This is a genomic window from Crossiella cryophila (assembly GCF_014204915.1).
Taxonomy (GTDB): Bacteria; Actinomycetota; Actinomycetes; order Mycobacteriales; family Pseudonocardiaceae; genus Crossiella; species Crossiella cryophila.
This window is the reverse complement of sequence record NZ_JACHMH010000001.1, coordinates 4,722,807-4,953,492: the sequence shown is the minus strand read 5'-3', so window position 1 is coordinate 4,953,492 and position 230,686 is coordinate 4,722,807. Positions and strand designations below refer to the sequence as shown.

Annotated in this window: 181 protein-coding genes and 1 pseudogene (3 of these 182 cut by a window edge); 86 read left to right on the top strand and 96 right to left on the bottom strand. The window is 71.5% G+C overall.

Annotated features, from left to right (window positions below):
- Window positions 1-3 carry the 5' portion of a cytochrome P450 gene (locus HNR67_RS22055; protein ID WP_185004139.1) on the bottom strand. Its footprint begins 1,203 nt before the window's first position, so 3 of the gene's 1,206 nt are visible here — the first part of the coding sequence; the start codon lies at window positions 1-3; its stop codon lies off the left edge, out of view.
- Window positions 1-1,028 carry the 5' portion of a 3-oxoacyl-ACP synthase III family protein gene (locus tag HNR67_RS22050; RefSeq protein WP_185004138.1) on the bottom strand. The gene continues 1 nt to the left of window position 1, outside the view, so the window shows 1,028 of its 1,029 coding nt (coding positions 1-1,028); the start codon lies at window positions 1,026-1,028; its stop codon straddles the left edge of the window (only 2 of its three bases are visible, at window positions 1-2). The genes HNR67_RS22055 and HNR67_RS22050 overlap by 4 nt, the downstream gene beginning before the upstream one ends.
- A 3-nt stretch (window positions 1,029-1,031) precedes the next feature.
- Complete coding sequence (ccrA, locus tag HNR67_RS22045) at window positions 1,032-2,336, bottom strand: crotonyl-CoA carboxylase/reductase (RefSeq protein ID WP_185004137.1); 1,305 nt, start codon at window positions 2,334-2,336, stop codon at window positions 1,032-1,034.
- 36 nt (window positions 2,337-2,372) lie between these two features.
- Window positions 2,373-4,055 carry a 3-hydroxyacyl-CoA dehydrogenase family protein gene (locus HNR67_RS22040; protein ID WP_185004136.1) on the bottom strand — a complete coding sequence of 561 codons (1,683 nt, stop codon included), beginning with the start codon at window positions 4,053-4,055 and terminating at the stop codon, window positions 2,373-2,375.
- A 210-nt stretch (window positions 4,056-4,265) separates the two neighbouring features.
- Here HNR67_RS22040 and HNR67_RS22035 point away from each other — a divergent pair, with 210 nt between their 5' ends.
- From HNR67_RS22035 to HNR67_RS22020, 4 genes are read left to right on the top strand one after another with little or no spacing between them, the layout of a single operon-like run.
- On the top strand, window positions 4,266-5,132 hold the full coding sequence (locus HNR67_RS22035) for a 3-hydroxyacyl-CoA dehydrogenase family protein (RefSeq protein WP_281403248.1): 867 nt from the start codon (window positions 4,266-4,268) through the stop codon (window positions 5,130-5,132).
- Window positions 5,129-5,404: a phosphopantetheine-binding protein gene (locus HNR67_RS22030; protein ID WP_185004134.1), complete on the top strand. Its 276-nt coding sequence runs from the start codon at window positions 5,129-5,131 to the stop codon at window positions 5,402-5,404. The genes HNR67_RS22035 and HNR67_RS22030 overlap by 4 nt, the downstream gene beginning before the upstream one ends.
- The gene (locus HNR67_RS22025; protein WP_185004133.1) at window positions 5,397-6,506 is read left to right on the top strand and encodes an acyl-CoA dehydrogenase family protein; all 1,110 of its coding nucleotides are present in this window, start codon (window positions 5,397-5,399) and stop codon (window positions 6,504-6,506) included. The genes HNR67_RS22030 and HNR67_RS22025 overlap by 8 nt, the downstream gene beginning before the upstream one ends.
- A gap of 9 nt (window positions 6,507-6,515) precedes the next feature.
- Entirely contained in the window at window positions 6,516-7,592 is a 1,077-nt protein-coding gene (locus HNR67_RS22020) for an HAD-IIIC family phosphatase (protein ID WP_185004132.1), read from the top strand.
- Between the two features lie 73 nt (window positions 7,593-7,665).
- Here the strand turns inward: HNR67_RS22020 and HNR67_RS22015 are convergent, their stop codons facing one another.
- Entirely contained in the window at window positions 7,666-8,331 is a 666-nt protein-coding gene (locus HNR67_RS22015) for an O-methyltransferase (RefSeq protein ID WP_185004131.1), read from the bottom strand.
- A gap of 145 nt (window positions 8,332-8,476) precedes the next feature.
- On the opposite strand from HNR67_RS22015, the gene HNR67_RS22010 reads away from it, so the two are divergent.
- Window positions 8,477-9,031 (top strand): dihydrofolate reductase family protein, encoded by a 555-nt coding sequence (locus tag HNR67_RS22010; RefSeq protein ID WP_185004130.1) that lies wholly within the window; start codon window positions 8,477-8,479, stop codon window positions 9,029-9,031.
- Here HNR67_RS22010 and secA2 read toward each other — a convergent pair.
- On the bottom strand, window positions 9,009-11,267 hold the full coding sequence (gene secA2 / locus HNR67_RS22005; RefSeq protein WP_185010949.1) for an accessory Sec system translocase SecA2: 2,259 nt from the start codon (window positions 11,265-11,267) through the stop codon (window positions 9,009-9,011). The genes HNR67_RS22010 and secA2 overlap by 23 nt on opposite strands.
- 31 nt (window positions 11,268-11,298) lie before the next feature.
- Window positions 11,299-11,727: an HIT family protein gene (locus tag HNR67_RS22000; RefSeq protein WP_185004129.1), complete on the bottom strand. Its 429-nt coding sequence runs from the start codon at window positions 11,725-11,727 to the stop codon at window positions 11,299-11,301.
- Between the two features lie 358 nt (window positions 11,728-12,085).
- Here HNR67_RS22000 and HNR67_RS21995 point away from each other — a divergent pair, with 358 nt between their 5' ends.
- Window positions 12,086-12,817: an SDR family oxidoreductase gene (locus tag HNR67_RS21995; protein ID WP_185004128.1), complete on the top strand. Its 732-nt coding sequence runs from the start codon at window positions 12,086-12,088 to the stop codon at window positions 12,815-12,817.
- 6 nt (window positions 12,818-12,823) lie between these two features.
- On the opposite strand, the gene HNR67_RS21990 is transcribed toward HNR67_RS21995, so the two are convergent.
- A complete protein-coding gene (locus tag HNR67_RS21990; protein WP_185004127.1) occupies window positions 12,824-14,002 on the bottom strand; it encodes an AAA family ATPase in 1,179 nt (392 codons plus the stop codon).
- Window positions 14,003-14,083: 81 nt separating this feature from the next.
- Here HNR67_RS21990 and HNR67_RS21985 point away from each other — a divergent pair, with 81 nt between their 5' ends.
- The 3 genes and pseudogenes from HNR67_RS21985 to HNR67_RS21980 all read left to right on the top strand — a co-directional run bounded on the left by HNR67_RS21985 (window position 14,084) and on the right by HNR67_RS21980 (window position 17,575).
- Window positions 14,084-15,946 carry a Na+/H+ antiporter gene (locus HNR67_RS21985; RefSeq protein ID WP_185004126.1) on the top strand — a complete coding sequence of 621 codons (1,863 nt, stop codon included), beginning with the start codon at window positions 14,084-14,086 and terminating at the stop codon, window positions 15,944-15,946.
- A gap of 278 nt (window positions 15,947-16,224) precedes the next feature.
- Window positions 16,225-16,551, top strand: a pseudogene (locus tag HNR67_RS46695) (GDSL-type esterase/lipase family protein); the annotation flags it as partial.
- A gap of 319 nt (window positions 16,552-16,870) precedes the next feature.
- On the top strand, window positions 16,871-17,575 hold the full coding sequence (locus tag HNR67_RS21980; protein ID WP_185004125.1) for a molybdopterin-dependent oxidoreductase: 705 nt from the start codon (window positions 16,871-16,873) through the stop codon (window positions 17,573-17,575).
- A 246-nt stretch (window positions 17,576-17,821) separates the two neighbouring features.
- On the opposite strand, the gene HNR67_RS21975 is transcribed toward HNR67_RS21980, so the two are convergent.
- Window positions 17,822-17,986, bottom strand: coding sequence for a hypothetical protein (locus HNR67_RS21975; RefSeq protein WP_185004124.1), 165 nt, complete (start codon window positions 17,984-17,986; stop codon window positions 17,822-17,824).
- A gap of 171 nt (window positions 17,987-18,157) precedes the next feature.
- Here HNR67_RS21975 and HNR67_RS21970 point away from each other — a divergent pair, with 171 nt between their 5' ends.
- A complete protein-coding gene (locus HNR67_RS21970) occupies window positions 18,158-19,177 on the top strand; it encodes an alpha/beta hydrolase (protein WP_185004123.1) in 1,020 nt (339 codons plus the stop codon).
- A gap of 76 nt (window positions 19,178-19,253) precedes the next feature.
- Here HNR67_RS21970 and HNR67_RS21965 read toward each other — a convergent pair whose 3' ends face one another.
- Both HNR67_RS21965 and HNR67_RS21960 read right to left on the bottom strand, forming a co-directional pair.
- Window positions 19,254-19,949 (bottom strand): PP2C family protein-serine/threonine phosphatase, encoded by a 696-nt coding sequence (locus HNR67_RS21965; protein ID WP_246492567.1) that lies wholly within the window; start codon window positions 19,947-19,949, stop codon window positions 19,254-19,256.
- Window positions 19,950-20,027: 78 nt separating this feature from the next.
- Window positions 20,028-22,817 carry an AAA family ATPase gene (locus HNR67_RS21960; protein WP_185004122.1) on the bottom strand — a complete coding sequence of 930 codons (2,790 nt, stop codon included), beginning with the start codon at window positions 22,815-22,817 and terminating at the stop codon, window positions 20,028-20,030.
- 198 nt (window positions 22,818-23,015) lie between these two features.
- Between HNR67_RS21960 and HNR67_RS21955 the strand changes: the two genes are divergently transcribed.
- From HNR67_RS21955 to HNR67_RS21940, 4 genes are read left to right on the top strand one after another with little or no spacing between them, the layout of a single operon-like run.
- Window positions 23,016-23,999: a beta-ketoacyl-ACP synthase III gene (locus HNR67_RS21955; RefSeq protein ID WP_185004121.1), complete on the top strand. Its 984-nt coding sequence runs from the start codon at window positions 23,016-23,018 to the stop codon at window positions 23,997-23,999.
- 35 nt (window positions 24,000-24,034) lie between these two features.
- Window positions 24,035-25,033, top strand: coding sequence for an NAD-dependent epimerase/dehydratase family protein (locus HNR67_RS21950; protein ID WP_185004120.1), 999 nt, complete (start codon window positions 24,035-24,037; stop codon window positions 25,031-25,033).
- Window positions 25,030-26,256, top strand: coding sequence for a cytochrome P450 (locus HNR67_RS21945; protein ID WP_185004119.1), 1,227 nt, complete (start codon window positions 25,030-25,032; stop codon window positions 26,254-26,256). The genes HNR67_RS21950 and HNR67_RS21945 overlap by 4 nt, the downstream gene beginning before the upstream one ends.
- Before the next feature lie 23 nt (window positions 26,257-26,279).
- Window positions 26,280-27,512: a hypothetical protein gene (locus tag HNR67_RS21940; RefSeq protein WP_185004118.1), complete on the top strand. Its 1,233-nt coding sequence runs from the start codon at window positions 26,280-26,282 to the stop codon at window positions 27,510-27,512.
- An 18-nt stretch (window positions 27,513-27,530) separates the two neighbouring features.
- Here the strand turns inward: HNR67_RS21940 and HNR67_RS21935 are convergent, their stop codons facing one another.
- Window positions 27,531-29,060, bottom strand: a complete 1,530-nt coding sequence (locus HNR67_RS21935) for an NPCBM/NEW2 domain-containing protein (protein ID WP_185010945.1) — start codon at window positions 29,058-29,060, stop codon at window positions 27,531-27,533.
- A 295-nt stretch (window positions 29,061-29,355) separates the two neighbouring features.
- On the opposite strand from HNR67_RS21935, the gene HNR67_RS21930 reads away from it, so the two are divergent.
- From HNR67_RS21930 to HNR67_RS21840, 19 genes are all read left to right on the top strand, one after another.
- Entirely contained in the window at window positions 29,356-30,912 is a 1,557-nt protein-coding gene (locus HNR67_RS21930; protein ID WP_185004117.1) for a glycosyltransferase family 39 protein, read from the top strand.
- A gap of 428 nt (window positions 30,913-31,340) precedes the next feature.
- Complete coding sequence (locus tag HNR67_RS21925; RefSeq protein WP_185004116.1) at window positions 31,341-32,447, top strand: Gfo/Idh/MocA family oxidoreductase; 1,107 nt, start codon at window positions 31,341-31,343, stop codon at window positions 32,445-32,447.
- Complete coding sequence (locus HNR67_RS21920) at window positions 32,444-33,136, top strand: VOC family protein (protein ID WP_185004115.1); 693 nt, start codon at window positions 32,444-32,446, stop codon at window positions 33,134-33,136. Before HNR67_RS21925 ends, HNR67_RS21920 begins: the two co-directional genes overlap by 4 nt.
- A gap of 27 nt (window positions 33,137-33,163) precedes the next feature.
- A complete protein-coding gene (locus HNR67_RS21915) occupies window positions 33,164-34,711 on the top strand; it encodes an ABC transporter substrate-binding protein (protein WP_185004114.1) in 1,548 nt (515 codons plus the stop codon).
- Window positions 34,708-35,667 carry an ABC transporter permease gene (locus tag HNR67_RS21910; protein ID WP_312987799.1) on the top strand — a complete coding sequence of 320 codons (960 nt, stop codon included), beginning with the start codon at window positions 34,708-34,710 and terminating at the stop codon, window positions 35,665-35,667. Before HNR67_RS21915 ends, HNR67_RS21910 begins: the two co-directional genes overlap by 4 nt.
- Window positions 35,664-36,440 (top strand): ABC transporter permease, encoded by a 777-nt coding sequence (locus HNR67_RS21905; RefSeq protein ID WP_185004113.1) that lies wholly within the window; start codon window positions 35,664-35,666, stop codon window positions 36,438-36,440. The genes HNR67_RS21910 and HNR67_RS21905 overlap by 4 nt, the downstream gene beginning before the upstream one ends.
- A complete protein-coding gene (locus HNR67_RS21900; RefSeq protein ID WP_185004112.1) occupies window positions 36,437-37,918 on the top strand; it encodes an ABC transporter ATP-binding protein in 1,482 nt (493 codons plus the stop codon). Before HNR67_RS21905 ends, HNR67_RS21900 begins: the two co-directional genes overlap by 4 nt.
- Complete coding sequence (locus tag HNR67_RS21895) at window positions 37,915-43,356, top strand: amino acid adenylation domain-containing protein (protein WP_185004111.1); 5,442 nt, start codon at window positions 37,915-37,917, stop codon at window positions 43,354-43,356. Before HNR67_RS21900 ends, HNR67_RS21895 begins: the two co-directional genes overlap by 4 nt.
- Window positions 43,353-45,095, top strand: coding sequence for an ABC transporter ATP-binding protein (locus tag HNR67_RS21890; RefSeq protein ID WP_185004110.1), 1,743 nt, complete (start codon window positions 43,353-43,355; stop codon window positions 45,093-45,095). The genes HNR67_RS21895 and HNR67_RS21890 overlap by 4 nt, the downstream gene beginning before the upstream one ends.
- Window positions 45,092-46,834: an ABC transporter ATP-binding protein gene (locus HNR67_RS21885; protein ID WP_185004109.1), complete on the top strand. Its 1,743-nt coding sequence runs from the start codon at window positions 45,092-45,094 to the stop codon at window positions 46,832-46,834. The genes HNR67_RS21890 and HNR67_RS21885 overlap by 4 nt, the downstream gene beginning before the upstream one ends.
- Window positions 46,831-47,925 carry a saccharopine dehydrogenase NADP-binding domain-containing protein gene (locus HNR67_RS21880; protein WP_185004108.1) on the top strand — a complete coding sequence of 365 codons (1,095 nt, stop codon included), beginning with the start codon at window positions 46,831-46,833 and terminating at the stop codon, window positions 47,923-47,925. The genes HNR67_RS21885 and HNR67_RS21880 overlap by 4 nt, the downstream gene beginning before the upstream one ends.
- Window positions 47,922-50,384, top strand: a complete 2,463-nt coding sequence (locus tag HNR67_RS21875) for a methyltransferase (RefSeq protein WP_185004107.1) — start codon at window positions 47,922-47,924, stop codon at window positions 50,382-50,384. Before HNR67_RS21880 ends, HNR67_RS21875 begins: the two co-directional genes overlap by 4 nt.
- Window position 50,385: 1 nt before the next feature.
- Window positions 50,386-52,227, top strand: a complete 1,842-nt coding sequence (gene asnB, locus HNR67_RS21870) for an asparagine synthase (glutamine-hydrolyzing) (RefSeq protein ID WP_185004106.1) — start codon at window positions 50,386-50,388, stop codon at window positions 52,225-52,227.
- 10 nt (window positions 52,228-52,237) lie between these two features.
- The gene (locus tag HNR67_RS21865; RefSeq protein ID WP_185004105.1) at window positions 52,238-53,440 is read left to right on the top strand and encodes a cytochrome P450 family protein; all 1,203 of its coding nucleotides are present in this window, start codon (window positions 52,238-52,240) and stop codon (window positions 53,438-53,440) included.
- Window positions 53,440-54,615 carry a cytochrome P450 gene (locus HNR67_RS21860; protein ID WP_185004104.1) on the top strand — a complete coding sequence of 392 codons (1,176 nt, stop codon included), beginning with the start codon at window positions 53,440-53,442 and terminating at the stop codon, window positions 54,613-54,615. The genes HNR67_RS21865 and HNR67_RS21860 overlap by 1 nt, the downstream gene beginning before the upstream one ends.
- A gap of 17 nt (window positions 54,616-54,632) precedes the next feature.
- Window positions 54,633-60,965 carry a non-ribosomal peptide synthetase gene (locus HNR67_RS21855; protein ID WP_185004103.1) on the top strand — a complete coding sequence of 2,111 codons (6,333 nt, stop codon included), beginning with the start codon at window positions 54,633-54,635 and terminating at the stop codon, window positions 60,963-60,965.
- A gap of 226 nt (window positions 60,966-61,191) precedes the next feature.
- Complete coding sequence (locus HNR67_RS21850; protein WP_185004102.1) at window positions 61,192-70,014, top strand: LamG-like jellyroll fold domain-containing protein; 8,823 nt, start codon at window positions 61,192-61,194, stop codon at window positions 70,012-70,014.
- 21 nt (window positions 70,015-70,035) lie between these two features.
- On the top strand, window positions 70,036-72,753 hold the full coding sequence (locus HNR67_RS21845; protein ID WP_185004101.1) for a S8 family serine peptidase: 2,718 nt from the start codon (window positions 70,036-70,038) through the stop codon (window positions 72,751-72,753).
- Entirely contained in the window at window positions 72,750-73,739 is a 990-nt protein-coding gene (locus tag HNR67_RS21840) for an FG-GAP repeat domain-containing protein (protein ID WP_185004100.1), read from the top strand. Before HNR67_RS21845 ends, HNR67_RS21840 begins: the two co-directional genes overlap by 4 nt.
- Before the next feature lie 39 nt (window positions 73,740-73,778).
- Here HNR67_RS21840 and HNR67_RS21835 read toward each other — a convergent pair whose 3' ends face one another.
- The 4 genes from HNR67_RS21835 to HNR67_RS21820 form a co-directional block, all read right to left on the bottom strand.
- Entirely contained in the window at window positions 73,779-77,342 is a 3,564-nt protein-coding gene (locus tag HNR67_RS21835) for an nSTAND1 domain-containing NTPase (RefSeq protein ID WP_185004099.1), read from the bottom strand.
- A 101-nt stretch (window positions 77,343-77,443) separates the two neighbouring features.
- On the bottom strand, window positions 77,444-78,382 hold the full coding sequence (locus HNR67_RS21830; protein ID WP_185010941.1) for an NADP-dependent oxidoreductase: 939 nt from the start codon (window positions 78,380-78,382) through the stop codon (window positions 77,444-77,446).
- Window positions 78,383-78,516: 134 nt separating this feature from the next.
- Window positions 78,517-78,933, bottom strand: coding sequence for a hypothetical protein (locus HNR67_RS21825; protein ID WP_185004098.1), 417 nt, complete (start codon window positions 78,931-78,933; stop codon window positions 78,517-78,519).
- A complete protein-coding gene (locus HNR67_RS21820; RefSeq protein WP_185004097.1) occupies window positions 78,926-79,909 on the bottom strand; it encodes a zinc-binding alcohol dehydrogenase family protein in 984 nt (327 codons plus the stop codon). The genes HNR67_RS21825 and HNR67_RS21820 overlap by 8 nt, the downstream gene beginning before the upstream one ends.
- A gap of 302 nt (window positions 79,910-80,211) precedes the next feature.
- Between HNR67_RS21820 and HNR67_RS21815 the strand changes: the two genes are divergently transcribed.
- Complete coding sequence (locus HNR67_RS21815; RefSeq protein WP_185004096.1) at window positions 80,212-80,412, top strand: hypothetical protein; 201 nt, start codon at window positions 80,212-80,214, stop codon at window positions 80,410-80,412.
- Here HNR67_RS21815 and HNR67_RS21810 read toward each other — a convergent pair.
- The 3 genes from HNR67_RS21810 to HNR67_RS21800 are packed head-to-tail and all read right to left on the bottom strand — an operon-like array spanning window position 80,409 to window position 82,772.
- Window positions 80,409-81,335 (bottom strand): MerR family transcriptional regulator, encoded by a 927-nt coding sequence (locus HNR67_RS21810; protein ID WP_185004095.1) that lies wholly within the window; start codon window positions 81,333-81,335, stop codon window positions 80,409-80,411. The two genes, HNR67_RS21815 and HNR67_RS21810, sit on opposite strands and share 4 nt — an antisense overlap.
- A 57-nt stretch (window positions 81,336-81,392) precedes the next feature.
- A complete protein-coding gene (locus HNR67_RS21805) occupies window positions 81,393-82,325 on the bottom strand; it encodes an aldo/keto reductase (protein WP_185004094.1) in 933 nt (310 codons plus the stop codon).
- Window positions 82,326-82,370: 45 nt separating this feature from the next.
- Window positions 82,371-82,772, bottom strand: coding sequence for a winged helix-turn-helix transcriptional regulator (locus HNR67_RS21800; RefSeq protein WP_185004093.1), 402 nt, complete (start codon window positions 82,770-82,772; stop codon window positions 82,371-82,373).
- A 231-nt stretch (window positions 82,773-83,003) separates the two neighbouring features.
- On the opposite strand from HNR67_RS21800, the gene HNR67_RS21795 reads away from it, so the two are divergent.
- The 6 genes from HNR67_RS21795 to HNR67_RS21770 are packed head-to-tail and all read left to right on the top strand — an operon-like array spanning window position 83,004 to window position 88,473.
- The gene (locus HNR67_RS21795; RefSeq protein ID WP_185004092.1) at window positions 83,004-83,648 is read left to right on the top strand and encodes an FMN-dependent NADH-azoreductase; all 645 of its coding nucleotides are present in this window, start codon (window positions 83,004-83,006) and stop codon (window positions 83,646-83,648) included.
- Between the two features lie 34 nt (window positions 83,649-83,682).
- Window positions 83,683-84,936, top strand: a complete 1,254-nt coding sequence (locus tag HNR67_RS21790) for an aminopeptidase P family protein (RefSeq protein ID WP_185004091.1) — start codon at window positions 83,683-83,685, stop codon at window positions 84,934-84,936.
- A gap of 17 nt (window positions 84,937-84,953) precedes the next feature.
- Window positions 84,954-86,441, top strand: coding sequence for a phenylacetate--CoA ligase family protein (locus HNR67_RS21785; RefSeq protein ID WP_185004090.1), 1,488 nt, complete (start codon window positions 84,954-84,956; stop codon window positions 86,439-86,441).
- A gap of 6 nt (window positions 86,442-86,447) precedes the next feature.
- Window positions 86,448-86,915 carry a hypothetical protein gene (locus tag HNR67_RS21780; RefSeq protein ID WP_185004089.1) on the top strand — a complete coding sequence of 156 codons (468 nt, stop codon included), beginning with the start codon at window positions 86,448-86,450 and terminating at the stop codon, window positions 86,913-86,915.
- Window positions 86,912-88,117, top strand: coding sequence for a cytochrome P450 (locus HNR67_RS46300; RefSeq protein WP_185004088.1), 1,206 nt, complete (start codon window positions 86,912-86,914; stop codon window positions 88,115-88,117). The genes HNR67_RS21780 and HNR67_RS46300 overlap by 4 nt, the downstream gene beginning before the upstream one ends.
- An 11-nt stretch (window positions 88,118-88,128) precedes the next feature.
- Complete coding sequence (locus HNR67_RS21770) at window positions 88,129-88,473, top strand: VOC family protein (RefSeq protein ID WP_185004087.1); 345 nt, start codon at window positions 88,129-88,131, stop codon at window positions 88,471-88,473.
- Between the two features lie 52 nt (window positions 88,474-88,525).
- Here HNR67_RS21770 and HNR67_RS46295 read toward each other — a convergent pair whose 3' ends face one another.
- The 4 genes from HNR67_RS46295 to HNR67_RS21750 all read right to left on the bottom strand — a co-directional run bounded on the left by HNR67_RS46295 (window position 88,526) and on the right by HNR67_RS21750 (window position 100,803).
- Complete coding sequence (locus tag HNR67_RS46295) at window positions 88,526-94,441, bottom strand: RHS repeat-associated core domain-containing protein (protein WP_185004086.1); 5,916 nt, start codon at window positions 94,439-94,441, stop codon at window positions 88,526-88,528.
- Between the two features lie 247 nt (window positions 94,442-94,688).
- A complete protein-coding gene (locus HNR67_RS21760) occupies window positions 94,689-98,756 on the bottom strand; it encodes a LamG domain-containing protein (protein WP_185004085.1) in 4,068 nt (1,355 codons plus the stop codon).
- Between the two features lie 120 nt (window positions 98,757-98,876).
- Window positions 98,877-99,725 carry an intradiol ring-cleavage dioxygenase gene (locus HNR67_RS21755; RefSeq protein WP_185004084.1) on the bottom strand — a complete coding sequence of 283 codons (849 nt, stop codon included), beginning with the start codon at window positions 99,723-99,725 and terminating at the stop codon, window positions 98,877-98,879.
- A 64-nt stretch (window positions 99,726-99,789) separates the two neighbouring features.
- On the bottom strand, window positions 99,790-100,803 hold the full coding sequence (locus tag HNR67_RS21750; protein WP_246492566.1) for an aldo/keto reductase: 1,014 nt from the start codon (window positions 100,801-100,803) through the stop codon (window positions 99,790-99,792).
- A 244-nt stretch (window positions 100,804-101,047) separates the two neighbouring features.
- On the opposite strand from HNR67_RS21750, the gene HNR67_RS21745 reads away from it, so the two are divergent.
- Window positions 101,048-101,938 carry an AraC family transcriptional regulator gene (locus tag HNR67_RS21745; protein WP_185004082.1) on the top strand — a complete coding sequence of 297 codons (891 nt, stop codon included), beginning with the start codon at window positions 101,048-101,050 and terminating at the stop codon, window positions 101,936-101,938.
- A 4-nt stretch (window positions 101,939-101,942) separates the two neighbouring features.
- On the opposite strand, the gene HNR67_RS21740 is transcribed toward HNR67_RS21745, so the two are convergent.
- The 11 genes from HNR67_RS21740 to HNR67_RS21690 form a co-directional block, all read right to left on the bottom strand.
- Window positions 101,943-102,521 (bottom strand): Uma2 family endonuclease, encoded by a 579-nt coding sequence (locus HNR67_RS21740; protein WP_246492565.1) that lies wholly within the window; start codon window positions 102,519-102,521, stop codon window positions 101,943-101,945.
- 185 nt (window positions 102,522-102,706) lie between these two features.
- Entirely contained in the window at window positions 102,707-103,738 is a 1,032-nt protein-coding gene (locus HNR67_RS21735) for an ion channel (protein ID WP_185004080.1), read from the bottom strand.
- 96 nt (window positions 103,739-103,834) lie between these two features.
- Window positions 103,835-104,875, bottom strand: a complete 1,041-nt coding sequence (locus HNR67_RS21730; protein WP_185004079.1) for a hypothetical protein — start codon at window positions 104,873-104,875, stop codon at window positions 103,835-103,837.
- Window positions 104,872-105,273, bottom strand: a complete 402-nt coding sequence (locus HNR67_RS21725) for a GntR family transcriptional regulator (RefSeq protein WP_185004078.1) — start codon at window positions 105,271-105,273, stop codon at window positions 104,872-104,874. The genes HNR67_RS21730 and HNR67_RS21725 overlap by 4 nt, the downstream gene beginning before the upstream one ends.
- Before the next feature lie 214 nt (window positions 105,274-105,487).
- Window positions 105,488-106,423 (bottom strand): hypothetical protein, encoded by a 936-nt coding sequence (locus tag HNR67_RS21720; protein ID WP_185004077.1) that lies wholly within the window; start codon window positions 106,421-106,423, stop codon window positions 105,488-105,490.
- 156 nt (window positions 106,424-106,579) lie between these two features.
- Window positions 106,580-107,356, bottom strand: a complete 777-nt coding sequence (locus HNR67_RS21715) for an ABC transporter ATP-binding protein (protein WP_185004076.1) — start codon at window positions 107,354-107,356, stop codon at window positions 106,580-106,582.
- Window positions 107,353-108,330, bottom strand: coding sequence for a FecCD family ABC transporter permease (locus tag HNR67_RS21710; RefSeq protein ID WP_185004075.1), 978 nt, complete (start codon window positions 108,328-108,330; stop codon window positions 107,353-107,355). Before HNR67_RS21710 ends, HNR67_RS21715 begins: the two co-directional genes overlap by 4 nt.
- A gap of 44 nt (window positions 108,331-108,374) precedes the next feature.
- On the bottom strand, window positions 108,375-109,370 hold the full coding sequence (locus tag HNR67_RS21705; RefSeq protein WP_312987786.1) for a FecCD family ABC transporter permease: 996 nt from the start codon (window positions 109,368-109,370) through the stop codon (window positions 108,375-108,377).
- On the bottom strand, window positions 109,367-110,362 hold the full coding sequence (locus tag HNR67_RS21700; RefSeq protein WP_185004074.1) for an ABC transporter substrate-binding protein: 996 nt from the start codon (window positions 110,360-110,362) through the stop codon (window positions 109,367-109,369). Before HNR67_RS21700 ends, HNR67_RS21705 begins: the two co-directional genes overlap by 4 nt.
- A complete protein-coding gene (locus HNR67_RS21695) occupies window positions 110,362-111,252 on the bottom strand; it encodes a siderophore-interacting protein (RefSeq protein WP_185004073.1) in 891 nt (296 codons plus the stop codon). Before HNR67_RS21695 ends, HNR67_RS21700 begins: the two co-directional genes overlap by 1 nt.
- 205 nt (window positions 111,253-111,457) lie before the next feature.
- Entirely contained in the window at window positions 111,458-111,802 is a 345-nt protein-coding gene (locus HNR67_RS21690) for a hypothetical protein (protein WP_185004072.1), read from the bottom strand.
- A gap of 206 nt (window positions 111,803-112,008) precedes the next feature.
- Here HNR67_RS21690 and HNR67_RS21685 point away from each other — a divergent pair, with 206 nt between their 5' ends.
- Window positions 112,009-114,777: an AfsR/SARP family transcriptional regulator gene (locus HNR67_RS21685; RefSeq protein WP_185004071.1), complete on the top strand. Its 2,769-nt coding sequence runs from the start codon at window positions 112,009-112,011 to the stop codon at window positions 114,775-114,777.
- 44 nt (window positions 114,778-114,821) lie between these two features.
- Here HNR67_RS21685 and HNR67_RS21680 read toward each other — a convergent pair whose 3' ends face one another.
- The gene (locus tag HNR67_RS21680) at window positions 114,822-115,220 is read right to left on the bottom strand and encodes a MerR family transcriptional regulator (RefSeq protein ID WP_312987782.1); all 399 of its coding nucleotides are present in this window, start codon (window positions 115,218-115,220) and stop codon (window positions 114,822-114,824) included.
- A 63-nt stretch (window positions 115,221-115,283) separates the two neighbouring features.
- On the opposite strand from HNR67_RS21680, the gene HNR67_RS21675 reads away from it, so the two are divergent.
- From HNR67_RS21675 to HNR67_RS46290, 6 genes are all read left to right on the top strand, one after another.
- Window positions 115,284-116,660, top strand: coding sequence for an amidase (locus HNR67_RS21675; protein ID WP_185004070.1), 1,377 nt, complete (start codon window positions 115,284-115,286; stop codon window positions 116,658-116,660).
- Window positions 116,657-116,830: a hypothetical protein gene (locus HNR67_RS21670; protein WP_185004069.1), complete on the top strand. Its 174-nt coding sequence runs from the start codon at window positions 116,657-116,659 to the stop codon at window positions 116,828-116,830. The genes HNR67_RS21675 and HNR67_RS21670 overlap by 4 nt, the downstream gene beginning before the upstream one ends.
- The gene (locus tag HNR67_RS21665) at window positions 116,827-118,230 is read left to right on the top strand and encodes a DHA2 family efflux MFS transporter permease subunit (RefSeq protein ID WP_185004068.1); all 1,404 of its coding nucleotides are present in this window, start codon (window positions 116,827-116,829) and stop codon (window positions 118,228-118,230) included. The genes HNR67_RS21670 and HNR67_RS21665 overlap by 4 nt, the downstream gene beginning before the upstream one ends.
- Before the next feature lie 40 nt (window positions 118,231-118,270).
- On the top strand, window positions 118,271-118,714 hold the full coding sequence (locus tag HNR67_RS21660; RefSeq protein ID WP_185004067.1) for a DUF4383 domain-containing protein: 444 nt from the start codon (window positions 118,271-118,273) through the stop codon (window positions 118,712-118,714).
- Window positions 118,715-118,848: 134 nt separating this feature from the next.
- A complete protein-coding gene (locus HNR67_RS21655) occupies window positions 118,849-121,602 on the top strand; it encodes a discoidin domain-containing protein (protein ID WP_185004066.1) in 2,754 nt (917 codons plus the stop codon).
- A gap of 13 nt (window positions 121,603-121,615) precedes the next feature.
- Window positions 121,616-124,198, top strand: a complete 2,583-nt coding sequence (locus HNR67_RS46290) for a helix-turn-helix transcriptional regulator (protein WP_185004065.1) — start codon at window positions 121,616-121,618, stop codon at window positions 124,196-124,198.
- Window positions 124,199-124,395: 197 nt separating this feature from the next.
- On the opposite strand, the gene HNR67_RS21645 is transcribed toward HNR67_RS46290, so the two are convergent.
- The 3 genes from HNR67_RS21645 to HNR67_RS21635 form a co-directional block, all read right to left on the bottom strand.
- The gene (locus HNR67_RS21645; RefSeq protein ID WP_221489997.1) at window positions 124,396-126,159 is read right to left on the bottom strand and encodes a S8 family serine peptidase; all 1,764 of its coding nucleotides are present in this window, start codon (window positions 126,157-126,159) and stop codon (window positions 124,396-124,398) included.
- 106 nt (window positions 126,160-126,265) lie between these two features.
- Window positions 126,266-127,747: a sensor histidine kinase gene (locus HNR67_RS21640; RefSeq protein WP_185004064.1), complete on the bottom strand. Its 1,482-nt coding sequence runs from the start codon at window positions 127,745-127,747 to the stop codon at window positions 126,266-126,268.
- Window positions 127,740-128,414, bottom strand: a complete 675-nt coding sequence (locus HNR67_RS21635; protein ID WP_185004063.1) for a response regulator transcription factor — start codon at window positions 128,412-128,414, stop codon at window positions 127,740-127,742. Before HNR67_RS21635 ends, HNR67_RS21640 begins: the two co-directional genes overlap by 8 nt.
- A gap of 92 nt (window positions 128,415-128,506) precedes the next feature.
- Here HNR67_RS21635 and HNR67_RS21630 point away from each other — a divergent pair, with 92 nt between their 5' ends.
- Both HNR67_RS21630 and HNR67_RS21625 read left to right on the top strand, forming a co-directional pair.
- Window positions 128,507-129,253 (top strand): ABC transporter ATP-binding protein, encoded by a 747-nt coding sequence (locus HNR67_RS21630; protein WP_185004062.1) that lies wholly within the window; start codon window positions 128,507-128,509, stop codon window positions 129,251-129,253.
- Window positions 129,253-131,751, top strand: a complete 2,499-nt coding sequence (locus HNR67_RS21625) for an ABC transporter permease (protein WP_185004061.1) — start codon at window positions 129,253-129,255, stop codon at window positions 131,749-131,751. Before HNR67_RS21630 ends, HNR67_RS21625 begins: the two co-directional genes overlap by 1 nt.
- Here HNR67_RS21625 and mug read toward each other — a convergent pair.
- Window positions 131,726-132,298 carry a G/U mismatch-specific DNA glycosylase gene (mug, locus tag HNR67_RS21620; RefSeq protein WP_185004060.1) on the bottom strand — a complete coding sequence of 191 codons (573 nt, stop codon included), beginning with the start codon at window positions 132,296-132,298 and terminating at the stop codon, window positions 131,726-131,728. The two genes, HNR67_RS21625 and mug, sit on opposite strands and share 26 nt — an antisense overlap.
- A gap of 18 nt (window positions 132,299-132,316) precedes the next feature.
- On the bottom strand, window positions 132,317-133,504 hold the full coding sequence (locus tag HNR67_RS21615; protein ID WP_221489996.1) for an ROK family transcriptional regulator: 1,188 nt from the start codon (window positions 133,502-133,504) through the stop codon (window positions 132,317-132,319).
- A 218-nt stretch (window positions 133,505-133,722) separates the two neighbouring features.
- On the opposite strand from HNR67_RS21615, the gene HNR67_RS44650 reads away from it, so the two are divergent.
- Window positions 133,723-136,704, top strand: a complete 2,982-nt coding sequence (locus HNR67_RS44650) for a right-handed parallel beta-helix repeat-containing protein (protein ID WP_246492564.1) — start codon at window positions 133,723-133,725, stop codon at window positions 136,702-136,704.
- Between the two features lie 62 nt (window positions 136,705-136,766).
- Here HNR67_RS44650 and HNR67_RS21605 read toward each other — a convergent pair whose 3' ends face one another.
- Genes HNR67_RS21605 through HNR67_RS21595 form a run of 3 tightly spaced genes read right to left on the bottom strand, consistent with a single transcriptional unit; the run spans window position 136,767 to window position 139,037 of the window.
- A complete protein-coding gene (locus HNR67_RS21605; protein WP_185004059.1) occupies window positions 136,767-138,005 on the bottom strand; it encodes a hypothetical protein in 1,239 nt (412 codons plus the stop codon).
- A 1-nt stretch (window position 138,006) separates the two neighbouring features.
- Entirely contained in the window at window positions 138,007-138,609 is a 603-nt protein-coding gene (locus HNR67_RS21600; RefSeq protein ID WP_185004058.1) for a DUF3558 domain-containing protein, read from the bottom strand.
- Window positions 138,606-139,037 carry a hypothetical protein gene (locus tag HNR67_RS21595; RefSeq protein ID WP_185004057.1) on the bottom strand — a complete coding sequence of 144 codons (432 nt, stop codon included), beginning with the start codon at window positions 139,035-139,037 and terminating at the stop codon, window positions 138,606-138,608. The genes HNR67_RS21600 and HNR67_RS21595 overlap by 4 nt, the downstream gene beginning before the upstream one ends.
- A 168-nt stretch (window positions 139,038-139,205) precedes the next feature.
- On the opposite strand from HNR67_RS21595, the gene HNR67_RS21590 reads away from it, so the two are divergent.
- Window positions 139,206-140,030 (top strand): MBL fold metallo-hydrolase, encoded by an 825-nt coding sequence (locus HNR67_RS21590; protein WP_221489995.1) that lies wholly within the window; start codon window positions 139,206-139,208, stop codon window positions 140,028-140,030.
- Window positions 140,031-140,261: 231 nt separating this feature from the next.
- Window positions 140,262-141,470, top strand: a complete 1,209-nt coding sequence (locus HNR67_RS21585; protein WP_185004055.1) for a S1 family peptidase — start codon at window positions 140,262-140,264, stop codon at window positions 141,468-141,470.
- 49 nt (window positions 141,471-141,519) lie between these two features.
- On the opposite strand, the gene HNR67_RS21580 is transcribed toward HNR67_RS21585, so the two are convergent.
- From HNR67_RS21580 to HNR67_RS21565, 4 genes are all read right to left on the bottom strand, one after another.
- Window positions 141,520-142,149, bottom strand: a complete 630-nt coding sequence (locus HNR67_RS21580; protein ID WP_185004054.1) for a QsdR family transcriptional regulator — start codon at window positions 142,147-142,149, stop codon at window positions 141,520-141,522.
- A gap of 110 nt (window positions 142,150-142,259) precedes the next feature.
- Window positions 142,260-143,303 (bottom strand): phosphotransferase, encoded by a 1,044-nt coding sequence (locus HNR67_RS21575; RefSeq protein ID WP_185004053.1) that lies wholly within the window; start codon window positions 143,301-143,303, stop codon window positions 142,260-142,262.
- Entirely contained in the window at window positions 143,300-144,268 is a 969-nt protein-coding gene (locus HNR67_RS21570) for a ParB/RepB/Spo0J family partition protein (protein WP_185004052.1), read from the bottom strand. The genes HNR67_RS21575 and HNR67_RS21570 overlap by 4 nt, the downstream gene beginning before the upstream one ends.
- 124 nt (window positions 144,269-144,392) lie before the next feature.
- Complete coding sequence (locus HNR67_RS21565) at window positions 144,393-145,241, bottom strand: YwqG family protein (RefSeq protein ID WP_185004051.1); 849 nt, start codon at window positions 145,239-145,241, stop codon at window positions 144,393-144,395.
- Between the two features lie 93 nt (window positions 145,242-145,334).
- Here HNR67_RS21565 and HNR67_RS21560 point away from each other — a divergent pair, with 93 nt between their 5' ends.
- Genes HNR67_RS21560 through HNR67_RS21550 form a run of 3 tightly spaced genes read left to right on the top strand, consistent with a single transcriptional unit; the run spans window position 145,335 to window position 148,300 of the window.
- Complete coding sequence (locus HNR67_RS21560; RefSeq protein ID WP_185004050.1) at window positions 145,335-147,101, top strand: serine/threonine-protein kinase; 1,767 nt, start codon at window positions 145,335-145,337, stop codon at window positions 147,099-147,101.
- Complete coding sequence (locus HNR67_RS21555) at window positions 147,098-147,892, top strand: FHA domain-containing protein (protein ID WP_185004049.1); 795 nt, start codon at window positions 147,098-147,100, stop codon at window positions 147,890-147,892. Before HNR67_RS21560 ends, HNR67_RS21555 begins: the two co-directional genes overlap by 4 nt.
- Before the next feature lie 48 nt (window positions 147,893-147,940).
- Complete coding sequence (locus HNR67_RS21550) at window positions 147,941-148,300, top strand: hypothetical protein (protein WP_185004048.1); 360 nt, start codon at window positions 147,941-147,943, stop codon at window positions 148,298-148,300.
- Here HNR67_RS21550 and HNR67_RS21545 read toward each other — a convergent pair.
- The 3 genes from HNR67_RS21545 to HNR67_RS21535 form a co-directional block, all read right to left on the bottom strand.
- Window positions 148,295-148,672, bottom strand: coding sequence for a DUF742 domain-containing protein (locus HNR67_RS21545; RefSeq protein WP_185004047.1), 378 nt, complete (start codon window positions 148,670-148,672; stop codon window positions 148,295-148,297). The two genes, HNR67_RS21550 and HNR67_RS21545, sit on opposite strands and share 6 nt — an antisense overlap.
- Window positions 148,672-149,628 (bottom strand): ParB/RepB/Spo0J family partition protein, encoded by a 957-nt coding sequence (locus HNR67_RS21540; RefSeq protein ID WP_185004046.1) that lies wholly within the window; start codon window positions 149,626-149,628, stop codon window positions 148,672-148,674. The genes HNR67_RS21545 and HNR67_RS21540 overlap by 1 nt, the downstream gene beginning before the upstream one ends.
- Window positions 149,629-149,772: 144 nt before the next feature.
- Window positions 149,773-150,603 (bottom strand): helix-turn-helix transcriptional regulator, encoded by an 831-nt coding sequence (locus HNR67_RS21535; RefSeq protein ID WP_185004045.1) that lies wholly within the window; start codon window positions 150,601-150,603, stop codon window positions 149,773-149,775.
- 103 nt (window positions 150,604-150,706) lie between these two features.
- On the opposite strand from HNR67_RS21535, the gene HNR67_RS21530 reads away from it, so the two are divergent.
- Window positions 150,707-151,564, top strand: coding sequence for a helix-turn-helix transcriptional regulator (locus HNR67_RS21530; protein ID WP_185004044.1), 858 nt, complete (start codon window positions 150,707-150,709; stop codon window positions 151,562-151,564).
- A gap of 48 nt (window positions 151,565-151,612) precedes the next feature.
- Window positions 151,613-152,464, top strand: a complete 852-nt coding sequence (locus HNR67_RS21525; protein ID WP_185004043.1) for an MmyB family transcriptional regulator — start codon at window positions 151,613-151,615, stop codon at window positions 152,462-152,464.
- Between the two features lie 140 nt (window positions 152,465-152,604).
- Here the strand turns inward: HNR67_RS21525 and HNR67_RS46690 are convergent, their stop codons facing one another.
- Window positions 152,605-153,168, bottom strand: a complete 564-nt coding sequence (locus HNR67_RS46690; protein WP_185004042.1) for a transposase — start codon at window positions 153,166-153,168, stop codon at window positions 152,605-152,607.
- 105 nt (window positions 153,169-153,273) lie between these two features.
- Window positions 153,274-153,975 carry a ParB/RepB/Spo0J family partition protein gene (locus tag HNR67_RS21515; RefSeq protein ID WP_185004041.1) on the bottom strand — a complete coding sequence of 234 codons (702 nt, stop codon included), beginning with the start codon at window positions 153,973-153,975 and terminating at the stop codon, window positions 153,274-153,276.
- 175 nt (window positions 153,976-154,150) lie between these two features.
- On the opposite strand from HNR67_RS21515, the gene HNR67_RS21510 reads away from it, so the two are divergent.
- Window positions 154,151-155,014 (top strand): alpha/beta fold hydrolase, encoded by an 864-nt coding sequence (locus tag HNR67_RS21510; protein WP_185004040.1) that lies wholly within the window; start codon window positions 154,151-154,153, stop codon window positions 155,012-155,014.
- On the opposite strand, the gene HNR67_RS21505 is transcribed toward HNR67_RS21510, so the two are convergent.
- From HNR67_RS21505 to HNR67_RS21495, 3 genes are all read right to left on the bottom strand, one after another.
- Window positions 154,987-155,850 (bottom strand): oxidoreductase, encoded by an 864-nt coding sequence (locus HNR67_RS21505; protein WP_185004039.1) that lies wholly within the window; start codon window positions 155,848-155,850, stop codon window positions 154,987-154,989. The two genes, HNR67_RS21510 and HNR67_RS21505, sit on opposite strands and share 28 nt — an antisense overlap.
- Window positions 155,851-155,872: 22 nt before the next feature.
- Window positions 155,873-156,253 (bottom strand): VOC family protein, encoded by a 381-nt coding sequence (locus HNR67_RS21500; protein WP_185004038.1) that lies wholly within the window; start codon window positions 156,251-156,253, stop codon window positions 155,873-155,875.
- A 69-nt stretch (window positions 156,254-156,322) separates the two neighbouring features.
- Complete coding sequence (locus tag HNR67_RS21495) at window positions 156,323-157,930, bottom strand: alkaline phosphatase family protein (protein WP_185004037.1); 1,608 nt, start codon at window positions 157,928-157,930, stop codon at window positions 156,323-156,325.
- 78 nt (window positions 157,931-158,008) lie between these two features.
- Here HNR67_RS21495 and HNR67_RS21490 point away from each other — a divergent pair, with 78 nt between their 5' ends.
- Window positions 158,009-158,692 carry a RibD family protein gene (locus HNR67_RS21490; protein ID WP_185004036.1) on the top strand — a complete coding sequence of 228 codons (684 nt, stop codon included), beginning with the start codon at window positions 158,009-158,011 and terminating at the stop codon, window positions 158,690-158,692.
- On the opposite strand, the gene HNR67_RS21485 is transcribed toward HNR67_RS21490, so the two are convergent.
- Together HNR67_RS21485 and HNR67_RS21480 are read right to left on the bottom strand one after the other, a co-directional pair.
- A complete protein-coding gene (locus HNR67_RS21485) occupies window positions 158,631-159,068 on the bottom strand; it encodes a DoxX family protein (protein WP_185004035.1) in 438 nt (145 codons plus the stop codon). The genes HNR67_RS21490 and HNR67_RS21485 overlap by 62 nt on opposite strands.
- Window positions 159,061-159,780 carry a CDP-alcohol phosphatidyltransferase family protein gene (locus HNR67_RS21480; RefSeq protein ID WP_185004034.1) on the bottom strand — a complete coding sequence of 240 codons (720 nt, stop codon included), beginning with the start codon at window positions 159,778-159,780 and terminating at the stop codon, window positions 159,061-159,063. Before HNR67_RS21480 ends, HNR67_RS21485 begins: the two co-directional genes overlap by 8 nt.
- Window positions 159,781-159,820: 40 nt before the next feature.
- Between HNR67_RS21480 and HNR67_RS21475 the strand changes: the two genes are divergently transcribed.
- Both HNR67_RS21475 and HNR67_RS21470 read left to right on the top strand, forming a co-directional pair.
- On the top strand, window positions 159,821-160,795 hold the full coding sequence (locus HNR67_RS21475) for a zinc-dependent alcohol dehydrogenase (RefSeq protein WP_185004033.1): 975 nt from the start codon (window positions 159,821-159,823) through the stop codon (window positions 160,793-160,795).
- On the top strand, window positions 160,782-161,471 hold the full coding sequence (locus tag HNR67_RS21470) for a creatininase family protein (RefSeq protein WP_185004032.1): 690 nt from the start codon (window positions 160,782-160,784) through the stop codon (window positions 161,469-161,471). The genes HNR67_RS21475 and HNR67_RS21470 overlap by 14 nt, the downstream gene beginning before the upstream one ends.
- On the opposite strand, the gene HNR67_RS21465 is transcribed toward HNR67_RS21470, so the two are convergent.
- From HNR67_RS21465 to HNR67_RS21450, 4 genes are read right to left on the bottom strand one after another with little or no spacing between them, the layout of a single operon-like run.
- Window positions 161,394-162,347 carry a lysylphosphatidylglycerol synthase domain-containing protein gene (locus HNR67_RS21465; protein ID WP_185004031.1) on the bottom strand — a complete coding sequence of 318 codons (954 nt, stop codon included), beginning with the start codon at window positions 162,345-162,347 and terminating at the stop codon, window positions 161,394-161,396. The genes HNR67_RS21470 and HNR67_RS21465 overlap by 78 nt on opposite strands.
- Complete coding sequence (locus tag HNR67_RS21460; protein WP_185004030.1) at window positions 162,347-163,135, bottom strand: class I SAM-dependent methyltransferase; 789 nt, start codon at window positions 163,133-163,135, stop codon at window positions 162,347-162,349. The genes HNR67_RS21465 and HNR67_RS21460 overlap by 1 nt, the downstream gene beginning before the upstream one ends.
- The gene (locus HNR67_RS21455; RefSeq protein WP_312987764.1) at window positions 163,132-164,181 is read right to left on the bottom strand and encodes a glycosyltransferase family 4 protein; all 1,050 of its coding nucleotides are present in this window, start codon (window positions 164,179-164,181) and stop codon (window positions 163,132-163,134) included. Before HNR67_RS21455 ends, HNR67_RS21460 begins: the two co-directional genes overlap by 4 nt.
- Window positions 164,178-164,576: a 6-pyruvoyl trahydropterin synthase family protein gene (locus HNR67_RS21450; protein WP_185010930.1), complete on the bottom strand. Its 399-nt coding sequence runs from the start codon at window positions 164,574-164,576 to the stop codon at window positions 164,178-164,180. Before HNR67_RS21450 ends, HNR67_RS21455 begins: the two co-directional genes overlap by 4 nt.
- Window positions 164,577-164,664: 88 nt before the next feature.
- Between HNR67_RS21450 and HNR67_RS21445 the strand changes: the two genes are divergently transcribed.
- From HNR67_RS21445 to HNR67_RS21430, 4 genes are all read left to right on the top strand, one after another.
- Window positions 164,665-165,294 (top strand): GTP cyclohydrolase II, encoded by a 630-nt coding sequence (locus HNR67_RS21445; protein WP_185004029.1) that lies wholly within the window; start codon window positions 164,665-164,667, stop codon window positions 165,292-165,294.
- Between the two features lie 123 nt (window positions 165,295-165,417).
- The gene (locus tag HNR67_RS21440) at window positions 165,418-166,020 is read left to right on the top strand and encodes a hypothetical protein (RefSeq protein WP_185004028.1); all 603 of its coding nucleotides are present in this window, start codon (window positions 165,418-165,420) and stop codon (window positions 166,018-166,020) included.
- A 1,226-nt stretch (window positions 166,021-167,246) separates the two neighbouring features.
- Window positions 167,247-170,252, top strand: a complete 3,006-nt coding sequence (locus HNR67_RS21435; protein ID WP_185004027.1) for an AfsR/SARP family transcriptional regulator — start codon at window positions 167,247-167,249, stop codon at window positions 170,250-170,252.
- 75 nt (window positions 170,253-170,327) lie between these two features.
- Window positions 170,328-171,614 carry a purine-cytosine permease family protein gene (locus HNR67_RS21430; protein WP_185004026.1) on the top strand — a complete coding sequence of 429 codons (1,287 nt, stop codon included), beginning with the start codon at window positions 170,328-170,330 and terminating at the stop codon, window positions 171,612-171,614.
- On the opposite strand, the gene HNR67_RS21425 is transcribed toward HNR67_RS21430, so the two are convergent.
- Window positions 171,553-172,062, bottom strand: coding sequence for an isochorismatase family protein (locus HNR67_RS21425; protein ID WP_185004025.1), 510 nt, complete (start codon window positions 172,060-172,062; stop codon window positions 171,553-171,555). The genes HNR67_RS21430 and HNR67_RS21425 overlap by 62 nt on opposite strands.
- A 48-nt stretch (window positions 172,063-172,110) precedes the next feature.
- On the opposite strand from HNR67_RS21425, the gene HNR67_RS21420 reads away from it, so the two are divergent.
- On the top strand, window positions 172,111-172,413 hold the full coding sequence (locus HNR67_RS21420; protein WP_185004024.1) for a hypothetical protein: 303 nt from the start codon (window positions 172,111-172,113) through the stop codon (window positions 172,411-172,413).
- Between the two features lie 4 nt (window positions 172,414-172,417).
- Here HNR67_RS21420 and HNR67_RS21415 read toward each other — a convergent pair whose 3' ends face one another.
- The 7 genes from HNR67_RS21415 to HNR67_RS21385 form a co-directional block, all read right to left on the bottom strand.
- Window positions 172,418-173,896: a dolichyl-phosphate-mannose--protein mannosyltransferase gene (locus tag HNR67_RS21415; protein WP_185004023.1), complete on the bottom strand. Its 1,479-nt coding sequence runs from the start codon at window positions 173,894-173,896 to the stop codon at window positions 172,418-172,420.
- A gap of 81 nt (window positions 173,897-173,977) precedes the next feature.
- Window positions 173,978-174,964 (bottom strand): ArsR/SmtB family transcription factor, encoded by a 987-nt coding sequence (locus HNR67_RS45765; protein WP_185004022.1) that lies wholly within the window; start codon window positions 174,962-174,964, stop codon window positions 173,978-173,980.
- 302 nt (window positions 174,965-175,266) lie between these two features.
- A complete protein-coding gene (locus HNR67_RS21405; RefSeq protein WP_185004021.1) occupies window positions 175,267-178,389 on the bottom strand; it encodes a GH92 family glycosyl hydrolase in 3,123 nt (1,040 codons plus the stop codon).
- Window positions 178,390-178,499: 110 nt separating this feature from the next.
- Complete coding sequence (locus HNR67_RS21400) at window positions 178,500-178,928, bottom strand: Dabb family protein (protein ID WP_185004020.1); 429 nt, start codon at window positions 178,926-178,928, stop codon at window positions 178,500-178,502.
- A 35-nt stretch (window positions 178,929-178,963) separates the two neighbouring features.
- A complete protein-coding gene (locus HNR67_RS21395) occupies window positions 178,964-179,566 on the bottom strand; it encodes an ABC transporter permease (RefSeq protein WP_185004019.1) in 603 nt (200 codons plus the stop codon).
- Window positions 179,563-180,228, bottom strand: coding sequence for a TetR/AcrR family transcriptional regulator (locus HNR67_RS21390; protein WP_185004018.1), 666 nt, complete (start codon window positions 180,226-180,228; stop codon window positions 179,563-179,565). Before HNR67_RS21390 ends, HNR67_RS21395 begins: the two co-directional genes overlap by 4 nt.
- Before the next feature lie 5 nt (window positions 180,229-180,233).
- On the bottom strand, window positions 180,234-181,274 hold the full coding sequence (locus tag HNR67_RS21385; protein WP_185004017.1) for a medium chain dehydrogenase/reductase family protein: 1,041 nt from the start codon (window positions 181,272-181,274) through the stop codon (window positions 180,234-180,236).
- A 105-nt stretch (window positions 181,275-181,379) separates the two neighbouring features.
- Between HNR67_RS21385 and HNR67_RS21380 the strand changes: the two genes are divergently transcribed.
- Window positions 181,380-182,021 (top strand): TetR/AcrR family transcriptional regulator, encoded by a 642-nt coding sequence (locus tag HNR67_RS21380; RefSeq protein ID WP_185004016.1) that lies wholly within the window; start codon window positions 181,380-181,382, stop codon window positions 182,019-182,021.
- Between the two features lie 40 nt (window positions 182,022-182,061).
- Entirely contained in the window at window positions 182,062-182,904 is an 843-nt protein-coding gene (locus tag HNR67_RS21375; protein WP_185004015.1) for a TetR/AcrR family transcriptional regulator, read from the top strand.
- A 2-nt stretch (window positions 182,905-182,906) separates the two neighbouring features.
- Here HNR67_RS21375 and HNR67_RS21370 read toward each other — a convergent pair whose 3' ends face one another.
- From HNR67_RS21370 to HNR67_RS21350, 5 genes are all read right to left on the bottom strand, one after another.
- Complete coding sequence (locus HNR67_RS21370) at window positions 182,907-183,566, bottom strand: RES family NAD+ phosphorylase (protein ID WP_185004014.1); 660 nt, start codon at window positions 183,564-183,566, stop codon at window positions 182,907-182,909.
- A gap of 22 nt (window positions 183,567-183,588) precedes the next feature.
- Window positions 183,589-184,074 (bottom strand): PAS domain-containing protein, encoded by a 486-nt coding sequence (locus HNR67_RS21365; protein WP_185004013.1) that lies wholly within the window; start codon window positions 184,072-184,074, stop codon window positions 183,589-183,591.
- Between the two features lie 127 nt (window positions 184,075-184,201).
- A complete protein-coding gene (locus HNR67_RS21360) occupies window positions 184,202-184,417 on the bottom strand; it encodes a hypothetical protein (RefSeq protein WP_185004012.1) in 216 nt (71 codons plus the stop codon).
- A gap of 135 nt (window positions 184,418-184,552) precedes the next feature.
- On the bottom strand, window positions 184,553-185,944 hold the full coding sequence (locus HNR67_RS21355) for a sulfatase-like hydrolase/transferase (protein WP_185004011.1): 1,392 nt from the start codon (window positions 185,942-185,944) through the stop codon (window positions 184,553-184,555).
- 60 nt (window positions 185,945-186,004) lie between these two features.
- Entirely contained in the window at window positions 186,005-186,352 is a 348-nt protein-coding gene (locus HNR67_RS21350) for an ArsR/SmtB family transcription factor (protein ID WP_312987753.1), read from the bottom strand.
- Window positions 186,353-186,404: 52 nt separating this feature from the next.
- Between HNR67_RS21350 and HNR67_RS21345 the strand changes: the two genes are divergently transcribed.
- The 3 genes from HNR67_RS21345 to HNR67_RS21335 are packed head-to-tail and all read left to right on the top strand — an operon-like array spanning window position 186,405 to window position 188,703.
- Window positions 186,405-187,157, top strand: coding sequence for an SDR family NAD(P)-dependent oxidoreductase (locus tag HNR67_RS21345; protein ID WP_246492563.1), 753 nt, complete (start codon window positions 186,405-186,407; stop codon window positions 187,155-187,157).
- Between the two features lie 40 nt (window positions 187,158-187,197).
- Complete coding sequence (locus HNR67_RS21340) at window positions 187,198-187,800, top strand: chorismate mutase (RefSeq protein ID WP_185004008.1); 603 nt, start codon at window positions 187,198-187,200, stop codon at window positions 187,798-187,800.
- A 39-nt stretch (window positions 187,801-187,839) separates the two neighbouring features.
- The gene (locus HNR67_RS21335; RefSeq protein WP_221489993.1) at window positions 187,840-188,703 is read left to right on the top strand and encodes a MerR family transcriptional regulator; all 864 of its coding nucleotides are present in this window, start codon (window positions 187,840-187,842) and stop codon (window positions 188,701-188,703) included.
- Here the strand turns inward: HNR67_RS21335 and HNR67_RS44635 are convergent.
- Complete coding sequence (locus tag HNR67_RS44635) at window positions 188,697-189,635, bottom strand: bifunctional alpha/beta hydrolase/OsmC family protein (RefSeq protein WP_185004006.1); 939 nt, start codon at window positions 189,633-189,635, stop codon at window positions 188,697-188,699. The genes HNR67_RS21335 and HNR67_RS44635 overlap by 7 nt on opposite strands.
- A 20-nt stretch (window positions 189,636-189,655) precedes the next feature.
- Entirely contained in the window at window positions 189,656-190,498 is an 843-nt protein-coding gene (locus HNR67_RS21325) for a class I SAM-dependent methyltransferase (RefSeq protein ID WP_185004005.1), read from the bottom strand.
- Window positions 190,499-190,783: 285 nt separating this feature from the next.
- Between HNR67_RS21325 and HNR67_RS21320 the strand changes: the two genes are divergently transcribed.
- The 5 genes from HNR67_RS21320 (at window position 190,784) to HNR67_RS21300 (ending at window position 196,748) form a co-directional block, all read left to right on the top strand.
- Window positions 190,784-191,491: a carbonic anhydrase family protein gene (locus HNR67_RS21320; RefSeq protein WP_185004004.1), complete on the top strand. Its 708-nt coding sequence runs from the start codon at window positions 190,784-190,786 to the stop codon at window positions 191,489-191,491.
- Window positions 191,492-191,568: 77 nt separating this feature from the next.
- Window positions 191,569-194,391 carry a helix-turn-helix transcriptional regulator gene (locus HNR67_RS45760; RefSeq protein WP_185004003.1) on the top strand — a complete coding sequence of 941 codons (2,823 nt, stop codon included), beginning with the start codon at window positions 191,569-191,571 and terminating at the stop codon, window positions 194,389-194,391.
- A gap of 37 nt (window positions 194,392-194,428) precedes the next feature.
- Window positions 194,429-194,749, top strand: a complete 321-nt coding sequence (locus HNR67_RS21310) for a hypothetical protein (RefSeq protein ID WP_185004002.1) — start codon at window positions 194,429-194,431, stop codon at window positions 194,747-194,749.
- A gap of 88 nt (window positions 194,750-194,837) precedes the next feature.
- Window positions 194,838-196,172 (top strand): DUF4041 domain-containing protein, encoded by a 1,335-nt coding sequence (locus tag HNR67_RS21305; protein ID WP_185004001.1) that lies wholly within the window; start codon window positions 194,838-194,840, stop codon window positions 196,170-196,172.
- Between the two features lie 3 nt (window positions 196,173-196,175).
- A complete protein-coding gene (locus tag HNR67_RS21300) occupies window positions 196,176-196,748 on the top strand; it encodes a DUF2510 domain-containing protein (RefSeq protein ID WP_185004000.1) in 573 nt (190 codons plus the stop codon).
- 6 nt (window positions 196,749-196,754) lie between these two features.
- Here HNR67_RS21300 and HNR67_RS21295 read toward each other — a convergent pair whose 3' ends face one another.
- On the bottom strand, window positions 196,755-197,987 hold the full coding sequence (locus tag HNR67_RS21295; RefSeq protein ID WP_185003999.1) for a sodium:proton exchanger: 1,233 nt from the start codon (window positions 197,985-197,987) through the stop codon (window positions 196,755-196,757).
- 264 nt (window positions 197,988-198,251) lie between these two features.
- Between HNR67_RS21295 and HNR67_RS21290 the strand changes: the two genes are divergently transcribed.
- Together HNR67_RS21290 and HNR67_RS21285 are read left to right on the top strand one after the other, a co-directional pair.
- Window positions 198,252-198,629 carry an ArsR/SmtB family transcription factor gene (locus HNR67_RS21290; protein WP_185003998.1) on the top strand — a complete coding sequence of 126 codons (378 nt, stop codon included), beginning with the start codon at window positions 198,252-198,254 and terminating at the stop codon, window positions 198,627-198,629.
- Window positions 198,630-198,639: 10 nt separating this feature from the next.
- The gene (locus tag HNR67_RS21285; protein ID WP_185003997.1) at window positions 198,640-199,029 is read left to right on the top strand and encodes a lipocalin-like domain-containing protein; all 390 of its coding nucleotides are present in this window, start codon (window positions 198,640-198,642) and stop codon (window positions 199,027-199,029) included.
- A gap of 4 nt (window positions 199,030-199,033) precedes the next feature.
- Here HNR67_RS21285 and HNR67_RS21280 read toward each other — a convergent pair whose 3' ends face one another.
- Entirely contained in the window at window positions 199,034-200,668 is a 1,635-nt protein-coding gene (locus HNR67_RS21280; protein WP_185003996.1) for an alpha/beta hydrolase, read from the bottom strand.
- Window positions 200,669-201,112: 444 nt separating this feature from the next.
- On the opposite strand from HNR67_RS21280, the gene HNR67_RS21275 reads away from it, so the two are divergent.
- Window positions 201,113-202,732, top strand: a complete 1,620-nt coding sequence (locus HNR67_RS21275; protein WP_185003995.1) for an FAD-binding oxidoreductase — start codon at window positions 201,113-201,115, stop codon at window positions 202,730-202,732.
- Between the two features lie 50 nt (window positions 202,733-202,782).
- Here HNR67_RS21275 and HNR67_RS21270 read toward each other — a convergent pair whose 3' ends face one another.
- Genes HNR67_RS21270 through HNR67_RS45755 form a run of 3 tightly spaced genes read right to left on the bottom strand, consistent with a single transcriptional unit; the run spans window position 202,783 to window position 206,747 of the window.
- A complete protein-coding gene (locus tag HNR67_RS21270; protein WP_221489992.1) occupies window positions 202,783-203,355 on the bottom strand; it encodes a hypothetical protein in 573 nt (190 codons plus the stop codon).
- A gap of 15 nt (window positions 203,356-203,370) precedes the next feature.
- A complete protein-coding gene (pcaB, locus tag HNR67_RS21265; protein WP_185003994.1) occupies window positions 203,371-204,738 on the bottom strand; it encodes a 3-carboxy-cis,cis-muconate cycloisomerase in 1,368 nt (455 codons plus the stop codon).
- The gene (locus HNR67_RS45755) at window positions 204,735-206,747 is read right to left on the bottom strand and encodes an FAD/NAD(P)-binding protein (protein WP_185003993.1); all 2,013 of its coding nucleotides are present in this window, start codon (window positions 206,745-206,747) and stop codon (window positions 204,735-204,737) included. The genes pcaB and HNR67_RS45755 overlap by 4 nt, the downstream gene beginning before the upstream one ends.
- 228 nt (window positions 206,748-206,975) lie before the next feature.
- Here HNR67_RS45755 and HNR67_RS21255 point away from each other — a divergent pair, with 228 nt between their 5' ends.
- Genes HNR67_RS21255 through HNR67_RS21245 form a run of 3 tightly spaced genes read left to right on the top strand, consistent with a single transcriptional unit; the run spans window position 206,976 to window position 210,195 of the window.
- On the top strand, window positions 206,976-208,220 hold the full coding sequence (locus HNR67_RS21255) for an aspartate kinase (RefSeq protein WP_185003992.1): 1,245 nt from the start codon (window positions 206,976-206,978) through the stop codon (window positions 208,218-208,220).
- Window positions 208,221-208,251: 31 nt separating this feature from the next.
- Window positions 208,252-209,055 carry a 2-amino-3,7-dideoxy-D-threo-hept-6-ulosonate synthase gene (locus HNR67_RS21250; protein ID WP_312987745.1) on the top strand — a complete coding sequence of 268 codons (804 nt, stop codon included), beginning with the start codon at window positions 208,252-208,254 and terminating at the stop codon, window positions 209,053-209,055.
- 36 nt (window positions 209,056-209,091) lie between these two features.
- Entirely contained in the window at window positions 209,092-210,195 is a 1,104-nt protein-coding gene (locus HNR67_RS21245) for a 3-dehydroquinate synthase II (protein ID WP_185003991.1), read from the top strand.
- 62 nt (window positions 210,196-210,257) lie between these two features.
- Here the strand turns inward: HNR67_RS21245 and HNR67_RS21240 are convergent, their stop codons facing one another.
- From HNR67_RS21240 to HNR67_RS21210, 7 genes are all read right to left on the bottom strand, one after another.
- Window positions 210,258-210,566, bottom strand: a complete 309-nt coding sequence (locus HNR67_RS21240) for a hypothetical protein (RefSeq protein ID WP_185003990.1) — start codon at window positions 210,564-210,566, stop codon at window positions 210,258-210,260.
- A 185-nt stretch (window positions 210,567-210,751) separates the two neighbouring features.
- Window positions 210,752-211,828: a methyltransferase gene (locus HNR67_RS21235; protein WP_185003989.1), complete on the bottom strand. Its 1,077-nt coding sequence runs from the start codon at window positions 211,826-211,828 to the stop codon at window positions 210,752-210,754.
- A 33-nt stretch (window positions 211,829-211,861) separates the two neighbouring features.
- Window positions 211,862-213,550 (bottom strand): class I adenylate-forming enzyme family protein, encoded by a 1,689-nt coding sequence (locus HNR67_RS21230; RefSeq protein ID WP_185003988.1) that lies wholly within the window; start codon window positions 213,548-213,550, stop codon window positions 211,862-211,864.
- Between the two features lie 119 nt (window positions 213,551-213,669).
- On the bottom strand, window positions 213,670-214,032 hold the full coding sequence (locus HNR67_RS21225) for a VOC family protein (protein ID WP_185003987.1): 363 nt from the start codon (window positions 214,030-214,032) through the stop codon (window positions 213,670-213,672).
- Between the two features lie 117 nt (window positions 214,033-214,149).
- Window positions 214,150-216,927: a helix-turn-helix transcriptional regulator gene (locus tag HNR67_RS21220; RefSeq protein WP_185003986.1), complete on the bottom strand. Its 2,778-nt coding sequence runs from the start codon at window positions 216,925-216,927 to the stop codon at window positions 214,150-214,152.
- Between the two features lie 307 nt (window positions 216,928-217,234).
- On the bottom strand, window positions 217,235-217,591 hold the full coding sequence (locus HNR67_RS21215) for a DMT family transporter (RefSeq protein ID WP_281403247.1): 357 nt from the start codon (window positions 217,589-217,591) through the stop codon (window positions 217,235-217,237).
- Between the two features lie 83 nt (window positions 217,592-217,674).
- Window positions 217,675-218,415, bottom strand: a complete 741-nt coding sequence (locus tag HNR67_RS21210; protein ID WP_185003985.1) for an SDR family NAD(P)-dependent oxidoreductase — start codon at window positions 218,413-218,415, stop codon at window positions 217,675-217,677.
- A 99-nt stretch (window positions 218,416-218,514) separates the two neighbouring features.
- On the opposite strand from HNR67_RS21210, the gene HNR67_RS21205 reads away from it, so the two are divergent.
- On the top strand, window positions 218,515-219,132 hold the full coding sequence (locus HNR67_RS21205; RefSeq protein WP_185003984.1) for a TetR/AcrR family transcriptional regulator: 618 nt from the start codon (window positions 218,515-218,517) through the stop codon (window positions 219,130-219,132).
- A gap of 65 nt (window positions 219,133-219,197) precedes the next feature.
- Here the strand turns inward: HNR67_RS21205 and HNR67_RS21200 are convergent, their stop codons facing one another.
- The 7 genes from HNR67_RS21200 to HNR67_RS21170 all read right to left on the bottom strand — a co-directional run bounded on the left by HNR67_RS21200 (window position 219,198) and on the right by HNR67_RS21170 (window position 227,796).
- Window positions 219,198-219,695 carry a cupin domain-containing protein gene (locus HNR67_RS21200; RefSeq protein ID WP_185003983.1) on the bottom strand — a complete coding sequence of 166 codons (498 nt, stop codon included), beginning with the start codon at window positions 219,693-219,695 and terminating at the stop codon, window positions 219,198-219,200.
- A 64-nt stretch (window positions 219,696-219,759) separates the two neighbouring features.
- Window positions 219,760-220,650, bottom strand: coding sequence for an SDR family oxidoreductase (locus HNR67_RS21195; protein WP_185003982.1), 891 nt, complete (start codon window positions 220,648-220,650; stop codon window positions 219,760-219,762).
- Entirely contained in the window at window positions 220,625-221,743 is a 1,119-nt protein-coding gene (locus HNR67_RS21190) for an NAD(P)/FAD-dependent oxidoreductase (protein WP_185003981.1), read from the bottom strand. The genes HNR67_RS21195 and HNR67_RS21190 overlap by 26 nt, the downstream gene beginning before the upstream one ends.
- Window positions 221,744-222,723: 980 nt before the next feature.
- Complete coding sequence (locus tag HNR67_RS21185; protein ID WP_185003980.1) at window positions 222,724-223,692, bottom strand: D-2-hydroxyacid dehydrogenase; 969 nt, start codon at window positions 223,690-223,692, stop codon at window positions 222,724-222,726.
- A 46-nt stretch (window positions 223,693-223,738) separates the two neighbouring features.
- On the bottom strand, window positions 223,739-224,533 hold the full coding sequence (locus HNR67_RS21180; RefSeq protein ID WP_185003979.1) for an FHA domain-containing protein: 795 nt from the start codon (window positions 224,531-224,533) through the stop codon (window positions 223,739-223,741).
- Window positions 224,534-224,629: 96 nt separating this feature from the next.
- A complete protein-coding gene (locus HNR67_RS21175; protein ID WP_185003978.1) occupies window positions 224,630-227,062 on the bottom strand; it encodes an ABC transporter permease in 2,433 nt (810 codons plus the stop codon).
- Window positions 227,062-227,796 carry an ABC transporter ATP-binding protein gene (locus HNR67_RS21170; RefSeq protein WP_185003977.1) on the bottom strand — a complete coding sequence of 245 codons (735 nt, stop codon included), beginning with the start codon at window positions 227,794-227,796 and terminating at the stop codon, window positions 227,062-227,064. The genes HNR67_RS21175 and HNR67_RS21170 overlap by 1 nt, the downstream gene beginning before the upstream one ends.
- Here HNR67_RS21170 and HNR67_RS21165 point away from each other — a divergent pair.
- Together HNR67_RS21165 and HNR67_RS21160 are read left to right on the top strand one after the other, a co-directional pair.
- Window positions 227,795-229,078: a sensor histidine kinase gene (locus HNR67_RS21165; RefSeq protein WP_425554141.1), complete on the top strand. Its 1,284-nt coding sequence runs from the start codon at window positions 227,795-227,797 to the stop codon at window positions 229,076-229,078. The genes HNR67_RS21170 and HNR67_RS21165 overlap by 2 nt on opposite strands.
- A gap of 547 nt (window positions 229,079-229,625) precedes the next feature.
- Window positions 229,626-230,285: a response regulator transcription factor gene (locus tag HNR67_RS21160; RefSeq protein ID WP_312987741.1), complete on the top strand. Its 660-nt coding sequence runs from the start codon at window positions 229,626-229,628 to the stop codon at window positions 230,283-230,285.
- Here the strand turns inward: HNR67_RS21160 and HNR67_RS21155 are convergent.
- Window positions 230,272-230,686, bottom strand: partial view of a GDSL-type esterase/lipase family protein gene (locus HNR67_RS21155; RefSeq protein WP_185003974.1) — the 3' end only. It continues 1,040 nt past the right edge of the window; 415 of the gene's 1,455 nt are visible here — the last part of the coding sequence; its start codon lies beyond the right edge, outside the window; it ends in the stop codon at window positions 230,272-230,274. The genes HNR67_RS21160 and HNR67_RS21155 overlap by 14 nt on opposite strands.

Here is a 230,686-nt window from a genome sequence, read left to right as displayed (position 1 = left end):
CATCTGCTCTCCTTGGGATCACTGGTCTCGGCTACGCCGATCGGGGGCGCGCTCCAGCGCAGCAGGCCGGCGCCGAGGTTCATGCCGCTGCCGAAACCGGCCAGCAGCACCAGATCGCCCACGGCGAAGGCGCCGCGCCGCCAGGCGTCCTCCAGGGTCACCGGCATCGAGCCGCTGCCGAGGTTGCCGTAGCGGTCCAGGGTCAGGTGGGTCCGCCCGGTGAAGCCGACCCGCCGCACCAGCTCCTCGATCACCACGCCATTGGCCTGGTGGGGCACGAAATGGTCGATGGTGGCCGGGTCGACACCGGCCCGGTCGAGCAGCCTGGCGACCAGGCCGGGGACCTCGCCGAGCACGAACTGGGCCACCGCCTTGCCGTCCATCCGCACGAAGTGCTTGCGGCCGATCAGGGTGGCCGGGGTGGCGGGCAAACGGCTGCCACCGGCGTCGATGCCCAGGATGGACGCGGCCTCGCCGTGGCTGCGCAGCTCGATGTCCTGCAGGCCGAGGCCGTCGGGCACCGCGCCGATGAGGGCCGCGCCCGCGCCGTCGCCGAAGAGGGCGATCGTGCCGCGGTGCTTGGGGTCGAGGAACCGGGAGTATACGTCCGCGCCGATCACCAGGACCAGCTCGTCCGGGTTGCCGCGCACCAGGTTGCGGGCCAGGGCCACGCCGTGCAGGAAGCCGTTGCAGGAGGCGTTGAGGTCGAAGGCGGCGGTGTTGCGCGCGCCGATGGCCTCCTGCACCAGGCAGGAGGTCGGCGGCAGCGGGGCGTCCGGGGTGGAGGTGGCCACGATCAGGTGGGTCACCCGGTCCGGGCTCACCCCGGCTCGTTCCAGTGCCTGTTCGGCGGCGCGGATGGACAGGTCCGAGACGGCCTCGTCCGGGGCGGCGTACCGGCGGGTGCGCACGCCGGTGCGTTGCACGAACCAGTCCGGGGTGACGCCGAAGCGATCCGCGATGTCCTCGTTGCGGATCTCGTCCTTGGGCACGCAGGCGCCCATCGAGAGAATGCCGACCGCGGTCACGGCTCAGCCCTCCAGCGGGCGCAGCCGCGCCTCGCCGATGCGGGCCCTGGCCGCGGGATCGGTGATCCCCAGCCCCGGCTCCTTCGCCTGGCAGAGCACGCTGACCTTGCCGATGTGCTGGTTCTGCTGCACCAGCCGGGCCGCCTCGCCGACCTCGCTGAGTGGGTAGACGCCGCTGAGCACCGGCACCACCTGGCCGAGTTCGGCCAGCCGGTTGGCCTCCCACTGCTCCTGCAGGTTCGCGCCGTGGCTGCCGATGACCCGGTTGAGCTTCATCCACAGGTAGCGGTTGTCGTACTGGTGCTGGTACCCGGTGCTGGAGCCGCAGGTGACCACCACGCCACCGCGGCGCACCACGAACACCGAGGTGCCGAAGGTGGCCTGGCCGACGTAGTCGAAGGCGATGTGCGGATCCTCGCCGGTGTGCTTGCGGATCAGCCCGCCCAGTCGCTTGCCCGCGGCCAGCACCGCGGCCGGGTCGTGCCCATTGCCTTCGCCGAGACCGATTTCCCTGCGGTCGATCACCACGTCCGCGCCGAGTTTGCGCACCACCTCGGCCTTGCGTTCCGAGCCGACCACGGCGACCGCGATCCCGCCGCCGTTCTTGACCATCTGCACCGCGTGCACGCCAAGGCCACCGGCCGCGCCCCACACCAGCACCACATCGCCCTGCTTCATCCGGGCGCCGCGCTCGCTGACCAGCATCCGGTAGGCGGTGCTGTTGCACAGCGGCATGCTGGCCGCTTCCTCCCAGGACAGGTGCCCCGGCTTGGGGATCAGCTGGCTGGCCCGGACCACCGCGTACTCGGCCAGGCCGCCGAAGTTGGTCTCGAAGCCCCAGACCCGCTGCTGGCCGCTGATCATCGCGTCGGCGTGCGTGACCGGGTCCTGGTCGTCGGCCTGGACCGGGCTGATCAGCACGTGGTTGCCGCGCTGCCAGCGCCGCACCCCGTCACCCACCTTGACGATCACGCCCGCGCCGTCGGAACCGACCACCTGGTAGGGCTGGTCGTGGCGGCTCTCCCACCGGCCCTGCTTGGCGTACTTCTGCAGGAAACCGAAGGTGGAGAGCGGCTCGAAGGTCGCCGACCACAGGGTGTTGTAGTTGATGGCGCTGGCCATCATGGCGACCAGCACCTCATCCGGCGCCAGTTCGGGCATCGGCACCTGGCCGACCCGCAGCGAGCGGCGCACGTCCTTGTCCGGCTCGCCGGCGAACATGCCGACGTCCTCGGCCCGCAGATGCGCCGCGGTGTAGTGCTCCGGGATGTCCTGCTCTGGCAGGTCCTCGGTGTGGACAGAGGTCATGCTGTTGTCCCCCAAGCTGTGTGGAGTGGGATGCGGTCAGGCGGACTCGTGCGGGTAGAAGCCCCGGCCGGTCTTGCGGCCGAGGTGACCGGCCGCGACCAGCTGGCGCAGCGGTTCGGCGGGGGTCAGGCCGGGGTCGCGGAAGACCTCGTGCAGCCGGATCACGGTGGCCAGGCAGACATCCAGGCCGATCATGTCCTGCAGCTGGAACGGGCCGAGCGGGAAACCGTGTCCGCCCGCCATGACCTGGTCGACATCGGCGATGTCCAGGTGCTGCCGGTGGGCCAGCGCGACCGCGTCGTTGAGGTAGGGCAACAGCAATCGGTTCACCACGAACCCGGCCCGGTCCCCGCAGCACACCGGGCGCTTGCCCAGTGCGGTGGCCAGGCTGATCCCGGTGGCCACCGCGTCCGGCGCGCTGAGCCTGGTGTGCACCACCTCGACCAGGCGCATCACCGGCGCCGGGTTGAAGAAGTGCAGGCCGATCACGTCCTGCGGGCGGCTGGTGGCCGCGGCGCAGTCGGTCACCGACAGGCTGGAGGTGATGGTGGCCAGCACCGCGCCGGGCCGGGTCACCCGGTCCAGTTCGGCGAAGACGGCCTGTTTGACCGCGAGGTCCTCGGCGACCGCCTCGACCACCAGATCGCAGTCGGCCAGCGCGGCCATCTCGGTGCCGCAGTCCAGCCGGTCCATGATGGCGGAGAGCGCCTCCGCGGTGAGCTTTCCCTTGCGTACCCGGCGATCCAGCGAGCGTTCCACCGCCGCGGTGACCTGTTTGGCGCGCAGGTCGGTGCGGGCGATCAGCACGGTGTCATAGCCGGCGGCCGCGGTCACCTCGGCCACGCCGGTGGCCATCGTGCCCGAGCCGACCACGCCGATCCGCCGCACCGGGCGTGCCTCGGCAGCCAGCGGCGGCGGGGCATCGTCCACTGTGGACTCGTAGTTGTGGAAGCCACGACCGGACTTGCGGCCCAGCCTGCCCTGCTCCACCAGGCGGTCCAGGATCGGGGCAGGCAGGTAGGACCGGTCGCCGGTGCGCTCGGCCAGCGCGCGCAGCCCGGCGGCGGCCACGTCCAGGCCCATCCGGTCCAGCTGGGCCATCGGGCCGATCTTGAGGCCACAGCCCAGGGTCATCGCCACATCGACGTCGGCAGGACTGGCGTAGCCCTCCTCGCACAGCGCGGCCGAGCGGTTGAGGTAGCGCAGCAGCAGCGAACTGCCGATGAAACCGGGGTGATCGCTGACCGACACCGGGGTGCGGCCCAGCGAGGTGATCAGCGCGCGCATGGCCGCTCGCACGGCTTCCTCGGTGACCGGGGTGCACACCAGCTCCAGCACCTCGGCCCCTGGCTGCAGGCCGACGGTGCGGGTCAGCCGCCCGCTCTCCAGGGCCAGTTCGGTGACGGAGAACCCGGCGGTGGTGGTGGCGAAGACGGTGTCCGGGCCGCAGAGTTCGCCCGCCCGCCGCAGCATCGCGAGTTTCAGCTCGGCCTGCTCGGGCAACGCCTCGATCACCAGGTCCGCCGGTGGTGCGCTGGCCAGGTCCACGGTGAGGTCGAGGTTCCCGGCCACGGCCGGCATCCGCCGCACCGCGCGGGCCAGTGCGAGCGGGTCGGCCTCGATGCCGATCACCTGATGGCCGTGCTGGGCGAACAGGGCGGCCAGCTCGGCGCCGACCGTGCCCAGGCCGAGCACCCAGACGGTGCGGAACGCGGTCATGGCAGGGGTCCTCTCCGTGCCGGATGTCAAGCGGGTCGGGCAGAGCGTGGCCGCCGGGGACCCGAGCGGGACAGGTCGCCGATTCGACGTTTGACCCACGTTCGCCGGATGCGCGGCACAGCGTGGGGACAACGTCGCGCCAACGTCGTGTTGCCGTGCGGGGCAGGCACGCGAGGTTGTGCGCACCCGGACCGCACGGAGGAACCCGCTTTGGCCACAACCACATCCGCCACCCGGCTCACCGTGCTCGGAGCTGGCACCATGGGCGCGGGCATCAGCGCGCTGGCGATCGGGCACGGCGTCCCGGTCACCCTGGTCGACGTCTCGGCAGCGGTGCTCGACCGGGCAAGGGCGAGCATCGGGCATCAGCTGCGGCTGGCCCGGCTGATGGACGCGCTGCCGCACGGGCGCGCCACCGCCGAACTACGCACCGCCCTGACCCTGGACTCCGCGGCCGAGGCCGATGTGGTGATCGAGGCGATCACCGAGGATCCGGCGGTCAAGGCCAAGGTGCTCGCCGAGGTCTCCGCGCTGACCCGGCCCGGCACCCCGTTGGTGTCCAACACCTCCGGCATCCCGATCGACGAGCTGGCGGGCTCGGCGCTGCGGCCGGGCGAGCTGGTCGGCACCCACTTCATGAACCCGCCGTACCTGATCGGCATGGCCGAGGTGGTGCGCGGCCCGCGCACCGCGCCCGAGGTGCTGGCCAGGGTGCAGACACTGCTGTCGGTGCTGGGCAGGCGCACGGTGGTGGTCGGGGACTCCCCCGGCTTCGTCACCAGCCGCCTGCTGCACCCGATGATCAACGACGCGGCCCGGATCGTCGGCGCGGGCACCGCATCGGCCGAGGACGTGGACACGCTGATGCAGGGCTGTCTCGGCCATCCGACCGGGCCACTGCGCACCGCGGACCTGATCGGTCTGGACAACCTCGCCGACGCGCTGGCCGTACTGGCCGAGCGCACCGGCAACCCGGGCTACCAGCCCTGCGAGACCCTGCTCGCACACGTGCGCGCGGGCCGACTGGGCCGCAAGAGCGGCCAGGGATTCTACGACTACGGAGAGGCGCAGCCGTGAGCACCGAGCACAACGCGAAGACCGTCGCGTCGGAACTGACCGCGCACCTGGCGGCCGCACTCAAGACCACGGTGGCCCCCGACCACGACCTGTTCGCCTCCGGACTGGTCTCCTCCATGTTCGCCATGCAGCTGGTGGTGCACCTGGAGGGGACCTACGGGGTGGCGATCGTGGGCGGCGACCTGAAGCTGGACAACTTCCGCACGGTGGACCGGATGACCGAGCTGGTGCTGCGGTTGCGGCAGGCCGAGCCGGTGAGCGACCGTGCCTGAGCAACTGGCCGCGGAATGCGCCAGGGTGGCCGGACTGGTCGGGGACGAGGCCGAGGCCTGGGACCTGGCCGGGGAACTGCCGGAGAAGATCCTGGACGAACTGGGGGCCAGGGGCCTGCTCTGCGCGCAGGTGCCCGCGACCTACGGCGGACTCGGTTTCTCCAGCAGGGACAACGGCGAGCTGACCGCGTTCACCGGCAGCCTGTGCAGTTCGCTGCGCAGTGTGATGACCTCCCAGGGCATGGCGGCCTGGACCGTCCAGCGGCTCGGCGATGCCGCGCAGCGACGGCACTTCCTGCCCCGGCTGACCGCGGGCGCTCGCGCGGCGGTCGGTTTCAGCGAGCCCGGCGCGGGCAGCGATCTGTCCACTATGGACACCGAGATCCGGCTGGACGGGGACTCGGTGGTGCTGGACGGGCAGAAGGTGTGGATGACCGCGGCCGCCTACGCCGACCTGCTGGTGATCGTCGGCCGCTTCGGCGCGGACGGGGCCGCGGTCGTGGTGCCCCGCACCGCGCCCGGCGTCACGGTGGAGCCGGTGGCCGATCCGCTGGGCTGTCGCGCCGCCGGGCACGCCGATGTGCGCCTGGACCAGGTCCGGCTGCCCGTCGACCACCTGCTCGGCGGTGGCGGGCAACCGTTGTCGCTACTGGTGACCACCGCGCTGGCCTACGGCCGGATGTCGGTGGCCTGGGGCTGCGCCGGGATCGTGCGGGCCTGCCGGGACGCCGCGGTGCGGCACGCCCGCGGCCGGGTCCAGTTCGGCGTGCCACTGGCCGAGCACCAGCTGGTGGCCCGGCACCTGGCCGAACTGCTGGTGGCCGAGCAGATCGCGACCAGGGCGTGTGAGCACGCCAGCGACTGCTGGGACCGCGGCTCGCCGGAACAGGTGGTCGCCACCGTGCTGGCCAAGCACGTCAGCGCGGCCAGGGCGGCCGAGGCCGCCTCCACCGCGGTACAGGTGCTGGCCTCGGCCGGGGCCAGGGACGGGCATGTGGTCGCCCGCGCGCACCGCGACGCGAAGCTGATGGAGCTGATCGAGGGCAGCACCGAGATCTGCCAGCTGATCCTGGCCGGCCACGCGCTGGCCACGGTGTCCTGAGGAGGACCGATGTCGACGGTGAAGTGCCTGGTGTGGGACCTGGACAACACCCTGTGGAACGGCACCCTGCTGGAGGGCGACGACGTCGGAGTCAGTGAGGAACTGCGCACGGTGATCAAGACCCTGGACGCCCGCGGCATCCTGCAGTCGGTGGCCAGCAAGAACGACCACGACCTGGCCTGGGCCAAGCTCGAGGAGCTGGGCCTGGCCGACTACTTCCTGCTGCCGCGGATCGGCTGGCAGGCCAAATCGGTGTCGGTGCGCGAGATCGCCGAGCGGCTGCGCTTCGCCGAGGGCACCATCGCCTTCATCGACGACCAGCCGACCGAACGGGCCGAGGTCAACCACCACCTGCCCGCGGTGCGCTGCTACCCGGCCGAGGCCGCGGCGGGCCTGGCGGAGCTGCCCGAGTTCACCCCGGCGACGATCACCGCGGACTCCCGCCGCCGCCGCGAGATGTACGACGCGGGCTTCAAACGGGAGGCCGGGCAGGCCGAGTTCGCCGGCTCGGACCAGGACTTCCTGCGCTCGCTGGAACTGCGGATGGACATCGGCCGGGCGGACGCGGCCGAGCTGGCCAGGGTGGAGGAGCTGACCCTGCGCACCAGCCAGATGAACGCCACCGGCGTGCACTACTCCGATGAGACCCTGCGCGGGCTGATCGCCGATCCGCGGCACGAGGTGCTCACCGCCACCCTGGCCGACCGGTTCGGCCCGCACGGCGCGATCGGCGTGCTGTTGCTGCGCACCGGTCCGGCGGCCTGGCACCTCAAGCTGCTGGCCACCTCCTGCCGGGTGGTCTCCTTCGGCGCGGGCGCGGTGATCCTGAACTGGCTGGCCGACCAGGCCGCGCGCAACGGGGTGCACCTGGTGGCCGACTTCCGGCGCACCGAGCGCAACCGGATGATGGAGATCGCCTACCGGTTCGCCGGTTTCAGCACCGACCCGTGCGTCTGTCTGTCCACAGTGGAACCGTCTACTTTGGACGGTTTGGAGCGCCTGCACCTGGTGCCTGCCCGGCAGCCCGCCCCGGCCACCATGCGACTGCGCGCGCCGGAGCTGGCCGGTCGTGTCGGCACCGCCTGAACCACGGCCCCCGGCCGCTGGGACCAGGTCGCCGGCGTCCGCCTCCCTCGGCGGCGCCGGCGACCTGCCCGGTTCAGTCCCGCTTGCGGGCCAGGGTCAGCCCGTCGGCCACCGGCAGCAGCGAGATGTCCACCCGCTCGTCGTCCCGGAGCAGCAGGTTCAGCTCCCGGATGGCCAGGGTGTCCGGGTCCTGCGCCGCGGGGTCGAGCACCCGGCCGAAGAACAGCGTGTTGTCCACCAGGATCAGCCCGCCGGGTCGCACCAGTTCCAGCGCCGCCTCGTAGTAGTGCACGTAGTTGGCCTTGTCGGCGTCGATGAACACCAGGTCAACCGTGCCGGGACCGCGTTCGGCGAGCAGTCCGGCCAGCGTGTCCAGCGCCGGGCCCACCCGCAGCTCGATCCGGTCCTCGACCCCGGCCCGCCGCCAGTACGCCGCGCCGAAGTTGGGCCAGCGGTCGGTGATGTCCAGGGTCACGACCCGCCCGCCCGGCGGCAGCGCCCTGGCCAGGCAGAGCGTGCTGTAGCCGGTGAAGGTGCCGATCTCCAGCACCTCCCGCGCGCCGGTCAGCCTGGCCAGCAGGCCGAGCAGCTGGCCCTCCTCCGCGAGCACCTGCATGGCCCCGCCCCCGGGCAGCGCCGAGGTCTCCTCGCGCAGCTCCCGCAGGATGTCGTCCTCCCGCGAAGAAACCGCGCGGACGTATTCCAGAATTTCGGTTGAAGCCTCGATCTGGGTTGCCAACGGAATTCCCCCAATCACGTCTCGTCTATTTCGCATGCCCTCTGAGCTGCGACGATGCGCTCCCAGAATTAAAATTATCCTAGCACCGATTAGTTTGGGCCGCGATCACAGTCATAACTGGTGAGGACAACTATCGGGAGGACTCATGCGGAAGCTGTATCTGTCGATCATGACGACCCTGGACGGGTTCGCGGCCGGGCCGGACGGCAAGCTGGACTGGATCATGGTGGAGGATCCGGAGATGGCCGAGTTGATGGCCGAGCAGTTGCGCGGGATCGACGCGATGATCTTCGGGCACACCGCGTACCGGGATCTGGCCGGGTACTGGATGGACGGGCCGACCGAGAAGCCGGTGGACCGCGAGCACACCCGGCTGATGAACTCGATCACCAAGCTGGTGCTCTCCCGCGGCGAGCCGGAGCTGCACTGGCAGCCCGCGCGACGGATCGGCGCGGACCTGGCGGCCGAGATCGCGGAGCTGAAATCCGCGCCGGGCAAGGACATCGCGGTGTTCGCCGGGCCGGAGACCGCCCGCGCACTGGCGTCCTTTGTGGACGAATACCGGCTGCTGGTCTACCCGGTGCTGCTGGGTGCGGGGCGACCGGTGTTCCGGCCGGCCCCGGAGGCGCTGGAGTTCCTTGACAGCCGGGAGTTCAGCGCCTCCGGGGTGGTGCAGCTCAGGTATCGGCCGGTGCGCTGACCTTCCCGCCGGAGCGGCGGCGCACCAGTTTGGCGATGCCGTCGATGGAGCGGGTCAGCTCGGAGCCGCTGGGGTTGTCCTGCACCATGTAGGTCCAGGTGGAGGTGGGGCGGATGATCCCGGCCGCGGGCAGATCGGCGCCCTCGGCGGTGATCGGCACCGCGTCGAAGGTCTCCACGGTGCGCGCGGTCAGCTCGGCCGGGAGGTCCTGGCGGAAGGCCGGGATGGCCACCCGGTGGAACTCGTCGAGCGGGTTCTCGCGGGCCAGCGCGCGCAGGTGGATGGTCTCGCGGAGTTCGGCGAGCAGGGCGAGGTGGTCGGCCCAGCAGCGGTCCATGTGGTGCAGGGTGACCCGGCGGGCGGTCTCCTCCAGCACCTCCTCCGGGATGTCCTCGGCGCGCAGTTCCTTGAGCCGCTCGGCGGCGGGCCCCTCCAGGTCCTTGAGCGCCCGGTCGGTGCGCAGCACCTCGTCGCGGTCCTTGGCCAGCTGGTCGCGCTGGTGTTCCAGGAGCTGGTTGTAGCGCCAGGTGTTGCTGTGCGTGGTGAGCATCTCCGCGTCGGCCACCCGCTGCAGGTGGTCGATCATCTTGGGGTTGCGCACCGGTCCGTAGCGCAGCACCAGCTCGTCGGTGAGGCTGACGAAGAACACCGAGCGGCCGGGGTCGCCCTGCCGGCCCGCCCGGCCGCGGAGCTGGTCGTCCAGGCGGCGGCTGAGCTGGCGGCCGGTGCCGATGACGTAGAGGCCGCCGGTCTCCCGGACCCGTTCGGCGTCGTGCTGGTCCGCGCCGCCCAGCCGGATGTCGGTGCCGCGCCCGGCCATCTGGGTGGACACGGTGACCGTGCCGTAGGTGCCGGCCTCGGCGATGATCGCGGCTTCCTTGGCGTCGTTCTTGGCGTTGAGCACCGTGCACTCGACGCCGGCCGCGCGCAGCCGGTCGGCCAGCCGCTCGGATTCGGCCACGTCCAGGGTGCCGAGCAGGATCGGCTGGCCGGTGGCGTGCACTTCCAGGACGTGCTCGACGATCGCGGTCTCCTTCTCCTCGACGGTGTCGAAGAGGCGGTCCGGCTCGTCCACCCGCACGAACGGCCGGTGCGGCGGGATCTTGGCGACCTCGAGGTTGTAGAAGGTCTGGAGCTGTTCGGCGGCGACCACGGCGGTGCCGGTCATGCCGCAGACGGTCTTGTACCGGCGGATCAGGCCCTGCACGGTCATGGTGTCCAGCACCTCGCCGGACTCACTCGGCGCCAGACCCTCCTTGGCCTCCACCGCGGCCTGCAGGCCGTCCGGCCAGCGCTGCAGGTTGGCCACCCGGCCGCGGGACTCGTTGATCAGGTGCACCTGCCCGTCCTTGACCAGGTAGTGCACGTCCTTGATCAGCAAGACCCTGGCGTGCAGCGCCAGGTTGACCAGGGTCAGCGTGCTGGAGATGTGCTCCTCGGAGTAGAGGTCGATCTCCAGCGAGGCCTCGACCACGGCCGCGCCGACATCGGTGAGCGCGACATTGCGCCCCTCCTGATCCCCGGTGAAGTCCACCCCAGGGCGCAGCGTGCGCACCAGCTCGGTGATCGACCGCGACGGCGCCACACCCTCGGCCGCGCCCGCGAGCACCAGCGGCACCCGGGCCTCGTCCACCAGCACCGAATCGGCCTCGTCCACGATCGCGACATCGTTCTCCGGCGCGACCAGTGCCGCCACCGAGGTGGCCAGCCGATCGCGCAACAGGTCGAACCCGATCTCACTGACCGGCGCGTAGGTGACCTGGGCGGCGTAGGCCTCCCGCCGCTCGGCCTTGGTGGACACCGACCCCACCCAACCGACCGTGACCCCGAACAACGCGTAGAGCGGCGCCATCCACTCCGCGTCCCGCCGGGCCAGGTAGTCGTTGACCGAGACCACGTGCACCGAACGCCCACGCAGCGCGAACGCCGCCGCGGCGATGGCCCCCGACAGGGTCTTGCCCTCACCGGTGGCCATCTCCACCACGTCCCCGGCCAGCAGCCGGGCCGCCCCGAGCAACTGCTCGTCAAAGGGCCGCTCACCCAGGGCGCGGTCGGCGGCCTCCCTGGCGACAGCGAGGAACTTCAGCAGGTCGTCGACGTGTTCGGCGGCGGCCGCGGTCAGCTCGGCGTCGGTGAACCCGGCCGCCCACTCCGCGTGCGCGCCCGAGGCCGTGACCAGCTTGGCCGACCGGGTCCGCGCCCGCTCAGCCTTCCCACGCAGCAGCTTCCAGAACATCCGCCGCACCGGGTTCCCCCTGTCCGCCCGCCTAGTCGGCGGGCACGTGTTCCTCGTGACCCAGCTCGCGCAGGGCCACCCGCAGCCGGTGCATAGCGTCGTCCAGCTTCGCGCCGTCAGCTTCCATCTCTACCCGCGCGAAGTCGAAGTCGTCCATGTCCCACACCGGCGACACATGCACGTGCATGTGCGGCACCTCGAACCCGGCCACGATCAGCCCAGCCCGCGGCGCCTCCCACGCACGCTGCACACCCTGCCCGATGACCTGTGCGATTGCCATACAGCGACCGAGCAGATCCGGCTCGGCATCCGTCCACCGATCAACCTCGGCATGCGGCACGACCAGCGTGTGCCCCGGCCGCAACGGCGCAATGCTCAAAAACGCGGAGACCCCCGCCTCCCGCCACACAAACCGCCCAGGCAACTCACCCGCAATGATCCGAGAGAACAAAGTCGACATGCCCCCATTCTGTCCACCCCCCACCCCCACCACCCCAGACACCCCCGCCCCCCAACGGCCAACACCCCGTACAACTCCGGCCAACACCCCGTACCAAAACGGCCAACACGCGCACAGAGTCCCCCACCCCTCCGGAGTGTTGGCCGTTCTCGTACGCAGTGTTGGCCGTTCTGGGACGGTGTGTTGGCCGTTCTGGGCGGGCGGCGGCGGCTCTTCCGGTCGCACCTGGATCATCTGAGTTCAGTTCTGAAACTCAGGGTGAGCTACCCCACACTTCGTCCCATCTGCGTTGCTTTTCGAAACTCAGCGGATACCGTCGACCCTGTCTTCCCGACCTGCCAGAACAAGGAGCACAACCATGCGGATCGACGGTGCGGTAGCCCTGGTGACCGGAGCGAACCGAGGCATCGGCCGGGCCTTCGTCGAGGGCCTGCTCGCCCGCGGCGCGACCAAGGTCTACGCCGGGGCCCGGGACCCGAAATCAGTCGAGGTCACCGACCCCCGGATCGTCCCGGTCGCCCTCGACGTCACCGACCACGCCCAGGTCGCCCAGCTCGCCGCGACCGCGGACGACGTCACGATCGTGGTCAACAACGCGGGGGTGGTCGCCGGGCCGAGCCTGCTCGAAGGCTCACTCGCCGGCGCGCGGCAGGAGTTCGAGGTCAACACGCTGGGCACCTGGGCGGTGGCCAAGGCGTTCGCGCCGGTGCTGGCCGCGCACGGCGGCGGCGTGCTGGTGAACATGCTGTCCGTCGCGTCCTGGCTGGCCATCGACGCCGCGCCCGGCTACGCCGCGAGCAAGGCCGCCCAGTGGTCGATCTCCAACTCGCTGCGGCTGGGCCTGCGCGGACAGGGCACGCACGTGCTCAACGTGCACTGCGGCTACGTGGACACCGAGTTCAGCAAGGCGGTGCCGTTCGAGAAGATCACCGCCGCGACGGTGGCCGAGGAAGCCCTCGACGGTCTGACCGCGGGTGCAGAGGAGGTGCTGGTGGACGAGATCAGCAAGGCGGTCAAGGCCGCCCTGCCCAACGACCTGGCCACCCTCTACTCCGTCTCACACGACCAGGCGATCCAGCGCCGCTGGTGACGGGGGCTACCGCTTGGGCCAGTGCCAGGACGGCTGGTCCAGGCGGCCCTGTCCCTCGATCGTGGTCTCCCCCAGGTCCTTGACCAGCCGCACCGCGCCTAGGTCGGTGCCCGTCTCCTCGGCGCCGGCCTCGATCGCGGCGATCAGCGGCCGGGCGTGCGAGACCACCACGACCTGGGTGTTCTTCGCCGCGGTGACGATCAGCCGGGCCAGTGAGGGCAGCAGATCGGGGTGCAGGCTGGTCTCGGGCTCGTTGAGCACGAACAGCTCCGGGATGCGCGGGCTGAGCAGCGCGGCCACCCACAGCAGGTAGCGCAGGGTGCCGTCGGACAGCTCGGCCGCGCGCAACGGCCGCAGCAGCCCGTGCTGCCGCAGCGACAGCTCGAACCGCCCGTCCGAGTGCTCGACCGTCACCTGCGAACCGGGGAAGGCGTCCTCGATGGCCAGGTCCAGCACGTCGGTGTCGCCGATCTCGGTGATCGTCTGCACCGCGGCGGCCAGGTCCGCGCCGTCCTGGCTGAGCACCGGGGTGCGGGTGCCCAGGCGGGCCTGCCGGGCGGGGGCCTCGGCGTCGGTGCGGAAGTGGTCGTAGAACCGCCAGGACCGGATCCGCTCACGCAGCACCATCACCTCCGGCGCCACCCGCGGATCGGTGAACTCGCTGAGCAGGCTGTCATACGGCCGGATCCGGAAGGTGTCCTCGCCCCAGGCCCCACTCGCCCCGCGCAGCAGCACCGCGCCGTTGCTCCGCTCGGCGAACAGCCCGCTCTGCTTGTACACCGGCCCCCGCCACACCGCCTCGCCCTTGATCTCCGGGTCCAGCGCGAACGCGGTCCGCCCCGGCTGCGGCAGGCCCAGGTCCAGCGAGTATCCGAAGTCGTCCCCGGCGAAGCCCAGCCGCAACCCGACCGGCTCCGTGCGCACCGTGCCCTGCACCGGGTACCGGCCCTCGCGCACGCCCCGCCCGATCACCGCCGGCCCGGCCCACAGCGTGGACTGCAACCCGCCCTCCCTGGCCAGCGCGGTGACCGCGCCGTTGCGGGCGGCGTCGGCCAGCAGCCGTAACGCCCGGTACAGGCTGGACTTGCCACTGCCGTTGGCGCCGGTGACCAGGTTGAGCTGGCGCAACGGCAGCACCAGGTGGCGCAGGGAGCGGTAGTTCTCGATCGCGAGCGTTCGGAGCACGTAGGCGAACCTAGCCAAGCCCACCGACAAAACCCGTGGCTCATGCGGTGACCAGCCCGGGAGTGAGGGATGCTGTGCCACATGGAGATCGCGCTGGAGATCATCGGACTGGTCGTCGCGGTGCTCACGGTGACCTTCCTGGCCAAGGTGCTGAACCTGTCGGCGCCGCTGTGCCTGATCGTGGTCGGCGTCGCGGTGTCCTTCATCCCCGGGGTGCCGGACTACGCGCTCAACCCGGACGTGGTGCTCATCGGCCTGCTGCCGCCGCTGCTCTACGCCACCGCGATCCGCACCTCGCTGGTCGACTTCCGGGCCAACCGGGGCCCGATCGGGTTGCTCTCGGTCGGGCTGGTCGTGTTCACCACGCTCGGCGTCGGCGTGGTCGCCTGGCTGGCCATTCCCGGGGTGCCGCTGGCCGCGGCGTTCGCGCTCGGCGCGGTGGTGGCCCCGCCGGACGCGGTGGCGGCGACCGCGGTGGCGCGGCGGGTCGGCCTGCCGCGCACGATCGTGCGGGTGCTGGAGGGCGAGAGCCTGGTCAACGACGCGGCCGCGCTGGTCGCGCTGCGCACCGCGATCGCGGCCATGGCAGGGGCGGTCACCTTCTGGCAGGTCGGCGGGAACTTCCTGCTCGCCGCGGGCGCCGGGGTGCTGCTCGGACTGATCGTCGGCTACGTGGCCGGGTTCCTGCGCACCCGGTTGCAGGACCCGGTCTTCGACACCGGCGTGTCCCTGGTGGTGCCCTACGCTGCCTACGTCGCGGCCGAGGCCGTGCACGGCTCCGGGGTGCTCGCGGTGGTGATCGCCGGGCTGATGCTGGGCCACCGCGAACCCCGCATGCTCAACGGCGCGGCCCGCATCGCCAGCACCGTCAACTGGCAGACCATCCAGTTCCTGCTGGAGAACGTCGTCTTCCTGCTCATCGGCCTGCAACTGCGCCGCATCCTCACCGAGGTCGGCGAAACCGACCTGTCCCTGGGCACCCTGGCCCTGGCCTGCGGCCTGGTGCTGGCCGCCACGATCCTCACCCGGGTGCTGTGGATGGTCGGGATCACGTTGCTGCGCAAGGCGTTCGGCCGCAAGGCCTGGCGCTGGCGGTACTCCGCGGTGACCGCGTGGGCCGGGATGCGCGGTGTGGTGACCCTGGCCGCGGTGTTCGTGCTGCCCGAGAACACCCCGCAGCGCCCGGTGCTGGTGCTGGCCGCGTTCGTGGTGGTGGCCGGAACCCTGCTGCTGCAAGGCGGTTCGCTGCCCTGGCTGGTCCGCAAGCTCAAACTGCCCGCCCCCGACCCGGCCCAGGACGCCCTGCAGGAAGCGGTCCTGTTGCAGGCCATGACCACCGCCGCCCTGGACCGCCTGGAGAGGGAAACCCGCCCCGAGGACACCCCCGAGGTCCTGGACCGCCTGCGCACCCGCCTGAACAACCGCGTCAACGCCGCCTGGGAAACCCTGGGCCGCCCCGACGACGACCTGGAAACCCCCAGCTTCGCCTACCGCAGACTCCGCCGGGCCATGCTCGAGTCCGAAATGGACACCCTGCTCGACGCCCGCGACCGCAAAGCCGCCGACGACATAGTCCTGCGCCGGGTGCTGGACATGCTCGCCATCGAGGAATCCATGCTGGACCGCTCCACCCAGCTGGTCACCGACCCCGGCAACGGCTGGCTCAAGGCCCCCAGCACCGCCCAGGTCTGCAAACACCTCAAGTCCGCTCCGTACCACGTCCCCCCGGGCAGCGAAGCAGGCTGCGAGGACTGCCTCGCCGAAGGCACCACCAACTGGGTCCACCTCCGCCTCTGCCTGACCTGCGGCCACGTCGCGTGCTGCGACTCCAGCCCCGGCCAGCACGCCACCGCCCACTTCCGCGACAGCCAACACCCCGTGATGCGCAGCTTCGAGCCCGGCGAGAAATGGCGCTGGTGCTTCATCCACGCCACAGTCGGCTGACCAGGACGCAAGCCGGGCCGCCCCGCCGCCCCACAACGGCCAACAAGGCGTACAAGAACGGCCAACACGCGGTACGACAGCGGCCAACACACCGTCCCAGAACGGCCAACACGCCGGGAGCTTGAAACCCAGCCGGCGTGTTGGCCGCTTTGGGACGGTGTGTTGGCCGCTGTGGTACGCCTTGTTGGCCGTTGTGGGACGGCGTAGGCCGCCGCCCGATCGGAACCGGGCTGACCACACCGGGGTGTCCCGGGACGGTATGAACAACCCCACGCGGTGTGGAGGTGCTGAGCGACCCGGCCGCCATCGGGGTGCCGTTCCCGGCCAAGGTCGACTCGTGGTTCTTCCTCAGCGCGGTGGAGGTGCACAACCGGCAGACCCCGGGCGGCGTGGTCGCTCTCGGCGACTCGATCACCGACGGAGCCCTGTCCACGCTCAACGCCAACCGCCGCCGGCCGGACCGCCTCAACGCCCGCCTGGCCGTGCAGCCCGCACACAGCAGGCCCGCCGTGGTCAACGCCGGTATCGGCGGCAACCGGGTGCTCGAGGACGGCCTGCCCGCGTTCCCCCAGGCGGGGATCGGCGCGCTGGCCCGGTTCGACCGGGACGTGCGCCAGCACCGGGGTGCGCACGGTGGTGGTGTTCGAGGGCATCAACGACATCGGCAATCAGGCCAAGCCCGACGCGGTCCCGCTGCGCCTGCCGCGCTGACCCCACTTCGGGTCGGCGGCGTCCACACCGTCCTATGTGGACAGTTATTCGACTCGGTGCGGCGCGGACTGAGTGTCCGGCCACGCCACTCCTGCGAAGGAGCGACCTCACTCTCATGGGTGATCTCGTGCCGGGCGGCTGCGGAGATGGTGTTCCGGTGGCGATCACAGCGGTCCAGGACGCCGCTGGTGACAAGGGCGAAAGGCTTGATCGATGAGGCAGGGCAACAAACTTCCGCCAGGACAGCGCCGGGTCGAGGGATTCCCCCGGTTCGGCACCCACCTGCACCGGCCTGCCCCGGCTGTTCCAGCCGACCCGGTGATCGAGGTACGCGGGGCGGTGACCGAGGAATTCGACCTCCCGCTCACCTCGCTCGCGTCCCTGCCACGGCAGGAGATCACCGCCGACTTCCACTGCGTGGCCGGCTGGTCGGCGACCGACCTGCGCTGGGAAGGTGTCTCGTTCGGGACGTTCTACCGCGCGCTCATCGAACCGGTGCTCGCGCCAGGGACCTCTATCACCCACGTCACGTGTCGCGGGCTCGACGGGTTCGCGGCCACGGCGACGATCGAGGACATCCTGGCCGAGGACGTGCTCATCGCGCAGAATCTCGACGGCCGGCCACTCGGGAGTGACCACGGCGCACCGGTCCGCCTGGTCAGCCCCAGTCAGTACGGCTACTTCAATATCAAGCACCTCTCCCGCGTCGAAGTACTGACCACCGCCCCGGCCATCACCGAAGGCCCGCTGCTCAGAAGTCATCCCAGGGGCAGGGTCTGGGCGGAGGAACGACACGGCCTCATCTCCGGACGGGTGGTACGACCCTTCTACCGGGCCCTGATTCGCCCCATCAGGTTCCTGAGTTCCCGTGGCGCGAGCGACCGTCACGCGCCAGGGCGGCCCAGTTCCGCGAACTGACCGCCTCGGCCATCCGCTGCGGCGCCTCGGCTGCACCCGGGTCGATCCCGGCCGCGGCTCGGGTGGGCTCAGGGCGATTCCGTGCCACGCAGCACCGCCTCCTGGACCGCGCGTAGCTGCTCGCAGGGCTCCAGGCCGATCTGGTCCCAGCTGGGCGCGGCAGCCGTCCGGGTGGAACAACTCGTGCAGGGTGGTCGTGCCCTGCCGCGACGAGAGCCAGCCTGCACACCATCCGATCGCACCCGGTCAGCAGGGGGCGGCCTTGGTGAACGCCTCGGGCAGGCCCTGCACGGCTGGGCCGCCCAGCGCCTGCCGGGTGAGCACCTTGGCCTGGTGCAGGCGGAGCGCCTCCGGGAGCGGCACGCCGCAGGAGTTGTCGCCGGTGCCGGTGCGAAGCCGACCTGCGCTCACCTGCCAACCGCGTGCCAGGACGGGCTCGGAGTAACACCTCGGCGCCATGGTTCGGTCCCCGGACGCACCGACGGTGCGCATGCGCTGGATGTCGAGCCGCCCAGGTGTCGATCCGGGCAGGAGCCGTTCGTGTAGTGGGCAGAAGGCAGCACAGCCCAAGGAGGATCGATCATGACCCGTACCCGTACCCACCTGGCGGCCGCGTTCGTCAGCGCGATGCTGCTGACCACCGCCGCCGGGCCCGCCGACGCCGCGATGGCCGGCGGTCCGGTCTGCGCCACGCACACCCTCTCGGTGCGCATCGCGGATGCGGGCCCGGCGACCGAGACCCTGCGGGGCCGGCTGTGCCTGCCACGTCACCGGCGGCCCAGCGCGGTGCAACTGCTTGTGCACGGGGCCACCTACGACCACCGGTACTGGGACTTCCCGGTCGGCGGCGGCTCCTACTCCTACGTCCGAGCCGCGGCCGTCGCGGGATACGCCACCTTCAACGTCGACCGGATCGGCGCGGGTGCCAGCTCGCAGCCGCTCAGCCAACGGCTCGACGCGGTCGCGGGAGCTGCCGCGCTGCACGACGTGGTCACCGCACTGCGCACCGGCGCCGTCGGCGGCCGCCCGTTCGCCCGCGCGATCTACGTCGGGCACTCCCTCGGCTCGTTCATCGGCCTGTACGGGATATCCCGCTACCGCGACGTGGACGCCGCGATCCTCACCGGCATGCTGCACGGGTACAACGCCGGCCCGGCCGACATCATGTACCCGGCCGGGCAGGACCCGAAGTTCGCGCGCTCCAATCTCGACGAGGGCTACCTCACGACCCGGCCGGGCACCCGGGGCGGGGAGTACTACCACCCGGCGACGGCGGATCCGCGGGTGATCGCGGCTGACGAGAGCGGCAAGGACGTGACGACCCTCGGGCCGCCTCCGCCGATGCAGGTCCCGCACCCGATCACGGTGCCGGTCCTGCTGGTCACCGGCGCCGAGGACCGGCTGGCCTGCGTAGGGGTCACCCAGTACGACTGCGCCGACCCGGAGAGCGTGCGGGCCCACGAATCCCGGTTCTTCCTTCCAGAAACCCGGCTTGATGTCCGGATCATCCCCGGAACCGGCCACAGCCTCGCGCTGTCCACCACCGCCCCGGCCACCACGGTCACCATGCTCCAGTGGTCCCGGTCCACAATCAGCCCCTGAGAGCATCGGTGGGACGTACCGGGTGGTTGGCGGCGCCCAGCTCCCGCATCGTGGGGTGCCGCACCAGGATCGAGCGCTAGTGGGTCAGGAGCAGGGCGGTGGCGTTGTCGGTGGCGCCGCGGTCGACGGCGGTGGCCACCAACTCCTGAGCCCGCGGCCCGAACCGAGCGGGCCGCGCCACAATGGCCGTCATCGTCGGCAGGTCCAAAGCCCCATAAACCCCGTCACTGCACAACAACAACCCGACATCCCCCCGAACCTCGACCTGCCCGACATCCTGCGCCCGAGTGGACCGCACAGTGGAAGTCACCATGTGCTCCATCCACGGCGTGGTCTCCATCCCCTGCCGCCGAAAGTACTCAGCCACCGTGTGATCCGTGGTCAGCCGGGTCAGCGTCCGCCCATCCCACCGATAGGCACGCGCGTCCCCAGCCCACGCGATCCGATAGCCACCGCCGAGCTGATCCGCGAACGGCATCGCCACCACCAGCACCGCGTCCCCCGTGTGCCCCAACGCGAGCACAGCCCGTTGCGCGGCCAGGATCGCCGCGGTGGGCCCCCTGGAGGGCGCCATGCTGGTAGCCGCATCCACCGCCACCCGGGCGGCTTCGGCGGCGGTCTCGGTGTCGCCGACACCATCGGCCAGGGCGAGCACGGGCGTCAGGCTGTCCCAGCCGGGGCGGACGGCCAGGGCGTCGGCGTTGACCCGGCGGCGGCCGGGGTCGGTGGCGGTTTCCCAGTTGATCCGGTTGCGGTGTTCCATGAGGGTCATACCCCCAGGGTGCGACTGGTTGCTGAGAGATTGCTGTGCGCTGGTTAGCGCTTCACTGTGTTCTTGACCGGGTGACCGCTAGGCCAGCGCACCGGCCAGATCGGCGCGGCCGGTGACGCCGAGCTTGCGGTAGGTGTTGGTGAGGTGCACCTCAACCGTACGCAGGCTGACGAACAGCTGCTGCGCGATCTCCTGGTTGCTCTGACCGCGCGCGGCCAGCACCGCCACCCGCCGCTCACTCGGGGTCAGTGCGTCCGCGCCACTGCACCGCCTGCTCCTTGGCCTGCCACCGGCCGCGCGCAGACCCGCCAATGCCTGTTCGGACAACGCGTGCGCACCGCACTGCTCGGCCAGGTCGAGTGCGGCGCCCAGCACCCGGCGGGCCTCGCCAAGGTGGTCGGTGCGGGCCAGGGCCGCGCCGCGGGCGGCCAGGGCGGTGGCGTGGTCGAGTCGGCTCGGGGAGTGGGCCAGGTGGTGCACGGCCTCGGCCAGGAGTTCGTTGGCCTGCAACGGATCGGCGACCAGGGCGCGGGCTCGGGCGGCCTGGCCGGCGGCGTGCGCGGTGCCCCAGGCGAGGCAGGACTGGGTGAACTCCGCCGCGGTCTCGGCGGCCTCGGCGGTGGCTCCGGTGCGGACCAGGGCGGCCACCACGTTGGGCCAGGACAGGAAGGCGATCGGGTTGGCCACGCCGCAGCGTCGCATCAGGTCGATGGCCCGGCGGAACTCGGCCAGCGCGCCCACCGGATCGCCTTCGGCCAGCCGCAACCGCCCACGAGCACCCAGCACCCACACGAAGAGCAGGTGGTCGGGCAGTGGGCCGTCCAGTCGCCATCGGTGCAGCAGTTCCCGGACTTGGTCGAGTTGGCCGCGGTTGACCAGCAGGTCCAGCAGCCTGCCCGCGGCGACCGCGACGTGCGAGGTCAGCGGGTCAACGCCGAGGTGTTCGACGCGGGTGTCCACCGAGGCCTGCAGATCGGCCTGGGCCTCGGCCAGATTTCCCTTGCGGTAGTGGAATTCGCCGCGGTGGGTGCACCACACCGCGTAGCTGAACAGCGCGCCGCCGCGGGTGTAGGCGGTGAGCAGCCGGTCGCTGACGTCGAGCCCGAAGTCGAGGTCGTCGGCGGCCTGCAGGGCGAGCACCGCGCCGCCGAAGACCCCGCCGTTGCCCGAGGAGGCCAGTCGTAACTCCAGTGCCCGCCGGGCCTCGGGGATCGCCTGGGCCGCGCTGCCGCCCCGGGTGGCGTGCTGGAAGGCGTGGAAGGCGGCCGCCTCCGCCTCGACCCTGGTGCCGGCCAGTCCGGGGAAGGCCGGGGCAGGGTTGTGCCGCCAGACCTCGGGGGCGAAGTCGGGGGCGAAGACGCTGATGAAGCCGCGCTCCACCGCCAGCAGTGACCGGGGCAGGCCGTCCGGTTCCAGGAGGGGTTCGATCTCGCGTAGGCCGCGGATGGCTTCCGGGTAGCGGTCGGAGATGCAGAGCGCGCGGCAGCGCAGCAGGGCGGCCCTGGCCCTGGACTGGTCCTCGGTGACGGTGCGGGCGCCCTCGTCGAGGTGGCCGATGGCCGCGGCCAGGTCGAATCCGACCTCGGCGGCGCCCAGGTCGACCAGCACCGCGCCGCGCTGCTGCGGGGTGAGTGGTTCGTCCAGGGCGCGGCGCAGGTAGGTGGCGGTGCTCTCCGGCGCGCCCCGCCTGGACGCGGTGTCGGCCGCGCTGAGCAGGGTGTCGGTGACCCAGGCGCCGCCCACCGCGGGCAGCCGGAGCAGTTGGGCGGACACGCGTTCGGTGTCCGCGCCGGTGTCGAAGAGCACCCTGGCCGCGCGGGCACGCAGGGCGTTGGCGGCGCTGGGCAGCATGGCCGCGGCCACCGCCTCGCGCACCACGGCGTGGGTGAAGGCCACCGTGCGCGGGTCCGCCTCGGCCATCAGACCGGCCCGGCGCATCCGGAAGACGATGTCCTGCACCGTGTTCGGCTCGATCCCGGTGACCGTGGCGATCAGCGCGGGGGCCAGGCCGTCGCCGAGCACGGACACCGCCTGCATGACCTCGGTGCCTGCCGGGCCGAGCGGGGTGATCAGGGCCTGCACCAGGCTGTTGATCTCCTCCAGGCCGAAGTCCGGGATCCGCGCGGCGGCGCCCACCGGCACCCCCTGTGCCCGGCAGCTGCGCAGCAAAGCGTTGAGCAGCAACGGGTTCCCGTTGGTGGCGGCCAGGCAGGAGGTGGCGAACCCTGCGGTGACCGGCTGGCGCATCCTGGCCTGGGCGAGCTGGGTCACCGCGGGCAGCGCGAGCCCGTTCAGCCGCAGTCGGCGGCCGAACCTGGGCAGTGCCAACGGTTCCCCGGCCTCCAGGGTGCCGCAGCGGCGGGCGGCGAGCACGGTGACCGGCAGGTCCTCGATCCGGCGGAGCAGGTAGCCGAGCCAGCGCAGCGAGGGCTGGTCGATCCACTGGATGTCGTCGAGCAGGAACAGCACCGGCGCGGTCTCGGTGAGCCGGACGGTCAGCCAGTACAGCCCGTGCAGCACGGCGGCGGCCTCGGCGGGGCAGGCGGGTTCGGCGCCGGTGCGCGTCTGCGCGCGGAACAGCTCGGCGGTGGCCGCCGTGCTGCCCTCGACCAGCGCAGGGTCGGCCAGCACCCGGCGTTCCAGGAGCTGCCGGACCACGCCGAAGCCGAAGTCGCTTTCCAGGCGGTCGGCGTGTGCCTTGAGCACGGTGACCCCGGCCGCCGCCGCCCGCCTGCCGACCTCGGCCAGCACCGAGGTCTTGCCGATGCCCATCGGGCCGTCCAGCAACGCGCTCGACTGCTCGCGATCGCCGCCGGCGGTGACCAGGGTCACGAGTTCGTCCACTTCGGACTGCCGCCCGACCAGCATGCCACTCCTCCGTGGGCACTCACCGACGATCCGAGTTTATTCGGTCCCAAACGATCTGGCTAGCGCACCCCGTAGACCGCGGCCCGGCGACCGCAGACCTGACCGCAAGGTTAGGCCGGATGTGCGGTTCTTCCTGGTGGCGGACCGTAGTTTTCCCCTACCGCCCTCCCCCCCGTTCTGCCTGGAAAGGCAACAACGTTGACTGTCTCCGACCATCGCGCCGCGGTGCTGGCCGGTCTCGGCACCTGCCTGCCCCGGCCCGTGGTGTCCAACGCGGACCTGGCGCTGGCCGTGCCGACCAGCGACGAGTGGATCCGCAGCCGGACCGGTATCGCCGCCCGCCGCCGCCTGCCACCCACCGCCGACGTGCACGACCTCGCCCTGGCCGCCGCCGCCAACGCACTGGCCGCGACCGACGGTGAACCGGTGGACGCGCTGGTGCTGGCCACCAGCACGCCGAAGCGCCCATTACCCGGTGGCGCACCGGAAATCGCGCACCGGCTCGGCCTCGGCCCGGTGCCCGCCTTCGACCTCCAGGCCATGTGCAGCGGGTTCGTCTACGCCCTGGCCACCGCCACCGGACTGATCAGCGGCGGCGTGGCGCGCCGGGTGCTGGTGGTCGCGGCCGAGGCGTACAGCCGGATCGTGGACCCCCAGGACCGCGGCACCGCGGTGATCTTCGGCGACGGCGCCGGCGCGGTGGTGCTGCGCGCGGGCGCCCCGGACGAACCCGGCGCGGTGCTGGCCCTCGATCTCGGCAGCGACGGCTCGGCCCGCGACCTGATCCACCTGCCCGGCAGCTCGCCGTACCTGGCGATGGAAGGCAGGCAGGTCTACCGGCACGCGGTGGACCGGCTGGCCGCCTCGGCGCTCGCGGTGATCAAGGACTGCGGCTGGACCGCCGAGCAGGTGGACACCCTGGTGCCGCACCAGGCCAACGCCCGGATCATCGAGGCGGTCGCCCAGCGGCTGGCGCTGCCCGCGGAGCGGGCCGTGTGCGCCATCGCCGAGGTGGGCAACACCGCCGCGGCCTCCATCCCGCTCGCCCTGGCCGAGGCCGTCGACGCCGGCGCGCTCCAGCCCGGCCACCGCACCGTGCTCACCGCGTTCGGCGGCGGACTGACCTGGGGCTCGGCCGCACTGCGCTGGCCGACCGTGCGGTCGGTCCGGTCCGAGCTGTGAATCCGGTTCCACCCACCCGAGAGAAGGCCACCTCGATGACCACCACCCCTGCCCGCATCCTGATCACCGGCGCCTCCGGGGTGATCGGTTCCCGGCTGCTGCCCGTGCTGGCCGCCCGGCACCGGATCACCGCGCTGACCCGGTCCCGGCCGGTGCCCGGCGCGCACCGGTCCGTGCCGGCCGATCTCACCGCGCCCGGCCTGGGCCTGACCCCGGCGGACCGGGACCGGCTGGCCGGTGAGATCGACCTGATCGTGCACTGCGCGGGGGTGAGCGGCTTCAGCCTGGACAACCTGGAGTTGTTCGAGCAGATCAACGTCCGCGGCACCCGGCACGTGCTCGATCTCGCCATGCGTGCGGACGTGCCGGTGGTGATGCTGTCCTCCACCTCCGCCGCCCAGCACTACCTGGAGCCGGACCCCACCTCACAGGCCCTCCAGGCGTATGCCGATTCCAAGCGGCGGGCCGAGGAGCTGGCGCAGCGGTGTCCGCAGCCGGTGGCGATGATCCGCACCGCGCTGCTGCTGATCGGCTCGGCGGCCGAGGCGGCCGATCCACGGCAGCAGTTCCCGCCGGTGCTGCTGGATTCCCTGCTGCGCGGTCGGGTGCGGCGCCTGCCGGTGTCCACCGAGCACTGGTTCGACGCGATCGCGGTGGAGAGCCTGGTCGAGTACACGGTGGCGGCCATCGCGGCCATGTCCCGCGCGGCCGAGTCCACCGCGGGGGTGCACTGGGCCACCGCCGGGACCGCGCGGCTGACCATGGGCGATGTCCTGGACGCCTGCTCGGCCAACCTCGACCAGCGCGGGAAACCGTTGCGCATCCCCGAATTCACCCCCACCACGGAGCCCGGCCGGGGCCTGGGCCGACTGGTGCAGCTCGGGCTGTTCGCACCGGAGACCCAGCCGTTCCCCAGCACCATGGGCGCACTGCCCGGCGGCCCGGAGCGGGTGCGGCGGGCGGACCTGCTGCCCGCGCTGGCGGCCAACGTGGACCTGGTCGCCCAAGGCCTGTTCCCGGCGGTGCCGGTATGACCGCCGTGCTGCCCGACCGCGCGCTGCTCCGGGACTGGCGCACCGCGTCGACCCTGCCCGCGCTGGCCGAGGTGTACCGGCAGTTACACGGACTGGCCCCGGTGCTGGGCACGCCGTGGCAGGCGGTGCTGGTGACCGGGCACGCCGCCTGCCGGGAGCTGCTCACCGATCCGGGCACCTGGCGGGTACCCGACGCCGCGGACTTCCAGCGGCTCTGCGGCCAGGCCGAGGCGGATCGCCCGGCGCGGCACGGCGTCAACCAGACCCTGTTCCACCTCAACGGCACCGAGCACACCGCGCGGCGGCGGGTGCTCGCCCCGTTCTTCACCCCACGGGCACTGGCCGCGCGTACGGCCGTGGTGGACAACGTGGTGCGGGCCACCGTCCGCGACTTCGCCGACCGGGTGGTCGGGGAGGGTGTCGCCGACGCCGTCGAGCACCTGGCCGGGCCGATCGCGGGCACGGTCATGTGCTCGCTGCTCGGGGTCTCCCCTCGGGACCAGGACTTCATCACCCGGATGGCCGCCGACCTGTCCTTCGTCGAGGAACTCGCCCCCCGGCCATCCCACCTGGCGCGGGCGGACGCGGCCATCACCGAGCTGTACGACTACGCCGGGCGGCTGATCCGCACCCGTGCCTACCGACCGGATGGTTTGCTCGCATACCTGCTGAACTGGGCGGACAGCGGCCAGGAAGCACACGACGAGGTGGTCAGGGTGCTGGTGCTGATGATCACCGCGGGGGTGAGCACCAGCATCTCGGTGCTGGCCAGCACCGTGTTGGCGCTGTGCCGTCTACCCGGACTGGACAGCCCGCCGGCGGAGTTCGTGGACGAGTGCCTGCGCTGGGACCCGCCCGCGCACATGGTCGGCCGGATCGCGGAACGGGACACCACCGTGGCCGGGGTCCAGATCGCCGAGGGCACCCTGGCACACGTGCTGATCGGCGCGGCCAACCGCGACCCGGCCGCCTTCGCCGAACCGGAGGTCTTCTCCCCCGGCCGCACCCAGACCCGGTCGCTGACCTTCAGTGCCGGACCGCACTACTGCCTGGGCGCCGGGCTCGCCCGGTTACAGGCGATCCAGCTGGTCAGCGCCTGGCGGGAAGGCGCGGCCGGGCTGACCGTGGCCGAGGAGGAGCCGCCGCGGATGACCGGACCCAACTTCCGGCACCTGCGCCGCCTGCCCTGTTCCGCGGACCACAGGTTCCTCATCGGTTCCTGACAAGTCGCGGCCAGAATCGCGGCATGGTCAGAGCTGTGTGGGTGGCCGCCCTGGTGGCCTTGGTGGTGCCGGTCGGACTGGCCGGGGACGCACGGGCCCAGGAGTGTTTCGACACCTCGATCCCGGTGACCACCGAGGAATCCCGGCTGGGCAACGGAACCGGCGATCAACTCCTCGCGGCAGGCGGGTTCGACGGGATGGTCGCGAGGTTCCGGGCACGGCTGTGCTCGGTGGGCGCGGGCGGGGTCCGGGGTGCGGCCGCGGCGGCCGGGACGGAACTGTGGCGCGGGGCGGTCGAGCGGGCGCAGGGCAAACGGCCCGGGATGGGCACGCTCGCGGTGACCGATGATCGGCCGCTGTACTGGGCCCGGTTGCGGATGAGTGCGCTGCTACGGCAGTGGCGGCCCGGCGTCGGCGGCGATCGGGCCGTGCTGCTGCGCGAGTTCGACCGGGCCTCCAGGGGTGTCCGGTCGGTGGACCTGCCCGCCGGGGTGGCACGGCGGGTGCTGGTCAGCGGCTTTGATCCATTCGGTTTCGGCGACTCGGATCTGCGCGGTGGGAATCCGGCCGGTGCGGCGGCGCTGCGACTCGACGGCACGGTGGTGCGCACCGACAACGGGCCCGCGGTGGTGGAGGCTGTGGTCCTGCCGGTGCTGTGGGACGCCTTCGCCGACGGCGTGGTCGAGGATGCCTTCGGCACCGCGTTCCGGCGACCGGGTCGCGCGCCGACCCTGATCATGACCATCAGCCAGGGCGCCGGGTTCAACGTCGAACGCTGGGCGGCGGGCTGGCGGGGCGGCCAGCCCGACAACAACGACATCGGCCGGAACGGACTGGTTCCCGCCACGCAAGGATTCCCGCAGCCCGGACTGTCCTTTGTGGAGACCTCACTGCCATACGCGCGGATGGTCTCGGCGGCCACCGGTCCCGATCCGGTGTCGCTGAACCAGTGGTTCTGCTACTGGCCTGGCCAGCCGGGCGTCGGCGATTCGGAGTGCCGCACGGAGGGCACGCCGCCGCCGGGAGCCGCGGCGGAAATGGGCAGTGGCGGGAACTTCCTGTCCAACGAGAGCATGTACCGGGCCAACCGGGTGCGGATCGGGCTTGGCGCGCACGGGGTTCCGGGCGGGCACCTGCACGTGCCCGGCGTGCAGACGCCCGCGAGCGGGGCGTTGACGGATGCGGAGTTCGAGCGCCGCAGCGCCGAAGTGGTCGGGCAGATCGCGGCGTTGGTGGGAGTTGCCGCGGCGGGCTGACCCGCCGCGGCAACCGAATCAGGTGCAGGTGATGGTGGCCTCGGCCCAGTCCGCGTGGTCGTAGTCCACGCCGTCCTCAGTCGGCAGCACGGCCAGGTGCACGTACTGCAGGCCGGTGACATCAGCGGTCAGCGTCCGCGCGCCATCGGTGCCGCGCAACACCCCGCTGCTGGCCAACTGTCTGCCAGGGCCCCATACCTCCATGCTCACCGAGCCCCGATCACCGGACTCGTCGTCCACGCCCACCGTGGCGCTCAGCCGGGTGCAGCGCCCGCCCAGGTGGTAGCGGACCTCGCTGCGCGCGTGCACGCCAATCCCCTTGGCGTACCGGGTGCCGCCGATGGTCAGCGGTTTCCCGTCGCCCGCACCGCGTTCACCGTTGCTGCGGTCCTTCTCCACCGGACCCCAGGCGTTCGCGGCCAGCGAGGGAGTCAGGTCGGAGAGCTGACTGACCCCGGCGGGCGGGGTGGCGAAAGTGCCCTGGCGGCTGACCCGGTAGACCACGGTGGCGTGGGCCGGGACCGACGCGCTGATCACGCCGGTGGTGTCGCGTTGCTGGCCGGTCCACAGGTCACGCAGCCGGAAACTGTTGGCATTGCCCAGGTTCGCCGCGCTCGCGGTGGTGCTGATGGTCTGCGTGCTGCCGGTCTCGTTGAACAGCGCCACCGCCACATCGCCGTTGTCCAGCGGCTTGACCAGCACGTGCCGACCGCCGTCCGCGCTGATCTCGGTGGCCTGCACGCCAAGACCGTCCTGATCCAGGGCGATGATCTCCCGGTTGGTCAGGATGTCGAAGGTGGACTGGCCGACCTTGCGCAGGTCCGCGCCGATCAGCAGCGGCGCGTTCATCATGGCCCACAAGGAGAAGTGGCTGCGGTACTCGACCTCGGTCATGCCGCCGTTGCCGACCTCCAGCATGTCCGGGTCGTTCCAGCCGCCGCGCTGTGCGTTCGCGGCCAGGCCGACGTTCTGCTTGAAGATGCCGAGCATGCTGCCCCAGTTGTCGCTGATGTCCCCGGTGGTGCGCCAGCTGTTGCCGACCGGGTGCGCCCACCGCCACGGCTGGCTCTGCCCCCACTCGCACAGCGAGAACAGGATCGGCCGCCCGGTGGCCGCCAGCGCGTCGCGCATCTTGGTGTAGCGCTGCTGCGCGCTCTGACCGAGGTGGTCGCCACAGTTGTCGTACTTGAGGTAGTCCACGCCCCAGGAGGCGAACAGCCGGGCGTCCTGGTCCTCGTGCCCGATGCCGCCCGGGAAGCCCTGCACGTCACAGGTCTTGGTGCCCGCGCTGGTGTAGATGCCGAACTTGAGGCCCTTGGCGTGCACGTAGTCGGCCACCGCCTTGATGCCGTTGGGGAAGCGGGTGCGGTGCGGCACCAGGTTGCCAGCGGCGTCGCGTTGCGGCTCGGCCCAGCAGTCGTCGATGTTGACGTACTGATAGCCCACGTCCTTGAGGCCGCGGCTGACGAAGATGTCGGCGATGCCCTTGACCATGTCCTCGTTGAACTCGGCCCGGCAGTGCGTGGAGTTCCAGTTGTTGAACCCCATCGCCGGGGTCCGGGACAGCCCGTTCTCCGCCGCCACCGCCGCCGGTGGCCCGGCGAGCACGACCAGGCCCCCGGCCGTCAGCGCCGCAGCCACGAGTGTGCTCAGCAGTCTTCTCCGCCAGCCTCGACCCACCGGAACCTCCTTGTTCCACGTCGAAAACTAAGACAAAACCACCCACGATCACACAGCCTGAAACAGAACCGCACAACCCGTCAAACGTCCGGTGGTGCAGCATCGATCGCCCGATGGTGAGACCGATCGGGTTCCGGCCGCCGCCACTCCTAAGATCGACTACGTGACGTCTCGCGCCCCGGTTCCGGTGGACACCCTTGCCCAGCCGCACATCGCACCCTGGACGCGAGCACTCCCGGCCCTGGCCGCCGCCCTCACCACGCTGGTCCTGGGCGCGATCGGCCTCACCGCGGCGCAGCTGTGGCGGGACGAGCTGGCCACCTGGAGCGCGGCCCGCCGCACGGTGACCGAACTGTTCGCCATGACCGCCAACGCGGACGCCTTCTACCTGCCCTACTACCTGTTCCTGCACTACTGGATGGCGATCTTCGGCGACTCCGAGGTGGCCCTGCGGCTGCCCTCGCTGCTGGCCGCCGCGGGCACGGCCGCGGTGGTGGCCGCCCTGGCCGGACGGTGGTTCGGCACCCGGGCGGGGTGGTGTGCCGGACTGCTGTTCGCGCTGGTGCCGATGGTGACCCGGATGGCCCAGGAGGCCCGGCCCTACGCCTTCGTGATGCTGTTCGTCGCGCTGTCCACCTACCTGCTGCTGCGTGCGCTGGACGAGCCGTCCTGGCGGCGCTGGGCGGGTTACGGCCTGGCGCTGGCCGCGGTCGGGCTCACCCAGCTCACCGCGTTCTCGATCGTGGCCGGGCACCTGGTGCTGGTACTGGCCGCCCGCCGCTGGACCTGGCGGTTCGCCCTGGCCGCGGTGCTCGCGGTACTGCCAGCCGCACCCCTGGCGGTGCTGTCGCTGGGTGGCGGGCAGGGCGTGGTCGGCATGATCCCCCGGCCGGGCCTGCTCGACCTGTTCGGCTTCACCTCGGTGGCGCCCGCGGACAGCATGATGTGGCCGCAGTTGTTCCGCTCCGCCGCCACCGCCTGGCTCGTGCTCGCCCTCGCACTGGCGTCCCTGCTGCTGTCGCAACGCCGCCGGGCGGCCGGGATGCTGGCCGTGGCCGGGGTGCCGATCCTGGCGCTGTGGGCCGCCTCGCAGGCCGGGCCGTCCTTCTTCTTCGCCCGCTACCTGGTCTTCCTGCTGCCGGTGCTGGTGATCGCCGCGGGCGTCACCCTCGCCGCGATCCGGCCACCGGCCGTGCTCGCGCTCGCCCTGGCGGCCACCGCGGCGATCACCGTGCCGGACCAGCTCGCCGCCCGCTCCCCCGGCTCGCACGACGCCGCCTTCTACCCCTACGCCCTGTTCGCCGAACGCCCCGGCCAGTACGCCGACTACCGGCAACTCGCCGACCGCCTGCGCCGGGAGGCCCGCGAGGGCGACGTGCTCGTCTACGCCAACCGGCCGGACTTCTGGTTCACCGACATCGCCCTGGACTACCACTGGCGGAGTGCCGACCGCCCGCGCGATGTCTTCCTGGACCGGGATCCGCTGGCCAACGCCAACCTGACCGGCACCGAGGCCACCGCCTACGCCGCCCGGCTGGCCGGGGCGAACCGGGTCTGGGTGATCGGCGTCGGCGAACGCCAGGACCCGTTCGCGGGCAGCCCGGCGCTGATGGCGTTCCCGGCCCGCCCGGACAAGGCCGCCGCCGTGCAGGGTCAGTTCGTGGCGACCGGGGTGGAGCAGCTGCCCGGGTTCACCGTGGCGCTGATGCAGCGTCGCTGATCGCGGCCCGCGAGTTCCGGGCCGAATGGTCCATCCACATTAGACCGAATGCCACTGTCCATAACGGACAGCGGAAAAGCGTTGGCAGGCAAGCGATATTACCTGTGGGTTCTCGCCCACTGTGCTGACGCGGCTACTCGTCGTCGCTCCGAACACGAGTCAAAAGGCCCTGCACAACTGCCGCTACGGGAAACATCAGATATCCGTTCGGTGACGCACGCCACCAACTATTGACAATGATTGCCATTGTCAACTGTATTGAGCGCGATCGATCTGGTGATTGGCTGGTCGCCCGACAAAATCCCGAACCTGCCCGGGGCCGACGACTGCGAGGTGCGAAGTTAGGCGAGCCTAGCCTATGTAAAACAGTGTTCAAAAGGGGACCCTAACTTGACCCTCTGCCCACCGTCTACCTCGGAGAAAGCACGTTGAACCAAGCCCAGCCGCGGTCGGCGCGGGTCGTGGTCGCCGGCACCGCCTTCGGGCGGGTCTACCTGGACGCGGTGCGCGCCGCGCCGGAGTCCTTCGCGCTCGCCGGTGTGCTCAGCACCGGCGGCGCGTACTCGCGCGCGCTCGCCAGCCGCCACGACGTGCCGCTCTACACCGCCGTCGACCAGGTGCCCGAGGTGGACATCGCCTGCGTGGTGGTGCGCTCCGGTCTGCTCGGCGGGCCCGGATCCGAACTGGCACAGGCGTTCCTGAGCCGCGGCACGCACGTGCTGCAGGAGCACCCGGTGCACGCCGGGGAGATCGCGGACAACCTGCGCGCGGCCCGGCGCGGTGGCGCGGCCTACGCGGTGAACACGCTCTACCCGGATCTCGCGCCGGTGCGCCGGTTCCTGGCCGCGGTCGAGGTGCTGCGGCGGTCCGGACCGCTGCGGTTCGTCGACGCCGCCTGCGCGAACCAGGTCGCCTACCCCCTGGTCGAGATCCTCGCCCGGATCGCGGGTTCGGTGCGGCCGTTCGGCTTCGGCGAGACCTCCGGCCCGGACGACCAGCCCTACCGCGCCCTGCACGCCACCGTCGGCGGGCTGCCGGTGACGCTGCGGGTGCAGAACCAGCTGCACCCGGCCGACGCGGACAACCACGCGCACTTCTTCCACCGGATCACCGTCGGCGGCGACGCCGGGGTGCTCACCCTGGCCGACACGCACGGACCGGTGCTGTGGCAACCACGTCTGCACGCCGGCCGCGACGACACCGGGCGGCTGATCATGGCCGGGCCCGGCACCGACCGGCTCGCCGCGACCAGCACCACCGTGCTCGGCCCGGAGGCGGGCAGCTTCCACCAGGTCTTCGCCGAGCTGTGGCCGGACGCGGTGCGCACCGCGCTGCACCGGCTGGTCCAGGACATCGGCGAACCCGCCCGCCGCGCCCGCACCGGCCAGTGGGCGCTGGGTGTGGCCACCGCCTGGTCCGCGCTGACCGCCCGGCTCGGCGTGCCGCAACCCATCCACCCCGAGGAACCGCCGGTGCTGCCCGTGGGCGAGCTGCTCGCCGCGGTGGCCGCCGAGGACGCGAGAGGAACCCGATGAGCAGGTGCAGCCATGTGCTGATCAAGGTCGACGACCTGCGGCGCGCGGTCGCCGACTACCGGGCGCTCGGCTTCGAGGTGCACTACGCCACCGCCGAGGACAAGGCGTTGCACGCGCACGTCTGGTTCCGCGAGGGGCCGGTGCTGGAACTGCTCACCGCACCCAAGGGCGCCAAGTTCCTGCGCTGGCCACTGGAGATCGCCTTCGGCCGGGGTGCCGGGCGGCGGATGGTGCGCTGGGCCGTGCAGCCGGAAGGTTTCTGCGACGCGGCCGTGCTGCTCGACGACGATCGGCTCACCGACACGCGTAACGCGTTGCGCGCCAACGGTTCCGGCTGCGGCCGGGTGGTGAACTGGACCCGCACCAAACCGGACGGGCAGCAGACCAGGTTCCGCTTCGCCTACCCGAGGGCCGACCGGGCGCCGTTCCTGGTCACCCCCTACGACCCGCCGCAGCACCCGCCGTCGGTGAGCCACCCCAACGGGGCCACCGCGCTGACCAAGGTGGTGCTCGGGGTGAGCCCGGCCGACCTGCCGGTGCTCCGGCTGCTCGTCGGCGACGGCGGCGACTTCGAGTTCCGGGAGGCCGAGCAGACCGGCGTGCTCGCCGTCGAACTGGCCGGGCTCACCACCGAACTCGACCCGGCGCTGACCCGCGGCGCACTGCTCCGCCCAGCCACCACCCGCTGAACCCACCATCCCCCAAGGAGATCCTCGATGCCGCTGAACCGCCGTGACCTGTTCCGGGGGATCGCGCTCGTCCTGGCCACCGGCCCCGTCCTCGCCGCGTGCGGCGGCGCGCCCGCCCCCGGCGGCGTGCCCCTCGCCGGTGGCAACCAGGCCACGCCGCGCAAGGGTGGCGCGCTGCGGGCGGTCTTCGGCGGCGGCCCGGCGGAGAGCCTGGACCCCTACGCCGGGGGCACACCGGTGGACTTCGTGCGCAACGACGTCGTCTACGACTCGCTGTTCGTGTTGCGCGGCAGTGATTCCGTGCCCTCGCTGGCCACCGCGGTGGAGGTCGCCAAGGACGCCAAGTCGTTCACGTTGCGGCTGCGGGAGAACGTGCGCTGGCACGACGGTTCGCCATTCACCGCGCAGGACGTGGTCTACAGCCTGCGCTACATGTGCTCCCCCGACCGGCCCTTCCCCAGCCAGCTCGCGCCCTACCTGGACGTGGCCAAGGCCAGCGCCACCGACGCCAAGACCGTCGTGGTGCCGACGCTGACCCCGGTCGGCGATCCGGCCCAGTTGCTGGCCGCGATCCCGGCCAAGATCGTCAAGGACGGGGCCAAGGACTTCAGCGCGGGCAAGGCGATCGGCACCGGACCGTACCGGGTGGACTCCTTCGAGGCGGGCAGGCAGACCAGGCTCGTCCGCTTCGACGGCCACTGGGACGGCCAGGCCCCCGCCGACGAGATCCTGCTGCTGAGCCTGAGCGATCCGCAGACCGCGGTGCGCGCGGTGACCTCCGGCCAAGCCGACTACGCGGGCGACGTCCCGGTCGCCACCGCCAAAACCGGTGTGCCCGGCGGGGATCTGGAGATCCGCACCGCGGGCGAGGCCAACCGGGTCGGCTTCGCCTTCGTGCTCAACACCACCCGCAAGCCCTTCGACGACCCCCGCGTGCGCCGCGCGGCCCGGCTCGCGGTCAACCGTCAAGCACTGGTGGACACCGTGCTGCTCGGCTACGGCGCACCCGGCAACGACCTGTTCGGCAAGGGCGCCCGGCACTACAGCGACCTGCCGCCGCTGCCCCGCGATGTGGACGCGGCCCGCAAGCTGATCAAGGAGGCGGGTGCGGAGGGCGCGGTGGTGACCCTGCGCTCGGCCGAATACGTGCTGGGCTACAACGCCTCCACCCAGCTCTTCGCCGAGCAGCTCAAGGAAATCGGCCTGGACGCCCGGGTGCAGCTGGTCGGCCTGCAGGAGTTCTTCGAACCGGCCGCGCTCGCCGAGGCCAACAGCGTGACCTTCTCCATCGGCCCGTCCCCGCTCGCGGTCACCTACGGGCGACTCGGCGCGTTCCCCTCGCTCGGGCTGGCCGACCCGGAGTTCACCGCGGCCTTCCAGCGCGCGCTCGGCGCCACCGACGACACGGTGCGCGCGCAGGCATGGGCGCAGGTGCAGAAGGTGATGGCCGAGCGCGGCAACACCGTGGTGTGGGGCCAGGCCGACGTGCTCAGCGTGGCCCGCAAGACCGTGGCCGGCGTGCAGGTCCGGGACGAGGCCAAGTACCCCTACCTGGGCAAGGCCGGTCTCGCGTGAACCCTGGACTGGCCCTGGTGCTGCGCCGCACCGCGCTCAGTGGCGGACTGCTCGTGCTGCTGACCGTGGTGGTGTACGTGGGTGTGGACCTGCTGCCGGGTGACCCGGTGACCGCCCGGCTCGGCCCGAACACCTCCCCGGCGCGGATCGCCGAGATCCGCGACCACCTCGGCCTGGACCGGCCGGTGCTCACCCGCTACACCGAGTGGGCCTGGGGACTGCTGCACGGCGATCTCGGCCACGCGGCGAACCACCGGCCGGTCACCGAGGTGCTCTCCGACCGGATCGGCAACTCGCTGCTGCTGGCCGTGCTCGCGGTGCTGCTGCTGGCCCCGCTGTCGGTGTTCTTCGGCGTGCTCGCCGCCTGGCACCGGGGCCGGGCCACCGACCGGATCGTCTCCTCGGCCGCGCTGACCCTGGTGTCCCTGCCCGAATTCGTGGTGGCCGGTGCGCTGGTCGTGGTGTTCGCGACCGGGCTGGGCTGGCTGCCCGCGCTGTCCTTCGTACCGGCCGGGGTCAGTCCGCTGGCCCAGCCCGCGGTGCTGGTGCTGCCGGTGCTGAGCCTGCTGCTGGTCGGCCTGGCCTACGCGGTGCGGGTTATCCGGGCCTGCGCGGTGGCCACCCTGCGCTCCCCGCAGGTGGAGTTCCTGACCCTCAACGGCACTCCCCCGCTGACCATCGCCCTGCGCGCGGTGGTGCCCTCGGTGCTGCCGGTGGCCGTGCAGGTCTGGCTGATCAGCGCCAGCGGCTTCGTCGGCGGGGCGGTGCTGGTGGAACAGGTCTTCGGCTATCCGGGTGTGGGCGAACTGCTGGTCACCTCGGTCCGCTCCGGCGACCTGCCGGTGGTGCAGGCCCTGGTCGTGGTGCTGGGCGGCGGGATGCTGCTCGCGCTGGTGCTGGCCGATCTGGCCGCGGTGCTGCTCACCCCGCGCCTGCGCACGGCGGTGACCGGATGAGGCGGGCCGGATTCCTGTTGCTGGGCGCGGTGATCGTGCTCGTGCTCCTCGGCCCGGAACTGGCCCCGCACAGCGTGACCGCACCGGTCGGCCCGCCCTACGCGCCGCCTGGCCCCGGACGCCTGCTGGGCACCGATCACCTGGGCCGCGATGTGCTCTCCCGGCTGCTCGCCGGTGGCAGACCGCTGTTGCTGACCAGTCTGCTGGCCGCGGTCGCGGGCACCGGGCTGGGCGCGCTGACCGGGTTGCTGTCGGCGTTGCTGCGCTGGGTGAACGCCACCCTGTTCCGGCTGCTGGACGTGCTCGCCGCGGTGCCGCCGGTGCTGCTGCTCCTGCTCGTGCTCACCGCGCTGCCCAGCCGGGCCGGACTGGTGCTGGCGGTGGTGCTGGTCAGCGCGCCGCTGTCCGCGCGGGTGGCCAGGGCCACCGCCGACCAGGTGCGCCACCGCGGCCACGTGGAGGCCGCCGTGCTGCGTGGCGAGGGCATTGGCTGGCTGCTCACCCGCGAGGTGCTGCCCCTGGTGGCCGGAACTTTGTTGGCGGACCTGGGTTTGCGGTTCGTGCTCTCGGTGTACCTGGTGGCCGCGGCCGGATTCCTCGGCATCAGCGGCACCGGCAGTGACTGGGGACTGCTCGTGGTGGAGGCGCTGCCCGGGGTGGCCCTGCAACCGTGGGCACTGCTGGCCCCGGCACTGGCCATCGCGCTGCTCGCGGTCTCGGCCACCCTGGTCGCCGACGGCGTCGGCGCCCGCGCCAAGGCGGTGCTGGCGTGAAACCCTTGGTACGACTGGAAGACCTCGCGCTCGGCGCGGGCGATCAGCGACTGCTCGACGGCGTGTCGGTGGAGCTGGGCCGTGGTGAGTCGGTCGGGATCGTCGGCCCCTCCGGCAGCGGCAAGACCACCCTGGCGCTCGCGCTGTTCGGGCACCTGCGGCCCGGCGTGCGCCACCTCGGCGGCCGGGTGCTGGTGGACGGCCACGACATGCTGCCCCGCCGCGCCCCCGGCGTGGCCGGGCGGGTACTCGGTTATCTCGGGCAGGACCCCGGCGGCTCGCTGAATCCCTATGCCAGGGTTGGTTCGATCCTGCGCACCGCGGCCCGCGGTCGCGGTGCGGTGCCGGAGTTGCTGGCCGGGGTGGGACTGCCCGCCGACCTCGCTCGCCGCTACCCGCACCAGCTTTCCGGTGGCCAGCAGCAACGCGTCGCACTGGCCGCCGCACTGGCCGGACGGCCCGCACTGCTCGTGCTGGACGAACCGACCACCGCACTGGATGTCCTTGCCACCCAAGAGGTCCTGGCCGAGCTGGCCCGGGTCCGGGCGTCCGGCACCGGCCTGGTGTGGATCAGCCACGACCACGGCACGGTGGCCGCGCTGACCAACCGGGTGCTGGAACTGGAGCGGGGCAAGGTGGTGCGCGACGGCCGCCCACTGGACCGCCCGATCCGCACCGCCGGGCAGCGCGGCACGGGTGAGTCGGGCCGGGAAGTGCTGACCGTGCGCGGACTTTCCGCCCGGCACGGCAAACGGACCGTGCTCGCCGGGGTCGACCTCACCGTCCACTCCGGACAGTTGCTGGTGGTGCTCGGCGCCTCCGGCGCGGGCAAGAGCACCCTGGCCCGCCGGATCACCGGCCTGCACCCGCAGGGCGACGGCCAGATCCGGCTCGGCGACACCCTGCTCGCCCCGGACGTCCGCAAGCGGAACCTCGCCCAGCGGGCCGCACTCGGCCTGGTCGCGCAGAACCCGGCCGACGCCCTGCACCCCTACCAGACCGTGCGCACCGCACTGTCCCGACCGACCAGCACCCTGCGCCGCACCACCACGACCGAGGCAGACGTGCGCCGGTTGCTGGAACTGGTGCGCCTGCCCGGGGAGTTCGCCGACCGGTTGCCCGGCGAACTCTCCGGCGGGCAACGGCAACGGGTCGCACTGGCCCGCGCGCTGGCCGCCGGACCCGAGGTGCTGCTCTGCGACGAGGCCACCTCGGCCCTGGACACCAGTGCGCAGGAGGAGGTCCTGGCCGTGCTCGCCGACGTGCGCGCACGGCTCGGCCTCGCCGTCGTCCTGATCACCCACGACCCGCACGTGGCCGTCACCGCGGACCAGGTTGTGGTCCTGCACGGCGGCCGCGTGGCCACCACCGGGTCGGCAGCACATCTCTTCCCAGGGCAGGACGATCCGGCGACCGCGGTCGCCCGCCTGCTCACCCCGATCTCCCCGCACGACACCCGAGGAGTAGCACAGGCATGACAGCGCCCGAGATCATTTCCGAGTTGCAGGCACTGGGCGTGGAGTTGTGGACCGCCCAGGGCCGCATCCGCTTCCGCGCGGCGCCCGGACTGCTCACCGAGGACCACCGGGCCCGGCTGCGCGCGCACCGGGACGAGGTCCTCGACCTGCTGTCCGCCGAAGCGCAGGCCGGATCGGTGGTGGCCGATCCCGGGGCGCGGCACGAGCCGTTCCCGCTGACCGACGTGCAGACCGCGTACCTGTTGGGGCGGCAGGAATCCTTCGAGTACGGCGGCGTGGCCTGCCACGGCTACCTCGAGGTGCGCTACCCGCTACTGGACCCGGCCAGGTTCGAGCGGGTGTGGAACCAGCTCATCGGCAGGCACGACATGCTGCGCGCGATCATCCTGGCCGACGGCTACCAGCAGGTTCTGTCCACTGTGGACCACTACCGGGTGCCGGTGACCGACCTGCGCGGCCGGGACGCGGAAACGCACCTGGCCGCGGTGCGGGAGGAACTCGGGCACCACCGGCACGACACCACCGCCTGGCCGCTGTTCGAGCTGCGCCTGACCCGCACCGACGACGGCGACGTCCTGCACATCTCCCTCGATTCGCTGATCGCCGACTGGGGCAGCGCGACCGTGCTGCTGGACGAGATCGACGCGCTCATGCTCGGCGACGCGCTGCCGCCGCTGGAACTGACCTTCCGGGACTACCTGCTCGCCGAACGCGGCCTGCGCCAGACCAGCCGCTACCAGCGCGACCAGGACTACTGGCACGCCAGGGTCGACGACCTGCCCCTCGCCCCCGAACTGCCCATCGGCCCCGCGCCACAGGGCCCCGGCCGCTTCGAACGGCACCGCTTCCGCCTGCCCGCCGTCCAGTGGGACCGGCTGCGTGAGCAGGCCCGCGTCCGGGAGATCACCCCGGCCAACGCGGTGCTCACCGCCTACGCCGCGGTCCTGGAACGCTGGAGCGCCCGCTCCCGGTTCAGCCTCAACCTCACCCTGCTCGGCCGCCTGCCACTGCACCCGCAAACCGACCGCTTGGTAGGCGACTTCACCTCGGTCAGCCTCCTGTCCGTGGAACCCCGCGGCGGACGCGGATTCGCCGACTGGGCGGGTGAGATCGGCGCGCGTTTGTTCGCCGACCTGGAGCACCGGCTGTTCACCGGCGTCGAGGTGCTCCGTGAACTCACCCGCCGCCGTGGGCGGGCGGCCGCGCTGATGCCGGTGGTGTTCACCAGCGGCATCGGCGTCGGACCGGCCGACACCACCGGCAGCGGGCGCACCCTCGGCGAGGGCATCACCCAGACCCCGCAGGTGCTGCTCGACTGCCAGGCCAACGACGGCGACGGCGAACTGGTGGTGGACTGGGACGTGCGTGCGGGCGTGTTCCCGGCCGGGCTGGTCGAGGACATGTTCGCCGCCTTCAGCACCCTGCTCACCGACCTGGCGGTAGACGCCGAAGCGTGGACCAGCGGCCGCGACCTGCCGCTGCCCGCCTGGCAGCAGCGGGAACGCGCCGAGGTCAACAACACCGCCGGGCCGCTGCCGGACGCCCTGCTGCACGCCGAGGTCTTCGCCCAGGCCGACCGCACCCCCGACGCCATCGCCGTGCGCACCCTCACCGGCACGCTCACCTACGACGAACTCGTCCGCCGGGCCGCCGCGGTCGCCGAGGCGGTCCGATGTACCGGCGCGGACCGGGTGGCCGTGGTCATGGACAAGGGCGCCGACCAGGTGGTCGCCACCCTCGGCGTACTGCTCGGCGGGGCCGCCTACGTGCCGGTGGACACCACCCAGCCCCGGCTGCGCCGCGACCGCATGCTCGCCGACGCCGGCGTGCGGCAAGTGCTCACCCAGTCCTGGCTCGACACCGAATGGCCAGCCGAAGTCCACCGCACCAACGTCGACGAACTGGCCCCGGCCGAGTCCCGGCCCGAGGTGCCCGCTGGTGACCCGGACGCGCTGGCCTACCTGATCTACACCTCCGGCTCCACCGGCACCCCCAAGGGCGTGCTGATGACCCACCGCGCGGCGCTGAACACCGTGCGGGACATCAACGAGCGCTACCGGGTGACCGCCACCGACCGCGTGCTCGGCCTGGCCCAGCTCGGCTTCGACCTCTCCGTCTACGACCTGTTCGGCCCCCTGGCCGTCGGCGCGACCCTGGTGCTGCCCGACCCCGACCGCCGCGCCGACCCCTCGCACTGGGCCGAACTCGTCGCCGACCACGGCGTCACCCTGTGGAACTCGGTGCCCGCGCAACTGCAGATGCTGGCCAACTACCTGGAAAGCAGCCCCACCGAACTGCTCACCCTGCGCCTGGCGCTGCTCTCCGGCGACTGGATCCCGGTCACCCTGCCCGCGCAGATCCTCCGGTTCGCCCCGGCCCTGCACCCGGTGTCCCTCGGCGGGGCCACCGAGGCGGCCATCTGGTCCATCCACCACGACATCACCGAGGTCGACCCGGCCCTGCCGTCCATCCCCTACGGAAAGCCCTTGCGCAACCAGGGTTTCCGGGTGCTCGACCAGCAGTTCCGGGACTGTCCGGTGTGGACGGTCGGTGAACTGCACATCACCGGCGACGGCCTCGCCCTTGGCTACAACGGCGATCCCGAGCTGAGCGCGGCGAAGTTCTTCCCGCACCCGACCGACGGCCAGCGGCTGTACTGGACCGGCGACCTCGGCCGCTATCTGCCCGGCGGGGAAATCGAATTCCTCGGCCGCCGGGACAACCAGGTCAAACTACGCGGCCACCGGGTCGAACTCGGCGAGGTGGAGGCCGGACTGCTGGCCCACCCCGCGGTCGGCGCGGCCGCCGCCGTGCTGGCCGGGGACACCGCCGCCGACCGGGTGCTGCTGGCCTTCGCCGAACCCGCGCACACCACCGCCGCCACCGAACCCGACGACCAGCGGCTGCGCACCGCCGTGCACCGCTTCGCCGACCGACAGGTAGGCGAGCTGACCGCCGAGACGGTGGCCGGGCACGTGCACGCACTGCACCGGGCCGCGCTGCTGTCCATGCTTGCCGCGTTCACCGGGGCCGGGCTGTTCGCCGAGGGCGGGCACACCAGGGCCGAGGTGCTGGCCGCCACCGGGGTCGCCGAACAGCACGCCTGGCTGGTCCGCCGCTGGCTGGAACTGTTGCGGGAACACGGTTTGCTGGCTGTGGACGGCGACCGCTACTACGCGGTGGACACCACCGAGGACCTCGACGCCGCCTGGCACCGGGTCCGCGCAGGCGTCGACGCCGGGCTGTGGACCGAGGAGTTCCTGGGCTACCACCTGGAACACCTGCGCTGCCTGCCCGAGCTGCTGACCGGCACGCAGAGCCCGTTCGAGCTGCTCTTCCCCGCCGGGGACACCGCGCGGGCGCTGGCGGTGTACCGGGACTACTCGATCACCCGCTACCTCAACCACGGCGTCGGCGCGGTGCTGCGCCGGATCGCCGCGGCCCACCCGACCGGTCGGTCGGTACGCGTGCTGGAGGCGGGTGCGGGCACCGGCGCCACCACCTCGGTGGTGCTGCCGCTGCTGGCCGGATACGAGGTGGACTACCAGTTCACCGACCTCACCCCGTTCTTCCTCGGCGCCGCCCGCGCGCAGTACCCGACCGCCCGGTTGGCACTGTTCGACCTGGACGGCGACCTGCGCGCCCAGGGCCAGCAGCCCAACTCGGTGGACGTGCTGCTCTGCGCGGGCGTGCTCAGCAGCACCAGGGACGTGCGCGCCGCCCTGCGCCGGGCGGTGGAACTGCTCGCCCCCGGCGGCTGGCTGGTGCTCACCGAACCCACCGCCGAACTACCGCACCTGCTGCTCACCCAGGGCTTCATGATGCTGCCCACCCCCGAGGGCACCACCCCCGTGCACGACCTGGCGCACTGGCGCGAACTGCTCGCCGAGGTCGGCGCCGAGGAGGTGCTGTGCCTGCCCGAACAGGACCACCCCTTCGCCGCGCACGGCATGCACCTCCTCGCCGCCAGGGTGAAGACCGACCGCAGCTCGGTCACCGCGCCGGAACTGCTGGCCCACCTGGCCGAGCGGGTGCCCGCGCACATGGTGCCCGGTCAGCTCCAGCTGGTGGACGCACTGCCGGTCACCGCCAACGGCAAGATCGACCGGGGCGCGCTGGCCAACTGGCGGATCCAGGCGGTCGCCGACGACGGCACCGGTGAGTCCGAGGCCCCGGCCGACGAGCTGGAAGCCACCGTCACCGCGCTGTGGGCCGATGCGCTGGGTGTGACCAGGCTCGGCCGCGAGGACAACCTCTACGAACGCGGCGCGGACTCGCTGATCATGGCCAGGGTCGCGGGCAAACTGCGCGAGCAGGTCGCCGAGGCGGGCGCACTCCCCTACGACACACTGCTGCGCGCCCTGCTCAACGAACCCCGCATCGCCGCCCTGCTGCACCTGCTGCGCACCACCGCGGGCCGCACCCCGGCCGAACTGCCCGCCGCGGCAGCCCGTCCCGGCTCCGGCAACGCGCTGCTGGTGCCCTTCGGCGGCGGCGCGGACGGCCCGGTGCGGGTGCTCTTCCACGCCGCGCTGGGCACCATGGACTACTTCCAGCACCTGGGCAAAGCCCTTGCCGCACAAGAACTCGGCCCGGTGCTGGGCATCGCGGTCGCCGACACCGAGGTCTACTGCGCCACCGCGCCAAGGGATCTGGTCGCCGCGGTCGCCGACGGCTACGCCCAGCGCCTGGTCGAGGAGGGCCACACCCGGTTCCAGCTCGTCGGCTACTGCCTGGGCGGCCTGTTCGCGGTCGAGGTGGCCCGGCGGCTGCTGGAACGCGGACTGGACGTGGTCAACCTCGCCCTGGTCGACAGCATCCCGATGATGCTGGACACCGACGAGGAACTGGCCTTCGAGTCGATCTTCGTGCCGAACCTGGACCTGGACCCGGTCGCCGCCGTGTTCGGCCCGGGAGTCGACGCCGACGACCTGGGCCGCGCGGTGTCGATGCTCATGGCCCGCAACGGAAACCGGATCGACGCCGGTGAACTCGCCGAGCTGACCGGCGACCCCGGCCTGGAGGCGGTGGCCGCGGCCGCCCGCGCCAGAGCCGAAGTGCCGCAGGAGGAACGGCTCGCCGGGTACGCGGCGGCCTGCGCCGAGGGCGCGGGCATCCCGGTCGCGCCGGAACTGATCCCCGCGTTGTTCCGGGTCACCCGGCACAGCGTGATCGCCGCCCGGTTCGACCCCGAGCCCTACGCCGGTGACCTGACCTTCCTGCGCGCCGAACAGGCCCAGTCCTTCGGCATCACCGCCGGGGTCGGACACCTCGCGGAACCGTTCTGGGCCAACACCTGCCTGGGCGAGTTCACCGTGCACGACGTGCCGGGCAACCACTTCAGCGTCATCGAACCACCCCACGTCGGCGGGGTCGCCGAGCACCTGGCGGCCGCCCTGCGCGCCACCATCAACACCGATCAGGAGATCCCGGCATGAGCGGCTCCACCCCGACCGCGTTGCGCGAGTTGCGCGCCCCGGTCATCGGGCTCACCAGGCTGGGCGTGGCCCTGGGCGCACTCGGCGCGCTCACCACGCTGCTGCCGTTCATCGGCATCGCCGAACTCGCCCGCACCCTGCTCACGCCGGGGCCGCTCAACGAGAGCGCCATCATCACCGCCGCGGTGCTCATCGGCGCCGGCGTCATCCTCGGCTGGAGCTGCACCGGCGCGGCACTGTGGGTCACCCACATCGCCGACGGGCGCCTACAGGCCGGACTGCGCCGCAAGCTGGTGGCGCGGCTCGGCCAGGTCGAGCTGGGCTGGTACACCGACACGAACTCCGGCGCGGTGCGCAAGGCCGCCCAGGACGACATCGACGACCTGCACCACCTCATCGCCCACCACGACGTCGAACTGGCCGGCGCGATCGCGCTGCCGGTGGGCGGGCTGGGTTACCTGTTCTGGCTGGACTGGCGACTCGGCCTGCTCGCACTGGCCACCCTGCCGGTCTACATCGTGGCCTACAGCTTCATGATGCGCGGCTTCGCGGACAAGATGCGGCAGATGGACTCCGGCTTCGCCAAGGTGTCCTCGGCGATCGTGGAGTTCGTGCACGGCATCGCCGTGGTCAAGACCTTCGGCCAGGCCGGACGCGCGCACGCCGGATATCGCGGCGCGGTCGGCGAGTTCGCCCAGCGCTACGCGGGCTGGGTGCGCCCGGTGCTGCGGCTGGAGGCGCTGACCTCGATGGCCCTTGCCGTGCCAGTAGTCGCACTGGTCGGCCTCGCGGGCGGGATCTGGTTCACCGCGCAGGGCTGGGTGCACCCGGTGGACGCGCTGGCCGAGGTGCTGGTCGCGGTGGTCATCCCCTCCACCCTGCTCACCCTCAACCAGGGCTTCACCGCCCAGCGCAAGGCGGTGGCCGCGGCCGAACGCCTCACCGCGCTGCTGGCCACCCCCGCACTGCCGGTCACCACGAACCCGGAGCAGCCCACCGGGCACGACGTCGAGTTCGACGCGGTCACCTTCGGCTACACCGAGAACACCCCTGTTCTGTCCACAGTGGACCTGCACTGCCCGGCGGGCACGGTGACCGCGCTGGTCGGCGCCTCCGGTGCGGGCAAGTCCACCCTGGCCACCCTGGTGCCGCGCTTCTACGACGTGACCGGCGGTTCGGTGCGCATCGGCGGCGTGGACGTGCGGAACCTGCTGCCCGCCGATCTCTACCGAACGGTCGGTTTTGTGTTGCAGGACGTGCAGCTGCTGCACGGCAGCGTCGCGGACAACCTCCGGCTGGGCCGACCCCGCGCGAGTGAGGCCGAACTGGTCGAGGCCGCAACCGCCGCCCGCATCCACGACCGGATCACCGCCCTGCCAAGGGGTTATGACTCGGTGGTCGGCGAGGACGCGGTGTTCTCCGGCGGCGAGGCCCAGCGGGTGGCCATCGCCCGCGCACTGCTCGCCGACACCCCGGTGCTGGTGCTGGACGAGGCCACCGCGCACGCCGACGCCGAATCCGAGGCCGACATCCAGGACGCGCTGTCCGTGCTGGCCAGGGGCCGCACCGTGCTGGTCATCGCGCACCGGCTGGCCACCATCACCGGCGTGGACCAGATCGTCGTGCTCCACGAAGGCCGGGTGGCCGAACGCGGCACCCACTCCGAACTGCTCGCCCTGGACGGCCGCTACGCCCGCATGTGGGCCGCCGTGCAGAACCCCGAAGGAGCCACCCGATGATCCGCCACCTCGCCACCGTCCTCGGCGAGCGGCACCGGGGCGCGCTGCGCGCCTACCTGTGCTGGCTGGTCGGTTACGCCGTGCTGGAAGGCCTCGCCATGGTGGCGCTGGTGCCCGCACTGCGTGCACTGCTCGACGGCGACACCGACGGCGCACTGCGCTGGCTGGGTGTGCTCGCCGGGGCCGTGCTGCTCACCTGCGTGGCCCGCTACCAGCAGGCCATGAAGGGCTTCGGCCTGGCCCTGACCACCCTGGAAACCCTGCATGAGCGGCTCGGCGACCACATCGCGACCCTACCGCTGGGTTGGTTCAGCAGTGAGAAGGTCGGCAGGCTCTCCCGCAGCGCCACCAGCGGCACCTTCATGGTCACCAACGTCTTCGCGCACATGCTCACCCCGGTGGTCAGCGGCATCATCACCCCGGCCACCGTCGGCCTCGCCGTGCTGGTGCTGGACTGGCGACTCGGCCTGGTGATCGCACTCAGCGCGCCGGTGGTGTGGACCATCCACCGCTGGTCGGCCGGCGCGATCAGCCGTACCGAGGAAGAGCGCGACGGCGCGGACGCGCTCGCCGCCAGCCGGGTGGTCGAGTTCGCCCGCACGCAGAAGACGTTGCGTGCCTTCGGCCGTGGCACCGAGGGCTACCGCCCGCTGGAAGAAGCCATCGAGAACCGGGGCCGCGCGGGCGGGAACATGTTGCGGCAGACCATGCCCAAGCTGCTCGCCGGTGGCCTGGCCGTGCAGCTGTCCTTCGTGCTGCTCGTGGTGGTCGGTGTGGTGCTGGTGCTCAACGCCGCCATCGACCCGGTGACCCTGGTGGTGCTGCTCGCGCTGTCCGCCCGGTTCGTCGGCCCGCTCACTGAGGTCGCCGGGCGCAGCGGCATGCTGCGGATGGCCGCAAACGACCTGTCCCGCCTCGCCTCGGTGCTCAACGAGCCGCCGCTGCCGGTACCCGCCGATCCCAAGCCGGTCACCAAGCCCGGCGAGATCGAGTTCACCGACGTCACCTTCGGCTACCGCGAGGGCACCCCGGTGCTGGACGGCCTGTCGCTGACCATCCCGCCGCGCACCATGACCGCCGTGGTCGGCGCCTCCGGCTCCGGCAAGACCACACTGACCCGCCTGGTGATGCGCTTCTTCGACGCCAACCAGGGCACCGTGAAGGTCGGCGGCGTCGACGTCCGCGAACTGTCCACAGAGGACCTGATGGCCCAGGTCTCCCTGGTCATGCAGGACGTCTACCTCTTCGACGACACCCTGGAGGCCAACATCCGGATCGGCCGCCCCGGCGCCACCGAGGAGGAACTGCGCGAGGCCGCGCGGATCGCCGGAGTGGACGAGATCGTCGAGCGGCTGCCGGAAGGCTGGGCCACCCGGGTCGGCGAGGGCGGCGCGTCGCTGTCCGGCGGCGAGCGGCAGCGGGTGTCGGTGGCGCGCGCGGTGCTCAAGGACGCGCCGATCGTGCTGCTGGACGAGGCCACCGCCGCGCTGGACCCAGCGAACGAGCGGCACGTGCAGAACGCCCTGCACACCCTGATGAGCCGGTCCACCCTGCTGGTCATCGCGCACCAGCTGCCCACCGTGGTGGCCGCCGACCAGATCCTGGTGCTCGACGGCGGCCGGGTGGCCGAGTCGGGCAGGCACGCCGACCTGCTGGCCGCCGGCGGCCGCTACGCCGAGTTCTGGAACCGCCGCCGGCGCGGCAGCGGCTGGCGCCTGGTCGCGGAGGCGGACGCGTGAGCGGGCTGATCGGCATCGTCGGCGCCTACGGCGACGTCGGCGGCCACGCCACCAGAGCCCTGCACCGAGCGGGGATGGAACTGCGCCTCGGTGGCCGAAATCTGGCCGCTGCCAACGAGTTCGCCACCCAGTTGGACGGGTCGGTCGAGTGTCGCCGGGTCGACTTCCGCGACCCGGCCTCCGCGGCGGAGTTCGCGGACGGCTGCCGGGTGCTGCTCAACTGCGCCGGACCCTCACACGCCGTCGGCGACGTGCTCGCCGAGGCGGCACTGCGGGCCGGGGCGGACTACGTGGACGCCGCGGGCGACGACTCCCTGCACGCCCGGCTGGACAACGACAGGTTCACCGCGGCCGGGCGGGCCGCGGTGCTCTCCGCCGGTGTCCAGCCCGGCCTGACCTCGATCTTCCCCCGCGCCATCGCGGCCGGGCTGGACGAGGTCACCGGGTTGACCGTCTACTTCGGACTCATCGACCGGTTCACCGCGGTCGCCGCCGACGAGTACCTCCAGGCCGTCGCGGACGGACTGAGCACCTCGCGGGCCGCCTGGCGCAACGGGATCCAGCTCGGCGCGCTCACCCGGCGGGACGACATCCGGCTGCCGTTCGTGGCCGGGGAGATCACCGCACTGCCCCAGCTCACCACCGAATCCGTGCGCCTGGCCGAATCCCTCGGCCTGCAGCGCGGCGACTGGCACACCGTGCTCTCCGGCACGCACGTGCTCAGCGTGTTCGACCGGGTGCACGCGCTGGACCGGGCCGAGGCCATCGAGGCGTTGTGCCGCACCAGTCTGCTCGACCTGGCCGGACGTAATCCACTGGCGGTGCTGGCGGTCCGCGCCGAGGGCGTCAAGGACGGCAAGCCAGCCGAACTGTCCTCGGTGCTGCGCGGCCCCGGCAACGCACCGATCACCGGCGCGGTCGCCGCCTTCGCCGCCCGCGCGGTGGCCAGGGGCGAGGTCCCGCCCGGACGGCACTACGCCACCGACGTGCTGGACCCGGTCGCCGTGGTGGCCGAACTGACCGCCCCCGGCGGCCCGGCCGTGGTGGGTGCGGTGCACAGCATCGACACCGACGAGGAGGGCGAACTGTGACCGGCCCGGAAGCCATGCGGCGCCTGGAGGACATCGGGCTGGCCGCCATGGCCGAGATCGTCGCGGGCGCGGGCGAAGGTACCGCCGCCGAACTCGCCGCGACCCTGCGGGTGGCGCCCCGGCACCGCGGGCTGTTCGACCGCTGGCTGGTCGCCCTCACCGGCGCCGGTCTGCTGACCGCCGACGGCGACCGGCTGCGCTGCGTGCCCGCAGCCTCGGCACGTACCGACGGACTCGACGCCGCCTACGCCCAACTCGGCTTCCCGCAACGGATGGCGGCCTTCCACTGCGCCGCGCTCGCCTCGCTGCCCCAGCTGCTGCGCGGTGAGATCGCGGTGCAGGACCTGCTCTTCGCCGACGGCGACCACCTCGCCGCGCTGGCCGCCTACCAGGACAACCACGCCACCAAGGCGCTCAACACCGCCTGCGCCGACCTGGTCCGCGCGGCCGCCGGCCCGGAACCGTTGCGGGTACTCGAGGTCGGCGGCGGCGCGGCGGGCACCACCGAGGCCGTGCTCGCCGCACTGGCCGGAGTCGAGGTGGACTACCTGTTCACCGACCGGTCCACCCTGTTCACCGTGGCCGCGGCCGGACGCCTCGACGTGCGCACCGCCCGCCTCGACCTCAACCGCGACCTCGCCGCACAGGGTTTCGCCCCGGGCAGCGCGGACGTGGTGGTGGCGGGCAACGTGCTGCACAACGCCGTCGACCTCGCCTGCACCCTGCGCGAACTGCGCGAGGTGCTGGCCCCCGGCGGCACCCTGGTCTTCACCGACTGCACCAGGGACAACCACGCGGTGCTGACCTCCATGCACTTCCTGCTCTCCGCCCAGGACGGCGATCCCGCCCCGGGCAGCGGCGACCGGCGCGGCGCGGAACTCTTCCCGCCCGCCGAGCACTGGCGGGAGGAACTGATCGCGGCCGGATTCATCCCGGCGACCGTGACCCAGCCGGACATCCCCGGCGGGCAACGGCTCTTCCACGCCGTGGCCGCACCCCGGGCCAACGAGATCGACGACCTGCTGCGTGCCCTCGGACCGGACCCGGCACGCACCGCGGTGCTGCTGCCCAACGGCGTTGCCGCGCAAGCGGTGCGCGCGGCGGGCGGCACCGTCCTCATCGGACCCGAGGACACCCGGCCCGCCGTGGTGCTGGCCTTCCTGGAACGCAGTGGCGCCCGCACCGCCGTCCTGCCCGGCACACTGGCCGACGCCCTCGCCGCCGATCCCGCGGCCGACCTGACCGACCTGGCCGACCTGGCCCGGGTGGTCTGCGTTGGCGAGGTCCGCCACCCGGAGGCACTGGCCGACCTCGGTCCCGAGGTGCACGTGGTGCACCCGGCAACCCCGGCGGTGGACCCGGTCGCGGCCGCCGAAGCCGAAGCGGAAAGTGCCGTGACCGACCTGGATGTCACGGCCGCGGCCGAGGTCTCCGACGCGGTGAGCGCGCTCTGCCTGCGCGCCATGCTCGCCGCCCTGCACCGCACCGGCAGCCTCACCGCCGGCTCAGCGCACACCGAGGCCCAGATCCTGGACAACGCCAACGTGCTGCCCGAGTTCCACTCCCTGGTCCGGCGCTGGCTGGCCGTGCTCACCCGGGAAGGCCTGCTGGCACTGGACAACGGCCACTACTCGTCCACAGTGGACGCCGGTGCCGACCTCACCGCCGACTGGGACCGCCACGCCGCCGCGTGGGCGGCCACCCTCGGCTCCGCACACACCGTGGCCTACGTGCGGCGCAGCGCCGAACTGCTGCCCGAACTGTTGTGCGGCACCGAACAGGCCGTGCACCTGCTGTTCCCGGAGGGCCGCACCGAGGTCGCCGCCGCGCTGTACCGGGAAAGCGTCACCGCGCGCTACCAGCGGGCCGCGGTCGCCGGACTGCTGCGTGCCGTGGCCGGGTCCGCCCCGGGCCGATTGCGGGTGCTGGAGGTCGGCGCGGGCACCGGCGGCACCACCGAGGCCGTCCTGCCCGCCCTGCACGGCCAGGACGTCGACTACCTGTTCACCGACGTCTCCCGCTACTTCCTGGAACAGGCCCGCACCCAGTTCGGCGACGGAATCCGCTACGGCCGGTACGACATCGACACCGCCCCTTCGGCCCAGGGCATGGCGCCCGGCCAGTTCGACGTGGTCCTCGCGGGCGGGGTGCTCAACGCCGCCGCCGACACCGACACCTCGGTGCGGTGGCTCACCGAACTGCTGGTGCCCGGCGGCTGGCTGGTGCTCACCGAACCCACCGCCGAGGAGCACTGGGTGATGACCTCCCAAGGGTTCCTGATGGCCCAGGCCAAGGACGCGCGCGCCGAGACCGGCGCCACGTTCCTGTCCCTTGACCAGTGGCTGGCCGTGCTCACCGGCGCGGGCCTGCACGTCGAACCCGTGCTGCCCGCCGCCGGACACCCGCTGACCCGCCTGGGGCACCGCGTCTTCCTGACCCGCACCCCCGAGAGGACCTGATATGTGCGGCATCACCGGCTGGGTCGCCTTCGAGGCCGACCTGACCACCCAGCGGCCGATCGTCGAGGCGATGACCGCCACCATGGCCGAGCGCGGCCCGGACGAGAGCGGCGTGTGGCTGGACCGGCACGTGGCCCTGGGACACCGGCGGCTGGCCGTGATCGACCTGCCCGGCGGCCGCCAGCCCATGCGCGCGGACACCCCGGCCGGACCGGTCGTGCTGGTCTACTCCGGCGAGGTCTACAACTTCACCGAACTGCGCACCCAGCTCACCGGCCTCGGCCACCACTTCCGCACCGGCAGCGACACCGAGGTGGTGCTGCGCGGCTACCTGGAATGGGGCGAGCAGCTCGCCGAACGCCTCAACGGCATGTACGCCTTCGCCATCTGGGACGGCCGCGAGCAGAAGCTGGTGCTGATCCGGGACCGGATGGGCGTCAAACCGCTGTACCTGCACCGCACCCCCGACGGTGTGCTGTTCGGCTCCGAACCCAAGGCGGTGCTGGCCAATCCGCGCTTCCGCAGGCGGGTGGACACCGGCTGCCTGCGTGAGCTGGTCGGCTTCACCAAGGCCCCCGGCTGGGCGCTGTGGCGCGATCTGCACGAGGTCGAACCGGGCACCGTGGTCACCGTGGACGCCGCCGGTCTGCGTGAGCGCACCTACTGGCGGCTGGAAACCCTCGAGCACACCGACGATCCGCGGACCAGCGTCGCCAGGGTCAGCGAGCTGCTCACCGATGTGGTGGCTCGCCAGGTGGTCGCCGACGTGCCGCGCTGCGTGCTGCTCTCCGGCGGCCTGGACTCCTGCGCGGTCACCGCACTGGCCGCGAACGAACTCAGCGCGTCGGGGGAGAAACTGCGCTCCTTCGCGGTGGACTTCGCCGGGTACGAGGAGAACTTCCGCCCCGACGAACTGCGCGAGACCCCGGATTCCCCGTTCGTGCGCGAGGTTTCCGCGCACGTGGGCACCGAACACCAGAACGTGGTGCTCGACTCGCGGGCGCTGATGGACCCGGCCCTGCGCCGGGCGGTGGTCGCGGCCAGGGACATGCCGATCGGCCTCGGCGACATCGACAGCTCGATGCTGTTGCTGTTCCGGGCCATCCGCCGGGAATCCACGGTCGCGCTCTCCGGTGAGTTCGCCGACGAACTGTTCGGCGGCTACGCCTGGTTCCACCACCCGGCCGCCCGCGACGCCGACACCTTCCCGTGGCTGGCCTTCCAGAACACCTACACCGCCGACCGCACCACCCCGCTGCGCCCGGAACTGCGGGCAGCACTGGACATCGGCGGTTACGTCGCCGACGAGTACGCCACCGCGGTGGCCAAGGTCGAACACCTCGACGGCGAGGACGCCTTCGCCCGCCGGATGCGCACCAGCAGCCACCTGCACATCACCCGCCTGGTCCGGGCCATGCTGGACCGCAAGGACCGGATGTCCATGGCCGTGGGCCTGGAAGTCCGGGTGCCTTTCGCCGATCACCGGCTGGTCGAGTACGTCTACAACACGCCCTGGTCGCTCAAGACCGCGGACGGCCGGGAGAAGGGCCTGCTGCGTCAGGCCGTCGCCCACCTGCTGCCGCGGTCGGTGGTGGAGCGGGTGAAGAGCCCGTATCCGTCCACACAGGACACCGGCTACGCGCTCGCGTTGCAGGAACAGGCCCGCGAGGTGCTCGCCGAGACCGACAGCCCGGTGTTCGCGGTGTTCGACCGGGCCTGGCTGCACCAGGTCGCCACCGGAGCGGCCGAGGCGGTCACCGGCGGCGTGCGCACCGGCGTGGAACGCGCCCTGGACTTCCACCACTGGGCCGATCTGTACCGGCCCGAACTAGACCTGGTCTGAGGAGAACTCGATGCTCGACATGAGGGATGCCCTGCTGCTCGGCGAGGAGTTCATCCAGGACTCCCACACCGTCGCCGCCGGCATGCGCGAGACCACCCCGGTGCGATTCGCCGTGCTGCCGGGCGGTTTCCCGGTGTGGCTGGTGACCGGGTACGCCGAGGCCCGCGCGGTGATGACCGACGCCCGGTTCAGCAGCCACCGCGTCTACGACCGCCTGGAACGGCTGCGGATCGGCCCGGACGCGGAGAGTTCCTTCTCCGACGACCTGGTGATGAACTTGCTCAACCTGGACCCGCCGGATCACACCCGGCTGCGCAAGCTGGTGGCCAAGGCGTTCACCACCCGCTCGGTGGAGCCGATGCGCGAACGCATCGAGCAGATCACCGACGAACTCCTGGATGCCATGGCTGGCAAGGACTCGGTGGAGTTCCTGGCCGATTTCGCCTACCCGCTGCCGATCCAGGTCATCTGCGAACTGCTCGGCGTGCCCTTCGCCGACCGCGATGACTTCGTGGACTGGTCACGCACCATGGTCGCGGCCACCACCCCGGAGGAGATCGGCGCGGCCTCCATGCGGATGGCCGCCTACCTCGGCGACCTGGTCGAGGCCAAACGGGCCGGGCCGACCGAGGACCTGCTCTCGGAACTGGTGCACGTCAGCGAGGACGGCGACCGGCTCTCCCGCCGCGAGCTGATCGCCACCGCCGTCGTGCTGCTCACCGGCGGCTTCGAGACCACGGTCAACCTGCTCTCCAGCGGGATGCTCGCCCTGCTGCGCCACCCCGACCAGCTCGCCCTGCTGCGCGCGGACCGCTCGCTGCTGCGCAACGCGGTCGAGGAGTTCCTGCGCTATGAGACCCCGAACAACCTGTCCTCGCCGCGCTACACCACCGAGGACGTCGAACTCGGCGGCGTGCGCATCCCCGAGGGGCACTTCGTGATGGTGTCCTGGCTGGCAGCCAACCGCAGCGACCGCTTCGCCGAACCCGACCGCCTGGACATCACCAGGGCGGCAGGCGGGCACCTGGCCTTCGGGCACGGCATGCACTACTGCGTTGGCGCGCCACTGGCCCGACTGGAAGGCGAGATCGCCTTCGGCCGACTGCTGGACCGCTTCACCGAGATCGAGCTGGTGTCCACTGTGGACGAGTTGCGCTGGCGGCACAGCACCGCCATGCACGGCCTGGAGACCCTGACGCTGAGGCTGCGCTGATGTCGGCGGAGCGACCGTACCCGTTCAACCACCCGGAAAGCCTTGCCCTGGCGCAGGAATATGCCGAGATCCGGCAGTGTCCCGGCCTGACCAGGGTGCGCCTGCCCTACGGTGAACCGGCCTGGCTGGTCACCCGGCATGAGGAAGCCCGCGCGGTGCTGGCCGATCCCCGGTTCAGCCGCGCCGAGGCCAGCAGGCGGGACGCGCCGCGCACCACGCCGGTGAGTCCGATCGGCATCGTGGCCATGGACCCGCCAGAGCACACCCGGCTGCGCAAGGTGGTCGCCCAGGCGTTCACCGGCAGGCGCGCCGAGGCCCTGCGGCCGTTCGTGCGCGCACAGGCCGAGCAGGCGGTACAGGCGTTGCGGGCACACGGTGGTCCGGCCGACCTGGTCGAGCACGTCGCGCTGCCGGTGCCGATCCAGGTGATCTGCGAGCTGCTCGGCGTGCCGGTGGCCGACCGGGACCGGTTCCGGGCCTGGAGCGAGGTGGTGCTCTCCACCAGTGGCAGCACCCCCGAGCAGTTCGGCCAGGCCACCGGGGCGCTGATGGCCTATATGGGCGGGCTGCTCACGCTGCGGCGCACCGACCCGGCCGATGACCTGCTCAGCGCACTGGCCGAGGCGGGCGCCGACGGCGAGCGACTGTCCGAAGTGGAGCTGGTGCAGCTGTGCATCGCGCTGCTGCTCGGCGGTTACGAGACCACCGCCACCGAACTGGCCAACTTCGCGCACACCCTGCTCACCACCCCCGGCGCCTACGCCCGGCTGTGCGCCGAACCGGAGTCGATCGCCGAGGCGGTGGAGGAACTGCTGCGGGTGGTGGCCATGCCCTCGGCCGCGGCCATGCCCCGCTACGCCCGCACCGACCTGGACATCGGCGACCAGCACATCTGCCGCGGCGAGGCGGTGCTGGTGGCCCTCAGCGCCGCCAACCACGACCCGGCGCGCTACCCCGATCCCGACGAACTCGACCTGAACCGCCCGCCCCGGCAGCACCTGGCCTTCGGGCACGGCAGCCACCACTGCGTTGGCGCCGCCCTGGCCCGCGTGCAACTCCAGGAAACACTGCGCGCGCTGACCCGGTCGCTGCCGGGCCTGCGCCTGGCAGGCGAGGTCAGCTGGAAGCCCGCCGCGTTCCTGCGCGGTCCGCGCGTGCTGCCGGTGGCCTGGTGAACGAGAGAGGAAACCCCGTGTTCCACCCGACCGACCCCGCTGCGCTGACCAAGCTGCTGGCGAGCACCCTCGACCTGCCCGAGCAGCAGATCGGCCCCGAGGACAACCTCATCGAACTCGGCCTGGACTCCATCACCATGATGCGCCTGGCCGGAGCGTGGCGGAAAGCCGGACTGCGTATCGCTTTCGGTGACCTGGTCGCCGATCCGCGACCGGCCGCCTGGCAGGCCCTGCTCACCGCGGCCGAGGCCCCCGCGGTGGTGGCCGCGCCGGTGCTCGCCGAGATCGACGAGAGCGCGCCGTTCCCACTGGCGTTGATGCAGCACGCCTACTGGGTGGGCCGCCAGCCAGGCCAGCGGCTCGGTGACGTGGCCGCGCACTTCTACCACGAGTTCGACGGCGAGGGGATCGACCCGGAGCGGCTGGAATCCGCGGTGCGCCAGGTGATCGAGCGGCACGGCATGCTGCGGGTGCGCATCGGCGATGACGGCACCCAGCACGTCGGCGCGTCCCGCTGGCCCGGCCTGACCGTGCACCGCGACCCCGACCTGGCCGCGTTGCGCGAGCGGTTGTCCCACCGCGCCATGGACATCGCCGCCGGCGAGGTCTTCGACGTGCGACTCTCCCTGCTGCCGGAGGGCCGCACCCGGGTGCACGTCAACCTGGACATGGTGGCCGCGGACGCGCTCAGCCTGCGGGTGCTGCTGGCCGACCTGGCCACCGCCTACGCCGGAAACCCGTTGCCGCCCTTGGCCTACAGCTTCCCCCGCTACCTCGCCGACCGGCAGGCCGAACCCACCGCCGCCGACCTGGCGTACTGGCGGGATCGCCTGCCCGAACTGCCCGGCGCACCACGGCTGCCCACCACCGGCGGCGGCGTCCCCGTGGTGCAGCGCAGGCACCGCTGGCTGGACCCCGCCGAAGTCCGCGCGCTGACCACCCACGCCCAGCGGCACGGCCTGACCCCGGCAATGGCCCTGGCCGCGGTGTTCGCCGAGACCCTGACCGGGTGGAGCGCCGACCCGCGATTCCTGCTGAACCTGCCACTGTTCGACCGCGAACCCCTGCACCCCGACGTGGACGCCCTGGTCGGCGACTTCACCTCCTCGGTGCTCCTGGAATGGGACGGCGGCCTGCCCGGTGGCTTCGCCGAGCGTGCCGCCCGGTTGCAGCAACGCTTCCACGCCGATGTCGCGCACACCGCGCACTCCGGCGTCGACGTGCTGCGCGACCTGTCCCGCCTGCACGGCGAACAGGTGCTCGCCCCCGTGGTCTACACCAGCGCGCTCGGCCTGGGCGAGCTGTTCTCACACCAGGTCAGGGACACCTTCGGCGAGGCCGCCTGGATCATCTCCCAGGGCCCGCAGGTGTGGCTGGACGCCCAGGTCACCGAACTCAACGACGGCCTGCTGGTCAACTGGGACATCCGCGAGGACGCCTTCACCCCCGGCGTGCCCGAAGCGATGTTCACCGCCTACTGCGGCCTGCTGGACCGCCTGCTCAGCACCGCCGAGGCCTGGACCACCGAGGTCGGCCCACTGCTGCCCGCCATCCAGACCGAGATCCGCGACCGGGTCAACGCCACCGACGTACCCCGCCAGCCCCAGGCCCTGCACGAGCAGTTCTTCGCCCAGGCCAAGGAAACCCCGGATGCGCCCGCCCTGCTGTGCGGCCAGGAAGTCCTGAGTTACGGCGAACTCGCCACTGCCGCACTCCGGGTCGCGGGCCACCTGCGTGCCCAAGGCGCGGCCGGACTGGTCGCGGTCTCCCTGCCCAAGGGGCCAGAGCAGGTGGTGGCGGTGCTCGGTGTGCTTGCCGCCGGGGCCGCCTACCTGCCACTGGCCGTGGACGCGCCGCCGGTGCGCCGGGAGCGCATCCTGCGTGCCGCGGGCGTGACACACGTGGTCGACAGCATCGAGGTCACCGCGGAACCGTTGCCGGAACCCGTGTTCGCCGACGACCTGGCCTACGTGATCTTCACCTCCGGCTCCACCGGGGAGCCCAAGGGCGTGGAGATCAGCCACGCCGCCGCGGTCAACACCATCGCGGATCTCAACGCCCGCTTCAAGATCGGCGCATCCGACCGCACGCTTGCCTTGTCCGCACTGGAATTCGACCTGTCCGTCTACGACATCTTCGGCCCGCTCTCCGTCGGCGGCGCGGTGGTGTGCGTGCGTGAGCAGGGCCACCGGGACGCCTCCGCCTGGGTGCGAGAACTGTTGCAGCACAACGCCACCGTGCTCAACTGCGTGCCCGCCCTGCTGGACATGGTCCTCACCGCCGCCGACACCGCGCTCCCGCTGCGCACCGTCATCCTCGGCGGCGATTGGGTCACCGTGGACCTGCCCGCCCGCCTGGCCGCCCTCGCCCCCGGCGCGCGCTTCGCCGGACTGGGCGGCACTACCGAGACCGCCATCCACTCCACCGTCTGCGAGGTCACCGCGGTCGATCCACAGTGGACCTCGGTGCCCTACGGCACACCACTGGACAACGTCCGATGTCGAGTGGTCGACGCCCTGGGCCGGGACTGCCCGGACTGGGTGCCCGGCGACCTGTGGATCGGCGGCGCCGGTGTCGCACTGGGCTACCGCAACGATCCGGCCCGCAGCGCGGATCGCTTCGTCGCACACGACGGCCGCCGCTGGTACCGCACCGGCGACCTGGCCCGCTACCGCGACGGCGGCGTGCTGGAGTTCCTCGGCCGGGCCGACCACCAGGTGAAGCTGCGCGGCCACCGGGTCGAACTCGGCGAGGTCGAGGCCGCGCTCACCGACCACCCGGCGGTCAGCGCCGCGGTGGCCACCGTGCTGGACCGCCGGGTACTGGCCGCCGCGGTCACCGGCGAGGTCGACGAGACCGAACTGCTGGCCTTCGTCACCGACCGGCTGCCCACCGCCATGGTGCCCGGCGTGCTGCTCACCCTGCCCGCCTTCCCCCTGACCACCAACGGCAAGGTCAACCGCCCGGCCCTGCGCACCCTCTTGGAAGAACGCGACGCCGGGTCCGCACAGGTGATCACCTTGCCCAGCACCAAAACCGAGGTGCTGGTCGCACAGATCTGGCAGGAACTCCTCGGTGTGTCGGCGGTCGGCCGTGAACACGACTTCTTCACCCTCGGCGGCGACTCCCTCCTGGCCACCCGCCTGATCGGCAAACTGCGCGCCGAGGGACTGGCGGGCGCGGCGCTGTCCGACCTGTTCGCCAACCCGGTCCTGTCCGCCTTCGCCACCACCCTCACCGCGGGCGAAGGTGGCCCCGCACAACTGGAACTCGTCGCCGACCCCGACCACCAGTTCGACCCGTTCCAGCCCACCGACGTGCAACGCGCCTACTGGCTGGGCCGCTCCACCGAGTTCACCCTCGGCGGCGTCGGCTGCCACTTCTACCGCGAGTACGACGTGGCCGAACTGGACCTGACCCGGCTGGAAGCCGCGGTCAACCAGCTCATCGCCCGGCACGGCATGCTGCGCGCGGTCTTCGACGACCGCGGTGACCAGCGCGTGCTGCCCGAGGTCCCGCACTTCACCGTCGAGGTCGCGGAAAACCCGGAGCAGCTCCGGGAAGCCTTGTCGCACCACGTGTTCGACCCGGCGGAGTGGCCGCTGTTCCGCATCGCGGTGGCCCCCAACGGATCCAGCACCCGGCTGGCCATCGGCATCGACAACCTCATCGCGGACGCGCTGAGCGTGCTCATCGTCTACACCGAACTCGCCGCCCTGCACGATCACGCCGACACCGAACTCCCGCCGATCGACCTGTCTTTCCGGGACTACGTCAGCAGCCTGCCCGCCGAACCCGCCGCCGCCTCCACCGCCTACTGGTCCACCCGCCTGGACACCCTGCCACCCGGCCCCGCCCTGCCACTGGCCATCGACCCGGCCGAGATCGCCGAACCCCGGTTCACCCGGCGGGCCACCGTGCTCGATCCCGTGCGCTGGCAACGGGTTCTGCAGCTGTCCCGCGAGTACGGCAGCACCCCGTCCTCGGTGCTGCTCACCGCTTTCGCCGAGGTGCTCAGCGCGTTCAGTGCCCGCCCCGACCTCACCCTGAACCTGACCCTGTTCGACCGCCGCGAGGTGCACCCGCACGTGGCCAGGGTGCTCGGCGACTTCACCTCGCTGCTGCTGGTCGGCTACCAGCCCCAGCCCGGCGAGTCGTGGCTGGACCGGGTGCGCGCGGTGCAGGCCGACCTGTGGCGCGCACTGGACCACCGCGAGGTCTCCGCCATCCAGGTGCTGCGCGAACGCAGCAGGCGCACCGGCGAGGCCGAGGTGACCATGCCGGTGGTGTTCACCAGCGCCCTCGGCCTGCCCACCGCCGCCCCCGCCGGCGAGGGCCTGCTGGCCAACCCGGTCTGGGGTGTCTCGCAGACCCCGCAGGTGTGGCTGGACCATCAGGTGGTGGAACGACATGGCCAGGACGGCATCGCGGTCGAACTGAACTGGGACGCCGTCGAGGACCTGTTCCCGGCCGGACTCCTGGACGCCATGTTCGAGTCCTACCTGCGCCTGGTCGACTGGCTCTGCACCGAGGACTGGACCGGCCCCGTCCCCGCCGCACTGCCCGCCCCGCAACAGGAAACCCGATCCGAGGTCAACGCCACCGAAGAAGCCCAGCAGGAAACCCTGCTGCACAACGGTTTCTTCACCCAGGCCGCCCGCCGCCCGGACGCGGTCGCGCTGATCGCGGGCCCGGACCGGGTGACCTACGGCGACCTCGCCGACCGCGCCCTGCGGGTGGCCGGACTGCTCGCCGAACACGGCGTCACCCCCGGCGAACCCGTTGTGCTGCACCTGCCCAAGGGCATCGACCAGATCGCCGCCGTGCTCGGCGTGCACGCCGCGGGCGGCGCCTACGTCCCGGTCGGCGTCGACCAGCCAGCCGTGCGCCGGGACAGGATCATCACCACCTCCGGTGCCCGCCTGGCCCTCACCGACGACCTGGCCCGCGGCCTGCCCGGCACCGTGCTCACCATCGCCGACGCGCACAACCACACCCCGGCCACCCAGCTGTCCACTGTGGACGGCGAAACGCTGGCCTACGTGATCTTCACCTCCGGCTCCACCGGTGAGCCCAAGGGCGTGGAGATCACCCACCGGGCCGCGGTGAACACCGTGGAGGACATCAACACCCGCTTCGGTGTCACCGCCGCGGACCGGGTGCTCGCGGTCTCCGCGCTCGACTTCGACCTCTCCGTCTACGACGTCTTCGGCCTGCTGTCCGCGGGCGGGGCACTCGTGCTCCTCGGTGAGGAGGAACGGCGGGACGCCCGGCGCTGGGCCCAACTGGTCCGCGAACACGGTGTCACGGTGTGGAACACGGTGCCCACCCTGCTGGACATGCTCCTGGTGGTCGCCGAGAACGGCCTGCCGCCGGAAAGCCTGCGGCTGGCCCTGGTCTCCGGTGACTGGGTCGGCCTCGACCTGCCCGGCCGCCTGGCCGCCACCGCCCCGGCCGCCCTGCTGGTCGCCCTCGGCGGCGCCACCGAGGCCGCCATCTGGTCCAACGCCCTGGAGGTCCGCGAGGTCGACCCGGCCTGGCGCTCGGTGCCCTACGGCTACCCGCTGCGCAACCAGCGCTACCGGGTGGTGGACGCCTTCGGCCGGGACTGCCCGGACTGGGTGCCCGGCGAACTGTGGATCGGCGGCGCGGGCGTTGCCCTGGGCTACCGCGGCGCACCGGAACTGACCGCCCGGTCGTTCGTGCACACCCCCGACGGCCGCTGGTACCGCACCGGCGACCTCGGCCGCTACCAGCCCGGCGGCCTGCTGGAGTTCCTGGGCCGCACCGACCAGCAGATCAAGGTGCGCGGCCACCGGGTCGAACTCGGCGAGATCGAGGCCGTGCTCGGCCAGCACGAGTCGGTCGAGCGCGCCGTGGTGGTCCAGGTCCGCGGCCGCCTCTGCGCCGCGATCGTGCCCACCGGCAAGATCGGGGAACGCACCCTGCTGGACTGGGCCGCGGCCCGGCTGCCCGGCCACATGGTGCCCGACTCGGTCACCGAGTTCGCGGAGTTCCCGCTCAGCGCCAACGGAAAGGTCGACCGGGCCACCATCGCCGCCCGCAGCGGCACCCGCGCGGAAACCGCGCAAACCCCCACCGGCCCGGTGGAGACCGCCATCGCCGAACTGTGGACCAGGGTCCTGGACGTCCCCCGGATCGGCCGCCAGGACAGCTTCTTCGCCCTGGGCGGCGACAGCGTGCGCGCCATCCGATTCATCGAACTGGCCCGCCAGGAACTCCGCCGCGACATCCCGCTGGCCCGCTTCTTCGCCGCCCCACTGCTGCACCTGGTCGCCGCCGCCGCGGTCCCGGCCGGTGCGGCGGAAGTGGAGGAAGGGGAAATCTGACCCTGCCGTCCCAGCACAGTTCTCGCAGGTAGCGGCGTTGTCCGGCGTTGTCGGCCGCCGGGCTCGCGGGTTGTCCGGTCTTCGATGTCCGGCCCCGCGAACCCGGCGGTGCACAACGCGGCGCTGATAGATCCCTCCCAGGCCGGTCCACTGGGGGATCCGCCCACTGGCGAGAAGAGGGCCGGCGCACCCGCGCGGCCCGGTGTGCGTGCGGGAGGGATCAACGGTGCCTGGGACCAGACGTGTCGTGGCGGGACTGCTCAGCCTGGCGCTGGTGGCGAGCACGCCCCAGGTCATCGCCCCACCACTCGCGGGGGCGGCCACCCTGCCCGAAGGCGCCGCCCGGCAGGCGCCCCAGCAGCGCTCCGGCAACCCGGACGGCCTGCCCGGCCGGGTCCCGGTGGAGCAGACCACCGCGAAGGGCGGTCCCGGACCCGCCGGGAGCCAACGTCCACCGGGCGCCGTGCCCGATCGGCCACCGCTGCCGGAACTACGCACCGAGCGGACCGGGCCGGAGCGGCGCACCGACATCAGGGTCACCCCGGTACCGGCCGCCGAGCGGGGTTTCACCGCCGCCAGCCGGGAACTGCCCGACCAGCGCACCGCCACCTCGACGGTCTTCCGCAACCCCGACGGCAGCCACACCCGCCGCCTGCACACCGAACCCGTGCACCTCCGGCAGGCCGACGGCAGCTGGACGCCACTGGACCTCACCCTGCGCCCCGGCGAGCGCCTCAGCCCGCGCACCGCCTCCTACGACACGAGTTTCGCCGGCTCCGGCGCGGACCAGCGGCTGGCCTCGATCGCGCTGAGCCGGGAGCACCAGATCGCCTTCGGCCTGCGCGGGGCAGGCTCCGCCGCACCCCGGGTGGACGGCGCGACCGCCACCTACCCGGGGGTGCGGCCGCACACCGACGTCGAACTGGCCGCCACCGCGGGCGGGGTGAAGGAGAACCTCCTCCTGCACTCCCGCGCGGCACCCACCAGCTTCGACTTCCCGTTGCACCTCAAGGGACTGCGCGCGGAACTGGACGGATCCCAGGTGCTGCTCAAGGACGGCGCGGGTGCGGTGCGCGCGCTCATCCCGCCGGGCTGGATGCGGGACGCGCGCGGCGTGGAATCCCACGACGTGCGCTACCTGCTGCACCAGGACGGCGGCACCCAGGTGCTGCGGGTGGAACTGGCCGCGGACTGGCTGGCCGCACCCGAACGCGCCTACCCGGTGCTGGCCGACCCGTCCGTGCAGATCACCGCGGCCACCGACGACACCTACGTGACCAAGGGCCGCAGCGCCAACAACTCCGCCGCCATCGACCTGCGCGCGGGCAACCAGGCCGGGGTCGGCGTGCACGCGGCGTTCCTGCACTTCCCCGACCTGGTCGGCAACCTGCGCAACCAGTACGTCAACGGCCTCGCGCTCAACCTGTACAACTCCGACTCCGGTTCCTGCACCCCGCGCCCGGTCGACGTCTACGCCGTCGGCGGCTCCTGGGACGGCGGGCAACTGCGCTCCTGGCCCGGCCCGCCGCTGGCCCAGCACCTGGCGCAGCGCGGCTTCGCGCACGGCAAGGCCGGCTGCCCGGCCGCGCGGGTGGACTTCGACCTCAACGCCGACCTGGCCACCGACTGGACGCACGGCGCGCCCTTCCACGGCCTGGCGGTGCGGGCCGCCGACGAGCGGGACACCGCCGCCTACAAGCAGTTCGGCTCGGCCAACGGTCCGGCCAACGCCAAACCGTTCCTGGACGTCACCTACGCGCCGCAGGGCGCCGACTACAAGGTCGAGGAGGTCGTGCTGCCGTTCAACAACCTCGACGGCAGCATCGCGGTGACCGTGCGCAACCGCGGCGCCGGGCACTGGGGCCCCGGCGGCGCGGTCAAGTTCGGCGTGCAACTGGTGCAGAACGGTCAGGTCAAGCAGGACACCAGGAACATCAGCCTGCCGCACGACGTGCCGCCGGGCGGCTCCGCGCTGGTCCGCGCCACACTGGCCAAGCAGCCGCCGGGTGACTACGCGGTGGTGCTCACCATGTACGACAACGGCGCCGACTTCCACACCGCGTACGGCGTGCCACGGGGCCAGTTCGGCCTGCAGATCAAGAACATCAAGCCGACCTCGGACAAGCAGCAACCCGGTTCCGGCGCACTGGTCGGCTCGCTGCGCCCCACCCTGCACGCCGAGGGCGTCGACCCGGACAACTGGCCCGCCAAGGGCCTGACCTACAACTACAAGGTCTGCGCCGGCACCCCGGAGCACCCGGTGGACTGCGTGGAATCCGGCTGGACCAACGCCACCTGGGCCCCACCGCCCGGCGCGCTGAAATGGAGCCGCGACTATTACTGGTGGGTGCAGGTGCACGACACCGCCGAGGCCGGGGCCTGGGTGGGGCCGCTGCTGCTGAGCACGCAGGTGCCGCAACCGCAGATCACCGCGCACCTGGGCGGCACACCGGACAGCCTCGCGCCAGGACTGGACCCGCAGGTCGGCAACTTCGGCCTGGCCAGCCGGGACGCCGAGGTCGCCACGGTCGGCCCCGACCTGGTGCTCACCCGCACCTACAACAGCCTGGACCCCAGGCCGCACAACGCTTTCGGCGAAGGCTGGGCGTCCAGGCTGGACATGGAACTGACCGCGGACGAGGACGGCTCGGGCAACGTGGTCGTCACCCTGGACTCGGGGCGGCAGATCCGGTTCGGCCGCAACCACGACGGCGGATTCGCCCCACCGGCGGGGCAGAACCTGACCCTGGTGCACGATCCGGTACGCGGCGAGTACACGCTGCGGGACCGCACGGCCACCCGGTGGACCTTCAACGCCTGGGGCCGGTTGCGCACGATCACCGACGGCAACGGGCTCACCGAGGAACTCCAGTACGACCAGGCAGGGCCGACCGGGAAACCGCACACCCTGCGCAACCTGGTCAGCGGCCGCACCCTGAGCATGACCTGGCTCAACGGACACGTCACCGCGGTCAGCACCGCCGCCCCCAGCGCCGGGGCGCAACCGCTGAGCTGGACCTATGAGTACCAGGGCGATCGGCTGGTCAAGGCCTGCGCGCCAGGGGCCGCGCCGAACTGCACCCGCTATGACCACCAGGGTGGTTCGCACTACCGCTCCACCGTCGCCGACGACAGCCCGCGCGGGTTCTGGCGACTGTCCGAAAAGGACGCTTCGGCCGGCGCGGCGAACGCGGTGGCCCGCCAGGCCGGTGCGGACAAGGGCGGCTACACCGGAGTGACCCTCGGCGCGGCCGGACCACTGGCCGGGACCGGGGACACCGCGGCGGCCTTCGACGGGGCCAACAGCCGGATCGTCCTGCCGGACAAGCTGGCCAGCCCCACCAGCACCCTGGCGGTGGAGCTGTGGTTCCGCACCACCAGGGACGGCGTGCTGCTCAACACCAGCGACCGGCCCTTCGGCAGCGCCGAGGTGCGCGCCTCCACCCCGATCCTCTACGTCGGCCAGGACGGTCACCTGCGCGGTGGTTTCTGGGTGCCGCAACCGGACGGGCCCCGGCAGGTCACCTCGGCCGCGCCGGTGGACGACGACAGGTGGCACCACGTGGTGCTCTCCGGATTCGTCAACTCCCAGACCCTCTACCTGGACGGGGTGCCGCAGGGCACCGTCACCGGGCTCATCGACCACGACGAGCAGCCGCACCTGACCGTCGGCGCCGGCCGCGGCAAGGGCTGGCCCTCAGCCGGGGAGGGCGAGTTCCACTTCAGCGGGTTCATCGACGAGGTGGCCCTCTACCAGCACGCCCTGGGCCACACCGCGATCCGGCGGCACCACGCCGCCGCGCGCCGGGCCGAACTGCTCACCAAGATCACCCTGCCCCAGGACGACCGGGTGCAGGCCCAGCTCACCTACGACGACGCGCAGGACCGGGTGGCCACCCTGACCGACCACAGCGGCAGGCAGTGGCGGCTGGACACCCCGGCCCGGCACGAGGCCACCAGGATGGTGGTGCTGCGCGGCCCCTACCCGGAGGCGACCTACACCTACGACGCCGACCGCGGTGGCCGCCCGGTCGCCGAAACCCAGGACGGCGGCACCCGCCGCTACGAGTACAACGCGATCGGCGCGCTGGCCGCGGTCACCGACGAGAACAACCACCGGATCAGCTTCACCACCGACGAACGCGGCAACGTGCTCTCCCGCACCAGCTGCCGCGACACCTCCTCCTGCCAGACCAGCCACGCCACCTACCACCCACCGCAGCCGGATCCCCTCGATCCGCGCAACGACCGGCGCACCAGCGATTCCGACGCCCGCTCCAGCGGCCCGGCCGACACCACCTACCGCACCAGCTACGGCTACGACGCCCTCGGCAGGCAGACCGAGGCGAAGTACCCGGCCCCGGCCGGATCGGCCGCGCCGACCGAGAAATGGGTGTACAGCAGGGGATCGGAGGCCGCGGTCGGCGGCGGCGTGGTCCCGGCCGGGCTGCTGATCGAGCACACCGGCAAGCGGCCGGGCCAGGTCACCCGCTACGGCTACCGCGCCAACGGCGACCTGGCCGAGGAAACCTCGCCGCTGGGTCTGCGCACCGGCTACGAACAGGACCTGATCGGCAGGCGGATCCAGGCCAGCACCAGCTTCGGCGCCACCGGCTACACCTACACCCCGCGCTCGGAACTGGCCACCGTCACCACCCCCGGCGTGCCCAACCCGCTGACCGGGAAAACACACACCCTGCAGGTGCGGCACAGCTACGACGGCAACGGCAACCAGACCCGGCACGAACTGCACGACCTGACCGGCGGCGACGCGGCCAGGGCCACCGGCTACGAATACGACCCGCAGGACCGCCCGGTCAAGGTCACTTTCCCGGACGGCACCACGGAAATCCGGGAGTACCGGGACGCGGGACGGCAGCTCGTGGTGCGCGACGCCGCGGGCACCATCGCCACCACCCACCTCGATCACCGGGCCCGGGTGCTGCGCCGCACCGTCTCCGGCATCGGCGCCGATCCGGCCAACCCCGGGGCCAACGCGGTGCTCACGGTCGAGGCCAACACCCACGACCCGGCTGGCAGGCTCGCGCTCAGCCGGGACGCGATGGGCCGGGAAACCAGCTACACCTACTTCGACGACGGGCTCCCGGCCACCGCCACCCGCCGCGGTGTGGTGCAGCCGGACGGCTCGACCCGCGAGGTCCGCCTGGAGAGCCGCGAGTACGACCCGGCGGGCAACCTGACCACCTTGGTCGGCGCGGGCGGCGTCACCACCACCGCGGCCTACGACCGGGCCGGGCTACCCGAGACGGTCACCTTCGACCCGGGGAAACTCAAGCGGGTCACCACTTTCCGCTACGACCCGGACGGTCAGGTCAGCAGCCGCGCCAGCACCGGACCGGTCGCCCCCGGCCGGGTCGAGACCACCAGCTTCGGCTACGACGCCGACGGCAACCAGCTGCGCGAGGAGGTCGCGCTCGGCTCCGGCGGCAGCCTGCTCACCACCGTGGTCCGCGATCCACGCGGCCTGGTGGTGGCCGAGGCCGACCGGGCGCGCCTGGTCACCAACACCACCCTGGACGCGCTCGGCCGCCCGGTCACCCGCACCAGCCCACAGGTGCAGGCCTGGACGGCCGGTCAGCCCGCACGGCAGGTCCGGCCGGAAACCACCGTGGGCCACAACGCCTTCGGCGAGATCACCGGAGCGCGGGACGCCAACGGCGCGGTCACCACCGTGGCCTATGACCGGATGGGCCGCCAGGAAACGCTCACCCGGCCCGGCTACACCCCGCCCGGTGGACAGCCGATCACCGCGACCACCCGCACCGGCTACGACGAGGTGGGCAACCCGAAGTCGGTGACCGATCCGCTGGACCGGGTCACCACCCGGACCTTCGACCCCTACGGCCGGGTGCGCACCGAAACCCGCCCGCCGGTGGACGGTCGGCCCAGCACCAGCACGAACTTCTACAACCGCAACGGCGAACTCGTCGGCCAGGCCGATCCGGCCGGTGGCAGCACCCAGGCCACCTACGACGAACTGGGCAGGCAGATCACCGCCACCCAGGTGGACCGGCACCCGCAACTGGCCTACTACGTCAGCAAAACCGCCTACGACGACGCGGGCAACCCGATCGCGAGCACCAACCCGGCCGGGCACACCAGCCGGACCGAGTTCAACGCCGCGGGCGAACCGGTCAAGGTCACCGACCCCACCGGGCGCGCCGGCGCCTTCGAGCACGACGACCTCGGCCGCCGGATCGGCCACACCGACCCGGCCGGGCTGACCCGCCGCACCGAACACGACCTCGCGGGCAGGCCCACCAGGATCAGCGACCACGCCGGCGGCAGGGAACTCCGGGCAGGCACGGCGACCTTCGACCCCAACGGCAACCTGGTGGAGACCCGCTCCGCCGAGGGACGGCTGCGCACCACCACCTACGACGCGCTCAACCGCCCGGTGCGCCAGCAGGAACGCGCCCGCGCCGACCACACCATCACCAGCGCCTTCGGCTACGACCCGGCAGGCAACCGGACCCGGCTCACCGACGGCCGCGGCAAGGTCACCGAGTACACCTTCACCCCATGGGGCCTGCCGGAATCAGTGCTCGAACCGGTCACCCCGGCCCACCCGGAACCAGCCCAGCGCACCTGGACCACCGCATACGACGCGGCTGGCCAGCCGGTGCGGGAAACCCGGCCGGGCAACGTGGTGATCACCGCCGAGTACGACGCCCAGGGCAGGCTGCGGGTGCAACGCGGCAGCGGGGCCGAGGTCGCCACCCCGGACAAGAAGTTCGACTACGACCCGGCCGGGAGACTGTCCACACAGGACACACCGAGCGGCCCGGCCAGCTACCGCTACGACGACCGCGGCAACCAGATCGAGAGCAAGGGCGGCAGCGGCGAGGCCGGGTTCAGCTATGACGCCGACAGCCGACTGAAGTCCAGAGTGGACAGTTCGGGCAGCTCGACCTTCGGCTACGACGGCGCTGGCCGCCTCACCTCGGCCACCACCGGCCTGACCGGCCGGGCCGTCGAGCACTCCTACGACCAGGCGGGCCGGTTGGCGCACACCGCCGAACGCGGCATGGAGCGCTTCGTCCGCCGGGTGCGCGGTTACGACAGTCTGGGCCGCCTCACCGGGGACCGGCTGACCGAGTTCGAACCCAGTGGCACGAGCGCGCTGGTGCTGCTGGGCACCGAATACGACTACGACAAGGACGACAACCTCACCGCGCGGAAGACCACCGACAACGGCGCCACCACCGCGAGCGGCTTCGGCTACGACGGCGCCAACCGGCTGACCTCCTGGACCCGCCAGGACGGCGTCAGCACCGCCTACGAGTGGGACGACGCTGGCAACCGCACCAAGGCGGGCAGCACCACCTACACCTACGACGACCGCAACCGCCTGCTCACCGACGGCACCACCAGCCGCACCTACACCCCCCGCGGCACCCTGGCCGCCACCACCGGGCCCACCGGTCGCGGCACCAGGTCCGACGCCTTCGAGCAGATCCGCGAATCCGGCGGCGTCCGCTACGGCTACGACAGCCTGGGCCGGATCGCCAGCCGCGACGGCAACACCTTCCGCTACGCCACCACCGACAACGACGTCGTGGCCGACGGCACCCGGCTGATCAGCCGCGGCCCGGACGGCGAACCCCTGGCGGACAAGGCGGTGGGCGCCACCGGCGAGGGCACCCTGCTCTACGCCGACCGGCACGGCGACGTCACCGGGTCCTACCGGGGCCTGGACGTGTTCGGGCAGCGCACCTTCGACCCGTTCGGCTCGGTGACCACGAGCCGGGGCGAGAAGCCCGCACTGGGGTACCAGGGTGAGTGGACCGAACCGGAAACGGGTTCGGTGAACATGCTGACCCGGTGGTACGAACCGGGAACGGGCGGGTTCAGCAGCCGGGACACCTGGACCCTGGACCCGCGGCCCTCGGTGAAGGCGAACCGGTACACCTACGGCGACGCCGCGCCGCTGGACAACACCGATCCCAGCGGACACCTCCTGCCCGTCGCCATCGGCGTCGTGGTCGGCGTCAGCGAAGGGTGGAGTGCCGCCGCGGCCCTCGCCGGGCTGGGGGCGGCCGCGGCCGCGTTGCTCGGCGGCCCGACCACATCGGTCTCCAAGTCAGGGAACAAGATCCAGCCCCGGCCTCGGGGGCACGTGCCCCCCAGGCCCGGGTCGGGCGGGTACGTGCCACCAGGTCCGGGAGCCGGTGTCACACCCGGCCCCGGCGGCACACCCGGTCCGGGCGGCGTCAGGACCACGCCCCGCCCTCGGGTCACCCCTCCCCCGCCCCCACCGCCGTTGTGGCTGCTGAACCTGGTGCGCGCGCCGAAGCCGCCCAAGCCCGGCTCGACCACCACACCGCGCCCGCCGACCAACATCCCGGTGGACACCACCACGGACTTCATCGACCCGTCCAACAGCCTCATCGAGGCCGCCACCGCGGTCACGGCCGCACTCGGCATGGAGTACCTCAACGACATGCTGGACGGCCCGCCAGCCGGTCTGCAGCGCGGCCCGGAGGTGGACGAGGACCTCGTCGAGGACGTCAGGGAACGCGCGGAGTCCTGCGTCGACGGGGTGCCGACGATGGCCGCGGACACCCCGCGCTACCTGGAACTGGACCAGGCCAACGGCGGTAGGGCCCAGGGCGCGTTCGTGTGCGTGGAGACGCTGTGGAACAAGCGGAACTTCCCAGGGACCTTCAGGCGCCACGACCCCCTGCCCGCACACACCCCGCCCGGCTTCGACCGCGGACTGGACCACCACCGGGGGCACCTGGTGGCCAGTGAGTTCCACGGCGAAGGGATCAGGAGAAACCTGGTTCCGCTGGTGGGGACGGCGAACACCAACCAGATGCGGCAGAACTTCGAGCGGTGCGTCGCCACCCAGGTCGACAAGCAGCGAGAGCGGATCTTCGTCGCGTCCATCCCCAACTACGACGGCGGTGACCCGGTGCCCAAGTCGGTGAGCCTCGTCGCGGTGGGGCACCGCGGCTACACCCGGGCGATCACCGTGGAGAACCGTGGCTACGCCCCCTTGGGCCCCGGCAACAACTGCAAGTGACCTGGAATGAGGAACAGCGGAATGACCAGACTTCCCAGACGCGCCGCGGCGCTGGCCTCGGGGGTGGCAGCCGCGCTCGCGCTGAGCGCACCCGTCCCGGCCTCGGCGGCCCCCGCACTGTCCAAAATGGACCAGTTCGCCCTGGTGGCCGCCGGCTCCGGCGCCCGCGCCGAGGTCTACCTCGACGGTGACCCGGCCGCGCTCGCCAAGGCCGTGCGCGCCAACGGCGGCGAGGTCAGCGACACCGCCCCCGGCCGTGTCCGCGCCACGCTGCCCGGCGCCGCCCTGCCCGCCCTCGCGGCGAACCGGGCGGTACGCGAGATCCGCCAGCCCATCCGCCCGATCCCGATGGTGGTCTCCGAGGGCGTGCCGCTGACCAACTCCCCCGCCTGGCACAACGCGGGCGGCAAGGGAGCGGGCGCCAAGGTCGGGGTGATCGACATCGGCTACGGCAGGCTGGCCGCGGCCCGCACCGCGGGCGAGGTGCCTGCCAGCGCGACAGTCCACAATGGACGTTGCGGGACCGAGCACATCAGCTCGCACGGCACCACCATGGCCGAGGTGGTGCACGACATGGCCCCCGAGGCCCAGCTGTTCCTGGCCTGCGTCGTGGACACCATGGACTTCGACGACGCGGCGGAGTGGTTGCGGCAGCAGGGCGTGCACATCGTCACCGTCGCGCTCGGGTTCCCCGGCACCGGCCGCGGGGACGGCACCGGCGAGGACGTCGAGGGCGCCAAGGCCCCGGCCAACGTGGTGCGGCAGCTGCGTGCGGCTGGGGTGCTGGTGGTGGCCGCCGCGGGCAACGAGGGCGACAAGCACCTCGGCGGGCGGCTGCTCGGCTCCGACGCCGACGGGTGGCAGTACCTCAACGGGAACGCGCAGGGGCAGGGTTTCTCCGTCTCCTCCGGCGGCACGGTCACCGTGGAGCTGAAGTGGGACGCCTGGCCGCGCACCGCGGTGGACTTCGACCTTTACGTGATGAGCACCCCGGCGAAACCCAGTGGCCTCAACGATCCCGCGCTCGGCGGCCGCTACTCCATCCGCGCACAGAAGGGCACCTCCGGCGGGCTCTCCCCGGTGGAGACCGTCACCTTCACCCAGCCCTCGGACGCACCCGGCACCTACTGGGCCTACCTGAAGTGGAACGGCGGCGCGCGGGACATGCGCTACGACCTGACAGTGCACGGCCCGGCGCACGGCCTGTCCTACACCACCCCGGCGCAGAGCATCGCCGAACCGGCCAGCTCCCCGTACGCGCTCGCGGTCGGTGCGATCACCCCGGCCAACCAGCAGTCCGGCGGCCAGGCCGAGGGCTACAGCAGCCGGGGTCCCACGGTGGACGGCCGGGTCAAGCCGGACCTGACCGCGCTCACCAACGTCTCCTCCTACAGCGGCGGCAGCGCACCGGGCGCCACCCTGGGCGGCACCTCGGTGGCGGCGGCGCACGTGGCCGGGGCGGCCGCGGTCTACCGGGGCGGGACCGACCTGGACGCCGAGCACCTGCGCACCCTGCTGCTGGACGCGGCCGGCAGGCAGGGCCGGGACAACACCCTCGGCCGCGGCACCCTGCACCTGGGCCAGCACCGCGCGCTGGCCGCGCCCACCGGCAACGGGTACACCCCGCTGACCGTGCAGAACCGGGTGCTCAACACCTACAGCCCCGAGGGCGGGCACCAGCGGCCGTTCGAGCCGGGCGAGACCTACACACTGCCCATCCCCGGGCTGCCCGCCGACGCGCAGGCGGTGGTGCTCACCGTGACCGGCATGCACGCCGAGGAGTTCACCAGCCTGAGCATCACCCCCGACGTGAGCAAACCGGCCGGCCCGGTGCCCACAGTGGACGTCCGAAAAGGACAGATCCGGTCGGAGACGGTGACCGCGACGCTGAACCCGGTGGACAAGGTCATCCGCATCCACAACTCGCACAGCAAGGTCAACCTGTCCATCGACGTGCTCGGCTACTACAGCGGCGGCAGCGCCTCGCTGTTCTTCCCGGTGCGCAGGCCCTTCCGGCTGCACGGCCCGGCGACCATCGGCGCGAACGCCCAGATCGGGGTGATCGCCCGCGGCGTGCAGGGCATCCCGGCCGCGGCCACCGCGGTGGCGGTCAACGTGACCACCACCTCGGCCGGTGAGCCGACCGAGATCGAGGTCTTCGGCACCCGCCGCACCGCCTCCTGGACCAGCACGCCCTACCCCGGCGGGAAAACCACGACCAGCGTGCTGGTGCCGGTCGGCGCGGACAACGCGATCAAGCTCTACAACGCGCGCGGCAGCGCCACCGTCACGGTGGAGGTCACCGGCTGGTTCGAGGTGAGATCCGGCGGGGCCCGGTACGTCCCGCTGCGGCACACCGTGCACCAGTACAGCTCCGGCAACGCCACCGGCGCCGGCGCGCTCAGCTCCGGCCTGCCCAGCGGCACCCCGGTCGAGATCCCGGTGACCCGCCGCGACGGCGTGCCGGGCAACGCCACCGGCGCGGTGGTCACCGCCTCGGTGCGGCTGGCCGGTCAGGCCACCGACATCGACGTGTGGCAGCAGGAACACGGCAACACCGGCTTCGCGCCGCTGAGCACCGAAGCGCTGCTGCCGCTGAGCGCGAGCGGACATCCGGTGCGCAACAACGCCTTCGTCACCGGCCTCGGCCCGTCAGGGGCACTGACCCTGTGGCACAGCGCCGGTCAGGCGCACCTGCGCGGCTACGTGCACGGCTACTTCCTCGGAGGAACACCATGATCCGGCGCTTCGGCCGGGCCGCGGGCGCGATCGGCCTCGCCCTCGCCCTGCTGGCCACCACCGCACTCCCGGCCGCGGCCGGGCTCGGCGGTCAGTCCAGGGACATCACCCTGGACGGCCGCAACGACCTCTTCGCCCGCCGGGCCAGCGACAACGTGATGCTGGTCTACCCGCACTCCGGGGTCTTCAACGGGCAGCAGACCTTCACCTCGCCGGGGGTGGTGGTCGGGCACGGCGCGGGCATCGCCGATTTCTACGCCCTGGCCCGGATCACCGGCGGTCCCGGCCCGGACCAGGTGGCCCGCTGGCACCAGAGCGGCGGCGGCGAACTGAAGGTCTACCCGCACTCGGGCAAGCTGAACGGCACCTCGACCTGGCTGGCCCCGGTCACCCTCGGCTTCGGCGCCAACATCAACAACTTCACGCTGTTCCACGATGTGAACAACGACGGCTGGGACGACCAGATCGCCCGCGAGGCGGCCACCGGCGACCTCTACGTCTACTACCACTCCGGGGTGTTCAACGGCACCGCCACCTTCGGGGCCCGGCAGCTGCTGGGCACCGGCTGGGGCCCGGTGAGCTGGCTGGCGATGGCCGATCTCACCGGTGACGGGGTGAGCGACCTGATCGCCGCCGACCCGACCGTGGACCAGGGCCGACTGACCCTCTACCCGGGTGACAACGGCATCTCGGCGCGTTCCGGTGCGGCGCAAAGACCAGCGCCACGGTTCGACCGGGTGCGCGCCGGGCAGGCCAGGGCCGCCGCGGGCTGGGGGCCGGTCACCGTCGGCACCGGCTGGACCATGATGGACACCATCACGCTCACCGACGTCAACCTGGACGGCTGGCCCGACCTGGTCGGCAAGGTCACGAGCAACGGGGAACTGCTGGTCTACCCGCACAGCAAGGGCGTCAGCGGGATGACCACCTTCGGCAGCCCGCAGCTCATCGGCACCGGCTGGCAGCCCTTCGACATCATCACCTGACCCGGCCGGGTGCGGGACCACGCCGGTCCCGCACCCGCCTCAGGCGCAGGAGGGCGGCAGCGGCGCGCCCTCGGCGGAGACGAAGTCCTCAGCCAGCGCCTCGCACAGACTCCGCCGCGCGGCCGCCAGGTCCAGGTTCCAGCGCACCACCGTGGTGTCGGTGCCCGCGGTGGCCAGCACGGTGCCGTCCTCGTTCCAGGTCGCCAGGTGCACCAGCGGCTGCGGGCCGTCCAGGGTGGCGATGCGGGTCTGGGCCGGCAGGTCCCACACCTCGATGGCCCGGCCCGCCCCGGCCAGCACCAGGGTGCGGCCGTCCGGGCTGAGCGCGTGGGTGAGCGCGTGCGCCCGGTCAACGGCCAGCCGGGCGGTGCGCCTGCCGGTGGCCACCTCCCAGACCTGCAGGTCCGCATCGGTCACGGTGAGCACGAACCGGCCGCCGGGGGCGAAGACCACCCGGCGCGGGTGGTCAGCGCCCAGCACGTGTTCCCGGTTGCTCCGCTGGTCCCACAGCACGGCGGGGCCCGCGCGCCGGATCCAGGCCAGGTTCCGGTTGTCCGGGGCGAAGACCACGCCGGTGGCCGGTTCGATCTCCCCGCTGGGCAGGTCGGCCAGCCGGGCCTGGTCGTGCACCCGGTACAGCCGCACCGCGTCGGCCGTGCTGATCGCGGCGGTGCTCCCGTCCGGGCTCAGCGCGCCGTTCCCGCCGAGCGAGGCCGGTAGTTCGCCGAGCTGCCGGTCCTGACGCAGATCCCACAGCACCAGGCCCTCGCCGCGCGGGCCGAGCGCGACGGTGTGCTCCCGGTCCACCACCACCTCACGCAGCGGCGGCCTTGGGGTGCCGCGGAACGGGCCGGCCGGGCGCAGCGGCCAGCTGAGCTGGTGCGTGCCGGTGCCCGCGCGCAGGGTCTGGCCGTCGGCGCTGAAGGCCAGCGGCTGGGTGATCGGCGACCCGGCCACCAGGGGCAGCCGCCACTGGTCCCACACCGTGCTGATCAGCCCGTTGACCCCGAGCACGACCCGCCCGGTCGGGTCGAAGGTGACGCCGAGGAAGTCGGCGCGGTCCCCGCTGAGGGTGAGCGCGACCCGGCCCCGGCTGTCCCACCAGCGGACCCGGCCCTGCTGCACCACCACCAGCACGTTCGGGTCGATGCCGTAGGCCAGGTCGCTGACCGTGCCGCCCTGGTCGGCCAGCTCGCTGGCCACGGTGCCGCGTTCCAGGTCGAACACGGTGGTCCGCCCGTTCGCCCCGCCCACGGCCAGGTACCGGCCATCCTGGTGCAGGGCCAGCACCCGCACCTCGCCCAGCCCACCCGGCCCACGACCCCGGCTCGCGCCGGTCACCGCGTCCCACAGCTCCACCTGGCCCTGCTGGTCCACCGTGACCAGCAGCCGCCCGGCCCGGTCCACCGCGATGGTCTGGGACCGGGTGGGCAAGGTCGGCCCGGCGGCGCCGGTGCTGAAATCCCGCTGCCGCGGCGCGGCGCCGGGCGCGTGCAGCCAGACGTGCCGCCCGTCCGCGGCCAGGCCAAGGTCGCTGGCGCCCTCGGGCGGGTCGGGGATGGTGGCCAGCACCGCGCCGGTGCGCCGGTCCACCAGCTTGACCTGGTCCGGGTAGAGGTAGGCGAGCTGGTTGGCGTCCTTGGGCGAGTTCCGCGCGGACTGCACGCCCTGGGTGGAGACGGTGGCCGGGGTGCGGGTCAGCAGCAGCCGCCGCTGCTGGATGTCCAGCACTCCCGGATCGGTGCCCGCGAAGACGAACTGCTGATCGGCGTGCAGCGCGCGGGAGTGCTCCGGCGGGGTGTTGGCCAGCGACAACAGCATGCCGCGGGACTGTTCGGTGGAGGCGGCGGCGTGCGCGGCCAGCGCGCGGCGGATGGCCGCCTCGGTGTCGGTGCCCAGCAGCAGCCGGGCCTCCGCGCTGAGCTGGCGGGAGGTGGCGGTGCGCTGCTGCTGCACGGCGTAGCCCGCGATGCCGATGGCCACCAGCAGCAACACCACCAGCGTGGCGGCCAGCAACCGGGTGCGGCGCAACAGCCGCCGGGTCCTGGTGCCCTCGCTGACCTGCTCGGCCTGGCTGGTGGCCAGGAAATCCCGTTCGCCGGTGGACAACGCGGGTTGTTCGCGCTCGGCCCAGTCCCGCGCCAGCGCCAGCCGCACGCCGCGGTAGAGCGCGCCGGGATCACGGTCCAGCCGGTGCCATTCGGCGGCGGCGTGCGAGAGGTCGCGCTGCACCCGCAGCCCCTCCCGGTCCTGCACCAGCCAGCCCCGCAGCCGCGGCCAGGCCTGCAGCAGGGCCTCGTGCGCCAGTTCCACCCCGTGCTCGTCGGCGACCAGCAGCCGGGCGGCGGTGAAGTGCTCGACCACCTCGGCCAGTCCGCTGCCCGCGTGGTCGAGTTCGGTGTGCGCGACCCGCCGCTTGGTGTCCTCGGTGCCCTCACCCGGCGCGGTCAGCCTGCGGAACAGCTGCCTGCACAGTTCGCGCTGCGGCTCGGTGAGCCCGTCGTGCACGGCCTCGGCGGTGTTGGCCAGCGCGTGCGCCAGCCCGCCGGTGGCCTGGAACCCGGCGAAGGTCAGCGTGTTCCCCTTGCGCCGCCGCCAGGTCTCCGCCAGCGCGTGCGAGACCAGCGGCAACACCCCGGGTTCGGCGGCCGCCCCGGACACCAGGTGCGCGACCAGGTCGGTCTCCACCGCGCACCCGGCCGCGTTGGCCGGTCCGGTGATGGCCCGCCGCAGGTCAGCCGGTCCCATCGCACCCAGCGGCACCACGCCCTCGCGCAGCACCTGCACCAGGTCCGGGTGGGTGGAGCAGTGCGTGTAGAAGTCCGAGCGCACGCCGAGCAGCACCCGCCGCCGCGGCCCGGCCGCACCGCACAGGGCGGCGATGAACCCGGCCCGGTCGGCCTCCTCGGCGCACAGCGTGAACAGCTCCTCGAACTGGTCCACCACCAGCAGCACCCCGGCCCCGCCCACGGCCAGCTCGCGCAGCAGCCCCGCCAGCGCGCCGGGATCGCCCCGCAGCTCCGCCCGCAACCCGGCCGCCTGCCGCCCGAGCGGCCCGGCCAGTGCCTGGGCGCAGGAACCCCACGGGTCCTCCCCCGGCGCGAACACCACGGCGGTCCGCTCGCCCAGCCTCGGCAGCAGACCCGCCCGCAACGTCGAGGACTTGCCCGCCCCCGACGCGCCGAACAGCGCGACCACGGCACACCGTTCCAGCCGCGCCAGCAGGTCGGCCACCGCCTGGTCCCGCCCGAAGAACCGGTCGGCGTCCTCCCGCCGGTAGGGCGCGAGCCCGGCGTAGGGCGCGGCGGCGGCCGGTGGCAGTCGCGGCGCCTCCTCGTGCACCTGCGCCGCGACCCGGTGCCAGCGCCGCTCCCAGTCCTCGGCCTCCCCGCCGCAGGCCCGGACCAGCGCGAGGGTGACGGCCAGGCTGGGCAGGCGTTGTCCGCCGGTGGCCGCGGCCAGCGTGCTGGAGGAGTAGTGGGTGGCGGCGGCCAGCGTGCGGTAGGCGGGCTGCCCCGCCGCGGCCCGGAGTTTCCGCAGCTCGATGGCGAAGTCGACCAGCGGGAGCCCGTTCGGGACCAGCGGTTGTTCCTTGCGGGGCATCAGCGCGCTCCTCGTCGTCCGGTACGCCGAGGATTGTCCGGAGCCGCGTTGTCCGGCGCCGGGGATCCCGCGCCGGACAACGAATCAGTGGCCTGGCTCACTCACACGGTGAGCACCAGCTTGCCCCTGGTCCGCCCGGTCTCGCCGAGCTTGTGCGCCTGCGCGGCCTCGGCCAGCGGGAACACCGTGTCCACCTCGACCCGCAGTCTGCCCTGCGCCACCAGTGCGGTGAGCTGCTCCAGCCCGGCGTGATCCGGCTCGACCAGCACCCCGGTGAACCGCACCCCGGCCGCCTCGGCCAGCGTCGCGGCCGCCGGTGCGGGCGCGGAGGGCACCACGATCAGCAGCCCGCCCGGCCGCAGGGTCTGGACCGAGCGCTCGCCGTACTCGCCGCCGATCAGGTCCAGCACCAGGTCCACCTCGCGCACGGCGGTGCCGAAGTCGGTGCTGGTGTAGTCGATGAGTTCGTCCACGCCCAGCTCACGCAGGAAGTCGTGCTTGGCCGCACTGGCGGTGCCGATCACGTACGCACCGCGGGCCTTGGCGATCTGCACCGCGAGATGGCCGACGCCACCGGCCGCGGCGTGCACCAGGACCCGCTGGCCCGGCTGGACATCGGCGGTGTCGACCAGGGCCTGCCAGGCGGTCAGACCGGCCAGCGGCAGGGCGGCGGCGTGCACGTGGTCGAGTGCGGCCGGCTTGCGGGCGAAGTGCCGGGACGGGGCGGTGGTGTACTCGGCGTAGGCGTTGCCCCGGTGCGGGAAGCGCGGCATGCCGTAGACCTCGTCACCGACCTGGAACCGGGTCACGCCCCCGCCGACGGCCTCGACCACGCCGGAGACGTCCCAGCCCAGGATCAGCGGCGGCTCGCCCAGCAGCCCGGCGACGCCACTGCCCGCGCGGGTCTTCCAGTCCACCGGGTTGATGCCCGCGGCCTTGACCCGCACCAGGATCTCGGTCGGCAGCGGCTCCGGCCGCGGCACCTCGACTACCCGCAGCACCTCCGGCTCGCCGTAGGAGTCCTGCCGCACGGCGCGCATCGTGTTGCCCATGTTCTTCCCTCTCCGCGTGGTCCCTGTCTGCGCACCACTGTCCTATCCTTGGTCTCTTTCGGCAATCAGGCACTTAAAAGTGCTGTAGGTACCTGCCAGAAACCATTCGCTGAACTGCGATTTCAGCGAACCGGCGGCTGGTAGCGACCGCCGGGGAACGCGGGGTTCTGCTCGGCGTACACGCACAGGTACTTCCGCCCGGCCGCCACGTGCCACACCACCTTGTCCAGCATCTCCACCGCGAACGGCGGCGCCTGACCCAGATCCGGCCACACCACCACGAACCGGTTGCCCTTGGCCTCGTGGAACCCGTTGCGCACCGAGTCCAGCAGCGCGTCCCAGCTCAGCGAGCTGACCAGCACCGGATCCTGCGGCAGGTGCTGCCGGACCGCGGTGAAGAAGGACTCGCGGCCAGGGTCGCCGTGCATGGACAACTCGTACCGCGGGTACCGGCACCGATCCGTCTCCGCGCGCACCCGCGCCAGCCAGTCCGGGGTCCCGAACCACACGCCGGAGCGGATCCGTAAGCGCTCAGTCACGGACCCGGACCACCAGTTTCCCGATCGCGCCACCGTCTTCCATCAGCTGGTGCGCCTCGCGGATCTGCGCCAGCGCGAACACCTGATGGATGCGCACCGGCAGCTTCCCGGCCTCGATGAGTTCGAGATAGCGCTGGAGATCGGCCTGGGGCAGGTCGCTGCTCTCGCCACCGTAGGCGGTGAGCCGGACGCCGTTGGGCAGGTAGTCCATCGGGTAGAAGTCCGGGATGGTCCACTGATCGCTGAGCATGCCGGTGAAGCAGACCGTGCCGTGCCTGCCGGTGGCCCGCAGGGTGTCCGGCAACGTGTTGGTGCCCACCAGTTCCAGCGCCGCGTGCACGCCCTCGGGCCGGATTTCCCTTACCCGCGCGGCGATCGACCCGTCGTCGACCAGCGGGTGATCGACCCCCAGGTCCCGCAACGTGTCCAGCCGGGCCGGATTCCTGGTGGTGGCGAAGACTTCCAGGCCGTGTTCCTTGGCCAGCACCGCCGCGGCCACGCCCACCGAGGAGGTGCCGCCGCGGACCAGGAAGCTCTGCCCCGGCTGGATGGCCAGCCCGGTGTGCAGCGAGCCGTGCGCGGTCTGCAGCATCTCCGGCAACGCACCCAGGGTGGCCCAGTCCAGACTCGTGCGCACCGGCGTCACGTTGCTCGCGGGCACCACGGTGTACTCGGCGTACCCGCCGTCGTAGGCCCGCCCCATCCCACCCATCATCGCCACCACCGGCTGCCCGGCCTCGAACTCCCCACCGGGCGCGAGGTCCACGGTGCCGGTGGCCTCGATGCCGGGGATGATCGGGAACACCGGGTTGCTGGCCATCCCGGTGCGCAGGTGCTGCTCGGACCGGTTGAGCCCGAACGCCTCCACCCGGATCCGCACCCAGCCGGGCCTGGGCTCGGGGATGGGCACCTCGCGGAGCTGGAGTGCCGCCACCGGGCCCGGACCGTCCAGGACCACCGCACGCATCGTCGTCATGCGGTGATCAAACCCAATCCGGCCGCCCGGCGCAGCAAGGCTCGCCGGGAAACCACCCGCGGTAATGACCCGGATCCACCGCGTACCTATTCCACGAACTCCCCCATCGCATTCACACACCAACTCCGAAGACACCTCAGGAAAGCAATCCCCATCAGGTCACGACCTGGACGGTTTCACCACCGCCAGCACCCCGCACCCACACTGAGCAGCGCGAATGTCGCCCGATCGGGGCCGTCAACGCACACGACGACCCCGATCGGGTAAATCCGGTTTTACTTTCCCCCTGCTACACTCACGCGGTGCAGAACGACTTGGACCGCACCACACAGGTGCTCACCGCACTACTGGTACCCGCATTCGCATTGGTCGCCATCGCCGGCTTCATTTCCGAACCGGAGTGGCTCAAGCTCACGCTGCTGATCGTGGCCACCGTGGCGATCTTCGCACTGGGCTTCGGCCTGCTGCGGATCATCCGGCAACGCCGGCTCAACCAGGACTAGCTCGACGCACGCAGGGCCGCGATGGCCCACTCGAACGCGGGCACCCCGTCCGGCCCCGGCCGGGGCGGCCAGCCGTTGAGCACACCCAGCAGCGCCCAGTAGCGCGCCACCCGGCGATCGGTGAACACCGCCCAGCCATCGGCCAGCGCCACCCGCTCCGCCGCGGACAACTCCGCCGACACCACCCGGCCGATGATCTCCTTGGCCTGCACCGAATCCGGCGCGATCCCGGCCTCGACCGCCACCGCGGCCGCCTCGATCACCTGCTCCGCCGAGGGCCCCTGCGCCTGCACCTCCCGGCCGGCCTCACTCTGCCCGGCCAGCACCATCTGCCGAACCCGATGCTGGAAGTCCTTGTCCTGCACCAGTTCCGCCAGCTCCACCCAGGCATCAACCTGTTCGTCACTGGGATCATCCGGCAACTCAGCAGGCAACTGCCGCATCGCCTCGGCCAGCCCGGCCCCCGGCGCCGCCGGGTCCGCACCCTCGAAGGCCCGCGCCACGAACTCGTCCAGAACGCGCTGCCGCTCCCCCGCGGACAGCCTTGCCAAATCGTTCATCAGTTTCATCTCCTCGGTCGATCCGCCACGTCGAACGACCGCCCGCAACACCGCCCGGCGCACCCGCAGGGTCCGGATCTCCGCATCCAGCGCGCTCACATGCGTACGCGCCACATCGGTCACCGTGACCTGCTCGGCCAGCACCCGCGCCACCGTCTCCAGATCCAGCCCCAGCTCCCGCAGGGTGCGGACCAGCTCAAGACGGCCGACCGCGACCGCGTCATAGAGCCGGTAACCCCCATAGGACCTGGTCGTCGGCGGTAGCAGGCCACTGTCGGAGTAGAACCGGATGGTCCTGGTCGACAGGCCGGTGGTCTTGGCGAGCTGTCCGATGGTGAACAGCTCGTCGTCGTCGTCGTTCACGGGACTCAGCCTGAACCTTCCAGCAGGTGGAAACTCAAGCCCATTCTCACCCGAGGTTCACCTGGGGTAGGGCAGGGCGCGCGAGGGCACGGCGGCCAGCGCGGTCATGGCCGCGGCATCGAGGGTCAGCCGCCCGGTCGCCAGGTTCGCCTCAAGGTGCCCTTCGTCGGCGGCGCCGGGGATCAGGAGCACGTTCGGGGCCCGGTGCAGCAGCCAGGACAGGCCGATCTGGGCGGGGGTGGCGCCCAAGGTCCCGGCGACCGCGGTGACCACCGGCTCCTCGGTCACCTTCGGCGCTCCGGGCACGGCGCTGCCCAGCGGGAAGTACGGCACCCAGGCGATCCGTTGTGCCGCACAGAGTTCCAGCATCTCCTCATCGGCGCGGTCAACGAGGCTGTAGGGGTTCTGCACGCAGACGATCCCGGCGGGCAGGGCCCGGCGCAGCCCGTCCAGGGTGACGCTGCTGAGCCCGATCGCACCGATCTTGCCCTCGGTGCGCAAGGCGATCATCTCGGCGAGCTGGTCGTCGAGGTCCACCACCTGGTCGCCCTCGGCGGGCGGGGCGAAGCCGACGTCGTTGCGGCGCAGGTTGACCACCGGGATCCGGTCCAGTCCGAGGGCGGCGAGGTTGGCCTCGACACTGGCCCGCAGTTGGCCGGGTCGCTGGGCCGAGGTCGGGTACGGCCCAGCAGGGCCAGGGTCGGCGCCCACCTTGCTGACGATGGTGATCTCGGCGCCGGGCACCGCCGCCCGGATCACCTCGTTCACGAACCCGTTGCCGTAGAACTGGGCGGTGTCGATGTGGTCGACTCCGCTGTCCACCGCACGACGCACCAGCCGGATGGCGGCGTCCCGGTCCTCGTGCAGCCGGGCCAGTTGCATCGCACCGAAACCGATTCTGGATACCACGCGGTCACCCAGGAATCCGGTACCACCGGGACGCTCGCGGCCGGTCGAATCCACACTGGGAAATTGTTCGTTGGCTGTCATGCGAAGAACACTACTCCGACATTGACAGTAGGCGCCAAGAGGAAATTAACTGCCCGCTCGCGCGCGAGCCCGGTATTCGCGAATGTCGGAGTGGTGGGTGGATACCCACTGGATGAGCGAGGTCACCGCGCCGAGCAGACTCTTCCCCAGTGGCGTCAGGGCGTACTCGACGCGCGGCGGCACCTCGGCGTAGGCGGTCCGCTCGATCAGCCCGTCCTCACCGAGCTGACGCAGCGTGAGGGTCAGCATGCGCTGCGAGATGCCGTCCACCACCTGCTGCAGGTAGCTGTACCTGCGCGGCCCGTTGTGCAGGTTGGCGATGACCAGCAGCGACCACTTGTCGCCGACCCGATCCAGTACCTGGCGGACGAACTCGCCGTTCTCCACCGGCAGGCGACCGCAGTCATCCGCACCGGGCGTGGGGGGTTCGATCATGTCGCCGGTCATGGCTGGCGCTCCTTCGCGGCGGCTACGAACAAAACGTGAGTCTAGCTCCCCGGCCGACCGGTCAGCCGGAACAACGGGGAGTGACACGATGAAAACACCTCGCGCCCACCTTTGGCGATAACGAACATTTTCCGCCGCCACGAACACGAATGTTCGTTTTGTAAGGTCTCCGATAGTGATGCATCATGGGGCAGCGCACAAGTTGTCTGTATTCCGATGAATCGAGTTGTCATGTCCTATCTGTTGCACATTGACGCCACCTCTTTCGACGCCGAGTCGATCTCGCGCCAGGTCGCGCGCTCCTACCTCGAGGTCTGGCCAGGCGAGGTGGTCCACCGCGATCTGGCCGCCACCCCGGTCCCGCACCTCACCGCCGCGGGCATCACCGCCCGGCTGACCGACCCCGCCCAGCACACCCCGGAACAGCAGGCCGCCGCGGCGGTGCAGGACGAACTGGTCGAGGAGTTCCTCGGCGCCACCGGCTACCTGTTCACCGTGCCGCTGTACAACTACGGCGTCCCGTCCTCGTTCAAGGCGTGGATGGACCAGATCATCATCTTCGGGCGCACCTACAACCTGCCCGACGGACCGCCGCCTGCCGCCGGCCGCGCCACCACCGTCATCTCCTCCCGCGGCGGCGCCTACGGGCCCGGCGCCCCGCACGAGGGCCGGGACCACCTGGTGCCGCACATCCGGGAGAGCCTGGGCCGTGAACTCGGCCTCGACCTCGAGTTCATCACCATCGAGTTCGGCCTCGCCCCGGTCGTGCCCATCCTCAGCCAGTTCATCGGGATGCACGAGACCTCCCTGGCCAACGCCCACCAGCAGGCGCGCCGCCAGGCCGGTGCGCTGACCGAGCAGGTCCGCGCCGCGTGAAGTCGGGTTGGCGCAACCACATCAGGAGAACGACATGACCGAACTGGTCGTACCGACCTACTCCCCGGCCGAACGCGACCGCCGCTGGAACCTGGCGCGGGAGTTCATGGACCGGGAGGGTCTGGACGCGCTGATCGTCTTCGGCGAGCACGAGGACAACGGGCCTGCCCCGTACTACCTGGACACCTGGTTCACCAACGACCGGCCGGGGCAGACCATCGTGTTCCCGCGTGACGGCGAACCCATCGCGCTCACCCCGGTGCCGAGCTTCGTCTTCGACCACCTGGAGGGCGTGCGCCGCGGTGACGCCCTGTGGATCGCGGCGGGCAACGTCCGAGTTGGCCGGGGCGCCGCCACGGTGGCGGAGGTGCTCCAGGAGCACGGGCTGGCCAAGGCCGCCATCGGCGTCGCCGGCCTGGAGCCCTACATCCCGGCCCATCCGGAAGGGATCATCCCCTTCACGCTCTGGGACGCCATCGTGGCGCGGTTCCCCGAGGCCAGGTTCACGGCCGCGGGCTTCGGCCTGGCCAGGCTGATGATGGACCTCAGCGCGGAGGAAGTGGCGGTGGTGCGGCATTCGGCGGCCATCGGCGACGCCATGGCCCAGGCCATGGTCGAGACGGCCCGGCCGGGGATCCGGGAGAACGAGGTGTACGCGGCCGGCATGTCCGCGGCCTACCTGCGCGGCACCGCGGTTCCGCAGATGCACTTCTACTCCGGCCCGGAACCGGTGGTCTGGGGCCCGCCCCAGTGGGCCTACCGCCCCCAGGCCCCGCGGGTGCTGCGAGAGGGCGATGTGATCACCGCGGAGATCTTCGGCCAGTTCGGCATGCGTGCCACCCAGCATCAGGTCGCCATCGCCGTCGGCGAGCCGCACCCGGACGTCGAGCGCGCTGCCCGCGTCGCCCAGGACTGCTACCGGGCCGGGCTGGAGACGTTGCGCGCCAAGCGGAAGTTCGGTGAGGTCGCCGAGGCGATGCTCGCGCCACTGGCCGAGGCCGGCGGCTGGGTCAAGGGCCCGCAGATCCACGGGCTCAACCCGATCGCCGCGCTGTGCCGGGTCCCGATCGACTTCAGCCAGGTCGAGGGCATCGAGCGCTATCCAGCGGTGCCCGGTATCCCCACGCTGCTCGCCGACCTCGAACTGACGCCCGGCATGAGCTTCGCCTTCGAGCCCAGCTGCGGGTTCGGCCGCCGCCTGATCACCCTCGGCGGCACCGTCCTCGTCGGCGCGGACGAGGCGATCGAACTCAACCCCTACACCGCCCGGCTGCTGCGGGCGGCCTGACCGCAGGTGGAGTTCGCATGCTGTTCAAAGACCAGAAGTTGCGCACGGACTACGCGGATCTGGTGGACCGCCGGATCAAGGAAGTCCGCCTCGCGCACACCGGTGCGCCGGACCTCGACTCGCTACGGGCGGACAAGCTGGCTCGAACACTCGCCGCCGCTGCGGACTCCCCGCGATTCAGCGGCAGTCTGGCCCGTTGGCGAGACAAGGAACCCGTTGTACGAGAACGGGATGAGGAACCATCAGCCTTCATCGAGAAGACGCTGGCCGAGTTGCCGATCCTCACCAGGGCGGAGTTCCGGGCCGGGTCCCGCGAGGTGTTCACCCGGCCGGTGAACGAGTTCCTGCACTACTACGAGTCCTCGGGCACCACCGGTGATCCGGTGGCCGCGCCCAAGGCGCTGGAGGACCTCGCCGCGAACACCATCAACATCGGCGAGATGTGGGGCCGGGTGCTCGGTCCGTCGGATTCGGCGCTGATCCTGATCAACGGGCCGTTCGCGCCCGCCGGGTACCAGTTCGAGAAGGTGCTGGAGTACCTCGGCCTGCTGTCGGTCCGCCTGTGGGTGGACAACGTCACCGGCGACTACACCCGGATCCTGCGCCTGCTCCGCGAACTCTCGATCAGCACCTATGTGGGCTCTCCGTCGCGACTGCTGGAAATGCTGCACTTCGCGTACCGGCACGACGAGCCGCTCCCCCGGTTCCGCAAGCTGATGCTCCTGGCCGAGCAGACCGGCCCAGCCCTGCTGCGGCACCTGGAACGGTTGACCGGCGCGCGAGCGTTCGTCGGCAGCTTCGGCTCGTCAGAGACCGGCACCACCGCCGCCACCTGTGAACACGGCAGCCTGCACCTCCAGACGCAGAGCTACCTGTTCGAGCTGGCCGACGCCCGGGGAATCCGGCTGCTCGACAGGGAACGCGCTGATCGAGGCGAGCTGGTGGTCACCTGCCTTGACCTGGAGGCGCGCCCGTTGCTGCGCTACCAGACCGGCGACCTGGTCGAGGTGAGCGGCATCCCGTGCCCCTGCGGAGTCGCGCTGCCGGTGGTGCGCACGCTGGGCCGCGCACAGGACGTCCTCCGCCTCGGCGGTGACCACATCCGCCAGGAGGAAGTGGAATCCGTTTTGTGGGGCGAGAACGACCAGGACCTGGCGGGCTTCACCGTCCTCAACTACCTGCTCGCGCTGCGGAAATCCGAGGTCGTGTGCCTGGTCACCACGGATCGGGAACCCACCGCGTTCGGCCTCGCCGCGATACGACGGCGACTGGCCACCGTGTTCCACGGTCGCCGCCTGGTGCTGCGGACGGTCCCGGCGCTGCCACCGCTGGCCTCCCTCGGCTCCTATCTCGGCTGGAAGCTCTCCCGGCTGGTCGACCTGGATGACCAGGCCTTGACCGACCGGCTCCCACCGCCCATCGCCGAGATCGTCCGCGGCTCACTCGCCGACATCGAGACCGCCGCGGGTCCGCGCCCACTGCCCCAACTGACCGGAGGAGCCTGACCCGCCATGTCCGCGGAGGAGAAAACCCAGTTCGTGCTCGGCGTCTACTTCCGGACCCAGGCCGCGATCGAGAAGTACCTCGGCGCCGACGGCCTGCCCGCCTGGACGGACCACGTGGCCACCATCAACGCCACGGCCATGCGCGCCCGCGTCGCCGACCCGGCCGATCGCGCCCGCGACCTGCTGACGGGACTGGCGAGCATGCTGGACGTCTACGGCTCCGAGATGGTCCGGACCGACGAGCCGGACACCACCACACTCGACGTCCGCCGCTGCGGCATCTACGACTACCGCGAACGCGCCCAGGCACAGGGCGTCGAACTCACCCTGAAGCGCCCCTGCGAATACTGCGTCGACCTGCATCACCGCACGGCGGCCAGGATCGGCGTCGAGGTGACGCACGAACTGGGCGAACGCAGCTGCCACTGGACCGTCCAGGTTCCCGGCGGCACCACGGAAAGGGGCAGGTTGTGACCGAGCCCTTGCCGCTGCCGTACCGGCGTGCCGCCGGGTGCCCGTTCGACCCGGATCCCGCCTTCGCCGAACTCCGCGCCACCCGGCCGGTGTCCCGGGTCGCGCTCAACGGCGGCGACGAAGCCTGGCTCATCACCCGGTTCGAGGACGCACGCCAGGTACTCGGCGATGCCCGGTTCAGCAGTGCGCTGACCCCGCTGGGGATCGTGCTGCCAGAGCCTCAAGATCGGACGTTGGCCGAGGAACTGCGGTCGCAGCAGCCGGGGACGTTCATCGAATGCGATCCACCCGAGCACACCCGGCTGCGGCAGCTGATCGCGGGCGAGTTCACCGAACAGCGGGTGCGGGCGCTGCGGCCGAGATTCGCCGAGATCGCCGAGGAGCGGCTCGCGGCGATGGCCGCCGCCGGACCACCGGTCGACCTGGTCGCCCTGTTCGCCTTGCCCGCGCCGTCAACGCTCATCCGCGAACTGCTCGGCCTGACCGCGAACGAATTCGACTTCGCCAGCCTTACCAGGATCATGACCGACGTCATGTCCACTGTGGACACGCTGATCCCGGCCAGGGACGCGCTGCGCGCCGGGATGCGCGCCCAGGTGGCGGCCGCCAGGGCCGACCCCGGTGACAACCTGCTGGGCCGGGTGATCCGCCGGCACGGCAAGGAGGTCACGGACGAGGAACTCGTCGGGATCGGCAACCTGTTGCTGGTGGCAGGGCACGAGACCACCGCCAACATGCTCGGCATCGGCACCCTGGCCCTGCTGCGCAACCCCGATCAGCTCGCCCGTCTGCGCGATGACCCGGCGATCGTGGACTCGGCGGTGGACGAACTGGTCCGGTACGTCTGCATCCCGCAGCACGGCGAGATCCGGACCGCCACCGAGGACGTGGTGGTGAACGGGACCACGATCCGGCGCGGCGATCAGGTGCTGGTGTCACTTCCGGCGGCAAACCGTGACCCCGCCCGGTTCCCCCGGCCGGACCATCTGGATTTCGACCGGCCAAGACAGTCCCATCTGGCCTACGGCTACGGCATCCACCACTGCGTTGGCCTGCCACTGGCCAGGATGGAGCTGAACCTCGCCTTCCCCGCGCTGCTGCGGAGATTCCGCACGCTCCGGCTGGCGATCGACTTCACCGAGGTTTCCTATCGCAGATCAAACGTGACCTACGGCGTCCATTCGCTGCCGGTCACCTGGTAGCGGGAGTGACAGTGTCCAACATCGTGCGGGTACTGGCCCGGATCGTCGTGGCCGATCTCGACCAGGCGATTCCCTTGTACGCGGCGCTTTCCGGCGCCGAGGCGCGGAAGTTCGGTCATGGCCCGGTGCACCTGGCCAGCGTCGGCCCGTTCCTGCTGCTGGCGGCGGCGGGTTCGGAGGGTTACACGGATCGCACGGCGACCGTCCTGGTCCACGATCTCGGCCCGGTCGTCCGGGAGATCACCAGTGCCGGTGGCGAGATCCTGATCGCACCGGCCGGTGGTCCCAACGGGGATCGGCTGGTGGCCAGACATCCCGACGGCTCCGTTTTCGAGTACGTGGCCATTCCGGCCTGATGGCCGCCCGGCAACGAAGGTCGTTGCCGGGCGGCCACATCAAGCCCCCTGGCTAGGTTCGCCAGGTGGTGCCGTACTCATAGCCGATGGACAGCCGCGGGGTGCCCAGACCCTGGGAGACGCCGCCGCCGACGGTCAGGTCACCGAGTTCATTGCCGGAGATCGGCCGGGAGATCCCGCCGTCCAGGCCGATGGGGCCCACCTGGCCAAGGCTGCCGTCCACGCCCCAGCTCACCTGGTTGCCGACGCCGATCCGGCCGGGGGTGTGTTTGACCGAGTCCGTCTTGCTCGCGCCCAGGCCCGGTCCGAACCCGAACTTCGACGAGGAACTCTTTCCGGTGCCCTCGGCGTCGGTGAGGTTGCAGGTCTCCCTGGTGTAGCTGACGAAGATGATGGAGACGGTGTGGGATTCGCAGACCGCGGTCGTGTAGTTCATGGTCTTGCGGAGTTCCGCCTGCTCCGCGGCGCGGCGGCGGTTGTCCTCGGCGCGGCGTTCGTCGTCAATTTCCTTCTTCGAGCGTTGCGCGGCCGGGCAGGACTGCCAGATCTCGCGCATGGCGCCCATGCCGCAGAACTTGAGCTTGTACGCGTCGTTGCAGACCCGTGGCGGCCCGCACCGGCCCGGCGCCTTGAGCTGGTTGCGCCGCTCGGTGATCCGCCGCTGGTACTCCTCGCCGGACTTCTCCTCGTAGCAGGGTTCGCCGGGGAAGCCGTCGTCCATCACCGCGCACATGGTCGCGCGCAGGCCGTCGGCGTCGTTGAGGGTGGCCGGGTTGTTGTTGCCGTAGGCGAAACCGTTGAGGGACTGCGGATCCTGCGGGGAGACCAGCGGGTCCACCGACAGGAAGCGGCCGGTGCCGGGGTCGTAGTCGCGGACGCCCAGGCGGGTCAGTCCGGTGGACTTGTCCTCGGTGCCGCCGACGAAGCCGCGGTTGCCGGGCAGGGTGGCCGCCTGCCGAGGGGTGCCGAAGGCGTCCAGGCGCCTGCGGGTTTCCTGGTGGGTGGCCGAGTCCACGGTCAGCGTCGGCGTGCCCTGGTGGTCCAGTGCCTGCCAGGACAGCTTTCCGTTGGTGCGCACCGCGATCGTGCGTTCCTTCCCGTTGCTGTAGTAGCGGGTGCCGCGCAGGGTCTTGCTCGCCTCGTCATAGCGCAGTTCGCCGTGTGGCAGGTGCAGGGTGCGGCCGCCGGGGTCGCGGGTGAGCAGGCGCTGACCGGCCAGGGAGTAGACGTGGCTGGTGGTCTTGTCGCCCTCCTTGACCTCGGTCAGCCGGTCCTCGGCGTCCCAGCCGAGCTGCTGCCGACCGCCGTGCACGCCGGGCCGGGATTCGGTCGCACCGGTTGGGGTGTAGCCGTAGTCCTCGGTCCTGGGCTGACTGCCGGGGGCGGTGGTGGTCACCGAGCGGACCGCGTGCGGCTGGGCCGCGCCGGTGGCCGGGTAGTCGTAGCTGCGCACGGTGTCGGTGCCGGGAGCGGAGCCGTAGCGGGTCTCGGTGCGGCGGTTCCCGCTGGCGTCGTAGGAGAGTCCGACCCGGTAGGGCGCCGGGCCGCCGAGGGAGCCGGACGGGCCGGTGCCGCACTCGGCAGCCGGGGTCCAGGCCTGGGTCATCCGGCGCAGGTGGTCGTGGCTGAAGCACTGGGTGTCCAGCCCGTCACCGGCCTGGCTGCTGATCTTCTTGACGTTGCCCGCCAGGTCCCTGGTGTAGCGGGTGTCGTCGACCAGGCGGGTGCCGATCTCCCGTTCCACCAGCGTTCTGGCCACCTGCCGGGTGCCCTCCTCGCGCTCGGCGCGCTGGGAGACCACCGCGCCGTCGGGGCCCTGGCGCAGTTCGGCCAGTTCGCCGTAGGCGGTGTACTCGGTCTGCCGCACGTAGTTGCCGGCGGCCGAGGACATGGTGCGCAGCAGGCCCATCGAGTCGTAGCGGTAGACCATCGTTTCCGCCGGCAGGTCGCCGATCTTGGGCAGGGTCAGCGTGGCCAGGCTGCCGTCCGGGTTGAACGAGCTGACCGTGGTGTAACTCGCGGGCAGCCCGGTCTCGGTGGCCGGCAGGGCGACCTCGGTGCGCACCGGCCGGTATCCCTCGTCGTAGGCCAGGATCGAGCTGCGGTAGCCCTGGCCGCCGGCGTAGCGGATCTCCGCGGACGGCTGCCCGCGCACCACCTTGCCGCCGGCCCTGGGCGTGGTGTCGTACTCCCATTTCGCGACCAGGTCGAGCTGACCGCTGGGCTGCTTGGCGCGGATCTCGGTGGGGCGGTTGAGGTCGTCGTAGCCGTAGACCAGTTCCTGGCCGCGGGAGTCGGTCTTGGCGCGCAGTAGCCCGGCGTTGTCGTAGGTCATCCGGGAGACGCCCTTGTCCGGGTCGTGCGCCTCGATCCGGTTGCCCACCAGGTCGTGCACGGTGCGCAGCGGCCGGTTGCCCGCGCTGTCGGTGACCGTCTCCAGCTCGCCCCGGATCGAGTAGGTGTAGCGGGTGATGTCCTTGGCGCCACTGGGATCGGCGCCGTGGAACTGGTGCAGTTCGGTGGTCCGGCCGTGCGCGTCGGTGATCGTCGCGGTGGTGGTGTCACCCGCGGGCGGGATCACCTCGGTCCGGTCACCGCGATACCGGGTGACGGTGCGCCGCTCGTCCACCGGGGTGCGCAGGGTGCTGGCGGTACTGCGCCGGGCCCCGTCGAACTCGGTGAACACCTGACCTGGCGGCGGGGTCTCCTTGAGGCTCTGCACCAGGTCGATGCCGGGTTTGCCCTTGGCGTGGAACGGTTTGCTCTCCCGTACCTGGAGTCCCCTGCTGTCGTAGATGTTCTCGGTGACCACGCGGTCCCCGGTCCAGGCCTGGGTCTGGGACTGGCGTGGGCGGAGGTGACCGTCGAAAAGCTGGTGCGCCACCACGTAATCCCCGCTGCCACGCAGGGTTTCCGTGCTCACCGCGCTGACCCCGTCCCGGCCGCGAAGCTGGTAGGTGTAGCGCAGGTGCGGGTCGTCCCGGCCCTGGGTGCGGCCCGGCTTCCACACCGCGGTGACCCGGCCCAGCGCGTCGTAGGTCTGGCTGGTGCGCAACTCGTTGGCGTCCACAGTGGAGGCGACACTGCCCCATTCCGGGCGCAGCTCGGTGGTGTTGGTGTGCCCGAGCGGGTTGGTGACCACCGTGGTCCGGGTGGGTCCGGTCTCCGGCTGGTAGGCGTTGCTGGTGCGCCGGTCCAGTGCGTCGAAGCTGTGCAGCACCCGGCCGTACCCGTCGTGCTCGGCCCTGGTCAGCTGCTCGTACTTCGGCTGCCCGCCGGGGAAACTCGTGGCCCGGTCGGTGCGGGTGACATCGCCCCTGGTCGGCGGCTGGCCCCACGGTTTGCCGTCGTAGTGGGTGCGCTGGTCGGAGACCACCTGTTCCGGCCGTTTCACCGGCGCGTCGCAGGCGACCGCGACCGTTTCGGTCCGGCTGACCAGGTTGAGCAGCCGGGCAGGCTCGTCGCGGGCGTAGCTGGTGCGCACGCACCGGTCGTCGGCCGCGGTGGCCAGATCGCCGAGTTCGGCCACCTCCTGGTGCAGGTTGTGCTGGTCGTAGCGAGTTTTCTTCTCGGTGCGGCGAATGCCCTGGGAGACCGTGGTTTTCACCAGGCTGCGGGATTCGCCGGTGAAGTAGGCGGTGCGGTTGTGCGCGTTCGCGGTGCGCCGGACCTCGGCGTCGGTGACGGTGTCGGTGACCACCGGGCCGTTGAGGCCGTCGCGCACGATCTCGCCCCGCTGGAACCCGGCCAGCGCGGTGGTGTCCTCCAGGTTCCGGTTCTCGGTGTCGGGCAAGGACACCTGCTTGGCGCCGCCGCCGGGGTTGAGCCGGTCGCCGTGCATGCCGCGGAAGTAACGCAGCTCCTTCTCCGGCCGCTGGCTGGCCGGGACCTGCGCCGACCCCTCGCGCACCAGCACGGTGTGGTAGCCGCGCCACTGCGCCCAGGTCCGCCGCTCCGGCAGGATCAGCTCGTTGTCCTGGTAGGCCCAGGCCCCGCCGCCCTGGTAGTCGTAGTGGGTTTCCTGGGCCGGCGCGCCACCGACCCGGTCGACCAGGGACACGTGATCCACCACGTACTTGTGAAACCAGTCGTCCTTGGCGATGCCCCCGTCGTGCGCCCAGTGCACCGGGAAGCAGCGTTGGGTGTTCTCCTCCGGTTTGGGCAGCGCGCCCGGCACGCATTCGGCCTGCTTGTAGCCGATGGTGGTCTCGCCGCCGTGCTCGTTGCGGATCGAGGTGATCCGCTGCTTCTTCAGCTCCGGCTTGCCGTCACCGGCGGTGTCGACCCGGTTCTCCCTGAACTCACCGGCGAATTCCACCGCGGGCAGTGCGATCGCGCCACCGGCGAGTCCGGTGTGGACGATCGAGTCCAGCCACAGCGAACCCCTGGTCGAGTCACCCGGCCTGGGGTAGGAGTGCTGGAGCTGCCAGGAGTCCACCGGCAGGTACTTGGCGCCGTCCCACACCTGGGTGCTCAACTTGGCCAGCCGCTTGCCGGAGAAGAAGCTCGGCGCGTAGCTGTTGGTGCAGGTCGCGGTGTCGCATTGCAGGTCCCACGGCACGTCCGGGTAGCTGGCGGCGTTGCGCTGGCCGCAGTCGGTGCCGGGTGCGCAGCGGTCGGCGTGCTCCAGCAGGACCTGGGCGGCGGCGGGTCCGGGCACGCCCTCGCGCTGGCCGTAGTCGACCCGGCGCAGGGTGCCGCCGCGGGTGTAGGAACCCTTGGCCTTGCCCATGTTCAGGCCGTAGGCGTTGGTCTCCTTCTCGTAGGTGTAGCTGATGGTGTTGCCGTGCCGGTCGATCACCCGGTCCAGGTTCCACCGCCAGGCGCGCTCGCAGTGCGAGGTGGCGAAGTTCCCGGTGTGGCAGGGTTCCCCGGCCTGGTTGCCGAAGACCGGCACGGTCCACACCGACTGGGCTTCCTTGACCGCGCCGAACTGGTAGCGGGTGCCGTCGGTGGTGGTCAGTTCCCAGTACTCGCCGAACTTGTCCCCGCCGGGGTAGCTCTCGCCCTGCTTCAGCTCGAACCGGGAGCCGTCATCGCCCGCGCTGCGCCAGAACTTGTCCGCCTCGCTCCACACCAGCTCGCCGGAGCGGCCGCCGTTGACGAAGCTGAGGTGGTGTCCACCGGCCCAGCACTGGTCGCCGGTCTTCTGAGTGGCCACCGTGCTGTCCTGGGCGCAGGCCTTGAAGGAGCGGGAGATGTGGCCTGGCCAGAAGTCCCAGCCCTCACCGGCCCAGCCGGGCTGGTTGTTCACCCCGGCCACCCGCCCGTCCACCGAACCCGAGGAGTAACCCAGTGCGAGTTTCGGCGCCAGGTCACCCGGCACCGGCGGCACCCGGAACGGGTAGTTCCAGGAGAAGTTTCCGCTGTGCGCGGCGACCTGCCAGTCCCCGGACGGCGCGACCGGAGTCGCCTTGTAGTCCCCGGTCGCCCCCTCCGGCGCGGCCTCCAACGCGTACACAGTGGACGGTGCCGAGGGCGCGATCCGCGCGGTGACCCGGCCGGTGGCCGGATCGTTGCGGGTGGGCACCGGTGTCCTGGTGCGGCATTCGGCCCGCTCGGGCGTGCTGGCCGCGCAGGCGGGTAGTTCGGCCAGTCGCAGCCGCTGTGCCCAGTCACCGCCGAAGGAGTCCCGGAAGGCGGCGTAGTCCAGCTGCACCTCCGCCGGACCACTGCCGGTGACCGCCAGCACCGGGCCGTCGACCCCGAACGCCTTGCCACGGTCGCGATCCAGCACCTCGGCCTTGGCCGCGGAGCCGAGCACCCGCGCGGAATCCCTGGCAGGCCAGGCAATTCGCGGCGGGTCGGCCTTCTTCTGATGTCTGGCCCCCCGGTCGGCCTGGACCGGGACCACCGGCGTCTGCGGATCGGGCTTGCCCGGCGTGAACCGCACCGGCACGGGTGCGGCGACAGCGGGCAGCGCCTGCGCGGTACTCGCCAGCACCACAGTCGACAGAATCGCGCTCACCCAGCGAAGCGCTACCCACCCCCGTGTTGGCCGTTCTCGTACGGTGTGTTGGCCGTTATGGACGGTGTGTTGGCCGAACTGGACGGCGTGTTGGCCGTTGTGGACGGTGTGTTGGCCGTTGTGGGCGGGGTGTTGGCCGGATGGGCGTACCAGTTCGGCCAACACTGTGTACGACAACGGCCAACACACCTTCGGGGTGCGGGTCTTCTTGGCTTTCATTGTTGTTCTCCCCCAGTGGGATGACGGCTCAGAGGCGGGTGATCAGGTAGCCGAGGACGCCGTCCGGTGTCTGGCCCTCGCAGCCGGGATCGGTGCTGTCGAAGCGTTCCCCGTTGGGCAGCCGGCAGCGCAGCAACCGGGCCGACTCCTTGCCGGCCGGTGGTTCGGTGTGAATCCAGCCCAGCGTGCGCAACTTGGTCTTGCCGCCGCAGTCGGTTTCCAGCGCGGTGAACGCGTCCGTGCCGTCCAGACACAGTTCCAGGGCCTTGGTGCCCGGCTGCGGGATGAACGGCAGGATGCCCATCCGCCACTCCGCCCGGTACCCGGTGGGCACCCCGCCGACCGAGGTGAGGTGGTCGCCGGGCTGGTCCTGCTGGGCATAACGCACCAGCGGCGCGTAGGCCCGCAGATAGCCGAGCCGGTGCTCCACGGTCTTGCCCTCGCAGTCGGGGTGCGTCGACTCGAAGTGCTCGCCGCCCTCGGTGCGGCAGCGCTGCAACGGCACGGTCGGCTCACCCGCCGGCGGGTTCCGGTAGATCTGGCCGAGGGTGGCCAGCCTGCGGAAGCCCTCGCAGTTCGCCTCGGCCGAGGTGAACTGGTTCTCCCCGGTCAGGCAGGAGTACAGGGTCAGCGTGTTCGGCGCGCCCTCGGGGGCGAACCAGCCCAGCTCGTGCTCCAGGTGGTACCCGGGCGGAGCCGCCCCGCCCGCGCCCGCGCCGCCGGTGGTGAAGTGATCCCGGTTGTGGCCGTAGTAGCGGTTGAGGCCGTCCCGGATCAGCGGTCGCCCGGTCCACGGCAGCGCGGTCTCCTCCTTGAGCTGGTCCTCCGTGCGCAGACCACCCACGATCCGCACCTCGTCGACCTCCCCGCGCCAGTGCCGCAGCGGAGCGCCGTCGGCCTTGGCCCGGCCGATCTTCAACCCGCCCCCTGCCGACCAGGTGGCCCGGAACCGGTGCAGCCCTTCGGGTTTGCCGTCCACGAACAGCTGGAGTTCCTCCGCGGCCGCGTCGTAGCGTCCGGCCAGGTGGGTCCAGACACCCGGCTTCGGCCCGGTCCCGGACACCGCCGCGTCCAGCACCGCCCCGTCGCCGTCGGTCCGGTTCATCCCGAAGGCCCAGCGCCCGCGCGCCCCGTCGTAGCCCAGGCTGAACCCGCTGGCCCGGTCCCCGTCCTGACTGACCAGGGTCATCGACTGCGCGCCATAGGAATCGGCCTTCGCCCAGCCGCTGACGGTGAAGCTGGTGTCGGTGCGCACCGCGGGTCCGCTGGTGCTCAGGTGCCCGTCGATGCCGTTGAACCGCACCGCGGTGCCGACCCGGCCGGGCGCCCAGGCCACCCCGCCCTGGAAACCCGCCTCCCGGTAGTTGCCCGAGACATCCCCGGCCACCCGGCCCGAGTTCTCCTCGGCGAGCCACTGCCCGGACTCCTGCAACCACTTGGTGGACAGGGTGTGCACGTCCGAACCCTCGGCCACCCGGTCACCGGGGTTGATCCGCCCGTCGCCGAGCACCCGATCGTAGATCCGCACGTCGTCGACCGCGCCGGCGAGGAAGTCCACCGCCGCGCCGTTGTACTTGCCGCGCCCGATCCGCACCTCGCCACCGGCGTGCCAGCGTGCCTTGTGCTCGGCCGCGCCGGCGAACCGGCCGTCCACGTAGATCCGCAGCGACTGCTCGGCCGCCGAGTCGTACACCCCGACCAGGTGCGTCCACACCCCTTGGCGCACCGGCACATCCGCGCTCACCCGGTCCTTGCCGAAGTTGTGCTGATCGGCCTCCGGCATGGTGAACGCCCAGCGCCGCTCATCACTGCGGTACTGCAGGTAGAACCCGCTGGCGTGGGTGCCGTCCTGGCTGACCGCGGTCTGCCACGGCCCGTCCAGCCGGTCCAGCCGCACCCAGGCGGAGACGGAGAAGCTGTCCCCGGTGTGCACGGTGGACTTCGGGCCCAGGCCGAGCTGGCCGTCGCGGCCGTCGAAGAGCAGCGCGTCGCCGTCCCGGCCTGCCGTCCAGCTCACCGGTCCCTGGCTGAAGCTGCCGGTGGCGCCGCTGGCCAGGGCGTCCGGCACGGTGGTGCTGGGCAGTTTCCCGTCCAGCCGCCAGTGCCGCACCGGCGGGAACCTGGTGCTGCGCACGAAGAATCCGTAGCTGCGCTTGGGCGAGATGTTTCCGGCCTTGTCCACCGCGTAGACCTCGGCGATGTTGCGCTGGTCCCGCGGCGGGGTCAGCGGCACGGTGGCCTTGCCGTTCACCGCGGGCACCGTGCGCAGTTCGGTGGTGGTCAGCCGGTACCGGAACTCGGCGATATCGGCCTCACCCGGCGCGGACAGGGTGAACCAGCCGGTCTTGCCGATGCCGCCGCCGTTCTGCTCCGCCGGATAGTCCGCGGAGCTGACCTCCGGCGCGGTGCGCGGGGAGGTCAGGTCGATGGTGACATCGCACCAGGACGACCAGTCCCCGAAGAGTTCACCGTCGAAAGCCCTTACCCGCCAACCGATCCGGCTGCCATCGCCGAAGGTCCCGGCCGGAATCGTGGCGCTGAACGGGCTGCCGGAGTGCTGGGTGGCGGTGCGGACGGACCCGACCGGCCGCTCCCCGCGGATCCACCACTCGAACTCCGCGGCCACCATGCCGCCGTCCGGATCGCCCACGGTCGCGTTGAGCTGCGGCGTGGTGATCCGCAGATGCGGCTCCTGCGGCTGCACCGCACACGGTTTGCCCGCGGCGTTCAACTCGCCGGGCTGATCGGGGTAGGTGTTGTAGTTGATCACCAGTTTGGGGTTGGCGTGGTACTTGCGCCAGGCCATCGGATCGCCCTCATCACGGGCGCGCAGCATCAGCGTGACGAACCCGTTGCCGCCCACCGCGTCCACCGCGGCGGCATGCACGTCGAAGCCGAGCCAGTCCCCTGGACAGGCCGCGTTGTAGCCACGCGCCACGTTGTGCTCGCCGAGCTTGCGCACCCCGTCGGGCTGGCTCTCCCAGGTGGTCCACGGCTCGTAGGTCTTGGTCTGCCACAGTTCGGTCCAGCGCGCCTGGCAGGAGGGCGCGTAACTCTGGAACACGTCGAAACTGCTTCTGCCAATGGAGATCCGGCGGTTCTTCAGGCTCTGCACGTCGTACTGGAAGAAGGACCGGGCCAGCACGGTCGGCCGTTCCCAGTTGCTGTACCCGACCTTGGCGATACCGTCGCCGTCACCCCGCCAATAGGCCTGATTCCGATAGGAGTCCGGGGCGCCGTAGATCAGGCCCCAGCCACCGGGTTCGCCGTCCCAGCCCGGGTCGATGTAGACCGGGAACCGGGTGGCCGGATCGGCCAGCATGGCCCGGTCCGGGGTCACGCTCAACGTGCCCCTGCCCAGCTCCACCGGCATCTCCACCCGCCGCGCGGCAGCACCGGTGGCACCGGGAGCACGCGGTCCGGTGCTCGGCGAGTCCCACATCTGGGCCTGCGGAGCCCGGAACACCACCTTGCCGTCCGGCACGGTCGCGGTGAGCCCACCGCGCTCGCCGGTCGCCATGGTCAGCCCGTCCGCGCGGGTGCCGAAGGTCAGCTTCGCCAGCCTTGGCTGCCGGGCCGCCTCGGCCGTGCGCACCACCAGCAGGTGGGTGAACCCGCTGACCTCGGCGGTCACCCGCAGGTCAACGCCGGGCAGCACCTCGGCATAGGTCGCCGAGGCACCGGCGAGCGTCGGCCTGGGCAGCGGATCCGGCCAGCTCAACTCCAGCGCCGACCCGGCCTGACCGATCCGCGCGAACGGCCCGCGACCGCCACCGGAGAAGGTGATCGGCAGCGCCGCGGCCACCGGCGACACCCGGCCGTCGGACTCCGTGCGCAGGGTGGTGTCCGGGGCCCGCCAGCCCGCGCCCGCGCGCACCCGCACCGGGCGCGGATGCTGTTCCAGGGTGCGCGAGCCGTCCGGTTCGCGGAAGACCTGCGCGGTCTCGGTCCGCTCCGACTCGATCTCCACCCGCTGCGCGGGCCCGGCGGGCGCGGCCACCGCGGGCAGCGCGAGCACCGCGGAACCGGCCAGCACCGCGACCATCCCGACCACGCCAACTCGACGACGGACATGACGCAGCACGGCGGCTGTCATCCGAACCCCCTGTGAACCGATCCCCAGTGCGCCGAAAGGACGCGTCTAGAAGGTAGGGATCAGTTCGGGTCCGCCGTAATCGACTGATGTACGCAAAATCCCGGTACAAATGTCCCGAACTCAGCTGTCCACGCCGACCCGCAAGACCGCCGTGTACCCGGTGCCCACCGCCCCGGTCACCTTGGCCAGCTGACTGACACCGCCATCGTCCCGGAACACACTGTCGCGTTCCAGGCTGACCTGCCGGAAGGTCGGCCCGGACTGCTCGTAACCAGGCTGGGCGTACACCGCCTCCGACGCGTCCTTCGGCAACGCGACCTGGGAGGTGACCAGCACATTCGCCACCTCGGTGATGCTGTTCCGGTCCGGATAGACCTCGAAATGGATGTGCGGCCAGCGCCCCGGATAACAGGCGGGATAAATGCTCTGGAACCGCACCCGCCCCTCGGCGTCGGCGATCTGCACACCCCGCAGGTAGTTCTCCTCCCGCACCCCGTCGGAGTACATCGAGTACCGCCCCAGCGCATCGCACTGCCAGACATAGACCGCCGCGCCCTGGAACGGCCTGCCACCGTTACCCAGGTCCACAATGGACAGTTCAAGGGTCAGCGGCACCCCGGTCGCGGTAGCACTGGCCGAACCGAAACTGGACCGGATGTCACCGCGCACGATCCCGCTCTGCGCCAACACATCCGGCCCGTTCGACCCATCACCGGGGAACGGCCCCGCGGTCTCCTCCGGGATCTCCGCCAGCGACGCGGCGGCGGCGGACGTGCTCGCGGGGGCGGTGCCCGTGGCGCTGGGGGTGCACGCGCTCAACGCCAGTCCGGCGGCGCCGAGCCCGAACAACCCCAGCACCCGACGGCGACTCAACAATGTGCCCAGATCGAACCCCAGACCCTGGTCGACGACCTCGTCCTGCGGCCGGGGAAGTGGGCGGCCCTGGTAGGTGCGGTGGCGGTTGCGCATGCCACCACAGTGCGGGCGGCGACTGTCGTGGAGCTGTGTGCGGGCTGTCGGGATGCTGAAGATGTCAGTACCGGACCGCGCTGGCCCGCAACAGCGGCAGCACCGCGGACTCGACCCCGTCCACCCTGGCCCCGGCGAACTGCAACGCCCTGGCCAGGGTCCGGTTGTTCTCGGCCGGGAAGTTCAGGCTGGGCGCGGACACCTCCTCCAGCGCCGCGACCTGGGCCGCGGTGAGGGTGACGTCCAGGGCGGCCAGGTTCTGCTCGAACTGCTCGCGCCTGCGCGCGCCCAGGATGGTGGAGGCGATGCCCGCGCGGCCGTGCACCCAGGCCAGGGCCACCGCCGCCGGGGTCGCGCCCGCCTCGGCCGCCACCTTGTCCAGGACCTCCAGCACCGGGTAGTCGCGTTCGCGGGGGCCGCCGACCAGGTCGCCGCGGGCGGTGTCCACCGGGCCGCCGTTGGCGCGGGTGTACTTGCCGGAGAGGTGCCCACTGCGCAACGGGCTCCACGCCATCGCACCCATGCCCAGTGCCTGCGCCATCGGCAGCAGCTCGCCCTCGGAGGTGCGTTCCAGCAGGCTGTACTCCAGCTGCAGGCCGACGATCGGGGCCCAGCCACGGAACCGGGTGATGGTGGCGGCCTCGGCGGTGGCCCAGGCGGGCACGTCGGAGAAGCCGATGTAGCGGATCTTCCCGGCGCGGACCAGATCGTCCAGGGTGCGCAGGGTCTCCTCGACCGGGGTCACCGGGTCGAAGTTGTGCAGCCAGTACAGATCCACGTGATCGGTGCGCAGCCGCCGCAGCGAGTCCTCCAGCTGGTTCATGATCGCCTTGCGGCCCGGCCCACCGCCGTTGGGATCCTGCTCGTGCAGGTTGGCGAAGAACTTGGTGCCCAGCACGATCCGGTCACGCACCCCCGGCCGGCTCGCCAGGTAGTCACCGATGATCGCCTCGGCGTGACCGTTGGTGTAGATGTTGGCGGTGTCCACCGAGTTGCCGCCCCGGTCCAGGTAGGCCGCCAGGATCTCGGTGGACTCCCCGACACTGCTGCCCCAGCCGTGATCCTGGCCAAAAGTCATGGTGCCCAACGTGAACGGGCTCACCCGAAGGCCGGACCGGCCAAGGGTGACATAGGAATCAAGAGACATCTCGCGCACTCCAGAATGATCATCGGGCCCACCGGGACGGCCACCCGCGCTACCCCTTGATTCCACCAGCCCCACCCCCGATCCCCTAGACCAATGGGCTCAGCCGAGTGCACGATCCGCTCAACTTCGCCCGGATCGAGTTGGCTTGCCCCCGCCACCCTGCTTCACTGACCCCATGGACGTCCTGGCCGAACTCCGCACCCGCATCCACACCCTGGCCGCAGGCAGCCCACACCCCTTGCGCGACAACGGCTTCATCGTGGCCTCGACCCCGGAGGCGACCGAACCCCTCGGCACCGTGGCCGAACCGGCCTTCGCCCTGGTCGTCCAAGGCGCCAAACGCTCCACCCTGGCCGAACACGTCTTCGAGTACCACGCGGGCGAATACCTGGTCGTCACCGTCGACCTCCCCCTGGTCTCCCAGGTGACCGAAGCCACCGCCACCCAACCCTTCCTCGGCTTCGGCCTCCCCCTGGACGCCAGGACCATCGCCCAACTCCTGCTCGACGCCGGCCCCGGCCACCCCACCCCGTCCGACGGCATCGCCATCGCGGTCAACACCGCAGGCCAAGCCCTACTCGACGCCGTCCTCCGCCTGCTTCGCCTGACCGACTCCCCCCAGGACCTGCGCGTCCTCGGCCCCGCGATCCGCCGCGAGATCCACTGGCGCCTGATGACCGGCCCCCAGGCCGGCCTGGTCCGGCAGATCGGCCTGGCCGACAGCCGCCTGACCACCATCGCGCAAGCCATCCGCTGGATCCAGCACCGTTTCGACCAGGTGCTGCGGGTGGACGATCTGGCCGAGGCGATCGGGCTGAGCGTGTCCACGCTGAACCGCAACTTCCGCGCGGTGACCGCGATGAGTCCGGTGCAGTACCAGAAACATCTGCGGCTGCAGAAGGCCCGGTTGCAGTTGCTGACCGCGGGCGGGGAGGTGGCGGCGGTGGGGCATTCGGTGGGGTATGACAGCGCTTCGCAGTTCAGCCGGGAGTATCGGCGGATGTTCGGCGCGCCGCCGGGTCAGGATGTGACGCGGTTGCGGGGGCTGGCGACGGTGGTGGAGTAGGCGGTCAGCGGGTGAGTGCGGCGAGATCGATGTCGACGGGACCGATCACCGCGCTGCGCAACCGGCCTTGGTGCGCACCGGTCTCGGTGTAGGAGCCGGTCACCACGTCCAGGACGTAGGTGTGCATGACCGGGGCCAGCGCACCACTGGCCTGGCTTTCCAGCCGCCAGTAGTGCGGGACTCCGGCCTCGGCGTAGGCCAGCGGTTTGGAACCCCGGTCCTCACGACGAGACCCCTTGGATACCACCTCGACCGCGAGTAACACGGTGCCCGCGGGAATCGGGCGGGTGGTCAACGGGACGGTGGCCGAGAAGACCACGATGTCTGGGGCGACGTAGTCGAGCGGCTCCTCTTCCAGGAGCACGTCGATGTCGACCTCCAGCTGCCACTCCGGCGACAACGCGGGCTCCAGGGCCGCAGCGAGTCGGCGCATGATGCGCTGGTGGATCGGCAGTGGACTGGGGTTCACGATGAGGGCTCCGTCAAGCACTTCCACACGACACTTCTCCGGAAGGGCCCGTACGTCAGCCAGCGTCCACCCACCCGGGGGCGGGTACAGGTAGTCGGTCGGCAACGCCGTCATGGGTACCCCTCCTTGCCAGGTCACTGTACCGCCAAGGCGGGCACAAGCTACTTCCGCACACCCACGCCTCTAGGCTAGGCCATGCCCTTGACCAGCGAAGATTGATTTCACTCAACACTGAAGCAACTGCGAAATTCAAGAAACCCAGGCAATCGAACCCCACTCCCAGCCGCAGCCAGAAACGATCAACCCCGCAGCGCGTCCTCGACCTGCCGATCCGACAACCGCCGCGGACTCACGTAATACAACACCGACCCCGCCGCAGCCTCACTCTGCCAGCTCGGATTCACCACCAGCGCCCCCGCCCCGTCCCGCACCGCCAGCACCGTCACCCCGTGCTTGCGCCCCAACGCCAACTGACAGTCCTCAATGGACACCGCCCCCAGCGATTCCGGGATCCGCAACGAATACGTGTTCGCGCCGCCGTGCGCCATCAGCTCCGTGTACACCTCCGCGATCCCCGGCGAGGTCAGCTCCTCGGAGATCATCCGGGGCATGTGCCAGGGCACGCAGTGGATGTTCTTGTCGACGTAGTGCATCAGGCTGGTGCGGTCGGTGTCGCGCAGGGCGACCACGATGTGCGCGGGTGAACCCAGGTGGTCGACGGCGACCGCGATGGCCAGGGCCTCGTTGTCGTCGTGGGCGTCGATGAGCACGGCGGCGGCCTTGGGTACGGCGGCGCGGCGCAGCACGGATTCGTCGGTGAGCTGGCCGCGGACGAAGTCGATCTCGGGGCTGGGCATCGGGTGGGTGCCGACCTCCTCCGGGGCGCACAGCACCACCCGGTCGGCGCCCTCGGCGCGCAGGCGGTCCACGAAACGTTCGGTGCGGCCCGGCTCGTAGCCGAGCAGCACGATGTGGCCGGTGGCGTCCACCGTGTTGGAGCCCAGCATGCGCCGTCCCTTCGCCTGTTCCAGCACCGTGGCGAGTTTGGTGAACACCGTGGTCAGCGCCACGATCCCGCCGATGATCACGTACACCCCGACCACATGGCCCCAGTCCGAGGTCGGGTACAGGTCGCCGTAGCCCACGGTGGCGGCGGTGACCACGAAGTACCACCAGTAGTTGCCCGGTCGCACCAGGTCGTTGTCCGCGGGTTCGGCCAGGGCCATCAGCGGCCAGCTGGTGCAGAACACGAACAGCACCACCGCGGCCGGGGTCGCCCAGCTGCTGAGGAAGGCGAGCCGGGCGAGCAGCCGGGTCAGGAACAGGGGCACGGTTCTCCTCACGGTCGCCGGGGCGGGTCCGCGGGAGTCTAAGCAGGTGAGCGGGCGGATTGGGGGTTCTTCACCGTTTCGCGGCTTTTCGCCGGGTCAGCTCCGGCTGGGCAGTTCGAGCACGCCGAGGGAGGTCAGTGCGGCCAGCACGAGGACCGCGGTGGCGGCGGTCCAGGCGAGCGGGTGGCCCAGGTTGAGCGTCCAGAACAGACCGGCGCGGCGGTGCACCAGCACGGCCGGGTCGCGGCGGTTGAGGTAGATCATCCCGGCCAGGTGCCAGTGCCGGTCGTCGTCGCGGCGCACTGGCATCGGAGCCTGTTCGCCGGGTTCGGCCGGCAGGCGGTGCCCGGCCTCGCCGACCCGGATGCTGAAGTGCAGCCAGGCGGCCAGCGCCAGTGCCAGTGGCAGGTAGCCGAGTGCGGTGAACCAGCCGCCCGCGGGGAGAATTCCCCACTGCGACAAGGCATGCGCGAGCACGGTGAGGTTGGCCAGGGCTGCCGAGGCCAGCAGCAGCCGGGTGAAGCGGTGCAGGTACCGGCGGTAGCGGCGGGCCGAACCGACCGGGCGTTCGGGCTCGATTTCCGGGCGGGCGCGCAGGATTCCGGCCGCGACCAGCAGTACCAGCGCGATCAGCAGCAGCTGGGCGAGCACCGGCGCGAAGGTGGCGCCCGGGGTCAGGCTGTGCAGCAGGGCGGTGGCGCCGGTGAGCAGGATCGCGGGCGCCAGCCAGGGCCAGGGCAGGCGGACCGGGTTGGTGCGCAGGCCGAGGTCGGCGGTGGCGACCCGGCGGGTGTCCGCGTCGAAGTCGTTGTCCCGCTTGGTTTTCCGGACTTCCCGCGCGGCCAGCAGACCGCAGGCGATACCCGCACCCAGCATCGGCAGCAGGATCAGTTCCGGGCCCGGCACCCAGCCGGTCCACAGCCACCAGCCGAGCAGGCTGACCGCGGCGATCGCGCCGAGGGCCAGCACCCGGTGGCCATGGCGGGTGCGGTGTTCCAGGATCGCCGGGTCCTCGGCGCGGGCGGCCGGCACCCTGACCCCGAAGGGCAGGGTCGGCCGGGCCAGCAGCGGCCCGGCCCAGGCCACCGCGGTGACCAGTGCGATCACCAGCAGGTCGAGCAGCACAGTCATGGTCACGTGTCGTTCTCCTCCCCAGTGCGGAACGTGGCGAGCACCTCGCCACACCGCCGCAGCACCTCATCGGCCCCGACTCCCTGCACCGCGGCCTCGGCCAGCAGCGTGCGCAGTCGCGGCTGCCAGTCCTCGGTGAATCCCGGCTCCGGCGGCCCGGAACCGGCGTCGCGGCGCACCACCGCGCCGCTCTTGCGGTTGATCCGGATCACCCCTTCCCGCCGGAGCAGGTCGTAGGCCTTGTTCACGGTGTGGAAGTTGACCGCCAGGTCGGCGCCCAGCTGCCGGGTGGACGGCAGTGGACTGCCCTCGGCCAGGCCGCCGTCGGCGACCGCTTCCACGATCCGATCCCGGATCTGTTGGTAGATCGGCACCTCGCTGTCGAGGTCGATGCTCAGCTGCACACGGTCCAGTCTATCTGTTATATGCAATCTATAACAGATAGACAGACCGAGGGGAAGTCATGACCGTTCTTGACGCGCCTACCCGCGCACGGGGCCAACAACGTCGTCGCCACCGTGCGGACCGCGTTGTTCATCCACGCCGACCAGCCGCTGCGGAAGGCGAGCCGGACAGCCGAAAGGCCCCCTCAGGTCGAGGGGGCCTTTCATCGCGGGCTCAGCCCACCGGCGGAGCCATCGCGAACCAGTTGAAGGTCTCCACCATCTGCCGGGTGGTCCCGATGTAGCGCGGCCCGGTCAGCTCCCACCTGGTCACCGTGCGGTAGGTGCCCGGCTGCAGGCTCTCGTCCTCGGTGGTGTTCACGTCGTCATCCACCGGCACGTACTCGTTGATGCTGCGCTTGGTCAGCGTCACGTCCAGCGACTCGTAGGCCGACTGGTCGTTCAGGTACCCCTCGTCCCCGTGGTCCCCGGCCCGGCCGGGGTCGGCCAGCTTCAGCTGCACGGTGTTGCCGCCGAAGTCGCCCTTGGCCGCGACCACGGTGACGATGTGCCCGCCGTTGCGCTCCAGGCTGCCGGTGGTGGGGCCTGCCTTGTAACGGCCGTAGACCAGCTGGACCGAACCGGAGTTGAGCCGCTTGGCCAGGTCGCCGCTGAAGTCCTGGCTGGTGTGCGAGCTGATGTTGCCGGTGCCGGTGGCCCAGCCGGCGTTGCGGGCCTTGCCGGTGGCGATGTCGAAGGCGGTGCGCAGGTTGCCCATCTTGGTGCCGCCGTCGTACTTGGCGTCCACGCCGATCCGGCCGATGGAGTTGGTGACCAGGTTGTACTGCGCGGGGTTCTTGGGGTCGACGTTGCGCAGGTCGGTGGTCAGCCAGCCGACCGGGGCGTTGCGGTCCTTGGCGAAGTAGTGCAGGACGTTGTAGAGGCTGGCCGGGCCGCAGTAGGCGTTGCCGTTGTTCTCCAGGCCGGCGCGGAACTGGTCGACGTCGCTGACGTTGCACTGCTTGACGTCGAAGGCGGGGCCGGTGACGTCGGTGGACTTCACGCAGACCGGCGGCGGAGCGATGTCCGCGGACGCGGTGCCGGGGAGAGCGGCGGCGGTGATGGCGGTGGCGGCCGCGGCGAGAATCAGGTGTCCGGTCCTGCGGTTCATGTTCCTACCCCTTAGGTTGTGCCGCCCCTCGCGGCGTTCCTTGCTGGTAGGAGAAGCATGTTCGGCGGGACCCCCCAGAGGCATGAGGGGCGAACCCCCAAGTCCGCGCCTGGGGGTTCGGCGGGGACCCCCACGGTGGGGGCCGCCGCCTGCCGCTCACAGCGTGGGCACCACCATCGGCGTGCCGGTCACCGGGTCCGGGACCACGATGCACGGCAGGTCGAAGACCTCCTTGACCAGGGCGCTGTCCACGATCTCGGCGGCGGGGCCCTCGGCGACCACCCGGCCGTCCTTCATCGCGACCAGGTGGTCGGCGTAGCGGCAGGCCTGGTTGATGTCGTGCAGCACCGCGACGATGGTCCGCCCTTCATCGCGCAGCCGGGCCAGCAGCCGGAGCAGCTGGTACTGGTGCGTGATGTCCAGGAACGAGGTCGGCTCGTCCAGTAGCAGCCAGGGGGTCTGCTGGGCGAGCACCATGGCCACCCAGGCACGCTGGCGCTGACCGCCGGACAGCTCGTGCACACCGCGTTCGGCCAGGTCGGCCACGCCGGCGGCGGCCATCGCCCCGGCCACCGCCTGATCGTCCGCGGTGGACCAGGTGGCGAGCAGGGACTGGTGCGGGAAGCGGCCGCGGCCGACCAGCTGGCGGACCTTGATGTTCTCCGGGGTCACCGGGTCCTGGGGCAGGAAGCCCAGGGAGCGGGCCAGCGCCTTGGGCGGGTAGCCGGTGACCGGGCGCTCGTCCAGGTGCACGCCGCCCTCGGCGGGGCGGAGCAGCCGGACGAAGGCACGCAGCAGGGTGGACTTGCCGCAGGCGTTGGGGCCGACGATGGCGGTGAACGCGCCGTCGGGGATGTCCAGGTCCAGCCGGGTGGAGACCACCCGCTCGCCGTAGCGGAGGGTCAGTTCCCGTGCGTTCAGGCGTGCGGTCACGCGCGCCTCACCTCCCTGGTGAGCAGCCAGATCAAGTAACAGCCGCCGATCGCGCTGCTGAGCACGCCGACCGGCAGCGCGACCGGGGCCAGCAGCAGCTGGGCGAGCAGGTCGGCGGTCAGCAGCAGGGCCCCGCCGGTCAGCGCGGCCGGCAGCAGCGGCACGCCCGGCGCCTTGGCCAGCCTGCGCCCGATCTGCGGGGCGGCCAGTGCGATGAACACGATCGGACCGGCCACCGCGGTCACCGTCGCGGTGCAGCCGACGCCGATGAGCACCATCAGCAGGTGCAGCCGGGACACGCCGACGCCGGTGGTGGCCGCGAGGTCGGCGCCCAGCGCGTGCTGCTGCACGGCGTGGGACTGGGTGAACAGCAGCACCAGCAGCACCCCGATGATCGCGAACGGCAGGGTCACCTGCGGCCAGCCGATGCCGTTGAGCGAACCGGCGTGCCAGCCGACCGCGGCGATGGCCACCTCCAGTTCGGCGCGCAGCACGATCCAGGAGTTCAGCGCGACCACCATCGCGTTCACCGCGATCCCGATCACCACCAGCCGCATCCCGGACAGGCCGCCGCGGCTGGCCAGCAGGTAGATCAGGGTGGCCACGGCCAGCCCGCCGACCACCGAACCGACCGCTCGTTCGGTGGCGGTGCCGGCCAGCACGGTGATCGCGAACAGCGCGCCGGTGTAGGCGCCGCTGTCCAGGCCGAGCACGTCCGGGCTGCCCATCGGGTTGCGGGTGAGGTTCTGGAAGATCGCGCCCGCCAGGCCGAGCGCGGCGCCGAAGACCAGTGCGGCCAGCACCCTGGGCAGCCGCCAGTCCCGGATCACCACGATGGAGTCACCGCTGCCCGCCAGGGCGGCGAAGACCTCCGCGGGGGTGGACCAGGAGGCGCCAAGGCACAGCCCGAGCAGGCCGAGGCCCAGCATCAGCCCGGTCAGCGCCAGCGTGACCACCAGGGTCCGGCGCTCCATGCGTACCGACCGACCGTTCGGTAGACAGACGCGCAGCTGCCCGCTCACAACGACTCCGTCCCGTATCGCCGGACCGCCCAGATCAGCACCGGGCCGCCCAGGAACGCGGTCACGATCGCCACCGGCACCTCGCCGGTGACCAGCAGCACCCTGGACAGCGTGTCCGCGATGAGCAGCAGCACCGGCCCGAGCACCATGGTGTGCGCGAGCAGCCAGGGCACCGAGCCGTCGGCCAGCCGCCGGGCCAGGTGCGGCACCATCAGGCCGACGAAGATGATCGGCCCGGCCACCGCGGTCGCCGCGCCGACCAGCACGGTGATCAGCACCAGCGAGATCAGCCGGACCCTGCCCACGTGCACGCCGAGTGCGTGCGCGACCGTCTCGCCGAGCGCGACCGCGTTGAGTGAGCGGCTCACCAGCAGCGTCCCGCCGAGGGCGAGCGCGATCACCACCAGCGGCAGGGTCAGCGGCGCCTGTTCCCGGCCGGCCAGTGAGCCGACCGACCAGAACCGGTACTGGTCAAGGACTTCCGGCACCATCAGCCGCAGTCCGAGTGAGACACCGGTGAGCACCGCGCTCAGCGCCACCCCGGTGAGCACCAGGCGCAGCGGGGACTGGCGGCCGACCGCGTAGACGAGCAGCGCGGCCAGCGCCGAGCCGAGCACGGCCAGACCGAGCTGTCCACCCTGGGTGGCGGCCAGGCCGAGCGCCGAGCCCGCGGTGATCGCGAACCCGGCGCCTGCGGTGACCCCGAGGATCCCGGGCTCGGCCAGCGGATTTCGGGACAGCGTCTGGATCACCGCGCCCGCGGTGGCCAGCGCGGCGCCGACCCCGACGGCCAGCACCGCGCGCGGCACCCGGATGTCCCAGACGATGAGGTGCTCGCTGGATCCGTTGTAGGACAACAGGGCGCGCACCACCTCGGCCGGGGCGACCGGGTTGGCGCCGACGCCGATGCTGACCACCGCGACCACGGCGAGCAGCACCAGCGCGCCCAGCAGCACGGTCAGCTGCCGGACCGGGAGTTGTCGAGCGCTCACTTGGTCAGCAGCGGGGTGAACGCGGTGTCGATCGCGTCCAGGGTCTGCAGGGCCGAGGTGTAGGTGGCGGCCTCGGTGAGCCGGAACGGGTAGACCTTGCCAGCCTTGACCGCGGGCAGGTTCTTCCACAGCCCCGAATCCAGCACGTACTGCACCGGCGCGGGCACCGAACCGTCCGGCTTGACCGAGTAGGTGATCGCGTCGGCCTCGGCGAAGGCGGTGGTCAGTTCCTCGATGGAGGATGCCTCGCTGACGTCCTTGGAGCCGCCGCCCTTCTTCTTGACCTGGCCGTAGTAGTTCGCGCCGATGTCCTGGGCGATGTTGGTGCCCCAGGAGCCGTTGAACTCGTGCTGGAACTGACCCTTGGCGACCTCGCCGTAGGCGCCGACGTGGCCGAGCTTGAGCTTGGGCAGCACGTCCTTGTACTTGGCGCCGAGTTCGGCCGCCCTGGCCTGGTACTTGCCCTGGGCGGCGTCGAATCCGGCCAGGGCGCCTGCCGCGTCGGCCTGGCGGCGGGACAGGTCACGCCAGGCGTTGGGCAGGGTCGGGCCGATGGCCACCACCGGCGCGACGGCCTTGAGCCGGGCCACGTCGATGTCGCCGAGCACCGGCGCGGGCACGCCGATCACGATGAGGTCGGGCTGGGCGTTGGCGATGGCCTCGTAGTTGGTCTCCTTGGCCTGTTCCCCGGCGACCTTCTTCAGACCGTCGTAGGTGGCCCGGTCCTTGGCCGACATCAGCGGCAGACCGCGGGCCCAGGAGGAGACGCCGACCAGCGGCGCGCCCGACTCGATCAGCACCGGCACCGCGTACCCGGTGGCGATGACCCGCTTGGGCTTGGCCGGGATGGTGATGTCCCCGTTGTCGGCCTTGACAACCCTGGTCTCGACCGCGGCGTCCTTGCCGGAGTCGCCCGCGCCGCAGCCGGTGGCCGCGAGGGCGAGGGAGAGCAGCAGCGCGCCTAACAAGTGAGTGGGTCGGCGGGTGGACATCAGCGGTCCTCATTTCCAGCGGCGGCGGTGTGATCGTGTTCGTGGTCGTGCTCTTCGTCGAAGTCGGCGACGCCGTACTTCCAGTAGCCGGTGATGTCGTGATCACCCTTGGCCAGCCCCAGTTCGCGGACCCAGCCGCGCAGTGGCTTGATCTGCCCGGCCTCACCGGCGACCCAGACGTGCACCCGCTCCCCCGCGGGCCAGCGCACCGCGCGCACCGCCTCGGCCAGCAGCCCACCGGTGCCGGCGGGCAGTTCGCCCCGGTGCAGCCAGTGCACCTCGAACCGTTCGGGCGCGGCCAGTTCGATCTGCTCGGTCACGTCGGCGACCTCGATGAACGCCCACCCCGCGGCGGTACGCGGCAGTTCCTCCAGCCACCTGGCGATGGCGGGCAGCGCGGTGAGGTCCCCGGCCAGCAGGTAGCGGTCGTAGCTGGGCGGCACGATCCGCCCGCCGGGCGGGCCCGCGACGTGCACCCGCTCCCCCGGCCGCACGGTCAGCGCCCAGTCCGAGCCGAGCCCGCCGGGGTGCAGCGCGATGTCCAGGTCGATCTCGCCGGTGACCGGGTCATGGCGGCGCACGGTGTACTCGCGGGAGACCGGCGCCGGCCGCGGCCAGCGCAGCATCAGCCCGTTGGGTTCGGGCAGCCGCAGCACACCCCCGGCGTCCGGGAAGATCAGCTTGACGTGCTCATCCGGCGCGTGCGCCTGGAAACCGAGCGCGCCGGGACCGCCGAGGGTCAACCGGAGCAGGCCGGAACCGATCATCCGGGAGCCGAGCACCTCGGTCTCCCTGATCCCGATCGGATAGGGCACTTTCTCGGCACTCGACCCGGCCCGGACCTCGGCGATCCGGTCCAGATGTCGATGCCGGTGGTCCTCGCGTCCCACTCGCACTCCTCGCGTCCCCAGGCGGCTACCAGCGCCGCGACGCTCGCAGCATAGGTTAGCCTCGCCTAAGGAGCGCAAGTTGGGGCGGCGGGTGGAGCCGGGCCGCGGCGAGGTCGAGGGCAACGACGCGAGCGGAGGATTCACCACCGGCTCGCGGTGGTGAATCCTCCGGGTTCAGCGGCTATGGCGGATTACCGCGGCGCGATCACGGGTAACACGGGTTGAGGAACCGGCCACCGGTGTACATGGCGGCGTGGAAGTTCTTCCACTGGTGCGCCAGCACGCAGGTCCGAACCCGCCCACCCTCGGCCCGGTCCATTTCCACCGTGTAGCCGATGTCCGCGCAGTTGTAGGCGGACCAGCCCACGATGAGCGGGTTCCAGCTCATGACGTAACGGTTCACCCCGCAAATCGGCGGAGCCATCGGCTTGGCCGCCGTGACCTGCACCTGGCCCCTGACCGGCTCAGCCGCGACCGCTCCTGGCATGAAACCGGTCAGCCCGCCAACGGTGAGCACCGCACCCACAGCCAAACTAGCAATGCGTCGCATGTTCTTTTCACCTTCCCCTGGAACAAGAACTGACCACAAAAATTCGAATTTGACAGAAGTTGAGGCCCCCCGGACTCATCCCCTGGCCATTTGTAGCCGGACGGGCTTTCGCGAACCTTGTACGGACCTTGCACGCGCTGATTAGCATCCGACCCGACGGACAGGCGAGGCCGGCACGGCTCGCCCCAGGGGGTGGGGGGGCACGAATGCCGGTGCGGTTTCGGCTGCTGGGCGAATTCCAGGTGCTCGACGGCGGCGCTCCGGTGGAGATCAGGCACCAGCGGCAGCGTTGCGTGCTCGCGGCGCTGCTCGTCGACCTGAACAAGGTCGTCCGGCTGGACACCTTGGCCGATCGGGTGTGGGGCGAGGACCTGCCAGGGCGGCCCCGCGACACGATCTACAGCTATGTGTCCCGGCTGCGCACGACGCTGGCAGGCGTTGACGAGGTCACCGTCACGCGACGCTCCGGTGGCTACCTGCTGACCGCGGACCCCGAGGCGGTGGACTTGCACCGGTTCCACGGCCTGCTGGCCGCCGCCGCACAGGACGAGCAGCGGCCCGCGGACCTGCTCACCCAGGCGCTCGCCCAGTGGACCGGAGTGGCCTTCGCGGGCCTCGACGGCGCCTGGGCCACGCACCTCCGGGAAACACTGGACCGGCAGCGGTTCACCGCCCGGCTGGACCTCGCGGACCTGCAACTCCACAGTGGACAGTGCGGCGGGCTGGGCATCGAACTGTCCGCGCTCACCGCGGCGCATCCGCTGGACGAACGACTCGCGGGTCAGCTCATGCTCGCCCTGTACCGCGACGGTCGTCAGGGTGACGCCCTGCGCGAGTACGAACGGATCCGGCGACTGCTCGCCACGGAACTCGGCGCCGATCTGGGCCCGGCGCTGCGGCGGCTGCACCAGCAGATCCTCACCAGCGACACCGCCATCGGCCCGCCGCCGGAGCACGATCGGGCCCGCGCTCATCCCGTGCCACGTCAACTGCCCGCGACACCACCACACTTCGTCGGCCGCGAGCAGGAACTCGCCCTCCTGAGCAGGGCGCGGCCCGACGGGAGTCCACAGTCGACAGTCGCGATCGGCGGTGCGGGTGGAATCGGCAAGACCTGCCTCGCACTGCACTGGGCGCACCGCAACGCCCACCGATTCCCGGACGGGCAGCTATATGTGGACCTGGGTGGCTTCGCCCCCTCGGCGGACCCGATGTCCGCGGCGGCGGCCATCCGGCGATTCCTGAACGCACTCGGGGTCGCACCGGCCGTGATCCCGGTCGAGCTGGACGCGATGGCGGCGTTGTACCGCAGCGTGATCGCGGACAAACGCCTGCTGATCGTGCTGGACAACGCCGCGGACACCACGCAGGTGGTCCCGCTGCTGCCCGGCCAGCCGACCTGTGCCGTGCTGATCACCAGCCGCCGCAGGCTGATCGGCCTGACCACCGCGCACGGCGCGATCCAGGTCGACCTGACCGTGCTGGCCGAGGAACAGGCACGCGGACTGCTCCGCCGCCGCCTCGGCGCCGAGCGCCTGCTGGCCGAACCCGAGGCGGTCACGAGCATCCTGCGGTACTGCTCGGGGCTGCCCCTGGCACTGGGCGTGGTGGCCGCCCGTGCCGCGGCGACACCCACCCTGCCGTTGTCCATGCTGGCCGAGGAACTCGCCAGCACGGCGGCGAGACTGGACGCCTTCGACACCGACGACCCCATCCGCAACCTGCGTGCGGTGTTCTCCTGGTCTTACCGGGCGCTGCCCACCGAGGCCGGACAGGTGTTCGCCAGACTCGGCCTCGCCCCCGGCGCCGACTTCGGCCTGACCGCCATCAGCTGCCTCACGGCGTTGCCCATCGAGCGGCTGCGCGTGCTGATGCGCGCGCTGGAAGGCGGTTTCCTCCTCGACCAGCCGCTGCCGGATCGCTACCGCATGCACGATCTGCTCCGGCTGTACGCGACGGAACTCGCCGAGGGGATCGGCGAAGCCGGGCGACACGCGGCGCTGCGCAGGCTCGTCGACATGTACCTGGTCGTGCTGGGGCGGACCCGCAGCCTGGTGATGTCCAGTCCTCGGCTGCACGAGGTCGTGGACATCGCCGCCGGTGATCCGCACTGGCCGGAGTTCGCGGGCAGCACCGAGGCCCTTGACTGGCTGGAGGCCGAGCGCGGCAACCTCATCGCCCTGGTGACCAGACTCGCCGAACTTGGCTGGCACGACGACATCTGGCGACTCGCCTGGCTGCTGCACGGCTTCTTCCGGGCTCGCCAGTACAAGTCGGACTGGATCGAGGTGGGCCGGCTCGGGGCGACGGCGGCGGACCGGATCGGCGACCGCGTGGCGAGGTTCCACGCCACCAACTGCCTCGGCAGCGCCTACCAGGCCGCGGGGAGGTGGGCTGAGGCGATCGCCCGGTACCAGGAAGTGCTCGCCGCCAGTCAGGCCGCCGACGATCCGGAACGAACGTCGATCATGCTCAACAACATCGGCATCACCCTGGTCAACAGCGGTGACGCCGGGGCAGCTGTCGGCTACCTCGAACAGGCGCTCGCCCTCGCCTGCCAGACGGGGTCGATCAAGGACGAGGCGCTCTGTTCGCTCAACCTGGGCGACGCCTACAACGTGGTCGGCAGATACCCGGAAGGACTGCGGCACAACCAGACCGCGCGGATGTTGTTCCGCTCACTCGGGGAGAACCTGCACGGTGCGATCGCCGCGGTGAACATCGCGCAGTCCTACTTCGGCCTCGCCGAGCTGGCCAAGGCCGCCGACAGCGCCGAGCGGGCGGGTACCGAGTTCCGCGCGCTCGGCGCCCAGTACGACCTGGCCAAGAGCCTGCTCATGCTCGGCCGCGTCCGAAACTCCCTCGGTCAGACCGGCCTGGCGACCCAGGCCTGGACAGCCGCGCTGGACACGTTCCGGAAGCTGAACGACCCGAGGGCGCGCGAGGTCGAACAGCTGCTGCGCGAATCCGCATAGCCACGATCCGGATCGCCCGCGCCGCCGGGTGGAGCCGCACCGGCCTACGCCGACGGGATCTCCTGCTCCGCCCGGAAGGTCGCACACCGCTCCGGCACATCCTGCCGACAGGTCAACAGGTGCCGCAGGTACGCGCCGGTGCGCTCCAGCTGCTTGATCTCCTTGTCCACCAACGAGATCCGCGCACTGACCGTGTCCAGCCAGTCATGGGTGGCGGTGCGCCCGGCCAGCAGCACGCCGATCTCCTCCAGGCTGAACCGGCCGATGTCGCGCCAGTGCCGGATGGCCGCGATCCGGTAGAGCTGGTCGGTGTCGTAGTAGCGGCGGCCGCCGCGGCGGTGCGGGGTGATCAGGCCGCGGCGTTCCCAGTAGTGCAGCGTGGAGACCGGCAGGTCGAAGTGGTCGGCGGTGGTCCGGATCGAGCAGAGCTTGTCCACCAGCACAGTTGACCTCAACCCGGGTTGAGCTTGCAAGGTAAGCCTCACCTAAACCGGGAGGGGTTGCCGATGATCGGCCAGCCGGGTTCACTGCTCGCCGCGGCCGCCGCGCTGCGGGCCGGGGAGATCACCAGCGTGGCGTTGACCGAGTCCGTGCTGGCCGCGGCCGACCGACTGGACGGTTGGCTCGGTGTGTACCTGACCAGGCTTGATGACCAGGCGCTGGCCGCGGCGGCGCGGGCGGACCGGGAACTCGCCGCGGGGCTGGACCGGGGACCGCTGCACGGGATCCCGGTCGGGGTGAAGGACTCGATCGCGCTGGCCGGGGCGCCCACCACCGCGCAGAGTCTGGTGGCCGATCCGGGGTTCCACGGCGGGCGGGACGCGGCGGTGGTGGCCCGGCTGCGGGCCGCGGGCGCGGTGCTGACCGGCAAGACCACGCTGATGGAGTTCGGCATCGGCCTGCCGGATGCCGCCAAGCCGTTCCCGGTGCCGCGGCATCCGCTCGATCCCTCGCGCTGGCCGGGTGGGTCGAGTTCGGGGTCGGCCAGTGGGGTGGCGGCCGGGATGTTCCTGGCCGGGATCGGGTCGGACACCGCGGGCAGCATCCGGATGCCTGCCGCGTTCTGCGGGGTCACCGGGCTGATGCCGACCTTCGGCCGGGTGCCGACCGCGGGCTGCGTGCCGTTGGGGCCCAGCCTGGACCGGGTTGGGCCGCTGGCGCACGGGGCGCTGGACTGCGCCGCGGTGCTCGCCGCGCTGACCTCGTTCACCATGCCGCGACTCGACGATGACCTGACCGGGCTGCGGATCGGTGTGGTGCGCGAGCAGCACTTCCCGGCGCACGGCGATCCGGCGGTGGCACCGGCCTTCGACGCGGCCCTGGATGTGCTGGCCGGACTGGGTGCGGAGCTGACCGAGGTGCGGCTGCCGCTCTGGCCGGAGCTGATCACCGCGACGCTGGTCACGGCCGACTGCGAGGGCCTGGCCTATCACCGCGACCGCCTCCGCACGCGGTGGCCGGACTACACCGTGGCCGCCCGCGGGCTGCTGGCCAACGGCGCGCTGGTCTCCGGCGCGGATTACGTGCAGGCGCAACGGGTTCGCCGGGCCGGGCGGGCGGCGGTGGCCGCCTTGTTCGACGTGGTGGACGTGCTGGCCTGCCCGACCGCCTCGACCGGCGCGCCACCGCTGTCCGCGCTGACCACCCCGGCCGGGCACCAGGACAACGACGGGCTGTTCGGCCTGGTGCACACGCCGTACTGGAACAGCGTGCGTAACCCGGTACTGGCCCTGCCCATGGGCCGCACCGCCGAGGGCCTGCCGCTGTCCCTGCAACTGGCCGGACCGGACTTCGGCGAGCAGCTGCTCATCCAGATCGGCGCGGCCTTCCAGGAGCACACCGGCTGGCACCGACCACTGTCCACTGTGGAGGTAGCGGCATGAGTGACGACCCGGGCACCGTGGTGCGTGCCCTGCTGACCGCGGCCGGATTGCCCGCCCAGGGCGCCGAACTGGACGGGCTGATCGCGACCTATCCCGGTCGCCGGGCCGCGGTGGACGCCCTTTATGCGGTAACGATTCCCGAGGACGACAGCGAGGACACCGTCCAATGAGGACATCCAGCCTGGTGCTGTTGCTCGCCTGCGCCTGCTCCTTCATCGTGATCATGGACGCCACCATCCTGTCCGTGGCACTGCCCGAGATCCGCACCGCACTGGGCTTCACCCCGGAATCACTGCCCTGGGTGGTCAACGCCTACACCCTGGCCTTCGCCGGATTCCTGTTGCTGGGCGGGCGCTGCGCGGACGCGTTCGGGCCGCGCCGGATCCTGTTGCTGGGCCTCGGTTTGTTCACCCTGGCCCGCACGATCGGCGGCCTGGCCACCGGACCGGGGTTGCTGCTGGCCGCCAGGGCCGCGCAGGGACTCGGCGGCGCACTGCTGATGCCGGTCACGCTGTCCCTGCTCACCACCACGTTCACCGAACCCGCCGCCCGAGCCAGGGCACTGGCCACCTGGAGCGCGGTCGGCGCCACCGGCGCGGCCAGCGGACCCGTACTCGGCGGGCTGCTCACCGATTGGCTGAGCTGGCGCTGGGTGTTCTTCGTGACCGTGCCGATCGGGGTGGCCGCGATGGCACTGGCGATGCGGGTGTTGCCGCCGCGGAATCCCGCCGCCGCGCGGGTGCGGCTGGACGTGGTCGGCGCGGTGCTCGCCACCACCGGGCTGGTGGGCGTGGTGTACGCGGTGATGAACATCGCCACGGCCGGACTCGGCAGTCCATCGGTGTTCGTCCCGCTGGCCGGTGGAATCCTTGTGCTGGCGGTGTTCCTGGTGCACCAGGCCCGCTGGGCGGCCGATCCGCTGGTGCCGCTCGGCGTGTTCCGGCTGGGGGCGGTGGCCGCGGCGAACGCGGTGATGTTCCTGCTGGGCCTGGGTTTCTTCGCCAGTCCGATCCTGCTTTCCCTGTACCTGCAATATGTTTCCGGCTACTCCCCGATGGCCGCCGGGCTCGGCTACCTGCCGGTCGGAGTGGCGATGTGCGTGGGCGCACGGGCCGCGGGCGCGCTCACCGTGCGCTGCGGCGCCCGCCGGGCCACCGTGCTCTGCTGCCTGGTGGGTGCGGCCGGATTCGCCGGTACGGCGGTCCTCCTGGGGGTGGATCGGCCGTACCTGCTCGCCGTCGCGCTGCCCGGCCTGGTGCTGGGGCTGGGCAGCGCGGCGGCGTTCACCCCGATCACGGTGGCGGCCACCGGCGGCCTGCCCCCGGAGCAGAACGGGCTGGCCGCGGGCGTCCTGAACACGGTCCGGCAGACCAGTGGCGCGATCGGCCTGGCGGTGCTGAGCACCCTGGCCGCCGCGATCACCGCCGATCAGGGCGGTGCGGGCAGCCGCGCCGCGCTGGCCACCGGGTACTCGGCGGCCTTCCTGCTCTCGGCCGGATTCCTGCTCGCCGCCGCACTGCTGGCCGCCCTCGCCCTCCCCCGCGCGTTTACCGGCCGCGCCCACGGGTAGTCCGGACCTACCACCTGCCACGCGATCACCAGGAGCCCCGATGTCCGCCGCCACAACGGTTCCACGCACCGCGGTCCAGACCGCCGCGCTGGCGGCCGGTGGATTGTTCCTGCTTGTCGGCATTGCCGGATTCATCCCCGGCCTGACCACGAACACCGAGGCACTCGCCTTCGCCGGCCACCACTCCGGCGCACTGTTGCTGGGTGTCTTCGCCGTCTCGGTGCTGCACAACCTGGTGCATCTGGCCTTCGGCCTGGCCGCACTGGTCCTGGCCCGCAGCACCCGCGGCGCGGCGCTGTACCTGATCGGCGGCGGGCTGCTCTACCTGATGCTGTGGTTCTACGGACTGGTGGTCAGCGACAGCAGCCCGGCGAACTTCCTGCCGCTCAACGAGGCCGACGACTGGCTGCACCTGCTGCTCGCGCTGGGACTGGGTGCGCTGGGGTTCGGGTTCGGCGGCCGGGCAGTGCGCGAACTGGGCTAATCACCGAACTGAACTGAAAAGCTGCTCCCCCGTACCCCTCGGTAGCGTCTTTCCTCGAGGTTGCGCGAAAATGTACCGTCGGCGGCACTTTGAAGCATGTTCGCGCACACTTCATCCCCGCCAGGGAGTACGGCATGCGAGTGTCCCGACCCGTGCGGCGCCTGATCGGCGTCGTCTCCCTCCTCGCGTTACTGGCCATCGGGCAGCCCGCCCAGGCCCAGCCGGCCGAGCGCACGCTCGGCAGCATCACCGGGATCAGTCAGCAGGGCGCCACCGTCACGGTGAGCGCGGGCGCCGACCGGGTCCGGGTGGCTTTCCTGCAGCCGGATGTGTTCCGGCTCTGGCTCGGCCCCGGCGGCACCTTCAGCGATCCCGCCGGACGCGCCATCCTGACCACCACCGACTTCGGCCCGGTGACCACCAAGGTCAGCGAGACCAGCGAGTACTACAAGATCGAGACCGACGCGGTGGTGCTGCGCGCGTACAAGAAACCGCTGCGTTTCGCGCTGTACCGCAAGGACAACACGACCCTGATCTGGCAGGAGTCGGCCGGGCTGACCTGGTCCTCCGGCGCGGCCCGGCAGCGGCTGAACCGGGGCCAGGACGAGCAGTTCTACGGCACCGGGCTGCGGCTGGGCGCGTGGGCCTTGCGGGACAAGACCGTGCCGGTGCGGGTGGACAACAAGTGGAACGAGAACAACAACGCCAGTCCGGCCCCGTTCTACCTGTCCACCAACGGTTACGGCGTGGTGCGCAACACCTGGACGCCGGGCACCTACTCCTTCACCGCCCCGGTGCAGACCACGCACGAGGAGGGCCGGTTCGACGCGGTGTACTTCGCCGGGGCCGGGCTCAAGGACGTGCTCAACCGGTACACCGATGTGACCGGGAAGCCTTTCCTGGCCCCGATCTACGGCCTGGAGATGGGACACGCGGACTGCTGGAACGCGAGCAACCCGGAGTACCAGGGTGATCACAACCGGGTCGACCACCAGAAGACCCCGGACGTGCTCAAGTACGCCGAACAGGCCAGGGCGGCGGACATGCCGGCCGGCTGGTTCCTGCCCAACGACGGTTACGGCTGCGGCTACACCAGCCTGCCGGACACGGTGAAGTCCCTGCACGACAAGGGTTTCTACACCGGGCTGTGGACCTCCACCGGACTGAAGAACGTCAAGGAGGAGGTGACCGCCGGGTCCCGGATGATCAAGACCGATGTGGCCTGGATCGGTGGCGGGTACCAGAAGGCGTTCGAGGGCGTGCAGCAGGCGGTGTCCGGCATCGAGGACAACAGCGACGCGCGCCGGTTCGTCTGGACGGTGGACGGCTGGGCAGGCACCCAGCGCAACGCGGTGGTCTGGACCGGGGACACCGAGGGCGACTGGGACAACATGCGCTGGCACGTCCCGGCGATCACCGGCGCGGGTCTGTCCGCGCTGAACTACGCCGCGGGCGATGTGGACGGCATCTTCGCGGGCAGCCCGGACACCTACGCGCGGGACCTGCAGTGGAAGGCGTTCACCCCGGTGCTGATGAGCATGTCCGGCTGGGGCGCGAAGAACCCGAGCGCCGCCTACCAGGACAAGCAGCCGTGGCGGTTCGACGCGGCGCACCAGGAGATCAACCGGAAGTACCTCAAGCTGAAGATGCGGCTGACGCCGTACTTCTACTCGATGTCGCGGGTGGCACACGAGACCGGCGTGCCGACCACCAGGGCGATGGTGCTGGAGTACCCGAACGATCCGATCGCCAGGGGCAACCAGACCAGTCAGCAGTTCCTGGCCGGGGACGCCTTCCTGGTCGCGCCGGTGACCTCGGCGAGCAGCACCAGGGACGGCATCTACCTGCCCGCGGGCACCTGGACCGACTACTGGACCGGCACGGTGTACCAGGGACCCGGCACCTTCGACGGGTACCAGGCTCCGTTGGACCGGTTGCCGCTGTTCGTCAAGGGCGGCGCGATCGTGCCGATGTGGCCGCAGGCCAACCACCACCGGGAGAAGCCGAAAACCCCGATCACCCTTGACGTGTACCCCAACGGGAACTCCGCGTTCGAGCTGTACGAGGACGACGGCGTGACCCGGAGGTTCCAGCGCGGCGAGTACGCCAAGCAGCCGGTCCGGGTGTCCGCGCCGACCAGCGGCCGCGGCGATGTCACGGTGCGGGTGGGCGCTTCGGTGGGCGAGTACGCGGGCAAGCCGGGCAGCCGGGGGTACGAGCTGGCGGTGCACGTGGCGAGCGCGCCGGGTCAGGTCACCTTGGGCGGCAACACCTTGACCGGGTTCGCGAAGCGCGCGGACTACGACGCGGCCACCACCGGCTGGTTCTTCGGGGACGGCGTGCTGCACGTGCGCACCGGCACCCAGTCCACCGGAGCCGCGTTCACCGTCACCGCCACCGGCGTGAACCTGCCGGTGCCGCAGGCGATCCCGACCCGGCCGGACGAGCCGATCGCCAAGACCGGCTGGACGGTCAAGCAGGTGGACAGCCAGGAGACCACCGGCGAGAACGGGGCCGCGGCCAACGCCATCGACGGCGACCCCGGCACCAAGTGGCACACGTCGTGGTCGGGCACGGGTTCCGCGCTGCCGCACGAGATCCAGCTCGACATGGGTGCGTCGCACGCGGTCACCGGACTGTCGTATCTGCCGCGGCAGGACAGCGGGGTCAACGGCGGTATCAAGGGTTACGAGGTCTACGTCAGCGCCGACGGCGCGGACTGGGGACCGGCGGTGGCGGCCGGGACCTTCGCCGCGGACAAGGGCGAGAAGGTGGTCGGCTTCCCGGCGAAAACCGGGCGCTACCTGAAGTTGCGGGCACTCAGTGAGATCAACGGCGGAACCTGGACCAGTGCGGCCGAGATCGGCGCCTGGCGACTCAAGCGCTGAGGAATAGTCCACAGTGGACAGACAAGTCCTGGTGGGGCGGGTGGGCGAGCTGCTCGCGCACCCGCCCGCCGTGGTGCTGCTGGACGGGGCGGCGGGTCTGGGCAGGTCCTGGTTCGCCGCCCAGGTCCGGGCCGCCTCGCGGGCCAGGGTGCGGGTGCTGGTCGGCTGCCGAGGGCTGCCCGCGGAACCGCACGTGCTGTTGCGCGAGGTGGTGCGCGGGCTGGTCGAGGCCGGGTGTGATCCGGTGCTGGGCCGCACGGTGCTCGCGGCGGTGTCCCGGCGTGCCCCCTCGGCGTACCGGATCTGCCTGGCACTGCGGGAACTGCTCGCCGACGCGGGTACCGCGCTGCTCGTGCTGGACGATCTCGACCAGGCCGACCGGTGTTCGCGGGAAGTGCTGCGGTGCGCGGCGACCCGGTTGCCGCCGGGGGTCGGCCTGCTGATCACCGCACCACCACAGGCGCGGTGGGTACCGGGCCATCGGGTCGAACTGACCGCGCTGACCCCGGCCGAAGTCGCCGAGCTGGCCCGGGAGCGGCACGGCAGCGCCCCGGCACACTGGGTGGCCGAGTTGCACCGGCTGACCGGCGGAATCCCGTTGCTGCTCACCGAGGTGCTGGACCGGACCCACCCGGACGACCAGGATCCGGCCGGCACGCTGGTCAGCACCGGGCTGCCCAGGAGCGTGCTGGAACTGGCCGCCGCCCGCCTGACCAAGCTGCCCGCGGCCGACCGGTCGGTGGTGCGGGTGGCGGCCTTGCTGCGGGACCCGGTCAACGCGACGGTCCTGACGCGGGCGGGCCTGGCACGGGCGGCGGGCGCACTGGACCGGGCCCTGGATACGGGACTGCTCGCGGTCCGGGTGGACGGGAGGTTCGAGTTCCGGCCACCGTTGTTGGGACTCGCGGTCGCCGCGACGATGCCCCTGGCCCGGCGGCGATCAGCGCACCGGGCACTCGCGCGGGTGCTCGACGGCCCGGAGCGGATCCACCACTGCCGCGCGGCCGGTGACCTGGCCGAGGCCGCCCGGCACGCCGAACGCACGACACGCACCGGTGCGCCCGCCACGGCGGTCGGGCCACTGCGCGACCTGCTGGGTGAGGCGGGTCTGCCGCGCCGGGTCCGGGCCACCCTGGCGGGCCGGCTGGGCAGGCTGACCGCGGGCGGCTGGTCCGGCCAGGACACCGTGACCCTGCTGCGCGAGCTGGTCGCCGACGAGCAACTCCCCGCCGGGGTGCACGGCGAACTGCGGCTGCACCTGGGTTTGTTGCTGGCCAACCAGGCCGGGGACGCCGACGCGGGCCGGACCGAGATGGTGCGCGCGGTCGGCGAACTGCGGCGACGGCCCGCACTGGCGGCCAGGGCGATCTCCGCGCTGGCCCTGCCGCACCTGGGCGCGGCGCCGGTGGCCGAGCACCTGCGCTGGCTGGCCGAACTGGACCGGGTCGGGCCGCCGAGGGTCGATCCGTTGCTGCGCACCGCGATCGAGGTCAACCGGGCGACCGCGCTGCTGCAACTCGGCGATCCCCGGGCCTGGTCCGCGCTGCCCACCACCGGACCACGCCTGGAACTGCAGCGCGGTCGGCTGAACTTCACCGACGCCGCGATCACCCTGGGCCACCACCGATCCGCGGCCGGTTTCCTGGCCGCCGCCGAGGTCAGCGCGGCCCCGTACCTGGCCCAGGTGGCCGAGACCAACCGGCTGCGCCTGGCCCTGGTCACCGGGAACTGGACCGGACTGGCCGAGCGGGTGCGCGCACACCTCGCCGCCGGACCGCACAACCCGCGCTCAGCCGCCGAATCCCGCCTGGTCCTGGCCCGGCTCGCCCTGGCCGCCGGTGACTGGCCGGCGGCCGAGGACCTCCTCGCCGGACCCGGCTGGTGCGGCTCGGCGGTGTTCGCGGTGGCCGCCACCAGGATCCGGCTGGCCACCGCCCAAGGACAGCCCGCGGACCCGGACTCCGCGCTCAAACTGGTGCGCGGCAAGGGCGTGTGGGTGTGGGCGGCCGAACTGGTGGACGCGGGCGTGGAAGCGTTGCTGGCACAGGGCGAATCCGGTGCCGCACGGGAGTTGCTGGCCGAGTTCGCGGCCGGGATCGCGGGCCGGGACTGCCCACTCGGCGAGGCGGTGCTGTGCCACGGACAGGGACTCCTGGACGCCGAGAACGCGGTGGACCTGCTGACCGCTGCGGCGGCCGGGTTCGCCGCCCTCCCCCGCCCCTACGAACAAGCACGGGCCCTGGAAGCCTTGGCCCGCCGCCTGTTCACCCTCGGCGCGCGCGCCCAGGCCGGGCAGCGGGTGGCGGAGGCGGTGCGATTGTTCGGCGGACTCGGCGCGGGCTGGGACGTGGCCCGCTGCGAACGCCTGCTGCGCGAGCACTTCGGCGCCCCCGGCGGCGGCCCCGGTCGACGCGGCTACGGCGGCGCACTGTCCCCTCGCGAACAGGAGGTGGCGCGACTGATAACCACCGGACGCACCAACCGGGAGATCGCCGCGCTGCTGTTCCTCTCCCCACGCACCGTCGAACGGCACGTGGCCAACCTCCTGCGCAAACTCGATGCCCGCACCCGCACCGAAATCACCCTACCCACCTAAACAACACCGTGTTGGCCGTTCTCGTACGGTGTGTTGGCCGAACTGGACGGTGTGTTGGCCGTTGTGGACGGTGTGTTGGCCGTTGTGGACGGTGTGTTGGCCGATGGGTGTACCAGTTCGGCCAACACTGCGTACGACAACGGCCAACACACCGGGGAGGTGCGGGCCGGAATGCCGGGCGCACCGCGTTCAGGTGATCAGCTGGCGAAGCAGAGCGGGACGGTGATGTGCTTGTGGCAGCGTACGGTCCGGCTGGTCGAGCCGGTCTGGTTGCGGCTGTCGGTGACGGTCAGGGTCACCGTGTAGGTCGCGGCGACGTTGGGGTAGCTGTGTGAGACGGTCGTGCCGGTGCCGGTGGTGCCGTCACCGAACTTCCAGGCGTGGCCGGAAACCGCGCCCTCCTCATCGCTGGAGGCACTGCCGTCGAAGGAGCAGCTCCCCCGGTTGCAGCGACTGCTGAAGGCGGCATTCGGCGGCAGGTCACCGGCCTTGACCAGGCGGCGGGTGCTGTGCGTCTTGCCGTCGTTGTCGGTCACGGTGAGCCGGACGCTGTAGTACCCGGACTTGCCGTAGCCGTGCGAGGTGGTCTTGCCGGTGCCGGTGCTGCCGTCGCCGAATTCCCAGGAATAGTCCGTGATGGTGCCGTCACTGTCCTTTGTGGAACTCCCGTCGAAGGAGCAGGTGGTGTTGCTCGTCGAACAGCTCGCGGTGAAGGCGGCGGTGGGCCTGCCAGGGTCGGCGGGACCGGCCGGGTAGTCCTGGGCCGAGCCGACGTCCAGGAGTGGTTCCTTGACGTTGTCGCCGGAATCGTCGGTCCAGTCGGTGTTCGCGGTGTCGATCAGGCGCTGCCGGATCGCCCGCACGCCGTCCCGGTCCTTGGCCCGGTTGCCGTTGGCGGTGAGCAGGCCCGCTGCCCCTGCCACGTGCGGGGCGGCCATCGAGGTGCCGCTCAACGTCTGGTACCCGCCGTTGAGGTGGGTGGACAGGATGCAGGTGCCGGGGGCGGCGATCTCCACGGTGGCGCCGAAGTTGCTGAAGTCGGCCAGGGTGTCGTCCTGGTCGGCCCGGCAGGTCGAGGCCGCGCCGCCGCCGCGTTTGCCGTTGAAGTCGGCCAGCGCCGAGACGGTGATCACCTCGGGGTGGTTGGCCGGGAAGAAGGTCCTGGCGTCCTTGTGGTTGTTGCCGGCGGCCACCGCGAACACCACGCCCTTGGCCACCGCGGCCGAGATCGCCTGGCTGAGCGCGTCGTTGGTGCAGCCGTCGCAGCCGAGGCTCATGTTGGCCACCTCGATCTCCTCGGCGTGCGCGGCCACCCAGTCCACGCCGGCGACCAAGCCGGAGAGCTGGCCGCTGCCGCCGTCGTCGAGCACCTTGGCCGACCAGATCCGCGCCCCCGGCGCGATGCCGGTGACCCCGGTCCCGTCGTCCTTGGCGCCGATGGTGCCTGCCACGTGCGTGCCGTGGCCGTGGCCGTCGTTGCCCGCGTTGTCCGTGCAGCTGCTGCTGTTCACGCAGTTGGCGCGGGCGACCACGGTCAGGTCGGGGTGCTTGCCGTCCACCCCGGTGTCGATCACCGCGACGTCCACGTCGGCGCTGTAGTCGCTGACGCCGTTGATCTTCAGGTTGGGGTTCTGGGTGGCGAAGGCCCGCTCCACCCCGGTGGGCGTGGTCTGCGCGGTGGTGCGCACCACCTGGTCCGGTTCCACCGAGCGCACCCGGGGGTCGCGCCGCAGCGCCGCGACCGCCTGGGGCGTCAGGGATGCGGCGAAGCCGGTGAGAGCGTGCCGGTAGACGTGCCCGACCCGGCTGCTGTGCCGGGCGGCGAGCGCGGCCGGGTCGGTGGTGTGATCGGTCAGGGTGACGAGGTGGTCCGCCGGTTGCCCGGCCGCCTCGGCGCTCGGCGCGGTGACGCCCAGCGCCACCACCCCCAGTGCCACGAGCAGTGCTGTGGTGATCCGCACGGGATCCTCCTAGTGCAGGGACCCGCGGCCATCACCGCGGGAGCACCACCCTGCGGCCGGATCAACGCCGCCAACAACGCCGGAAACCGTGGGTGGGGCTACCCAATCACCCCACCGGCAGCCGGGCGATCAGCCGCGCGCCGGTATCGCTGTCGGCCACCACCAGCGTGCCGCCGTGCCTGCGCGCGATGTCCCTGGCCAGGGTGAGACCCAGGCCGGAGCCGCCCGCGTCCGTAGCCCTGGCGTCGTCCAGCCGTGCGAACCGGTCGAACACGCGTTCCCGGTCGGCCGCGGGGATGCCGGGGCCGTCGTCGAGGACTTCGAGCACGGCCTCGGTCGCGGACCGGCTCAAGTGGACGGTGACGGTGGTGTGCGCGTGCCGGACCGCGTTGTCCAGGAGGTTGCGCAGCAGGCGTTCGAGCTGCACCGGCTCACCACGCACCAGCGCCGGTCCGTCCACTGTGGACGTGACCTGCGGACCGCCGGAGCTGAGGGCGAGTTCGGCGACCTGTTCGGCCACCACGTCGGCGAGGTCGACCACTGTGGACGGTGCGGGCGCCGGGTCGACGGCCAGTTGCAGCAGGTCCGCGGTGATGCGTTGCAGGCGCTGCACTTCCTGCAGCGACCGGTGCGCGACCGCGGGCCAGTCCGCCCGGTCCGGGTGGGTCAGTGCCACCTCCAGGCCGGTGCGCAATCCGGCCAGCGGGCTGCGCAGTTCGTGGCTTGCGTCGGCGACGAACCGCTGCTGCCGCAGGTGTGCCGCCTGCAACCGGTCCAGGGTCTCGTTCGTGGTCCCGGCCAGCCGGGCGATCTCGTCCCCGGATCCGGGCACCGGCACCCGCCGGTCCAGCTGCCGTTCGCTGACCTCGGCGAGTTCCCGGCGGATCGCCTCCACCGGGCGCAGTGCGCGTCCGGCGGCGAACCAGGCGGCCAGGGCGGAGAGCAGCACGGCCAAGGGGGTGAAGAAGAACAGGGCGTTGTCGAAGAGTTTCAGCGTGCGCAGGCTGTCCCAGGGCAGCACGAACAGGTGCACGGTGAGCCGGTAGCTGCCGGCCGAGGTGGTCGGCGCCAGTCCGGTGTCCACTGTGGACCCTTCGCGGCCGAGTGGCTCGACCAGGTCGGCCGGGATGTTCTCGACCACTGTGGACAGCACGGTGTACTCGCGGTACTCGCGCCAGTGCGGATGGCTGCCGGGGCGCAGGGTGGCGGTACCGGTGCCGATCCAGTCCGGTCCGACGTCGGCCGGGGCCGGGGGCAGGGGTTTCCAGGCGGGGTCCAGCTTGCGCAGGGTGTTGGCGCGCACCACGGTCTCGCCGGTGTCGGTGACCACCTCGAACAGGGCGTCGCCGCTGTGGATCGCGGTGGTCAGCGCGGTCCGGCCACTGCCAAGCGCGGCCACCCGGTATGCCTCGGCGATCCGCTGCAGCTGGGCGCGGGTGCTGCTGTGCTCGTGCGCGGTCAGCTGCACCCGCACGAACTCGCGGATGCCCAGCCAGCCAAGGCCGAACACCAGCAGGCTCAGCAACGCCGCGGCCAGCGCGGTACCGCGGCGCACCGACACCGGCCACCACTTCAGTCGCCTAGTCATCGGCCACCAGCCGGTAGCCGATACCGCGCACGGTGGCGATGGTGCGCCGCCCGAACGGCGTGTCCAGCTTGCGCCGCAAAGCACTCACGTACACCTCGACGATGTTCGGATCGCCCTGGTAGGCCAGATCCCAGACCTGGGCCAGGATCTCGGACTTGGCGGCCACCTGTCCGTTGTGCCGCAACAGGCATTCCAGCACCGCGAACTCCTTGGTGGTCAACGTCACCGGCTGCCCGGCCCGGCGGCAGGTACGGGTGCCGGGGTCGAGCACCAGATCGCCGAAGCTGAGCAGGCCGGCCGCGCCCGCGGCGCCCCGGCGGGTGAGCGCGCGCAGCCGGGCGGTGAGCACCACGTAGGAGAACGGCTTGCTGAGGAAGTCATCCGCGCCGGTGTCCAGGGCCTCGGCCTCGTCGTACTCACCGTTCTTGGCGGTGAGCATCAGGATCGGCGTGCGCACCCCGCGTTCGCGCAGTGCCGCGCAGACCCGGTAGCCGTTGAGCTTGGGCAGCATGATGTCCAGCACGATCACCTGATAGGGGTGCAGCTGGGCGAGTTCCAGGCCCTCCAGGCCGTCGTGGGCGAGGTCCACCGCGTAGCCGTCGGCCTCCAAGCCCCATTGCAGCGACTCGGCCAGCCGCCGCTCGTCCTCCACCACCAGCACCCGCACCCCCTGATCCTCCCAGATCCCCGGCGCACTTCCTGAAGTGATCTTCAGGTTGGTTCAGGAACCGTTCAGGCCGGTCCGGCCACACTCCCGGCATGCACCGGAACACAGCAGGCGGCCCGATCGCCGTGGGCGTGGCGGACGTGGTCAAGACCTACGGGCGTGGCGAGACCGCGGTCCGGGCCCTTGACCACGTCTCGCTCGATCTCCCGGCCCGCCGGTTCACCGCGATCATGGGTCCCTCCGGCTCCGGCAAGTCCACCCTGCTGCACTGCCTGGCCGGACTGAACACAGTGGACTCCGGCCAGGTCCGCATTGGACAGTCCTTTCTCAACGGACTCACCGACGCCGAGCTGACCAAGGTGCGGCGGGACCGGATCGGGTTCGTCTTCCAGTCCTTCAACCTGCTGCCCACGCTGAGCGCCGAGGACAACATCCTGCTCGGCCTGCGCCTGGCCGGCCGCGCCCCTGACCACTCCTGGCTGGACACGGTGATCAACGCGCTCGGCCTGCGGGACCGGCTGCGGCACCGGCCGGGTGAGCTGTCCGGCGGTCAGCAGCAGCGGGTGGCCATCGCCCGCGCGCTGGCCGGCCGTCCGGAGGTGGTCTTCGCCGACGAGCCCACCGGCAGCCTGGACTCGCGCTCCGGCGCGGAGGTGCTCGGGTTCCTGCGGATGTCGGTGCGTGAACTCGGCCAGACCGTGGTGATGGTCACGCACGACCCGGTGGCCGCCGCGCACGCCGATCACGGTGTGCTGCTGGCCGATGGCCGGGTGGCCCGGCACCTGCCCTGCCCGACCGCGGACACCGTGCTGGCCGCGCTGGCCGGACTGGGGGCGTGATGCTGCGCACCGTCCTTTCCGGACTGAAGGCCCGTCCGGCCCGGCTGCTGCTCTCCGCGGTGGCCATCGCCCTCGGCGTGGCCTTCGTCGCGGGCGCGCTGGTCCTGTCCGACGCGGTCTCCGCCGGGCTGCGGGACGCGGTGGCCGTGCACCTGCGCGGCGCGGACGCCACCATCACCAGCACCGGCCACGCCGAACTCGACGAGCCCCTGCTGGCCAAGGTGCGCAAGACTCCCGGCGTGGCCGCCGCGGAGGGCCGGGCCTTCGCCAGCGCTCCGCTGCGAGACGGCACCGGTCGTCTCCAGGACGCGGGCGCGATGGCCGTGCCCGCCGACGAACACCTGCGCCCGTTCGACCTGGCCGAGGGCCGTTTTCCCAGTGCCGCCAACGAGATCGCCATGGCCATCGGCGCCGCGGCGGACTTCCGGCTCGGCCAGTCGATCACCGTGTACGACCAGAACGGCGTCCCGCACACCTTCGCCCTGGTCGGCACCTTCCGCAGGCCCACCGACGCCGGCATCGGCGCGCCCCAGCTCGTGCTCTCGCCAGAGGGCCTGCGTGAACTCGGCCCACGCAGCGGCTACGGCGAGATCATGGTGCGCGCGGCGGGCGTGAGTCCGGCGGCACTGGTCGCCGAGTTGAAGAAGTCGGTGGGCGGCCGGGGCATCAGCGTGGTGACCGGCAAGGAGGCCGCCGGGAAGCTGTTGGGTCAGGCCGCCTCGGACTCGGCCCGGCTGACCGGGTTCTTCACCGCCTTCGCCGCGCTGGCCATGGTGGTGGCCGCACTGGTGATCGCCAACTCCTTCACCATCCTGCTCGCCCAGCGCGCCCGCGAACTCGCCCTGCTTCGCTGTGTCGGCGCCGGTCGCGGCCAGGTGTTCACCAGCGTGCTGGCCGAGGCCGCGGCCGTCGGGCTGATCGCCTCGGTACTGGGCCTGTTCGGCGGACTCGGCGTGGCCGCGGCCCTCCAGGCCCTCACCGGCGGCCCGGAATCCGGCGTCTACCTGCCGCTCAGCACACGCACGATCCTGGCCGCGCTGGCCATCGGGGTGCTGGTCACCGTGCTCGCCTCGGCCTTCCCGGCCTGGACCGCCACCCGCATCCCGCCGGTGGCCGCCCTGCGCACCCAGGTCGAGGGAAAGTCCGCCCGCGCCGGACGCCCGCGCGCGGTGCTCGCGATTTTCCTGCTCCTGCTCGGCCTCGGCCTGGGCGCACTGGCCCTCAACGCCGAGGTGGCGACCGGCGCCACGCTGACCGTGCTGGCCACCGTCGCCCTGCTGACCGCGACCGTGACGGCCGGTCCGCTGCTGGCCGGGCCGGTGGTACGCGGACTGGGCGCGCTCACCGCCCCGCTGCTGGGTCAGTCCGCGAAACTGGCCGCGCTCAACGCCGATCGCAACCCCAAGCGCACCGCGGCCAGCGCCGCCGCGCTCACCCTCGGCCTCGCGGTGGTCTCCCTGGTCACCACGGTCACCGCGGGCGTGCAGGCGGGCCAGTCCCGCGGCCTGGACCGGCAACTCGGCTCGGACTACGTGGTCACCTCAGTCCTGTCCCTGCAACCACTGCCCACCGCGCTGGCGAACACCCTGGCCGCGGTGCCCGGGGTCGCGGCGGTCGCACCCCGCCGCTCGTTCAACGGCAACCTCGGCGGCCACGGCGCCTACTCGATGACCGCGGTGCGCGGCAACGCCCTCGGCACCCTGCTCCGCCCCGCCGTGCTGTCCGGCCGCCTGGACAAGATCGGCCCCGGCGAACTGGCCATCAGCACCCAGCTCGCCAAGGAGACCGGCCTGGCGGTCGGTGACACCGTGCAGGCCGGTCCGCGGACGAAACCGGTGCCGCTGAAGGTGATCGCTGTCTACGACGGCGTGCGCGTCCCCGGCGCCGACCTCGGCCTGGCCCTGGTCGACCTCCCCCAGCAGTCCGCCATCGCGCTGGACAACACCAGCCACGAGGACAGCCTGCTGCTCGCCCTCGCCCCTGGCACCAGCCCCGACCAGGTCCGCCCGGCCCTGGACCAGGCCATGACCACCGCGCCACTGGCCCGCCTCAGCGGAGTCCCGGAACTCAAGGAGCAACTCGCCGCGCCGCTGCGCCGCACCCTGGACCTGCTGTGGGCGCTGACCGCGCTCTCGGTGCTGATCGCCTTCGCCGGGATCGCCAACACGCTCTCGCTGTCCGTGCTGGAACGCACCAGGGAATCCGCGTTGCTGCGGGCGCTGGGCCTGAGCCGGGCCGGGCTGGCCGGTTCACTGGCCGTGGAGTCGGTGTTCGTCGCCCTGTTCGGCGCGGCCACCGGCCTGCTGCTCGGCCTGGCCCCCGCCTGGCTGCTCACCCGAGTCGCCAGTACCGAGGCCCAGCCGGTGCTGTTCACCCTGCCCTGGGACCGCCTCGCCGTGCTGCTCGCGGCCGCGTTGCTGGCGGCTCCGCTTGCCGCGCTGATCCCGGCCCGCCGGGCGGCCAGGGTCTCGCTCACCGCCGGGATGGCCCCGTCCTGACCGGGATCCCGGCCGCCGCACGCAGTTCGGCGAACGCGGCGGCCAGGTCCGCGGCCTGGTAGTGCGCGTTCAGCCCACTCGGGTTGGGCAGCACCCACAACCGGGCCCCGCCGATCAACTCCGGCTGCGGCCCCATCACCGCCTTGGGCCGGTCGAACCCGCCGCGGTAGGCCGAGATCCCGGCCACCGCGACGAACCTCGGCCGGTACCGCTCCGCCCGCTCGGTCAGCGCCAGGGCCCCGGCCAGCAGCTCGTCCTTGGTCAGCTCGTCCGCGCGGGCGGTGGTGCGGGCGACCACGTTGGTGATGCCCAGCCCGTACTCCAGCATCTCCAGCTGCTCACTGGGGTCCAGCTGACGTGGGGTGAAGCCGGCGCGGTGCAGGGTGGGCCAGAACCGGTTGCCCGGCCGGGCGAAGTGGTGGCCGGTGGCACCGGAGTACAGGCCGGGATTGATGCCGCAGAACAACACCGCCAGATCCGGTGCGATCACATCGGGCAGGATCAGGGTGCGGGCGTCGGCCAGTTCGGCCGCGGTCGGTTTGGCCACGCCAACGGACTTTACCCGTCAGCCAGCCGGGATGGCCGCGCCGAACAGCTCGTCCCGAACCTGCCCCAGCCCCAGGTCCAGCGCGCCCGCGAGCACCGGATTTCCCTCCACAGTGGACAGTCGCAGTGGCGGGCGCGGGATGGTCAGCGCGTGCAGTTCCCGCTCCACCAGTTCCCGCAACACCTCGCCACCGGCCAGCGCCAGCCCACCGGCCAGCACGATCAGTCCCGGGTCCAGCACCGCGGTGATCTCGGCCAGTCCGACCGCGAGCCGTTCGGCGACCTCGCGCAACCCGGTCTGGGCCGCCGCCTCGCCGTCCGCGGCACGCCGGGCCGCACTGGCCACCGCCTGCCGGAAGTCCGGTGCGCTGATCCCGTGTCCCGCCAGGAGTTCCTGTACCGCGGGACCCCCGGCCAGGGCCTGGTACCCGTGGTGACCGAACCGGCCGACATCGCGGGCGGTGGGCGCGCCGGGGGTGGGCAGGTAGCCGACCTCGCCGGAGCCGCCGGTGGCCCCGCGGTGCAGCCTGCCGCCGAGCATCAGCGCCGCACCAAGGCCGTCATCGGCCCACAGCAGCACGAAATCCGGGCTGCCCGCGGCGGCGCCGTGCGCCTGTTCGGCCAGCGCGACCAGGTTGACGTCGTTCTCCACCACCACCGGCACCCCGAGTGCCTGCCCCAGACTCGGGGCCAGGTCTGGGATCTGCCAGCCCGGCATGTCCTCGTCGGTGGCGTAGTCCAATCGCCCGGTGGCCGGGTTGACCGCGCCCTGCACGCCGATCACCAGGCGGTTCAGCCCCTCCGGCGGTTCGGCGGCGGTCAGCGCGGCCCGCAGCCGGGTGACCGGGTCCGGCTCGGGTCCGGTGGCGGGCAGGGTGGCCGAGCCGATGATCGTGCCGGTGAGGTCGGCGATCTGGACCTCGATCCGTTCCGGGGTCACGTCCATCGCGGCGACCTGGGCCGCGGCCGGGTTGATCCGGTACGCCTCCGCGCTGCGGCCGGTGCGGCCACTGCGGATGCCGTCGCTGATGACCAGGCCGATCTCCTGCAGCCGGGCCAGCAACTGGGAGGCGGTGGGCTTGGACAGCCCGGTCAGCGCGACGATCTGCGGCCGGGTCAGCGAACCGGACTCCAGCAGCGCACGCAGGGTGGCACGGTCGTTGATGGCCCGCATCAGGCTCGGGGTACCGCGGACGGGACTGATCACGGCACCTCCGAGGTAAAGAAACCTTACTTACTGAACAGTACGGAGAACTGCGTTAATCGGTCAAGCGCAAAGGTTTGCGTTGGCCCTTGCCTCATACATTCCCGTTGAGTTAGGATAGTTTCCTTACTATTCCTACTGAGTTCACCTGAACTGTCGCCTGAACGTCTCGCCGCCAACGACGCCCTGCCCCGTCGAAACGAGATCTCTCAGGAGCATCAATGTTGCGACTCACCCGGTTGTCGCCCGCGGGTCATTCCGCACGGCGACGCCGCCGCACGGCCGCGCTCACCGCGGCCGCGCTCGCGTTCAGCGGCCTTTCCGCCCTGGTCACCCCACCCACCGCCGGTGCGGCGGAAGAACCCGGTGTCCAGGCCGCACTACCCGATCTGACCAGTGCCAACCGCCGGGCCCCTGTGCCCGGCCTGCCCGACTGGAGCAAGGCGGGCTACCGCGGCGGCGCCGCGCTGCCCGGCCCCAACGAGATCAACCCGGACGCGGCCTGTCAGATCACCGCGAGCGAACTGTCGTCCCAGTACGGCGTGCGGACCGACGGCAGCGATGCCACCACCGGTCTGCAGAAGGCCATCGACGACATCCGGACCAAGTGCTCACCCAAGGCGAGCTACACCAAACTGTCCTCGATCACCCTGCCGGCGGGCCGCCTCACGGTCAGCAGGCAGCTCGGCGTGGACGCGGATTACCTGCTACTCAAGGGCGCGGGCCGGGGCAAGACCACGCTGGTCTTCCGCCCGGACGCCAACACTCGTTACGACGCGCTGACCGAGGACGGCAGCGACTGGGACGAGGACGGCATGGTGCACGGCGCGGGCAAGGGCGGCTGGATGTGGCCCGGCCGCGGCCTGCTCCGGGTGCAGACCCGTGAGGTCTCACCCAAGTACGCCGCCGACCACCGCTCGGCCCCGGCCAACCGCAAGGACATCTTCGAGGGCAGCATCAACCAGCACTGGGCCTCGGGGATCCCGCTGCGCGAGGGCTCGGCCCTGGGCGCCAACCAGATCAAACTCGCCAAGAACGCCGACATCAGCAAGTTCAAGGTCGGCGGCTACCTCTGGGTGGGCGCGGCCAACACGGTCAAGTTCTACCAGCAGCAGACCGTGACCAACACCGCGCAGTACCTGAATCTCCATATGCGGCAACAGATCTTCCAGATCACGGCGGTGAACTCCAGTACCAAGGACCTCACCATCGACAAGCCCCTGGAGTACGACCTGCCGCTGAACTCCACCGCCGACGGCTCACCGGCCATCGGCGGCACCACCTACCCGAGCCGGGTCACCCCGCTCAAGGTGGTGCAGGGCGTGGGCATCGAGGACCTGTCCATCACCCAGGAACTCAACGGCATGCCCAAGCACGGCGGCGGCACCTACAACGTGACCCCGGCCGAGGCCACCAAGAACTACGGCAACGTGGCGCCCGAGTACGAGATGCACGGCATCGTGCTCAAGTGGGCGGCCAACACCTGGATCCGCCGGGTGGGCGCGGAGCTGACCGGCTCGCACCCGATCGTCACCGAGAGCGCCAAGAACATCCAGATCCAGGAGTCCTATCTGGACGGTTCCTGGAACAAGGGCAAGGGCGGCAACGGCTACTTCCGCGGCTCCCGGGTGTGGGACTCGCTGTACGCCTACAACACCACCCGCAACCTGCGGCACTTCACCTTCCAGTGGTCGGCCTCCAACAACGTGGTCGTGGGCAACGACTTCGACTCCGACCTCAACCTGCACGGCGGCTGGGAACGCCGCAACCTGTTCGAGAACAACAAGGTGACCGTGCCGTTCGAGCACGCCTCCAAGAACTGCAAGAGCAACTGCGGGGAAGAAGGCGGCGGCGGGCCGGATGACTCCACCTGGTACCCGATCTGGTGGGCCGCGGGTCCCAAGGCGGCCAAGTGGTCGGGCTCCAGCGGAGCGCAGAACGTCTTCTACAACAACGAGATGAGCAAGCAGGCCAGCAAGGGCGGGGCCTTCCAGCCCTACTACGGCGACCGGCAGCGGATCTACCAGTTCGGCAGCGACGCCGCGGACGCGAGCAAGTTCAAGCACCTGAGCACCGGCGGCACCACCATCCCGGACTGGGCGAGCAAGGAGACGGTGGACTTCACCAAGTCCAACAACGGGGTCAACGCCTCCCGCACCGACTCCTCCGGCTCCCTGTTCCTGAAGAACCCGGGCCGGGCCACGGTGTTCGGCGCCGAGGCGGCGCAGGGCACGCTGGTGGACGTCTCCACCGCGGAACAGCTGAAAACCGCGCTGGCCAACGCCAAACCGGGTGAGACGATCAAGCTGGCGCCCGGCGAGTACCGCGGTTCGTTCGTGACCCAGAAGGCGGGCACGGCCTCCTCCCGGATCACCCTGACCGGCCCGGCCAACGCGGTGCTGATCAACGACGGCCCCTCGGGCACCGCGCCGTCCTGCCCCGTCCCGACCGCGGGCTGGGACTCCGGCTACGGCCTGTGGCTGCACAACGCGCCCTACTGGAACCTGACCGGCTTCACGGTCAAGGACTCCAAGAAGGGCATCATCCTGGACAACTCCCACCACGTCACCCTGGACAAGGTCTACGTGCACCACGTGGACGAGGAAGCGGTGCACTTCCGGCGCTCCTCGGCTGACGGCGTGATCAAGAACTCCAAGATCACCCACGCCGGCCTGGTGCAGCCCAGCTACGGCGAGGGCGTCTACATCGGCTCGGCAGGCTCGAACTGGAAGTGCCACGGCAACACCGGTGGCGCGGACCGCTCGGACCGGGTCAGCGTGCTGGACAACGAGATCGGGCCCGAGGTGGCGGCCGAGCACATCGACGTCAAGGAGGGCACCAGCGGCGGGGTGATCCGCGGCAACAAGTTCAACGGCACCGGCATCAAGGGCCAGAACTCCGCGGACTCCTGGATCGACGTGAAGGGCACCGGTTACCTGATCGAGAACAACACCGGCACCTTCGCCAAGCCCGGCGTCTTCGCCAACGGCTACGAGACGCACAACCCGTCCAGCAGCCCGTCCTTCCCCAACGGCTGCGGGAACACCTGGCGTGGCAACAAGTCCGACCTGGGCGGGGTGGGCAAGTACGCCATCTACATCCCGTCGGTGTCCAAGTGCTCGGCCAACCCGAACGTCGTCCACAGCTCGAACACGGTCACCGGCGCCACCACCGGCCTGACCAACATCAAGGTCACCCCGTAACACCCCCTGCCCATGGTGCGGGGCCGGACGCGATCGCGTTCCGGCCCCGCACCGTGGTTTTCTCAGCCCCCGTAGGGCCCGCCGCTCTCCCCGATCACCGGCGGCGGCACCACCAGCGTGTCCCCGAAGATGTCCTCGGTCTCGATCAGGTACTCCGGCCGCCGCCGCTCCTTGTCCTCCTCGCCCCGGCTGCCCGCCCCGGCGCCCATCGGCCCACCGGGCGTGCCCGCCGCACCACGCGCGCCGGCGCCACCGGGTCCACCACGCCCACCCGCGGCATGCGGGTCACCACCGATGCCAGCGGAACCGCCAGGCCCGAACCCGGCACCCCGCCCGCCGGCCCCGAAGGCCCCGCCACTCCCCCGCGGCCCGAACCCACCGCCACCACCGGCCCCGGCCCGGCCACCCCCGCCACCGCCACCGCCACCGGGCGGCAGCCCACCGGGCGGCAGAATCCCGGGCGGCGGCACCGGAACCGGCAGCGGCCCCGGTCCGGGCACCGGCCCAGGCCCGGGAATCGGCTGCGGCAGCGGCCCACCACCCACCGGCGGCGGCCCCGGCACGTTCCAGTCGTTGCGCACCTGATCGTTCCCGGTACCCCCGCCACCGGTCCCGCCCGTGATGCCACCCGGCGGATCCTGCTGTCCCGGCTGGCCCGGCAACCCGCGCGGCGGGTCCACCCGGCCCGGATCGCGGCGACCGGGGTCCACCTCACCCGGATTGCCGTTGCGGGTGTCCAGGGCCAGCTCGGGCGGCGGCTGGAACTGGTACTGCGGCAACGCGTCCACGGTGCCCTGGGTGTTGCCCCGGTAGGACTCGAAGCGCTCCTGGTTGCGCTTGAACGCCTCGCCCTCGGCCCGCTTGGCCTTGTCGTAGTCGGTGTCCATCGGGTTGAGATCGTTCAGCCACGGCTTGTCCGGCACATCCGGCACCTGCTCCATCGCCTGCTGCGTCCGCCGGGCATGATCCCCCTGCGCCGCCACCTGCAACGCCACGCTGTCACAGACCCCCTTGGCCTGCCTGGCGATCGCCACCACCGGCACGATCTTGCTCTGCATGGCGTCGGCGGCCTTGCCCTCGAAGGCGACCCGGCCGGTGGACAGCGCGTCGGTGATCATCTGGGCCACGGCGTCGTAGCGCTGGCCGAGCTTGGTCCACTTGTCCTTGTTGGGATCGGTGGTGGCGCCGGTGCCCTTGACGTTCTGGTTGAAGTAGTCGTAGATCGTGCGGCCGTCGAACGCCTGGGCCCGGGGCATGCTCCCGTCCCGGCTGATCGCGATGTACCGGACCTCTTGTCCCATCTCAGCCCCCCGCTTTGATGTTCTGGATCATGAGCGTGGCCATCCGGTCGGACACCACACACGGCGTCTTGTATTCCGGCGACTTCAACGGCAGGTCCACCGACACCCGCAGGATGACGTCCTTGCTCAATCCGAGGTGTGTGGAGCAGCTGCCCCGCTCGGCCTTGGACTCGTCGTTGATGTGCACGGCCGGAACCCCGGCCAATTCACCGGCGGGCTCGAAGAACGGCTCCTGCTCCCGCCGCTCGAACAGGCGCTCCCAGTTCACCGCCTGCGGGTTGGTGTAGAGGGTCACGTCGACCGAGGTGTCAACGGAGGAGTCCTTCTCCTTCCACACGCAGGCGGGACCCAGGTCGCTCTCCCTGATCTCGGCGGACCTGGTCGCGCCGACGGTCGCCCGCTGCGCGGGGGTGAGCAGGTCGCACGGCCTGCTCTTGAACGCCTCGACCGAGAGCGGGGTGTTGATCGGCGGCGCCAGGCCCTGCTTGCTGCTGCTGGTGGCCGCGCTGGTGGTCTGGGTGGTCGTGGTCCCACCACCACCGCACCCGGACAACACCAGCGCACCCGAAACCAGGACAGTCGCGAGCCGGATGGAGCGTGTCACGATCGATTGCCTCCGATGCCCTTGTTCTTACGCTCAGCGTTCTCGTGCTCAAGCACCATCGCCTTGATGTTGTCGATCATATTCTGCAGCGTGGTCGCGAGATCCTTGTTGGCCTTGCCATGGCAGCCCTGCTCATCGCTGGCCCGCTTGGCAATTTCCTGTACCGCCCGTTTGCTGTACGGGTCGTTGTACGGCGCATCCAGGTGCCTGAGGTCCCTGGCGTCCCGCCCGATCGCCTTCACCTCGTCCAGCGCCTCCTGGAGCTTGGCCAGGGCCTTCCCCGCGTGCGCTGGATCGATCAGGTAGCGCCCGGACTGGCTCAACGACCCCTGGATGTCGACCGGAACCGGGTTCGGATTGGCGCGTTTCTGCTGGTCCAGCATCTTGCGCTGAGTAGGCGTGAGCAGGTGCTCATCCGGATCAGCCATTGGTGGTACTCCCCCTCGAACAGCACGGGCCCCCCAGCCGCACGTGGCTTATCGCCAACTTATTCGCATCGTAACCATGGACGATGGCAACAAGCCATTGGCTCCGCCCGATCGAAGGTTCGCCCGAACGGAGTAGCTTCTGTGCAGCGTGTATGTTGCGGAGTCGTGGTGGCCTTACCGCTGGACGTGCGCTGGATCCATGGTTCGGAGTCGGCGAAGCACAACACCGATCCGGACATCCAGGTGTTCTGGTATGACGAGAACTCGGTGATTCTGCGCCAGAACATGGCGATCAATTACGAGGCGCCGTTCCTGTTCCTGTTGTTCGGGGAACACACCGTCGCACTGGTGGACACCGGCGCGACCGAATCAGCCGAGTTGTTCCCATTGCGGCGGACCGTGGACGAACTGATCGAGCAGTGGCTGGCGCGGAATCCGCGGCTGGATTACCGGTTGCTGGTGCTGCATTCGCACGGGCACGGGGATCACGTGGCCGGGGACGGGCAGTTCGCCGGGCGGGCCGGGACCACGGTGGTGGACGCCGGGCTGGCGAGTGTGCGGGCGTTCTTCGGGTTCGACGGGCACGGGATGGCCACCCTGGACCTGGGTGGGCGGGTGCTGGAGTGCCTTGCCAGCCCTGGGCACCACGAGGCGGCGGTGACCTACTTCGATCCGTGGACCGGGTTCCTGCTCACCGGCGACACCGTCTACCCGGGACGGTTGTACGTGCAGGACTGGGCTGCCTTCGGCGCGACCATCGACCTGCTGGTGGATTTCGCCGGGCGGCGGCCGGTCTCGCACGTGCTGGGCTGTCACATCGAGATGACCCGGGAGTCCGGGGTGGACTATCCGATTCGGACCACCTACCAGCCGGACGAGCCGCCGCTGGAGCTGACCGTGGCCCAGCTGCGCGAGATCCAGTCCGCCATCCGGGACATCGGCGACCGGCCGGGTGTGCACGCCTTTCCCAGCTTTGTCATCTACCGGCAGTAGGTATGAACTGACTCAGCCTGCCGACCTGGGCCGGACGGGTGCGGGCCACTGTGTGGTCTGAACTTGTTTGAACAGAGTGGCGCGAACTGAACGCCACCTGAAAACCGGGTCATTCCTTGTGGCCGCAAGGAAACGCAGACTCCGCACTGCACAACACAGCGGCACGCCATCCCCTGCGGGGTGACGAGGGCTCACCCCTTGGCGAGTGCGCTGGGCAGTCGAGGAGGAGTCATGTCGGATCGAACCTGGCGCACCCTGCGTGCCGGGGTCGCGGTCACCGTCGCGGCCACCGCGATGCTGGCCGGACCGAGCGCCGTCGCCAGTCCGGAGCTGAGCGCGGCGGAGGCCGCGGCCGTGGACCACCTGGTCGCCGGCGGGCTGGACCGGGACGCGGCGGTGCGGCGGATCGCGGACCAGGACACGTTGTCCCGCAAGGCGGACCGGCTCACCGCGGAACTCGGTGGCCGGGCCGCCGGGGCCTACCTGGAGGCCGGTCGCGTGGTGGTGGCGGTCACCGACGAGGCGGCGGCGCGGACCGCGGAATCGGCCGGGGCCAAGGCGAAGCGGGTGGCCAACGGGGCGGCGAAGCTGGCCGGGGCCAAGGACGCGGTGCGGCGCCTGCTGACCGGGGTGCCGGGCAGCAGCAGTCACACCGATGTCGCGGGCAACACGGTGGTGGCCACCATCCCGGCAGGCGCCGCGCTGGACGGGCTGGCGGCCAGGGTCGGCGCGGTCGAGGGCGTGCGGGTCAACCGGACCGCGGGGCAGGCGAGCACGCAGGCCAATCTCTATGGCGGACAGGAGATCCAGTTCACCGTCGGCGGACGCGGGTACGTCTGCTCGGTCGGGTTCAACGCCACCGACCGGGACGCCAACCCGGTCATGATCACCGCCGGGCACTGCGCGGACGGCATCGCCGACGGGGAGTTCCGGCGCAACGGCGGCTACCTCGGCACCGTGCGCGACCACAGCTTCCCGGTCAACGACTACGCCTACTCCTCCCTGTCCGCGGACTGGACGCCGCAGGCCGCGGTCAGCCAGTACAACGGCCGGGCGGTCCGGGTCACCGGGCACGGGGCCACCGCGGTGGGCGGGGTGATCTGCAAGTCCGGCCGGACCACCGGGTGGACCTGCGGTGAGGTGGAATCCCTTGACGTCACGGTCAACTACGCCGGCGGCACCCGGGTCGAGGAGATGACCCAGGCCAGCGTGTGCACCGAGGGCGGGGACAGTGGCGGCGCCTGGATGTCGGGCACGGTCGCGCAGGGGGTCACCAGCGGTGGCATGGGTTACCGCACCAAGGACACCAACGGGGACGGCCGGATCGACGAGAAGGACAAGGCCGAGTGCGGGGAGAAGGTGGGTGAGCCCAACATCGCCTACTTCCAGCCGATCGGCGAGATCCTGACCGCCTACGGGCTGGATCTCCAGACCCAGTAGGGACAAGTGCGCGGGGACCGGTGCGCGGACCGGTCCCCGCCGCACCCGCTCAGTCGGCGACCTGGGCCGCGCCCAGCAGCAGCTCGATGATCACCACGGCCTTCTCCGTCTCCGGCTCGGCGCCGGTGATCAGATCGCTCCACACGAAGGACTCGCAGATCCGCACGATCACGTAGGACAGGTCCGGCAGGTCCAGGTCGGGGCGCAGATTGAGGCTGGACAACAGTTCCGCGCACCAGTCGATCATGCGGCCCTGCACGATGCCGTGCTTGGAGGTCATCAGCCGCAGCGCGTACTCGGGGTCGTCGGAGAGCAGCCTGCGCAGGTTCTTGGAGGTGCGGAACTTGGCGATGCAGGTGCCGATCACCTCGGTGACGTAGCCGAGGCCGCTGCCCTGCACCTTGCTCCTGGTCCGGTTGAGCTGCTCCTCGGTGAGTGCCCAGATCACCTCGCCGAGCAGTTGTTCCCGGTTACCGCACCAGCGGTAGAGCGTGGCCCGGCTGACGCCCAGGGTCTCGGCGAGCTGTTGCATGTCGACCCGGCGGCCCTCCAGGAACCAGGTCCTGGCCACCTTGAACGCGTCGACCGGGGTCGCCTTGGCGGTGGGTCCGCAGCCGGACAGCGCCCGGCTGAGCGGGGTCTCCTGGACAACGGGCCTGCTGCTGGGCTTGGCCGACATAGGGACATCTTAACTTTTATCTCAGGGCGACACACATCCGGAATCTGCCTCATCATGGGACACCGGCCACATGTCCGAGTGGGCCCGGTCCCCGGTTGGACAACCCGCGCTCAGCAGCAGGAACGCACCTCGGCGCCGGTGAGCAGGTGGTGCACGTTGACCTTGCGCATCGGATCGAGGCGGTCCAGGCGGTCGGCCAGTTCCGGACCGCCCCGGCCGTCCCGGAGCAGCTCGGCCATCAGCTCGACCGCGGCGGGCACGGTCCTGGCCAGCAGCACCGGCATCAGGAAGCGCTCCTCGCCCTCGGGCAGCAGGCCGCGCCGGAACGCCTGCTCCAGGAACCGGGCCAGTGCCTGCCTGCGCGCGGTCTCGCCGACCCGGACCCTGGCCGCGGTGTCGGCGATGACCGCCAGGTCGTACAGCCGGTCGCCCACGTGCAGCTCGTCGAAGCCGAGCACGGCAAGGGCCTGGGGTTCGCGGCCGCCGCAGAGCAGCACGTTGTCATCGTGCGGGGCGCCGTGCACCACCGAGGGCGGCACGAATCCGCGCTGGTCCAGGGTGCACAGCGCGGGCACGGCGGCCAGCACCCCGCGCAGCACGGCGGTGGCGGTCCAGCCCCAGATGTCGGCCCGGCGCTCGGCGGCGGGCAGCAGGCGCTGGGCCTGGTCCACGGCCGCGGCCCAGTCACCGGCCGGGGCCGGGGCGGTGATCGCGGCCAGGCCGCGGCGCAGCACGCCGGGCAGCCGGTCCAGGCAGTCGCGCAGGTCAAGGGCGGCCGTGGTCATCGCGGCCACCTGCGGCGGGGCGAACTGGTTGGGCACCGCGCCCTTGGCCATCGGGGTCAGCTCACCGGCCAGCCCGGCCGACCAGCCGGTCGGCGCGCCCGCGGCGGTGGGGATCGGCAGCAGCACCGGCAGGCCCTGGCGGTGGCAGTCGGCCAGCACCCGGCGGCGCAGCGCGTAGCGGGCCTCGGCCCACGGGTCGTCCCGGTGGCGGCGCAGGGTGAGCAGGTAGGCGCGGCCGTGGCCGGGCACCCGCCAGACGCAGTGCCGGGTGGTGTCCGCCCAGCCCGGCAGCCGTTCCGGCGGGGTGCCGTCCCAGTGCGCGGGCCAGTGCCGCCGGAGCAGCTCGCGGACCACGGCCAGCTCGTTCACCTGGCGCTCCGGCGTAACCGGATCGCCAGTTCCTGCCAGGCGCGGGCGGCGGCCATGGCCAGTTCGGCCACGTCGCCGCGCCGGTAGTCCGGGACCCCGGCCACCACCTGGTCCAGCGTGTGTCCGGGCACCGGCGCCGCGTCCAGCCAGCGCAGCAGCAGTTTGCCGGACTGGTTGAACCGCAGCGAGGGATCCGCGCGCAGGGCCTGCAGCACCTGCTCCCGGTCCACGCCGGAGCGCGGGGGCGGCGGCGTCGGCCGGACCCTGGCGCGCAACCCGGCAGGCACCGGGTCCTCGCCCGCGCGCACCCGGCGGCGCACATCCTGCGCGGTGGACACGGCCACCCCGGCCGCCTTGGCGACCTCGCGCAGTGAGGCGGTCGGCCGCTCGGCGAACAGCTCCCCGGCCTTGCGCCTGCCGTCCGCGCTGTTCATCGGCCGGGCCCTGCCGTCCCGGCCGATCCGGGCCAGCGGCGCGCCCGCCCGGTCGTCGCGCTGCCGGATGCCTGCCACCGTGCCGGGGGACAGCCCGGCGACCTTGGCGATCAGCCGGTCCGACCACTCCGGGTGGCTGCGCAGGATCCGGCCGGCCGCGGCACTGCGATCGGCCGCGGACAGCGGCAGGCCGTGCGCGATGTTGGCCCGGACCGCGAGCACGAAGGCGTCCCGCTCCGGCCCGTCGAAGAAGCAGGCCTCGACCTCGGCCCGGCCACGGGCCACCGCCGCGAGCAGCCGGTGCATGCCGTCGATGACCCGCATCGAGCTGCGGTGCACCAGGATCGGCGGCAGCTCCGCGGTGCTGTCGGCGAGCAGGCGGACGTGCTCGATGTTCTCGCCCGCCTGCCGCGGTGACATCGACTCGGCCTGCAGCGCGGAGACCGCCACCTGCCGCACGGGTAGATCGACGAGCCCCAGCTCCAGCCACGATGCCGAGCGTTGTGCCCGGTCCTGCCGCCCCAGTTCCATGAGACGTCTATATCCGCTGTCTCATTTACGAGTCAATATTCATCAGAATCGTAAGGAGAGACATGAATCAGGCTCGTCTTGGTGGCCGGGTGTTCGAGCGCGCGCCGCGGCCGGTCGAACAGGCTCAGCTGCACTGCATGATCAGCCAGGCCCGGTCCAGCTCGCCCGCGTGGCCTGCCTGTTCGGGGAGGGTGTAGTACAGCGTCCCGGCATCGCCCCACATCCAGTCCATGGCGTCATCGGAGTCGAGCTGGAGCAACAACTGCCAATTCTGCTCCCGCGCCAGGCGCTCGTGCTCGGCCTGCCGCTTGGGCTCGCTCGCCCACTCCATGCCCTGCGAGTCGTAGTGCGCCTCCAGCCAGACCGGGCCCTGGATCAGGTCCGGCCACCCGTTGATCTGGTGGTTGGGCGCCGTCGCCGGCCAGCGGCCCAGCCGGGCCGACTGGCGCGACCAGTGCGCACTCAGCTTCCAGAGCCGCCGGGAATCGTCCTCGGTCAGTTCGAGGACCTCGTCCTCGGTCGAGGGCAGGGTGAGCCGGTGGGCGAAGCGCACCGGCCGGGCCGGGAACACGTTCGCACCCGCGGGCGCCTGGACCGGCTCGCCGCCCTCGGGCACGTGCACGACCCGGAAGCCGTCCGCCGCGTCCGGGGTGTAGGCCCAGCCGCCCTCGCTGTCGGCGAAGAAGTTCAGCAGCCCGGCTTTCGGCAGCCAGTCCACCTGCGCGAACTCGGCCACCTCTGCCAGGTCGAGCACGGCCAGCAGGCTCAGCGGATTGCCCTGCACCACGGGCCATTGGGTGCCGGGTGGCAGCACCGGGTCGCCGCCGAGCCGGGAGCGGCCGGGGCCGGATTCGTCGTGCAACAACTGGATCGACGGGCGGCTGGCCTCGACCAGCCGGGTGCCGAGATCCTCGCCGAGACGCTCGACGGCCAGCTTGGTGAGGGCGGTTCGAAGTTCCTGTGGACTACTCACCGGGAAAGCCTGGCACGGGGGTCTGACAACCCGGTCCGTTTGCAGTACGGTCGCTGCGGCGATTGGCCGCACCACCGGTGACGTGGAGGCGTGGTGGACGCTGGAGACCTGATCGCGGGACGCTACCGGCTGGCCGAGCCGATCGGTTCCGGTGGCATGGGCGTGGTGTGGCTGGCCGTGGACGAGCAGCTCGGCGGGCCGGTCGCGGTGAAGCGGGCCCGATCCTCCGATGTGGACGGTGCACGCGGACGGCGGCGGCTGCGCGGCGAGGCCGGGATCGTCGCGGGCCTGACCCACCCCGGCATCGTGCGGTTCCTGGACGTGGTGGACGAGGGCGCACAGCCTTGGCTGGTCATGGAATACGTGGCCGGACCCGACCTCGGTGAGCTGATCGAGCGTGGTGGCCCGTTGCCGCCGCGCCGGGTGGCCGCGCTGGGCGCGCAGCTCGCGGCGGCGCTGGCCGCGGTGCACGGGTGCGGGGTGGTGCACCGGGATGTCAAGCCGGGCAACGTGTTGGTGCCGGCCGACGGCCCGGCGCGGTTGACCGATTTCGGGATTTCCCGTGCGGTCACCGGGGATGCGACCGTCTCGCAGGCGGCACTGGTCGCGGGCACCCCGGCCTATCTGGCGCCGGAGGTGGCCAACGGCGAGCAGGCCACCGCGGCCGCGGACCTGTTCTCCCTGGGCGCCACGCTGTTCGCGGCGGTGCAGGGCCAGCCGCCGTTCGGTGGCGCCGGGGACAACCCGCTCGCTGTGCTGCGGCGGGCCGCGGCCGGGACGGTGCCACCGGCGAGCCGGGCCGGGCCGCTCGGGCCGGTGCTTTCCGCGCTGCTGCAACGGGATCCGGCGGACCGGCCGGACGCCGGGCAGGCGCGGCGGATGCTGGCCGCGGTGGCCGATGACCGGAAACCCTTGCTGGGACAGCAGATCCGGCGCAGGCTGGGCCTGCGGGCCAGCGCGGTGGCCGGGGTGGTGGCGTTGATCAGCGGGGTGCCGGTGCTGATGTCGGCCACGCCGGAGAGCATCGCGATCATCGGCGATGAACGCACCGCGGACCCGTGCGCGCTGACCGACGCGGTGGCGCTGACCGGGTTCGGCAGCACCGAGGTGGACACCGACTACGGCAGCTTCAACCGCTGCGACGTGATCGTGCGGACGGCGGGCGGCGGCGTGGTCGACGTCAAGTACGAACTGCGCCCACCGCTCAAGGCGGACGGTCTGGTACAGCAGGTGGGCCGGGTGCGGATCGTGCGGGAACGCGGCCACGGCGATCAGTGCCGCCGGGCCCTGCAACTCACCGAGCAGACCACGGTCACCATCAACGCCCGGCACGACCGCGGCGAGCGCACCGACCTGTGCGCCATCGCCGACGTGGCCGCCACCAGGGCCGCCGAGATCCTCGACCGCGGCAGGCTGGCCCGCCGCGCCACCCCGCCGGAACCCGCTTCGCTGGCCAGGTTGGACGCCTGCGCGGTGCTGCCTGCGGACACGCTGCGCCGGGTGCCGGGGATCGACCCCGGCGACCGGGTGCGTGGCTTCGGTGGCTGGGAATGCCGGTGGCGCAGCAGTGCCGAGCCGATGTCGGTGCTGGTGATCTTCGACCGGGACCAGCCGCTGAGCCCGGTGGACGACGGGGTGCCGCAGCAGGTCGGCGACCGCCGGTTCTTCCTGCGCCCGGACGGCTGGGGCCCGGAGACCTGCCTGGCCCGGATCGGCCACCGCGGCTACCTGGACCAGCACGGCCAGCAGGCGGGCGAGGTGCTCGGCATCGCCCTGCTCGGCCGCACCGGCCACCCACGGCTGTGCGCACTGGCGGGCGATCTCGCGCGCACCGCCCTCACCAGTCTGCCCTCGGCATGACCCGGGCCGGGAAAGCCTTGCCGGACAAGCGATTGCCCGCCACCCACGACAGTCTGGCCTTCGGTGTGCCGTCCTCGGCGCCGGGCACCATGTACGCGCTGGTCAGCTCCGGCGGGCTGGCGGTGCCGCCGAGGGAGGGCCGGACCGTCCTTTTCGGACGGAACCGGCCCGAGGTGCACGTGTGCATCGGCGAGGACGACCGGCACATCAGCCGCCACCACGGCAGGCTGGTGCACCGGGACGAGCAGTGGTGGGTGGGCAACGTGGGCAGGCGGCCGATCCGGCTGCCCGAGTCCCGGCTGCTGTTCACCGACGAGGAACCCGTGCCGCTGACCGAGGGCTACACGCCGCTGTTCATCCGCGGTTCCGGCGGCCGGGAACACCTCCTGGAGCTGTACGTGGCCGGGCGGGACGGTCAGCGCCGGGGCGCGGGCCGGGACGAGGCCACCACCCCGCCGCGCACCTGGCGGCTCACCACGACCGAACGGCTCGCGCTGACCGCGCTGGGCCAGCGCTACCTGCGGCACGAGGCGGGCGCCCAACCGCTGTCCCGCCGCGAGGCCGCCGCCTGCCTGGACCGGCTGCGCCCCGGCGAGGGCTGGACGATCAAACGGGTCGAGCACCTGCTGCTCGGCGTGCGCGGCAGGCTCTCCCGCGCCGGGGTGCCCGGACTGACCAGGGAGGAGGTGGGCGAGCCGGTGGGCAACGCGCTCAACGACAACCTCTTCCGCGAACTCATGGTCTCCACCACCCTGGTCCCACCGGACCTGGACTGGCTGCACGAGGACTAGCACGGCGCGGCGGGACCCGTCCCGATTCTGACTTCTAGCGTCGGGATCATGCGTGTCCACGGCGATCAGGACGAGGCGGAACGGCAGGGTCTGCTGGAGCTGCTGCGCGGCCGGGGCTGGCGGTTCTACCAGCTGTCCCGGCACGGGATGGGCGCGGTGCGGCACTCCCCCGCGCGGGCCGATGTCGTTGTGCTGCTGGCGGATCCGGAACGCGCGGCCGCCTACCGCACGGTGCTGCCGGAGCCGGGCTGGGACGTGTTCGACCCGCGCGAGGTCAGCTGGTGCTTCACCGCAGGGCATCTGCCCACGCTGCGGGCCGCGCTCGCCGTGCTGACCGCCACCGGCGAGGCCGAGCAGGCCAGTTTCCCGGCCCCGCCGGAGATCCGCGGACTGCTGAGCGGCTCATAGCGCGTGCAGGCCGCGCAGCACCCTGGCCATGAACTCCAGTGAGGGCGGCTCGGCGAACTCCCGGCTGTGACAGGTCAGCAGCAGGCCCAGCTCCAGCATGTCCGCCAGCAGCACCCTGGCCACCCCCAGCGGCAACCCGGTGTGCGCGGCCACCTCGGCCACCGAATGCGGCGCCTGGCACAACGCCATGATCACCTCGTGTTCGGGTGGCAGCAGCCAGCGCCTGCGCCGGGCCGCGTTGTCCGCGCACAGCAGGGATTCCAGCAGCAGCCCGCAGTCCACGCCGGTGCGCCCGCCGGTGCGGGTGTAGGGGCGCACCAGCGGCACCGGATCGGGCGGGCCGAACAGCACCACCGGGTCGATCGCGGTCATCAGGACCGCCGCGCGGGCACCGCGTCGGGCCGGTCCAGCTGCTCCAGCTCCTCGGCGAACTGACGCAGTGCCGCCGAGCAGTCCCTGGCCAGCGCGGAGAGCACCGGCGCCCAGTGCGCGGGCACGCTGTCCAGCAGTCCCGACCACCCGGTCGGCGTGGCCAGGTTGGCCTCCACCCAGCGCAGCAGCTGCCGCCCGTTCTCGGTGAAGCGCAGGCTCGGATCGCGGCGGATCTCCCGCAGCGCCACCATCGGGTCGTGCGGACCGTCGTCCCGCCGGTAACCACGCCGCGGCGCCCCGGTCCCCGGCACCGGCGACCGGCCTGCCCGCAGCCGGTCGCGCACATCGCTGACCGTCTGCGGGGACACCCCGGCCAGCCCGGCGATCTCCCGCAGCGAGGCGTCCGGCCGGACCCCGATCAGCGCCGCGGCCTTGCGCCTGCCCGCGGCGGCGTCCAAGGGGCGGGAGCGGCCGTCCAGGCCGACCCGGACCGGCGGCGCGGCGGGCCCTGGCTGCCAGACCCGGCGCAGTTTGGCCACCGTCTTGGCGGCCAGCCCGGCCGAGGTGGCCACCGCGCGGTCCGACCAGTCCGGGTACAGACCCATGATCCGCACCGCCGCGGCCTTGCGCTCGGCCAGGCTCAACGGCAGGCCGTGCGCCACATTCGCCCGCACGCCCAGCACGAACGCGGCCCGGTCGTCACCGTCGAAGTAACGCACCTCGATGGTGCGCTCGCCGTTGAGCACCGCCGCGCGCAACCGGTGCGCGCCGTCGATCACCCGCATCGACGGCCGGTGCACCAGGATCGGCGGCAGACCCGCCATTCCGGCGAGCACCTTGACGTGTTCCGGGTTCTCCCCGGAAACCCGGGGCGAACCGGCCAGGTCCAGCTGGGAAACCGCGACGGTGACCGGAACCCCGTCCGGCGCCCAGGCCGGGACAGCACTGTTGTCCATGCCGCATCCACACTCCGACCGAGAAAGAAGAAATTCGCGACAACCGGATTCAGGAATTCCGATATGCCGGGCGCCCTGAATTGCGCGACCGAATACATGTTCTCGGTATGCACGGAGTCAAGTCAACAGCCATATCACGGTACATTAACTACCACTCTGCACCGGGGACCGGCGGAACTCGGTGGCGCTGCAGCCGTGCCGTTCGCGGAATCGGCGGGCGAAGTAGGACTGGCTGTTGAACCCGCACCGCTTGGCCACCGCGCCCACCGGCAGCCGGGTGGTGGCCAGCAGCATCGCGGCGTAGGCCAGCCGCCGCTGGTCCACGAACTCACTCGGCGTGCACTGGTAGTGCCGGTGCATCGACCTGGTCAGATGCCCTGCACTGACCGAGGCCAGCGCGAGCAGCCCCGGCACCCCGGCCCGCAGGTGCTCCTCTGAGCTGAACAGCACACACGCCTGGGTGAGCCAGCCGGGCACCGGGTGGAAGGCCCGGCTGCGCAGCGCGCGTTCCAGCGGCGGCAGCGCCTCCACCCACAGTCGCACCAGGTCCATCGGCCGCGCCAGTTCGCTCTGCCCGGCCAGCGCCCGGCGGAACGCGGCCGGCACGGTGCCGTCGCCGTAACGCAGGTTGACCTGCGGCGGCGGCCCGTCCAGCACCCACCGCCCGGCCTCCAGCCCGGCCAGGTCGGCGAAGGCCCGCCAGGTGGGGTCCGGGAAGGACACCAGCACCAGCGACAACAGTTCGCCGTCGGCCGCGGCCAGGGTGTGCCGGACCCCGGCGCGCAGGAACAGCACATCGCCCTCTTCCAGCCGGGAAATGGCCTCGCCGGAACGCACCTGGCCAATCCCGCCGAAGACGTGCACCAGGTCGTGGCCGTGCTCGTCCTCCCGGTTCAGCCGGGCGCGCCCGGCGCCGCCGAGTTCGACCACGGCGGCGACAAAGGACTGCCCGGGGGCGAGTTGCGTGCCGACCATGACAGAAAAGTACAAGAATCGGCTTTCGTATTGCTAACCCCACCGCGGAAATGCGCCGCAAGCTGACCGTCCACACCCGAACGGATGACGGAGCGATGCCCTGATGACCTCGTTGTCCGGCCAGCGCAGGCGAGAACTCGGCGAACTGCTCCGCCGGGCGCGTGGCCGGTCCCAGCCCAGTGCGGCGGACCGGCCAGGTGGTCGGCGCAGGCGCACGCCGGGACTGCGCCGGGAGGAGGTCGCGCGGGCCGCCGGGGTGAGCACCACCTGGTACACCTGGCTGGAGCAGGGCCGCCCGATCACCGCCTCGGCCAGGGTGCTGGACGCGATCGCCACCGTGCTGGAGCTGAGCGATCTGGAACGGGCCTACCTGTTCCGGCTCGGCCGGGGCGAGGAGGCGCCGCTGTCCGCCGGCCGGGATCTGGCCTCGCCCGGCACGCTGGCCTTCCTCAACGCGCTGGCCATCCCGGCCTACCTGGTGGACGACGTGTGGGTGCTGCAGGCCTACAACCGGCCGGCGGCAACGCTGTTCGGCTTCGCCGAGCTGCCGGGTGACTCGAACAACCTGCTGGAGCTGATGCTCACCCGCCCGGCCGCGCGGAGTTATGTCGCGGACTGGCCGGAGGTCAGCCGGGCCATGGTGTGGCGGCTGCGGCTGGCCAGCTCACTGCGCGCGGAGGAGCCCGCGGTGCGGGCGCTGGTGGCCCGGTTGCGGGTGGCCAGCCCGGAGATGGCCGGCTGGTGGGAGGACGAGCGGCTGCCGCAGGCGCGCGAGGACGCGTTGCGGGTGCTCAACACCTGGGCGGGCGCGATCGCCTTCCGCACCGTGGTGCTGCGTGGTTTCGACAGTCCGCAGCTCATGCTGCACCTGTTCGCGCCGGTGCCGGACGGGGTCAGCGGGCCGCGGCTGGAGCAGGTGCTGTGCGGCAAACCGGCCGTGGATGTCGACAGGACCGGTTAGCCCGCAGTACTTTCCCGCCTTCGACAGGCCGAAGGCTGGAGGGCCGCGATGGTGCGCTCCGAGCAGATGCGCAAGGACCTGGGCAGGCTGTTGCGCGGTGCGCGGGACCGGCTCACCCCGGAACAGTCCGCTGGCGGACCGGGGCGGCGGCGCACGCCGGGGCTGCGCCGGGAGGAGGTCGCGGCCGCGGCCGGGGTGAGCGCGGTCTGGTACGCCTGGCTGGAACAGGGCCGCCCGGTGACCGCCTCGGTCAGGGCGTTGCTGGCGCTGGCCAAGGCGTTGCTGCTCAGCGACGCCGAACGGGCCTACCTGCTGCGGCTGGGCCGGGGTGCGGAGGGGGCCGCGGTGCGTGGCGCCGAACTGCTCTCCCCGGCCGCCCTGGCCTTCCTGGAAGCCCTGCCTGCCCCGGCTTTCGTGGCCGACTACACCTGGGACCTGAAGTCCTACAACCGATCCGCGAGCGTGGTGTTCGGTTTCCACGCGCTGCCGGAGCCCGCCGGCAACCTGCTCAGGGTGCTGCTGCTGGACCGGGGCGCTCAGCGGTACCTGCCGGACTGGCGGGAGATCGCCCGGTACATGATCGGGGTGTTCCGGGCCGAGGCGCGGGCCCGCGGGCATGATCCGGTGGCCACCGCGCTGGTGGCCGAACTGCGTGCGGTCAGCCCGGATTTCGCGGCCTGGTGGGCCGAACCGGATCCAGGGGCCGCGCACGCGCACCACTGGCGGGTGGCGCATCCGCAGGCCGGTCCGGTCTCCTTCCGGGTGGCCACCCTGCGCGGGTTCGACGGCCCTGACCTGACCATGACCATCTACACCCCGGACCACCGCGACGAGAGCGCGGCCCGCCTGTCCCAGATCCTGCGCGAACACGAGGCCGACCCGCACGGCTGCCCGGTCTAACCCATACCCCGCCGGCGTGTTGGCCGTTGTCGTACACAGTCTTGGCCGAACTGGTACACCCACTCGGCCAACACACCGACCACAACGGCCAACACACCGTCCAGTTCGGCCAACACACCGTACGACAACGGCCAACACGGTTAGCGGCGGACCGGCGGGGAGGGGCTGATCGCGATTCGTAGGTCTCGGGCGGCCAGGACTCGTAGGCGGTGGTCCACCAGTTCGCGCACCTCCGGCCATGCGCCGGCCTGCTTCCACTCCCGCAGCCGCCGCCAGCAGGTGACCCCTGAGCAGCCGACGGCCTCGTTCGGCAGTGCCTTCCACGGGATCCGTAGGCTGAGCACGTAGACGATGCCGGCCAGCACCGCCCGGTCGTCGATGGGGATGCGGCCGGGGTTGCGGTCCCGGCGCGGGGCGCGCACCGGCAGGCGCGGCTGGATCTGCCGCCACAGCTCGTCCGGCACCAGGGTGTGGATCACCTTGGCGCGGCTCAACATCGTGACGCCGAGCCGGTGTTCCCTGGTGAGCAGGCAGGCGCCGGTGAGTTCCTCGTGCGGGCTCTTCAACGGCGGCAGCCAGCGCACCAGTCCGCACTGCCACACCACCGCGTGCGCGTGCACGGTGAAGGATTCCCGCAGGCCGCACCGCGGGCAGGGGCCCGCCGACTTCCGCACCGTGTTGAGCTGCTCGCCGAGACCGCGCATCTGACCATCCGCTCCCTGGGCCGTGACCGCGGCACAGCATGGCCAGGGATGGCTTGGGCGGCAAGGACAATCCGTCCAGCTGGGGCCGGTCGGCGGTTGGACGGGTCAGCGTCGGTCCAGCTCGTCGGCGAAGCAGCGCAACGAATCCGCGCACGCCCTGGCCATCCTGGCGACCAGCCGCGCGCTGTGCGCGGGCACGCCGGCCAGCAGGGCGGGCCAGTTCCGGGCGAAGGCCGCGCCAAAACCGAGCCAGCGCACCAGCACCCGCCCCTGGGCGGTGGCCGACAACTCGGCATCCGCGCGCAGGGCAAGGAGATCGGCGGCCAGGTCGGGCTCACCGGGCGCGGACCGCGCCGACGGCGCTGCCCGCAGTCTGGCCACCGTGTCCGGGGCCAGGCCGACCGCGCTGGCGATGGCCTTGTTGGTCCACTGTGGACACGAACGCAGGATGCGGGCGGCCGCGTGCGAACGTTCGGCCAGGTCCAATGGCAGCCCGAGGGCGGAGTTCGCCTTGACTCCCAACAGGAATGCCGTCTCCTCGTCGCCGTCGAAGAACTGGACCCTGATCCGGGTGTGCCCGTTGCGCACGGCCGCGCGCAGCCGGTGCACGCCGTCGATCACGGTCATCGTCTGCCGGTGCACCAGGATCGGCGGCAGCGACCGGAATTCGGCCAGCACCCTGGAATGGCCGGGATGTTCGCCGGAGCGGCGGGGCGAGCCGGTGGTGCGCAGCAGCGCGATGTCCACCAGCACCGGCGCGGCGCTCACCCCCTTGCTCGGTCGCCTGGGGCCGGACTGGTGCGCCATCGGGGCTCACGCTCCTGTCGCTGATCGGGATCGCCGCACGGAGCACCCTGGTGACACGCCGGTCATGATCTCCGCGATGGCGCACCTGAGCCAAATTGCCGGGCGCGGACCCGCTTCGCCCTGGCACTGCTACAGTCCACCCAAGTAAGGGTTACCTAACTTCCTGGGGGCGGGAATGAGCATCGCGCGGTTGCCGGACGGCCGGGAGCTGTACTACGAGCGGGTGGCCGGTCCGGCCGGATCGGACGCCCCGACCGTGGTCTTCGAGTCGGGCCTGGCCGCCTCCCGCTCGTTCTGGGGCCTGGTGCAGCCCGAGGTGGCCGCCTTCGCCGACTCGGTCTGCTACGACCGCTCCGGCCTCGGCCGCAGCCCGGCCAGCTCGGGCCCGCGACACGCCGCGCAGCTGGCGGCGGATCTGGGCGGCCTGCTGGACCACCTGGGCGCGGGGCCGTTCGTGCTGGTCGGGCACAGCTGGGGCGGGCCGATCGTGCGCCTGGCCGCGGCCGCCACCCCGGCGCGGATCGCCGGGGTGGTGCTGGTGGACGCCACCGACGAGCTGTGCGAGATCCTGTTCACCGAGCAGGTGCGCAAGGCCGAGCGGATCGGCCAGGCGCTGACCAAGTGGCTGGTCCGCTTCCGCCTGCTCGGCCTCGCCTACCGCCGGCCCACCGCCGCCCTCCCGCCGGGGCCACGCGCCGACATCCGCCGCGAGGGCTTCACCCCCGCGGTGGTGCGGACCAGGGCCGCCGAACTGGCCTCGGTGCCCACCGACCTGGTGGCCCTGCGGGACAATCCGACTGCCCTGCCCGGCATCCCGGTCACCACCATCTCCGGCGCGCTGGACTCCCCCGGCATGCCGCGCGGCACCCGGGAGGCCGCCACCGAGTCACATCGGCGGCGGGCCCTGGTCTCCACCGGCGGCCGCCACGTGCTGGCGCCGAAGTCCGGGCACCTGGTGCCGCTGACCGACGCCGAGCTGATCGCGGCGGAGATCCAGCGGATCAGCCGCGCTCAGCCGATCGCGGACAGCTCGGCGTAGTCGGCCTCGGACAGCTCGATCTCCCCCGCGGCCAGGTTCTCCCGCAGGTGCGCCACCGAGGAGGTGCCGGGGATCAGCAGGATCGCGGGCGAGCGGCGCAGCAGCCAGGCAAGGGCCACCTGCCGGGCGGTCGCGCCCACCCGGGTGGCCACCTCGTCGAGCACCTGGGACTGCAGCGGGGAGAAGCCGCCGAGCGGGAAGAACGGCACGTAGGCGATACCGAGTTCGGCGCACCGGTCGACCAGCGCGTCGTCCACCCGGTGCGCGATGTTGTACTGGTTCTGCACGCACACCACCGGCGCGATCTCCCGCGCCTCCTCGAGCTGCTCCGGGGTCACGCTGCTGACGCCCAGGTGCCGGATCAGGCCCTTCTCCTGGAGTCGCGCGACCGCGGCGAAGGGTTCGGCGATCGAGCCGGGCACCGGGCCTGCCGAGGCGCCCACCCGCAGGTTGACCACGTCGAGGACGTCCACGCCCAGGTTGCGCAGGTTGTCGTGCACCTGGGCGATGAGGTCGGCCGGTTCCCGGTTCATGATCCAGGACTTGTCCGCGCCGCGCCGGGCGCCGACCTTGGTCACGATCCGCAGCGTCGCCGGGTACGGGTGCAGTGCCTCGCGGATGACCTGGTTGACCGTGTGCGGGCCGTAGAAGTCGCTGGTGTCCAGGTGCGTGACGCCCAGCCGGACGGCCTCGCGCAGCACCGCGACGGCCTCGGCCGGGTCGGTCGGCGGCCCCCACACGCCCGGACCGGCCAGCTGCATCGCGCCGTAGCCGACCCGGCTCAGCGTCAGGTCCTCGGCCAGGGTGAGGTGACCGCCGGAAATCGCCTGGGACATGCTTTTCCTCTCCTTCGTGCCGCTACGCGGTGATCGCGCGTTCGGCCGCACTGCGCAGTACGCAGAACTCGTTGCCCTCCGGATCGGCCAGCACTGCCCAGCCGGTGCCGTCGGGTTCCCGCATATCGGTGACCATCCTCGCGCCGATGCCCAGCAGCCGCTCGACTTCCTCGTCTCGCGGGATCAGCGGCTCCAGGCACACGTGCACCCGGTTCTTGATCGTCTTGGGCTCGGCGACCAGCTGAAAATACAGGTCCGGACCCTCCGGCATGGACACCCAGACCTCTGTCTCGTCCGGCCCGTCCTCCGACCGCACCGGATTCCCGGTGACCTGGCTCCAGAATCCGGCCAGGCCGAACAGGTCGGCACAGTCGAAGTTGACGTTGCGCAGCACGGAGGCCATGTCGTGTCCTTCCCCAGCACGGACGTGATCGCCAGGGACGGTAACCGCAGCGGCGCGGGGCCGCCACCGTCAGCGGCGGACGTCGGCGGCGGGGCCGAAGGCGGTGAGGAAGCGATCCCGGAAGGCGTCCATCGGCCACACCGGCGCGCCGGGCGCGGGTTTGAGGCCCTCGGTCCAGCCCCAGCCCGCGGTGCGCTCGAACACGGTGGGGTCCTTGGCCACGATGGTGATCGGCACGTCCCGGGTGTTGTTGGCGCCGGTGAGCAGCTGGGCGGGCTGGTGGTCGCCGAGGAAGACCAGCACCAGGTTCGGGTCGCCGTGCGTGCGCAGGTAGGAGATCAGCGAGTTCAGCGAGTACTCGATGGCGTGCCCGTAGTCGGCGCGGACCTGGGCCGGGCCGCGGTTCTCGGCGCCTGGTGGGGCGAGGTAGACCGAGCCGTCGCCGAGGCCGTTCCAGTCCAGCAGCACCGGCGTGGGTGTCCACGGGGCGTGGCTGGTGACCAGGGGGATGGTGGCCATCACCGGCGGCCGGTTGGCGGGGGCGCGTTCGGCGCGGTGGAAGGCGGCCAGGGTGAACTGGTCGGGGGTGGTGGCGTAGCCGAAGCGCGGGCCGCGGTAGCCGAGGTCGGCGGCGGCGTGGATGCGCTGGTAGTCGAAGAACTCGCCCTCGGGCCAGGCGCGGGTGATGCCGGGGACCACGCCGACCGAGGTCCAGCCGGCCCGGCGGAAGGCGCCGTTGAGAGTGAGGCGTTCGCTGGCGACCAGGGTGCGGTAGCGCTGTTCGTTGTCGATCCACAGCCCGGACAGCAGGGTGGCCTGGGCCAGCCAGCTGCCGCCGCCCGCGGTCGGCGAGGTGAGGAATCCGCTGCGGGCGGCGAATCCGGCCTCGCCCAGCGCCCTGGTCCCGTTGTCCAGCACCGCGCCGACCCCGGCCTGGTCCAGGGCGTCCCGGCCGTAGCTCTCCACGAAGGCGAGCACCACGTCCTTGCCGCGCAGGGCGGTGAGCAGTTCGGGGCCGGGGGTGTCCCGGAACGGGTCGATCGCGGCGGCCGCGGCGAATGCCTCCTGGTCGTGCAGTCCGGCCTGGAACCGGCGGGCGTGCTCGTAGACCACCGCGCCGGTGGTGCCGCTGGCCACCGGCAGGGTGGCGGTGACCGCGAGCACGGCCAGCACCGCGACGGCCTGGATCGCGGGCCTGCGGCGGCTGGCGAGCGCTTCGGTGAGGCGCAGGGCGGCGCGGGCGGTGAGGAAGAGCACGGCCAGCACCAGCAGTCCGGCCAGCGCGATCGCGGCCAGGGTGGCTGGGTGGCCGAGGGTGACCTCCAGGTAGTCCACGGCCGGGCCGAACAGCGGCCAGTCCAGCAGCAGGTCGAAGGGGCGGTAGAGCACCGCGTCGAAGCCGAGGTCGAGGAGTTTGACCACGGTGAGCAGGCCGAGTGCCACCCCGCCGACCAGCGCGGTGATCCGGCGGGCCTTGCCGGGCAGGAAGAGCAGCAGCAGGAGCACGAGCAGGCCCTCGGCCGGGAGCCGGGTGAAGGCGGCCGGGGTGAGCCGGTCGACATCGTTGGGCAGCAGCAGGCCGAACAGCAGGAGCAGCGCGGCCAGCGCGGTCAGCAGGTGTGCCAGGACGCGGCGTCCGGTGCCCCGACCGTCCACAGTCGACCGTGCTCGGCTCATCGGGGTCCTTCCGTCCGGGTGCGCTGTCTGGGTAGACGTGGGTGAGTCCCAACGGGTTCACGGGTAGCGTGGTGTCTCGTGACCCGTCCGCAGGTGTTGCTCAGCGTCGCCGTCAGCGTTGACGGCTATATCGATGACCTGAGCGCGCAACGGTTTCCGCTGTCCAACGCCGAGGACTTCGACCGCGTCGACCAGTTGCGCGCCGAGTCCGACGCCATCCTGATCGGCGCCGCCACGGTGCGCGCCGACAACCCCCGGCTGCTGGTCAACTGCGCCGACCGGCGGGCCGCCAGGGTCGCCGCCGGACTGCCGGAGTATCCGGTGAAGATCACCGTGACCGGCCGCGGTGATCTCGACCCGGAGCTGAAGTTCTGGCACTGCGGCGGCCAGAAGCTAGTCTATACAACGGATTCCGGCCTGCCGACCGCCACCGCACGGGTGGGCGGATTGGCCGAGATCATCGCCCTCGGGGGCAGTGTCGACCTCGGGGCCTTGCTGGATGACCTGGGCGCGCGCGGGATCGGGCGGCTGATGGTCGAGGGCGGCGGCAGCATCCACACCGCGTTCCTGGCCCAGGGCCTGGCCGATGAGGTCCGGATGGCGATCGCCCCCATGCTCATCGGTCAGGCCGCCGCGCCGCGATTCGTGAACCCGGCCGAGTTCCCCGGTGGCCCCACGCGGCGGTTCCACCTGGCCGAGGTCACGCGGCTGGGTGACGTGGCTGTGCTGCGTTACCTGCCAAAGCGGTCCGGGCCAGGCTGAGCGCGCCGGTGATGTCCTGCCGCCGGAACACCGCGATCACCGCGGCCAGCGCGAGCAGGATCAGCGGCAACTGCGCGCCGCCGAGGTCGTTGAGCAGGAACACCTCGGTGGCCACCGCACCGGCCATCACGCCGACCAGGCCGAGTGCGGCCAGTCCGCCGAGGCGTGGGATCAGCAGGCCGATCGCACCGGCCGCCTCCAGCACCGCGGTGAGGTAGCGCAGCCACTGGCCGAAGCCGATCTTGTCGAACTTGCCGGCCAGACCGGGTCCGAACAACAGGTAGGCGCTGTAGAGGAAGTAGGCGGCCAGCAGCACCCGCAGCACCCAGAGTGCGACGGTGCCGATGACGCGGACGACGGATGCCGGTTCAGACATGGCGAGATCCTTCCACCGAAACAGGCGCGTGTCGCCACAGCCAGGCGATATCGCGACCAAAGGACCACAGCAGCGTGACCAGCGCGAGGCCGACCAGCACCGCGGTGAACGGGATGACCTCGGCGGTGGCGGCGACGAGGATGACGCCCTGGGCCGCCGCGACGGCCTTGCGGGCGAGGCTGTGCGGCAGTGCGCCGCGCAACCAGGAAAGGCCCCAGGAGGCGGCCACGAACAGGTAGCGGGCCGCGCCGATCACCAGCACCCACGGGCCCAGCTCGAAGGCCACGTGCGCGCTGAGCACCAGGATCAGGAAGGCGTCGACCTCCATGTCGAACCTGGCCCCGAACGGTGAGCTGGTGCCGGTGCGGCGGGCGACCTGTCCGTCCACACAGTCCAGTGCCAGCGCGATCGCGGCCAGCGCGACCAGCAACGCGGTCTGCTCGGTCCGCTCGGCCACCAGCGCGGTGACCACGCCGATGAGCGTGCCCCTGGCCAGGGTGACCCGATCGGCTGGTCCCAGCGCGGTTCCGGCCCGCCGCAGCGCGTGGCTCACCAGGACGAAGGTGCCGATGGCGTAGGCAAATCCGGTGAACCAGCCCACCGGGCCGATGCCGACCAGACCGCCGATCAGGGCGAGCAACAGGACCTGGGCCGCGGCCCAGAGCGCCTGCTCGGGCACGGCGGGCGCCGTGGTGTGCTGAAGTGTCGTCATCGGTCCCTCACCGTCGTCCGCGTTCCCGGAGGTTCCATAGGTGAAACGTTCAGCAAGGGCACTTTGGGTCATCGCGAACGGAAAATGTGACCTGCGTCCGATCTCTCTACCCGATCGGGGGCCTGGCGAGGTCCTCGTCCGCACCCTGTACTCCGGCGTCAGCCGCGGCACCGAGACTTTGGTACTGCGTGGCGGAGTGCCGCCCAACCAGCACGCGGTGATGCGCGCGCCGTTCCAGGAGGGCGAGTTCCCCTGGCCGGTGAAGTACGGCTACCTCAACGTGGGCGTGGTCGAGGCCGGTGCGCCGGAACTGCTGGGGCGCACGGTGTTCTGCCTCTATCCACATCAGACCCACTACGTGGTCCCGGCCACCGCGGTCACCCCGGTGCCGGAGTCGGTGCCGGCCGCGCGGGCGGTGCTGGCCGGGACCGTCGAGACGGCGGTGAACGCGCTCTGGGACGCCCCGCCGTTGCTCGGTGACCGGATCGCGGTGGTGGGTGGCGGGATGATCGGCTGCTCGGTGGCCGCGTTGCTGGCCCGGTTTCCCGGTGTGCGCGTTGAACTGGTGGACACCGACCCGGGCAGGGCGGCGCTCGCCGCGGCCCTCGGCGTCGGCTTCGCCAGCCCGGAGAGCGCGCTGCGGGACTGTGACCGGGTTTTCCACGCCAGCGCGTCCGAGGCCGGGCTCGCGCTCGCCCTCGACCTGCTCGCGCCGGAGGGCGAGGTGATCGAGCTGAGCTGGTACGGGGATCGGCGGATCAGCCTGGCACTGGGCGAGAACTTCCACTCCCGGCGGCTGCGGATCCGGGCCAGCCAGGTCGGCACGGTGGCCCGTCCGGACCGCAGCTACGCCCAGCGGCTGGCCCTGTCCCTGGACCTGCTGGCCGACCCGGTGTTCGACGCGCTGATCACCGGTGAGAGCCCGTTCGACCAACTGCCCGAGGTCCTGGCCGGCCTGGCCGACGGTTCCCTGCCCGCGCTCTGCCACCGGATTGCCTACCATGCTGCCGACTGAGACCACAGTGGACACTCGTGACCGCGGTGCGACCGTCGCGCTGCTTCCCATTGGCAGCCACGAACAACACGGCCCGCACCTGCCGCTGTCCACCGACACGCTGATCGCCTGCGCCATCGCACGGGAGATCGCCGCCGCCTACCCGGTGCGTCTCCTGCCGCCGATCACCATTTCCTGCTCGCACGAGCACGCGGCCTGGCCGGGCACGGTGAGCATCAGCGCCCGCACGCTGTACGCGGTGATCACCGACATCGCCGACTCGCTGCGCCGCTCCGGCGTGCCGAACCTGGTGCTGGTCAACGCGCACGGCGGCAACTACGTGCTGTCCAACATCGTCCAGGAGGCAACGGGATTGGCGTTGTTCCCCGGTTCCGCGGACTGGAGCATCGCCCGGAATCGGGCCGGTATCGAGACTTCCGCCCGCAGCGACATGCACGCGGGCGAGTTGGAGACCTCGATCCTGTTGCACACCAACCCGGAAGTGCTCAAGCCGGGCTGGGAGACCAGTGACCACCTGGCCGAGGAACGCCCGCACCTGCTGACGCTCGGCCTGTCCGCCTACACCGAGTCCGGGGTGGTCGGCCGGCCGTCGCTGGCCTCAGCTCACAAGGGCGCCGAGCTGCTGGCGGGGCTGGTCGAGACGTTCGCGCACACCCTCGCGATTCTTGGCCGGTGACCACAGCACGAGGGCACCGGGCAGCGCGGCGACCAGGGCCAGCACGCCGTACACCACACCGGTGGTCAGGCCCTGTGCCGCGCCCAGCCCGGCCGCGCCGAAGGCCACCGCCAGGAACGCCTCCCTCGGCCCGAAGCCGCCCACGTTGACCGGCAACGCCATCACCAGCAACGCCAGCACGAACACCGGCAGCAGCACACCCAGCGAGGCGGTGGCCCCGGCCGCCCTGGCCGCCACCACGAACAGCAGCAGGTGCCCGCCGAGCGCGACCGCGGACAGCAGCGCCACCTTCAGCAGGCTGCCACTGGCCAGCAACTGCCGGGCGTCGGTCAGCGTGGCGGCGAGTTCCCGGCGCACCGCGGGCACCCGCCGCAGCACCAGCACGAGTGCCACCGCGGCCGCGGCCAGCACCAGGCCGAGCACGCCGGGGCTGGGCACCAGATCGACCGCGGGCATGGTCCCGGTGAGCAGCACGGCGAGCCCGACGCCGATCAGCACCACCTGCCCGGCGAACCGCTCGAACACCACCGCGCGCACGCCCCGGCCGAGATCACCGGACTCGCGGCCGTGGCTGACCGCCCGGTGCACATCGCCGAGCACCCCGGCCGGCAGCACCGCGTTGAGCAACAGCCCCCGGTAGTAGTCGGCGACGGCCTTGCCCAGGCCCAGCCGCAGCCCGAGGCCACGCGCGACCAGTTGCCAGCGGCCCGCGCTGGCCAGGGTGGTCAGCAGCCCGATGGCCAGCGCGGCCAGCACCGAGGTCAGCGTGATCGAGCGCAGCCCGTCCAGGAAGGCGCCGGTGCCCAGCCGCCAGCCCAGCGCGACCAGGATGCCCAGCCCGGCGAGCAGCCGCAGCCACGGCCAGAGCGCGCGCATCAGTCCGCCCCCGGTAGTGCGAGCTGGTCGACGTGGTGCACCTCGGCCCGGAAGCCCTCGGCGATCCGGCGCCGCAGGTACCCGGGGGCCGCCGCGGCCAGCTCAGGTTCCTGTTCGACGGCCGCGCCCACCCAGCCGTGCAGCCACTCGTCGCTCAGCTCGGGCAGTTCCGGGCCGAGCAGCCAGGTGCTGGGCCGGGTGTGCACCCGGTAGCCGAGCGCCTCGAAGGCTTCGGTGGTCGCCGCGGGCGCGTCCGGGCCGAGCAACGCCCGGCCGTTGGTGGTGCGGCGCTGGTGGTCGTTGAAGGCCGACTCGAACGCGGCGTCGAGTCCATCGGCCGGATCGAGCACGATCCGCCCGGCGATGGAGAGGGTGAGCAAGGCTGGCACACCGGCTTCTACGATGGCCGCGGCGAATCCGTTCACCTCCTCGACGGTGAACAGGTCCAGCAGCGCGGAGGCGGTCACCAGATCGGCCCCGGCCAGGTCGGCGCCGCGCAGCTCGGTGAGGTCGCCCAGCCTGGTCTCGACGGTGCGGTCCGCGCTGGTCAGGTCGGCCGCGGCGAGGGCGAGCAGCCTCGGGTCGTAGTCGTGCAGGATCCAGTGCTGCGGGCCGTCCAGGCGAGGGGACAGCCAGCGGCACTGCGACCCGGTGCCGCAGCCCAGGTCCCGGATGACCAGCGGGCTCCGGGCGGGCAGCGCCGCACGCAGCGGGTCCAGGAGGTCGGTGGCGCGGGCGTGCGCGTCGGCCGGTTCCCGCAGGGCCAGCCATTCCGGGGCGTAGGTCATGCGCGCAGGGTAGCCAGCACCTGCGCGAGTTCCCTGGCCGATTCGTCCCAGGTGGACAGCACGCCCCGCCGCCGACGCGCGGAAACCCGCAGGTCACGCCGCAGGTCCTCGTTGGTGAGCCAGCGGCGCAGCGCGGCGGCCAGCGCGGTCACGTCCCCTGGTGGCACCAGCAGTCCGCCGTCGCCGAGGGCTTCCGGCACGCCGCTGCCGGAGGTGGCCAGCACCGGGATGCCGCGGGCCAGCGCCTCGGTGACGACCATGCCGTAGGTCTCCGCGCGGGAGGGCAGCACGAGCAGGTCGGCGGCGGCGTACTGGCGTTCCAGGGGCATGCCGGTGCGCGGGCCGAGCAGCCGGATCCGCTCGCCCAGCCCGTGCCGTTCGATCAGGTCCCGGACCAGGCGCAGCTGGGCGGGGTCGCGCAGTGGTCCGGCGCAGGCGCAGTGCCAGGGCAGGTCGCCGACCTCGGCGAGGGCCTTGACCAGCAGGTCGTGGCCCTTGCGCGGGGTCAGCGAGGCCACGCACAGCAGTTGGGAGCCGCCGTCGGTGCCGGGGGCGATCGGCGCCGGGTCCACCCCCGGCGGCACGGTGTGCACCCGGTCCGGGTCCAGGCCGTGCCGCTGCACCAGCCGCCAGGCCGCCCAGGCACTGGTGGCCACCACGGCGCGGGCCAGGTGCAGGCTGTCCCGCTCGGCCGCGTCCAGGGCGGCCGCCAGCGCCGGGTCCAGGCCGGTCTCATCGGCCAGCGGCAGGTGCACCAGCACCACCAGGTTGAGCCGCTCCGCCTCGGGTCGCAGCAGTTCAGGCACCCCGCAGGCGACCAGCCCGTCGAAGAGCACCACCGAGCCGTCCGGGCAGGCCGCCAGCGCGGCGGCCAGCCCGTGCCGGGCGGCCAGGTCGGGCTGCGGCCAGGCCCCTGGCACCGGGATCTCGCGCAGCCCCGCTCCCCCGGCGGCCAGCGCCTGGCTGATCCGGCGGTCGTAGACGTTGCCGCCGCTGGGCGCGGCGCGGTCGTCGATGTCGCCGGGCAGCACGAACCAGACGGTCACAGCGAACGTTCGTAGCCGGCCCAGGCCACGTGCGACTCGTGCAGGGTGACCTCGATCTTGGCCAGTCCACGGGCGCCCTCGCCCAGCGCGCCGGCGTGCACGGCCTCGGCGAGCAGGTCCGCGATGTGCTTGGCCAGGAACTCCGTCGAGGTGTTGATCCCGGCGAATTCGGGTACCTCGTCCAGGTTCCGGTAGTTGAAACCGGCCAGCACCTCGCCGAGCTTCTGGGTGGCCAGTCCGATGTCGACGACGATGTTGTCCGAATCAAGCTCGCTCCGGCTGAACCGGGCGTCGACCACGAACGTAGCTCCGTGCAGGCGTTGCGCCGGACCGAAGACCTCGCCTCGGAAACTGTGCGCGACCATGACGTGATCACGGACGGTAATGCTGAACAGGGTGACCTCCAGCGGAGAGCGGGCAACGGTGCAACTTCCGGCCGAGCGTAGAACAACGTCAGGCCGGACTGGGGTGAGGAGAGGCCGGATGTACACGGAAGCCTTCAGCGATACCGACGTCGCGGAGTCCGACCTGGTCACGCGCAGGGGCACGTTCCGCGCCATCGCGTTCTGGGCGGACGGGCACGAGCACATGGCGCTGGTCTACGGCAGCGCGCGGGGCCGGGAGGAGGTGCTGGTGCGCATGCACTCGGAGTGCCTGACCGGCGACATCCTGGGCGCCATGCGCTGCGAGTGCGGCGAACAGCTCAACAGTGCCCTGGACGCCATCGTGCGCGAGGGCAGCGGCGTGCTGGTCTACCTGCGCGGCCACGAGGGCCGGGGCATCGGTCTGGTCGCCAAGGTCCGCACCCACGTGCTCCAGGACGAACTCGGACTGGACACAGTGGACTCGGCCACCGAACTCGGCCTCCCCGTCGACACCAGGGACTACGCCCCCGCAGCCAAGGTCCTCCGCCACCTCCGAGTCCGCTCGGTCCGCCTCCTGTCCAACAACCCGGACAAGTTCGAGGCCCTCGAAGCCCACGGCATCCCCGTAGTCGCCCGAGTCCCCCTCGTCATGCCCGCCAACCCGCACAACATCGGCTACCTCACCGCCAAACGCGACCGCCTAGGCCACGATCTCCCCCAGGTAGAGGTCTTCAGTGACTCCCACTAACCGAGTGTTGGCCGTTCTCGTACGCCATGTTGGCCGTTCCGGTACGTCCCCCACCGGGGGACACCCGGGGAAACGCCGCAGCTCGTCCCAGCCTGCGCCGCCCCGCCTGCGATCCTGGGCAGCGTGGACGTGCTGACTTACGCGAGAGTGCTGGAGGTGTGCGCGCGCCTGGCGGGCCGCTTGTCCGACGACACCCTGGACGCCATCCGCACGCACTATCACGCGGGCGAACCCGACCTCGCCGACGCGACCCTGCTGCTCACCCTGGCCTACCACGAGGTCGGCATCACCGAGGAGGAGCGCGACCTGATCCGCTCCGCCCTCCCCGACCCCGACAGCCAGGACCTGGCAGCCGTCCCCGCCGTGGCCACCATCCCACCCCCACGCCACCACTTCACCCCCACCGCCCCCGCAGCGGCCCCCGACCCCGCCCCCTCGGACACCCTGCTCGCCACCGAAGCAGCCCACCACAACGCCCTGGCCCTGTCCCGCACCTGGCGAGACCCCCTGCCCGGCGTCCGCGACTCCGGAACCTGGATCTACGTCCTACGCCTACCCCCCACCACAGACCCCCTCCACGCCTACGCGGCCCTGTCCTCCCAACTATGGGCAGTACTCCGCGAAACCTGGCCCCTGGAGGTACTCGTCGAAGGCATCCCCAACCCGCCCTACCAAACCGCCGCCCTCTCCGCAGCCACCCAGATCTGGCCCCCAGCCCCCGCCTGACCCCGTACAAGAACGGCCAACCTGGCGTACAAGAACGGCCAACACACCGTCCCAGAACGGCCAACACGCCGTACGACAACGGCCAACACGCCGGGGGGTTGAAACCCCAGCCCGCGTGTTGGCCGCTTTGGTACGGGGTGTTGGCCGTTCTTGTACGGGTCGTTGGCCGTTGTGGGACGCCGGGCAAGCGGGCGAAGCCCGGAGTGGTGGGTGTTGGGGGCAGGCGGGCGAAGCCCGGAGCGTGGCGGCCGGGCGGTTATGACCCGGAGGTCGGGCGAAGCCCGGGAACGATGCGGCCAGGCGGTTCGCACGCGCCGCGACCGGGCGAAGCCCGAACAGGCGGCCGGGGTGGCTTTTCAACACTCCCCGAGCGGTTCCCCCATCCCCGTCAGCCTGGAGAGGACACACCACATCCCGGCAAGCGGCCGCTCAACCTGCCGCCGCCCTAGCCACCCAACAGCAACGGCGGTCGCTTGCCGGGATGTGGTTTGGTATCGGAAGGCTGACGGGGATGGGGGAACCGTACGAGCACTGCTCTTCATCTTTGCCCTTGTCTTTGACTTTCCCCCCCATCCTTTGATTTCTGCCCGTCCGGCGAGGACGCTCTTGATCTTCGCTCGTGTACCTCAGCAACAGAGGCCAACAACGCAAAGATCAAGAGCGGAAAAGATGGCCTCGCCGGCGGGCAGACCACCGGAGGGGGGAGGGCAGATCAAACCCCGGGATGAGCAGGTTGCGGGGCGGGGTTTGTGCTGCCGGGGCCTGAACCAGCGTGGCTCCGAGGGCTCGTGTGTTCTCCGCACGGCCTTCCGCAAGCCAACCACACCCCGAGGAGCGGCCCCCGTCACCTTGGGTGGGGTCGGCGGCGGATTGTGTTGCAGGGGCCGCTCCTCGGGGCGCGGTCAGCAAGCTCCAGGCCGTACGGAGAACACACGAGAACCCTCGTCGTGGGGGTTTACCCCCCTAACCCCCAACCCCCGCCCCGTACAACAACGGCCAACACTCCGTACGACAACGGCCAACACGGCGTACAAGAACGGCCAACACGCCGGGAGATTGCGCCGCTCGAGCCCGGACGTAAGGGAGCGGGCTGCCCACACCCCCAGGAATGGACAGCCCGCTACCAGATCAACTTTCCCGCACCCTAGGCGCGAAGACGTTGAAGGAACGTTGAACTCCCAGTTCGGGCCTGGTAAGCCGGGGGGTGTGACGGCTGGGGGTACTGCGTGACGGTGGAGTTCCTGGTGCTGGGCAGCGTCGAGGCGCGGGCGGGGGGACGCCTGCTCGACCTGGGTCCGGCCCGCCAACGGCGGGTGCTGGCCGCGCTGCTGGTCGAGGCCAATCAGGCGGTGACCACCGACCAGCTCATCGACCGGGTCTGGGGAGAGCGGTTGCCGCAACGCGCCGCCGGGACGTTGCGCAGCTACCTGACCCGGTTGCGCACCATCCTCACCGAGGCCGGTGACGTGGGCATTCAACGCCGCTCCGGCGGCTACGTGCTCGCCGTCGACGAACACACCGTCGACCTGCACCGCTTCCGCCACCTCCTGGCCAAGGCCCGCGCCAGCGCCGAGGACGCCGAGCAGCTCGCCCTGTTCGAGCAGGCGTTCGAACTCTGGCGCGGCGAGGCCTTCGCCGACCTGGACACGCCCTGGTTCACCGGCGTGCGCGCCACCCTGGAACGCGAGCTGGTCGCCGCCGAACTCGACCACGCCGACGTCGCGCTCCGCCGGGGCAGGCACTCCGAACTGCTCCCCCGCCTCTCCGCCCAGGCCGAGCGTCGGCCGCTGGACGAGCGGCTGGCGGGGCAGGTCATGGTCGCGCTCTACCGCGGTGGGCGGCAGGCCGAGGCGTTGCAGGCCTTCCACCACATCCGGACCGCGCTGATCGAGGGCCTCGGTATCGAGCCGGGCGCCGAGCTGCGCGCGCTGCACCAGCGCATCCTGGCCGGGGACAGCGCGCTGTCCGCCCCCACTCCGGACGCGCCGACGGCGAACTGGCAGTCGCTGCCAAGGGACATCGACGACTTCACCGGGCGGGACACCGAACTCGACCTGGTGCTGGACCGGCTGCCCGCGGTGCCCGGTGCGAGCAGCGCGGTGGTGATCACCGCCATCGACGGGATGGCGGGGGTCGGCAAGACCGCCCTCGCGATCCGGGCCGCGCACCAGATCGCCGACCGCTACCCCGACGCCCAGCTCTTCCTCGACCTGCACGCGCACGCCGAGGACCACCAGCCAACCGACCCGGCCGCCGCCCTGGACAGCCTGCTCCGCTCGGTCGGCGTGCCCGGCGAGAAGATCCCGCACGACCTGCAGGCCCGCGCCGGACTCTGGCGCAAACAACTCGCCGGCCGCAAGGCGCTGCTGGTACTGGACAACGCGGCCAGCGCCGCCCAGGTCCGCCCGCTGCTGCCGGGCAACCCGGAATGCCTGGTGCTGATCACCAGCCGGAACCGGCTCACCGACCTGGAGGCCGCGCACATCCTGTCCCTGGACGTGCTGCCCGACAACGACGCCACCGCGCTGTTCGCCCGGATCGCCGGACCCGACCGCGCCGCCGCCGAACCCGCCGCGGTGGCCGAGGTCGTCGCACTCTGCGGTCAGCTCCCCCTGGCCATCCGGATCGCCGCCGCCCGGCTGCGCAGCCGTCCGAAGTGGACGGTGGAGCACCTGGCCACCCGGCTGCGCGACGAACGCCGCAGGCTCGGCGAACTGGCCACCGGCGACAGCGGCGTCGCGGCCGCCTTCGCCCTGTCCTACCAGCAGCTCACCCCCGCCCAGCAGCGACTGTTCCGGCTGCTCGGCCTGCACCCCGGCGCGGACTTCGACCCCTACGCCGCCGCCGCGCTCACCGAGGACGAGGAGTTCACCGCCGAAGCCGGCCTGGAGGACCTCCTGGACGTGCACCTGCTCCAGCAGCAGGTCGCCGGCCGCTACCGCTTCCACGACCTCTGCCGCGCGCACGCCCGCCAGCTCCTCGGCTGCGGCGAGACCGAGGACGACCGGCAGGCCGCGCTCGGCAGGCTCTGCGAGTACTACCGGCACACCACCGCCACCGCGATGAACGCCCTGGTCCCGGTGGACAAACACCTCCGCCCCGACCTGCCGGCCGCCACCCTGGCCGCGCCGGAACTGACCAACCGGCTGCAGGCCGCCGGCTGGCTGGAGCACGAACGCGCCAACCTGATCACCACCGCCACCCACGGCCTGCCCGAACACGCCGCCTTCCTCTCCGCCGCGCTGCAGCACTACCTCAACTTCCGCGGCTACTACGACGACGGCCAGGTCCTGCACGGCAAGGTCATCGAACTCGCGCACGCCGCCGGCGACGGCGGCCTGGAAGGCCAGGCGCAATACCGGCTCGGCTACGTCTACTGGTGGCAGGGCCGCTACCCGCTGGCCCTCACCCACCTCCAGCGCGGCCTCGAACTCGCCGAAACCGCCGGACTCGCCGGAGTGCAGGGCTACGCGCAGGCCGGACTCGGCTTCACCCACCGCCGACTCGGCCGCCACGAACAGGCCCTGGTGCACTTCCAGCGCGCCCTCGCCCTGGCCGAACAGGCCGCCGACCTCAGCCTGCAGGGCCACGTGCTCACCGGCATGGGCCACACCTACCCGTGCGTCGGCCGCGCCGAACAGGCCGTGGAACACCTGCGCCGGGCGGTCGCGCTGGCCGAGAGCACCGGCGACCGGCAGGTCGACATCGGCGCCCGGATCGGCCTGGGCGCGGCCTACCGCGGCCTCGGCCGCTACGAGGCGGCACTGGCCGAACTCGACCGGGCCCTGGCCGTGGCCAAGGACACCGGCGACCGCGGCCTGCACGGCTACGCGCTGCGCCAGCTCGGCGACGTCTGCCTGGACACCGGCGACCTCAGCGCCGCGGGCGAGCACTACCAGCAGGCCCTCACCCTGGCCAGGGCCATCGGCAGCCCAGGTCACGAATCCGAGGCCCTGCTCGGCCTCGGCGAGACCGCCCGCGGCACCGGGTTGTTCGAGCTGGCCCTGGACTACACCCGCCGCGCCGAAGCACTGGCGGGCGAGGTCGGCGACCAGTTCCAGCAGGCCGTGGCCAACCGCAGCCTGGCCCGCACCCACCTCGGCCTTGGCAGGCAACGCGAAGCCCGCGCGCACTGGCAGCGTGCACTGGACCTGTTCACCGAACTGGGCATGCGCGAGGCCGATGACATCCGCGGCGAACTGGCCAAACTGGACGTCGAACGCGCCGAGTAGCCGGGATTTCACTGCCAGGACGGGAAATTTCAGTTGGCCCGCCGGTGAACGCCGGGCGCACCCATACTTCGGCGCGTGGCCGATGACTACACCCTGCGCCGGGTCCCGCCCGCGGCGCGACACGGTTGGCGGACGGTGGCCGTGCAGTCCTTCGGCCAGGCAGGCAACATCGGACTGCTCATGCTCGGCGCGTTACTGGGGCTGTCACTGGGATTCTGGCCCGCGGCCGGGGTGCTGGTGCTGGGCCTGGCGATCCAGACCGCCGCGCTGCTCGCGATGGGGATCATGGGCATGCGCGAGGGCCTGGCCACCACCGTGCTCACCCGGTGGACCGGACTCGGCCGTTACGGCTCGGCCATCCTCGGACTGGTGCTCGCGCTCTGCGTCACCGGCTGGTTCGGCGTGCTCAACACCGTTGTGGCCCAAGGCTTCCACACCATCATCGGCGGACCGAGGTGGATCTGGGCGCTGGCCACCGGCGCGGCGATCACCGCGATCGTGATGTTCGGCTTCACCGTGATGGCCCGCACCGCCGCGGTCACCGCACCCGCTTTCCTGGCCCTGGCCGGATATCTGGCCCTCACCCAGCTCTGGGACCGCCCGCTGGCCGAACCCACCGGCGCGCTGTCGGTACCGGCCGGGGTGACCGCGGTGGTCGGGGTGTGGATCATCGGCATCGTGGTCGCCCCCGACATCACCCGCTTCACCCGCGACCGCGCCGACGTGGTGCGGCTGACCCTGTTCGGCACCGTGCTCGGCCAGCTGCTGATCGGCCTGTGCGGCATCGCCCTCGCCCTGGCCTTCCACACCACCGACGTGGTCACCATCGTCACCGCGGGCTCCGGTTTCCTCGGCATCGCGGTGCTGATCACCGCCACCGCCAACATCCAGAACCTCAACCTCTACGTCGGCACCCTGAGCCTGGCCAACGCCCTGGACACCCTGTTCGGCCGCCGCCCCAGCCCGCGCCTGCTCACCCTGGGCATGGGCCTGCTCGGCGCGATCGCCTCCGCCACCGGCCTGCTGTCCACAGTGGAGGGTCTGCTGGCCGTGCTGGCCGGGGTGCTGCCGCCGGTGGTGGGCATCGCCACCGCCGAGTACTACCTGGTGCGCCGCTGGCGCCCGCTGCTGGAACACAGCCGCCCCAGCGACGCCCTGCCCCGGCACGCCCCGGCCTGGCTGCCCGGCGCCCTGCTGATCTGGCTGGCCACCGCGGCGATCGGATTGCTGGTGCCGTGGGGGATTCCGGCGCTCAACGCGCTGCTGTCCGCCTTCGGGCTGACCGTGCTGGCCGGCTGGTTCAGTCGCCGACGATCTCCGCGGTGGTCCGGACCTCGCCGAGTCGGGGGAACACCACGGTGAGCGCGGATTCGTGCGCCAGCGCGGACAATCCGGTCATCGCATCGGAGACCGCGACCGTCTCGTAGCCGTGATCGGCGGCCGCCCGCAACGTCGACTCCACCCCGAACTCGGTGGCGATCCCGCCGAACACCAGCGTTGTCACGCCCAGCCCACGCAGGTGCGCGTCCAGCTCGGTGCCGTAGAAGGCGCCGATGGTGTGCTTGGTGATCAGCTTCTCCCCCACCGCCGGATCCAGGCCCGGGTCGAGTTCGCTGCCCTCGGGCTGTTCGACATTCGGCCGGTGCGCCTGGACGAGGACGATCGGCGCGCCCGCGGCCCGGAAGGCGTCGCGCAGCCGGATCGCGTTGGCCAGCACGGTTTCGCCGGTGTGCGGGGTGGTGGGCAGCGCGATGATCCGGCGCTGGAGGTCGACCAGCACGAGCGCGGTGCTGGAGTTGATCGTGGTCATGCCCGCAGCCTAGAACGGATTGTCGGTGCCCGGTGGTTCACTCGAACGATGACTGCCTCGGTTCTGCACGCGCCACCCACCCGCGTCCACCGCGAGGACATCGCGGTCATGGAACAGACCGCCGCGGACGAACTGCCAGCCATCCAACAACTCTGGCCCGCCTTCGAGCGCCTGGACGCCCTTTCGGCCAACACACCGCCCATATCGGCCAACACACCGTACGACAACGGCCAACACGGCGACGGCATGGCCGAACTCCGGGCGGCCATGCCCGCGGACGAGTCGCGGCCGCTGGTGGAGTTCTACCGCAGGCACGGCGAAATCGAGCTGTGGCTGCCGATCCGGCCCTGACCGCTCACCGCCAGGACGGCAGCCACAGCTCGGCCTGCCAGTGGCCGTTGGTGATCGAGTCGCCGTTGAGGATCGGCCACAGCCAGCCGAAATTGGCCACCACCAGCCCCACGTACAGCGCCACCACCAGCAACCCGGTGCGGCGCCGTTCCTCGCCGTCCACGGCCCTGCCCAGGATCTGCCCCAGCGGCAACACCAGCCCGAGCACCAGGAACGCCGACACCGGGGTCATGTAGAAGAAGTACATCTGGCGGTCCAGGTTGACGAACCAGGGCAGCAGGCCCGCCAGGTAGGCCACCAGCACGGCCGCGTAGCGCCAGTCCAGCCTGCCGAGCATCTGCCACAGTGCCCAGCCCAGCATCGGGAACGCCAGCCACCACATCGCGGGTGTGCCGATCAGCATGGTCGCGCTGACGCAGCTGGACTCGCCGCAGGCGGTGGTGGAGTTGTCGAAGTGGTAGAGCATCGGGCGCAGGCCCATCGGCCAGCCCCACGGTTTGGACTCCCACGGGTGCGCCTGGCCCGGCTGGGTGACCAGGCCGTTGTGGAACTCCAGCACGGCCGCCGAGTAGCCGAACAGCGAGCGCAGCGCGGGCGGGAAGATCAGCTGCCAGTTGTCGTACAGGTGCCGGTCGAACCCGGTCTCGCTGGCGAACCAGGCCCACCAGGTGGCCAGGTACACCAGGACCGGCACCGCCAGCAGCGCCCACAGGCCGGGCAGCAGGTCCCGCCGCAGCGCACCCAGCCACGGATGCGCCACGCCAGCCGTGCGCCGGGCCGAGGCGTCCCAGACGATCATCAGCACGCCGAAGGCGGCCGCCCAGTACAGGCCGCTCCACTTCGTCCCGGCTGCCAGGCCGAGGCTGACCCCGCACAGCAAGCGGTACCAGCGGAAACCCAGCCGCGGGCCGTGGTCAGAGGTGGTCACCCAGCCCTCGCGCAACGCGGTGGCCAGGCGGGCGCGGACCTGGTCGCGGTCCAGCAGCAGGAAACCGAAGGCGGCCAGCACGAAGAAGGCCAGGAAGATGTCCAGCATCGCGGTGCGGCTCATCAGGTGCAGCACGCCGTCGCAGATCAGCAGCACCCCGGCGATCGCGCCGAGCAGGGTGGACCTGGTCAGCCTGCGGGCGATCCGGATGATCAGCAGCACCATCAGCGCGCCGCACACCGCCCCGGCGATCCGCCAGCCCCAGCCGGTGTAGCCGAACACCCACTCGCCGAGCGCGATCAGCTGCTTGCCCAGCGGCGGGTGCACCGTCCACTTGAAGGCCGGATTGTCCTCGTACCAGCCGTTGCGCAGCATCTGCCAGCCCTGCCACGCGTAGTACTTCTCGTCGAAGACCGGGGTGCCCTTGTCCGTGGGGTAACCCAGGTTCTGCAGGCGGATGACCCCGCCGATGACGGTGAGCACGATCGTGACGACCCAGCCACGCAACCGGTCGGTCGGCATCGGTCTGCCCAGCAGGCTGACTTCGCGGAACATACCCGGGGTGGTAGTGGCGGCGACAGTCACGCCACCCGATCGTACGGGGGCGCCGGGTGCGGCCTTGATCGGGTTCCTTGCTCAGGAAAACAGATCGACCAGGGCCTCGCCGCGGGCGGTCTGGCGCAGCCGGACCTGACGGCCCTGGCGCTGCCGGTCGATCAGGCCGGCGGCCTCCAGTGCCTGGCAGTGGTGGGTGGCGGTGGCCGGGGCGACCCCGAGCAGGGTGGCCACCTCGGCCATCGCGGGCCGGTGCGCGCAGTGCCGCAGGATCCGGGCGCGGGCCGGGCCGAGCAGCGCGCTGAGCGGGTCGTCGGCAGGCGGCGGGTCCTGTCCGTGCAGGATCGCGGTCAGGCCGGGGACCGCGTAGGCGAGTTCGATCCGGTCCGGGTGCTCCAGGCTGAACGAGGCCGCCTTGGGGCCGGTGGCCAGCGGGATGAGCACCAGGCGGCGGCCGTCCCGTTCGGTGTCGGCGGTGGTGCCGGTGGTGCACTCCAGCCGGGTGCCGCTGACCCGCCAGCAGTGGTTGCCCAGCACGGACAGCGCCACCGGCAGCGCGCCGGTGACCGCGGCGGCGCCAATGCGTTCGGTCTCCCGCCACAGCACCGGCCGGATCCGCTGCCACACCGGCGTGTATGCCTGCCAGATCGCCTCGAAGGCGCGGGCGAAGGCGGCGACGTAGGGGCGCGGCTGGTCGATGAGCCGCTGCCAGGCCACCGGGATGTGCCCGTGGAACTCCTCCAGGAAGAACTGGGCCTGTTCGGCCACCGCCTCCGGGTCCTGCTCGCCCACCTGCGCCAGGGACTGCCGGATGTCGGCCTCGGCCTTGGGGATGAGGCAGTCCGGGATGCCCAGCCGATGTGCCCGCAACGGCAGCAGCGTTTCCAGGTCCGCGGCGGGCAGTGTGCTGCGCACCTGCGCCCGCAGCTGGGCCGAGACGTGCTCGGGCGCGGCCCCCAGTGCGTCCAGGAGCAGCGAGAACAGGGACGAACCCGGCTGGTGCAGCACTGAGACGGGCAGCGTCTCCAGCGGTGCGAGCGAGATCGCGGTGCCGAAGCTCGCGGTCAAAGTCCCCTCCCCAGGAATTCGCCGACCGCGGACATTTTGACGATCCTCGAAGAGATTGCGCAATGACTGTTCAGCAGATGTGATGTCCGTGAGCAGCACAAACGAACCCCCGGTGGAGGGCATTGCCTCCCGCGGCGCCGAGGAAGGGTCGGCATCCGTGGGCAGGACGGTGGTGAGGATCGGCAGGGGCCGCCCGGAATTCGGCCGCATCGCCGTGTTCCCACTGTCCTGATCTCCGCCCGGGGTTGGGGGGCGGTGCGCCGGTGACCTCACTCTGTGGGGAGGACACCGGCGCGCCGGGCTCAGCCGGTGCCGATGGCGAACAGGTGGATCTGCCGGTCGGCGGGCAGGGTGACACTGGCGATGGTCTTGCCCGCCGGTGCGTCGTAGGGCGCGGTGGCGAAGACGAACGCCGGACCGGTGCCACCCCAGGACACGTTGCGGTACTTGGGATGCGCGAGGACGGTGTTGCCGAACACCGGGGTGGTGGCGCTGCCGCCGGGCAACACCCAGTCGCCGAAGGACAGGTCCGCGGGCGCTGTGCTGCCGTCGGTGAAGGTGACCGTCGCGGTCCCCCGGTGGTCGCCATTGGCTGCCGCGCCAACGAAAACCAGCCGCTTCGGCGCACCGGCGAGCGTGACGGTCTGGCCGTCCGCGGCGACGTTGTCCGGACGTCCGGCGGGCGCGGCGGGCCAGGTGAACTTCGTGCCCGCGACCTCGACCTGTTTGCCGCCGGTGAGTCCGGCCTCGGCCAGGGCCTGGCGGGAGTAGCTGTTGCCGCCGCCGTCCAGGTTGGCCTGGGATTTGTCGTTGTCGTCGGCGATCCCGGTGTTGCCGTAGCGGGTGACCAGGCTGCCCTCGGGCGCGACCAGCACGGTGACCGTGGTGCTGACCGTGCGGTGCGCGCCGCTGATGGTCACCGGGATGTCGTGATATCCCTCGGGCGCGTTCGCGCTGACCTGGTAGCGGGCCTGGCCGTCGTCGAGCCGGAACCGTTGCGGCCCAGCAACAGTCAGCCCGGCGGGTGGCGTCGTGCTGACGCTGAGCGTGCGATCGTCCCCGGCCAGCCTGCGCGCGTCCACGGTGAACTCGCCGGTGCCGCCGGGCCGCACGGTGATCAGGTTGCTCGCACTGGCCAGGAAGTCGTGCTCACCGTCGCGATAGGACGGTGGCGCCTGGTCGCGTTCGCTGGCCCACTCCTTGTCCGGGGTGCCGGACAGGTCGAAGTCCAGGCGCCCGCCGGTGCTGATGATGTCCCTGGGCAGGCCGGTGCGCTCGTGGTCGCGGCCGTTGAGTTCCAGGTCCCGCACGTACATCGCGGTGCTGGCTGCCTTGGGGGCGCGGATGTCCAGATCCCGGCCGGGCAGGTCGAGCACGGCACGCGGGAACAGCGGGCTGTGCACGGCCAGGTCGGAGGTGCCGGGCGTGGCCGGGTAGAGGCCAAGCGCGGCCCAGACGTACCAGGAGGACTGGGCGCCGAGGTCGTCGTTGCCGGGTTCGCCGTCCGGGGTGGGGCTGAACAGGGTGGTCATGATCTGCCGCACCACCTGCTGGGTGCGCCAGGGCCGCCCGGTGTGGTTGTACAGCCAGGGAATCCCGAACGCGGGCTCGTTGCCCGCCCACATGTAGGGCTGCAGCGGACCGGCGTTGAGCTTGGTGGTGAAGGTGTCCAGCCGTGCCGCCGCCGCGTCCCGGCCACCCATCGCGGTGATCAGCCCGGCTGGGTTGTGCGGCACCATCCAGGTGTACTGCACCGCGTTGCCCTCGTCGAACCCGTCCTGGCCGAAGCCGCCGGTGGGCGGGGTGAAGGCCGGACCGTCCGGGAACCGCCCGTCGCCGCCGCGCGGCTGGATGTGCCGGGTGGCCGGGTTGAACAGGTTCTGCCAGTTCTGCCCGCGCCGCGCGTACTCCGCCGCGGTCTTGCGATCACCGGCCGCCTTGGCCAGCTGGGCGATGGCGAAATCGTCCACCGACCACTCCAGGGTGATCGAGGCGCCCACCCGGTTGTGATCACCGCGGGCCACGTCGGTGTTCGGCAGGTAGCCGCGCTTGACGTACTCCCCGATCCCCGGCCGCTCCTGGTAGGCCCCCGGCGTGGTGTCCACCGTGGTGGCGCCCTTGATCAGGTAGCGCAACGCGGTCGGCAGGTCGAAATCCCTTGCCCCGTAGGCATACAGGTTCGCGATCAGCGGCACCGAGCTGTCCCCGGTCATCTGCGCGGTGTAGTCGTTGGCCAGTGGCCAGCGCGGCCACCAGCCGCCCTGCACCGCGTCGTTGACCAGCGACTGGGCCATGTCACTGGCCTGGCGCGGCCAGAGCAGGGCGTGCAGCGGGGCCAGGCTGCGATAGGTGTCCCAGTCGGAGAAGTTGGCGTACTGGGTGCGCCCAGGCGGCAGGGTGTGAATGCGATCGTCGAAGCCGATGTAGCGGCCGTCCACGTCGTTGAAGGTGTTGGGGTGCATCAGCGAGTGGTAGAGCGCGGTGTAGAAGGTCTTCAGCTCACCGGTGTTCGTCCCCGCCACCCGGATCTTGCCGAGTTCCTGCCGCCACTTCTCCCGCGTCTCCCGGCGCACCTGACCGGCGTCCCAGTGCGGGATCTCCTGTGCCAGGTTGAGTTTCGCCCCGTCCACCCCGACGAAGGACAACGCCACCTTGGCCTTGACCTGGGTGCCGGGGAAGCTCAGGTACGCCCCGGCCCGCGGTGAGCTGACACTCGCGCCGCCCGGGGTGACGGTGTTCCCGTCCCAGGTCCCCTTGGCGGTGAACGGCTGGTCGAAGGTGATCGCGTAGTGCACGGTGTACTTGTTGGACTTCCCGCAGAACCCACCGGTGCTGGCCGACCCGGTGACCGTGGTGTCGTTCTCGATGTTGACCTGCGCCGCGGAGTTCCCGGACAGGCTGGCCCCGCCCTTGATCAGCACGTGCCCACCGGCCGGGAAGGTGAAGGTGGCCAGTCCGGTGCGGGTGGTGGCGGTCAGCTCGGCCCGGACCTTGGAGTCCTCCAGGGTCACCGCGTAGTAGCCGGGTTCGGCCTGCTCGCTGCTGTGCTGGTACCGCTCCACCCGCTCCCAGGGCTTCGCGCCGATCTCCCCGGTCACCGGCAGGATCGGCACATCGCCGAAGGCACTGCATCCCACACTCGCATGGGTGAGGCTGAAACCTCGGATCTTGTCGTTGTGATACTGGTAGCCAGCGTAGGAGCCGAGCGTGTCCGGCGAGAACTGCGTCATCCCGAACGGCACCGAGGGCCCCGGGAAGTTGTTGATCTCCCCAGCCGCCGCGTTGGCCAATCCGGTGCCGATAAACGGGTCCACGTAAGCGGTCGGATCGGCGATCAGTGGCGGCGGCGCGGGTTCGGCCGCCGCCACCACCGGAGCACCGAACACCAGCGCCGCCGCTACGACCACCAGCCTGTTGGCACGCACGTGGACCTCCCAGCACCAGTCGACAGATCGGAGCTTTCCGCCAGGGATCAGGTCGTGTCAACGAGTCGGCGGCGGTTCTGACTGGTTCCGGACATCATGATCAGCGAGGGTCACGCCGCGCCGGACCCGGCCGCCGGGACCGCGCTGACGCCGGTGTTGACGGGCAATTCGGCCAGCAGATCCTTGAGCACCGGGTCGGTGTCGCGGTGGCGCTGCTGCAACGCGGCGACCTTGGCGGCGAAGTCCGGGTCGTCGTCATCGGTGATGTCGTAGGCCTCGAACCGCTCCAGCAGGCGCATGCCCTCGCGTTCGGTCCTGGTGTGCGCGGGGTGGGTGAGGTAGTCCCAGTAGGCGTCCAGGTCCTCCAGGGCGAACACCGCGCCCCAGTCGAAGCCGCCGCTGCCGAACTCGCGGCCGACGAGGTAGGACTTGACCACCGGGATCTCCCGGCCCTGGGTGTGCATGAGTTCCAGGGCTTCCTCGATCTGTTCCTGGGTGACGCCGGCCTTCAGCTTGAACCGGTTGCCGTGGTAGATCATCGGATTCTCCTTGTGTCGCAGTGGGTTTGCGGGAGTCAGCGGGTGGCGGCCAGGCGGCGGTGTTCCAGGACGGTGGCGACCAGGAAGCCGCCGGTGCCCGCGATGGCCAGGGCCCAGAACAGGGCGGGGGTACCGAGGAAGAGCGAGCCGGCGGAGAGCAGGGCGAGGTAGGCGCCCAGCACGTAGTGCAGTGGGTTGCCGCGCACCGCGCCCTCGCCCAGGTACAGCAGGCCGACCACGAACCCGGCGCCGGCGGGCCAGAGCAGGGACTGCACGTTGGGCATGTCCGGCAGCGTGTGCAGGCCGGAGATGAGCAGGAACAGCCCGCCCATGCCGACCACCCAGGCCGCGCCGATCAGCTTGTGCGACAACAACTCCCGGCCGCTCAGGCTCTTCTGGGCGCGGGTGGCGGCGAGGATGGCCAGCACGGTGCCCACGGCGAATCCGCCGAGCAGCAGGGTCATCGGCAGCCAGCCGGGCAGGGTGAGCAGCGGGGTCTCGCCCCGGCTCAGGGCCGCGGCGCCGTGGCCGAAGAGGTAGGAGAAGCCGAAGCCGAGGTAGACCGGGCGGCTGTCGATCTCGCCGGGGCGGGCGGTGCCGCGGGCGGTGATCGGGGCGAAGTGGGTGGCGGTGGTCATGGCTGGGGCCTTTCCGGAGTGGGGAGGGAACACAGGTGGGACAGGGGGATGGCGATGCGCTGGGTGATGTCGGCGGGCCAGGGGAAGGGGGTGCGCACGGCGCGCTGGTGGGCCAGGCCGTGCAGGCCCAGCCACAGCGCGACCGCGTCGGTCTCCGGGGCCTGGCTGGTGCAGTGGCCCGCGGTGACGCAGTCGCGCAGGATGCCGGTGAGGATGCCCAGGGCTTCCGCGCCGAGGGCGGTGAGCAGGGTGGTGGTGAGTCCGCCGCGGCCGACCACGGGTTTCCACGCGCCGTCGAACATCAGGCGGTAGCGCTCGGGGTGGTCGCGGGCGAAGCCCAGGTAGGCGGTGCACACCGCGCGCAGCCGGTGCCGGGGGTCCTCGCCCGCCGCTTCGGTGGCGGCCCAGAGGCGGCAGGCCAGGTCGGCGAAGGCCTGGCGCACCACGGCGAGCATCAGGGTGGGCTGGTCGGGGAAGTGCGGGTAGATCGAGGGAGCGGCGATCCCGGCGCGCCGGGCCACGGCCCGCAGGGTGACCGCCCGTTCGTCGCCACCGGCCTCGATCAGTTCGGTGGCCGCGGTCAGGATCTCGGTGCGGAGCAGGGCGCCCTCACCGCGGCGGTTCCTGGCGTGGCACCGGGGTGCGCCGTCGGTGCTGGGCATGGCCGCTATCCGACGATGACGACTTTGCCCAGCACGGTGCGCGATTCCGCCAGCGCCATCGCCGAACCGGCCTGTGCGAGGGGGAACTTCGCGGCGATCTGCGCGGTGAGCACGCCTTCGTCGAGCAGGCGCAGCACCTGGGTGAGGTCCTCGGCCAGCCGGGCGCGGAAGGTGGCCAGGCTGCGCTTGCCAGCCCAGAAGTTGTAGAACTTGGCGCTCCGGCCGTTGGGCAGCAGGTGCCACATCAGCAGGCGCCCGAAGGACTTCAGCACCGGCAGCCGGGAGTTGCCGTCCTCGTCCTTGGTGGCCGCGGTGCCGTAGGAGACCAGGGTGCCGCCGCGGCGCAGCAGGCCCCAGGACTCCTTCAGCCCGGCGCCGCCGACGTGGTCGAACACCGCGTCCACGCCGTTGGGCGCGAGCTTGCGGATCTGGCCGTACAGGTCGGGGGTGCGGTAGTCGACCGGGATGGCGCCGAGTTCGCGCACCGAGTCGTGGTGCCGGAGGGCGGCGGTGCCGATCACCTTGATGCCCGCGTGCCGGGCCAGCTGTACGAGGGTGGAGCCGACGCCGCCGTTGGCGCCCAGCACCACGATGGTGCCGCCGCTGGCGACCCCGGCGGTGCGGTGCAGCATCTGCCAGGCGGTGATCCCGTTGACCACCAGGGTCTCCGCCTCGGCCGAGTCCACCCCGTCCGGCACCGGCACCAGGTCGGCGGCGTCCAGGACCAGCGAGCTGGCCCAGCCGCCGATCTTGGTCACCGCGGCGAAGCGGCGGCCGATCAGCATGACGTCCACCCCCGGGCCGACGCCGGTGACCGTGCCGACCACGTCGTAGCCGGGCACGAACGGGAAGGCGGGCTGGTCGTAGTACTTGCCGCGGCGCATCTGCTGTTCGGCGAAGGAGACCCCGGTGGCGTCCATCCGCAGCACGACCTGGCCGTCGGCGGGCGCGGGCAGGTCGCGGACCCGGACCTGGAGGCCGTCGACCTCGACCTTGGCGGGCAGCACGACCTCGGTGGCGCTGGTGGTGACGGTGTAGGTGCTCATCTCGGCTCTCCTTACGCGATTGAACTTACAACCGTAAGGCTACGCACGTTCACTCATCGAACGCAAGGGCTAACACCTGTAAGTTTTTCTTGTAAGCTCACGGGCATGGACGACGACAGGGACGACGCACCCAGGCCAGCCCGCGCCCGCAACCGCCGGGGCGAGGGCGCCCGCCTGCGCGAGGAGATCGTGACCGCGGCGGTCGCACTGCTGGACGAGACGGGCGATGAGAGCGCGGTGACCCTGCGCGCGGTGGCCCGCCAGGTCGGCATCGCCGCCCCGTCGATCTACCGCCACTTCCCGGACCAGCCCAGCATCATGCTGGCCGTGGTGCAGCAGGCATTCGACGAGCTGGAGCAGCTGCTGCGGGTGGCCAGGGACGCCGCCGAGGAGCCAAGGGGCCGTCTGTTCGCGGTCTGCCTGACCTACCTGGGGTTCGCCCAGCTGCATCCAGGGCGGTACCGCACCATGTTCGGCGGGCTGTGGATGCCCGACCTGGACAACAGCGTGCTGACCGAGAGCGATATGACCGCGCTCGGCCAGGGCAGCCTGACCCTGCTCGCCGAGGCACTGGCCGACTGCGTCGCGGCCGATCTGGCCACCAGCACCGACCCGTTCGCCGACTCGGTCGCGCTGTGGCTGGGCCTGCACGGACTCGCCCACCAGCGCGCGGTCACCGTGGTCTTCCCCTGGCCCGAGGACCTCGCCGAGCGCATGATCACCGCACTCGCCCACCTGCGCCACTAGCCGGATCGGCCGCACTTGATGGTCGAACTAGAATTAGGTCGTGCAACCTAATCAGGAGTCGGTCGACCTGACCTTCACCGAGGCCGCACGTCGCAGGCAGATCGTGGCCGCCGCGATCGAGACCATCGCCGAACTCGGCTACGCCAGGGCATCCTTCGCCCAGATCGCCCGGCGGGCGGGGCTGAGCAGCCCCGGGCTGATCTCCTACCACTTCGCGAACAAGGACGACCTGATCAGCCAGGTCGTCGCCGAGGTCTACGCCACCGGCGGCGAGGTGGTGCACCCGAACAGCGCGGACACCACCTCGGCCTGGCTGGCCCTGCGCGGCTACCTCGAAGGCAGTCTCACCTTCTACGCCACCCACCGCACCCACCTGCGGGCACTGGTGCAGATCCTGCAGGGCCACCCCGAGGCCCTGGACCGGTGGGCCAAACCGCGCAACACCGCCGAACTGGCCGGACTGGCGGAGGTGCTGAGCCGAGGGCAGCGCGCGGGCGAGTTCCGCGAGTTCGACCCGCACACCGTCGCGCTGATCATCCGCCAGCTGCTCTCCGGCGCCCTGCAACACCTGCTCACCCAGCCCACCGCCGACCTGACCGGCTACACCCGCGAACTGCTGACCCTGTGCGAACACGCGGTGGCGGCACCGCGACGAGGAATCGAGGAGCAACCGATGAGCAACGCCTTCACCCCGCAGGAGACCGCAGAGGACCTGGCCCGCCTGCTGCGCGGGACCCGCGACATGCACGGGGTGTCGGCCGAGGAGCTGGCCACCCGCTCCGGCGTGCGCACCGAGGACGTGCTGGAGTTCGAGGCGGCCAGGGTGGTCCCGGCCGAGGAGCCGTTCGGGGTGTACATGCGGGCACTCGGATACGACGCCTGAGCCTAGGACGCGGCCGCGAGGGTGTAGCCGAGGTCCGCGCAAGCGCGGCCAAGGGACAGTTCCAGGCCCGAGTGCTCCAGCGGCAGCAGCACGTCCGGTTTGCGGGGCAGGGCCGAGGCCGCCGGTGGGTCCCACAGGCAGATCGCGGGCGCGCCCGAGTCCACCGCCGACTGGTACCAGAGGCCGTCCAGGTCCGGGTCCGCCGCGCGGATGGCGCGGGCCCAGGCCTGGGTGCGGTCGGTGGTGTCGGACCAGATCGCGGCCGAGGCGCCCACCTTGATCGGCCAGCGGCTGGTCAGGTCGAGCAGGCGCAGCGGGCGGCGGGGGCGCAGGATGACCAGGTGGCGGGCGTTGGCGTGCCGGTCGACGGTGGCGGTGTCCTGGAAGACCTCGGCCACCGAGGTGCGGGTGGACAGCGAGAAGTACAGCACGCCCTGGTCGTTGTCCCTGGTGGGCTGGCCGTCCTCGCCGGGAGGGTGCGGATCGAAGTAGGCGTGCGGGAGTGGGCCGACGGTGCGGAAACCGTTCCAGCGCTGAGGATGCCGCCCGCCCGCGGCGAAGATCCGCACCAGCCGGGTCGAGGAGTTGACCGCGATCAGGTCCGCGGGCTCGATCGACTGGGCCAGCACGGTGGGCGCCGGTGGTGCGGGGAGGCGCGTCATCGTGCTGCCCAGTCTCGCAAGATCAGGCCTCGGCCACCAGGCCGGGGACCTTCTTGCTCGTGTTGTGCCGGAAGATGTTGACCGCGCCCACCACCGTGTCCGACTCGTCGCGGATCGGGAAGACGTTGACCAGCGCCAGCAACCGGGTGCCGTCGGGCTGTTCGCAGATCACGTCGGCATCGCGCACGGTGCCGCCGTTGTTGGTCACCACCGCGGGCGGGGCCTGGTTGTGCGGCATCACCTCGCCGGAGGGGTAGCGCAGCCGGAACGCGCCGCAGTACTTCTCCGAGGTGCCCAGTTCGGGCGTGCGTCCCCAGGCCGCGATGGCGGCCTGGTTACAGGTGATCAGGGTGCCGTCGGTCTCCAGCACGTAGATGCCGACCGGGATGTCGTCGATTGCCTGCTGGTCAGCCAGCAGACCCTCGGGGGCCAATTTGCCGGACTCCAGGGCGCCCTGGAACTTCAGGCCGTCCAGTTCACCGCGGGTGATCTTGTCGATCAGGTCCATCTTGGTGTCCTTTCCAGCAACGCTGGTTCGCGGCGGCGGAGATTGTCCAATCTGCAACCAGTTCCAGCATGCCGCACCGGAGAGCGCGCCGGTCGATTCGCGCGGGGAGTTCACCGGGATGGCCGGATCATCGGACCCGGCCGGCGATCCGCTCCACCGGCCACAGCCCGAGGTCGATCCCGGCGGTGATGCCCGCGGCGGCCAGCAGCACCACCCCGGTGCGGACCGAGACCAGGGTGCCGTCGACGTGGCTAGGGTTTTGCCATGGGCCGCAACGGGAATGCCGGGCACCGGGTGGCGATCCTGGACGCGCTGGCGCCCGCCGCACCTGGCGCAGGAGCACACGCTGACCTCGATCGCCTGCCAGGCCAAGGTCAGCGTGCGCACCCTGACCAGGCGGTTCCACCAGGAGACCGGGACCAGCCCGGCACGGCACCGCCGGACCTTCCGCTCCACCCCCATCGCCCCCCCTGCGGCGTTAGGTCGCGTACGGCACCAGGGTCGCGTCGATCCCCTCCCAGGCCGCCCGCAACGCGGCCAGGTCGGCCGGTCGCTTCTTCGCCAGGTTCGCCTGTTCGCGGACATCGGCGCCCAGGTCGAACAGGCTCTCGGTGGTCCCGTTGCGGACGTATTTCAGGTCGCCGCGGCGCAACGCGCGCTGGCCCTTCATCCGCCAGAACAGGTCCCGGCGCGGAATCGGCGTGCCGCGGAACAGGTGTCCGGCCAGGCTGACCCCGTCGAGTGGGTGTGCGGGGGACGGGGTGGCGCCGGCGAGTTCGAGGAAGGTCGCGGTCCAGTCCAGGGTGTGCACCGGGGCGTGCTCGACCTGGCGCGGGCGGAGTTGTCCCGGCCAACTCAGCAGGGTCGGCACCCGCAGTCCGCCCTCGGCGACCTGCCCCTTGGCGCCGGCGAAGGGCCAGGTGTTGGAGAAGCGCTCGCCGCCGTTGTCACTGGCGAAGAAGACCAGGGTGTTGTGCAGCTGGCCGTTGCGGCGCAAGGCGTTGAGCACCTGGCCGATCGCACGGTCCAGGTCCTCCACCATTTCCCGGTACGTGGCAAGGGATCCGCCGTCGCGGTGCTGCAGCACGCCCTTCTCCCCCGCCTTGATCCTGGCGGTGAGTTCGTCGCTGACGGCCTGGTCCCCCGGGCTCTCCCACGGCCAGTGCGGGGTGGTGTAGTTCAGGTTGAGCAGCCAGGGTTTCCGGTGTTCGCGGCCCAGGAACTCGGTGGCCCGCTCGGTGACGATGTGGGTGTAGTAGCGGAGATCGTGGTACTCGACCTCGTTCTCGAACAGGTCGTGCGCGCCCAGGTAGGACAGCTTGGAGAAGTAGTCCAGGCCGCCGCTGAAGTTGCCGAAGAACTCGTCCCAGCCCAGCCGGGTCGGGCTGAACCAGGGCAGGTAACCGCAGTGCCACTTGCCGATCAGCGCGGTGTCGTACCCGGCCGCCTTGACCAGACTGGCCAGCGTCGGGTGGCCGATCGGGATGCCGTCGACCTCGTTGGGCGCGTCGATCGGTTCCTTGAGCCCGCCGCGCAACCGGCCCGGGTAGCGGCCGGTGTACAGGCCGATCCGGGTGGGCGAGCAGACCGAGGAGGCCGAGTAGGACTGGGTGAACCGGATCCCGGAGGCGGCCAGGCGGTCCAGGTTCGGGGTGCGGATCTCCGGGGCGCCGTAGCTGGACAGGTCGGCCCAGCCCAGGTCGTCGGCGAGGATGACCAACAGGTTGGGGCGCGGTGGTCTTCCGTTGCCCAGCGGCCGGAACGGCTCCTCGGCGGCCGCGGCCGCGCCGGGGGCGAGCGTGGTCAGCGCACCCGCGCCGAGCAGTCCGCCGAGCTGTCGCCTGCTGAGGTTTCCCGCTTCCCGCGTCACGGCTCCGACGCTAGGGACCGGCTCGCCGCGACGGCAGTCCGTCCCACGATGTGACCTGGGTTACTGCGATTCCGGTCTCAGTTCGACCTGCCTGCCCACGTCGTCGCCCTCGGCCGCGTCCAGCACCGCGTCCAGCAGCCCGGGGAACCGGGACTCCAGGTCGGCGCGGCGCAGGTTGACGAAGCAGCGGGTGCCCTCCTGCCGGGTCCAGGTCAGGCCCGCGTCGCGCAGCACCCGCAGGTGGTGGCTGAGGGTGGATTTGGCCACCGGGGCGAGCAGTTCGCCCCAGCCGCGTTCCGCGCCGTCGCCGAGCACCCGCACCAGGCCGACCCGGATCGGGTCGCTGAGCGCGGACATGACCCCGATCAGGGTCAGCTCGGCGGTGTCTGGGTGCCGGACGTCCTTCACCGGACCATGATAACTTGTTCGATGTTCCATGAACGTCGAACAAAGGATGCGCATGGCTGACTTCACCGATCGGGTCGTGCTGGTCACCGGCGCGGGCTCGGGCATCGGCCGGGCCGCGGCGGTCGCCTTCGCCGAGGCCGGGGCGCACGTGCTGGGCGTCGGACGCAGGCAGGAGGCCCTGGACGAGACCGCGCGGGCGCACCCCGGCATCGCGGTGCTGGCCGCCGACATCCGCGCCGAGGACGCCCCCGCGGCGGTGGTGCGGGCCGCGGTCGAGCGCTGGGGACGCCTGGACGTGCTGGTCAACAACGCGGGCGGGTTCACCCCGGCGCCGCTGGCCGGGATCACCGCCAGGACCGTCGACGACCAGTTCGCGCTCAACGTGACCGCGCCCGTGCTGCTCGCCGCCGCCGCACTGCCGCACCTGCGTGAGACCCAGGGCTCGATCCTCAACGTCTCCAGCCTCTACGGCCACCGCCCGATGGGCGCGGGCGGCTCGCTCTACGCCGCCACCAAGGCCGCCCTGGAACAACTCACCCGCAGCTGGGCGCTGGAACTGGCCGCCGACCGGGTGCGGGTCAACGCGGTCGCGCCGGGCCCGACCGAGTCCGAGGCCCTTGCCGTGTCCGGGCTGCCGGCCGAGGTGGTCGAGCAGATCAAGCAGGCCGAGGCCGCCAGGGTCCCGCTGGGCCGCCGCGGCGACCCGGCGGAGGTCGCGCTCTGGCTGCTGCACCTGGGCGATCCGGCGGTCACCTGGGTCACCGGGCAGGTGCTCACCGTCGACGGCGGGCTCGAACTCACCTGAGGTCTAGGGTGGACGCCGGGTCCTGATCTGGAGGTTGTGGATGTTCGTGCGCCGCTTCGCCCTGCTGGCCTCGGTCCTGCTGGGCGCGCTCACCGTCGGCGGCCCGGCCGCCATGGCCGTGAGCACCGCCCCGCCGGTGACCAGCACGGTCGAGACGCAGGAACTCCGCCGCCTCGGCCCGCTCGCCGACCTGGTCATCCAGCGCCTGCTGGTCGGCGACCTGGTGGCCGCCTCCAAGTTCGGCACCGGCAAGCCGATCGACGATCCGGTGCGCGAACAGCAGGTCCTGGACGCGGTGCGGGCGCAGGCGGGTCCGCTGGGCCTGGACCCCGAGGCCACGGTCCGCTTCTTCCAGGACCAGATCACCGCCAACAAGATCGTGCAGCGCGGCCTGTTCGACCGCTGGACCCGGCACCCCGGCCAGGCCCCCACCACCCGCCCCGACCTCAACCTGATCCGCCAGCGCCTGGACGAACTCGCCACCAGGCTGCTGACCGAACTGGTGTCCACAAAGGACATCCGCAAGCCCGGAATCGCTTGCCAGGTGCGACTCCTGGTTGCCCAGCAGGTCGGCGCGGCCCAGCACCGGCTGGACCGGTTGCACCGGCAGGCCCTGGACACCGGCGTCGCGTCCATCTGCTGATTTGCCCCTCCCCCAGGGGGAGATCGGAGGGTGGACGGCATGGACTTCTCCATCGGCGAACTGGCCCGGCGCACCGGCCTGACCGTCAAGGCCATCCGCTTCTACTCCGACCAGGGCCTGGTGCCCGCCGAACGCGACCCCGGCGGCTTCCGCCGCTACGACCGGGCCGCGCTGGCCCGCCTGGAACTGATCCGCACCCTGCGCGCCCTCGACCTGGACCTGCCCGCCATCCGCCGGATCCTGGACCGCGAACTGACCCTGCCCGAGGTCGCCGCCACCCACGCCGCCGCCCTGGCCACCCAGATCCGCACCCTCACCCAACGCCACGCCGTGCTGCGGGTGGCCGCCGCGCGCGGCGCCGACGCCGGTGAACTCGACCGCCTGCACCGCCTCGCCACCCTCACCCGGGCCGAACGCGACCACCTGGTCGAGGACTTCCTCGCCGAACTCCCGGACAACCCGGTGCTGACCGGGCTCAAGCGCACGCTCACCCCCGAACTGCCGGAAAACCCCGACACAGCCCAGATCGAGGCCTGGCTGGAGCTGGCCGAGCTGACCGCGGACCCCGGGTTCCGCGCCACCCTGCGGCAACTGGCCGGCCGGCAGGAGCCGGTCCTGCGACGCGATCCGATCGCCGTGGTCCGTGAGCTGGTCGCCCCGGCACTGGCCGCTGGCATCGAGCCGGACCAGCCCGCGGCCCGGCCGGTGGTGCTGGAACTCCAGGCCGGGTGGCCCCGCGCGGAGCTGCTCGCCCGGCTCACCGCCGCCGCCGACCCGCGGCGCGAGCGGTACGTCCGGCTGCTCGCGATCGTCAACGGCTGGCAGGCCCCGGAACCCCTGGCCCCGACCCTGGACTGGGCGATCCGGGCGCTGCGGTCCACAGTGGACCGTGCGGCTCAGTAGGCTGCGGTGTCGATGATGATCTCCGAGTGCAGCGTGCGGTGCACCGGACACCGGTCCGCGATCTCCATCAGCCGCTGCCGCTGCGCCGCGTCCAGCTGACCGGTGATCCGGATCGACCGCTCGATCCGGTCCAGCCTGCCGTCCTTGGTCTCGCAGTCCGCGCAGTCCCTGGCGTGCACCCGGGAATGCCGCAGCGCCACGCTGACCCGCTCCAGCGGCCAGCCCTTGCGCTCGGCGTACATCCGCAACGTCATCGAGGTGCACGCGCCCAGCCCGGCCAGCAGCAGGTCGTACGGGGACAGCCCGCTGTCCTCACCCAGCGGGCGGGGTTCGTCGGCGGCGATCAGGTGGCGGCCGACCGAGATGGTCTGGCCGTAGGACCCGGTGCCGTTCTCGGTGACCAGCACGTGGCCCTCGGGTTCGGCGGCGGGTTCGGGCAGGTGCCGGGCCGCCCAGGTGGCGATCAGCGTGCCCGCGTAGGCGGCGTCGCCCGGGGTGCTCAGCTCGTGGTCGGCGCCGTCGAGGGCGAGGAAGGACTTGGGATGCCTGGCGGCCTGGAAGATCCGGCGGGCGTGGTCGACGCCGACCGCGTTGTCGCTCGGCGAGTGCAGGATCAGCAGTGGGGCGCCCAGTTTCGCGGGCAGCTCCCCCGGCGCGATCGCGGCCAGGGTGGCGATCGCGGCGGTGGCGGGCAGGTGCGGGGCGGCCAGCAGCACGGCCGTGCCGCCGATGCCGTGGCCGAGCAACAGCAGCGGCCCCGGCAGGTGTTCGGCCAGCCGGAGCAGCTCGTCCGCGGCCGCCGCGCTGGCCTCCAGCTGATGCACGGCCAGACCGTTGGCGGCCAGGGCCTGGCTGATCGCGGCCGCCGCGGCGGCGGGCAGGTTGTGCGCGAACAGGGCGTGGGCGTGTGGCAGGCCGGTCTGCGTGGTCACACGCCGACTTTAGGGGGTGATCAGCGCTTCGTGGCGACCACGATCGCGTAGCCGATCTCCGGGGTCACCGCGAGCCGGGCCATGCCGTTGTCCACGTCCGCGCCGTAGTCCACCGGCAGGTCCTCCAGCTGCATGCCCTCGATCCAGTCCTCGTTCTCCTCCTGCAGCGCGCGGAAGGTCTGCCGCAGCGAGTCGTCGGAGATGTCGGTCAGCTCGGCGAACTCCAGCCCGCACTCGGCCAGCAGCGCCGGATAGTTCTCCACCGGGTGGATCGCGGCCACGTTGCCCGAGGTCCAGCAGGACTGCAGCACCGCGTTCTGCTCGTCGGTCAGCGGCACCAGCTGGACCAGGTCCGCGATCACCAGCCGGCCGCCCGGCCGCAGCACCTCGGCGATCTGGCACAGCACCTGACGCTGGTCCGGCATGTGGAACAGCGACTCGAACAGCCACACCCCGTCGAAGGAACCCGGTCCGAACGGCAGGGCCATCGCGTCGGCGAACTGGAAGCGCACCCGGTCGGCCAGGCCCTCCTCGGCGGCGAGCTGCCCGGCCCGTTCCAGCTGCAACCTGCTGACGTTGACCCCGACCACCTCGACCCCGGCGGCCTTGGCCAGGTCCACCGCGGGACGGCCGGTGCCGCAGCCGATGTCCAGCACCCGCTGACCAGGCCGCACCTCGACCTTCTCGATCATCAGCGCGGTCATCCGTCTGGAGGCGTCGCGCACCGAACTGCCCGGCGGCAGGTCCTTCCAGTACCCGATGTGCAGACTGCCGCCCAGGTCACCGGCGACGAACTCGGTGATCTGGTCGTAGTACGCGCCCACCGTCTCGGCCGTAACCCCGCTGGCACCCCGGATCACCATGGCCACCTCCAGATGAACCTGAGTACCGGACCGGCTTCCGCCCGGTCAAGCCCGGCCCGGACTTCACCATTCTGAACAAATCCGGATCGATTAGGCCGTTCGGGTTATAACGCGATAGACCAAAAGGCCGTTTGCGGTGACGCGGGTCATTTCGAAGTATTCAAACGAACGATGCCGGATACCGGGCATGAGGTCTTGACTGGAGACGTTCATACGTTTCGTCCCCGCCATTAGCTTTTCATCCCGAAAGGCCCCTTCGTGAGCTTCAAGCGATCACTTTCTGTCGTGCTGCCACTGGTAGCCGTCGCCGCCATCGTGGTCAGCCCGGTCGCCCAGTCCAAGTTGCCGGCGCAGAGCCCGGTCAACGTGGTGCCGGAAGCGATCCAGATCGACCCCACGCACCCCAAGCTGGATGTCAGCTACGGGCACTCCGAGCTGGAGTTAAAGTACATCCGCAAGGACGCGGCCAATCCGAACGGCTGCCAGGTCCGCGACCACGAGGAGACCGAGGAGGCCGAGGTCAAGCCCGGCTCCGGTTTCGTCACCGCGGGCGGTGTCCGTTTTGACCTTATCCAGTTCCATTTCCACACCCCGGCTGAGCATCGCTTCGCCGGCCGGCAGTACCCGCTGGAAATGCACCTGGTGCACCGCAGCGCGGCCGGCAAACTGCTGGTGGTCGGCGTTCCGCTGCGGGCGGGCGAGCATTCCACGGTGGACACCGTGCTGGCCAAGCTCGCGCCGGAATGTGGAGCCCCGGTGCACATTCACAGCATCAACCTGAACACCCTGCTCCCGCACAACAAGCACACCCTGCACTACCAGGGCTCGCTGACCACCCACCCCTTCGACGAGGGCGTGCAGTGGTACCTGGCCGCGGAGAAGACCGTCAGCCAGGCCACCCTGTCCCGGTTCCAGGGCCTGTTCAGCCACGGCAACTCGCGTGCCGTCCAGCCGCTCAACGGCCGCCACTTCACCGAGGTCGGCCTGATCTGAGCTAGCCCGTTCCATCAACCAGGTGAGCCCGGCGGGTTACCCACCCGGCCGGGCTCACCCTGTGCTGCACTGACCGGATGTTCGTCGGCCGTCAGCGTGAACTGGCCCAGCTCGATCAGCTGCTGGACGCGCTGCCCGCCGGACCGACCCCGGTGGAGATCGTCGGCGAGCCGGGCATCGGCAAGTCCCGGCTGCTGCACGAGATCGGCGTGCACGCGGCCGGGCGCGGCCTGACCGTGCTGACCGGCCGGGCCGGGGAGTTCGAGCGCGACCTGCCCTTCGGGGTCTTCCTGGACGCCCTGGACCACCACCTCGCGGCGCTGTCCGGGCAGCGCGCCGAGGCACTGGGCCCCGGCCACCTGCGCTGGCTGGCCACCGCCTTCCCCGGCCTGGCCGACCGGGTCCCGCCGGGTCCGCCGCCGCAGGCCGCCGAGCGCTACCTGCTGCACCGCGCGGTGGCCGCCGCACTGGACGCGCTGGCCGGACCGGCCGGGCTGGTGCTGGCCCTGGACGACCTGCACTGGGCGGATGAGTCCACCGCGGAACTGCTCGCCCACCTGCTGCGCCGCCCGCCCGCGACCCGGCTGCTGCTCCTACTCGCGCACCGGCCCCGCCAGCTGCCGGACAAGCTGGCCGCGGTGCTCGCCGGTCCGGCCTACGCCACCCGGCACCGGATCGAGCTGCCGCCGCTGGAGTTCGCCGCGGCCCAGCAGCTCCTGCCCGCCCACCCCGAGCGCAGGCGGCTCTACGACATCGCCGGCGGCAACCCGCTCTACCTCCAGGTCCTCGCGCACGGCGGTGAGCTGGCCGCGCCGGCCGAGCAGGGCGCGGAGGTCCCGCCGGGGGTGGCCGCGTTGCTGCGTGGCGAGTTCGCCCGCCTGTCCCCCGCCGCCCGGCTGGTCGCCCAGGCCGCCGCGGTGATCGGCGACCAGGTCGACCCGGAGCTGGTGGCCGCGGCGGCGGGTCTGGGCCTGCCGGAGACGCACGCCGCCGCCGAGGAGCTGTTCGAGGCCGACCTGCTCCGCGGCACCGGCGCCGGCCAGCGGGTCACCTTCCGGCATCCGTTGCTGCGCAACGCCGTCTACCACTCCGCCACCCCGCTCTGGCGGGCCGCCGCGCACGGCCGCGCCGCCGGTCTGCTGACCGGGCGCGGGGCCGCGCTGACCACCATCGCCCCGCACATCGCCCGCTCCGCCGCGGTCGGCGACCCCGCCGCCGTCGACCTGCTGCGCCAGGCCGCCCGGCTGGCCCTGGCCCAGGCCCCCGCCACCGCGGTGAGCTGGCTGCGGGTGGCCCTGCACGGCCACCCCACCCCGGCCGACGAACTGGGCCGGGACCTGAGCCTGGAACTCGCGCACGCGCTGATGCTGCGCGGGGACTACCCGGCCTGCTGGGACATCCTGCGCGGGCAGCTCGACACCGCCCCGGCCGGCCGCCCGCACCTGCGGCACCAGGCCGTGGTGCTGTGCGCGACCACCAGCCGCCTGCTGTGCCGCCCCGAGGAGGGCCGCCGCCTGCTGCGCGAGGAGCTGGCCAGGGACTACCCGCGCGCGGACGCCGACACCGCGACCCTGTGGCTGCACCTGGCCCTGTCCCACGTCCTGGACGCCCGCTTCACCGAGGCGGCCGAGGCGGCCACCGCCGCGCTGGCGTTGACCCTGCCGGAACCGTTGCGCTGCATAGCCTTGGCCATGATCGCCTGGTCCTACCCGGAACTCGGCCGGGTTCCCGAGGCGGTCGCGGCCATGGACGAGGCGGTGGCCCTCTACGATCGCCTGGCCGAGCCGGAACACCTGGCACACCTGGGTTTCACCCACATCACCCCGCTGGTCGAGGCCATCTGCCACCTGCGCCTCGGCGACACCTTGCGCAGACTCGGCCAGGTCCGCCGGATGTCCGAACGCCTGGGCCACCTGACTTTCGGCGGCGAGGTGCTCGGCACCACCGCCACCGTGCTGGCCCACGCCGGCCGGATGTCCGAGGCCACCGCCCAGGCCGAGGAGGCCCTGGACGCCGCCCGGCTGACCGGCATCGAACCGTTGCTGGTCAACGTGTTGTGCGCCAGCGCGTCCGTCGCCCTGTACTGCCTGGACCTGGACGCGGTCGAACAGGCGGGCCGCGAGGTCGCCGCCCTGTCCTGCGCGAGCTGGCACCCCCTCGCGCCACACCTGTCCCTGATCCGCGACCTGGTCCGCGCCCGCCTCGGCCTGGACGCCCCACTGGCGGAGACCATCGCCCGCCTCGGCGGCCCCGACCTCCCCGGCACCCTGCACCGCGCCCGCGTCCTGACCTACCTGGAACTCGCCCACATCGCCGCCGAGGCCGACCGCCCCGCCGAAGCCGCCGACTGGGCCAGTCGCGCGGAATCCCTGACACAGCCCCAACTCCCGTGGAGCACCGCCGCCGCCACCCTGGCCAGGGCCTACGCCGACTCCCGCACCCCCAAGCCTGCCCACGCCCTCCGCCTCGCCGAACAAGCCGCCACCGCCTTCGCCACCGCGGGCTTCCCCGTGCAATCCGCCAGAGCCACCCTGCTGTGCGGCCAACTGCACGCCACCCTCGGCGACCGCGACCAAGCACTGTCCACAATGGACAAAGCAGCCGCCGTCTTCGCCGACTGCGGCGCCACCCGGCACACCGAGATCACGCTCCGCCACCAGCGCCGCCTGGGCCGCCGAGTCCCCCGCACCACCAGCGACTCCCCGCACGGCCTCACCCCCCGCGAGTCCGAGATCGCCGCCCTGGTCGCCCAGGGCCACAGCAACCGCGCCGTGGCCACCCTGCTGGTGGTCAGCGAACGCACCGTGGAAACCCACCTCAGCCGCGTCTTCCAGAAACTCGGCCTCAGCTCCCGCACCGCACTGGCCGCCCTGCTCGCCCGCGACAACAACCGGCCATGACCCCCTGCCACAACCGAATTCCGCGCATCCTGGCGGTATGAGTTTCGCGCACATGCGCCCCGGCGGGGTGAGCACCGAGATGGAGTCGTTGTCCCGGCGGGGTTCCGCACTGGACGAGGGCTGGCAGTCCGTCAAGTCCGCCATCGCCGGCGCCGAATCCGGCATCGGCGGCGACCTGCTGGGACAGGCGTTCCGCTCGGTGTACACCGCACCGGGCGAGGCGGCCAGGGTGGCGGCGGACAAGGTGGGGCCGGCGATGCTGGCGGACGCGCGGGTGGGGATGCGGTGTGCGGAGGACTATCTGGGGGCGGACACGGTGTCGGCGGCGAGCATGCCGGTGGGCGACGTCCGGGCCTGAACCCGGCCGAGGGCATTGTGCGGATCGATGTAACACGCGGCCGCCGACCCGCGACGAGGAGGACGTTGATCTCAGGGGAGGAATCAGCGTGGCTCTGTTCGGCAACAAGGACAACGCGGAGATCGCCGGTCTGCAACAGCAGCTGGCCGCCGCGCACGGCATGATCGGGGAACTGCGCGGCTGGGTCGGCCAGTTGCGCGGCGCGGAGACCGCGGCGCTGGAGGCCGAACTGCGCGGCCTGCGGACCGCGGTGACCGAGGCCAAACGCGAGTACGCGGATCTGGCCACGGCCCGCCAGCAGGCCCACGACGAGGCCCTGCGATGGCGGGCGCGGCTGGTGGAGACCCGGGAGCTGGCGCTGCTGCAGGAGGTCGGGGTCTATGAGTACGCGCACCCGCTGGACGACGCGGTCGCCTACAAGGACGCCATCGGCGAGCTGAAGCAGCGGATCAAGGCCGCGGCCAGGGGTGACGCGGTGACCTGCCAGGTCGACTGGGCGGTGAACGGCTCGGTCAAGGAGGGCCAGCGGCTCGGGCGGGACATGGCCAAGCTGATGTTGCGCGCCTACAACGCCGAGGCGGACAACGCGGTGCGCGTGGTGAAACCGCACACCCGCGAGTCGGTCCTGAAGCGGCTGAGCACGACCAGGGAGACCATCGGCAAGCTCGGCGTGCTGATGCGCATCGCCATCTCCGCCGACTACCACCGGCTGCGGCTCAAGGAGATCGAGCTGACCAGCGACTACCTGGCGCGGGTCGAGGTGGAGCGGGAGCAGGCCAGGGCGGAGCGGGAGCGGCTGCGCGAAGAGGCCAAGGTGATGAAGGACATCGAGCGGGAGCGGGCCCGGCTGGCCAAGGAGCGGTCGCACTACGCGAGCGTGGTGGCCCGGCTGGAGGCCAAGGGCGATCTGGACGGGCTGGCCAGGGCGCGCGAGCAGCTCGCCTCGGTGGACGACGCGATCGCCGGGGTCGAGCAGCGCGCGGCCAACGTGCGCACCGGGTACGTCTACGTGATCTCCAACGTCGGCGCGTTCGGCCCGGACGTGGTCAAGATCGGCCTGACCCGGCGGCTGGACCCGATGGACCGGGTGCGCGAGCTGGGCGACGCCTCGGTGCCGTTCCGCTTCGACGTGCACGCGCTGTTCTTCGCCGAGGACGCCGTGGCCCTGGAGACCGAGCTGCACCAGCGGCTGAGCCACCGGCGGGTCAACCTGGTCAACCCGCGGCGGGAGTTCTTCTACGCCACCCCGGCCGAGGTGCGGGACCTGCTGACCGCCATGGGCGACAAGCACATCCTGGAGTACACCGACACCGCCGAGGCCGTCGAGTGGCGGGCCTCCGACCCGGCCCGGCGGCAGGCGAGCGGCCCGGCGCGCACCGACGTCGGCGCGGACGGCGACCTCTCCAGCGACGGCGGTGAGTGAGCGGTGAACCAGCCCCTGACCACCCGCCCGGCCGCCTGGCTGCCCGATCCCCTTGACGAGGGGCTGATCCGCTACTGGGACGGCGGCCGGTGGACCTTCCACACCGCCGTCCGCCCGGTCGCCGCCCCTGCCGCACCCCGGCCACCCGAGCCCGCGCCACGGCAGGCGCCCGCGTTGCGACCCGATGTGGCCGCGGCCCTGGAGCGGGTGCGCGGCGCGCTGGTGGGGTCGATGAAGGAGGTCAACCTGCTCGGTGAGCACCTGCGCCGGGAGGAACGGGTGCTGGCGCTCACCGGCGCGCACGGCGAGGGGCACGGGGTGCTCGCCTGCACCAACCAGCGGTTGCTCTTCCTGTTCGTCGGCCTGGTCCGCAGGCAGTTCGCCGAGGTGAACTGGAACCAGGCCAAGGCCGTGGTCTACGACCGGGCGAGCCGGACCTTCGCCGTGTACACGACCCGCCCGACCAAGCGGGCGGTGCCCGCGATCGCGGTGCGGGTCGCCAACCTGGCCGACGCCCAGGCCGTGGCGCACGCGGCGGAGTCCGCCTCGGCCGCGCCCCGGCTGGACGTCACCTGACCCGCCCTACCCCCGCACCAGCTCCCGCGGCTGCTCGGCCACCGCCGCCTGCCGCCGGAACGGCGCGGCCAGCGTCGGCAGCACATGCGCCCGGTTGCGGATCAACGCCGCCACCGCCAGCACCAGGTACACCCCGCACAGCACATACCGAGCCGTCTGCCCCGGCAACGCGAACTGCACCGCGAACAACCCCAGCAGCGTCCACGCCGACCACCGCGGGAAGCGCAGGGCCAGCAGCGCGGTGACGCCGAGCAGGGTCTGGGTGGCGGTGAGCAGGAACTCCTCGATCTGGCGGGCGTCCAGTTGCAGGCCGCCCGCGCCGCCGCCACCCAGCAGGTAGGCCACCGGCAGGCTGCCCACCAGCAGGGTCCACTGGTTGACCTTGCTGGAGATGAGGGTGCCGATGGCGGCCTCGCCGTGCCCGCGCAGGGCGAACAGGATGGCCACGATGAACTCCGGGGACTCCGATGCCAGCGGGGCCAGCCACTGCACCAGCAGGAACTCGTCCACGCCGAGCTGCCTGCCGGTGGCGATCAGCCCGTGCGCGAAGGGTTCCGCGCTGGCCAGCACCACCACCGCGGCGAAGACGAACAGGCCGATCACCAGGCTCCGCCGGGCCCGCCGGGGCAACGCGCCGATGACCGCGGCCGGGCCGACCAGGTGCGGTTCGCTCGCCTCCGAGCGGGAGACCTTCCACAGGTAGAAACCGAACAGGCCGAGCAGGGCGCAGCCGAGCAGCAGCGAGATCTGGCCGGTGGCCGGGATGACGAAGGCCACCACCGCGGCGATGGCCAGGAAACCCAGTTCGACCCGGTAGTTCGAGCCGAGCACCAGTTCGCGCACGGACCGGCCGGTGCGGCGGCGGGCCACGAACAGGGCCAGCAGCACCACCAGCGACCAGCCAAGGCCGAGCAGCAGGCGGTTGGAGCCGGTCATGTTCGCCGCGGCGTAGGCGACCTGACTCGGGTCGGTGCCCGCGCTGTAGGCGAAGTACAGGTCCACCGCGTACTCGGGCAGCACCGCGATCACGGCCAGGATGGCGATGGCCAGCCCGCCGGAGATGTCGGCCTGCGCGGCCTCGGCTGCCCAGGCCAGCAGGAAGGAGGCCGCCACCACCGCGGCGCCGAAGAGCAGCAGCGCGGCCAGTGGCGAGGGGTGCAGGCCGCCGAAGCGGACGATCAGCGCGGGCAGGGTGAGGGCCACGCAGACGGCGAGCGGCCGGACCAGCTTGCTGGACACGGTGTTCCTTCCGGACGGCGACGGCCAGACCGGGGCTCCAGGGAGGCTCGGCCAGGCATGACTGCTTGGCCGAAGGTCTCGCCCACCGGCTGGGCCGGTCCCGGCGCCGGAGGACACGAGGTCCCCAGCATGTCGACGCACGGAGTTGCGGGCTACTCCCCTTCGGAGTGCGCCCAGCCTCTCATCATTTCGACATCTTCGCAACTATCGAACTGTCGAGTCGGGCTGCCGGCCGGCGATCACTAGCGGAACAATGGGCTGGCCATGCCGACACAGCCCGCACCCACCGAGCCGCCGCCCCCCGGCCAGGCCACCGAGCCGACCCCCGCGCAGCTGCGTGCCAGCGCCGACACCTTCGCCCTGCTGGCCAGCCCGGTCCGCCTGCACCTGGTCTGGCTGATCACGCACGGCCCCTACGACGTGGGCACGCTGGCCCGCCGGGTCGGCATCGGCATCGCCACCGCCTCCCAGCACCTGACCAAGCTGCGCCTGGCCGGGGTGATCTCCGCGCACCGGGACGGCCGCCGCCAGCTCTACACGGTGGACGACCCGCATGTGATCACCCTGATCCAGCAGATCTTCGACCACATCGCGCCGGACGGATCCCTGGCCCCCGACCCGCCGCTCGCCGCTCGCGACTAGGTTCTGCGGCATGACTACCGAGGCGTCCCTGGTCGGGCGGTGGCGGCTGGACTGGTACCGCGAGCTGGACGTGGCGACCGGGGCCACGCTCAGCGATCCGTTCGGGCCCAACCCCAACGGCCGCCTGCTCTACACCGCGCGCGGGCACATGTCGGTGCACCTGGCCCGCACCGACGGCCAGACCCACGGCGTGGACTACTACTTCGGCTACACCGGCACCTACACCCTGGACGGGGATCAGGTGGTGCACAAGCTGGAGATCAGCTCGCACCCCGATCTGACCGGGGCCGAGCAGCGGCGCGGATTCAAGTTCGAGGGCGACCGGCTGACGTTGAGCACGCCGGAGTACGTGGTGGACGGGCGCGCGCGGGTGGCCGCGCTGTGCTGGGTGCGGTCCTGACGGCTCAGCCCACCGGCGGTTGTCCGGCGATGACGTTGCCGAGGTTGCGCAGGCCGACGTTGCCGGGTGTCGCCTCGAAGACGCGGCTGTGCGAGTCGGTGCGGAAGCGCACCTCCGGCGGCGAGTCGATGTTCAGCCGCCTGGCCCCGTAACCGTCATCGCTGGGGTCGCGGACGAACAGGCCGGTGTCGGCGAACCAGTCGGCGCTGTCCTCGGCCACCCACACCCTGCCGACCCGGTGCTGGCTCGCCTCGTGCGTGCCGTTGCCCAGGCTGCCGACCGAGACGAACTCGTCCACGTCCAGCACCCGGTCCCTGGTCGCGAGGCCCGCGACCAGGGCGCCGTAGCTGTGGCCGATGACGGTGTTGTGCGAGCGGGGGCCGTCGTGGCCGGCCCGCAGTCCCTGCTGGAACCTGGCCAGGTCGTCCTTCGCGTCGTGGGCGGCGTGGCTGCCGGCGGTGTTGGCCGCGTCGGCGCCGTCCGGTGAGTCGTAACCCAGCCAGCCGATCACCGCGGTGGACGGGGATCCGGCATCGGTGGTGGCCTGGTGCAGCACGTCCAGCCGGTCGATGATCGTCTGCTCGCCGGGCGCGGACGGGGTGGCCAGGGTGCTGATGTTGTGGCTGATGCCGGGGATCAGGGTGGCGACGTTGGCCGCGGTGTCCGGGTTGCCGCGGGAGACGATCGCCCGGCCGTCGTCGGCGTTGTCGAAGCCCAGCAGGAAGTACTTCTGGTCGCCAGCGGTGGGATTCCTCGGGTCGTAGCCGACATCCGGGCCCAGGCGGGCGGACAGCTCGTCCAGGTGCTTGGCGCGCTGGTCGAGACGGTCGGCCTCGGCGAGCAGACCGGCCCGGTTGACCGGGTCGGCACCGCCGACGCCCTCGCCGGACTGCGGGACGATCCCGCCGTCCAGCCGGGTGGCCTCCTCGCGCAGCCGCCGGGCCTGGGCACGCAGATCCTCCGAGGTTCGCCCCAGCAGCAGGCGGTTGGCGTCGTCGCGGGCCGCGGTGGGCAGGCCGTCGAGTCCGGCGACCAGCTCCGGTTGCTCCCTGATCAGCCGGAGCTGCTCCTCCGGGGAGAGCTTCCGCCACCACTCGGCGTTCTGCTTCGGGTCGATTCCCGGCTTGGCCTCGTTCGCGGGGTCCTGGAACGCCGAGGGACCGCCCTGCCCGGACACCCTGGCGGCCGCGTCGGTGATGGTGGCGTTGACGATCTCCGCGGTCTGGTTGGCGAACACGGCCTGCGCCGCGCCGCCGAACGGCGGTGGCAGCAGTGCGCCGATCAGCCCGTACACCGGATCGTTGACCCCGATGGTGCTCCGGATGCTGTTCTTCACCCCGGCCACCTCGGCGCCGAAAGCCGCGACCTGACGGCTCAGCGCGGCCATCCCGGTGCCCTGTTCGGTGGCCGTGGCCAGGGTTTTGCCCGCCCTGGCCATGAACGCACCCCCACCGCTGTCACTCCAGGACTGGCGCACCGGGGCCAGGTCGTGCCCGCCCGCGCGCTCGAACGCGCTCGCGCCGCGCTGCCAGCCCGCCGAGAGCTGTTCCAGAGTGTCCTCATTGGACTCCGGCCAGCCGGTGATCGCCCGCACCCTCGGCCACAGCCCAAAACCCGCCTCCGGTTCCGGCACCGCCATTCGCCGCACCCCCTTCACCGTCCGCGTACACGCTGACACGGACCGGCACACCGCGGCGTTCGCTGGCCGCAACCTGCCAGCCGGACCGCCGCCCATCGGATCATCGACCGGCCGGACTGATCGCCACCCTGGGTCATCGCCCGCTCATCCAGCGTGCGCACACTCATCGTCCACTGTGGACGGTGCTGCCCTTTCGGGCAACGGAAACCGTTGCGGGCAGGTAACAGTACGAGTACGGTCAACTACGCGTCGCCGCCAGAATCTCCTGTGACGAAGCCACATCTGCCGCCCGGCCGGGTTTTCTGCCGGTGAATCCCGAGAAGATCACGCGAACACGTGGTGTCCGCAGTGGATTCCCGCCACATCCTGGAGCCGTTCCCGGGGTGGGCCGCGGCGGGGTGCTGCGTGCTCCGGGCCGTCGTCTGACTCCTGGAGGTTCACCTGATGAACGGGTTATCCCGTCGAACCCTGCTCAGCAGGGCGGCGGTGCTGGGGGGCACCGCTCTGGTCGTGCCGCCGTTCGCCGCCACGATCGCGGGCGCGGACGAGGGCCCGGCCCGGCCGGCCAACGCGCTCACCGTGCCGCGTGGCGATCACCGGCACGCGGCGCTCTCCCGAGGGCAGAACATGCGCTGGGTGTCCAATCCCGATGTGGTGCGGCTGCCGGTGACCACCACCGAGGTGGTGAACGCCGTCGGCGAGGCGGTGCGGACCGGCAAGCGGCTCTCGGTGCGCTCCGGCGGGCACTGCTACGAGGGCTTCGTCGACCACCCCGAGGTCCAGGTCATCATCGACATGAGCTGTATGGACGCGGTGCGCTTCGACACCGCGCGCGGCGCCTTCGAGGTCGAGGCGGGCGCGCTGCTGGGCGATGTCTACGGCACCCTGTTGCGCCGCTGGGGTGTCACCCTGCCCGGCGGGTCCTGCCACACCGTGGGCGTCGGCGGGCACGTCACCGGTGGCGGTTACGGCCAGCTCGGCCGCCAGCACGGCCTGATCGTGGACTACGTGCAGGCGGTCGAGGTCGTGGTGGTGGACCAGGCGGGCGTGGCCAAGGCGGTCATCGCGACCAGGGAGGCCAACGACCCCAACCGCGAGCTGTGGTGGGCGCACACCGGTGGCGGCGGCGGCAGTTTCGGCGTGGTCACGCGGTTCTGGTTCCGCGATCCCGGCGCCACCGGCAGCGACCCGACCAAGCTGCTGCCCGCGCCGCCCGCCGAGGTGTGGATCCACCGGGTGGAATGGCCGTGGGACAACCTGACCGAACCGCGCTTCACCCGGCTGCTGCGCAACTTCGGCCAGTGGCACGAACGCAACAGCGCGGTGAACAGCCCGTACGCCAAGCTGTTCTCCCGCCTCGAACTGAGCACCAAAGCGACCGCGCCCAACCACCTCATCGTGCAGATGGACGCCACCGCACCGGATTCCGAGCGGCTGCTGGACGCGTTCGTGGCCGCGATCGGCGAGGGCGTCGGGGTCACCCCGCAGGTCACCGACAAGCGCAAGCTGCCCTGGCTGCAGTCCACCGGCTGGCAGGGCCTGTGGGTGCACACCCCGACCGACCGGTACAAGTACAAGTCCAGCTACCACCGCAAGGGATTCACCGACCCGCAGATCGCCGCGCTGTACAAGGCGCTGACCGCGACCACCTACACCCACCTCGGTTTCGCGGTCTCCATCGCCTCCTACGGCGGTAAGATCAACACCGTGCCCGCCGAGGCCACCGCCGAACCGCACCGCGACTCGGTGCTGAAGCTGCTGTGGGGCACCGCCTGGGCCGAGGCCGCCGACGACAAGCGGAACCTCCAGTGGCACCAGGAGTTCTACCAGCAGGTCTACGCCGACACCGGCGGCGTGCCGGTGCTCAACGAGGTCACCGACGGCTGCTTCATCAACTACGCCGACATCGACATCAGCGACCCGGCCTGGAACCGCTCGACGGTGCCGTGGACCGAGCTGTACTTCAAGGGCAGCTACCGGCGGCTGCAGCTGGCCAAGGCCAAGTGGGACCCGCGCAACGTGTTCCGGCACGCGCAGTCGATCCGGCTGCCCGGCACCCGCTGAACCATCGGTCCCGGCGTGGCGTTTCCGTTGCCACGCCGGGCAACCGGCGGCTAGCCGAGGTCGGGCAGTGTTTCCCCTGGCCGGGCCGATCGCCGATGCTCAAGCCAGAACCCGTACTCGCGTAGACAGCCCTCGACCCCGTCGGCGAGGTAACCCGCGTAGGCGCGCAACCCGGTCGCGGCCTCCTGCTCGTCCTCGTTCCCCTCGACCGACCACCGCCGCTGAAGGTCCTCGATCCACGCCGCGAGCCGGGCCCGCTCCGCCCACCACTCCCGGATCAGCGCCAGGGTCCAGTGCTGGTCGCCGTCGGCGGCGTAGCCGCAGAACGGGTCCTGCCAGGCCGCGCTCAGCAGGCGGTGCGTCTCCTGGACATCCCTCGGCTGCCGGAACACCACCTCGCCGAACCGCTCGTCCTCGTAGACGACGTGGTCGGGTGCGACCAGGCGGCCTGCCCAGCAGGAGTCGGTCTCCGCGCCGTAGAACGGGCCCGGCACGTTGCGCCAGTCCCGCAGTTCCCACTTGCCCAGCAGGTAGGACTCCGGCGGCCACAGCAGCAGCTCTTCCGCACCGGCCACCGGCTGGTTCGTCGAGGCGGCCACGGTCGGCAGCGGATCCCAGTACATGCCACCACGGTAGCCTCAGTCGGCCCTGGCCAGGGCCCGGTCGACCAGGTCCCCCGCCGCGCCAAGGTATCGCGCCGGATCCAGCAGCTCGGCCACGTCGGTCAGCTTGCCCGCCAGTTCCGGTGCGGCCGCCAGCAGTTCGCCGAACGGGATGCCGGTGGCCGCCGATGCCAAGGAGATCCGGGCGAGCAGCTTCTTGGCCGGGGCTTTGCCCAGCACCGGGGCCAGTGCCACGTTGAGCCGTTCGGAGACGATCGTGCCGCCGGACAGGGCCAGGTTGGCGCGCAGGCGATCCGGGAAGACCTCAAGTCCCGTAACGAGTTCCGCCGCGGTGTGCGCCGCGCCGATGGTCAGGCGCAGGACTTCCCGCAGGGGTTGCCATTCGGCGTGCCAGGCCCCGGCGGCGCGTTCGTCCTCGGAGATCAGGCACTGGGTGAGGATGCTGGACAGGGCCGGGGTCTGCCTGGCGGCGGCCAGGATCAGGGTGGCCAGCACCGGGTTTCGCTTCTGCGGCATGGCGGAGGACTGGCCGCGGCCCTCGGCGCTGGGTTCGGCCACCTCGCCGACCTCGGTGCGGGACATGCCCTGCACGTCGACGGCGATCTTGCCGAGGGCGCCGGTGACGAAGGCGGCGGTGGCGCCCAGATCGGCGATCGGGGTGCGCACCGCGTGCCAGGGCAGGACCGGTTCGGGCAGGCCGAGTTGGGCGCTGAAGCCGGCCAGCAGGTCCAGGGTGTGCGGGTGACCGGTGGCGGCGGTGGCGTACTCGGCGTAGGCGGACAGGGTGCCCGCCGCGCCGCCGAGCTGGGCGGGCAGACCCCGCTCCAGCAGGTGGCGGACCCGGTCCCTGGCGTCCAGGACCAGGGTGAGCCAGCCCGCGGCCTTGAGCCCGAAGGTGATCGGCACCGCGTGCTGGGTCAGGGTGCGCCCGGCCATCGGGGTGTCCCGGTACTCCCGGGCCAGCCCGGCCACTGCGGTGGCCGCCCTGGTCAGGTCGGCCTCGACTCGCCGGAACGCCCTGGCGGCCAGGAGCATGGTGGCCGAGTCCAGGATGTCCTGGCTGGTGCTGCCCCGGTGCACGTACTCGGCCGCGGCCGGCTCGATCAGCGCGGTGAACAGCTGGACGAAGACCACCACCGGGTTGGCCGCGCCGCGGGATGCCTCGGCCAGCTGGACCAGGTCGATCCGGTCCGGGTCGGCGGCCGCGGCGATGCGCTCGGCCGCCGCCGCCGGGATGATGCCGAGCTTGGCCTGGGCGCGGGCCAGCGCGACCTCGACGTCGAGCATGGCCCGCACCCAGGCGTGATCCGAGGTGGCCTCGGCGGCGCCGGTGCCCGCCCACACCGGGGCGAGCAGGCCGGAATCGGTGGCGTGGCTGGTCAAACGGTCCCCCGTGCGGTCCGGCTCCGCTGCAGGGCGCTGGTGGGCAGCCAGGCCAGCGGAATGTGCTGGTTCAGGTACGTCCGCGAGCTTCCCAGACCCGGGCGGCTGACCGCCAGGCACGCCCGCGCGATCGCGTCCGCGTCACTCAGAATCACCGAGTTGACCCCCGGACGGATGCCGGCCGCGGTCACCCAGTGCACTGCCTCGGTGGGCACACCGAAGGCGAACCGGCGCGGGTTCGGCCGTCCGGTCGCGTCAAGGAGGTGGTAGGGACGGCGGGTGATGGCCAGGCCGCCGGTCTCGTAGTGGCCGCCGGTGCCGTCCGGGATGCGGTACGGGCCGCACTGGCCGGTCCGCCACAGGTGCCGGAGCAGCGGATCGGTGCTGCGGCGCACGTCGACCTCGGGCAGCCGGGCCTCCACCAGGGTGGTGACCAGCACGTCCGAGCCGGGGATCTCGCTGGCGCGCACCAGGAATCCCTTGCCTGCCGGGTCCGGCACGACCCGCATGCCGGGGCCGAGCACGTGCAGCACCCCGGCCTCGATCAGCGCGATCAGCTCCTCGATCCGGCTGGCGGGCGGGCCGATGGACAGGTAGGCGTTGAGCGGGGTGTACCAGGCCTGGAGTTCCTCGCGGTAGGAGCGGCCGCTGATCCCGCTGTGGTCGACCACCAGCCGGATCTCGTTGCGCAGGTCGCGCAGCACGTCCATGGCCGCCTTGAGCGGACCACGCACGTTGCCGCGCAAGGCTTCCGCGAAATCGCGGCGCAGGTATTCCAGCAGCCAGGCGCGGAACTCGGCGCGGTCGGCGAAACGGCGGTCCCCGAACGGACGCGCGATCAGATCCCAGTCCCAGCGTTCGGTCAGGCCGATCCCGTGCCGCCGCAACACTTCCAGGGCCGGGTCGTGCACATCGCGGGCCAGGTACTCGCGCAGGAAGTCATCGGCGGCGAACGGGTCACCTCGGTCGGCGATCAGCGCGTGGTAGTAGACCGCCTCCACCTCGCGGGAGACCATCGGCCACACATCGCGCCGGAACTCCACGTCCATGCCGCGATCCATCCGCAGCCGCAGCCCGTCGATCACCGGCTGGGTCAGGAAGAACGGCTCGTGCCGCCCGGAGGCGCCCTTCTGGTTCTCCCCGCGCGCGTGATAGGGCACGCCGCGCCGGGATCCCGCGTACAGCAAGGGTTCCCGGCCCGATGGGTGGTAGACCAGGCGGCCGTCCTCGCGCACGAACCGGCCGCCGCGGACCACGGTGAGCAGCGCGGTGTAGTCGAAGAAGTTCAGCCCCATCCCGCGCAGCGCCACCGCCTCCCCGGCCTTGATCCGCTCCAGCGGGGCGTCGGCCGGGTTGATCGGCGGCTGGTAGCCGAGGCCGTGCGCGGCGGCGAAGCCGGCCAGCCGCGACTCGGCATCCCCGTGCGGCATGCCGACGTGGCCCTGGGCGAGCACCACGGTGTCCATTTCGGACAGTACCGAGCCGTCGGCCAGGGTCACGCACTGACCGCCGTCAGGTGTGCCGTCCAGTGCGATCGCGGTGCCCCGGTGCAGCCGCACGCTGACGTGCCGCGGCGCGGTGCGCACCACCCGGCGCAGCACCCAGCTCAGGTAGTGGCCGTAGAAGGCGCGGGAGGGATAGGAGTCCGGCCCCAGCGCGCCCGCCTCCTTGCGCACGTGCGCCGGGTAGACGTCGATGGAGTCCATCAGGGGCAGGAACTTCGCCCACTCGTACAGGCTGGGACCGGGCGCGATCGGGCCCGCGCAGTCCACGGTGTCGTCGGTGAACATGGTCACCTGGGAGGCGATCGTGTTCATCAGGAGTTCGCTGGGCTGACCGGTGCGCCACACCTCGCCGCCGTCGCCGAGGTGCGGATCGACCAGGTGCACCAGCACCCGCCGGTCCAGTCGCCGGGCCGCGTTCGCGCAGATCCGCTCGAGTACCGAGATGCCGCGCGGGCCCGCGCCGATGACGCAGATCGTTGTCCACAATGGAGCCACCGACGACATCACTCTCCCTGGGTGTGGATCGCGCGTGACGCTGACAGACTGGGGAGAAGAGTGCTCGGCGCCGGGCGGTGATGTCATCACGCCTTCGCGGGATACTGCGGCTGCTTCACCCACTCGCCGCAGCCGCCCTTGGAACATCACGTGTTCTCGGGATCCACGGCCGTCTTCCGCTGTGTAGAAAAGGATTCACAGACCGCCTGGCCGAATTTCTCCGGTGCGAGGGGTGCAATGACCATAGCGGTTCAGAAATACGGTGGGACGTCGGTCGCGACGCCCGAGATGATCCGCCGGGTGGCGCGCATCGTGCGGCACACGCACCGCGCGGGTCGGCCGACGGTGGTGGTGGTCTCCGCTCGCGGGGACACCACCGACGAGCTGATCCGGCAGGCACTGGAGCTGAACCCGTCGCCATCGGCGCGGGAGAGCGACCAGCTGCTGGCCACCGGGGAGAACCAGTCCGCGGCGCTGCTGGCCATGGCCCTGCACGAGATCGGCGTGCCCGCGATGTCCCTGACCGGTCCGCAGGCAGGCATCCTGGCTGATGGCAGGCACGGCGCCGGGGTCATCGCGGCCATCGACACCAGCCGGGTGCTGCGGCATCTGGACGATGGCAATGTCGTTGTGGTGTCCGGTTTCCAGGGCATGGACACGCACGGCGACATCATCACCCTCGGCCGGGGCGGTTCGGACACCACGGCGGTGGCGCTGGCGGCCGCACTGGACGCGGCCAGCTGCGAGATCTACACCGATGTGGACGGCGTTTACACCGCCGATCCGCGCATCGTGCCGGGTGCGAGGGTGCTCAGCCACGTCGACGCCGGGGTGATGACCGAGATGGCCTTCGCCGGCGCGCAGGTGCTGCATTCCCGGGCGGTGGAACTGGCCGCGGTGCACGGCATGGATCTCCAGGTGCGCAGTTCGTACACCCAGTCCGCAGGCACCACGATTCTCGGACGGAGCTGTCAACAGGTCATGGAGTCACAGGGTTTTGTCACCGCGGTCACCCACGACCGGGAGGTGGTGTGGGCCCAGGTCCGCGCCACCCGCCCGGCCCCCGGCCTGGCCACCGTGGTCTTCGACGCGCTGGCACAGAAGTCGGTCCCGGTGGACCTGGTCTCCTGGTCCGGCCCCGGCGAGAGCGAGCCGCGACTGGGTTTCGCCCTGCACCGCAGGGACCTGCCGGTGGCCCAGGACCTGCTGGCCCAACTGGCCGCCGAACTGGGCTGCGTCACCGAACTGGATGACCAGGTCGGCAAGCTGTCCGTGGTGGGCACCGGCCTGCTCAACCGCCCCGAGTACACGGTGCGGATGCTGCTGGCGCTCTCCGCCGCGGGCATCACCCCGAGCTGGGGCGCGACCACCCAGCTGCGCAGCTCGGTGATCATCCCGGCCGACCGGCTCACCGAGGCGGTCACCACCCTGCACCGCGAGTTCGAGCTGGACCGGGACGACGCCGAGTCCATGCCCGCCTAGGTCTGCCGCACTTCCACAAGAAGGGACACCGGTGTCTACGAACCGATCGTTCGGCGCCCAGATGCGCTTCCGCAGGTTGTTCCACCACAGTGACGAGCGGCTGTTCGTGGTGCCGCTGGATCACTCGGTCTCCGACGGCCCGATCGTCGGCAACGACCTCACCTGGCTGATCGGCGAGCTGGCCGCCAACGGGGTCGACGGCGTGGTGCTGCACAAGGGCAGCCTGCGGCACGTGGACGCCAGGGTGTTCACCGGCACCTCGCTGATCGTGCACCTCTCCGCCAGCACCATGCACGCGCCGGACCCGGACGCGAAGTACCTGGTGTCCACTGTGGAGGATGTGCTGCGGCTGGGCGCGGACGCGGTGAGCGTGCACGTCAACATCGGCTCGGCCGACGAACGCCGCCAGGTCGCCGACCTCGGTCTGGTCGCCGACGCCTGTGACCGGTGGAACGTGCCGCTGCTGGCGATGATGTACCCGCGCGGCCCCAGGGTGACCAACCCGAGGGACCCGGCGCTGGTCGCGCACGCCGCCTCGCTCGCGGCGGACCTGGGCGCGGACATCGCCAAGGTGCCCTACGTCGGTTCCCGGGCGGAGATGGCCGATGTGGTGCGCGGCTGCCCGATCCCGCTGATCGTGGCCGGCGGCCCGCAACTGGACAGCACCGACGCTGTTGTGTCCTATGTGGACACTCTGCTGAGTGCGGGCGTGACCGGCCTGGCCATGGGCCGCAACATCTTCCAGGCGCCCGATCCGGGCAAACGAGCCCGGCGGATCGCCGAACTCGTGCACGCCGGTGCGGACGAGCGGGCGCTCGTCCCCAGCCGGGTCTGACCATCCACCCGCCCCACCCCTTGGAGGAGCAAGACCATGAAGCTCTGCTGGCTGGATGTCCGTGCGACGGACGACGCGAGGTCGGCGATCCTGGAGGAGGCCATCCACCAGCGCGTGGACGGGATCGTGGCCGCCACCCCGGAGGACCTGGAAACCCTGCCCCCCACGGTGAAGAAGGTCCTGTTCCCGCAGGGCCGCCCGCTGCCGGAGGACTTCGGCGGCGCCGATGTGGTCATCGTGGACCCGGTGGCCCACGGTGAGCCCGCCGAACTGGCACTGCGTCACCCCGACGTGGAGTTCGGCCGGTTCGTGGAGATCATCGACGCGCCCACGCTGGAGGACGCCTGCCAGGCGGCCCGCAACGACCGCTGGGCGGTGCTGCTCTTCCGCGACCCCACCAAGATCCCCCTTGAAATCGTGATCGCGGCGGCGGCCAAGTCGACCGGCAGCATCATCACCATCGCGCAGGACGTCGAGGAAGCCGAGATCATCTTCGGCGTGCTGGAACTGGGTTCGGACGGTGTGCTGATGGCGCCGCGGCGTGTCGGCGACGCCACGGCGCTCAAGCAGGCCGCGGTGACCGAGACCGCGGAACTGGACCTGGTCGAGCTGACCGTGACCGCCACCGCGCACATCGGCATGGGCGAGCGGGCCTGTGTGGACACCTGCACCTATTTCCGCGAGGACGAGGGCATCCTGGTCGGCTCGCACTCCAAGGGCATGATCCTGTGCGTCAGCGAGACCCACCCGCTGCCGTACATGCCCACCCGCCCGTTCCGGGTCAACGCGGGCGCGATCCACTCCTACACCCTCTCCGCCAACAGCCGCACCAACTACCTCAGCGAGCTGAAGGCAGGCAGCAAGGTGATGGCGGTGGACATCAAGGGGCAGACCAGGTTGGTCACCGTGGGCCGGGTGAAGATCGAGACCAGGCCGCTGATCTCCATCGACGCGGTGGCGCCCAACGGCCAGACGGTGAACCTGATCCTGCAGGACGACTGGCACGTGCGGGTGCTCGGCCCCGGCGGCGTGGTGCTCAACAGCACCGAGCTGCGGCCGGGTGACACGGTGCTGGGCTACCTGCCCACCCAGGACCGGCACGTGGGTTACCCGATCAACGAGTTCTGCCTGGAGAAGTAAAGCCGCACAACGGAAAACCGGCCCCGCGATCCCTCGATCGCGGGGCCGGTCCCGTGTGCGGGTCAGACGACCTTGAGCCAGGCCTTCACCACGTGGCAGCCGTTCGGCGGACCGTCGACCCGGGAGATCGGGCCCTGGTAACCGTTCTGCTTGGTCACCAGCGGACCGTCGATGTTCCTGGTGTACGGCCAGTGCCCCATGTTGCACTCGACCACGACGCGGTAGCTGCCGAAGCCGTCCCGGCAGAACACCTGGCCGAAGTTGGCCGCCTTCTCCACCTTGGACTCACAGCGCCACACCTCGGCGCTCGCGGGGGTGGCGGTGACCACCAGCGTGGACGACATGGCCGCCGCCACCGCTGCCGCGCTCACCAGAATTTTCCTGCCCAGCTGCATGTTTCCCTCTTCTTCCGCGGTCGGGTCGATCACGGAGATTAGGGATGCCGGATCAGCGGGACCACCGGTTTCAAGCGGATCTGAAACCCCGAGGCCACAACGAAGTGCGCCGGTCCCCCACCAGGGAACCGGCGCACGTCGGACCTCGCGATTACCTCAGATCAGGCGGGCACCGCCACGATCACACTCGTCGGCGAGGAGGTGGGCCGGGTCTCCAGGTGCTTGAGCCCGGCCTTCTCGAACAGCGTGATGAACTCCGCCTCGGTGCGCACGTGCCCGGTGAGCAGGGACAGCATCACGATGTCCTCGAACTTGCCGAAGTGCGGCGCGTCGCCCTCCGGCAGCACCTCGTCGATGATGATCAGCTTGCTGCCGGGCTTCATCTGCTCCCGGACGTTGCTCAGGATGGTGATCGCGTCCTTGTCCGCCCAGTCGTGGATGGTCCAGGACAGCACGTACGCGTCACCGCCGGCGGGCACGGACTTGAGGAAGTCCCCGCCAACGCACTGCACCCGGTCGGCGAACCCGGCCTTGGCCACCGTGGCCGCGGCCTCGGGCACCACCCGCGCGAGGTCGTAGACCACCGCGGTCATCTCCGGGTAGCGGGCCAGCAGGGTGGCCACCAGGTGACCCTGGCCGCCGCCGACGTCGATGAGGTGCTTGACGTCGGTGAGGTCGTAGGCGTCCAGGGTGGCGCCGTTGACCATCCGGGCCATGTTGCCCATGGCGTTGTTGAACAGCGTGGACAGCTCAGGGTGCGCGGCGAAGTAGGTCCACCAGTCGGTGCCGTGCACGTGGTCGAAGCTGGGCTGGCCGGTGCGGAGACTGTGCACCAGGGCGCCGAAGGAGCGCTGCCGTTCGCTCAGGCCCACGTACTTGGCCAGGTCGCGCATGGACCCCGGCACATCGCCGCGCAGCGTGGCGGCAAGGGGGGTCAGGCCGAAGGTGCGCGGTTCGACCTCGGTGAACACCCCGACGCTGGCCAGCGCGCGCAGCGCCCGGTACAGCGCGCCGGGGTGGGCGCCGGTGCGCTCGGCCAGGTCGTCGATGTGCCGCACCTCGTCGCCGAGGGCGTCGGCCACGCCGAGTTCGGCGACCGCGATGAGCAGCTGGCTCACCAGCGAGCTGTACAGCATCTCGTACATGCGCACCGGGGCCGGCACGTCGCCGTCCTGCGGGGAGACCCCGGCCGTCACGCCGGGACGGTGAGCCGAAGCGGCGGAGACTGTGTCGGTCATGGTTCCCTTTCCTTGGTTCGGTGTCGCGTGGGGTCAGCTGGGCTGGCTGGAGAGCACGGTGGCGAAGCGTTCGCGGAGCTGGCGCTTGAGCACCTTGCCGGTGGCGCCGGTCGGGAAGTCCGCCGGTTCCGTTGCCAGCACGGCACCGTGCACTGTGGACAGTCCGCGGGCGGTCAGCGCGGTGTTGACGGCGGCCAACAGGTCCGCGGGTTCGGCGGCGCCGGGCTTGAGCTTGATCGCGGCGAAGGGGACGTGGCCGCGGCCGGGGGCCGGCGCGTCGACCGCGACCACCGCGCAGTCCGCGATCTGCTCGCACCCCAACAGGATCGCCTCCTCCAGGGGGAGGCTGTAGACCGGGCCGGTGGTGGTGTGGATGACGTCCGGGACGCGGTCGAGGTGGAAGAAGCGACCCTTGCGGTCCTTGTAGACCACGTCGCCGGTGAGCCAGTAGCCCGACAGCGAGGACTTGGTGGTCAGCTCGGAGTTGTTCCAGTACCCGGGGGTCCTGGTGGGGGTGCGCACGCCGAGCCGTCCGACCCGGCCCGGACCGAGCTGGCGGCCGTCCTCGTCGAGCACGGTGGCCTTCTCCACCACGCTGACCGGGGTGCCCACGCAGCGGTCGTAGTCGGTGCTCTCCGGCTCGCTCACCTTGCGGAACAAGGCCATCCCCATCTCGGAGGAGCCCAGGCCGTCGATGAACCGGGAGCCGGGTTTGTCGCCGCCGCGGGCCGGTCGCCTGCCGTGCCGGATCAGCGCCTTGATGTGCGCCTCGTGCGCGGAGTCACCGGTGTTGATCCAGGTGTGCACCTGGCTGCCCGCCTGGCGATCGATGTCCAGCTGGGCCAGTTCGGCGTAGGTCTGCGGGAACGCGACCACAATGGACGGTCGGAACAGCTTCATCGCCTCGTGCACGGCCTCCCCGCTGGAATCGGCCATCACCAGTGTGGGCAGGCCGAGCAGGGTGGCGGTCATCAGGTAGCTGATACCCGCCGAGTGCGACTGCGGCAGCGCGGAGAGCATCCGGTTCTTCTCCGCCTGCGGGAAGCTCCACAGCCGGTGCCGCTTGCCGAGGAAGAACTGGCGGTGCGCGAAGATCGCGGACTTGGGCGGGCCGGTGGTGCCGGAGGTGTGGCACAGCATCACCGGGTCGTCATCGCCGTGTGGGTAGGGGAAAACCCCCGGCAGCGAGGTGGCGCCACTGGTCGGCAGGTCCGCGGAGTCCACCGCGAAGCGCAGGGCGGCTGGCAGTTCGCCGCAGTTCTTCAGCGCGTCCAGGCGTTCCTCGTCGGCCACCACGCCGACCGCGCCGATCCGGCCCAGGTAGGCCGAGGCGATCGCCGGGTCCATCCGGCCGTTGACCAGCGCCGGGATCGCGCCCAGCGAGGAGACCGCGAGGAAGTGCAGGAAGGAGTCCACGCCCTCGCCCAGCTGCACGCCGACCGGGTCGCCCTTGCGCACGCCGGCGTGGTGGTACCAGGCGGCGTAGGCGTTGCGGATGGTGGTCAGGTCGTTGAGGCTCAACCGCTGCAACGACATCCCGTGCCCGGTGCGTCGCTGGGCGAGCAGGAAGGGCTGGTCGGGCGCCGGGCTGACCCGGCGGGCGCGGTCGAGGAAGTTGCCCACGCCCAGGCCGCGATCCAGCAGGAGCTGGAGCCGGGCGTGCAGCGGCATGCGGGCCAGAGGTCTGAAGTCGAAGCTCGTGGTGCCGTTTCTCTCGCTCATGTGTGTTGTCTCCCGGCAGGACCCAACTCGACGAAAGGGGGGCCGACCCGCCGCGTTGCGGGTGAGCGCGCGGCGGCGGGTCGGCGGACAGGCTGCGATCGTTCGGCCTTCTGGGGGGATCAGCCTTCGTAGATCGTCAGCTCGTAGCCGTCGGGGTCCTTGAACTGGAACTCGCGGCCGCAGAAGCCGTCACACGGGGGCTTGGTGATGGTCACGCCCTCCGCCGCCAGCTCCTTGGCCAGTTTGTCCGGGTCCTCTGCCTTGATCCAGAGCACCACGCCCCAGCCGAGTTCGCTGACCGCGTCCAGGTCGATGGCGCTCTGCCGCAACGCCAGCTTGATCGGCGCGGTGTCCAGCACGACCGCGGTGGGCACCTTGGACTCGGTGGGGGTGAAGCCGACCAGCTCGGTGTAGAAACGCTTGGAGCGCTCAAGGTCGCGAACCTGGAGCGTGAGGAAGTTCGGTCCGACAGCGTTGCTCATAAGGCGAATCTCCCTGAGTCACACCACTACTTACCGACCCCAGAGTGCTCGGCGGCCGCCACGGCAGCATCACGTGTTCGCGTGATCCTGCCGTGGCGACCCACAGTCCACAATGGACTAGCGGGACTCGTCGTGCGACATCGCCTTGCGGGTCAGCTCGACCCGGCTGGTCACGCCCAGCTTGGCGAAGCTGTGCCGCAGGTGACTGTCCACTGTGTGCGGTGAGAGGAACAGCTTGCCCGCGACCTCACGGTTGGTGAAACCCTCGGCCACCAACCGGACCACCCGTAGCTCCGACTGGGTGAGACTGTTCCAGCCGGATCCGCCCTTGACCGGTTTCGCCGCGATCCGGCGCCGGACACCCAGTCGCCGCAGGGCTTTCTGCACCCTGGCCAGATCGCGTTTGGCGCCGCAGGCGGTGAAGTACTGCGCGGCCTCCTGCATGAGCCCGACCGCGGTGGCCCGGTGCCCGGCCGCGTCCTCGGCGTGCGCCAGGTCCTCCAGGCCCTCGGCCAGGGAGAGCTGCCGCCCGGTCGCCCGGTAGGCGCCGACGGCCGCCCGCAGCAGGCCGATGTCGTTGCGCAGCACCCCTTCGGCGTGTGCGGCGGCACCGGCGGCCGAGGCCACCTCCGGGTTGCGCTCGGCCAGTTTCCTGGTGGCCCGCACCACCAGTTCGGCGCGGGCGTGATCACCGGTCTGCTGGGCCATCCGGATGAGTCGCGCGCCGGCGGCCGGGTGCCGGGTGAACAGCAGCAGTCGTTCCGGCAGCGCCTCGCTCAGCTCGTCCAGGATCTCCAGCGCGGCCTCCTGGTGCCCGGCCGCGTCCTGGAAGCAGGCCGCCGCCCAGGCCAGGTCCTCCGGCACCACGCTGACGCCCTCGTCCACCAGGCCGTCGGCCTGTTTGAGGTAGCTGCGCGCCATGGTCATGTCGTCCCGGTACACCGAGATCAGCCCGAGCATGGCCAGCAGCGGCACGGCCAGGGGCTGGGCGCGCAGCTGCTCGGCCACGAACACCCCGGCCTCGGCCTCCACCGCGGCGTCGTCCAGGCGACCCTGGGCCAGCCGCAGTTCGGCCCGGTAGTAGTGCCAGTGCGGCTGGGACAGCGCGGTGCCCGCCGCCTCGGTGTCCTGGTGGTCGCGGGCGAACCCGGCCTCGGCCTCCTCGAACCGGTCGCTGGCGGTCAGTGCCACCGCCAGCCACAGCCGCGGATGCCTGCTGCGGGAGCTGCCGCCGACCTTGTCCGCGACCCGCACCGCCTCCCTGGCATAGGTCAGCGCCACGTCCAGCTGCCCGTGCACCCTGGCCACCACGCTGCGCGCGTTGTTGCCGCACACCACCGCCGCGTACTCCCCGGCCTGCACACCGATGGCCACCGCCTCCGCGGCCACCGCGTCCGCGCTGCGCGGATCCCCGCTGTCGATGAGCAGGTATGCCTGCATGGCCAGCAGTTCGGCCCGAGCCCGGCTGGGCGTGCGCGCCCTGGCCAGCGCGCGGCTGGTGTACTCGACCACGCTGGAGTTGCGCCCCGTGGCGTAGAGCGCCTCGGAGAGCCCGAGCAGCAGCGAGACCTTGTCCTCGGTGCGCTCCACCGTGCGCAGTGAGGACTCGCCCAGCCGGATCGCCTCGGCGGCCCGCCCGGCCAGTGCGAGCAGCCGCACCGCGTCGCCGACCAGCTGAGGCCTGCTGGCGTGTTGTTCGTCGATGAGGTCCAGCATCCGCAGGATCAGGTCGGCCGCGGTGTTCGGCGAGGTCGGCGCGACCTCGCGGACGGCCTGCCGCAGGATCAGCACCGCCTGCGCGTCGCCCTTGTGCCCGCTGCGCACCAGGTGCTCGACCGCGTCGGCCGGCGAGCGGCCCTCGCCGAGCACGATGAAGGCGGCCTCGCGATGCAGTGCCATCCGGACCGGGCCGGGCAAGCGATTGTAGAGCGCCTCCCGGATCAGATCGTGCCGGAAGGTCAGCTCGGATCCGTTGCCCACCAGGATGCCCGCGTCCACCGCCTCGCTGATCACCGGCAGCAGCTCGGTGGCCGACCGGCACAGCAGCGCGGCCACCTCGTGCACGGTGAACGGCCTGCCCAGCACCGCGCCCGCGTCCAGCAGCCTGCGGGCCTCGCTGGAGAGATCGCGCAGCCGGTGGTCCACCGCGGACAGGAACGGCGGGGTCAGTTCGTTGCCCACCACGGTCGCGGTGCCCTCGGCGGTGAGCAGCTGACCGGTGTCGCGCAGGGTGATGAGCAGTTCCTCCAGCAGGAACGGGTTGCCCTCGGCCCTGGCGGCCAGCGCGAGCACCTTGGCGTCGGGGTGCGCGCCGAGCACGTTGGCACACAGGTCGGCCACCGCGTTGCAGCACAACGGACCCAGGTGATGCCGTTGCGCGCCCTCGCTGATCAGCCAGTCCAGCGCGTCCTGGGCGTAGCCGCGGACCGGGGCCGGTCGGCGGGCCAGCAGCCACAGCACCGGCGAGGTGCTCAGCGCGGGCACCAGGATGCGCAGGGCGAAGGCGGTCAGCTCGTCGGAGCAGTGCGCGTCGTCCAGGCCGATCAGCAGCGGCCGGTCGCGCACGTGTTTCTCGATCAGCTCGCCCACCCGGTCCACCAGGCCGAGGGCGTTGCGTTCCAGATCGTGCATGGCGATGCGTTCCAGCCCGGGTAGGCCGGTGAGCAGGGCGCGCAGTGTGGTCAGCGGGGCGCCCTTGTCCAACTCGGTCGCCCTGCCGAATGCCACCGAGATGCCCTGACCGGCAGCATCGGAGGAGACGACTTCGAGTAAACGACTCTTGCCGATACCGGCCGAGCCTTCGATGACAACACAGCGACCGCTGCCCGCCACTGTGTTCGACAGCGCGCGGCGGAGGTCGGCCAGCGCGGATTCTCGGCCCACTAACGGTGTCATGGTCGCCTGCATATTCACATTCCCCCAGCTCATCTCGCCCTCCGGACAGGGCGCACGGGTCGCGCCCCACCCTGGGCGGTCCCGCGCTTTCACCTCCATTCAATCACGGTTTGATAGACAACTACAGGTAGAACTTCCTAAGCCCGGCGGGGGTCACCGTGTGCTAATGAGTCGAAGCCAGAGGCATTCAACTATTGCTGAACATCATAGTCGTCAAATCTGTTGAGACTGGTCCCTTTGGAGCAATAACCGCAGGCCAGCAGGGCTCTTGACTGCCCTTTCGGGCGAAGATTAACCCGAATGGATGCTACGCCTGGACGAACCGCAGGCCGATGATTCCACCCACGATCAGAGCGAGGAACACGAAGCGCAACGGAGACGCCGAGTCGCCCTGGGTAAAAATACCGGCAAGGGCCACACCGACTGCGCCAATTCCCACCCATACGGCGTAACCAGTACCGACAGGCAAGGTTTTCAGCGAGACCGAGAGCAAGAAAAAGCTGATCGCGGCACAGCTGATACCAATTACGCTCGGCCACAGCTTCGTGAAGCCTTCGGCCTGCTTCAACGCGGTCGCGAAAACAATCTCGAACAGACCAGCGACGATCAGAAGCGTCCAGGCCATCTGCTTACTCCCCGTTTCCACCGCGGTTGCGCCCGACATAAAACCCACCCCTCCAACCGGTAACCACCGAAAATCCTGCGGCGGCGTGCCGCACGGAGCGGCACGCCGGCGCAGGACTGATTTCAGGCGTTCGAACCGGCGTCCACGACGATCGCGGAGCCGGTGATGTTGCGACCGCCGGGCCCGACCAGGTGCGCGACCGAGGCCGCGATGTCCTCGGGCTGGCCGTAGCGGCCCAGCGCGGTCAGGCCGCGCTCGTCGTCGGCCTGCGGGCCGTCGGCCGGGTTCATCTCGGTGTCGGTGGAACCCGGGTGCACCAGGTTGACGGTGATGTCCCGCTCGCCCAGGTCACGGGCCAGGCCCTTGGTGAAACCGATCAGCGCGGCCTTGCTCATCGCGTAGAGCGCCACGCCCGGGTAGGGCACCCGCTCGGCGAGCGTGCTGCCGATGCTGACGATCCGGCCGCCCGCCTCCATGTGCTTGGCCGCGGCCTGGCTGGCCACGTAGGCCGCGCGGGCGTGGATGGCCAGGGTGCGGTCGACCTCTTCGAGGGTGACCTCGTCGATGGTGCCGTAGGGGAAGATCCCGGCGTTGTTGACCAGGATGTCGATCCGGCCGAACTCCGCGACGGTCTGCTCGACCGCGGCCACCACGGCCGCGGCGTCCGCGCTGTCCGCGGCGATGGCCAGACCGCGGCGGCCCGCGGCCTTGATGTCCTCGACCACGCCCTGGGCGCGGTCGGCGGCGCTGGCGTAGGTCAGCGCCACATCGGCTCCGTTGGCCGCGAGCTTCTTGGCGATGGCCGCGCCGATACCGCGGCTGCCCCCGGTGACCAGGGCCACCTTACCTGCGAGTTCCGACATGTCCCCTCATTTCTGGGTCGATCACTACATAATTGGTATCGTGCAGGAGAGCGACCTGTCAAGGATTTTTGGGTCGATCGCTACAGAAAGGGGTGGGGCATGGCCACACGAGGCCGTCCACGTGCTTTCGACCGCACCGCGGCCCTGCGTTGCGCGATGGAGGTGTTCTGGGAGCACGGCTACGAGGGGACCTCGCTGAACGACCTCAGCGCGGCCATGGGCATCAACTCCTCGAGCCTGTACACCGCCTTCGGCTCCAAGGAGGAGCTGTTCCGGGAGGCGGTGACCTACTACGACGAGACCGAGGGCGAGGCGGCCACCCGCGCGTTGCGCGAGGAGCCCAGCGCCAGGGCGGCCTTCGAGGCGGTGCTGCGGGTCAACGTGCTCGCCTACACCGATCCGGCCAAGCCCAGTGGCTGCATGATCGTGCTGGCCGCGACCACGTACACGCCCAAGAGCGAGAGCGTGCGCGACTTCCTGGCCGAGCTGCGCCGGGAGACCCAGGAGTCGCTGCGCCAGCGCCTGGCCCGCGGCCAGCTCGACGGTGACGTGCCACTGGAGGCCGATGTGGACGCGCTGGCCGGCTTCTACAACACCCTGCTGCAGGGCCTGTCCATCCAGGCCCGCAGCGGTGCCGATCGCGCGGAGCTGTCCGCGATCGTGGACGCCGCGATGCGTGCCTGGGATGTGCTGGCCGCGCCCGGAGTCCCGGTGTGACGCCGAGGAGGGCGAACCGGTGATCCCGGTTCGCCCTCCGGCGATGTTGGCTGAGCGGACTGGCTTCAGACCGCCTCGATGCCGTACTTGTCCGCGGCGATCCGCATGGAGCGGGCCACGTCGTCGGCGTGCTGTTCCTCCGGCGGGGCTTCCTCCCCGTCGATGACCGGGATGCCGACCTCCAGGAAGAACTCCTCGAACCCGCTGGGCACGAAGAAGATCAGCAGCTTGGCGTGCGTCTCGCCGACGTTCTTGAACCGGTGCGGCGAGCCGCGCGGGATGTAGATGAAGGAGCCGGGCTCGATGATGATCGGGCGGCCGTTGGCCACCACCTCGAGCTGGCCCTCGATCAGGTAGAACGCCTCGTCCTCGTTGCGGTGCAGGTGCAGCGGCGGCCCGCTCTGCGGCGGGATCACGGCCTCCAGCAGGCCGAGCGCGCCGCCGGTGTCGGCGATGCCCGCCTTGACGGTGTACCGGTCGCCGCTGAACGCCCACACGCTGGGCCCCTCGCCGGGCGGCACGTACAGCGCTCGCGGCGTCTCCTTCTCCACCTGGCTGGTCATGCGAATCCTCACTCTCGGGACGGGACGACGTGGACAGCGTGGCCATGCGGGACGGTCCGGGACATCACGTCTTCGCGTGATCCCGGCGCAACTCGCCGGCGAGTTCGGTCGCGAAGGCAACGAAGTCGCGGGGTTCCCGGCCGGTGATCTCGCGAACCGCCGGGCTGAGCAGCTCGGCCTCGCCCGCGCGGTAGGTGGCGTACAGCTCCAGTCGCGCCCGGACCGCCCACTCCGGCACGCCGTTGGCCAGCATGGCCGCGCCGGCCTGTTCCGGGGTGACGTCCAGGTGCCGGATCGGCCGACCGGCCACTGTGGACAGTGCGGCGGCGACTTCGGTGTAGGTCAACGCCTTCGGCCCGGTGAGGTCGTGCGCACCGGCGTGCCGGAGCGGGTCGGTCAGGGCTCTGGCGGCCACCGCGGCGATGTCCCTGGTGTCCACCATGCTGACCCGGGAGTTCCCGGCAGGCAGGATGATGGCGTCCTTGGCCGCCACGGTCGGCAGCCACTGCACCGTGTTCTGCATGAAGGCGTTGGGGCGCAACAGGGTGTACCCCAGCCCCGACTCGGCAACGGCCTGTTCGGCGAGTCCGTGCTGGCGGTGCACCAGCGCGGGCGCGGCCGGATCGGCGCCCAGTGCGGACAGTTTCACCACATGCCCGACCCCGGCCCGCACCGCGGCCTCGACCAGTCCGGCCTGCACCAGGTCCTGGCGCGGGTGGAACGGGGTGAGCAGGAACAGCGAGCGGATCCCGGCCAGCGCCTCGGCCACGGTCTGCCCGCGTTCCAGATCCACCTCGACCCGCTGCACCAGCGGATGCCCCGGCAGCTCGGATCCCTTGCGCACCAACGCCCGCACCCGATGTCCGGCCAGGGTCAGCTCCCGCACCAGTGCCCGGCCGATGTTCCCGGAGGCGCCGGTGACCGCCAGCTCAGGCGGGGCGGAGGGCGTGTTCACCGGCCCGCTCCAGGATCTCCGGCAGCTGGTTCTTGATCGCGGCGTCGGCGAGCAACTCACCGAGCACCGGGGCCATCTTGAACAGGTTGTGCCCGGCGACGGCGGTGACCCCGTCGGTGTGCCAGGCGTGCACGGCGTCCGAGCCCGCGGGCAGCTTGGTCATCACACACACCCGGATGCCGACCGGGGTGGGTTCCAGCCCAGGCATGGCGCGCCGGACGTACTCGGTGACCCGGCGCACATGATCCTCCATGCCGGAGCCAGGGGCGAGCGCGCCGTTGGGCCCGAACGGAATATCCACGTCAAGCCCGATCAGGCCGAGCACATAGGTGTCCAGATTGCCGATCGGCGAGCCGTAGACGGTCTCCCCGAACGCCCCCGAGCGGTCCACCCAGCAGGGCAAAGCCTTACCCCGGAAGGGTTCCCGCACCCGGTAGTGCGGCCGGGCGTGCAACGCGGACTCCAACGGCACCTCCAGCCCAACCCCCGCGGCCAGCTTCGGCACCGCCGTACCAGCGCAGATCACCACATGCCGGGCCCGGTAGATGGCCTCGGTGGTCTGGATCTCCACACCGTGCCCGTCCTGGGGCACGGTGACGCTGTGGATATCGGCGTTGACAATCCGATCCCCAACCCAGCTCACCAGCGCGTCAATGGTGCGCTTGGCCCGGATCGCACCCGCCCCAGGGTCAACCAGCAACGGACCGTCCACAGTGGCCAGTGCGGGGAAAACCTCCCCGCCCTCACCGGGATCGGCGAAGCGATGCTCCACCCCATGCCGCACCATCCCGGCCACATCAGCGGGCCCCATCCCCGCGTAAACCGCGCCTTCGGACCCAATCAGCTTGCGCCCCAGGCGTTCCTCCCACCGCCCGAACCCGGCCCGCCCCTCCACCGCCAGCGCGACCAGGCGTTCGTTGTCATGCCGATGCCGGAAGGTCCGGGTCAGCCCGCCGGAGAGCCCATGCCCAGGCGTCCTGCCGTCAAAGCAGGTCACCGACACCCCACGCCGCACCAGCGCGTCGGTGGTGGCCAGCCCGAGCACCCCGGCGCCGATCACCGCGACATCCAGTTCCCGCCTGTGCTCAGCCATGCGCACGCCTCCCCGCACCGATACGGACCGAGCTGCCAGCCATGAGTGCCTCCTGTGTAACGACTGTGGCCGATACGGGCACCACGAGACTGGCCTCCAGCACAGCGCCCAGGCATCACGTGTTCTCGTGAGATCCCGCGCGAGGCCCCCGGTTACCCCAACGGACTAGTCCCAACGTCCACAATGGACTCCCCAACCCAGCCGACCAGGACCTCCACCCGAAGCCCTCCAGCTCAGCCCCTCCCACCCGGCCTCCGGCCCCAGGGCGTCGGTGTAACCGAGGTAGGGCTGTCACAACGCGAGCGCAGGCTGGGTACGCGACAGCAGCGGAAACGGCCAGGTGAGCACCTCATCCCGTGCGACCAGAGCGAACGGGGTCGACCAGATCAGCCAACAGCGGACACAACGCGACCTGAAACCGAGTGATGCCCCCAGGGGGGTGAGCGGCCAGTGCGCGGAAAAGCCGTCCGCGACCTCGCCGACGCCCCGTGCGAACCCACCGACAGCCGCGGCCGCCGGAATCGAGCGCGGACCCACTGACGGCCACGTGGGCGAGCAGCCCCACGGCGGCAGGCAACCGCGGCGTTCAGAACAACTCGCGAACCCCGGCCCGCCGGTGCTCAGCGGAAACCGGCTCGCGAAGGACAACTGGAAGGCGTACGCCAGGTAGTGCGCCCCACTCCCCTCGATCAACCACTCGAACGGCTCAATCCGCTCCAACGCCGCTCCGGATTCACCCGCCCGATCTCCACCCTGCTGACACCCTGGCTATTCCGCCAAGCTGCTGTTCCACCTGCAACCCGGCGGCCCGGTGAAACGGCGGCCCGGCGAGGCGGCGAGGCAGCGAGATCCTCAACCCGAACGCCCACTACCCGTCCCCTCGACCAGGTTCTCCACCCGCTGCCGCTCCACCACCTCCGCGAAGCCACGGCTCACAATCCCCTTCAACCCGCCACACCCACGGATCCAGGACCACGGGTCTAGGACCACTGCGCCTTGTCGACCAGGTTCACCAGCTCCGCCCCGGCCGCGAAGCGCTTCGCGTTCTCCAGCAACACCGCGAACCGCCTGCTGTCCGCATGCGGCCCAACCCCGGCCACATGCGGGGTCAACAGCACATCCTCCCGCCGCCACAACGGATGTCCCGCGGGCAACGGCTCCTGCTCGAACACATCCAACGCCGCCCCGGCCAACCGCCCCGCGTCCAACGCCGACACCAGGTCGTCCAGCCGCACGGTGGCTCCCCGCCCGATGTTGACCAGGTACGCGGAAGGCCGGAACAACGCCAACCGCCGAGCGTCGACCAATCCCTCGGTCTCCGGGGTGTGCGGCACGGTCAACACCACCACATCCGCCTCCCCCAACGAGGAGTCCAACTCCCCCACCGGTCGCACCTCGGCAAACCCGGCAGGCAGGTCAACCCGCCGCCGATCAACCCCGATCACCCGGGTGCCGAAGGCTGCCAGCAACCGCCCGATCTCACTGCCCAGTGCGCCAACCCCGACCACCAGCGCACTCGCCTCGGCCAGCGGCAACACCGCGGTCGGCGTCCAGTCCGGCGCCCACCGTCCCGCACCCTGATCACGCACATACCGAGGCAACCCACGCGCCAAAGCCAGCACCAACGCCAGCGCATGCGCCGCCACATGGTCGGTGTAGGTGTCCCGCATATTGGTCACCTGCACCGGATGCGCGATCAACTCCGGGTGATAGAACCCCACCGGCGGCCCAGCCTGCGGCGCCTGCAACCAGCTCAACCGCCGAGCGTGCCGCAACAACTCGGGCGGCAACGCCCCGTACACCGCGTCCGCCACCCGCAGCGCGGCCACGGTGTCCTCGGCCGTCTCCGGCCGCAGGACCCGGATACCGGGCACGGCCTCGATCAGCCGCGCGGGCCAGCCGAGGGTCTCGTCGTTGTGCGGTGGAACCAGCGCCAGGGTGAAACTCATGGCAGACATCGTCGCCGCTGGACTCCGCCGCCACCAGCTCAACCTGTCAGTCGTGCAGCAGGCCGAGGTCCGGGGGCACCAGGGTGGTGTTCTCCATCAGTTCGCGGATGAGGTTGTGGTTGAGCGTGTTGCCGATGGGTTCGCCGACCTCCTCTCTGGTCAGGCCAGCCACGCCACCGCGGCTGAGCCGATCGCGGACACCCACGATCAGGTGTTCGACCTTCTTGTGCGTCCACTTCTCCCCGGGCCGGATCTCGTTGAGGTGCTCAGCGGCCTGCCGCCAGGACAGTGGGTTCGGGTACAGCTCGTGCAGCAGGTAGCGCTGCCCGAGGACGACCAGGGCCAGCTTCTCGGCGGGTGAGAGGGCCCAGGTGTTGGGCGGACGGGTCGAGGCGCCGTGCTGGGTCAGGAGTTCCTCACCGTCCTTGGCGCGGACGTGCACCTCCAGTAGGTGTTCGCGGCCGCTGGAGCCGCGGATGAACAGCGGGGTGTAACCGGCCGCCAGCGGAATCGGCTCGTCCTGGTTGAACAGCAGCCGGGCGCCGGGCAACCGCAGCGGCAACCGGCCAAGGGTGCTGATCCACCACTTGTCGCCGTGGTGGGTCAGCGCGCCCTGGTGACGGCTGATCCGCCGGTCGTGCTCGCCGACGCAGACGTGCACGTCCGGTCGGTTGCGGCCGAACAGGATCTCCCTGCCCTCCCGCGGGCCCACGGTGATACCGCCGGTCACCGCCAGCACGTGCAGCGTGCCGGGCGCCTCGCTCGCCTGCACTCCCCAGGCCAGGCTGTGGTGCCCGGCCGGGAGATCCTGACCACCCGCCACCGCGAGCCGCTCCGTCATGTTCGCCTCCTGGCCGGTCGTCGCGTCCTGCCGCAGGAGCTTGGCATGGCGGCCTTGGGAAGGCTCCCGGGCGGGAATCGGGAGCCTTCCACCTGGTCAGGCGGCCACAGCGGTCAGCAGATCCACCCTGGCGGCGTGCCGGGCCGGCCAGATCGCGGCCAGTACGCCCGCGGTCACCAGACCGGCCAGGGTCAGGATGACCACGGTGAACGGGACCGTGACATCGGTCAGTGACTGGCCGAGCATGGCGTGCTGCATCACCGCGCCGGAACCGACACCCAGCAGGACGCCCAGGAGCGCGCCGAACAGGCAGATCACCACGCTCTCCCACCGGATGGCGGCCCGGAGTAGTCGCTGGGTGGCGCCGACGGCGCGCAGTACGCCGAGTTCGCGCACCCGGGCCAGCACCGCCAGTGCCAGGGTGTTGACCACGCCGAAGAGCGAGATCAGCACGGCCAGGGCGAACATGGCGTACATGATCACGAACGCCAGCCGCTGGCTCTCCTGGCCCTCGGCCACCAGACCAGCCTGGTCACTGACAGTGACATCCGGACGGTCCGCGAACGCGGCGTGCACGGCGGTGCGGACCGCGGCCGGATCGGGGCCGGTGGCGTAGATGGTGGTGATCTTCTCTCGTAAGCCCGGCGGGGCCTGGGCCTGGTCGAAGTAGATGCTGGCCTGGAGTTCGGTGGCCTCGTACACCCCGGCGACGGTGCTGGCGATGGTCGCCCCGTCCACGGTCATGGTGAACGACTGCCCCAGTCGCAGGCCGAGCATGTCGGCCTGATTGCGGGAGACCAGTGCGCCGCGGCTCAGGTCGCCGACACCGGCGGTGACCTCCGGGGTGAGCACGGTGCCGAAGGCTGCCGGGTCGATGGCGGAGATCCGGCGCTGGGTGACCCCGCCGGGATAGGCGATGTCGGCCGTGGCCTCGCGAACCGTGGACACCTTGCTCACCCCGGCGACCTTGTCCACTGTGGACAGATCGATCTGCGCGAGGACAGCGTCGCCGCGCTGGACCGGGCGGATCACCGTGGTGCTGCTGGGCAGGGTGGCCCGGGTGGTGGAGGCGATCAGGTCGGCCAGGCTGGCGCTGAGTGTGGCGAAGGCGCACACCAGGGCAACGCCGATGGCGATCGCGGTGGCCGTGGCCGAGGTGCGCCGCGGGTCACCGGCAGCGTTGCGGATGCCCAGCCGCAGTGCGGGGCCGCCGAACCTGCTCAGCGGACGCAGCACCAGCGTGGCCAGGGCCGGCGCCGACAACAGCATGCCCACCGCCGCGAGCACGGTGGCGCTCAGGGCGATGATCCTGGGCAGGGTGTCCACGCTGGGATCCGCGGTGGCGATGACGGCCGCCACCGCGATGGCCAGCAGCGCAACCCCGGCCAGGGTGCGAGCACGGCGAGTGGCTCTCGGCGGAATCGGATCGGTGCGCAGTGCCGCCATCGGGGACACCCTGGCGGCCCGCCGGGCCGGGCCATAGGCGGAGAGCACGGTGGTGCCGACCGCGACCGCGTAGCCGAGCAGGATGGCCAGCGGGCCCACGGTGAACTCGATCCGCTCGTCCGGGCGCAGCAGGCGAATGATCAGTGGGCCGATGGCGATTCCGCTGATGGCGCCGAGGGTTCCGCCGACCAGGCCGAGCAGGGTGGCCTCCAGCACGACGGTCCGCCGGACCTGGCCGCGGCGGGCGCCGACGGCGCGCAGCAGGGCGAGCTGGCGGGTGCGCTGGGTGAGCAACATGCCGAAGGTGTTGGCGATGACGAACATGCCGACCATCAGTGCCACGAAAGCGAAGGGCAGCAACGTGATCCGCAGGTCGCTGAGGGATTCGGCGCGGTCGGCGTCGACGGCCTCGGCCAGTTCCGCCCCGGTGCGCACCTCACGGCCGGGGCCAGCGACCGTGGCCGGGGTGGCACCGGTCAGCTCGACGCGCTGGAAACCCTTGTCCAGCAGTCGTTCCGCCTCCGCCGGCATGAAGGCTACGGACGGCTGGTCGCCCTCGCCGAGGGTGCGGTACTCGTACAGTCCGACCACGGTGACCGGGGTCCATCTGCCACCGGCGAGCAGCACCCGGCTGCGGGCGTCCACACCGAGCCCGGCGAGGGTGGCCTCGGTCCGGTTGAGCGCGACCTCGCCCGGCGCCGCGGGCGGACGTCCGGCGGTCAGGGCGAAGCGGTCGGTGCTGTCCCAGCCGGTGCCGGTCTGGGCCAGGGGTGTGCGGGTCCGGACGAGTTTGCCGTCCGGTCCGGGCAGTCCCGCCTGGCCGGTGCGCACACCGGTGGCGGTGACTCCGGGCAGCGCGGCCAGCCGGGCCAGTTCGGTCTCGGGCAGCCGGGTGTCCGCCCGGTCTGCCCGCACGGTCAGTCCGACGCCGGTGCGACCGGCCTGGCCGCTGATCGTGGTCGCGATCGAATCGCTGACCACCCAGGCGCCCACCACCGCGGTGACGCCGAGGGTGATCGCGACCAGGGTCATCGCCACGCGCGCCTTGTGCGCCAGTAGGTCGCGCAGCATTGTCCGCCACATCAGGCGTTCACTCCTTCGAGGGATTTCATCCGGTCCAGCACCCGGTCCGCGGTCGGGTTGAGCAGTTCGCCGACCAGGTGGCCATCGGCCAGGAACAGCACGCGGTCGGCGTAGGTCGCGGCGGTGGGGTCGTGGGTCACCATGACGACGGTGCGGCCCAGGTCGTCGACGCCGCGGCGCAGGAAAGCGAGCAGCTCCGCCGAACTGGCCGAGTCCAAGGCGCCGGTGGGCTCGTCGGCGAAGACCACGTCGGGGTGGGTGACCAGGGCGCGGGCGCAGGCCACCCGCTGCTGCTGCCCACCGGAGAGCTGGTGTGGCCGGTGGTCCAGCCGGTCGGCCAGGCCCACCGCCTCGATCACCGCCCGCACCACCTCGGGGTCGGGGCGGCGGCCGGCCAGCGCGAAGGGCAGGGTGATGTTCTCCAGCGCGGTCAACGTGGGTAACAGGTTGTACGCCTGGAAGACGAACCCGATCCGGTCCCGGCGCAGCACGGTCAGCTCGTCGTCGGAGAGTTCGGTCAGTTCGGTCTCGCCAATCCACACCCGGCCCGTGCTGGGCCGGTCCAGTCCCGCGACGCAGTGCATGAGGGTGGATTTGCCGGAGCCGGATGGCCCCATGATCGCGGTGAACCGGCCGCGGTGCAGGTCCACATCGACGCCGGCGAGCGCCCGCACGCCTGCTCCGTAGGTCTTGGTAAGGCCGCTGGCTCGTACCGCGGTGGGGTGGTGTGTCATGGCGACCACGGTTCCGGATTCGAGGGCCGGCGACATCGGAGCGTGGCCTGGACTTCGGCGTCCGACCGTGGTCTGGTCCGAGGGCCGGAAAGGCCGCTCCGTCAGACCTGGGTATGACGGACCTCGGGCCGATTGCAAGGCCGCGGACCTGTGGCAGGGTGAGGGAATGGCCAGTGTGGACAGTGGCGCCAGGCGCTCACACCTACTGATGTTGGACCTCGTGGTGGCGGCGTTCATCATCGTGCTGTCCGCGACCCTGGCGCTCAACCGCAACTCGCTGCCGGCCTACACCGGCCCTGTCTGGCTGGCCTGCGTGGTGGCCGCCGGACTGGGCCTGCCGGTGGCGCTGCGCCGCCGCTGGCCGCGGGGCGCGCTGGCGACGGTCATCTCGTTCTCGGTCGCGGCCGCCCTGCTGGACATAACCTATCTGGGGATGGTCCCCGTGGGACTGGTCCTGTACACGGTCGCGGCGGTCGCGCCGTACCGCTGGTCTTGGACCGGGCTGATCATGGCTCTGGCGACGGCCATCGGAGTGTACGGGTACCCCAGAGGACCGTTGGTGGTCGCGCTGCTGCTGATCATCATGCTGTGGTCGCTGGGCCTGCTGAGCCGGTACCGGCAGCGAGACGAGGCCCGGCTGGCCGAGCAGCGCGAGCAGCGGGTGGTACTGGGCGAGCGATTACGCATCGCGCGCGACCTGCACGACATCGTCGCGCACAGCATGAGCCTGATCGCGGTCAAAGCAGGCGTGGCCAACCACCTCGCCGACACCCACCCCGACGAGACCAGAGCGGCATTGGCAGTGATCGAGACGACCAGCCGCGAGGCACTGGAGGATCTGCGCCGGATGCTGGGCGTGCTGCGCGCGACCGATGGCGCGGAGGCCGTACTCCGCCCGTTACATGGACTTGGCGAGCTGAGCGGACTGGCGCGCCTGGCCGAGACGGCCGGAGTGACGGTGGAACTGGATATCGCGGAACTGGAGTTGCCGGAGGGAGTGCAGCAGGCGGTGTACCGGATCGTGCAGGAGGCGTTGACCAATGTGGTGCGGCACTCCGGTTCCGGGCACTGTCAGGTCCGGCTGCGCGGAGATGACACCGAGGTCGTGGTGGAGGTGACCGATCCAGGTGGCCGGCGGAATCCGGGCGAACCGGGCGGTGGGCACGGGCTGATCGGGATGCGGGAACGGGTTGCGGCGTATGGAGGGACATTGAGCACGGGACGGTTGCCGGGCGGCGGGTTTGGCGTGTGCGCGCGGTTGCCGGTGGGTGTGGCGGGATGAGTGGATTTGAGTCGGGGTTGGATGTTGGCTGGGCAACATCCACAGGCGGTGCCACGACCAGCCGAGCTGGCGACGGTGGTCCGGTGACCGGAATCGGGCGGGCGATTGCTTGCCGTGCAACGGATTCTGGCCCGATAGCGGCCGGTCAGGTGCTGCGCGTGGAACATGGGACTGCTGGGCGTCCGACAGCCGGTGAGCACAAGCGGACTACGCGCGGACTGGTTGGTGGACGGGCGGCAGCTGGGCTCGCGACAGTGGGCGGACAACCGGTGGGGCGGCGGGTGCTGGACGACGGTCGGGTGGCGGACCGTCGGACAGTTGGCGTTCCGCGAGTGACGGTCCGCCGGTCGAGGAGTGCTGGCTCTGCGGCGGTGTTCCTGGTGTCGGCGGGCGAGGTCACCTCGGCCGGGCCGGAGATGGGTGGCGGTTCGACCGCGGCGGGTCGGATCGTGCTTGATCGGCCCGCGGTTGTGGGCGCGACCCGGCTGCTGGCAGGGGCTCGTGGGTGGCGACTGGGCGGGTTCCCGGGCGGCGCTGGGGGTTCGGTGTGAGTGTTCGGGTTGTGATCGCCGATGATCAGGCGTTGGTGCGCGGGAGTTTTGCGATGCTCGTGGACTCATCGCCGGGACTGGAGGTGGTTGGCGAGGCTGAGGATGGAGTTGCCGCGGTTGAGCTGGCGCGGCGGGAGAAACCGGATCTGGTGCTGATGGACGTACGGATGCCGGAGATGGATGGGATCGAGGCGACCCGGGTGTTGTGCTCGGGGCCGGAACCGGTGCCCCGGGTGCTGATCCTGACCACCTTCGACCTGGATTCCTACGTCTACGCGGCGTTGCGCGCCGGGGCCAGTGGGTTCCTGCTCAAGGACACTCCGCCAGCCGAGCTGCTCAACGCCATCCAGGTGGTGGCGAGTGGAGAGGCATTGCTGGCACCCAGTGTGACCCGGCGGTTGATCTCGGAGTTCGCGCGGCGGCCCGAACCCGCGCAGTCACCGGCCCTGGAACTGGACGGGTTGACCGAGCGGGAGCGGGAGGTGTTGGCGTTGATCGCCCGTGGTCTGTCCAATGTGGAACTCAGTCAGAACCTGCGGTTGAGTCTGGCCACGGTGAAGACGCACATCGGGCGGTTGCTGAGCAAGTTGCACGCGCGGGATCGGGCTCAGCTGGTGATCGTGGCCTACGAGACCGGATTGATCAGTCCACGATGAGCGGGAGGAGGACCGAACGAGCCAGGGCTTCATGACCCTTCTGGTTGGCGTGGATGCCGTCACCGCTGTCGTAGTCGGCGCGGATGGTGTTGGGGTTGACCGGGTCGCGCAGGACCTGATCGAAGTCGATCACGCTGTCGCAGGCGCCGGCGCAGTTGCCACCGGCACGGACGAAGTTGTTGACCTCGGCGCGGTACTGGTTCTGCTGGGGTGAATAGCCGGGGCGCGGGGTGATCGGGACCGCGTGGATCTTGAGGCCGGCGGCGCGGAGGCGGGTGAAGACCGCCCGGTAGCTGTCCAGGATCTGCCGGGACTGGCAGCCGAAGGCCAGGTCGTTGGTGCCGTAGTAGTAGATCACCGCGGTGACACCGTGCAGGGACAGGATGTCGCGGTCCAGGCGG

What these genes read in the sequence shown, in the direction of transcription:
- ccrA (WP_185004137.1), bottom strand. Translation starts at nt 2,336, where the DNA reads ATGACCTCTGTCCACACCGAGGACCTGCCAGAGCAGGACATCCCGGAG.
- HNR67_RS22040 (WP_185004136.1), bottom strand. Translation starts at nt 4,055, where the DNA reads ATGACCGCGTTCCGCACCGTCTGGGTGCTCGGCCTGGGCACGGTCGGC.
- HNR67_RS22020 (WP_185004132.1), top strand. Translation starts at nt 6,516, where the DNA reads ATGTCGACGGTGAAGTGCCTGGTGTGGGACCTGGACAACACCCTGTGG.
- HNR67_RS22010 (WP_185004130.1), top strand. Translation starts at nt 8,477, where the DNA reads ATGCGGAAGCTGTATCTGTCGATCATGACGACCCTGGACGGGTTCGCG.
- secA2 (WP_185010949.1), bottom strand. Translation starts at nt 11,267, where the DNA reads ATGTTCTGGAAGCTGCTGCGTGGGAAGGCTGAGCGGGCGCGGACCCGG.
- HNR67_RS22000 (WP_185004129.1), bottom strand. Translation starts at nt 11,727, where the DNA reads ATGTCGACTTTGTTCTCTCGGATCATTGCGGGTGAGTTGCCTGGGCGG.
- HNR67_RS21995 (WP_185004128.1), top strand. Translation starts at nt 12,086, where the DNA reads ATGCGGATCGACGGTGCGGTAGCCCTGGTGACCGGAGCGAACCGAGGC.
- HNR67_RS21985 (WP_185004126.1), top strand. Translation starts at nt 14,084, where the DNA reads ATGGAGATCGCGCTGGAGATCATCGGACTGGTCGTCGCGGTGCTCACG.
- HNR67_RS21980 (WP_185004125.1), top strand. Translation starts at nt 16,871, where the DNA reads ATGAGGCAGGGCAACAAACTTCCGCCAGGACAGCGCCGGGTCGAGGGA.
- HNR67_RS21970 (WP_185004123.1), top strand. Translation starts at nt 18,158, where the DNA reads ATGACCCGTACCCGTACCCACCTGGCGGCCGCGTTCGTCAGCGCGATG.
- HNR67_RS21965 (WP_246492567.1), bottom strand. Translation starts at nt 19,949, where the DNA reads ATGACCCTCATGGAACACCGCAACCGGATCAACTGGGAAACCGCCACC.
- HNR67_RS21960 (WP_185004122.1), bottom strand. Translation starts at nt 22,817, where the DNA reads ATGCTGGTCGGGCGGCAGTCCGAAGTGGACGAACTCGTGACCCTGGTC.
- HNR67_RS21950 (WP_185004120.1), top strand. Translation starts at nt 24,035, where the DNA reads ATGACCACCACCCCTGCCCGCATCCTGATCACCGGCGCCTCCGGGGTG.
- HNR67_RS21945 (WP_185004119.1), top strand. Translation starts at nt 25,030, where the DNA reads ATGACCGCCGTGCTGCCCGACCGCGCGCTGCTCCGGGACTGGCGCACC.
- HNR67_RS21940 (WP_185004118.1), top strand. Translation starts at nt 26,280, where the DNA reads ATGGTCAGAGCTGTGTGGGTGGCCGCCCTGGTGGCCTTGGTGGTGCCG.
- HNR67_RS21935 (WP_185010945.1), bottom strand. Translation starts at nt 29,060, where the DNA reads ATGGGGTTCAACAACTGGAACTCCACGCACTGCCGGGCCGAGTTCAAC.
- HNR67_RS21920 (WP_185004115.1), top strand. Translation starts at nt 32,444, where the DNA reads ATGAGCAGGTGCAGCCATGTGCTGATCAAGGTCGACGACCTGCGGCGC.
- HNR67_RS21915 (WP_185004114.1), top strand. Translation starts at nt 33,164, where the DNA reads ATGCCGCTGAACCGCCGTGACCTGTTCCGGGGGATCGCGCTCGTCCTG.
- HNR67_RS21905 (WP_185004113.1), top strand. Translation starts at nt 35,664, where the DNA reads ATGAGGCGGGCCGGATTCCTGTTGCTGGGCGCGGTGATCGTGCTCGTG.
- HNR67_RS21895 (WP_185004111.1), top strand. Translation starts at nt 37,915, where the DNA reads ATGACAGCGCCCGAGATCATTTCCGAGTTGCAGGCACTGGGCGTGGAG.
- HNR67_RS21890 (WP_185004110.1), top strand. Translation starts at nt 43,353, where the DNA reads ATGAGCGGCTCCACCCCGACCGCGTTGCGCGAGTTGCGCGCCCCGGTC.
- HNR67_RS21885 (WP_185004109.1), top strand. Translation starts at nt 45,092, where the DNA reads ATGATCCGCCACCTCGCCACCGTCCTCGGCGAGCGGCACCGGGGCGCG.
- asnB (WP_185004106.1), top strand. Translation starts at nt 50,386, where the DNA reads ATGTGCGGCATCACCGGCTGGGTCGCCTTCGAGGCCGACCTGACCACC.
- HNR67_RS21865 (WP_185004105.1), top strand. Translation starts at nt 52,238, where the DNA reads ATGCTCGACATGAGGGATGCCCTGCTGCTCGGCGAGGAGTTCATCCAG.
- HNR67_RS21860 (WP_185004104.1), top strand. Translation starts at nt 53,440, where the DNA reads ATGTCGGCGGAGCGACCGTACCCGTTCAACCACCCGGAAAGCCTTGCC.
- HNR67_RS21845 (WP_185004101.1), top strand. Translation starts at nt 70,036, where the DNA reads ATGACCAGACTTCCCAGACGCGCCGCGGCGCTGGCCTCGGGGGTGGCA.
- HNR67_RS21840 (WP_185004100.1), top strand. Translation starts at nt 72,750, where the DNA reads ATGATCCGGCGCTTCGGCCGGGCCGCGGGCGCGATCGGCCTCGCCCTC.
- HNR67_RS21835 (WP_185004099.1), bottom strand. Translation starts at nt 77,342, where the DNA reads ATGCCCCGCAAGGAACAACCGCTGGTCCCGAACGGGCTCCCGCTGGTC.
- HNR67_RS21830 (WP_185010941.1), bottom strand. Translation starts at nt 78,382, where the DNA reads ATGCGCGCCGTGCGGCAGGACTCCTACGGCGAGCCGGAGGTGCTGCGG.
- HNR67_RS21820 (WP_185004097.1), bottom strand. Translation starts at nt 79,909, where the DNA reads ATGACGACGATGCGTGCGGTGGTCCTGGACGGTCCGGGCCCGGTGGCG.
- HNR67_RS21805 (WP_185004094.1), bottom strand. Translation starts at nt 82,325, where the DNA reads ATGACAGCCAACGAACAATTTCCCAGTGTGGATTCGACCGGCCGCGAG.
- HNR67_RS21800 (WP_185004093.1), bottom strand. Translation starts at nt 82,772, where the DNA reads ATGACCGGCGACATGATCGAACCCCCCACGCCCGGTGCGGATGACTGC.
- HNR67_RS21795 (WP_185004092.1), top strand. Translation starts at nt 83,004, where the DNA reads ATGTCCTATCTGTTGCACATTGACGCCACCTCTTTCGACGCCGAGTCG.
- HNR67_RS21790 (WP_185004091.1), top strand. Translation starts at nt 83,683, where the DNA reads ATGACCGAACTGGTCGTACCGACCTACTCCCCGGCCGAACGCGACCGC.
- HNR67_RS21785 (WP_185004090.1), top strand. Translation starts at nt 84,954, where the DNA reads ATGCTGTTCAAAGACCAGAAGTTGCGCACGGACTACGCGGATCTGGTG.
- HNR67_RS21780 (WP_185004089.1), top strand. Translation starts at nt 86,448, where the DNA reads ATGTCCGCGGAGGAGAAAACCCAGTTCGTGCTCGGCGTCTACTTCCGG.
- HNR67_RS21760 (WP_185004085.1), bottom strand. Translation starts at nt 98,756, where the DNA reads ATGACAGCCGCCGTGCTGCGTCATGTCCGTCGTCGAGTTGGCGTGGTC.
- HNR67_RS21755 (WP_185004084.1), bottom strand. Translation starts at nt 99,725, where the DNA reads ATGCGCAACCGCCACCGCACCTACCAGGGCCGCCCACTTCCCCGGCCG.
- HNR67_RS21750 (WP_246492566.1), bottom strand. Translation starts at nt 100,803, where the DNA reads ATGACTTTTGGCCAGGATCACGGCTGGGGCAGCAGTGTCGGGGAGTCC.
- HNR67_RS21745 (WP_185004082.1), top strand. Translation starts at nt 101,048, where the DNA reads ATGGACGTCCTGGCCGAACTCCGCACCCGCATCCACACCCTGGCCGCA.
- HNR67_RS21740 (WP_246492565.1), bottom strand. Translation starts at nt 102,521, where the DNA reads ATGACGGCGTTGCCGACCGACTACCTGTACCCGCCCCCGGGTGGGTGG.
- HNR67_RS21720 (WP_185004077.1), bottom strand. Translation starts at nt 106,423, where the DNA reads ATGAACCGCAGGACCGGACACCTGATTCTCGCCGCGGCCGCCACCGCC.
- HNR67_RS21710 (WP_185004075.1), bottom strand. Translation starts at nt 108,330, where the DNA reads ATGGAGCGCCGGACCCTGGTGGTCACGCTGGCGCTGACCGGGCTGATG.
- HNR67_RS21700 (WP_185004074.1), bottom strand. Translation starts at nt 110,362, where the DNA reads ATGTCCACCCGCCGACCCACTCACTTGTTAGGCGCGCTGCTGCTCTCC.
- HNR67_RS21690 (WP_185004072.1), bottom strand. Translation starts at nt 111,802, where the DNA reads ATGCGACGCATTGCTAGTTTGGCTGTGGGTGCGGTGCTCACCGTTGGC.
- HNR67_RS21685 (WP_185004071.1), top strand. Translation starts at nt 112,009, where the DNA reads ATGCCGGTGCGGTTTCGGCTGCTGGGCGAATTCCAGGTGCTCGACGGC.
- HNR67_RS21675 (WP_185004070.1), top strand. Translation starts at nt 115,284, where the DNA reads ATGATCGGCCAGCCGGGTTCACTGCTCGCCGCGGCCGCCGCGCTGCGG.
- HNR67_RS21670 (WP_185004069.1), top strand. Translation starts at nt 116,657, where the DNA reads ATGAGTGACGACCCGGGCACCGTGGTGCGTGCCCTGCTGACCGCGGCC.
- HNR67_RS21665 (WP_185004068.1), top strand. Translation starts at nt 116,827, where the DNA reads ATGAGGACATCCAGCCTGGTGCTGTTGCTCGCCTGCGCCTGCTCCTTC.
- HNR67_RS21660 (WP_185004067.1), top strand. Translation starts at nt 118,271, where the DNA reads ATGTCCGCCGCCACAACGGTTCCACGCACCGCGGTCCAGACCGCCGCG.
- HNR67_RS21655 (WP_185004066.1), top strand. Translation starts at nt 118,849, where the DNA reads ATGCGAGTGTCCCGACCCGTGCGGCGCCTGATCGGCGTCGTCTCCCTC.
- HNR67_RS21640 (WP_185004064.1), bottom strand. Translation starts at nt 127,747, where the DNA reads ATGACTAGGCGACTGAAGTGGTGGCCGGTGTCGGTGCGCCGCGGTACC.
- HNR67_RS21630 (WP_185004062.1), top strand. Translation starts at nt 128,507, where the DNA reads ATGCACCGGAACACAGCAGGCGGCCCGATCGCCGTGGGCGTGGCGGAC.
- HNR67_RS21625 (WP_185004061.1), top strand. Translation starts at nt 129,253, where the DNA reads ATGCTGCGCACCGTCCTTTCCGGACTGAAGGCCCGTCCGGCCCGGCTG.
- HNR67_RS44650 (WP_246492564.1), top strand. Translation starts at nt 133,723, where the DNA reads ATGTTGCGACTCACCCGGTTGTCGCCCGCGGGTCATTCCGCACGGCGA.
- HNR67_RS21605 (WP_185004059.1), bottom strand. Translation starts at nt 138,005, where the DNA reads ATGGGACAAGAGGTCCGGTACATCGCGATCAGCCGGGACGGGAGCATG.
- HNR67_RS21595 (WP_185004057.1), bottom strand. Translation starts at nt 139,037, where the DNA reads ATGGCTGATCCGGATGAGCACCTGCTCACGCCTACTCAGCGCAAGATG.
- HNR67_RS21585 (WP_185004055.1), top strand. Translation starts at nt 140,262, where the DNA reads ATGTCGGATCGAACCTGGCGCACCCTGCGTGCCGGGGTCGCGGTCACC.
- HNR67_RS21580 (WP_185004054.1), bottom strand. Translation starts at nt 142,149, where the DNA reads ATGTCGGCCAAGCCCAGCAGCAGGCCCGTTGTCCAGGAGACCCCGCTC.
- HNR67_RS21570 (WP_185004052.1), bottom strand. Translation starts at nt 144,268, where the DNA reads ATGGAACTGGGGCGGCAGGACCGGGCACAACGCTCGGCATCGTGGCTG.
- HNR67_RS21555 (WP_185004049.1), top strand. Translation starts at nt 147,098, where the DNA reads ATGACCCGGGCCGGGAAAGCCTTGCCGGACAAGCGATTGCCCGCCACC.
- HNR67_RS21550 (WP_185004048.1), top strand. Translation starts at nt 147,941, where the DNA reads ATGCGTGTCCACGGCGATCAGGACGAGGCGGAACGGCAGGGTCTGCTG.
- HNR67_RS21545 (WP_185004047.1), bottom strand. Translation starts at nt 148,672, where the DNA reads ATGACCGCGATCGACCCGGTGGTGCTGTTCGGCCCGCCCGATCCGGTG.
- HNR67_RS21540 (WP_185004046.1), bottom strand. Translation starts at nt 149,628, where the DNA reads ATGGACAACAGTGCTGTCCCGGCCTGGGCGCCGGACGGGGTTCCGGTC.
- HNR67_RS21535 (WP_185004045.1), bottom strand. Translation starts at nt 150,603, where the DNA reads ATGGTCGGCACGCAACTCGCCCCCGGGCAGTCCTTTGTCGCCGCCGTG.
- HNR67_RS21530 (WP_185004044.1), top strand. Translation starts at nt 150,707, where the DNA reads ATGACCTCGTTGTCCGGCCAGCGCAGGCGAGAACTCGGCGAACTGCTC.
- HNR67_RS21525 (WP_185004043.1), top strand. Translation starts at nt 151,613, where the DNA reads ATGGTGCGCTCCGAGCAGATGCGCAAGGACCTGGGCAGGCTGTTGCGC.
- HNR67_RS46690 (WP_185004042.1), bottom strand. Translation starts at nt 153,168, where the DNA reads ATGCGCGGTCTCGGCGAGCAGCTCAACACGGTGCGGAAGTCGGCGGGC.
- HNR67_RS21515 (WP_185004041.1), bottom strand. Translation starts at nt 153,975, where the DNA reads ATGGCGCACCAGTCCGGCCCCAGGCGACCGAGCAAGGGGGTGAGCGCC.
- HNR67_RS21510 (WP_185004040.1), top strand. Translation starts at nt 154,151, where the DNA reads ATGAGCATCGCGCGGTTGCCGGACGGCCGGGAGCTGTACTACGAGCGG.
- HNR67_RS21505 (WP_185004039.1), bottom strand. Translation starts at nt 155,850, where the DNA reads ATGTCCCAGGCGATTTCCGGCGGTCACCTCACCCTGGCCGAGGACCTG.
- HNR67_RS21500 (WP_185004038.1), bottom strand. Translation starts at nt 156,253, where the DNA reads ATGGCCTCCGTGCTGCGCAACGTCAACTTCGACTGTGCCGACCTGTTC.
- HNR67_RS21495 (WP_185004037.1), bottom strand. Translation starts at nt 157,930, where the DNA reads ATGAGCCGAGCACGGTCGACTGTGGACGGTCGGGGCACCGGACGCCGC.
- HNR67_RS21485 (WP_185004035.1), bottom strand. Translation starts at nt 159,068, where the DNA reads ATGTCTGAACCGGCATCCGTCGTCCGCGTCATCGGCACCGTCGCACTC.
- HNR67_RS21480 (WP_185004034.1), bottom strand. Translation starts at nt 159,780, where the DNA reads ATGACGACACTTCAGCACACCACGGCGCCCGCCGTGCCCGAGCAGGCG.
- HNR67_RS21470 (WP_185004032.1), top strand. Translation starts at nt 160,782, where the DNA reads ATGCTGCCGACTGAGACCACAGTGGACACTCGTGACCGCGGTGCGACC.
- HNR67_RS21465 (WP_185004031.1), bottom strand. Translation starts at nt 162,347, where the DNA reads ATGCGCGCGCTCTGGCCGTGGCTGCGGCTGCTCGCCGGGCTGGGCATC.
- HNR67_RS21460 (WP_185004030.1), bottom strand. Translation starts at nt 163,135, where the DNA reads ATGACCTACGCCCCGGAATGGCTGGCCCTGCGGGAACCGGCCGACGCG.
- HNR67_RS21445 (WP_185004029.1), top strand. Translation starts at nt 164,665, where the DNA reads ATGTACACGGAAGCCTTCAGCGATACCGACGTCGCGGAGTCCGACCTG.
- HNR67_RS21425 (WP_185004025.1), bottom strand. Translation starts at nt 172,062, where the DNA reads ATGACCACGATCAACTCCAGCACCGCGCTCGTGCTGGTCGACCTCCAG.
- HNR67_RS21420 (WP_185004024.1), top strand. Translation starts at nt 172,111, where the DNA reads ATGACTGCCTCGGTTCTGCACGCGCCACCCACCCGCGTCCACCGCGAG.
- HNR67_RS21415 (WP_185004023.1), bottom strand. Translation starts at nt 173,896, where the DNA reads ATGTTCCGCGAAGTCAGCCTGCTGGGCAGACCGATGCCGACCGACCGG.
- HNR67_RS21400 (WP_185004020.1), bottom strand. Translation starts at nt 178,928, where the DNA reads ATGATCTACCACGGCAACCGGTTCAAGCTGAAGGCCGGCGTCACCCAG.
- HNR67_RS21395 (WP_185004019.1), bottom strand. Translation starts at nt 179,566, where the DNA reads ATGACCACCGCCACCCACTTCGCCCCGATCACCGCCCGCGGCACCGCC.
- HNR67_RS21390 (WP_185004018.1), bottom strand. Translation starts at nt 180,228, where the DNA reads ATGCCCAGCACCGACGGCGCACCCCGGTGCCACGCCAGGAACCGCCGC.
- HNR67_RS21385 (WP_185004017.1), bottom strand. Translation starts at nt 181,274, where the DNA reads ATGAGCACCTACACCGTCACCACCAGCGCCACCGAGGTCGTGCTGCCC.
- HNR67_RS21380 (WP_185004016.1), top strand. Translation starts at nt 181,380, where the DNA reads ATGGACGACGACAGGGACGACGCACCCAGGCCAGCCCGCGCCCGCAAC.
- HNR67_RS21370 (WP_185004014.1), bottom strand. Translation starts at nt 183,566, where the DNA reads ATGACGCGCCTCCCCGCACCACCGGCGCCCACCGTGCTGGCCCAGTCG.
- HNR67_RS21365 (WP_185004013.1), bottom strand. Translation starts at nt 184,074, where the DNA reads ATGGACCTGATCGACAAGATCACCCGCGGTGAACTGGACGGCCTGAAG.
- HNR67_RS21345 (WP_246492563.1), top strand. Translation starts at nt 186,405, where the DNA reads ATGGCTGACTTCACCGATCGGGTCGTGCTGGTCACCGGCGCGGGCTCG.
- HNR67_RS21340 (WP_185004008.1), top strand. Translation starts at nt 187,198, where the DNA reads ATGTTCGTGCGCCGCTTCGCCCTGCTGGCCTCGGTCCTGCTGGGCGCG.
- HNR67_RS21335 (WP_221489993.1), top strand. Translation starts at nt 187,840, where the DNA reads ATGGACTTCTCCATCGGCGAACTGGCCCGGCGCACCGGCCTGACCGTC.
- HNR67_RS21325 (WP_185004005.1), bottom strand. Translation starts at nt 190,498, where the DNA reads ATGGTGATCCGGGGTGCCAGCGGGGTTACGGCCGAGACGGTGGGCGCG.
- HNR67_RS45760 (WP_185004003.1), top strand. Translation starts at nt 191,569, where the DNA reads ATGTTCGTCGGCCGTCAGCGTGAACTGGCCCAGCTCGATCAGCTGCTG.
- HNR67_RS21310 (WP_185004002.1), top strand. Translation starts at nt 194,429, where the DNA reads ATGAGTTTCGCGCACATGCGCCCCGGCGGGGTGAGCACCGAGATGGAG.
- HNR67_RS21290 (WP_185003998.1), top strand. Translation starts at nt 198,252, where the DNA reads ATGCCGACACAGCCCGCACCCACCGAGCCGCCGCCCCCCGGCCAGGCC.
- HNR67_RS21285 (WP_185003997.1), top strand. Translation starts at nt 198,640, where the DNA reads ATGACTACCGAGGCGTCCCTGGTCGGGCGGTGGCGGCTGGACTGGTAC.
- HNR67_RS21280 (WP_185003996.1), bottom strand. Translation starts at nt 200,668, where the DNA reads ATGGCGGTGCCGGAACCGGAGGCGGGTTTTGGGCTGTGGCCGAGGGTG.
- HNR67_RS21275 (WP_185003995.1), top strand. Translation starts at nt 201,113, where the DNA reads ATGAACGGGTTATCCCGTCGAACCCTGCTCAGCAGGGCGGCGGTGCTG.
- HNR67_RS21270 (WP_221489992.1), bottom strand. Translation starts at nt 203,355, where the DNA reads ATGTACTGGGATCCGCTGCCGACCGTGGCCGCCTCGACGAACCAGCCG.
- HNR67_RS45755 (WP_185003993.1), bottom strand. Translation starts at nt 206,747, where the DNA reads ATGTCGTCGGTGGCTCCATTGTGGACAACGATCTGCGTCATCGGCGCG.
- HNR67_RS21255 (WP_185003992.1), top strand. Translation starts at nt 206,976, where the DNA reads ATGACCATAGCGGTTCAGAAATACGGTGGGACGTCGGTCGCGACGCCC.
- HNR67_RS21245 (WP_185003991.1), top strand. Translation starts at nt 209,092, where the DNA reads ATGAAGCTCTGCTGGCTGGATGTCCGTGCGACGGACGACGCGAGGTCG.
- HNR67_RS21235 (WP_185003989.1), bottom strand. Translation starts at nt 211,828, where the DNA reads ATGACCGACACAGTCTCCGCCGCTTCGGCTCACCGTCCCGGCGTGACG.
- HNR67_RS21230 (WP_185003988.1), bottom strand. Translation starts at nt 213,550, where the DNA reads ATGAGCGAGAGAAACGGCACCACGAGCTTCGACTTCAGACCTCTGGCC.
- HNR67_RS21225 (WP_185003987.1), bottom strand. Translation starts at nt 214,032, where the DNA reads ATGAGCAACGCTGTCGGACCGAACTTCCTCACGCTCCAGGTTCGCGAC.
- HNR67_RS21220 (WP_185003986.1), bottom strand. Translation starts at nt 216,927, where the DNA reads ATGACACCGTTAGTGGGCCGAGAATCCGCGCTGGCCGACCTCCGCCGC.
- HNR67_RS21215 (WP_281403247.1), bottom strand. Translation starts at nt 217,591, where the DNA reads ATGTCGGGCGCAACCGCGGTGGAAACGGGGAGTAAGCAGATGGCCTGG.
- HNR67_RS21210 (WP_185003985.1), bottom strand. Translation starts at nt 218,415, where the DNA reads ATGTCGGAACTCGCAGGTAAGGTGGCCCTGGTCACCGGGGGCAGCCGC.
- HNR67_RS21205 (WP_185003984.1), top strand. Translation starts at nt 218,515, where the DNA reads ATGGCCACACGAGGCCGTCCACGTGCTTTCGACCGCACCGCGGCCCTG.
- HNR67_RS21200 (WP_185003983.1), bottom strand. Translation starts at nt 219,695, where the DNA reads ATGACCAGCCAGGTGGAGAAGGAGACGCCGCGAGCGCTGTACGTGCCG.
- HNR67_RS21190 (WP_185003981.1), bottom strand. Translation starts at nt 221,743, where the DNA reads ATGGCTGAGCACAGGCGGGAACTGGATGTCGCGGTGATCGGCGCCGGG.
- HNR67_RS21185 (WP_185003980.1), bottom strand. Translation starts at nt 223,692, where the DNA reads ATGAGTTTCACCCTGGCGCTGGTTCCACCGCACAACGACGAGACCCTC.
- HNR67_RS21180 (WP_185003979.1), bottom strand. Translation starts at nt 224,533, where the DNA reads ATGACGGAGCGGCTCGCGGTGGCGGGTGGTCAGGATCTCCCGGCCGGG.
- HNR67_RS21175 (WP_185003978.1), bottom strand. Translation starts at nt 227,062, where the DNA reads ATGTGGCGGACAATGCTGCGCGACCTACTGGCGCACAAGGCGCGCGTG.
- HNR67_RS21165 (WP_425554141.1), top strand. Translation starts at nt 227,795, where the DNA reads ATGGCGACCACGGTTCCGGATTCGAGGGCCGGCGACATCGGAGCGTGG.
- HNR67_RS21170 (WP_185003977.1), bottom strand. Translation starts at nt 227,796, where the DNA reads ATGACACACCACCCCACCGCGGTACGAGCCAGCGGCCTTACCAAGACC.